General features: G+C 61.9%; 213 protein-coding genes and 1 pseudogene (1 of these 214 only partly in view). 107 read left to right on the forward strand and 107 right to left on the reverse strand.

Going from position 1 to position 230686, the window contains the following annotated elements; translation table 11 throughout:
- Positions 1-58 precede the first annotated feature (58 nt).
- From rho to C0058_RS31285, 3 genes are all read right to left on the reverse strand, one after another.
- Positions 59-1318, reverse strand: a complete 1260-nt coding sequence (gene rho / locus C0058_RS31275; protein ID WP_008438874.1) for a transcription termination factor Rho — start codon at positions 1316-1318, stop codon at positions 59-61.
- A 234-nt stretch (positions 1319-1552) separates the two neighbouring features.
- Complete coding sequence (gene trxA / locus C0058_RS31280; protein ID WP_003213989.1) at positions 1553-1882, reverse strand: thioredoxin TrxA; 330 nt, start codon at positions 1880-1882, stop codon at positions 1553-1555.
- Between the two features lie 121 nt (positions 1883-2003).
- A complete protein-coding gene (locus tag C0058_RS31285) occupies positions 2004-2699 on the reverse strand; it encodes a FadR/GntR family transcriptional regulator (RefSeq protein WP_003213991.1) in 696 nt (231 codons plus the stop codon).
- A gap of 255 nt (positions 2700-2954) precedes the next feature.
- On the opposite strand from C0058_RS31285, the gene C0058_RS31290 reads away from it, so the two are divergent.
- The 4 genes from C0058_RS31290 to C0058_RS31305 are packed head-to-tail and all read left to right on the forward strand — an operon-like array spanning position 2955 to position 5802.
- The gene (locus C0058_RS31290) at positions 2955-3740 is read left to right on the forward strand and encodes a transporter substrate-binding domain-containing protein (protein WP_003213993.1); all 786 of its coding nucleotides are present in this window, start codon (positions 2955-2957) and stop codon (positions 3738-3740) included.
- Positions 3741-3762: 22 nt separating this feature from the next.
- Positions 3763-4431: an amino acid ABC transporter permease gene (locus tag C0058_RS31295; RefSeq protein ID WP_003213995.1), complete on the forward strand. Its 669-nt coding sequence runs from the start codon at positions 3763-3765 to the stop codon at positions 4429-4431.
- Positions 4428-5078 (forward strand): amino acid ABC transporter permease, encoded by a 651-nt coding sequence (locus tag C0058_RS31300; RefSeq protein ID WP_003213996.1) that lies wholly within the window; start codon positions 4428-4430, stop codon positions 5076-5078. Before C0058_RS31295 ends, C0058_RS31300 begins: the two co-directional genes overlap by 4 nt.
- Entirely contained in the window at positions 5065-5802 is a 738-nt protein-coding gene (locus C0058_RS31305) for an amino acid ABC transporter ATP-binding protein (protein ID WP_003213999.1), read from the forward strand. The genes C0058_RS31300 and C0058_RS31305 overlap by 14 nt, the downstream gene beginning before the upstream one ends.
- Positions 5803-5806: 4 nt before the next feature.
- Here C0058_RS31305 and C0058_RS31310 read toward each other — a convergent pair whose 3' ends face one another.
- From C0058_RS31310 to C0058_RS31325, 4 genes are all read right to left on the reverse strand, one after another.
- On the reverse strand, positions 5807-6397 hold the full coding sequence (locus C0058_RS31310) for a hypothetical protein (protein ID WP_102370140.1): 591 nt from the start codon (positions 6395-6397) through the stop codon (positions 5807-5809).
- The gene (locus C0058_RS31315; RefSeq protein WP_256579535.1) at positions 6363-8867 is read right to left on the reverse strand and encodes a fimbria/pilus outer membrane usher protein; all 2505 of its coding nucleotides are present in this window, start codon (positions 8865-8867) and stop codon (positions 6363-6365) included. The genes C0058_RS31310 and C0058_RS31315 overlap by 35 nt, the downstream gene beginning before the upstream one ends.
- Positions 8868-8874: 7 nt before the next feature.
- On the reverse strand, positions 8875-9591 hold the full coding sequence (locus C0058_RS31320; RefSeq protein WP_218173584.1) for a fimbria/pilus chaperone family protein: 717 nt from the start codon (positions 9589-9591) through the stop codon (positions 8875-8877).
- Positions 9592-9714: 123 nt separating this feature from the next.
- Complete coding sequence (locus tag C0058_RS31325) at positions 9715-10374, reverse strand: DUF1120 domain-containing protein (protein WP_102370142.1); 660 nt, start codon at positions 10372-10374, stop codon at positions 9715-9717.
- Positions 10375-10846: 472 nt separating this feature from the next.
- Between C0058_RS31325 and ppx the strand changes: the two genes are divergently transcribed.
- Positions 10847-12349, forward strand: coding sequence for an exopolyphosphatase (gene ppx / locus C0058_RS31330; RefSeq protein WP_102370143.1), 1503 nt, complete (start codon positions 10847-10849; stop codon positions 12347-12349).
- A gap of 186 nt (positions 12350-12535) precedes the next feature.
- Here ppx and ppk1 read toward each other — a convergent pair whose 3' ends face one another.
- Entirely contained in the window at positions 12536-14764 is a 2229-nt protein-coding gene (gene ppk1 / locus C0058_RS31335) for a polyphosphate kinase 1 (protein ID WP_003214009.1), read from the reverse strand.
- A gap of 18 nt (positions 14765-14782) precedes the next feature.
- Positions 14783-15796 carry a porphobilinogen synthase gene (gene hemB / locus C0058_RS31340; protein ID WP_003214011.1) on the reverse strand — a complete coding sequence of 338 codons (1014 nt, stop codon included), beginning with the start codon at positions 15794-15796 and terminating at the stop codon, positions 14783-14785.
- A 229-nt stretch (positions 15797-16025) separates the two neighbouring features.
- Here hemB and C0058_RS31345 point away from each other — a divergent pair, with 229 nt between their 5' ends.
- Positions 16026-16664 (forward strand): DedA family protein, encoded by a 639-nt coding sequence (locus tag C0058_RS31345; RefSeq protein WP_003214015.1) that lies wholly within the window; start codon positions 16026-16028, stop codon positions 16662-16664.
- On the opposite strand, the gene C0058_RS31350 is transcribed toward C0058_RS31345, so the two are convergent.
- The gene (locus C0058_RS31350; protein ID WP_008439297.1) at positions 16645-17880 is read right to left on the reverse strand and encodes a sterol desaturase family protein; all 1236 of its coding nucleotides are present in this window, start codon (positions 17878-17880) and stop codon (positions 16645-16647) included. The genes C0058_RS31345 and C0058_RS31350 overlap by 20 nt on opposite strands.
- A 115-nt stretch (positions 17881-17995) precedes the next feature.
- On the opposite strand from C0058_RS31350, the gene elbB reads away from it, so the two are divergent.
- A complete protein-coding gene (elbB, locus tag C0058_RS31355; RefSeq protein WP_003214018.1) occupies positions 17996-18661 on the forward strand; it encodes an isoprenoid biosynthesis glyoxalase ElbB in 666 nt (221 codons plus the stop codon).
- On the opposite strand, the gene C0058_RS31360 is transcribed toward elbB, so the two are convergent.
- Together C0058_RS31360 and C0058_RS31365 are read right to left on the reverse strand one after the other, a co-directional pair.
- The gene (locus C0058_RS31360; RefSeq protein ID WP_003214020.1) at positions 18658-19110 is read right to left on the reverse strand and encodes a YaiI/YqxD family protein; all 453 of its coding nucleotides are present in this window, start codon (positions 19108-19110) and stop codon (positions 18658-18660) included. The two genes, elbB and C0058_RS31360, sit on opposite strands and share 4 nt — an antisense overlap.
- 2 nt (positions 19111-19112) lie before the next feature.
- A complete protein-coding gene (locus C0058_RS31365; protein WP_008439302.1) occupies positions 19113-21008 on the reverse strand; it encodes a cytochrome c/FTR1 family iron permease in 1896 nt (631 codons plus the stop codon).
- A gap of 307 nt (positions 21009-21315) precedes the next feature.
- Here C0058_RS31365 and C0058_RS31370 point away from each other — a divergent pair, with 307 nt between their 5' ends.
- Genes C0058_RS31370 through C0058_RS31385 form a run of 4 tightly spaced genes read left to right on the forward strand, consistent with a single transcriptional unit; the run spans position 21316 to position 24465 of the window.
- Entirely contained in the window at positions 21316-22713 is a 1398-nt protein-coding gene (locus C0058_RS31370; protein WP_102370144.1) for a COG3014 family protein, read from the forward strand.
- Positions 22714-22723: 10 nt separating this feature from the next.
- A complete protein-coding gene (locus C0058_RS31375) occupies positions 22724-23095 on the forward strand; it encodes a YcfL family protein (protein ID WP_008439304.1) in 372 nt (123 codons plus the stop codon).
- A 35-nt stretch (positions 23096-23130) separates the two neighbouring features.
- Complete coding sequence (gene lpoB / locus C0058_RS31380) at positions 23131-23718, forward strand: penicillin-binding protein activator LpoB (RefSeq protein ID WP_003214026.1); 588 nt, start codon at positions 23131-23133, stop codon at positions 23716-23718.
- A 3-nt stretch (positions 23719-23721) separates the two neighbouring features.
- Positions 23722-24465, forward strand: coding sequence for a penicillin-binding protein activator LpoB (locus tag C0058_RS31385; protein ID WP_102370145.1), 744 nt, complete (start codon positions 23722-23724; stop codon positions 24463-24465).
- A 142-nt stretch (positions 24466-24607) separates the two neighbouring features.
- Here the strand turns inward: C0058_RS31385 and C0058_RS31390 are convergent, their stop codons facing one another.
- The 3 genes from C0058_RS31390 to C0058_RS31405 form a co-directional block, all read right to left on the reverse strand.
- Positions 24608-25240, reverse strand: a complete 633-nt coding sequence (locus C0058_RS31390) for a LysE family transporter (RefSeq protein ID WP_003208844.1) — start codon at positions 25238-25240, stop codon at positions 24608-24610.
- Between the two features lie 237 nt (positions 25241-25477).
- A complete protein-coding gene (locus tag C0058_RS31400) occupies positions 25478-26035 on the reverse strand; it encodes a mechanosensitive ion channel family protein (RefSeq protein WP_102370147.1) in 558 nt (185 codons plus the stop codon).
- Positions 26035-27945: an ATP-binding cassette domain-containing protein gene (locus C0058_RS31405; RefSeq protein ID WP_003208841.1), complete on the reverse strand. Its 1911-nt coding sequence runs from the start codon at positions 27943-27945 to the stop codon at positions 26035-26037. The genes C0058_RS31400 and C0058_RS31405 overlap by 1 nt, the downstream gene beginning before the upstream one ends.
- Positions 27946-27995: 50 nt before the next feature.
- On the opposite strand from C0058_RS31405, the gene C0058_RS31410 reads away from it, so the two are divergent.
- Positions 27996-28457, forward strand: coding sequence for a TIGR02444 family protein (locus C0058_RS31410; protein ID WP_087694898.1), 462 nt, complete (start codon positions 27996-27998; stop codon positions 28455-28457).
- On the opposite strand, the gene C0058_RS31415 is transcribed toward C0058_RS31410, so the two are convergent.
- The gene (locus C0058_RS31415; protein ID WP_102370148.1) at positions 28454-29683 is read right to left on the reverse strand and encodes an AlgP family protein; all 1230 of its coding nucleotides are present in this window, start codon (positions 29681-29683) and stop codon (positions 28454-28456) included. The two genes, C0058_RS31410 and C0058_RS31415, sit on opposite strands and share 4 nt — an antisense overlap.
- Before the next feature lie 192 nt (positions 29684-29875).
- Between C0058_RS31415 and C0058_RS31420 the strand changes: the two genes are divergently transcribed.
- Positions 29876-30541 carry an FKBP-type peptidyl-prolyl cis-trans isomerase gene (locus tag C0058_RS31420; RefSeq protein ID WP_102370149.1) on the forward strand — a complete coding sequence of 222 codons (666 nt, stop codon included), beginning with the start codon at positions 29876-29878 and terminating at the stop codon, positions 30539-30541.
- A gap of 53 nt (positions 30542-30594) precedes the next feature.
- On the opposite strand, the gene C0058_RS31425 is transcribed toward C0058_RS31420, so the two are convergent.
- The 7 genes from C0058_RS31425 to C0058_RS31450 form a co-directional block, all read right to left on the reverse strand.
- Positions 30595-31053 carry an Rsd/AlgQ family anti-sigma factor gene (locus C0058_RS31425; RefSeq protein ID WP_003208832.1) on the reverse strand — a complete coding sequence of 153 codons (459 nt, stop codon included), beginning with the start codon at positions 31051-31053 and terminating at the stop codon, positions 30595-30597.
- Positions 31054-31259: 206 nt separating this feature from the next.
- Entirely contained in the window at positions 31260-31781 is a 522-nt protein-coding gene (locus C0058_RS31430) for a disulfide bond formation protein B (protein WP_003208831.1), read from the reverse strand.
- Between the two features lie 237 nt (positions 31782-32018).
- Positions 32019-33260: a heme biosynthesis protein HemY gene (locus C0058_RS31435; RefSeq protein ID WP_003208828.1), complete on the reverse strand. Its 1242-nt coding sequence runs from the start codon at positions 33258-33260 to the stop codon at positions 32019-32021.
- Positions 33261-33265: 5 nt separating this feature from the next.
- Positions 33266-34384 carry a uroporphyrinogen-III C-methyltransferase gene (locus tag C0058_RS33135; RefSeq protein WP_256579536.1) on the reverse strand — a complete coding sequence of 373 codons (1119 nt, stop codon included), beginning with the start codon at positions 34382-34384 and terminating at the stop codon, positions 33266-33268.
- A gap of 18 nt (positions 34385-34402) precedes the next feature.
- Positions 34403-35170, reverse strand: coding sequence for a uroporphyrinogen-III synthase (locus C0058_RS33140; protein ID WP_256579537.1), 768 nt, complete (start codon positions 35168-35170; stop codon positions 34403-34405).
- Positions 35167-36108, reverse strand: a complete 942-nt coding sequence (hemC, locus tag C0058_RS31445; protein WP_008439333.1) for a hydroxymethylbilane synthase — start codon at positions 36106-36108, stop codon at positions 35167-35169. The genes C0058_RS33140 and hemC overlap by 4 nt, the downstream gene beginning before the upstream one ends.
- A 138-nt stretch (positions 36109-36246) precedes the next feature.
- Positions 36247-36993, reverse strand: a complete 747-nt coding sequence (locus C0058_RS31450) for a LytTR family DNA-binding domain-containing protein (protein ID WP_003208820.1) — start codon at positions 36991-36993, stop codon at positions 36247-36249.
- A 562-nt stretch (positions 36994-37555) separates the two neighbouring features.
- On the opposite strand from C0058_RS31450, the gene argH reads away from it, so the two are divergent.
- Positions 37556-38950 carry an argininosuccinate lyase gene (argH, locus tag C0058_RS31455; protein ID WP_008439335.1) on the forward strand — a complete coding sequence of 465 codons (1395 nt, stop codon included), beginning with the start codon at positions 37556-37558 and terminating at the stop codon, positions 38948-38950.
- A 110-nt stretch (positions 38951-39060) separates the two neighbouring features.
- Here argH and C0058_RS31460 read toward each other — a convergent pair whose 3' ends face one another.
- The gene (locus C0058_RS31460; RefSeq protein WP_008439337.1) at positions 39061-39720 is read right to left on the reverse strand and encodes a glutathione S-transferase family protein; all 660 of its coding nucleotides are present in this window, start codon (positions 39718-39720) and stop codon (positions 39061-39063) included.
- A 125-nt stretch (positions 39721-39845) separates the two neighbouring features.
- Between C0058_RS31460 and C0058_RS31465 the strand changes: the two genes are divergently transcribed.
- The 3 genes from C0058_RS31465 to C0058_RS31475 all read left to right on the forward strand — a co-directional run bounded on the left by C0058_RS31465 (position 39846) and on the right by C0058_RS31475 (position 43533).
- A complete protein-coding gene (locus C0058_RS31465; protein ID WP_003208814.1) occupies positions 39846-40130 on the forward strand; it encodes a hypothetical protein in 285 nt (94 codons plus the stop codon).
- 148 nt (positions 40131-40278) lie between these two features.
- Entirely contained in the window at positions 40279-40527 is a 249-nt protein-coding gene (locus C0058_RS31470) for a TIGR02647 family protein (protein ID WP_003208812.1), read from the forward strand.
- A gap of 168 nt (positions 40528-40695) precedes the next feature.
- Positions 40696-43533, forward strand: coding sequence for a class I adenylate cyclase (locus C0058_RS31475; RefSeq protein WP_102370150.1), 2838 nt, complete (start codon positions 40696-40698; stop codon positions 43531-43533).
- On the opposite strand, the gene rnk is transcribed toward C0058_RS31475, so the two are convergent.
- The 3 genes from rnk to cyaY form a co-directional block, all read right to left on the reverse strand.
- Positions 43530-43940 (reverse strand): nucleoside diphosphate kinase regulator, encoded by a 411-nt coding sequence (gene rnk, locus C0058_RS31480; RefSeq protein ID WP_003208808.1) that lies wholly within the window; start codon positions 43938-43940, stop codon positions 43530-43532. The genes C0058_RS31475 and rnk overlap by 4 nt on opposite strands.
- Before the next feature lie 131 nt (positions 43941-44071).
- Positions 44072-44290 (reverse strand): DUF1289 domain-containing protein, encoded by a 219-nt coding sequence (locus tag C0058_RS31485; protein WP_003208805.1) that lies wholly within the window; start codon positions 44288-44290, stop codon positions 44072-44074.
- Between the two features lie 2 nt (positions 44291-44292).
- A complete protein-coding gene (gene cyaY / locus C0058_RS31490) occupies positions 44293-44625 on the reverse strand; it encodes an iron donor protein CyaY (RefSeq protein WP_003208803.1) in 333 nt (110 codons plus the stop codon).
- A 239-nt stretch (positions 44626-44864) separates the two neighbouring features.
- Here cyaY and C0058_RS31495 point away from each other — a divergent pair, with 239 nt between their 5' ends.
- The 6 genes from C0058_RS31495 to C0058_RS31520 are packed head-to-tail and all read left to right on the forward strand — an operon-like array spanning position 44865 to position 49445.
- Positions 44865-45026 carry a lipoprotein gene (locus C0058_RS31495; RefSeq protein WP_003208801.1) on the forward strand — a complete coding sequence of 54 codons (162 nt, stop codon included), beginning with the start codon at positions 44865-44867 and terminating at the stop codon, positions 45024-45026.
- Positions 45027-45035: 9 nt separating this feature from the next.
- Positions 45036-46283 carry a diaminopimelate decarboxylase gene (lysA, locus tag C0058_RS31500; protein WP_008439346.1) on the forward strand — a complete coding sequence of 416 codons (1248 nt, stop codon included), beginning with the start codon at positions 45036-45038 and terminating at the stop codon, positions 46281-46283.
- Between the two features lie 4 nt (positions 46284-46287).
- Positions 46288-47118, forward strand: a complete 831-nt coding sequence (dapF, locus tag C0058_RS31505; RefSeq protein WP_008439347.1) for a diaminopimelate epimerase — start codon at positions 46288-46290, stop codon at positions 47116-47118.
- A gap of 13 nt (positions 47119-47131) precedes the next feature.
- Positions 47132-47848: a DUF484 family protein gene (locus C0058_RS31510; RefSeq protein ID WP_003208796.1), complete on the forward strand. Its 717-nt coding sequence runs from the start codon at positions 47132-47134 to the stop codon at positions 47846-47848.
- Positions 47849-47850: 2 nt separating this feature from the next.
- Complete coding sequence (gene xerC / locus C0058_RS31515; RefSeq protein ID WP_008439350.1) at positions 47851-48750, forward strand: tyrosine recombinase XerC; 900 nt, start codon at positions 47851-47853, stop codon at positions 48748-48750.
- Positions 48747-49445, forward strand: a complete 699-nt coding sequence (locus C0058_RS31520) for an HAD family hydrolase (protein ID WP_102370151.1) — start codon at positions 48747-48749, stop codon at positions 49443-49445. The genes xerC and C0058_RS31520 overlap by 4 nt, the downstream gene beginning before the upstream one ends.
- A 255-nt stretch (positions 49446-49700) precedes the next feature.
- Here the strand turns inward: C0058_RS31520 and sutA are convergent, their stop codons facing one another.
- The 4 genes from sutA to glnK all read right to left on the reverse strand — a co-directional run bounded on the left by sutA (position 49701) and on the right by glnK (position 52479).
- Positions 49701-50027, reverse strand: a complete 327-nt coding sequence (gene sutA / locus C0058_RS31525) for a transcriptional regulator SutA (protein ID WP_003208791.1) — start codon at positions 50025-50027, stop codon at positions 49701-49703.
- A gap of 103 nt (positions 50028-50130) precedes the next feature.
- A complete protein-coding gene (locus C0058_RS31530; protein WP_003208787.1) occupies positions 50131-50556 on the reverse strand; it encodes a secondary thiamine-phosphate synthase enzyme YjbQ in 426 nt (141 codons plus the stop codon).
- 209 nt (positions 50557-50765) lie between these two features.
- The gene (locus C0058_RS31535) at positions 50766-52106 is read right to left on the reverse strand and encodes an ammonium transporter (RefSeq protein ID WP_008439352.1); all 1341 of its coding nucleotides are present in this window, start codon (positions 52104-52106) and stop codon (positions 50766-50768) included.
- Positions 52107-52140: 34 nt separating this feature from the next.
- A complete protein-coding gene (glnK, locus tag C0058_RS31540) occupies positions 52141-52479 on the reverse strand; it encodes a P-II family nitrogen regulator (protein ID WP_002555808.1) in 339 nt (112 codons plus the stop codon).
- Positions 52480-52952: 473 nt separating this feature from the next.
- Between glnK and C0058_RS31545 the strand changes: the two genes are divergently transcribed.
- Positions 52953-53162, forward strand: a complete 210-nt coding sequence (locus C0058_RS31545) for an accessory factor UbiK family protein (RefSeq protein WP_371857034.1) — start codon at positions 52953-52955, stop codon at positions 53160-53162.
- A gap of 52 nt (positions 53163-53214) precedes the next feature.
- Here C0058_RS31545 and cfa read toward each other — a convergent pair whose 3' ends face one another.
- Entirely contained in the window at positions 53215-54297 is a 1083-nt protein-coding gene (cfa, locus tag C0058_RS31550) for a cyclopropane fatty acyl phospholipid synthase (RefSeq protein ID WP_003208781.1), read from the reverse strand.
- A 263-nt stretch (positions 54298-54560) separates the two neighbouring features.
- Between cfa and C0058_RS31555 the strand changes: the two genes are divergently transcribed.
- Both C0058_RS31555 and C0058_RS31560 read left to right on the forward strand, forming a co-directional pair.
- Entirely contained in the window at positions 54561-55469 is a 909-nt protein-coding gene (locus C0058_RS31555) for a LysR family transcriptional regulator (protein ID WP_102370152.1), read from the forward strand.
- A 97-nt stretch (positions 55470-55566) separates the two neighbouring features.
- On the forward strand, positions 55567-57063 hold the full coding sequence (locus C0058_RS31560; protein WP_102370153.1) for a YifB family Mg chelatase-like AAA ATPase: 1497 nt from the start codon (positions 55567-55569) through the stop codon (positions 57061-57063).
- On the opposite strand, the gene C0058_RS31565 is transcribed toward C0058_RS31560, so the two are convergent.
- Complete coding sequence (locus tag C0058_RS31565) at positions 57050-57634, reverse strand: TetR/AcrR family transcriptional regulator (protein ID WP_102370154.1); 585 nt, start codon at positions 57632-57634, stop codon at positions 57050-57052. The genes C0058_RS31560 and C0058_RS31565 overlap by 14 nt on opposite strands.
- A 115-nt stretch (positions 57635-57749) precedes the next feature.
- Here C0058_RS31565 and C0058_RS31570 point away from each other — a divergent pair, with 115 nt between their 5' ends.
- On the forward strand, positions 57750-58673 hold the full coding sequence (locus C0058_RS31570) for an ABC transporter six-transmembrane domain-containing protein (protein WP_102370155.1): 924 nt from the start codon (positions 57750-57752) through the stop codon (positions 58671-58673).
- Between the two features lie 117 nt (positions 58674-58790).
- On the opposite strand, the gene C0058_RS31575 is transcribed toward C0058_RS31570, so the two are convergent.
- Together C0058_RS31575 and C0058_RS31580 are read right to left on the reverse strand one after the other, a co-directional pair.
- Positions 58791-60767 carry a methyl-accepting chemotaxis protein gene (locus C0058_RS31575; protein ID WP_008439409.1) on the reverse strand — a complete coding sequence of 659 codons (1977 nt, stop codon included), beginning with the start codon at positions 60765-60767 and terminating at the stop codon, positions 58791-58793.
- A gap of 178 nt (positions 60768-60945) precedes the next feature.
- A complete protein-coding gene (locus C0058_RS31580; RefSeq protein WP_003208769.1) occupies positions 60946-61866 on the reverse strand; it encodes a LysR substrate-binding domain-containing protein in 921 nt (306 codons plus the stop codon).
- A 152-nt stretch (positions 61867-62018) separates the two neighbouring features.
- Between C0058_RS31580 and C0058_RS31585 the strand changes: the two genes are divergently transcribed.
- Positions 62019-63422: a NorM family multidrug efflux MATE transporter gene (locus C0058_RS31585; RefSeq protein ID WP_102370156.1), complete on the forward strand. Its 1404-nt coding sequence runs from the start codon at positions 62019-62021 to the stop codon at positions 63420-63422.
- 128 nt (positions 63423-63550) lie between these two features.
- On the opposite strand, the gene C0058_RS31590 is transcribed toward C0058_RS31585, so the two are convergent.
- A complete protein-coding gene (locus C0058_RS31590; protein ID WP_008439412.1) occupies positions 63551-65221 on the reverse strand; it encodes a bifunctional diguanylate cyclase/phosphodiesterase in 1671 nt (556 codons plus the stop codon).
- 267 nt (positions 65222-65488) lie between these two features.
- Here C0058_RS31590 and rep point away from each other — a divergent pair, with 267 nt between their 5' ends.
- The gene (rep, locus tag C0058_RS31595; RefSeq protein ID WP_008439414.1) at positions 65489-67498 is read left to right on the forward strand and encodes a DNA helicase Rep; all 2010 of its coding nucleotides are present in this window, start codon (positions 65489-65491) and stop codon (positions 67496-67498) included.
- Between the two features lie 57 nt (positions 67499-67555).
- Positions 67556-68128 (forward strand): xanthine phosphoribosyltransferase, encoded by a 573-nt coding sequence (locus tag C0058_RS31600; RefSeq protein WP_008439415.1) that lies wholly within the window; start codon positions 67556-67558, stop codon positions 68126-68128.
- Between the two features lie 130 nt (positions 68129-68258).
- Here C0058_RS31600 and C0058_RS31605 read toward each other — a convergent pair whose 3' ends face one another.
- The 6 genes from C0058_RS31605 to dadA form a co-directional block, all read right to left on the reverse strand.
- A complete protein-coding gene (locus C0058_RS31605) occupies positions 68259-70181 on the reverse strand; it encodes an acetyl-CoA hydrolase/transferase C-terminal domain-containing protein (RefSeq protein WP_003208758.1) in 1923 nt (640 codons plus the stop codon).
- Between the two features lie 135 nt (positions 70182-70316).
- Positions 70317-70736 carry a cytochrome c5 family protein gene (locus C0058_RS31610; RefSeq protein ID WP_102370157.1) on the reverse strand — a complete coding sequence of 140 codons (420 nt, stop codon included), beginning with the start codon at positions 70734-70736 and terminating at the stop codon, positions 70317-70319.
- Between the two features lie 182 nt (positions 70737-70918).
- On the reverse strand, positions 70919-71467 hold the full coding sequence (locus tag C0058_RS31615) for a cupin domain-containing protein (protein WP_003208755.1): 549 nt from the start codon (positions 71465-71467) through the stop codon (positions 70919-70921).
- Positions 71468-71583: 116 nt separating this feature from the next.
- The gene (alr, locus tag C0058_RS31620) at positions 71584-72660 is read right to left on the reverse strand and encodes an alanine racemase (protein ID WP_102370158.1); all 1077 of its coding nucleotides are present in this window, start codon (positions 72658-72660) and stop codon (positions 71584-71586) included.
- A gap of 80 nt (positions 72661-72740) precedes the next feature.
- Positions 72741-73094 (reverse strand): RidA family protein, encoded by a 354-nt coding sequence (locus C0058_RS31625; RefSeq protein ID WP_003208752.1) that lies wholly within the window; start codon positions 73092-73094, stop codon positions 72741-72743.
- Positions 73066-74367: a D-amino acid dehydrogenase gene (dadA, locus tag C0058_RS31630; RefSeq protein ID WP_003208750.1), complete on the reverse strand. Its 1302-nt coding sequence runs from the start codon at positions 74365-74367 to the stop codon at positions 73066-73068. The genes C0058_RS31625 and dadA overlap by 29 nt, the downstream gene beginning before the upstream one ends.
- A 156-nt stretch (positions 74368-74523) precedes the next feature.
- Between dadA and C0058_RS31635 the strand changes: the two genes are divergently transcribed.
- A complete protein-coding gene (locus C0058_RS31635; RefSeq protein ID WP_003206849.1) occupies positions 74524-75012 on the forward strand; it encodes an Lrp/AsnC ligand binding domain-containing protein in 489 nt (162 codons plus the stop codon).
- 38 nt (positions 75013-75050) lie between these two features.
- On the opposite strand, the gene C0058_RS31640 is transcribed toward C0058_RS31635, so the two are convergent.
- Positions 75051-75404 (reverse strand): YkgJ family cysteine cluster protein, encoded by a 354-nt coding sequence (locus C0058_RS31640; RefSeq protein WP_003208747.1) that lies wholly within the window; start codon positions 75402-75404, stop codon positions 75051-75053.
- Positions 75405-75519: 115 nt separating this feature from the next.
- On the opposite strand from C0058_RS31640, the gene C0058_RS31645 reads away from it, so the two are divergent.
- Positions 75520-76812 (forward strand): FAD-binding oxidoreductase, encoded by a 1293-nt coding sequence (locus C0058_RS31645; protein WP_102370159.1) that lies wholly within the window; start codon positions 75520-75522, stop codon positions 76810-76812.
- Position 76813: 1 nt separating this feature from the next.
- On the opposite strand, the gene C0058_RS31650 is transcribed toward C0058_RS31645, so the two are convergent.
- Positions 76814-77050: a DUF1127 domain-containing protein gene (locus tag C0058_RS31650; RefSeq protein ID WP_023659297.1), complete on the reverse strand. Its 237-nt coding sequence runs from the start codon at positions 77048-77050 to the stop codon at positions 76814-76816.
- A 165-nt stretch (positions 77051-77215) separates the two neighbouring features.
- Between C0058_RS31650 and C0058_RS31655 the strand changes: the two genes are divergently transcribed.
- The gene (locus tag C0058_RS31655; protein ID WP_102370160.1) at positions 77216-78640 is read left to right on the forward strand and encodes a PLP-dependent aminotransferase family protein; all 1425 of its coding nucleotides are present in this window, start codon (positions 77216-77218) and stop codon (positions 78638-78640) included.
- 62 nt (positions 78641-78702) lie between these two features.
- Complete coding sequence (locus C0058_RS31660; RefSeq protein ID WP_102370314.1) at positions 78703-80268, forward strand: phospholipase D family protein; 1566 nt, start codon at positions 78703-78705, stop codon at positions 80266-80268.
- A gap of 124 nt (positions 80269-80392) precedes the next feature.
- On the opposite strand, the gene C0058_RS31665 is transcribed toward C0058_RS31660, so the two are convergent.
- Positions 80393-81535 carry an MFS transporter gene (locus C0058_RS31665; protein WP_102370161.1) on the reverse strand — a complete coding sequence of 381 codons (1143 nt, stop codon included), beginning with the start codon at positions 81533-81535 and terminating at the stop codon, positions 80393-80395.
- A gap of 156 nt (positions 81536-81691) precedes the next feature.
- Complete coding sequence (locus C0058_RS31670) at positions 81692-83185, reverse strand: aldehyde dehydrogenase (protein ID WP_003213259.1); 1494 nt, start codon at positions 83183-83185, stop codon at positions 81692-81694.
- Between the two features lie 230 nt (positions 83186-83415).
- Here C0058_RS31670 and C0058_RS31675 point away from each other — a divergent pair, with 230 nt between their 5' ends.
- Positions 83416-83778, forward strand: a complete 363-nt coding sequence (locus C0058_RS31675; RefSeq protein ID WP_003213261.1) for a cupin domain-containing protein — start codon at positions 83416-83418, stop codon at positions 83776-83778.
- A gap of 70 nt (positions 83779-83848) precedes the next feature.
- Here C0058_RS31675 and rpmG read toward each other — a convergent pair whose 3' ends face one another.
- On the reverse strand, positions 83849-84004 hold the full coding sequence (gene rpmG, locus C0058_RS31680) for a 50S ribosomal protein L33 (protein ID WP_003176906.1): 156 nt from the start codon (positions 84002-84004) through the stop codon (positions 83849-83851).
- 11 nt (positions 84005-84015) lie between these two features.
- Entirely contained in the window at positions 84016-84249 is a 234-nt protein-coding gene (gene rpmB, locus C0058_RS31685; protein WP_003213263.1) for a 50S ribosomal protein L28, read from the reverse strand.
- A 458-nt stretch (positions 84250-84707) separates the two neighbouring features.
- Between rpmB and C0058_RS31690 the strand changes: the two genes are divergently transcribed.
- Positions 84708-86300 carry an ABC transporter substrate-binding protein gene (locus C0058_RS31690; RefSeq protein WP_003213265.1) on the forward strand — a complete coding sequence of 531 codons (1593 nt, stop codon included), beginning with the start codon at positions 84708-84710 and terminating at the stop codon, positions 86298-86300.
- Positions 86301-86328: 28 nt separating this feature from the next.
- Here the strand turns inward: C0058_RS31690 and radC are convergent, their stop codons facing one another.
- Positions 86329-87003 carry a DNA repair protein RadC gene (radC, locus tag C0058_RS31695; protein ID WP_087693709.1) on the reverse strand — a complete coding sequence of 225 codons (675 nt, stop codon included), beginning with the start codon at positions 87001-87003 and terminating at the stop codon, positions 86329-86331.
- 130 nt (positions 87004-87133) lie between these two features.
- On the opposite strand from radC, the gene coaBC reads away from it, so the two are divergent.
- From coaBC to argB, 4 genes and pseudogenes are all read left to right on the forward strand, one after another.
- The gene (coaBC, locus tag C0058_RS31700; protein WP_008439425.1) at positions 87134-88342 is read left to right on the forward strand and encodes a bifunctional phosphopantothenoylcysteine decarboxylase/phosphopantothenate--cysteine ligase CoaBC; all 1209 of its coding nucleotides are present in this window, start codon (positions 87134-87136) and stop codon (positions 88340-88342) included.
- 5 nt (positions 88343-88347) lie between these two features.
- Complete coding sequence (gene dut / locus C0058_RS31705; RefSeq protein ID WP_003213270.1) at positions 88348-88803, forward strand: dUTP diphosphatase; 456 nt, start codon at positions 88348-88350, stop codon at positions 88801-88803.
- 296 nt (positions 88804-89099) lie between these two features.
- Positions 89100-90476 (forward strand): annotated as a pseudogene (locus C0058_RS31715) (phosphomannomutase/phosphoglucomutase); the annotation flags it as partial.
- A 19-nt stretch (positions 90477-90495) separates the two neighbouring features.
- On the forward strand, positions 90496-91401 hold the full coding sequence (argB, locus tag C0058_RS31720; protein WP_003213275.1) for an acetylglutamate kinase: 906 nt from the start codon (positions 90496-90498) through the stop codon (positions 91399-91401).
- Between the two features lie 168 nt (positions 91402-91569).
- On the opposite strand, the gene pyrE is transcribed toward argB, so the two are convergent.
- Complete coding sequence (gene pyrE / locus C0058_RS31725) at positions 91570-92214, reverse strand: orotate phosphoribosyltransferase (protein ID WP_003213276.1); 645 nt, start codon at positions 92212-92214, stop codon at positions 91570-91572.
- Positions 92215-92296: 82 nt separating this feature from the next.
- Here pyrE and C0058_RS31730 point away from each other — a divergent pair, with 82 nt between their 5' ends.
- Positions 92297-93076 carry an exodeoxyribonuclease III gene (locus C0058_RS31730; protein ID WP_003176915.1) on the forward strand — a complete coding sequence of 260 codons (780 nt, stop codon included), beginning with the start codon at positions 92297-92299 and terminating at the stop codon, positions 93074-93076.
- A gap of 58 nt (positions 93077-93134) precedes the next feature.
- Here the strand turns inward: C0058_RS31730 and C0058_RS31735 are convergent, their stop codons facing one another.
- Entirely contained in the window at positions 93135-93503 is a 369-nt protein-coding gene (locus C0058_RS31735; RefSeq protein WP_003213278.1) for a DUF4870 domain-containing protein, read from the reverse strand.
- A 22-nt stretch (positions 93504-93525) separates the two neighbouring features.
- Complete coding sequence (gene rph / locus C0058_RS31740) at positions 93526-94248, reverse strand: ribonuclease PH (protein WP_003213280.1); 723 nt, start codon at positions 94246-94248, stop codon at positions 93526-93528.
- Between the two features lie 217 nt (positions 94249-94465).
- On the opposite strand from rph, the gene C0058_RS31745 reads away from it, so the two are divergent.
- The 6 genes from C0058_RS31745 (at position 94466) to C0058_RS31770 (ending at position 99770) form a co-directional block, all read left to right on the forward strand.
- The gene (locus C0058_RS31745) at positions 94466-95329 is read left to right on the forward strand and encodes a YicC/YloC family endoribonuclease (protein ID WP_008439430.1); all 864 of its coding nucleotides are present in this window, start codon (positions 94466-94468) and stop codon (positions 95327-95329) included.
- A gap of 11 nt (positions 95330-95340) precedes the next feature.
- Positions 95341-95961, forward strand: a complete 621-nt coding sequence (gmk, locus tag C0058_RS31750) for a guanylate kinase (RefSeq protein WP_003213284.1) — start codon at positions 95341-95343, stop codon at positions 95959-95961.
- 167 nt (positions 95962-96128) lie between these two features.
- The gene (rpoZ, locus tag C0058_RS31755) at positions 96129-96392 is read left to right on the forward strand and encodes a DNA-directed RNA polymerase subunit omega (RefSeq protein WP_003176920.1); all 264 of its coding nucleotides are present in this window, start codon (positions 96129-96131) and stop codon (positions 96390-96392) included.
- A gap of 60 nt (positions 96393-96452) precedes the next feature.
- Entirely contained in the window at positions 96453-98558 is a 2106-nt protein-coding gene (spoT, locus tag C0058_RS31760) for a bifunctional GTP diphosphokinase/guanosine-3',5'-bis pyrophosphate 3'-pyrophosphohydrolase (protein WP_008439435.1), read from the forward strand.
- 24 nt (positions 98559-98582) lie between these two features.
- Positions 98583-98963, forward strand: a complete 381-nt coding sequence (locus C0058_RS31765; protein ID WP_003213288.1) for a RidA family protein — start codon at positions 98583-98585, stop codon at positions 98961-98963.
- Positions 98964-99026: 63 nt separating this feature from the next.
- On the forward strand, positions 99027-99770 hold the full coding sequence (locus C0058_RS31770; RefSeq protein ID WP_003213290.1) for a hypothetical protein: 744 nt from the start codon (positions 99027-99029) through the stop codon (positions 99768-99770).
- Between the two features lie 43 nt (positions 99771-99813).
- Here the strand turns inward: C0058_RS31770 and C0058_RS31775 are convergent, their stop codons facing one another.
- Positions 99814-100665, reverse strand: a complete 852-nt coding sequence (locus C0058_RS31775; RefSeq protein WP_102370162.1) for an SDR family oxidoreductase — start codon at positions 100663-100665, stop codon at positions 99814-99816.
- A gap of 189 nt (positions 100666-100854) precedes the next feature.
- Between C0058_RS31775 and exbB the strand changes: the two genes are divergently transcribed.
- The 9 genes from exbB (at position 100855) to C0058_RS31820 (ending at position 109492) form a co-directional block, all read left to right on the forward strand.
- Positions 100855-101841 (forward strand): tonB-system energizer ExbB, encoded by a 987-nt coding sequence (gene exbB, locus C0058_RS31780; protein WP_087693713.1) that lies wholly within the window; start codon positions 100855-100857, stop codon positions 101839-101841.
- A gap of 6 nt (positions 101842-101847) precedes the next feature.
- The gene (gene exbD / locus C0058_RS31785) at positions 101848-102273 is read left to right on the forward strand and encodes a TonB system transport protein ExbD (RefSeq protein ID WP_003213296.1); all 426 of its coding nucleotides are present in this window, start codon (positions 101848-101850) and stop codon (positions 102271-102273) included.
- Positions 102270-103019, forward strand: a complete 750-nt coding sequence (locus tag C0058_RS31790; RefSeq protein WP_003213297.1) for an energy transducer TonB — start codon at positions 102270-102272, stop codon at positions 103017-103019. Before exbD ends, C0058_RS31790 begins: the two co-directional genes overlap by 4 nt.
- A gap of 167 nt (positions 103020-103186) precedes the next feature.
- On the forward strand, positions 103187-103522 hold the full coding sequence (locus C0058_RS31795) for a cupredoxin domain-containing protein (RefSeq protein WP_003213299.1): 336 nt from the start codon (positions 103187-103189) through the stop codon (positions 103520-103522).
- Positions 103523-103525: 3 nt separating this feature from the next.
- Positions 103526-104344 carry an FTR1 family protein gene (locus tag C0058_RS31800; RefSeq protein ID WP_008439439.1) on the forward strand — a complete coding sequence of 273 codons (819 nt, stop codon included), beginning with the start codon at positions 103526-103528 and terminating at the stop codon, positions 104342-104344.
- A 19-nt stretch (positions 104345-104363) separates the two neighbouring features.
- The gene (locus C0058_RS31805; protein WP_087693714.1) at positions 104364-104894 is read left to right on the forward strand and encodes an iron transporter; all 531 of its coding nucleotides are present in this window, start codon (positions 104364-104366) and stop codon (positions 104892-104894) included.
- A 114-nt stretch (positions 104895-105008) separates the two neighbouring features.
- Entirely contained in the window at positions 105009-105929 is a 921-nt protein-coding gene (locus C0058_RS31810) for a hydrogen peroxide-inducible genes activator (protein WP_003213305.1), read from the forward strand.
- Between the two features lie 8 nt (positions 105930-105937).
- Entirely contained in the window at positions 105938-108013 is a 2076-nt protein-coding gene (gene recG, locus C0058_RS31815) for an ATP-dependent DNA helicase RecG (protein WP_003213306.1), read from the forward strand.
- Between the two features lie 78 nt (positions 108014-108091).
- The gene (locus tag C0058_RS31820; protein WP_102370163.1) at positions 108092-109492 is read left to right on the forward strand and encodes an aminoacyl-tRNA deacylase and HDOD domain-containing protein; all 1401 of its coding nucleotides are present in this window, start codon (positions 108092-108094) and stop codon (positions 109490-109492) included.
- Positions 109493-109626: 134 nt separating this feature from the next.
- Here the strand turns inward: C0058_RS31820 and C0058_RS31825 are convergent, their stop codons facing one another.
- From C0058_RS31825 to tagH, 13 genes are all read right to left on the reverse strand, one after another.
- On the reverse strand, positions 109627-110007 hold the full coding sequence (locus tag C0058_RS31825; protein ID WP_008439448.1) for a hypothetical protein: 381 nt from the start codon (positions 110005-110007) through the stop codon (positions 109627-109629).
- Between the two features lie 125 nt (positions 110008-110132).
- Positions 110133-111056, reverse strand: coding sequence for a type VI secretion system-associated lipoprotein TagQ (tagQ, locus tag C0058_RS31830; RefSeq protein ID WP_003213311.1), 924 nt, complete (start codon positions 111054-111056; stop codon positions 110133-110135).
- An 84-nt stretch (positions 111057-111140) separates the two neighbouring features.
- A complete protein-coding gene (locus C0058_RS31835) occupies positions 111141-112853 on the reverse strand; it encodes an SUMF1/EgtB/PvdO family nonheme iron enzyme (RefSeq protein WP_003213313.1) in 1713 nt (570 codons plus the stop codon).
- The gene (locus C0058_RS31840) at positions 112846-114030 is read right to left on the reverse strand and encodes an ABC transporter permease (protein WP_102370164.1); all 1185 of its coding nucleotides are present in this window, start codon (positions 114028-114030) and stop codon (positions 112846-112848) included. The genes C0058_RS31835 and C0058_RS31840 overlap by 8 nt, the downstream gene beginning before the upstream one ends.
- Entirely contained in the window at positions 114030-114734 is a 705-nt protein-coding gene (locus tag C0058_RS31845; RefSeq protein WP_102370165.1) for an ABC transporter ATP-binding protein, read from the reverse strand. Before C0058_RS31845 ends, C0058_RS31840 begins: the two co-directional genes overlap by 1 nt.
- Positions 114734-117742: a serine/threonine-protein kinase gene (locus tag C0058_RS31850; RefSeq protein WP_102370166.1), complete on the reverse strand. Its 3009-nt coding sequence runs from the start codon at positions 117740-117742 to the stop codon at positions 114734-114736. The genes C0058_RS31845 and C0058_RS31850 overlap by 1 nt, the downstream gene beginning before the upstream one ends.
- Positions 117739-118458, reverse strand: a complete 720-nt coding sequence (locus C0058_RS31855; protein WP_003213320.1) for a PP2C family serine/threonine-protein phosphatase — start codon at positions 118456-118458, stop codon at positions 117739-117741. The genes C0058_RS31850 and C0058_RS31855 overlap by 4 nt, the downstream gene beginning before the upstream one ends.
- On the reverse strand, positions 118459-119112 hold the full coding sequence (gene tagF / locus C0058_RS31860; protein WP_102370167.1) for a type VI secretion system-associated protein TagF: 654 nt from the start codon (positions 119110-119112) through the stop codon (positions 118459-118461).
- Positions 119109-122609 (reverse strand): type VI secretion system membrane subunit TssM, encoded by a 3501-nt coding sequence (gene tssM / locus C0058_RS31865; RefSeq protein WP_102370168.1) that lies wholly within the window; start codon positions 122607-122609, stop codon positions 119109-119111. Before tssM ends, tagF begins: the two co-directional genes overlap by 4 nt.
- The gene (locus C0058_RS31870; RefSeq protein ID WP_102370169.1) at positions 122606-123895 is read right to left on the reverse strand and encodes a DotU family type VI secretion system protein; all 1290 of its coding nucleotides are present in this window, start codon (positions 123893-123895) and stop codon (positions 122606-122608) included. Before C0058_RS31870 ends, tssM begins: the two co-directional genes overlap by 4 nt.
- A gap of 6 nt (positions 123896-123901) precedes the next feature.
- Positions 123902-125236, reverse strand: a complete 1335-nt coding sequence (gene tssK, locus C0058_RS31875) for a type VI secretion system baseplate subunit TssK (protein ID WP_003213330.1) — start codon at positions 125234-125236, stop codon at positions 123902-123904.
- A gap of 14 nt (positions 125237-125250) precedes the next feature.
- Positions 125251-125757, reverse strand: a complete 507-nt coding sequence (gene tssJ / locus C0058_RS31880; RefSeq protein WP_003213332.1) for a type VI secretion system lipoprotein TssJ — start codon at positions 125755-125757, stop codon at positions 125251-125253.
- A gap of 52 nt (positions 125758-125809) precedes the next feature.
- A complete protein-coding gene (tagH, locus tag C0058_RS31885) occupies positions 125810-127141 on the reverse strand; it encodes a type VI secretion system-associated FHA domain protein TagH (RefSeq protein ID WP_102370170.1) in 1332 nt (443 codons plus the stop codon).
- Positions 127142-127544: 403 nt separating this feature from the next.
- Here tagH and tssA point away from each other — a divergent pair, with 403 nt between their 5' ends.
- The 12 genes from tssA to C0058_RS31945 all read left to right on the forward strand — a co-directional run bounded on the left by tssA (position 127545) and on the right by C0058_RS31945 (position 144665).
- Complete coding sequence (gene tssA, locus C0058_RS31890; RefSeq protein ID WP_102370171.1) at positions 127545-128564, forward strand: type VI secretion system protein TssA; 1020 nt, start codon at positions 127545-127547, stop codon at positions 128562-128564.
- 54 nt (positions 128565-128618) lie between these two features.
- Complete coding sequence (tssB, locus tag C0058_RS31895; RefSeq protein WP_003213340.1) at positions 128619-129125, forward strand: type VI secretion system contractile sheath small subunit; 507 nt, start codon at positions 128619-128621, stop codon at positions 129123-129125.
- A 2-nt stretch (positions 129126-129127) separates the two neighbouring features.
- A complete protein-coding gene (gene tssC, locus C0058_RS31900) occupies positions 129128-130624 on the forward strand; it encodes a type VI secretion system contractile sheath large subunit (protein ID WP_003213343.1) in 1497 nt (498 codons plus the stop codon).
- 153 nt (positions 130625-130777) lie between these two features.
- Complete coding sequence (locus C0058_RS31905) at positions 130778-131266, forward strand: type VI secretion system tube protein Hcp (protein WP_003213345.1); 489 nt, start codon at positions 130778-130780, stop codon at positions 131264-131266.
- A gap of 78 nt (positions 131267-131344) precedes the next feature.
- Positions 131345-131860, forward strand: coding sequence for a type VI secretion system baseplate subunit TssE (gene tssE, locus C0058_RS31910; RefSeq protein ID WP_102370315.1), 516 nt, complete (start codon positions 131345-131347; stop codon positions 131858-131860).
- Positions 131857-133716, forward strand: coding sequence for a type VI secretion system baseplate subunit TssF (tssF, locus tag C0058_RS31915; RefSeq protein ID WP_102370172.1), 1860 nt, complete (start codon positions 131857-131859; stop codon positions 133714-133716). The genes tssE and tssF overlap by 4 nt, the downstream gene beginning before the upstream one ends.
- Positions 133680-134723 carry a type VI secretion system baseplate subunit TssG gene (gene tssG / locus C0058_RS31920; protein WP_102370173.1) on the forward strand — a complete coding sequence of 348 codons (1044 nt, stop codon included), beginning with the start codon at positions 133680-133682 and terminating at the stop codon, positions 134721-134723. Before tssF ends, tssG begins: the two co-directional genes overlap by 37 nt.
- Positions 134716-137373: a type VI secretion system ATPase TssH gene (gene tssH, locus C0058_RS31925; RefSeq protein WP_102370174.1), complete on the forward strand. Its 2658-nt coding sequence runs from the start codon at positions 134716-134718 to the stop codon at positions 137371-137373. Before tssG ends, tssH begins: the two co-directional genes overlap by 8 nt.
- A 158-nt stretch (positions 137374-137531) precedes the next feature.
- Complete coding sequence (locus C0058_RS31930; RefSeq protein ID WP_003213354.1) at positions 137532-139472, forward strand: type VI secretion system Vgr family protein; 1941 nt, start codon at positions 137532-137534, stop codon at positions 139470-139472.
- 15 nt (positions 139473-139487) lie between these two features.
- Positions 139488-139922, forward strand: a complete 435-nt coding sequence (locus C0058_RS31935) for a DcrB-related protein (protein ID WP_003213356.1) — start codon at positions 139488-139490, stop codon at positions 139920-139922.
- 12 nt (positions 139923-139934) lie between these two features.
- Positions 139935-144242, forward strand: coding sequence for an RHS repeat-associated core domain-containing protein (locus tag C0058_RS31940; protein ID WP_102370175.1), 4308 nt, complete (start codon positions 139935-139937; stop codon positions 144240-144242).
- Positions 144243-144257: 15 nt separating this feature from the next.
- Positions 144258-144665 (forward strand): hypothetical protein, encoded by a 408-nt coding sequence (locus tag C0058_RS31945; protein WP_003213360.1) that lies wholly within the window; start codon positions 144258-144260, stop codon positions 144663-144665.
- Positions 144666-144782: 117 nt separating this feature from the next.
- Here C0058_RS31945 and C0058_RS31950 read toward each other — a convergent pair whose 3' ends face one another.
- The 3 genes from C0058_RS31950 to C0058_RS31960 form a co-directional block, all read right to left on the reverse strand.
- Positions 144783-145058 carry an HU family DNA-binding protein gene (locus tag C0058_RS31950; protein WP_003213368.1) on the reverse strand — a complete coding sequence of 92 codons (276 nt, stop codon included), beginning with the start codon at positions 145056-145058 and terminating at the stop codon, positions 144783-144785.
- 191 nt (positions 145059-145249) lie between these two features.
- The gene (locus tag C0058_RS31955; RefSeq protein WP_003213371.1) at positions 145250-146398 is read right to left on the reverse strand and encodes an NAD(P)/FAD-dependent oxidoreductase; all 1149 of its coding nucleotides are present in this window, start codon (positions 146396-146398) and stop codon (positions 145250-145252) included.
- 48 nt (positions 146399-146446) lie between these two features.
- A complete protein-coding gene (locus C0058_RS31960; protein ID WP_003213373.1) occupies positions 146447-146614 on the reverse strand; it encodes a rubredoxin in 168 nt (55 codons plus the stop codon).
- Positions 146615-146809: 195 nt separating this feature from the next.
- Here C0058_RS31960 and C0058_RS31965 point away from each other — a divergent pair, with 195 nt between their 5' ends.
- Entirely contained in the window at positions 146810-147373 is a 564-nt protein-coding gene (locus tag C0058_RS31965) for a chorismate lyase (RefSeq protein WP_102370176.1), read from the forward strand.
- On the forward strand, positions 147373-148263 hold the full coding sequence (gene ubiA, locus C0058_RS31970; RefSeq protein WP_102370177.1) for a 4-hydroxybenzoate octaprenyltransferase: 891 nt from the start codon (positions 147373-147375) through the stop codon (positions 148261-148263). The genes C0058_RS31965 and ubiA overlap by 1 nt, the downstream gene beginning before the upstream one ends.
- Before the next feature lie 33 nt (positions 148264-148296).
- On the opposite strand, the gene C0058_RS31975 is transcribed toward ubiA, so the two are convergent.
- Positions 148297-148677, reverse strand: coding sequence for a hypothetical protein (locus C0058_RS31975; RefSeq protein ID WP_003213380.1), 381 nt, complete (start codon positions 148675-148677; stop codon positions 148297-148299).
- A gap of 152 nt (positions 148678-148829) precedes the next feature.
- Between C0058_RS31975 and phoB the strand changes: the two genes are divergently transcribed.
- The 3 genes from phoB to C0058_RS31990 all read left to right on the forward strand — a co-directional run bounded on the left by phoB (position 148830) and on the right by C0058_RS31990 (position 152350).
- Positions 148830-149519 carry a phosphate regulon transcriptional regulator PhoB gene (gene phoB, locus C0058_RS31980; RefSeq protein WP_003195617.1) on the forward strand — a complete coding sequence of 230 codons (690 nt, stop codon included), beginning with the start codon at positions 148830-148832 and terminating at the stop codon, positions 149517-149519.
- A gap of 43 nt (positions 149520-149562) precedes the next feature.
- A complete protein-coding gene (gene phoR / locus C0058_RS31985) occupies positions 149563-150885 on the forward strand; it encodes a phosphate regulon sensor histidine kinase PhoR (protein ID WP_003213382.1) in 1323 nt (440 codons plus the stop codon).
- 124 nt (positions 150886-151009) lie between these two features.
- Positions 151010-152350 (forward strand): hemolysin family protein, encoded by a 1341-nt coding sequence (locus tag C0058_RS31990; RefSeq protein ID WP_003213385.1) that lies wholly within the window; start codon positions 151010-151012, stop codon positions 152348-152350.
- Positions 152351-152467: 117 nt separating this feature from the next.
- Here C0058_RS31990 and C0058_RS31995 read toward each other — a convergent pair whose 3' ends face one another.
- From C0058_RS31995 to C0058_RS32035, 8 genes are all read right to left on the reverse strand, one after another.
- Positions 152468-153118, reverse strand: a complete 651-nt coding sequence (locus C0058_RS31995) for a M23 family metallopeptidase (RefSeq protein ID WP_008439474.1) — start codon at positions 153116-153118, stop codon at positions 152468-152470.
- 236 nt (positions 153119-153354) lie between these two features.
- Positions 153355-154254, reverse strand: a complete 900-nt coding sequence (locus tag C0058_RS32000) for a response regulator (RefSeq protein ID WP_003213389.1) — start codon at positions 154252-154254, stop codon at positions 153355-153357.
- A 124-nt stretch (positions 154255-154378) separates the two neighbouring features.
- On the reverse strand, positions 154379-155140 hold the full coding sequence (gene phoU, locus C0058_RS32005; protein WP_003213392.1) for a phosphate signaling complex protein PhoU: 762 nt from the start codon (positions 155138-155140) through the stop codon (positions 154379-154381).
- Between the two features lie 72 nt (positions 155141-155212).
- Positions 155213-156046 carry a phosphate ABC transporter ATP-binding protein PstB gene (gene pstB / locus C0058_RS32010; RefSeq protein ID WP_003213395.1) on the reverse strand — a complete coding sequence of 278 codons (834 nt, stop codon included), beginning with the start codon at positions 156044-156046 and terminating at the stop codon, positions 155213-155215.
- A gap of 139 nt (positions 156047-156185) precedes the next feature.
- A complete protein-coding gene (gene pstA, locus C0058_RS32015; protein WP_008439475.1) occupies positions 156186-157856 on the reverse strand; it encodes a phosphate ABC transporter permease PstA in 1671 nt (556 codons plus the stop codon).
- Between the two features lie 15 nt (positions 157857-157871).
- Positions 157872-159905: an ABC transporter permease subunit gene (locus C0058_RS32020; RefSeq protein WP_174717804.1), complete on the reverse strand. Its 2034-nt coding sequence runs from the start codon at positions 159903-159905 to the stop codon at positions 157872-157874.
- A gap of 430 nt (positions 159906-160335) precedes the next feature.
- Complete coding sequence (locus tag C0058_RS32025; protein WP_003213401.1) at positions 160336-161325, reverse strand: phosphate ABC transporter substrate-binding protein PstS; 990 nt, start codon at positions 161323-161325, stop codon at positions 160336-160338.
- 329 nt (positions 161326-161654) lie between these two features.
- Positions 161655-162944 (reverse strand): MFS transporter, encoded by a 1290-nt coding sequence (locus tag C0058_RS32035; protein WP_003213403.1) that lies wholly within the window; start codon positions 162942-162944, stop codon positions 161655-161657.
- Positions 162945-163401: 457 nt separating this feature from the next.
- Between C0058_RS32035 and C0058_RS32040 the strand changes: the two genes are divergently transcribed.
- On the forward strand, positions 163402-163806 hold the full coding sequence (locus C0058_RS32040) for an acyl-CoA thioesterase (RefSeq protein ID WP_003176975.1): 405 nt from the start codon (positions 163402-163404) through the stop codon (positions 163804-163806).
- A 58-nt stretch (positions 163807-163864) separates the two neighbouring features.
- Positions 163865-164764: a D-hexose-6-phosphate mutarotase gene (locus C0058_RS32045; RefSeq protein WP_102370180.1), complete on the forward strand. Its 900-nt coding sequence runs from the start codon at positions 163865-163867 to the stop codon at positions 164762-164764.
- Between the two features lie 120 nt (positions 164765-164884).
- Here C0058_RS32045 and C0058_RS32050 read toward each other — a convergent pair whose 3' ends face one another.
- The 5 genes from C0058_RS32050 to C0058_RS32075 form a co-directional block, all read right to left on the reverse strand.
- Complete coding sequence (locus C0058_RS32050; protein WP_023659290.1) at positions 164885-165418, reverse strand: DUF3299 domain-containing protein; 534 nt, start codon at positions 165416-165418, stop codon at positions 164885-164887.
- Positions 165419-165496: 78 nt separating this feature from the next.
- On the reverse strand, positions 165497-165742 hold the full coding sequence (locus C0058_RS32055; RefSeq protein ID WP_003213408.1) for a GlsB/YeaQ/YmgE family stress response membrane protein: 246 nt from the start codon (positions 165740-165742) through the stop codon (positions 165497-165499).
- Between the two features lie 103 nt (positions 165743-165845).
- On the reverse strand, positions 165846-166931 hold the full coding sequence (locus tag C0058_RS32060; protein ID WP_102370181.1) for a 5-(carboxyamino)imidazole ribonucleotide synthase: 1086 nt from the start codon (positions 166929-166931) through the stop codon (positions 165846-165848).
- A gap of 12 nt (positions 166932-166943) precedes the next feature.
- Positions 166944-167435, reverse strand: coding sequence for a 5-(carboxyamino)imidazole ribonucleotide mutase (purE, locus tag C0058_RS32065; RefSeq protein ID WP_003213411.1), 492 nt, complete (start codon positions 167433-167435; stop codon positions 166944-166946).
- A 332-nt stretch (positions 167436-167767) separates the two neighbouring features.
- A complete protein-coding gene (locus C0058_RS32075; RefSeq protein ID WP_003213413.1) occupies positions 167768-168676 on the reverse strand; it encodes a LysR substrate-binding domain-containing protein in 909 nt (302 codons plus the stop codon).
- A gap of 181 nt (positions 168677-168857) precedes the next feature.
- Here C0058_RS32075 and aspA point away from each other — a divergent pair, with 181 nt between their 5' ends.
- The 6 genes from aspA to C0058_RS32105 all read left to right on the forward strand — a co-directional run bounded on the left by aspA (position 168858) and on the right by C0058_RS32105 (position 176501).
- Positions 168858-170282 carry an aspartate ammonia-lyase gene (gene aspA / locus C0058_RS32080; protein WP_003213415.1) on the forward strand — a complete coding sequence of 475 codons (1425 nt, stop codon included), beginning with the start codon at positions 168858-168860 and terminating at the stop codon, positions 170280-170282.
- 392 nt (positions 170283-170674) lie between these two features.
- The gene (locus tag C0058_RS32085; protein WP_003213417.1) at positions 170675-172126 is read left to right on the forward strand and encodes a sodium:alanine symporter family protein; all 1452 of its coding nucleotides are present in this window, start codon (positions 170675-170677) and stop codon (positions 172124-172126) included.
- A 77-nt stretch (positions 172127-172203) separates the two neighbouring features.
- The gene (locus C0058_RS32090; RefSeq protein ID WP_102370183.1) at positions 172204-173181 is read left to right on the forward strand and encodes an asparaginase; all 978 of its coding nucleotides are present in this window, start codon (positions 172204-172206) and stop codon (positions 173179-173181) included.
- A gap of 50 nt (positions 173182-173231) precedes the next feature.
- On the forward strand, positions 173232-174224 hold the full coding sequence (locus tag C0058_RS32095) for an AraC family transcriptional regulator (protein WP_003213421.1): 993 nt from the start codon (positions 173232-173234) through the stop codon (positions 174222-174224).
- Positions 174225-174378: 154 nt separating this feature from the next.
- Entirely contained in the window at positions 174379-175413 is a 1035-nt protein-coding gene (locus C0058_RS32100; RefSeq protein WP_008439485.1) for a histone deacetylase family protein, read from the forward strand.
- Positions 175410-176501, forward strand: coding sequence for a polyamine ABC transporter substrate-binding protein (locus tag C0058_RS32105; protein WP_102370184.1), 1092 nt, complete (start codon positions 175410-175412; stop codon positions 176499-176501). Before C0058_RS32100 ends, C0058_RS32105 begins: the two co-directional genes overlap by 4 nt.
- 21 nt (positions 176502-176522) lie before the next feature.
- Here the strand turns inward: C0058_RS32105 and C0058_RS32110 are convergent, their stop codons facing one another.
- Entirely contained in the window at positions 176523-178085 is a 1563-nt protein-coding gene (locus C0058_RS32110) for a PLP-dependent aminotransferase family protein (protein ID WP_102370185.1), read from the reverse strand.
- 90 nt (positions 178086-178175) lie between these two features.
- On the opposite strand from C0058_RS32110, the gene C0058_RS32115 reads away from it, so the two are divergent.
- Genes C0058_RS32115 through C0058_RS32125 form a run of 3 tightly spaced genes read left to right on the forward strand, consistent with a single transcriptional unit; the run spans position 178176 to position 179939 of the window.
- Positions 178176-178811, forward strand: a complete 636-nt coding sequence (locus C0058_RS32115) for an FMN-binding negative transcriptional regulator (protein ID WP_003213431.1) — start codon at positions 178176-178178, stop codon at positions 178809-178811.
- A complete protein-coding gene (locus C0058_RS32120; RefSeq protein WP_003213433.1) occupies positions 178808-179254 on the forward strand; it encodes a GNAT family N-acetyltransferase in 447 nt (148 codons plus the stop codon). The genes C0058_RS32115 and C0058_RS32120 overlap by 4 nt, the downstream gene beginning before the upstream one ends.
- 13 nt (positions 179255-179267) lie before the next feature.
- Positions 179268-179939 (forward strand): GNAT family N-acetyltransferase, encoded by a 672-nt coding sequence (locus C0058_RS32125; protein WP_102370186.1) that lies wholly within the window; start codon positions 179268-179270, stop codon positions 179937-179939.
- 201 nt (positions 179940-180140) lie between these two features.
- Here C0058_RS32125 and C0058_RS32130 read toward each other — a convergent pair whose 3' ends face one another.
- Positions 180141-180416, reverse strand: coding sequence for a helix-turn-helix domain-containing protein (locus C0058_RS32130; protein WP_087694596.1), 276 nt, complete (start codon positions 180414-180416; stop codon positions 180141-180143).
- An 87-nt stretch (positions 180417-180503) separates the two neighbouring features.
- Here C0058_RS32130 and C0058_RS32135 point away from each other — a divergent pair, with 87 nt between their 5' ends.
- Positions 180504-183476 (forward strand): autotransporter domain-containing protein, encoded by a 2973-nt coding sequence (locus C0058_RS32135; protein ID WP_102370187.1) that lies wholly within the window; start codon positions 180504-180506, stop codon positions 183474-183476.
- Positions 183477-183587: 111 nt separating this feature from the next.
- Positions 183588-184916, forward strand: a complete 1329-nt coding sequence (locus C0058_RS32140; RefSeq protein WP_102370188.1) for an autotransporter domain-containing protein — start codon at positions 183588-183590, stop codon at positions 184914-184916.
- A 69-nt stretch (positions 184917-184985) separates the two neighbouring features.
- On the opposite strand, the gene oadA is transcribed toward C0058_RS32140, so the two are convergent.
- Together oadA and C0058_RS32150 are read right to left on the reverse strand one after the other, a co-directional pair.
- Entirely contained in the window at positions 184986-186794 is a 1809-nt protein-coding gene (oadA, locus tag C0058_RS32145; RefSeq protein WP_102370189.1) for a sodium-extruding oxaloacetate decarboxylase subunit alpha, read from the reverse strand.
- An 11-nt stretch (positions 186795-186805) separates the two neighbouring features.
- A complete protein-coding gene (locus tag C0058_RS32150; protein ID WP_003213442.1) occupies positions 186806-188221 on the reverse strand; it encodes an acetyl-CoA carboxylase biotin carboxylase subunit in 1416 nt (471 codons plus the stop codon).
- 194 nt (positions 188222-188415) lie between these two features.
- Between C0058_RS32150 and C0058_RS32155 the strand changes: the two genes are divergently transcribed.
- Positions 188416-189390, forward strand: coding sequence for a LysR family transcriptional regulator (locus C0058_RS32155; protein ID WP_003213443.1), 975 nt, complete (start codon positions 188416-188418; stop codon positions 189388-189390).
- Here C0058_RS32155 and C0058_RS33150 read toward each other — a convergent pair.
- The 3 genes from C0058_RS33150 to C0058_RS32175 all read right to left on the reverse strand — a co-directional run bounded on the left by C0058_RS33150 (position 189320) and on the right by C0058_RS32175 (position 193642).
- Positions 189320-189517: a PA3496 family putative envelope integrity protein gene (locus C0058_RS33150; protein ID WP_003213445.1), complete on the reverse strand. Its 198-nt coding sequence runs from the start codon at positions 189515-189517 to the stop codon at positions 189320-189322. The two genes, C0058_RS32155 and C0058_RS33150, sit on opposite strands and share 71 nt — an antisense overlap.
- A 222-nt stretch (positions 189518-189739) precedes the next feature.
- Positions 189740-190606 (reverse strand): transcriptional regulator HexR, encoded by an 867-nt coding sequence (hexR, locus tag C0058_RS32170; RefSeq protein ID WP_003213447.1) that lies wholly within the window; start codon positions 190604-190606, stop codon positions 189740-189742.
- Between the two features lie 162 nt (positions 190607-190768).
- Complete coding sequence (locus C0058_RS32175; RefSeq protein ID WP_008439498.1) at positions 190769-193642, reverse strand: GGDEF domain-containing phosphodiesterase; 2874 nt, start codon at positions 193640-193642, stop codon at positions 190769-190771.
- Between the two features lie 279 nt (positions 193643-193921).
- Here C0058_RS32175 and uvrD point away from each other — a divergent pair, with 279 nt between their 5' ends.
- The 3 genes from uvrD (at position 193922) to C0058_RS32190 (ending at position 197716) form a co-directional block, all read left to right on the forward strand.
- Complete coding sequence (uvrD, locus tag C0058_RS32180) at positions 193922-196105, forward strand: DNA helicase II (protein ID WP_003213452.1); 2184 nt, start codon at positions 193922-193924, stop codon at positions 196103-196105.
- Between the two features lie 191 nt (positions 196106-196296).
- Positions 196297-197172, forward strand: a complete 876-nt coding sequence (locus tag C0058_RS32185; protein ID WP_003213454.1) for a Tim44 domain-containing protein — start codon at positions 196297-196299, stop codon at positions 197170-197172.
- A gap of 136 nt (positions 197173-197308) precedes the next feature.
- Complete coding sequence (locus tag C0058_RS32190) at positions 197309-197716, forward strand: SMI1/KNR4 family protein (protein ID WP_003213456.1); 408 nt, start codon at positions 197309-197311, stop codon at positions 197714-197716.
- An 80-nt stretch (positions 197717-197796) separates the two neighbouring features.
- On the opposite strand, the gene C0058_RS32195 is transcribed toward C0058_RS32190, so the two are convergent.
- The gene (locus C0058_RS32195; protein ID WP_003213459.1) at positions 197797-199560 is read right to left on the reverse strand and encodes a cation:proton antiporter; all 1764 of its coding nucleotides are present in this window, start codon (positions 199558-199560) and stop codon (positions 197797-197799) included.
- A gap of 295 nt (positions 199561-199855) precedes the next feature.
- Here C0058_RS32195 and C0058_RS32200 point away from each other — a divergent pair, with 295 nt between their 5' ends.
- Positions 199856-200341 carry an acyl-CoA thioesterase gene (locus C0058_RS32200; protein WP_003213461.1) on the forward strand — a complete coding sequence of 162 codons (486 nt, stop codon included), beginning with the start codon at positions 199856-199858 and terminating at the stop codon, positions 200339-200341.
- 27 nt (positions 200342-200368) lie between these two features.
- Here the strand turns inward: C0058_RS32200 and C0058_RS32205 are convergent, their stop codons facing one another.
- On the reverse strand, positions 200369-201415 hold the full coding sequence (locus C0058_RS32205) for a hypothetical protein (RefSeq protein ID WP_087694592.1): 1047 nt from the start codon (positions 201413-201415) through the stop codon (positions 200369-200371).
- Between the two features lie 81 nt (positions 201416-201496).
- On the reverse strand, positions 201497-202369 hold the full coding sequence (gene pdxY, locus C0058_RS32210) for a pyridoxal kinase PdxY (RefSeq protein ID WP_003213465.1): 873 nt from the start codon (positions 202367-202369) through the stop codon (positions 201497-201499).
- Positions 202370-202486: 117 nt separating this feature from the next.
- Between pdxY and C0058_RS32215 the strand changes: the two genes are divergently transcribed.
- On the forward strand, positions 202487-202885 hold the full coding sequence (locus C0058_RS32215; protein ID WP_003213466.1) for a DUF3301 domain-containing protein: 399 nt from the start codon (positions 202487-202489) through the stop codon (positions 202883-202885).
- Here the strand turns inward: C0058_RS32215 and C0058_RS32220 are convergent.
- From C0058_RS32220 to dksA, 4 genes are read right to left on the reverse strand one after another with little or no spacing between them, the layout of a single operon-like run.
- Positions 202879-203841 carry a GTP-binding protein gene (locus tag C0058_RS32220; protein WP_102370190.1) on the reverse strand — a complete coding sequence of 321 codons (963 nt, stop codon included), beginning with the start codon at positions 203839-203841 and terminating at the stop codon, positions 202879-202881. The genes C0058_RS32215 and C0058_RS32220 overlap by 7 nt on opposite strands.
- 45 nt (positions 203842-203886) lie before the next feature.
- A complete protein-coding gene (locus C0058_RS32225; RefSeq protein ID WP_102370191.1) occupies positions 203887-204531 on the reverse strand; it encodes a DUF1826 domain-containing protein in 645 nt (214 codons plus the stop codon).
- On the reverse strand, positions 204531-205736 hold the full coding sequence (gene zigA, locus C0058_RS32230) for a zinc metallochaperone GTPase ZigA (protein ID WP_102370192.1): 1206 nt from the start codon (positions 205734-205736) through the stop codon (positions 204531-204533). Before zigA ends, C0058_RS32225 begins: the two co-directional genes overlap by 1 nt.
- A 27-nt stretch (positions 205737-205763) precedes the next feature.
- Positions 205764-206168 (reverse strand): RNA polymerase-binding protein DksA, encoded by a 405-nt coding sequence (gene dksA / locus C0058_RS32235; protein ID WP_008439502.1) that lies wholly within the window; start codon positions 206166-206168, stop codon positions 205764-205766.
- Positions 206169-206295: 127 nt separating this feature from the next.
- On the opposite strand from dksA, the gene C0058_RS32240 reads away from it, so the two are divergent.
- Positions 206296-206664 carry a hypothetical protein gene (locus tag C0058_RS32240; RefSeq protein WP_003213476.1) on the forward strand — a complete coding sequence of 123 codons (369 nt, stop codon included), beginning with the start codon at positions 206296-206298 and terminating at the stop codon, positions 206662-206664.
- Here the strand turns inward: C0058_RS32240 and C0058_RS32245 are convergent.
- Positions 206661-207884 (reverse strand): N-acetylmuramoyl-L-alanine amidase, encoded by a 1224-nt coding sequence (locus C0058_RS32245; protein WP_003213478.1) that lies wholly within the window; start codon positions 207882-207884, stop codon positions 206661-206663. The genes C0058_RS32240 and C0058_RS32245 overlap by 4 nt on opposite strands.
- A gap of 128 nt (positions 207885-208012) precedes the next feature.
- On the opposite strand from C0058_RS32245, the gene folE2 reads away from it, so the two are divergent.
- Genes folE2 through C0058_RS32280 form a run of 7 tightly spaced genes read left to right on the forward strand, consistent with a single transcriptional unit; the run spans position 208013 to position 213655 of the window.
- Positions 208013-208909: a GTP cyclohydrolase FolE2 gene (folE2, locus tag C0058_RS32250; RefSeq protein WP_087694588.1), complete on the forward strand. Its 897-nt coding sequence runs from the start codon at positions 208013-208015 to the stop codon at positions 208907-208909.
- The gene (locus C0058_RS32255) at positions 208906-209574 is read left to right on the forward strand and encodes a metal ABC transporter ATP-binding protein (protein ID WP_008439505.1); all 669 of its coding nucleotides are present in this window, start codon (positions 208906-208908) and stop codon (positions 209572-209574) included. The genes folE2 and C0058_RS32255 overlap by 4 nt, the downstream gene beginning before the upstream one ends.
- Positions 209574-210440 (forward strand): metal ABC transporter permease, encoded by an 867-nt coding sequence (locus tag C0058_RS32260; RefSeq protein WP_003213483.1) that lies wholly within the window; start codon positions 209574-209576, stop codon positions 210438-210440. Before C0058_RS32255 ends, C0058_RS32260 begins: the two co-directional genes overlap by 1 nt.
- Positions 210441-210451: 11 nt before the next feature.
- Positions 210452-211336, forward strand: a complete 885-nt coding sequence (locus C0058_RS32265) for a metal ABC transporter substrate-binding protein (RefSeq protein ID WP_003213485.1) — start codon at positions 210452-210454, stop codon at positions 211334-211336.
- Positions 211333-211758, forward strand: a complete 426-nt coding sequence (gene hisI / locus C0058_RS32270) for a phosphoribosyl-AMP cyclohydrolase (protein WP_003213487.1) — start codon at positions 211333-211335, stop codon at positions 211756-211758. Before C0058_RS32265 ends, hisI begins: the two co-directional genes overlap by 4 nt.
- The gene (locus tag C0058_RS32275; RefSeq protein WP_087694587.1) at positions 211755-212315 is read left to right on the forward strand and encodes a DapH/DapD/GlmU-related protein; all 561 of its coding nucleotides are present in this window, start codon (positions 211755-211757) and stop codon (positions 212313-212315) included. Before hisI ends, C0058_RS32275 begins: the two co-directional genes overlap by 4 nt.
- A gap of 2 nt (positions 212316-212317) precedes the next feature.
- Entirely contained in the window at positions 212318-213655 is a 1338-nt protein-coding gene (locus C0058_RS32280; RefSeq protein ID WP_102370193.1) for a dihydroorotase, read from the forward strand.
- A 142-nt stretch (positions 213656-213797) separates the two neighbouring features.
- Here the strand turns inward: C0058_RS32280 and C0058_RS32285 are convergent, their stop codons facing one another.
- The gene (locus C0058_RS32285) at positions 213798-214319 is read right to left on the reverse strand and encodes a DUF3617 domain-containing protein (protein ID WP_003213494.1); all 522 of its coding nucleotides are present in this window, start codon (positions 214317-214319) and stop codon (positions 213798-213800) included.
- Positions 214320-214449: 130 nt separating this feature from the next.
- Between C0058_RS32285 and cls the strand changes: the two genes are divergently transcribed.
- On the forward strand, positions 214450-215889 hold the full coding sequence (gene cls / locus C0058_RS32290; protein WP_003213496.1) for a cardiolipin synthase: 1440 nt from the start codon (positions 214450-214452) through the stop codon (positions 215887-215889).
- 145 nt (positions 215890-216034) lie between these two features.
- Here the strand turns inward: cls and cfaB are convergent, their stop codons facing one another.
- The 8 genes from cfaB to hflK (C0058_RS32330) all read right to left on the reverse strand — a co-directional run bounded on the left by cfaB (position 216035) and on the right by hflK (C0058_RS32330) (position 225217).
- Positions 216035-217219: a C17 cyclopropane fatty acid synthase CfaB gene (gene cfaB / locus C0058_RS32295; protein WP_008439517.1), complete on the reverse strand. Its 1185-nt coding sequence runs from the start codon at positions 217217-217219 to the stop codon at positions 216035-216037.
- Between the two features lie 87 nt (positions 217220-217306).
- A complete protein-coding gene (locus tag C0058_RS32300) occupies positions 217307-218092 on the reverse strand; it encodes a DNA-binding domain-containing protein (protein WP_102370194.1) in 786 nt (261 codons plus the stop codon).
- Complete coding sequence (locus C0058_RS32305; RefSeq protein ID WP_003213501.1) at positions 218083-218928, reverse strand: DUF692 domain-containing protein; 846 nt, start codon at positions 218926-218928, stop codon at positions 218083-218085. Before C0058_RS32305 ends, C0058_RS32300 begins: the two co-directional genes overlap by 10 nt.
- A 67-nt stretch (positions 218929-218995) precedes the next feature.
- Positions 218996-219247, reverse strand: coding sequence for a hypothetical protein (locus tag C0058_RS32310; protein ID WP_102370195.1), 252 nt, complete (start codon positions 219245-219247; stop codon positions 218996-218998).
- Positions 219248-219354: 107 nt separating this feature from the next.
- Entirely contained in the window at positions 219355-221250 is a 1896-nt protein-coding gene (locus C0058_RS32315) for a cation-translocating P-type ATPase (RefSeq protein ID WP_102370196.1), read from the reverse strand.
- Positions 221247-222281: a protease modulator HflK gene (hflK, locus tag C0058_RS32320; RefSeq protein WP_003213508.1), complete on the reverse strand. Its 1035-nt coding sequence runs from the start codon at positions 222279-222281 to the stop codon at positions 221247-221249. The genes C0058_RS32315 and hflK (C0058_RS32320) overlap by 4 nt, the downstream gene beginning before the upstream one ends.
- Complete coding sequence (gene hflC / locus C0058_RS32325) at positions 222278-223276, reverse strand: protease modulator HflC (RefSeq protein ID WP_161635746.1); 999 nt, start codon at positions 223274-223276, stop codon at positions 222278-222280. The genes hflK (C0058_RS32320) and hflC overlap by 4 nt, the downstream gene beginning before the upstream one ends.
- 9 nt (positions 223277-223285) lie before the next feature.
- Positions 223286-225217 carry a protease modulator HflK gene (gene hflK, locus C0058_RS32330; protein ID WP_102370197.1) on the reverse strand — a complete coding sequence of 644 codons (1932 nt, stop codon included), beginning with the start codon at positions 225215-225217 and terminating at the stop codon, positions 223286-223288.
- A gap of 184 nt (positions 225218-225401) precedes the next feature.
- On the opposite strand from hflK (C0058_RS32330), the gene C0058_RS32335 reads away from it, so the two are divergent.
- The 6 genes in view from C0058_RS32335 to C0058_RS32360 are tightly spaced (at most 10 nt apart) and all read left to right on the forward strand, a layout consistent with a single transcriptional unit that may run on beyond the window.
- The gene (locus C0058_RS32335; protein ID WP_102370198.1) at positions 225402-226025 is read left to right on the forward strand and encodes a CDP-alcohol phosphatidyltransferase family protein; all 624 of its coding nucleotides are present in this window, start codon (positions 225402-225404) and stop codon (positions 226023-226025) included.
- A gap of 10 nt (positions 226026-226035) precedes the next feature.
- A complete protein-coding gene (locus C0058_RS32340) occupies positions 226036-227790 on the forward strand; it encodes a bifunctional alpha/beta hydrolase/class I SAM-dependent methyltransferase (RefSeq protein WP_003213517.1) in 1755 nt (584 codons plus the stop codon).
- Positions 227791-227793: 3 nt separating this feature from the next.
- The gene (locus C0058_RS32345) at positions 227794-229092 is read left to right on the forward strand and encodes a phosphatase PAP2/dual specificity phosphatase family protein (protein ID WP_087694581.1); all 1299 of its coding nucleotides are present in this window, start codon (positions 227794-227796) and stop codon (positions 229090-229092) included.
- Positions 229082-229525 carry a hypothetical protein gene (locus tag C0058_RS32350; protein ID WP_003213520.1) on the forward strand — a complete coding sequence of 148 codons (444 nt, stop codon included), beginning with the start codon at positions 229082-229084 and terminating at the stop codon, positions 229523-229525. The genes C0058_RS32345 and C0058_RS32350 overlap by 11 nt, the downstream gene beginning before the upstream one ends.
- 9 nt (positions 229526-229534) lie before the next feature.
- The gene (locus C0058_RS32355) at positions 229535-230155 is read left to right on the forward strand and encodes a 1-acyl-sn-glycerol-3-phosphate acyltransferase (RefSeq protein ID WP_003213522.1); all 621 of its coding nucleotides are present in this window, start codon (positions 229535-229537) and stop codon (positions 230153-230155) included.
- Position 230156: 1 nt separating this feature from the next.
- Positions 230157-230686: the 5' portion of a phosphatidate cytidylyltransferase gene (locus C0058_RS32360; RefSeq protein ID WP_063033761.1), read on the forward strand. The gene runs 403 nt beyond the window's last position; only the first 530 of its 933 coding nucleotides appear in the window; its start codon is at positions 230157-230159; the stop codon falls past the right edge of the window.

Below are 230686 nucleotides of genomic sequence, written 5' to 3' on the forward strand. Positions count from 1 at the left end.
CAGAAACAAAAAAAATGGCGCCCCATGGGGCGCCATCCTTTTTGACCGAAGCGTCGTGTTACTTGCGCTTCATCGACAGGAAGAACTCGTCGTTGGTCTTGGTGGTTTTCAGCTTGTCGATCAGGAACTCGATGGCCGCAACTTCGTCCATCGGGTGCAGCAGCTTGCGCAGGATCCACATGCGCTGCAGTTCGTCATCGGCGGTCAGCAACTCTTCGCGGCGCGTGCCGGAACGGTTGATGTTGATGGCCGGGAACACCCGCTTCTCGGCGATACGACGGTCCAAAGGCAGTTCCATGTTGCCGGTACCTTTAAACTCTTCGTAGATCACTTCATCCATCTTCGAACCGGTTTCAACCAGTGCGGTGGCGATGATGGTCAGCGAGCCGCCTTCTTCGATGTTCCGCGCAGCGCCGAAGAAACGTTTCGGTTTCTCCAGGGCGTGGGCATCGACACCACCGGTGAGCACCTTGCCGGAGCTTGGGATCACGGTGTTGTAGGCACGGGCCAGACGGGTGATGGAGTCGAGCAGGATCACCACGTCTTTCTTGTGTTCGACCAGGCGCTTGGCCTTCTCGATCACCATTTCGGCAACCTGCACGTGGCGGGTTGGCGGCTCATCGAACGTCGAGGCAACCACTTCGCCGCGCACGGTGCGCTGCATTTCGGTTACTTCTTCCGGACGCTCATCGATCAGCAACACGATCAGGTGAACTTCAGGGTTATTACGGGCGATGTTCGCTGCGATGTTCTGCAGCATGATGGTCTTGCCGGCTTTCGGCGGGGCCACGATCAGGCCGCGCTGGCCTTTGCCGATCGGGGCACACAGGTCGATGACACGACCGGTCAAGTCTTCGGTGGAACCGTTGCCGGCTTCCATCTTCATGCGCACGGTCGGGAACAGCGGCGTCAGGTTCTCGAAGAGAATCTTGTTTTTCGCGTTCTCGGGACGATCGTAGTTGATCGTGTCGACCTTGAGCAGAGCGAAATAACGCTCGCCTTCCTTTGGAGGGCGGATCTTGCCAACGATGGTGTCACCGGTGCGCAAGTTGAAGCGACGGATCTGGCTCGGCGAGACGTAGATATCGTCTGGGCCGGCGAGATAGGAAGCGTCTGCAGAGCGGAGGAAGCCGAAGCCGTCCTGGAGAATCTCCAGCACGCCATCACCGGAGATTTCCTCGCCGCTTTTCGCGTGCTTTTTCAGCAGGGAGAAAATCACGTCCTGCTTGCGCGAACGGGCCATATTTTCTATGCCCATCTGTTCGGCCAATTCGAGCAGTTCGGTAATCGGCTTTTGCTTGAGTTCAGTCAGATTCATATAGGAATGACGTAATCATTTATGGAGGGGGGGAAATTAAGCTTTTGGCTTAATGAGGCCGCGCCGCAGAGAAGGCGACAGGATCGCGTACTAATCGAAAAGGAGAGCGTCGGCGACGGCTTGCAGGGGGCAGTGGAGAAACCAGTGCGGGGCCGAATGTACCACCTGAGTTTCAGAGCGTCTAGCCCTGTTTCACGAAAAAGCCCCGCAAATTGCGGGGCTTTTTGAGGACGCTTAGATATTGGCGTCGAGGAAAGCCTGCAGCTGGGACTTCGACAGCGCGCCGACCTTGGTGGCCTCGACGTTGCCGTTCTTGAACAGCATCAGGGTCGGGATACCACGCACGCCGTGCTTGGCCGGAGTTTCCTGGTTGTCGTCGATGTTCAGCTTGGCAATGGTCAACTTGCCTTCGTAAGTGGTGGCAATGTCGTCCAGGACCGGAGCGATCATTTTGCAAGGACCGCACCACTCAGCCCAGTAGTCAACCAGCACCGGGCCCTGGGCCTTCAGTACTTCGGCCTCGAAGGTCGCGTCGGTGACGTGCTTGATAAGATCGTTGCTCATGGATGTCTCCGGGTTGTAAGCAAAAAAAACGTTGCCCATCATAGCCGCCCTTCCCGCGTTCAGGAAGCTGCAGCTGATTGACTCTTCCTATGATGGCGCATGAGTTTGGGTATAGCCCAACTCATGGGGTTACGGGAGTGATGAAGGCAATCCCTGTACGCAACGCCGCGTTACGCACATGTTCCTGCATGCTTTTCTGCGCCGCCCCGCTGGCGCGTCGGGCCAGGGCACGGAGGACCTTGCGGTGCTCCTGCCAGGTCTCCATGGCCCGCTCCGGCCGGATGAACGGTAGTTTCTGGCTCTCCAGGAACACCTCGGCACTGGCGCTGAGGATGCTCACCATCGCCTGATTGCCGCTGGCCAGCAGGATGCGCCGGTGGAATTCGAAGTCCAGCCGGGCGGCTGCCTCGAAATCACCGGCCTTCAGCTCCTTGCGCATCGCCTCGACGTTATCTTCCAGGATGTCCAACTCCCCGGTGGTCAGCGTCACCGCCGCCAGCCCCGCCGCAAAACCTTCCAGGGCGTAGCGCAGTTGAAAGATATCCAGCGGCGTCGCCTGTGCCGTAAACGGCCAGGCCAACCCCGGCAGCTCTTCGGCCGCTTGCACGAACACGCCCTTGCCCGGCTGCACACTTACCACGCCCAAGGCACTGAGGGACGACAAGGCTTCACGCAAAGAGGCCCGGCTCACGCCCAATTGCAGCGCCAGGTCGCGCTGGGAGGGCAACGCATCACCCGGCCCGAAGCCCTCGTCAGCGATCAATTTGCGGATGGCCTGTAGCGCCACTTCCGGTACGGCTTGGGCGATGGAATTCATAAGAAACTCAGGTTTCCAGTCAACTGAGCGGCTAGTTGTAAAGCTATTCGCAGCGCCCGGCAAGCCACGCCCCAAAGGGGCTCGCGCGGTTTTGACGGCGCTCGAAAAGGGTGCAGAAAACCCAGTAACTGTTCAGACCAGTAAGACCGCCAAGACTCAACAGCCACCGGCTCTGGCGCGAAATACGGCGGTGCTGGCATGGGCTGTGCACTGGCAAAAACCGGAAAATCCTTTCGTCCTTTTCGGAGAGTCGCCATGACCAAGCGTTGCAGCGCCCTGCTCACTGCCCTGTTTGCCAGCCTGATGCTGAGCCAGGCGCCCGCCCAGGCCAACGGTCTGGACGATATCGTCGCCCGTGGCACCCTCAAGGTGGCCGTGCCCCAGGATTTCCCGCCGTTCGGCTCGGTCGGCCCGGACATGAAGCCCCGCGGCCTGGACATCGACACCGCAAAGCTTTTGGCCGACCAGCTCAAGGTCAAGCTTGAACTGACCCCGGTCAACAGCACCAACCGCATCCCGTTCCTCACCACCGGCAAGGTCGACCTGGTGATTTCCAGCCTGGGCAAGAACGCCGAGCGCGAGAAGGTCATCGACTTCTCCAAGGCCTACGCGCCCTTCTACCTCGCCGTATTCGGCCCTCCCGATGCGCCGATCAGCACCGTTGACGACCTCAAGGGCAAAACCATCAGCGTGACCCGTGGCGCCATCGAAGACATCGAGCTGACCGCCGTGGCGCCTAAAGAGGCGACGATCAAGCGCTTTGAAGACAACAACTCGACCATCGCCGCCTACCTCGCCGGCCAGGTGGACCTGATCGCCAGCGGCAACGTGGTGATGGTGGCCATCAGCGAACGCAACCCCAAGCGCGTGCCGGCACTGAAAGTGAAGCTCAAGGACTCGCCGGTGTACGTGGGCGTGAACAAGAACGAGCCGGCGCTGCTGGACAAGGTGAACCAGATCCTGGTCGCGGCCAAGGCCGACGGCAGCCTGGAAAAGAATGCATTGCAGTGGCTCAAAGAGCCGCTGCCGGCTGATCTCTGAGCGCGGTAACGAGGGTTAGCCTATGGCCTATCAATTCGACTTTGTGCCGGTCCTGGCCAATACCGATCTGCTGCTGCGCGGCGCGCTGTTCACACTTGAACTGACCGCCATCGGTGCAGTACTGGGCGTGGCGCTGGGAATCGTCGGCGCCGTGGTGCGGGCGTGGAAGATCCAGCCGTTCAGTTGGATCTTCGGCGTGTACGTCGAGTTGATCCGCAACACGCCGTTCCTGGTGCAGTTGTTTTTCATCTTCTTCGGCCTGCCGTCCCTCGGCCTGAAAATCACCGAATGGCAGGCGGCAGTGCTGGCGATGGTGATCAACCTGGGGGCGTACTCCACCGAGATCATCCGCGCCGGGATCCAGGCGATCCCCCGCGGGCAACTGGAAGCGGCGGCCGCGCTGGCGATGACACGTTTCGAGGCGTTCCGCCATGTGGTGTTGCTGCCCGCGCTGGGCAAGGTCTGGCCAGCCCTGAGCAGCCAGATCATCATCGTGATGCTCGGCTCGGCGGTCTGCTCGCAGATCGCCACCGAGGAACTGAGCTTTGCCGCCAACTTTATCCAGTCGCGCAACTTCCGCGCCTTTGAAACCTATGCGCTGACGACCCTGGTCTATCTGTGCATGGCGCTGATGATCCGCCAATTGCTGAACTGGATCGGCCGGCGCTATGTCATGAGGAACGCCCGATGAGTGATTTTTCGTTCTGGGACATCGTGCGCAACCTGCTCACCGGTTTGCAGTGGACCTTGCTGCTGTCGCTGGTGGCGTTCATCGGCGGCGGCGTGATCGGTTTGCTGGTGATGACTATGCGCATCAGCACCAAGGCGTTCCCGCGCAATGTCGCCCGCACCTATATCGAACTGTTCCAGGGCACGCCGCTGTTGATGCAACTGTTCCTGGTGTTCTTCGGCATCGCCTTGCTCGGCGTGGACATTTCGCCCTGGCTGGCGGCGGCGATTGCCTTGACCCTGTTCACCAGCGCCTACCTGGCCGAAATCTGGCGTGGCTGCGTCGACTCCATCGCCCACGGCCAATGGGAGGCGTCCGCGAGCCTGGCCCTGAACCCGCTGGAGCAATTGCGCTACGTGATCCTGCCCCAGGCCCTGCGCATTGCCGTGGCGCCAACCGTGGGTTTCTCGGTGCAAGTGGTCAAGGGCACCGCCGTGACCTCGATCATCGGCTTCACCGAGCTGACCAAGACCGGCGGCATGCTCGCCAACGCTACCTTCGAACCCTTCATGGTCTATGGCCTGGTGGCGCTGGGTTACTTCCTGCTCTGCTACCCCTTGTCCCTCAGTGCGCGCTACCTGGAAAGGAGACTGCATGCCTCTGCTTAGAATTTCCGCCCTGCATAAATATTACGGCGATCACCACGTACTCAAGGGCATTGACCTGAGTGTCGAAGAAGGCCAGGTGGTGGCGATCATCGGTCGCAGCGGCTCGGGCAAATCCACCCTGCTGCGCACCCTCAATGGCCTGGAGTCGATCAACGACGGCGTGATTGAAGTCGACGGCGAATACCTCGACGCCGCCCGCGCCGACCTGCGCACCCTGCGGCAGAAAGTCGGCATGGTGTTCCAGCAGTTCAACCTGTTCCCACACCTGACGGTGGGCGAAAACGTCATGCTTGCGCCGCAAGTGGTGCAGAAAGTGCCGAAAGCCAAGGCCGCACAATTGGCGCGACAAATGCTCGAGCGCGTTGGGCTGGGGGAGAAGTTCGACGCGTTCCCCGATCGTTTGTCCGGCGGCCAGCAGCAGCGGGTAGCAATCGCCCGGGCACTGGCGATGTCGCCCAAAGTGCTGCTGTGCGATGAAATCACCTCGGCCCTGGACCCGGAGCTGGTCAACGAAGTGCTCAGCGTAGTGCGCCAACTGGCCAAGGATGGCATGACACTGATCATGGTCACCCATGAGATGCGTTTTGCCCGGGAAGTGGGTGACAAGCTGGTGTTCATGCACCAGGGCAAGGTGCATGAAGTGGGCGACCCGAAAATCCTGTTTGCCAATCCGCAGACCGCCGAGCTGGCCAACTTCATTGGTTCGGTGGAGCGCACGGACTGAGGCATCAGGCCCCGGGCGCCCACTCAAAATCGCCCTGCCCCTCAAATGTCGTTTCATCCCTGACGGCCAGTAAAGCCGCAGGCAGGAAGGTCTCGACGTTGACCAGGGCGGTGAAGCGGCGCCCATGCACCGGCATACCCGCTACGTGTGCAACAAGCCTATGGCCCGGCAGCAATCGTCCGGTCGCCGGCTCTTCAGACAGGTGCGGCATTACCAGCTCAACGGATTTTCCATCGACTTGAGCGGACTGCAGGCTCAGGGTGAAATGCCCCTGGCGCCCAAACCGAAAGCCCTCCAGGCCTGCGGGTACGCCCGTAAAGCGCAGCGCCATGGATACAGGCGCCTCACAGGCCATGTTCAGGCGAAGCGTGCGCTTGCCCAGCGCGATCTGTGGGTCGCCCCGCTCGGCCTGGCGAACCAGACCGTAATCAACCCGGGGCTGGCTCAAGGACACCTGGCAGTTATCTGCCCGCGCCTCATTGGCCAACACCACGACAAACAGCAGCAGGTAAAGGATAAGCCCATGACGCAGGCGTCCACCGTCAAAAGGCCCCACCGGCTCAGAGGGTACGGCAGAGCGCCGAACCTGTTTCATAGAATTTGTCGTCATTGGATTCTGGCTCAAGGTTCAGTTGCAACAAGCAGGTGCTTGAATCTGGCAAGGAGATGTTCAGCGCTCGCGACTCATCCAGGCTGTTAAGGAAGACCATGCCCTCGCCCACGACGCTGGTCAGGAAAGCATTGTTGCTGTCGAAAACCGAGGCTCCCTGGGGCAAGGGTTGGCCCCGCGCGTCACGGACCTCAAGCAATACACGGCGCACTTTCACTACTTCGAAATCGATCGTGTTGAAAGAACCGCGTCCGGCCGCAAGGACCTTGGTGCCGTTTTTCAGATCGATGCGCTTGGGCAGGGATTGGGTTTGCACCTCGACATTGCTGCTGCGGTAGGCAGGCAGGCTGGCGATCACCGCCTGCCCGCGGTAGTCAGTCCAGACCGGCCCCTGCGGCGTCGAAACCTTGGCTGCCCCGACATTACCCACCGAGACAATTCCAAAGGTGTCCTGGACGGCATAGGGCGAGAACGTCATGCCTCTGTCGTGGACCACCACGCCGCCCTGCAATTGGCCGGTATACCCGGTGCTCAATGAATCATGTCGCACACCCAACCCTATCTGGGTGTAACGCGGCATGGCATTCACGCGGGCGTGAACAGCCTGTGTACGGCTCGCCTGCTCACGCGCAACCCCCACTTCATAGTTCACATAGTCGTTGACCCGATCGCTGAAGGCGGCCCCAAGATCGAACCTGTCGCCCCGCCGACTGGCATACGAGGTGACGCGGCGATCCCCACCGAACGGCACGGTGACCTGCAACCGAAGCGAAAGCCCCTTATCCGACACATCGCTGCGCTCGTCTCGAACGGTGTTCCTGACCTTGCGCGGTCGAGAGCCGCCCACCCAGGAATCCGCAATCAAAGCCACCTGGGTGCCATTGAACTGCTGGTTCCATGAGGCAAAGACGTGTTCGGCGGAGCGATCATCAAATTGCGAGCTGCGGGAATAACTGACGGAAAAGCCTCCCAGGGACGGGTCGACCCAACTCAAACCTACCGTGTATTGGTCCTTGAAGCGGGCATCCCGCTGGTCACGCCGCGTCGACTGCCCCACTTCCAGTACTTCGCGATAATCCCGCGTCTGGGTAGTGGCACTCGACGTCATTTCAATGCCGGCGAACAGCGGACTTCCCACGGTGACTGAGCTGCGAGCCCCGGTAACTTCGTCCCGGCCATCGCGAGACAGGTTCTGGCGCACGCCAACCGAAAGGTGCTGGAAAAAAACACTGCTCCACACGCCACCCGCCGCCTGGTATTCGTCGGTACTCAACAGGCCGAATCCCAGTGACGAGTTGCGCCCCAATCCCCAGGTCCCACTGCCCATCGCCACGACCGGAGGCTCCCCGGCACCCGGATTTGCCCCGCGCACCTTGCCCAGGGAGAAGTAATAACCGGGCTCTATCGGTACCGCCCCCGCAAAGGACGCGGCAGGGACGGTGAACCCATGCCTGCCACCGCGAGTGCCAATGACACTGACCTCAAGATCGCTGGTGCCATTGAGTATGGGTAATCCGGTCAACGTGAACGGGCCTTCCGGTACCAGTGTGGTATGGATCAACACCCCGGCCTGGCGCACCTCGACCCGGGATGGGCTCTGGGCCAAACCTTCGACCACCACGCTGCTGCCACCCGGACTGCGCGATTGGCCATCCGGCGAGAGCTGGAAACCCGACAGCTGTAACCCACCGAACACCGGGTTGTTGCTGGAAATCTGCCCGACCTGGAAGGTCGACTTCAGGGGCGCGAAATCGCGTTGGGCGTAGGCATTCACATGCTCGCTGCTGCGCTTGCCGTTATCGGAGACAAAGAATTGGCGGCTTCGGACGATCCAGTTGCCGATATTGAATCCCGCCTCGGTGTAGGCCGAAACCGAGCGGGAAGAGCCGCTGTTGAAGCGCTCTTCGAATCCCTGCACATCGTAATTGAACAAGGCTGCCGTGCCGCCCTGGTAGAAACTGCCGACATCCCATTCGGCCTCGCGCATTGACTGAGTAGGCACCACCAGCGATACCTCATCGCTGCCGGGGCGCAACTTGACGATGGTCGCGGGGTAAGCACCGAGAAAGTCATGACACGCCTGGTCGGGCGCAATGCCCGGCCGAATAATCGAGGCTGGCAACCGCAACCCGGCCTTGTCCAGCAGGACCGGGGTAAAACACAACTGCCCCTGGTAATCGAAGCGTGCCTCCACCAGGCCCAATGAGGTGCCGTTGACCTGCAGCCCCACCACGTGCACGCCCTCGCGGAATCGCGCAGCACTGCGAAAATAATGGGCAACCTTCGGGTCGATCCCGTTCGCCGACAAGACCGCCAGATCAAAACCCGATCCGAGCTCCAGCGCGTAGGCGGGAAGGCTCCACAGCGTTGCCAGGCCGATACAAGTCCGGGAAACCGAGGTTCGAATGGGTCGTACAGAGAGGCTCCAATCGTTTGCATGGGTAGCATTTCTCATAGACCGCTCAACCCGCCTCGACAACAACGGAGGCTTCGTAGGCGGTTGCCGAATACCCGTAGACCGTCGCCGGTTGAATCTCGACACCGCTGACCTGGGCCACCGCCTCTTCGATGCGGGTTGATAACACTTCGCCAGGCAGGATATAGGTGCGCGGCAATATCGCCGGGTGCCTCGACGGCAGCAGGTGCACCTCCAGCCCCATCCGGACCACGTAGGCACTGTCGTTATGAACCGTCAGCCGATTTCCCCGCAGCTTCCACTTCAGCAACTTCCATGGCTCCTGATGCCGCGGCAAGCCCTGGGGATGCAGGATCAGCGGTAAGTCCTGTCGAATGGTCACTCCAATGGTCGAGCGCCCTTCGGCGCGCGCCTGCGGAATACCTTCAAAGGTGACGCGCTTCAATCGCTGAGTCTTGAGCGGCTGCTTCAAGGTACTGATAAACCGCACAAGTTGTGTTTCGCCCGGTTCGACACGGGCGATAGGAGGCGTAACGATCAAGAGTGTCTCCGGATCTTCCGGGACGTTTTGAATGACTGTGTGAAGTAAAGCAGGGCCAGCGTCCGTATTTTTTACGTTGATCGTCGCTTCACCGTTCTCTTCATAAAGAATAACAACGGATGTTTCCGGCTCCATCCCATCCGCTCTTACACTGCCAGAAACCAAAAAATAAAGATTCGCACACCAGAACAGAGCATTAACTGCATTTAAAAGACGACTCATCGAACTCTACCCGCAACCAGATAACGCACCGTTGACAATCACGAAGTACCTATACGCATATAAAGAGCCAGCACGAAGCCACGGTGCGCGACCGCCTGCTAAATGCTGGCCATGTTTATAGAGTTAGATTCGAGTTACTACCAAAGTAGCAGCTCCATTCAATTGAATATCCCTGCTGAGATCCAGTGCATCGCCGCGATTGATCACAGCCTTGACTACGAGAGTGCCGGTAACGGAAGAGACCGCGGCTGGAGTTGTGTTGTTATTACGGCTCCAGGAGTGCTGGTAAGGAGATTTTTCGACCTTGCCGTCACTGGTGCTCCAGGCACCGCCGGAGCTTGTCCTTCTAAGCGGGTACAGCGTAGCGCCGACAGTGGTCAAGGTGGCGAGCCTGATCGAATAGCCACCGGTATTCCTGGTTCCGACCGCGCCAAGACCAAAGTTGTGGTTGTCGGTGAAGCCGGTTCCCAGGATCCCCCTTACGACACTGTTTGTTTGTGAGTCAGTAACGGACAGTGCCATCTGGGCAGCCGCCGCACCACAGTTGACGCTTAACGGCAGCGACTTTTCCGGCAGAGGATAGAAAGAGGTCAGCGGAATGCTCGACGCATTGATCGTACCGTAATCAACGGTGCCGCCTGTGGCGCCGAGGTTTACCGTGCATGCAGCTGGTTTAATGGTTCCGGTGACTCTCAGGTTCCCGGCACCACTTGTGTTTGCTTGAGTACCCATGCTTACCGCCAGGCCAACGACCACTATTGCCAAACCAAATGTTCTGTTCATGTTCATCCTGTCACTGAAGTTCTCAGGTGCATGTGGTTCGCCGGGCTATTCCATGCCCAACTGCTATCAACCTTGATAGGCAAACTACAAATAGTTAACACCACGGCCTAATTGCCGAGTGACAGTCTCTCTCGTAAACACCCGAAGAAAGAATGAGACGACGCCTGAACTAGTGTCAGAGCGGTAAAAAAACAATGTCCCCTTAGATCATCCTTGCAGTAGTCCTGACTTAATTATCGACTGGAACAATTAACCCAGCCATGTAGGCATATTCAGGAAGCCTATTAAAGCTGGACATTTCCGTTACTCCACTTGCCCTACGGAACAATCGCCAGGCGCATCAAGAATCGCCCTACATATCCTGCAGATTTTCCTCCAAGACACCGATGAGCGAATTCCGGAAGCACTACGCGTTGGCGTCAGCGGTTGATCGTGGCACGATGGCGAGGTTATCGACCGAGACCCCTTAACCATGCCGCAATCCCAAGCCAAGAATCTGTCCCTGATCGCCGCCATCGACCTGGGCTCCAACAGCTTTCACATGGTCGTGGCCAAGGCCCAGAACGGCGAAATCCGCATCCTTGAGCGGCTCGGCGAGAAAGTGCAGCTGGCTGCCGGGATCGACGACGAGCGTCAGCTCAATGAAGAATCCATGCAGCGCGGGCTCGATTGCCTGAAGCGCTTTGCCCAACTGATCAACGGCATGCCCCCGGGCGCCGTGCGGATCGTCGGCACCAACGCCCTGCGCGAAGCCCGCAACCGGGGCGAGTTCATCCGCCGCGCCGAGGAGATCCTCGGGCACCCGGTAGAGGTCATCTCCGGCCGCGAGGAAGCACGCCTGATCTACCTCGGCGTGTCCCACACCCTGGCCGACACTCCGGGCAAGCGCCTGGTGGCCGACATCGGCGGTGGCAGTACCGAATTCATTATTGGCCAGCGCTTCGAGCCGCTGCTGCGCGAAAGCCTGCAAATGGGCTGCGTCAGCTACACCCAGCGCTATTTCAAGGACGGCAAGATCACCCCGGCCCGCTACGCCCAGGCTTATACGGCGGCGCGGCTGGAGATCATGAGCATCGAGCACGCCCTGCACCGCCTGACCTGGGATGAGGCCATCGGTTCGTCCGGCACCATCCGCGCCATCGGCCTGGCCCTCAAGGCCGGCGGCCATGGCGCTGGCGAGGTCAACGCCGAAGGCCTGGCCTGGCTCAAGCGCAAGCTGTTCAAGCTGGGGGATGCCGAGAAGATCGACTTCGAAGGCATCAAGCCTGATCGCCGCACCATTTTCCCGGCGGGCCTGGCGATTCTCGAAGCGATTTTCGACGCCCTCGAACTGCAACGCATGGACCACTGCGATGGCGCCCTGCGTGAAGGGGTGCTCTACGACCTGCTGGGCCGTCATCATCATGAAGACGTCCGTGAGCGCACCCTCAGCTCGTTGATGGAGCGTTACCACGTCGACCTGGAACAGGCGGCGCGGGTTGAACGCAAGGCGCTGCATGCTTTCGACCAGGTCGCAGCGGATTGGGACCTGGAAGACGGCGTGTGGCGTGAACTGCTGGGCTGGGCGGCCAAGGTCCATGAAGTGGGGCTGGACATCGCCCACTACCATTACCACAAGCACGGCGCCTACCTGATTGAGCACTCGGACCTGGCGGGTTTCTCCCGTGAAGACCAGCAGATGCTCGCGCTGCTGGTACGCGGCCACCGCCGCAACATCCCCCGGGACAAGTTTGCCGAGTTCGGTGCCGAGGGCATCAAGCTGATTCGCCTGTGCGCGCTGCTGCGGTTTGCGATCCTGTTCCACCACATCCGTGGTACCCAGGAAATGCCGCAAGTGGTCCTGCGGGCCAATGCCGACAGCCTGGACGTGGTATTCCCGAAGAACTGGCTGGATGAAAACCAGCTGACCCAGGCGGATTTCGCCCAGGAAGCCGAGTGGCTGACGCGGGTTGGGTTCACGCTGAACGTGCGCTGATATGAGTGAGTGACGCGGAGCGTCACAGGATGTATTCCCACGCAGAGCGTGGGAACAATCCAACGCCACAAAACAAATGTGGGAGCGGGCTTGCTCGCGAAAGCGGTGGATCAGTCGCTGAATCTGTTGACTGAAACTCCGCCTTCGCGAGCAAGCCCGCTCCCACATTTTTGACCGCGTCGGTTTTTAGTTCACCGTCAGAATCGGGCTGCCCAGCTTCTCCAGCAACGTCGCCTGGGCGCTGCGCGGGTTCTGGTTGCCGGTCGGGGTGTTGCGCACGTAGCGCCCGTCCGACTGCAGGCTCCAGCTGTGGGTGTTATCGGTGAGATAACTTTCCAGCTCCTTCTTGACCCGCATGATCAGTTTCTTGCCTTCCACCGGGAAGCAGGTCTCCACGCGTTTGTCGAGGTTGCGCTCCATCCAGTCGGCACTGGAGAGGAACATCTGCTCCTCGCCGCCATTGAGGAAGTAGAACACCCGCGTGTGCTCCAGGAAGCGCCCGATGATCGAACGCACGTGGATGTTATGGGAGACCCCGGCGATGCCCGGCCGCAGGCAGCACATGCCACGCACCACCAAATCGATACGCACACCCGACTGGCTGGCCTTGTACAGCGCGCGGATGATCTTCGGATCGGTCAGCGAGTTGAACTTGGCGATGATGTGCGCCGGCTTGCCTTCGAGGGCGAACTGGGTCTCGCGGGCAATCATGTCGAGCATGCCCTTCTTCAGGGTGAACGGCGCGTGCAGCAGTTTCTTCATGCGCAAGGTCTTGCCCATGCCGATCAACTGGCTGAACAGCTTGCCGACGTCTTCACACAAGGCGTCGTCGGAGGTCAGGAGGCTGTAGTCGGTGTAGAGCTTGGCGTTGCCGGCGTGGTAGTTGCCGGTGCCCAAGTGGGCGTAGCGCACGATCTCACCGGCTTCGCGGCGCAGGATCAGCATCATCTTGGCGTGGGTCTTGAAGCCGACCACGCCGTAGATCACCACCGCACCGGCCGCCTGCAGGCGGCTGGCCAGTTGCAGGTTGGACTCTTCGTCGAACCGCGCCCGCAGTTCAATCACCGCCGTCACTTCCTTGCCGTTACGCGCGGCGTCTACCAGCGCATCGACGATTTCGGAGTTGGCGCCGGAGCGGTACAGGGTTTGGCGCACAGCCAGCACGTGCGGGTCCTTGGCGGCCTGGCGCAGCAGGTCGACCACCGGGGTGAAGGACTCGAATGGGTGCAGCAGCAGAATGTCCTGCTTGCTCACCACACTGAAGATGTTCTCGCTGTTTTGCAGCAGTTTCGGGATCTGCGGGGTGAACGGCGTGTATTGCAGCTCCGGGTGGCTGTCCAGGCCAGTAATGCTGAACAGGCGCGTCAGGTTCACCGGGCCATTGACCTGGTACAGCTCGGTCTCGCTCAGGTTGAACTGCTTGAGCAGGTAGTCCGACAGGTGTTTCGGGCAGGTGTCCGCCACTTCCAGGCGCACCGCATCACCGTAGCGACGGGAGAACAGCTCGCCGCGCAGGGCGCGGGCCAAGTCTTCGACGTCTTCGGAGTCCAGCGCCAGGTCGGCGTTACGGGTCAGGCGGAACTGGTAGCAGCCCTTGACCTTCATGCCCTGGAACAGGTCATCGGCGTGGGCGTGGATCATCGACGAAAGGAATACATAGTTATCGCCTGCGCCCCCCACCTCTTCCGGTACCTTGATGATCCGTGGCAACAGGCGCGGTGCCGGAATGATCGCAAGGCCGGAATCGCGACCGAAGGCGTCGATACCTTCCAGCTCGACGATGAAGTTCAGGCTCTTGTTCACCAGCAACGGGAACGGGTGCGTCGGGTCGAGGCCGATGGGGGTGATGATCGGCGAGATTTCGTCGCGGAAGTAGCGGCGCACCCAGGTCTTGATCTTGGTGGTCCAGTGACGGCGCCGGATGAAGCGCACGTGATGCTTTTCCAGTTCCGGCAGCAGGATGTCATTGAGGATCGCGTATTGGCGGTCCACGTGGCCGTGTACCAGCTCGCTGATGCGGGCCAGGGCCTGATGCGGTTGCAGGCCGTCGGCACCGGCTTGTTCACGGGCGAACGTGATCTGCTTCTTCAGGCCGGCGACACGGATCTCGAAGAACTCGTCCAGGTTGCTGGAGAAGATCAGCAGGAATTTCAGCCGCTCCAGCAACGGATAGGACTCATCCAGCGCCTGTTCCAGCACGCGGATGTTGAATTGCAGTTGTGACAGCTCGCGATGGATGTACAGGCTGCTGTCATCCAGGTTGGTAACCGCAACCACCGGTACCGGCGCGGCAGCGGGCGCTTCGGCCACCACGGCAGGCGGGGCCGGCTCCAGCTCCGGCGGGGTCTCGGTAGCTTGTTCGACCACCGGGTGAGCGTCTTTTACGGCAACTTCTGTGAGTCCTTCGGTATTCATCGAGTGTTCCTGTGAGGGCTAGTGTTGCTCTCTAAGCAATTGGGCAGCGCGGGCGGCGAAGTAAGTCAGGATGCCATCGGCACCCGCGCGTTTAAAGGCAGTCAGGGATTCAAGGATCACCCCTTCACTCAACCAACCATTCTGGATCGCGGCCATGTGCATGGCGTATTCACCGCTGACCTGATAGACAAAGGTCGGCACCTTGAATTCCTCTTTGACCCGATAAAGGATGTCGAGGTACGGCATCCCGGGCTTGACCATCACCATGTCGGCGCCTTCGGCCAGGTCCGCGGCCACTTCGTGCAGGGCTTCGTGGCTGTTGGCCGGGTCCATCTGGTACGAGGCCTTGTTGGCCTTGCCCAGGTTCAGCGCCGAACCCACCGCATCGCGGAACGGGCCGTAATAGGCGCTGGCGTACTTGGCCGAGTAGGCCATGATGCGCACGTTGACGTGGCCGGCCAGCTCCAGGGCTTCGCGAATCGCCTGGATGCGACCGTCCATCATGTCCGAGGGGGCCACCACCTGGGCGCCCGCTGCGGCGTGGGACAAGGCCTGTTTTACCAGCGCATCAACGGTGATGTCGTTCTGAACATAGCCTTCTTCGTCGAGAATGCCATCCTGCCCGTGGGTGGTGAACGGGTCCAGCGCCACATCGGTAATCACCCCCAGCTCCGGAAAGCGTTCACGCAAGGCGCGGGTGGCGCGCTGGGCGATGCCGTCGGGGTTCCAGGCTTCGGCGGCGTCCAGGGACTTGAGCCCGGACGGCGTGACCGGGAACAGCGCCAGCGCCGGAATCCCCAGTTCAACCCAGCTCGCGGCCTCTTCGAGCAGCAAATCAATGGTCAAGCGCTCCACGCCCGGCATCGACGCCACCGCTTCCCGACGATTTTCACCGTCCAGCACAAACACCGGCAGGATCAGATCATTCACCGTCAGCACGTTTTCACGCACCAGGCGCCGGGAAAAATCATCACGACGGTTGCGACGCAGACGAGTGGCGGGAAACAGGCGGTTGGCGGGGGTAAAGCTCACGGCAGACTCCTGAGCCCGGCTTGACGGGCGAGCGTGACAGTTATAAGCGGCCATTATGACGAAGGAATTACAGTTGTGGTTAGCTCATGCGCCGTAAGGCAACCGGCGTGCGACCTGTAGTCGCATTCGTCGTTTATGTAGGAATTGTTCACTTCGTGACACATCTCGATACTTTCATGAATGTTCACGAAGGCGTAGGCTGCGCGTTCATTTCGCCAGCACCCAGACCATGCTTCAACAATTTCTGCATGACTTCGGCTACTTTGCGCTGTTCCTAGGCACCTTCTTCGAAGGCGAAACCATCCTGGTTCTCGCAGGCTTCCTGGCGTTCCGTGGATACATGGATATCAACCTGGTGGTGGTCGTTGCCTTTTTCGGCAGCTACGCCGGCGACCAGTTGTGGTACTTCCTGGGACGCAAGCACGGCCGCAAACTGTTGGCGCGCAAGCCGCGCTGGCAACTGCTGGGCGACAAGGCCCTGGAGCATATTCGCAAGCACCCGGACATCTGGGTGCTGAGCTTCCGGTTTGTCTACGGTTTGCGCACGGTGATGCCGGTGGCCATTGGTTTGTCGGGCTACCCGCCGGGTCGCTACCTGTTGCTCAACGGGATTGGCGCCGCCGTGTGGGCCGCTGCGCTGGGCGCTGCGGCTTACCATTTCGGCGCGGTACTGGAAGGCATGCTGGGCAGCGTCAAGAAATACGAGCTGTGGGTGCTGGGCGCACTGCTGGTGCTGGGCCTGGGCTTGTGGATTCGCCGGCGCGTCAAGAACGCCCGCCTGACCCGCGAAGCCTGTGCCGCCGAGAAGGTTCGCCTGGCGGCCGGCGAACCTGAAAAAGCCGAAAAGCCTACGACGCCAGTCGAGTAAGCCGGTCTCTGCAACAGTAGAGGCCGATGCCGCTGAGCAAGCTGTAACTGACCAGGCCCAGCCAGCCCAACGCGCTGGCCGGCCACAGCCCCACCAGCGGCGCCAGCCACACCAAAGGCACATTCAGTGCCAGGCGCAGCAGTTCAGCCTTCAACGCCCACGGGCGGTTCTCCAGCGCCACCCCCAGGGTAAACAACCCCAATGCCATCGCGCTCCAGCCCAACACCAGGGCAGCGGTCGGCAAGCCCTCGCCGAAATTCATCAGGTAGCTGCCAAAACCCACGTACGCGGCAAACTGCAGCGCGATGTAAATCTGTTGGCGCCCATCCAGCGGCACCTCGAACTTGCGGAACTGGCTCAAGTCCGGCTTGGCCATCGGGTACTTTGCCGCCACATCCGCCGGGCGCCAACCGGTGCGCATGAACCAGATCCGCAGCTTGTCCCACCCACTTTCGGTGCGCCGTGCATCACTCCACAGCTGCGCATAAAACTGCAGGTTGGCCCACAGCGGGTTCCAACTGGCCAAGGGCGTGGTCACGCCAAAGATTACCGGCTCGTTATCGTCTTCTTCCTGGAAGGAGCCAAACAGGCGGTCCCAAATAATGAACACCCCGCCGTAGTTGCGATCCATGTAGAGAGCGTTCTGTGCATGGTGGGCCCGATGATTGGATGGCGTGACGAAGAACCACTCGTACCAGCCGAGCTTCGGCACATGCCGCGTATGCACCCAGAATTGATACAACAGGTTGAGGGACGCCACGCTGATAAACACCACCAGCGGCACGCCCAACACGGCCAGCGGCAAGTAGAAGATCCAGCTCAGCAGGAAGCCGGTGCTGGTCTGGCGCAAGGCGGTGCTGAGGTTGTAGTCCTCGCTCTGGTGGTGCACGGAATGCGCGGCCCAGAGGATGTTGCGCTCATGGCCCATGCGATGCAGCCAGTAGTAGCAGAAGTCATAGAACACAAAAGCGAACACCCAGGTCCAGACGCTTTGGGCCGACAGCTCAATGATCGCCAGGTGCTTGAGGGCGAAGGCATAGGTGAGGATGCCCACCCCTTTGGTCAGCAGCCCCGTGGTGGTGGACAGCACGCCGGTGCTGAGGCTGTTGATGGCGTCGGCCACCCGGTAGTTGCGTTGGCCGCGCCGGTAGTCGGCCAGCAGCTCGACCACGATCAAGGCAATGAAAAACGGTACCGCGTAAGGGACGAAGTCCATGGGCAAGTCCGGTCAATTATTGTTACATCTAGAGTAGGTGTAGCGGCTGGATATCCCATTGGCAATGAGTGACAAATGAGTAGACATTTAACGCCATGAATCAGGAGAAATGCCCATGAGCAAAAAGATTGCAGTGATCCTTTCCGGCTGTGGCGTGTACGACGGGGCTGAGGTTCATGAAAGCGTGATCACCCTGCTGCGCCTGGACCAGCGCGGCGCCGAGGTGCAGTGTTTTGCGCCGAACATTGCCCAGTTGCATGTGATCAACCACCTGACGGGCGAGGAGATGCCCGAGTCGCGCAATGTGCTGGTGGAGTCGGCGCGCATTGCCCGTGGCGAGGTGAAGGACATTCGTGAGGCCAACGCCGAGGATTTCGACGCACTGATCGTGCCCGGGGGGTTTGGCGCGGCGAAGAACCTGTCGAACTTTGCCGTGGAAGGCGCCGGGTGCAGCGTCAACCCGCAGGTGCTGGAACTGGCCGAGGCGTTTGCCGAAGCGGGCAAGCCCGTCGGGCTGATCTGCATCTCGCCGGCGCTGGCAGCGAAGATCTATGGCCCAGGCGTGACCTGCACCATCGGCAATGACGCCGACACCGCAGCCGCCATGGACAAGATGGGCGCCACCCACCAGGAATGCGCGGTCGACGACATCGTCGAAGACAAGGCGCGCAAGCTGGTGAGTACCCCGGCCTACATGCTGGGCAAACGCATCAGCGAAGTGGCGTCAGGCATCAACAAGCTGGTGGACCGGGTGCTGGAACTCACCCACGAGAACGATTAGGCCTTCATCAGCCGGGTCAGAATCCGATCCAGCGAATTGGCAAACGCCTGCTTGTCCTTGTCCCCATGGGGCGGCGGGCCACCGCCCATCTGCCCCTGCTCCCGCAGATCGGTGAACAGGTTACGCACCGCCAGCCGCTCGCTCATGTTCTGCGGGCTGAACTCCTTGCCTCGTGGGTCGAGCGCAGCCACGCCATTCTTCACCAAGCGGTCGGCCAACGGCACATCGCTGCAGATCACCAAGTCACCGGGCACGGCGTGCTCCACCAGGTAGTCATCGGCCGCGTCCGGGCCGCTGGGCACCACGATCAACTTCACGCACGAGAAGCTCGGCTTGATCTGGCTCTGCCCGGCCACCAGCACCACTTCGAACTGGCGCTTGAGGGCGAACTTCACCACCTGATCCTTGGCTGCCCGGGGGCAGGCGTCTGCATCGATCCACACGCGCATGGTTAAGCCACCACCCGGCGCTTTTCAGCGAGCCGGCTGCGACCGTACAGCACCACAATCGCCAGGATCGCCACAGCCTGGGCGCTCAGGGAATAGGCATCGGCGTGAATGCCCAGCCAGTCGAAGTCAAAGAACGCGACCGGCCGGGTGCCGAAGATCCCGGCTTCCTGCAACGCCTTGACGCCATGCCCGGCGAATACCACCGACAGCGCGCACAGCAACGCCGCGTTTATGCCGAAGAACAGCGCCAGCGGCAGTTTCGCCGAGCCCCGTAGAATCACCCAGGCCAGGCCCACCAACAGCACCAGCGCCGTGGCGCCACCGGCCAATACCGCGTTGTGCCCGGCAGGGCCGGCCTGCAACCACAGGGTTTCGTAGAACAGGATCACTTCGAACAGCTCGCGGTACACCGAGAAGAACGCCAGCATCGCAAAACCGAAGCGCCCGCCACCGCCTACCAGGCTGCTCTTGATGTAGTCCTGCCAGGCGGCCGCGTGACGGCGGTCGTGCATCCACACCCCGAGCCACAGCACCATCACGCTGGCAAACAGCGCCGTGCAGCCTTCCAGCAACTCGCGCTGGGCGCCGCTGACGTCGATCACATAAGCCGCTAACGCCCACGTCGCCAAGCCGGCCAACAGCGCCAGGCCCCAGCCGACGTTGACGCTGCGCACCGCCGATTGCTGGCCGGTGTTACGCAGGAACGCGAGAATCGCCGCCAGCACCAGGATCGCTTCCAGGCCTTCGCGCAGCAGGATCAACAAACCGGAGATGTAGCTCAGGGACCAGCTCAAGCCATCGCTGCCCAGCAGGCCGGCGGACTCGGTGAGCTTGCCCTTGGCCACATCCAGGCGCTGCTGCACTTGCTCGATCGGCAAGCCGTCCTGCAATGACTGCCGGTAGGCCATCAGGGCCTTTTCGGTGTCCTTGCGCACGTTGGCATCAACGTTATCGAGGGAGCTTTCAACCAGCTCGAAACCTTCCAGGTAGGCGGCTACCGACAGGTCGTAGGCCTGCTCGTGCTCGCCATTGCGGAACGCGGCGAGGCTTTTGTCGAGGGTGGCCGCGGTGTAATCAAGCAACTGCGCCGGGCCACGCTTGACCTGCGGCGGTTGGGCGCGCTGGGCGCGGAAGGTGGCAACTGCGCCGGGACCTTCGGCAGCCAGCACTTCGTTGGGGGTCTGGCGCGCGAGGTCGGCGAGGTTGAAGGACTTTTCACTGTTCGCGGCAGCCGGGTCGGCGGTGAAGCCGGCGATATAGGTCGCCAGGTCCCAGCGCTGGCGGTCGTCCAGTTGATCGGCAAACGACGGCATGTCGGTGCCTTCCACGCCCAGACCCAGGGTGTTGTAGATCGCGTAGAGGCTCAAGCGATCGAGGCGTGCAGCGTCCCGCAGGTTGGCGGGCGGCGGCGTCATGCCCACGCTTGCGGGGCCATCGCCGGCGCCTGTGGCGCCGTGGCACACCGAGCAGTTCTGCGCGTACAGCGGCGCACCGCGCGTCGGATCGGGGGTAATGGCCGGGGCCTGGCTGACTTCATAGGCCACTGCCAACTTGGCGCCCAATTGCCGGGCCTGGTGCGCAACCACCGCGCCGTCCTGATGGGCCGTTACGGCGGCCAGCAGTTCATCCACGCCTTTGATCAGTTCGGCGCGCTCGGGCTTTTCCGGTAGATCGGCCACCAGCCCCTGCAACACCCCGAGAAACTCTACCTGTTCACGGTATTCGGAATCATCGATAACCTTGCCCGCCTCCACTGTCGGGGGGTAGTCCGCACCGATGTAGTCCAGTAAATGCAGGGCTTGGGGCGCGCCCTCGGCAGTTGCAGCCAGCAGGTTGAAACTGCACGACATCAACGCCGGCAGCACCAGCCAGGCAAGAAAACGGAAGGGGGCAATCATGAATGGATCTCAAAGGGAAATACGAAGTAACACATTGTCAAACCTTAAGGGGTTTGACTCAAGGCGTTAGTGATTCGGGGATGGGGATAACGACACTTAGGTAGTGGCATCCGAGCTAAAAATCGGATCCAAAAGGCCATTGTTTTGCCAGTAATGCAGCTTATAATGCCGCGCCTTCGTTATTTCGAAATGGCATTTCAGCTCCTCTTTTTATGAGGAATTGGCCGGATCGCAACGCCTTCCTGCCATTGGTGATTCGGCCCGACCAGCACATTCGGCCGATTACGTTCAGGGAAGAAGCTCTTCGATGGCATCTCGCGCCTTTACCTCGCTCGCGCTCGCGGCAGTGACCTTGCTGTCCGGTTGTTCGATGTTTCGCAGCTACGACACCGAGCTGCAAGCCACCAATCAGCAGTTGGCCACCGGCAACGTCGACGCCGCGCTGACGCTGCTTGAGAAGAACAACACCGGCGACGACAAGGACCTTCTCTACTACTTCGAAAAGGGTGAGTTGCTGCGCGCCAAGGGCGACCTGACCGGCAGCCAGGTCGCCTGGCGCAGCGCCGACCTGCAAGTCTACAAGTGGGAAGAGTCGGTCAAGTTCGACACCGACAAGTACCTCGCGCAGTTCGGCGCCTTCCTGGTCAATGACAAGGTCCGCCGCTACGAAGGCTACGACTACGAAAAGGTCATGCTGACCACGCAGATGGCCCTCAACCTGCTGGCGCTGAATGACTTCGACGGTGCCCGCACCGAGATCAAGAAGACCCACGAACGCGAAGCGGTGATTGCCGACCTGCGGGACAAGGAATACCTCAAGAGCGAAAACGAGGCCGAGCGCCAGGGCATCGCGACCCAGTTCAAGGACCTGCGCGGCTACCCGGTGGAGAGCCTCAACGCCCCTGAAGTGGTAGGCCTGAAGAACAGCTACCAGAGCGCTTTCAGCCACTACCTGGCCGGCTTCGTCTACGAAGCTCTGGGCGAAAAAGACCTGGCCGCACCGGGTTATCGCAAGGCCGCCGAACTGCGCCCCAACACACCGCTGCTGGAACAGGCCCTGCTCGACCTGGACAAATCCAAGGTCGGTGCGGACGAGACTGACGTGCTGATCGTGGTGCAAAGCGGCCTGGCGCCGGCCCGCGACTCGATTCGCCTGCCGTTGCCGATCCCCATCGACGGCCACCTGGTGATCACGCCACTGTCGTTCCCGGTGATCAAGCCCGACACCTCGACCGCGCCCTTCGCCCAGATCGGTGTCGACGGCTGGCAACAGAACCTCACTGCCCTCAACAGCACCACCGCCATGTCCCGCCGCGCCCTGCGGGATGACATGCCGGGGATCATCCTGCGCACCACCGTGCGCGCCGTCACTCGCGGCATCACCCAGAACAACCTGAACAAGACCAACCCGATGGCAGGCCTGGTACTCGGTATTGCCTCGGCCGTCACCGAAGGCGCCGACACCCGCACCTGGCGCACCCTGCCGGACATGACCCAGGTGACACGCCTGCGCCTCAAGCACGGCGAGCACCAGGTCAGCCTGCCCAACGCCCTGGGCGGCACGCTGGTGACGGTCAAGGCCGATCAGCGCTACCAGGTGATCACCCTGCGCGTGGTCGGCAACCAGGTCTTCGCCGGCGGTCTTGCAGCCCACGTGGTGCAGAACAATCCGCCCCAGGCCGTCGCCACTCTCAAACAACCTTAAGGAGCACGCTATGCGTCATTTCATCCTCGGCGCCCTGGCGCTGGTCCTGCTGGCCGGTTGCGCCACCCCGCCACCGCCGGAACCCGGAAGCGCCGCGAGCAAGATCGTGGTGATGGGCAAGTTCAAGGGCATCGCCGTCGGCGCCATCCGGGTCGCCCGGGAAAACGGTTTCCTGACCGCCAAGGTGCAGTTGAGCAACATCACCAGCAGCAACCAGATGATGTATTACCGCTTCGCCTGGCTGGGTGCCGACGGTTTCCCGGTGGGTGATGAAGAGACCTGGAAGGTGCTGAACCTCTACGCAAACCAGGCGACCTTCCTGCCGGCCATCGCCAACCTGCCCCAGGCTGCCGACTTCCGCCTTGAAGTGAAGACGCCTTGATCCACCCACTCATTCAGTTTCAGAGAGACATCCCCATGTTTGCACGCTTCTCGTTCCTCGCCGTGGTGGCCGTCCTGGCCAGCGGCTGCGCCAACACCTCGCCAGTCCTGGGCGGTAAAAACATCAGCTACGGCGACAGCAAGGCCGTGGAACTGGTGACCAACGAGTTCGGCTCCACCGACCTGCAGATGATCGCCGAAAGCATGACCCGCTCCCTGGCCCAGTCCGGCATCCTGCAAGGCCGCCCGGTGGTGCAGGTGTATGACGTGAAGAACAAGACCAGCGAGTACATCGATACCCGCGAGATCACCACGTCGATCAAGACCCAGCTGATGAAGACCGGCACCGCCCGCTTCGCTAGCGACAACACTGACATGCAAAGCCAGGTCGACCAGCTGAAGCTGCAGAACCAGAGCGGCTTGTACAAGAAGTCGACCGTCAGCAAGACCGGCAACATGGTCGCCGCCAAGTACCGCCTGGAAGGCTCCATCAGCTCCATCGTCAAGCGCAGCTCGGACTACAAGGACGTGTTCTACAAGTTCAGCCTGCAACTGGTCGACGTCGAAAGCGGCCTGGCCGAATGGATGGACGAAAAAGAAATCCGCAAGACCACGGAGCGCTAAGCAATGCGTGCATGGATCGGCATGATCGGCCTGCTGTGCGCCTTTGGCGCCTCGGCCGCACCGAAGATCGCGGTAACCGACCTGACCTACGAGGCTCGCGTGGAGGAGTACATCCACCAGGTCGCGGCCAGCAACAATTTCCAGGCCAGCGCCTACAACGCCAGCGGCGGCTCGAGCTACAGCGAGTATGAAAGCCGTACCAGCTACATCGAGCAGACCGAGCTGCGCAAGTTCAGCGGCGACATCAAGGGGGAAATCCTCAAGTCGCGGCAGTTCCAGCTGGTGCAGGGCACGCCTTACACCGCGGACGCCAAGGGCGATGTGTATGACGTGATCAAGCGGATCAAGGCCGGTAACTTCAAGGGTGCGGACTACGTGCTGTTCGGCACCTTGTCGGACATCGACTTCACCCAGGACATCAACGCGCTGGACCACACCAACAGCTACTCGGCGGTGCTGGGCCTGACGCTGGTGGCGGATTTCAGCCTGATCAACACCCGCACCTTTGAGATCACCTCGGCGTTTACCGCCATGGGCGAAGGCCAGGACACCAAGCTGGTGAACAACCGTGACGTGCGCGTGAGCCTGAACCGGCCTCGCGTGGTGCGGGAAGTGTCGAAGGCGTTGGGCGAGGATGTGGCGCGGCAGTTGGCCGAACAACTCGGCGGTGGTTATCAGGAAGCACCTGGACAGCCTGCATTGCGCAATAACCTGCCACGGGATGAAGCGCCGAAGATCCTGCGCTGAACGAAAATCCCGCTACCGACATAAAACCAATGTGGGAGCGGGCTTGCTCGCGAATGCGGTGGGTCAGTCAATACATCTGGTGACTGACACTGCGCATTCGCGAGCAAGCCCGCTCCCACATTTTTTGATCCGGTTTCGTCAGTTACGCCGTTGCGCGATGCAGACTTGCGAGAAAGCCCGCCGCACCAACAAACAACCCGGCAAACGTACGGTTCATGCGCTTCTGCTGCTTCGGTGTGCGCAACAGGCGCAACACTTTCGACGCCAGCCCGGTGTAGCCGGCCATCACGATCATGTCCACGCAGATCATGGTCGCGCCCAGGATCAGGTATTGGTTCAGCAGCGGCGCCTGCGGGTTCACGAACTGCGGCAGCACCGCCAGCATGAACACCAGGGCCTTGGGGTTGCTGGCGTTGACCAGGAACCCGCGGAACATCATCGCCATCGGCTTGCCGATCGGGCGAATCGCCGCGTCATCGCTCAGGTCGGTTGGCAGCGCGCGCCATTGCTTGATGGCCAGGTACACCAGGTACGCTACGCCAAACCATTTGATCGCATAGAACGCGGTGGAGGATGCGGCAAGAATCGCCCCCAGGCCACCGGCGACCACGGCAATCTGCATCGCCAGGCCCAATTGCAGGCCCAGGGCATTCCAGTAACCGCGCAGGAAACCGTATTGCAGGCCGCTGGACATCGACGCAATGGCACCGGCGCCAGGGGAAAGACTGATGATCCAACTGGCCAGGAAAAAGGCCAGCCATGTGTCGAGCGCCATTACACACCTCAGAGCTTAGTTTGCTGAATGTTTCTAAACTAACGCTGCCGGCCGAGAAATGGCTAGAAAAATTTTGGGGTGCGCCTTTGTGGCGAGGGGGCTTGCTGTGGCGAGGGAGCTTGCTCCCGCTGGAGTGCGTAGCGCTCCCGGCTTTTTTGGGGCTGCTACGCAGCCCAGCGGGAGCAAGCTCCCTCGCCACAGCAAGCTCCCTCGCCACGGCAGCTCCCTCGCCACAGGTTAAGGCAGCACGTCGCTGCCGCGCCAACGGCGCACCGAGCGCTGGAAGAACAGGCTGTTGGGCACTTGCACCATGACACTGCCGGTACCGGCCTCCTCCACTTCGATCAGCGTGGTGTAGAGCAGGTTGATCGCCACCACACGGCCTTTGACGCCGGGCTTGTCGACGGTGTCCACCAACTCGACCACATCGCCCAGGCGGAACGGCCCGACGGTGAAGATCAGGATGGCGCACAGCAGGTTGGACAACACCGACCACATGGCGAAGAACGCCACCGCGGCCACCGCCACAAAACCCGACAACGCCGTCCACAACACCGTGGCAGAGACGCCCAGGCGCTCCAGCACGAAGATCAGCGCGCTGCCCATGATCAGCCAGCGCAGGCCGCCGCGCAGCGGCATCAGCAACTGCGGCGGGAACGGATAACGTTCCCCCAGGCGGTTCAGGCATTTGGCGACGAAACGCTGGGCGAGATAGCCGGCCAGCAGGATCAGCAGAATCTGTACGGCCACCCAGATCGGCGCGATCCATTGGGCCGGCAGTTGCAGCGCTTCCATCAGGACAGCGCCTCCAGCTCCGCTTGCAAGGATTCCAGCAGTTCGAGGGCTTCCATCCAGGTCTCCTCCAACTGCGCTTCACGCACCTTGAGCTTGGCCTGTTCGGCCAGCAGGTCGCGCAATTCATCCTTGCGGGCCGGCTCGTAGACGGCGCTGTCACCCAGGCTGGTTTCGATCTTCGCCAGCTTCTCGTGGATCTTGCCCAATTCGGCTTCCAGCTTGTCCGCTTCACGCTTGTGCGGGGCCAGTTGCTGACGCAATGCAGCCGCGGCCTGGCGCTGGGCCTTCTTGTCGGTCTTGTCCGGGTTGACCGGCGTGTTGCTGACCGGCGCGTTGCGCAGGCGGTAGTCCGACAGCCAACGGGCATAGTCTTCCAGGTCGCCGTCGAATTCCTCGACCTTGCCGTCAGCCACCAGCAGGAAGTTATCGGTGGTGCTCTTGAGCAGGTGGCGATCGTGAGACACCACCAGTACCGCGCCGCTGAATTCCTGCAGGGCCATGGTCAACGCCAGGCGCATTTCCAGGTCGAGGTGGTTGGTCGGTTCGTCGAGCAGCAACAGGTTTGGCCGGTCCCAGGCGATCAGGGCCAGGGCCAGGCGGGCCTTTTCGCCACCGGAGAAATTCAGCACCGGCTCGTCGATGCGCGCACCACGGAAGTCGAAACCACCGAGGAAGTCCCGCAGGGTCTGTTCGCGTTCGGTCGGCGCCAGGCGCTGCAGGTGCAGCAGCGGGCTGGCCTTGGCGTCGAGGGAGTCCAGCTGGTGCTGGGCGAAGTAGCCCACCACCAGGTTCTCACCGCGCACCAGGCGGCCGGCCAAAGGCTGCAATTCGCCCGAGAGATTTTTGATCAAGGTCGACTTGCCCGCGCCGTTGGGGCCGAGCAGGCCGATCCGCGCGCCAGGGGTGAGCTGCAACTTGACCTTCTCGAGGATGGTCTTGTCGCCATAGCCCAGGCGGGCATCGGAAAGGTCCAGCAACGGGCTGGAGATTTTCACCGACTCGCGGAACACAAAGTCGAACGGTGAATCGACGTGGGCCGCCGACAGTTCTTCCATGCGCTCCAGGGCCTTGATCCGGCTCTGGGCCTGACGGGCCTTGGTGGCCTGGGCCTTGAACCGGGCGATGTAGCTTTCCATGTGCGCGCGCTGCGCCTGCTGCTTCTCGTAGGCCTGCTGTTGCTGGGCCAGGCGTTCGGCACGGGCGCGTTCGAAGGCGCTGTAGCCACCGCGGTACAGGGTGATTTTCTTCTGGTCGACGTGGGCAATGTTGTCCACCACGGCGTCGAGGAAATCCCGGTCGTGGGAAATCAGCAGCAAGGTGCCCGGGTAGCTTTTCAGGAAGTCTTCCAGCCACAGGATCGCATCGAGGTCCAGGTGGTTGGTCGGTTCATCGAGCAGCAACAGGTCCGAGGGGCACATCAGCGCCTGGGCCAGGTTCAGGCGCATGCGCCAGCCACCGGAGAAGTCGGCGACCGGGCGGTCCATCTGTTCGTTGGTAAAGCCAAGGCCGGCAAGCATCTTGCGCGCACGCGCGTCGGCGGTGTAGCCGTCGGCGCTGTCCAGTTCCGAGTGCAGGCGGGCCTGTGCGGCGCCGTCCTGGGCTTTCTCGGCCTCGGCGAGGTCGTGTTGCACCTGGCGCAGGCGCAGGTCGCCATCGAGCACGTAGTCGATCGCAATGCGGTCGAGGGTGTCGATCTCCTGGCGCATATGGGCGATGCGCCAGTCGGCCGGCAGCAGACAATCCCCGGAGTCGGGAGTCAGCTCACCCAGCAGCAAGGCGAACAACGTGGATTTGCCGGCGCCGTTGGCACCGATCAGGCCGGCTTTGTGACCGGCGTGCAGGGTCAGCTCGGCGTCTTCGAGAAGACGTTGCGGGCCACGCTGTAATGTTAGGCTTTGAAGTCGGATCATAATGGCGGCGGAGTCTACCAGCTTCGTTGGCCGCTGGCTTGGGTGTGAATATGTGCGCTGACCTGTGGAGCTTTGCCCTCTCGACCTACGCCCGCTCGGGCGTCGAGGACGCGTGCCTGCGCTTGCAGGCGCAAGGGGCTGATGTGTGCCTGGTGTTGTGCGGGTTGTGGCTGGAGCAGCGGGGTGTGGCGCCGGAAACGTCGCGCTTGCAGGCACTGCGGCAGATCGCCGGGCCGTGGCAGGCGGAGGTGGTCGAGCCGCTGCGGCAAGTACGCACGCAATGGCGGGCCATGGCGCAGCAGGATGCTGAGCTGGGAGCGTTACGGGAGCGGGTCAAGGCTTTGGAATTGGATGCAGAAAGGCTGCTGCTATCACGCCTGGAAGGTGTGGCGCAGCGTTGGCCGATGGCCGAGGTGAATCATCAAGCATGGGTTGAAGGACTGGCGGCCGAAGCCGCCAACCTTGACCACGACGCGCTGCATCAGCTGCGCGCCGCGGTTACCGGCACTTAGGAAGCGCTGGTTGGGGTGACGCTTGGCGCTGCCGGTGCAGGCGTGCTGCTGGCCGGAGCGGTTGGCGCTGTGGTGCTGGCAGCAGGTGCAGCCGGGGTCGCAGGCTTCGCAGCTGGAGTAGCTGGTTTGGCTGGTGCTGGCTTGGCGGCGGCAGGTTTAGCGGCTGGTTTGGCAGCAGCAGGTTTGGCGGCCGGCTTGGCAGCTGGTTTCGCAGCAGCAGGTTTAGCGGCCGGCTTCGCGGCTGGTTTTGCAGCAGCAGGTTTAGCGGCTGGCTTCGCAGCTGGTTTTGCAGCAGCAGTTTTAGCGGCTGGCTTGGCAGCTGGTTTTGCAGCAGCAGTTTTAGCGGCTGGCTTCGCAGCTGGTTTTGCAGCAGCAGTTTTAGCAGCTGGCTTCGCGGCAGGTTTTGCAGCAGCGGGTTTAGCGGCTGGCTTCGCAGCTGGTTTCGCAGCAGCGGTTTTAGCAGCTGGCTTCGCGGCTGGTTTTGCAGCAGCGGTTTTAGCAGCTGGCTTGGCGGCTGGTTTTGCAGCAGCGGTTTTAGCGGCTGGTTTGGCGGCTGGTTTTGCAGCAGCGGTTTTAGCGGCTGGCTTGGCAGCTGGTTTTGCAGCAGCGGTTTTAGCGGCTGGTTTGGCAGCTGGTTTTGCAGCAGCGGTTTTAGCAGCTGGCTTGGCAGCTGGTTTTGCAGCAGCAGTTTTAGCCGCTGGTTTGGCAGCCGATTTAGCCGGTGCTTTTGCCGCAGGCTTGGCCGCAGCTTTTGCAGGTGCCTTGGCAGCGACTGCCTTGCTGGCTGGTTTTTTCGCCGCGCTGGCTGCAACGGCCTTAGCCGGAGCACGGGTGCTCAGCACTTTGCCTACAGCTTCCTTCACACGACCAACACCCTGGGCCAATTTCAGGCTCTCGGAAGCATCACGCTTGAGTTGGGAAATGTAGGTGCGGGTTTCGGATTGACGATCCTTGAGGGCGTCGAGCAAGTCCTCAAGTTCTTTGACGGCGTCCTTGGCCTTGGCTTGTGCCTTGGCTTTGCCAGCGGTCGCTGCGCCTTGCAGTTTGGTGCGGGATTTGTGCAGTTTTTCCTGAGCTTTGCCGCGTTGTTTTTCAAGCTTGGCGAGCAACTTCTCAGCATCAGCCAAGGCTTGTGAACAGGCGCTTTCCAAATGTTCGAGCAGGCTGCCCGAAAGTTGTTGGAGCAAATGCAACGGGGTATTTACAGGCTTCTGTTTGGCCGACATGGTTTACCTCCTGGCTGACGTGGGTGCGGCTCATACTAGCCCTCTGCTCTTACCGCCGCTAGGGCATGTTGACAGTATCGATTGGCTTGCGTTGCACCGCACGAAAATTCTTATTGATATAACGAAAATCCACGCCACTTTTTAAGCATTCACACTGGCATAATCCATCGCACTTTCGGCTGGAGAACGCCCATGTCGCGTTACCTTTTTTTAGTGTTGAGCGTGGTGCTTTGCGTGGCCAACGCAAGCGAGAAATCCCCCTCCAAAGATGACCACGACCTGGCCTACAGCCTGGGTGCGAGCCTGGGTGAGCGCCTGCGCCAGGAGATGCCTGGGTTGCAGGTAGAGGCGCTGATCGACGGACTCAAACAGGCCTATCAAGGTAAGCCACTGGCCCTGGACGACACACGCATCGAACAGATCCTTGCCCAGCACGAAGCACAAAACGCGCCGGACAATCGAGCACCACAAAGTGAAAAGGCACTCGCTGCCGAGCAACAATTTTTAGCCAGTGAGAAATCCAAAAGTGGTGTGCGTGAATTGGCAGACGGCATCCTGCTGACCGAACTGACCCCTGGCAGCGGGAAGAAACCGGCGGCCGATGATCGCGTGCAAGTGAATTATGTTGGGCGGTTACCCGACGGGACCGTCTTCGACAAGAGCACACAACCTCAGTGGTTTCGCCTGGACAGTGTGATCAGTGGCTGGCGCAGTGCGTTGCAACAGATGCCGGTGGGCGCGAAGTGGCGCCTGGTGATTCCATCCGACCAAGCCTATGGCGCTGATGGCGCAGGCGAACTGATCCCGCCTTATACGCCGCTGGTATTCGAGATCGAATTGCTCAACGCGGGCGCCTGAGCCCAAACGAAAAACGGTGCGCAATGCGCACCGTTTTCTTGTGTCGGGGGGAGTCAGGCCTTAGCCGTCAACTCTTCCTTGTGAGCGTTGTGCAGCACTTCGATCAGGCAATCTTCCAGCTCGAAACGCTCGTGAAGCAAACCACCCAGTTCTTTGAATTTTTCTGCAACGCACTGGCCGGCATCACACAGGTCGTTGAACGCCAGCAGCTTCTCGGTGATGACATCGATACGCGGGTAAATCGTCTCCGCCAAATCGAGGCCACGTTGATCGTCGAAAGCCTCGGCCTCTCTGGTCAACTGCTCGTAGATACCGAAGTGCCCCGCCGATACGTAGTCCACCAATACGCCGCAGAATTCCTGCAACGGCTTGCGGTTCTCGCTGAGCGCTTCGGGCTTGGCACCGAGAGCATCAAAGGCCCGAACCAGTTCGTGACGCGCTTTCAACCAACCATCGATCAGTTTGTGCACCCCACCCCAGCGTTCCTGAGCATTCTGACAACGTTCCAGCATGATGATCTCTCTTCCCTATAGGGGCGCCGCACGCTGCCCGCGCAACACTTCAAGGTTAAAGCGGCAACCGGGCAAAGGTGCATCGAACAGTCTGTTTCAATAACGCGTGCGGGCCAGATTATGCCCGCACGACTATGTCATCAAGGTACGCAGGAGAGAAAGTTCATACAAGTGTTTAATCCCTTCCTACAACCTGCGGTTACCTGTCAGTGCCGTGCAAGGCCAAAACGCTGGCTCAGCAGCAACCGCGAGAACTGCGCGATGCCAAGGATCAGCATCGCCACGAAGAACAGCAGGCTCCACTCGGGAATACTCAAGTCGAACAGCGTCCAGTTGATTTCCACGCAGTCGACGGTGCCCTTGAAGATCAAGGCCAACGTCTCTCTCAGCGACAGGTTCTCGATCATGGATTGAAGGCCGGGCCAACAGGCAGGCAACTGTTCCGGCGGCGTATTTTGCAGCAGCACCTGGCGTACGGCGGTAATGGCGCCCAGCACTGCACACCCCATGCTCGCCGCCCAATACAGGTAGATCCCGGACCGCTTCGGCCCATGAATCGCTGCCACGAGATTGATCAGCGTGAAGGCAGCCACAAGAATTCGTTGCACCTGGCACAGGAAACAAGGCCGCAAAAGCGCGGCGTATTCCAGGTAAAAGGACGCGCCCAGCGTCAGCGCACCAGCCAGGAACGCCAGGAGGAACAGGGAGCGTGAGGGGGCCAAAGACATTGTTTATCCGCAACGCAAGAGATAGGTAGTTACGGTAGAGGAAAGACCTTACCCCTTTCAATACGCGCCAGAGCAGACGATTCCGCGAGAGCGTAGGGATATCCCGTCAGAAGGCGAGCGATTAAACGCGCGTCTACGTAGGAGTTTACTACAAGCCGTATTGACTACAGCTATTGGGCGTTATTGAAGGGTTGGCCACCAGACAATTCTGAGGCAACCCTTACTCTGTTTCCTACTTCAAACCCGTGCCGGTACCGGCAGCGGTGACGCCAGCAAACGCTTGTCCAGCAAGCCCAAGCCTTCCTGGAACAACTGGTTGCTGCGCTCGGTGTCGCCCAACTGCGCCAGCAGGCGTGCCAGCTCGGCGCAGGCCTCAGGGTTGCGCTGCACCTGCAGGCTGCTTTCAAGGTAATCCCGCGCCTTACCCCACAAGCTGTTTTGCAGGCACAGGCGCCCCAGGGTCAGCAGCAGGCTGGCATCGCCTGGATGGTCCTTGAGCCAGCCTTCGGCGAACTTCAACTGCTTCGCCGGATCGCTGCCACGCAGCAGCCCGTAGAGCCGGATCAGATGACTGTCGTACTCGCGCTTGAGGGCACCGCGCAGCACTTCTTCGGCCTTGGCGTCCGCGCCCAACTGGCGCAGTTGTTCGGCGTACGCCAGCACCAGTTGCGGCTCCTGGCGCTGGGCCGAAGTCAGTTGTTGCCAGGCCAGCTCCAGGGATTGCTGCCCGGCCTCGCCCTGCTCTTCGCGCTGGGCAGCCAGGGTCAGGTTCTCGCCCCAGGCGCGTCGCTCCAGGTCGGCCAACTCGGCAGGCGGCAACACCTTGTCCTTGCGCAACTCCGGCAATAGCCGGATTACCGAAGACCAGTCGCCACGCTGTTGATACAGCCGCTGCAGTTGGCGCAATACCTGGACGTTATGCGGATGACGCTCATGCATGGCCTGCAGGGTGACCAGGGCGCCATCGGTGTCACCGCGGTCCATCTGCAACTGCGCATGGCTCAAGGCTACCGCGAGTTCGGCCTGGGGCTGGCGCTCAAGCGCGCGTTCCAGCAGGCCATCCGCTTCCTCATAACGGCCCTGTTCGTTGGCCGCACGGGCGGCGCCGAGGTAGTAGAGCAATGGCTGGCGTTCGGCTTCGGCCGCACGGTGCAAGTGACGCTCGGCACTGGCCCAGCGCCCTTCGGCGAGGTCCATCTGGCCCTGCTCAATGGCAACCTGGACCCGACGGCTGCGGTTGCGCCGCGACCACGGATTGACCACGCCACCCGAGGTCAGCACCAGGCCCAGCAGCACCCTGGCCAAATAGATCACCAGGCCGATGGCAAACAACGCCACCAGCGTCGACCACAGCCCGGACTCGTAATGCAGCACATGGGGATAGGTAATCAGCACGTAGCCGGTATGTTTCGAAATGCCCACGGCCAGTGCCAGGGCGATCGCAATCGCCAGCACCAGGATCACATAGAAGCGCTTCATCGGCTTTACTCCTGGGTCGCCGGCTTGCCAGCGGAAGCCTTGGCTTCCTCGGCAGACAGGTGGCGACGGTCAAGGTAAGCCTGCACGGCAGCCAGGCTCGCGGCCAGGTCCGGCGTGACCACCGAGACGGCCTTGGGCTCAAGCTCGGCAATACGGGCCAGCATGGCTTTGCTTTGCGGGTTGTCTTGATTGAAGTTGTCCTGCAACACGCTGCGGGCCTCGCCCAGGGATCGGCTGTACACCGCCGGCTCGCCGTTGAGCGCCGCCCATTGCGCCTGCTCCAGCGCAAGGCTCAGGGCCAGGCGCACCTGGTTCAGGCCTTGCCCTGCCAGGAGCGGGCGAATGTTGTCATCAGGATTGAAGTCGATGCGGAAATACCGCGAGATCTGCGCCCACCACTGACTCCAACGGCTGTCCGTGTCGGTGGTCGGACGCCCATCATTGGCCCCTTCAGGGAGTTGGTATTCCGGCGCGATGGCCGCCAACTGCACGACCTGATCGCGCAATGCCGCCAGTTGCAGGTACAGCCCGGTACGGTCGGGCTGTTCGATATTGCGCAACGCGGCGAGGCTCTTGGCCAACTGCTCACGGGCGGCGTAGGAGCCAGGGTCACTTTGTTCGCGGAGGATTTCGTCAGCGCCCTGGACCAGTGCCTGGGCACTGTTGATGTCCTGCAAGGCGGAAAGACGCAGGCTGGCCAGGCGGATCAAGTGCTCGGCCTCGGCCAGGCGCCAGTCCTGGCGGCTGGCCCCCAGCACGGTTTCCAGGCGCTGGCTCAGGCGTTGTTGATCACCCTGCAATTGCGCCACCAGCCGGCGACGCTCTTCCAGCTCATCGGCGCCGGGCAGTTGCCCCAGACGGGCCGACAGCTGCTGCTGGCTCTGCTTGAGGCTCTGGGATTGGTCGTCCAGGGTTTGCACTTGGCCCAGCTGTTGCTGGCTGCTCGCCTGCAGTGCGCGGACCTGCCAGATCCCCCAGCCACCGGAGGCAACGCCGGCGGCGCCGAGCAACAAGGCCACGATGGCCAGGCCGTTGCCACGGCGCGGGGCGGTGGTGACCGGTGTCTCAACAGGCGCATCAAGCGCGGGCTGAGCTTCATCTTTAGGCAAGGCTGTTTCGCTCACGTATCCATCCTTTGCGTATTAGAGAGTGGGAACGGAAACACTCCGTAACGCCACTAACAAAGCCGCGGCACTGGCGCCACGACAATCCACAACTTCTTTCGCGCCAGCGGCACGCGCCATCTCGGCGACTCGCGGGCTGGGCACGAACAACGGCAGCTGTGCCACCTGGGGCCAATCTGTACCGGCCAGCGCTTGCAGGTGTAAAAAACCCTGCCCACTGCTGACCACCACGCCGTTCAAGCGTTCCACGTTTATGCGCTGGGTCAGCGTTGCACGGTCGTAGTCCGGCAGGAAACGGCGATACAACTCCAGATAGTCGACACTAGCACCTTGCTCGCGTAAACGCTCAGCCAGCAGCTCTCGCCCGCCCTCGCCCCGCAGGATCAGCACCCGGGCGCAGGGCTTCGAGATAGCCTCGCGCAAGGCGACCAGTTCAAGCAAGGCTTCACTGTCGTCGCCGTCCTGGGGATAACTGACATCAAGGCCATGCTCGGCCAACACCTGCGCCGTAGCAGCGCCGACACTGAACCACGGTAACGCCGGCGGTTGCGGCCAGTGTTGAGCCAACAACTGCAAGCCCAGGCGCGCGGCCGGCTTGCTCACCACGATCACCGCGCAATAGCGGTCCAGCTCGCGAAAAACAGTCTGTTGTTCAGGCGTGACAGGCAGCGCTTCAACCTCCAGCAACGGCAGGCTGCTGCTGAAAACACCTTCTTCGGATAACGTCGCCGCCAGGGCCGCCGACTCCTCGGCAGGCCGCGTCAGCAGCACACGCCATTGCATCACTGCGGCCCGGCCTCGCCGTACACCGCTTGCAGAATGGCACCGGCGCCTTTTTCCAGCAGTTCCTCGGCGACCTTGATACCCAGGCTGGTGGCCTCGCTTTGCGGCCCGCGAATCTCTGCGGTGAGCAACAACCCACCACTCGGGTCGCCCACCAGGCCACGCAGCCAGAGGTTCTCGCCCTCAAGCACGGCGTAACAGGCGATCGGTACCTGGCAGCCACCATTGAGGTGCTTGTTCAGGGCACGTTCGGCGGTGACGCGAATTTCGGTGTCCTGGTGATCCAGCGGCTTGAGCAGCGCATGAATTTCGCTGTCGGCGGTGCGGCATTCAATGCCCACAGCGCCCTGCCCGCCGGCCGGCAAGCTGTCTTCGACGCTGATGGCCGAGGTGATGCGGTCTTCAAAGCCCAAGCGGATCAAGCCGGCTGCCGCGAGAATGATCGCGTCATATTCACCGGCGTCGAGCTTGGCCAGGCGAGTATTGACGTTGCCCCGCAGGAAGCGGATTTGCAGGTCCGGGCGGCGGGTCAGCAACTGCGCCTGGCGACGCAGGCTGGAGGTGCCGACGACGCTGCCCAGCGGCAGCTCATCCAGGGAGGCATAGGTATTGGAAACGAAGGCGTCGCGGGGGTCTTCGCGCTCACAGATGCAAAACAGGCCCAGGCCCTCAGGGAAGTCCATGGGCACATCTTTCATCGAGTGCACGGCGATGTCGGCTTCGTTTTCCAGCAGCGCGGTTTCCAGCTCCTTGACGAACAGGCCCTTGCCGCCGATTTTCGACAATGGCGAATCAAGCAGCTTGTCGCCGCGACTGACCATGGGCACCAGGGACACCTTGAGGCCGGGATGGGCCTGCTCAAGACGTGCTTTGACGTACTCGGCCTGCCATAAGGCCAGGGCGCTTTTACGGGTGGCGATGCGGATTTCGCGAGAGGACATGGATCAATCCGTACTGAATAGATACGGCAGATAATAACAGCTCAGGCAAATGCGCTTTGATTTGAATCAGCAAGTGCGGGGCCTCCCTGGCCGCGTCGCACCGGGATATGGGCGGTGAAGCTCGCGTCAGCCCTCGGGCTAAAGCTGCTGCATCATCTTGCGCACACCGGCGACATGGCGCCGGCTGACGATCAGGGCGTCGCCATTGAGGCCCTTCAGGAACAGCTGAAAGTGCCCAAGCGGCGTGCGCTGCAGACGCTCGATTCGCTCGCGGGCCACCAGCGCATTGCGGTGGATGCGCACAAAGCGGTCGCCAAATTCATCTTCCAGCGCCTTGAGTGGCTCATCGAGCAGCACTTCACCAGCCTCGTGACGCAAGGTCACGTACTTGTGATCGGCGATGAAGTAGACCACCTGGTCCAGGGGAATCAACTCGATGCCCTTGCGGGTACGGGCGCTGATATGGCTGCGTGGCCCATTGCCGCCCTGGGCTGCGGGCTGGGTCAAGGCTGCCAGTTGGACACGATTGGGACGCTCGGCCTTTTTCAAGGCGCGAAGCAACGCATCGGCATTGATCGGCTTGACCAGGAAACTGGCGCCGCTGGCATCCAGGGCCTCGGAAGAGAACTCATCCTGGGAGGCGCACAGCACCACCGAAGGCGGCGATTCTCGCTCGCTCAAGCGGGCAGCCACCTGCAAGCCATCAAGGCCCGGCATGCGGATGTCGAGCAACACGACGTCCGGCTTGAGGCTGTCAATAAGGGCCAAGGCTTCCTCGCCACTGGTGGCGCTCGGCTCAAGGACATTGTAACCCTCGAGTTCACTGACCAAACGGCTCAGTCGCTCGCGGGCTTGGGGTTCGTCATCAACGATCAGGACATTCATATTGCGCTGGATTCCTGCGTGAGTCTCGCACAAGGATAGCGTAGACAGGTGCGGTGACTTCCGTCACGGCGATCCACGCTAAGACTAGCGCGAGCGGCAAAAAGTGCCCCGAGAGTGGCACCAATATTTACCCGGACCTGTTCAATCGCGCCCAAAGCCTGCTGCCTTCGGGCATCGTCGTAGGGTTTGCTGATACACAATACGAACACCCCCTCTCTAATGGATAGCCTGGAGTTCGACCTCATCGCCCGGCATTGGTGCAGTGCACCTTCCGTCAGCGCGAAGCTCTATCAGTGCAACTGTAGACGCTGGCGAAGACGATATTGCTCAATCGTCAAATATCGTTTCAATAAACACGCTTTGTTTGACCAAGGACCGCAAGTTTCCCCCCCGATCGGTCCTGGCTCCAGTCTCGTCCTGCGCGAGTCCGGGGGCAAGGCACTTAGCCATCTTGGAAACAAATAAAAATGCCCCGCCCCGCCATCGTCGCCTCCGGGGGCAACCCTGTTATTATCGGCGCCACACTTTCATGCCCTCTTTCCAGCAGATCACGAGCGAATCCATGAGCACCGACAAGACCAACCAGTCCTGGGGCGGCCGCTTCAGTGAACCCGTCGACGCCTTCGTCGCGCGCTTCACCGCCTCCGTCACTTTCGACCAGCGCCTCTACCGCCACGACATCATGGGCTCGATCGCCCACGCCACGATGCTGGCCAAGGTCGGCGTGCTGACCGACGCCGAGCGCGACAGCATCATCGACGGCCTGACCACCATCCGTGGCGAGATCGAAGCCGGCACCTTCGACTGGCGCGTCGACCTGGAAGACGTGCACATGAACATCGAGGCCCGCCTCACCGACCGCATCGGTGTGACCGGCAAGAAACTGCACACCGGTCGCAGCCGTAACGACCAGGTGGCTACCGATATCCGCCTGTGGCTGCGGGACGAGATCGACCTGATCCTGGCAGAGATCACCCGCCTGCAAAAAGGCCTGCTGGAGCAGGCAGAGCGTGAGTCCGGCACCATCATGCCCGGCTTCACCCACCTGCAGACCGCACAGCCTGTGACCTTCGGCCACCACCTGCTGGCCTGGTTCGAAATGCTCAGCCGCGACTACGAGCGCCTGGTGGACTGCCGCAAGCGCGCCAACCGCATGCCTCTGGGCAGCGCTGCACTGGCTGGCACCACCTACCCGATCGACCGCGAATACACCGCGCAGCTGCTGGGTTTCGACGCCGTGGGCGGCAACTCCCTGGACGGCGTGTCGGACCGTGACTTCGCCATCGAATTCTGCGCCGCGGCCAGCATTGCGATGATGCACTTGTCGCGCTTCTCCGAAGAGCTGGTGCTGTGGACCAGCGCGCAATTCCAGTTCATTGACCTGCCGGACCGCTTCTGCACCGGCAGCTCGATCATGCCGCAAAAGAAAAACCCCGACGTGCCGGAGCTGGTACGCGGCAAGAGCGGCCGTGTATTCGGTGCGCTGATGGGCCTGTTGACCCTGATGAAAGGCCAACCGCTGGCCTACAACAAGGACAACCAGGAAGACAAGGAACCGCTGTTCGACGCCGCCGATACACTGCGCGACTCGCTGCGAGCCTTTGCCGACATGATCCCGGCGATCAAGCCCAAGCACGCCATCATGCGTGAAGCGGCCCTGCGCGGTTTCTCCACCGCCACAGACCTGGCGGACTACCTGGTACGCCGTGGCCTGCCGTTCCGCGACTGCCACGAGATCGTCGGGCATGCCGTGAAGTACGGCGTGGACACCGGCAAGGACCTGGCGGAAATGAGCCTGGAAGAACTGCGCCAGTTCAGCGACCAGATCGAGCAGGACGTGTTTGCGGTGCTGACCCTGGAAGGCTCGGTGAATGCCCGTAACCATGTCGGCGGGACTGCGCCGGCGCAGGTGAAGGCTGCCGTGGTTCGCGGCCAGGCATTGCTCGCCAGCCGCTAAAAGCTTCGCGAGCAAGCCCGCTCCCACATTCGACTGCATTCCAAAGGTGGAACTCGGTCAAATGTGGGAGCGGGCTTGCTCGCGAAAGCCTCATCACAAACACCCAAGATCTATTTCTTGGCAGCAATCATCGCCATAAACGCCGGCATCGCCGCTTCCTTGTCCGCCGCCACCCGCTGGGCATTCGGCAGCGCCTGCAAGTGCTCCAGCAACGCCTTGGCCTTCGGCAACTCAGCCAACAGATCCAGCCCGAACAGCTTCCCGGCCACGGCACAGGCCAGGTCCACGCTGTACACAAAATACAAATCCGCAATCGTGAAACTGTCCCCCGCCACATACGGCGCAAACTTCCCGTGCCGCCCCAGCGATGCGATCCCCAGCAATAACTCCGCCCTGGACTTTTCCTTGATCGCCTCCGGCACCGGCATTCCGAAAAACGCCTCGGCAAAACACGCCCGGGCCGGCAACTCGATGTACAGCTCGATTTCCCTGCACAACGCCAGCACCTGGGCGCGCTGGAACGGCTCGCTCGGCAGCAGCGATCGTCCGCCCTGGGTCTGTTCGAGGTATTCGAGGATCACGCTGGTTTCGTTGATAAACCCTTGCTCGACACCCAGCACCGGCACCTTGCCCCGGGGGCTCACGGCCAAGGCTTCAGGGGTCTGGCCTGCGTAGAACGGCACCTCTTCGAAGGGCAGCCCTTTCTCCAGCAGCGCCAGTTTGACCATGTTGTAGTAGTTGCTGACCGAAAATCCATAAAGCTTGAGCATCACAAAGCCTCCAGGCCGTGTACGGGGTTGGCAGCAGTGGTTATAGATCGGGAGGCCGCGCCTGGCCAGCAGCATCAGCCGAGTGAATGGGGGTAGACTGGCGCCCTTTCCTCCAGGAGCCTGCCATGAGCGAGCCAACCGATATCGACAACGACGAAGAAGAGTTCGCCGAGACCACCTTGATTGAAGCGATCGAAAACCAGATCGAAAGCGACAACCCGCCCGCCGCCAAGGCCACGTTCAACAAGCTGACCCTGGTGGGCTACGAGCGCGAAGACATCCTGCAAATGATGGCCCACGTCCTCGCCATCGAAATTGACGCGCTGCTCGAAGAAGATCGCGCCTTCAATACCGAATGGTATGAAACTGCGTTGCGTGCGCTGCCGGAGCTGCCACCCGAGAAGCAATAAGCCTCACACCGCGCTGGCCAGCAAACTCTTGCTGGCCACAATCCTGCCCCACATCAACACCGCATGAGTTCCGACTGGACAGCTCGCCCAAGTGCGTTCACCTTATGGCTGCTAACGTCTAAAAATTCCTAGAAAGTCTGGAGTCCTTATGTCGTATACCCCTGAGTTGGTTGCCGAACTGGAAATCCTTGCACTCTTCAACCTGGGCAGCTCCCAGGAAGGTCTGAAAGTTCATCAGACTGCCGCTCCCACTGCCATTGCCGCCGCCCGGCGCCTGTTTGATAAAGACCTGATCGACCAGCCAGACGGTGGTTACCTCACCAGCCTCGGCCGGGACGCTGCCGAACACGCACAAAGCCTGCTGACTATTCTGACGACCGCCAAAGAAGCCGCCTGACACCTCGTATCGCCCACGGGATCCTCTCTTCACGGATTCCGCGGGCATTCCCGCGCCCGGGATAAAATTCCGGCGTCAAAAACAAATTCCCTCTAAACCTCCTACGCTACTGGCTGTAAACTCCCACACGGCCGCCCACGTCGGGCCCTGCGAGCCACCGAGTTCGACATGACCCGCACCCACGAAATCCGCCCCGACCTGGACGAAGGCATCGACCGCAAGGTGCTGGCCCAGTTACGCGCGCGGTTTCTGGCCCTGAATGAAGGCCGCATGGCCCGGGCCGTCGAAGGGCTGACGCCACGCCAGCAAAGCGTGTTGACCCTGCTGCCGCTGTTTTTCCACGTGAATCACCCGCTGTTGCCGGGCTATGTGTCGGGCAGCACGCCGGCCGGCCTGTCGAATTTTGAACCCGACGCGCAAGCCTTGGCCGAGGCCCAGCGCCTGACCCGCACGTTTTCCTACAAGCCCCGCCACGGCAACCCACCGCGGCCGATTCATGGCCTGTTCCTGATGGGCAGCCTGGGCACCCTGGCCCAGGCCGATCAAAGTGATATGGACGTGTGGGTCTGCCATGCGGCCGATCTCAGCGAGAACGAGCTGGCCGAGTTGCGCAAGAAATGCCAACTGCTCGAAACCTGGGCCCTGAGCATGGGCGCCGAGGCGCACTTCTTCCTGATCGAGCCGACGCGGTTTATCCAGGGCGAGCGCGACAGCCAACTGAGTTCAGAAGACTGCGGCACCAGCCAGCATTACCTGCTGCTGGACGAGTTCTACCGCACCGCCATCTGGCTGGCCGGGCGCACGCCGATCTGGTGGCTGGTGCCGGTGTACGAAGAAACCCGCTATGCCGACTTCACCCACGCGCTGATTTCCAAACGCTTTATTCGCGCCGATGAAACCCTCGACCTGGGCCACCTGGCGCACATCCCGCCGGGTGAATTTATCGGTGCCGGCTTGTGGCAGTTGTTCAAGGGCATCGAATCGCCCTACAAATCAGTACTGAAACTCCTGCTGACCGAGGTCTACGCCAGCGAGCACCCGAAGGTGCAGTGCCTGAGCCTGCGCTTCAAGCGCGCTGTGTTTGCCAATCAGCTGGACCTGGACGAGCTGGACCCGTACATCGTCGTCTACCGCCGGATCGAGGAGTACCTCAAGGCCCGTAATGAGCCGGAACGCCTGGAACTGGTGCGGCGCAGCCTGTACCTGAAGGTCAACCGCAAGCTCAGCGCGGGCCAGCGCACCGGGTGGCAGCGTTTGCTGCTGGAGCGCCTGGCCAGCGAATGGGGTTGGGACCAGCGCCAACTGGCCCTGCTGGACAGCCGCAGCCAATGGAAAGTCCGCCAGGTGGCCTCCGAGCGCCGGGCGCTGGTCAACGAGCTGAACTACAGCTATCGCTTCCTGACCCAGTTTGCCCGCACCGAACAGACCGTCAGCCTGATCAACAAGCGCGATCTCAATGTGCTGGGCCGGCGCCTGTACGCCGCCTTCGAGCGCAAGGCCGGCAAGGTCGAGTTCATCAACCCCGGCATTGCGCCCGACCTTGCCGAAGACACCCTGACCCTGGTGCAGTCGCCCAACCGCAAAGAGCCCGGCCAGCATCATTGGGGCTTGTACAACGGCAGCCTGACCGCCCTGGAATGGGAGCACTTCGCGCCGATCAAGCGCAGCCGCGATTTGCTGGAAATGCTCACCTGGTGCCACCGCAACGGCGTGATCGACAGCAGTACCCGCCTGGCGCTGCATCCCGGCAGCAGTGACATGACCGAATTCGAGCTGTTCAACCTGCTGGGCAGCCTGCAACAAACTGTCGTCCTGCCCCTGGCCAGCGTCGATGAAGACCGCCTGCTGCGCTCGGCAGTGCCCGAGGAAGTGCTGCTGCTGATCAACGTCGGCGTCGACCCGCTCAAGCATCATCGCGACCTGAACATCCTGATGACCACCGAGCGCACCGACTCCCTGAGTTACGCGGGCGTACGGGAAAACCTGGTGCTGACCCTGGACCAGGTCACGCTCAACAGTTGGAACGAGGTGATGGTCAGCCGCTATGACGGCCCCCACGCGCTGCTCGATTGCCTGCGCGACTACCTCAATCAGCTACCGCCCAATCACTTGCCGCGCTTGCGGGTGCGCTGTTTCTGCCACAACCGCGCGCAGTTCATTGCCCAGCGCGTGGAGGAAATCTTCGACACCGCGCAAAACCTGCTGCTGGGCCAGGAAAACCACCGCTACCTGGTGCAGGTGCAACAGCACTACCACGTGATGGAGCTGACACCCGGCCAGGCCAACCATGTGTCACTGGCGACCCAGGACGCGCTGATCGCCTACCTCAGTGAGGAACTGGCCAGCTACAGCCCGCTGCACCTGGACACCATGGCCCTGGAAGACCACGACCTGGCGCTGCTGCTGCCCATGGGCCTGCCCGACTGTGTGCAGGTGTTCTACCGGATCAACGACGGAGTTGCCGAGCTGTACGTGCTGGATGAGTTCAACGCGCTCTGGCAGCAACACCTGCCGTTCCACGACGAGCAAAGCCTGTTGGTGCCGTTGCAGCGCTTCCTGCAGTCGATCATTTATCGCCGCGACGCGCTGCTGCCGCTGGATCCGCAACAGCCCTTCGGCGCGGTGCAAATCCTGTATTACCAGCTGTTGCCGTCAGGCAGCGGCCGTGCACGGCGGGCCGAACCGCGCCCAGCGCCGCAAACCCCGGCCAACAAGCCGTTCTACGACGTGCAGGCGATTATCGGCAAGGCAGCACCGGGCCAGGTGGGGATCACCTTGTACTGCAATCAACGGGAGTTTTCCGAGCTGGAATTTGGCGACCAACTGTTTGCGGTGGTCGCCCAGCAAATCGTCGGGCAACGCCGGGAAGCCGAGCGTTACCGCTGCTACATCACCGATCTGGACCTGTCCGGCCTGCTCGGTGATGTTCAAAGCCCGAGCAATCTGTACCTGCGCTACAAGGCTGATCTGGAACTGGCGCTCAATGAAGCGCTGAACCAGGTTTAGAGAGGAAAGGCGCCACCGTCTTTCGGCTGGCCTTCGACGCCGAGCAATTCAAGCTTGAGGGTCTTGCCACCCGGTGCTGGCCAGTCGATGTGCTGGCCGACTTGCAGGCCCAGCAATGCACTGCCCACCGGCGCCAGGATCGAGATTTTGCCTTCGTCGGCGTTCGCGTCCTTGGGGTAGACCAGGGTCAGGTGATAGTCCTTGCCACTGCCTTGTTCACGGCAATGCACGCTGGAGTTCATGGTCACGACAGATGCAGGCACTTCATCGTGGCCAACCACTTCTTCGGCGCGGTCGAGTTCGTGTTGCAGGGCTTCAACGCCCGGCGACGCCTCGCCGACACGGTCGATCAGTTGCTCAAGACGCTGCACGTCAAGACGGGTGAGGATGATGGAAGGTGCGGTCATGATTCAGGCAGACTCCTTTTTTCTGCACAAAAAAGCAAAACCCCGCCAGGAAAAGGCGGGGTTCTCACGGACCTCGATGAGTTGAGGTGTATCCGGACACTACCACAGCACAATAAATAAACAAGACGGCCTCAGGCGCAGGTCCTGCGCTGCTCGGCCTGGGCGACGATCACGCGGCGTCGCGCATCGTCGGCAGAGCGCCATTCGCGGATGTCTTCCACATGACGGAAGCAACCGAGGCAGACTTTGTGCTCATCCAGCCGACATAAACTGATACAAGGTGACGGCACCGCCGGGCTGACATTGCTGAACAGCGGCTTGGGCGGGCGTACGGGAACGGGCTGCGTCACGATCAGATCTCGTCGAAGTCCAGCTCGACGCCGGCTTGTTCCTGGGTGAGGCGCGCGAGCATTTCGCTCAGCAGCTCATCGGTGGTGTCGTGGGTCCAGCGTTTTTCTTCTTCATCGTAATCGAAGTGAAAACCACCGGAACGCGCCGCCAGCCATAGCTGACGCAGGGGCTCCTGGCGGCTGAAAATCAATTGGGTGCCATTTTCAAACTTGACGGTGAGCACACCGGCCGAGTTCTCCAGGTCCACATCCAGACCGCTGTCGTCGAAAATATCCTCCAGCGCTTGCTGGGTCGCATCCACCAGGTCGTGAAAACGGGCTTCGGTCAAACTCATTGTGGGAACCTCGAAAAGTGTCTGGTCTCGCTCAAGCGCCGCACAATACGGACGCGCCATCATGATTGCAAAGGATACCGATTTCATTACCCACAGCCGTGTGAATTATCCTCGATTGGTGTAAGCACAATCGCAACAAACTCGGCAAAGCCCCGCCGGACGGGTATTTCGGCGCATAGGCAATCCGGCGGGTGGTCGGTATACTCGGGCGCAATTAATGCATATTCAAGGATTTCGCCATGAAGCGCCTGATCTCTTCCCTTGCTGCGCTCGTCGCGGTCGCTTGCCTCGTTAGTGCCTGTGGTCAAAAAGGCCCGCTGTATCTGCCCGATGACAGCAAAGACCCGAATGAACAGGCGCAATCGTCGCAAACCAAAGCGCACAAGCACGACACCTACTAAGGGAACATCATGGACGCTTTTAACTACCGGGACGGCGAGCTGTTCGCGGAAGGTGTCGCGCTGTCCGCCATCGCCGAGCGCTTTGGTACCCCGACCTACGTGTACTCCCGTGCCCACATCGAAGCGCAATACCGCTCCTTTGCCGATGCGCTGGAAGGCACGCCGAGCCTGGTGTGCTTCGCCGTAAAAGCCAACTCCAACCTGGGTGTACTCAATGTCCTGGCGCGCCTGGGCGCCGGTTTCGACATCGTGTCCCGGGGCGAGCTTGAGCGTGTACTGGCCGCCGGCGGCAAGGCTGACAAAATTGTGTTCTCCGGTGTCGGCAAGAGCCGCGAAGACATGCGCCGCGCCCTCGAAGTTGGCGTGCACTGCTTCAACGTCGAATCCACCGACGAGCTGGAGCGCCTGCAAGTGGTGGCCGCCGAGATGGGCGTTCGCGCGCCGATCTCCCTGCGGGTCAACCCGGACGTCGACGCCGGCACTCACCCGTACATTTCCACCGGTCTCAAAGAGAACAAGTTCGGCATCGCCATTGCCGACGCCGAGGACGTGTACATCCGCGCCGCGCAGTTGCCGAACCTGGAAGTCTTGGGTGTCGACTGCCATATCGGCTCGCAACTGACCAGCCTGCCACCGTTCCTCGACGCCCTCGACCGCCTGCTGGCGCTGGTCGACCGCCTCGGCGAGTGCGGCATCTACCTGCACCACATCGACCTCGGTGGCGGCGTGGGTGTGCGTTATCGCGATGAAGAGCCGCCGCTGGTGTCCGACTACATCAAGGCCGTGCGCGAGCGCCTCGAAGGCCGCGACCTGACGCTGATGTTCGAGCCGGGCCGCTACATCGTCGCCAACGCCGGCCTGCTGCTGACCCAGGTCGAGTACCTCAAGCACACCGAGCACAAGGATTTCGCCATCGTCGACGCGGCGATGAACGACCTGATCCGTCCGGCGCTGTACCAGGCCTGGATGAATGTGACGGCCGTCAAGCCACGCGCAGGCGAAGGCCGCAGCTACGATATCGTCGGCCCGATCTGCGAGACCGGCGACTTCCTGGCCAAGGAACGTCAGCTGGCCCTGGAAGAAGGCGACCTGCTGGCCGTGCATTCGGCCGGTGCCTATGGGTTTGTCATGAGCTCCAACTACAACACCCGCGGGCGTACCGCCGAGGTGCTGGTGGACGGTGATCAAGCGTTTGAAGTGCGTCGCCGCGAGACGGTAGCCGAGTTGTTTGCTGGCGAAAGCCTGCTGCCGGAGTAAGGTCATGTTGCTGCGTTTTACCAAGATGCACGGGCTGGGCAATGACTTCATGGTCCTCGACCTGGTCAGCCAGCACGCGCACATCCTGCCCAAGCACGCCAAGCTGTGGGGCGACCGGCACACCGGTGTCGGCTTCGACCAATTGTTGCTGGTGGAAGCGCCGAGTAACCCGGAAGTGGATTTCCGTTACCGGATCTTCAACTCCGATGGCTCCGAAGTGGAACAGTGCGGCAACGGTGCCCGCTGTTTCGCCCGTTTTGTCCTGGACAAGCGCCTGACCGCCAAGCGGCAGATTCGCGTCGAGACCAAAAGCGGCATCATCGAGCTGGATATTCGCAGCGACGGCCAGATCGGCGTCAACATGGGCGCGCCACGGCTGGTGCCGGCGGACATTCCGTTCCAGGCCACCGAGCAAGCCCTGAGCTACCCGGTGGACGTGGACGGCAAGACCGTCAACCTGGCTGCCGTGTCCATGGGCAACCCCCATGCCGTGCTGCGGGTGGATGACATCAACAACGCGCCGGTGCATGAACTGGGGCCGAAGATCGAAAACCACCCGCGCTTTCCCGCGCGGGTCAATGTGGGCTTCCTGCAGGTCATCGACCGTTCCCGTGCGCAGTTGCGCGTGTGGGAACGCGGGGCCGGCGAAACCCAGGCTTGCGGTACCGGCGCCTGCGCCGCTGCCGTAGCCGCGATCAGCCAGGGGTGGATGGATTCGCCGCTGCTGATCGACCTGCCCGGTGGACGCCTGTCCATCGAATGGGCAGGTCCCGGCCAACCGGTGAAAATGACCGGCCCGGCCACCCGCGTCTACGAAGGACAGGTCCGTCTATGAGTGAGCAAATCTAATGACTGATAAGCCTCAAGTACCCGCGCAAGCATCCCCAAGCGAAAGTCTGGAGGCCGCAGCCGTTGCGGCGTATCTGGAGGCTAACCCGGACTTCTTCGTTGAACACGAAGAACTGCTGCCGGCCCTGCGTATTCCCCACCAGCGCGGCGATACCGTGTCGCTGGTGGAGCGGCAGATGAAGATCCTGCGCGAGCGCAATATCGAAATGCGCCATCGGCTCTCGCAGCTGATGGATGTGGCCCGCGACAACGACCGCCTGTTCGACAAGACCCGCCGCCTGGTCCTGACCCTGATGGACGCCGCCAGCCTGGAAGAAGCGGTGATCGCCGTCGAAGACAGCCTGCGCCAGGATTTCCAGGTGCCCTTTGTCAGCCTGATCCTGTTCAGCGACAACCCGATGCCGGTGGGTCGCTGGGTCAGCGGCAGCGATGCCCAGACCGCGATTGGCGGCCTGCTGTCCGAAGGCAAGACCATCAGCGGCACCTTGCGCGAGCATGAGCTGGACTTCCTGTTTGGCGCCGAGCAGCGCCAGCAGATCGGCTCCACCGCCGTGGTTGCCCTCAGTCATCAAGGTTTGCATGGCGTGCTGGCCATCGCCAGCCGTGATCCACAGCATTACAAAAGCTCGGTGGGCACGCTGTTCCTGAGCTACATCGCCGAAGTGCTGGGCCGCGTCCTGCCACGCTTCACCAGCGCATTGCGCGCGGTGCGCTAGCCATGGAACGACAACTGGACGCCTACTGCGCTCACCTGCGCAGCGAGCGCCAGGTGTCGCCGCATACCCTGGAAGCCTACCGGCGGGACTTGAACAAGGTCCTGGCGTTCTGCGAGAAACAACACATCGGCAGCTGGAAGGCCCTGGACATCCAGGGTCTGCGCAGCCTGATCGCCCGCCTGCACCAGCAAGGCCAATCCTCCCGCAGCCTGGCGCGCCTGCTGTCGGCGGTACGCGGCCTCTATCACTACCTGAACCGCGAAGGCCTGTGCGACCACGACCCGGCCAACGGCCTGGCGCCGCCCAAGGGCGAACGCCGCCTGCCCAAGACCCTCGACACGGATCGCGCCCTGCAATTGCTCGATGGCGCCGTGGAGGACGACTTCCTGGCCCATCGCGACCAGGCAATCCTCGAACTCTTCTACTCCTCGGGCCTGCGCCTGTCGGAGCTGACCGGGCTTAACCTCGATCAACTGGACCTGGCGGATGGCCTGGTGCAGGTGCTCGGCAAAGGCAGCAAGACCCGCGTATTACCCGTGGGCAAGAAGGCCCGCGAAGCCTTGCTGCTGTGGCTGCCCCTGCGCGCCCTGGCCAACCCGGCGGACGACGCGGTGTTTATCAGCCAGCAAGGCCGGCGCCTCGGGCCCCGGGCCATACAAGTGCGGGTCAAGGCCGCCGGCGAGCGCGAGCTGGGGCAGAACCTGCACCCGCACATGCTCCGGCACTCCTTTGCCAGCCACTTGCTGGAGTCCTCCCAGGACCTGCGTGCGGTGCAGGAACTGCTGGGCCACTCCGACATCAAGACCACCCAGATCTACACCCACCTGGACTTCCAGCACCTGGCAACGGTGTACGACAGCGCCCATCCACGGGCCAAACGCATTAAGGGCAGTGACTCATGAGCATCAAGCTGATCACCTTCGACCTGGACGATACGCTCTGGGATAACGTGCCGGTCATCATCAGCGCCGAGGCATCGATGCGCGAGTGGCTGGCGACCCACGCCACCAAGGTGGGCGACTTGCCCCTGGAGAAGTTTGGCAGCCTGCGCCAGCAGGTGCTGGAGCGTCATCCCGAGCTGAAATATCGCATCAGCGTGTTGCGTCACAAGGTGCTGCAATACGCCTTCGAGGAAGCCGGGTACCCGTTGCCGGAAGCGGCGCAGATGGCGGATGTGTGCTTTGAAGCGTTCATCCATGCCCGGCATCAACTCACCGTATTCCCCGAAGCGGAACCGATGCTGCAAGCACTGCGCCGCGACTATCTGCTGGGGGTGATTACCAACGGTAATGCCGATGTGCAACGTGTGGGGTTGGCGGACTACTTCCACTTTGCACTCCGGGCTGAAGACATTGGTATTGCCAAGCCGGATGCGCGGTTGTTTCAGGAAGCCTTGCAGCGCGGTGGCGTAGCGCCGGGCGCGGCAGTGCATGTGGGTGACCATCCAGGGGATGACATTGCCGGTGCGCAGCAGGCGGGGCTGCGGGCGGTGTGGTTCAACCCGGCAGGCAAGGCCTGGGAGGCCGAGAAATTGCCGGATGCCGAGATTCGCAGCCTGACCGAGCTACCCGACGTGCTAGCCCGCTGGAACGCATAACCTGATGATGAAGGGCTTTTGTGGCGAGGGAGCTTGCTCCCGCTGGGCTGCGAAGCGGCCCCTGAACCAGCCACGACGGCCTTTCTGAAAGACCGCGTCGACCCAACCAGGGGCCGCTTCGCGCCCCAACGGGAGCAAGCTCCCTCGCCACACACGCTCTTCATCCTTGGATGGGTGTTAGCCCTGACCATTTTGTTTCGCCCATGAAAAAGCCCGCAGCGACGGCGGGCTTTTTCAGCAAGCAGACAGCAGGCCTTAGATAGGCCGGCTGCCGTACTTGTTATCCGGCTTCTTCGGTGGATCTGCCACCACGTTAGCCTCGACTTCCTGCACTTTGCCGCCTTTGGCGAGGAATTCTTCCATCGCCCGGGCCAGCGCATCGCGCTCTTTGTTCTTGGCTTCTACGCTCGGCAACTCGTCAACCGACACTGCAGCCTTGGCCTTGCCCTTGGCTGCCGGGACCGGTGCATCGTCGCCACCGTCGTCGTCAGCCACGTCTTCGGCAGCCGCCTCAAGACCTTCCTCGGTTTCGTCGTCGTCGCCTACTTCGAGGTCGTCGTTTTCCAGATCATCGTCGCTCATGTTCTACCTCATGACTTGCGAAAAGCAGATTAGTTATAGCCCAGCTTCGCCGCCTGTCGACGGCCGCCGGAAAAAAATCAACATCCACCGGTTAACCAGTGGCTTATGCCCCATCACCGTGCAAGGTGGCGAGGACTTTACGAGCACCGCCATGATCACGGTGCTCGCCCAGATAAACACCTTGCCAGGTCCCCATCGCCAAGCGGCCGGCCCTTACCGGCAAACTCAGCTGACAGCCCAGCAGACTGGCCTTGAAGTGCGCCGGCAGATCATCCGGCCCCTCGTCGTTGTGTTCATATCCCGCCGTGCCTTGCGGTACCAGCGCATTGAAAAAACGCTCGAAGTCACGGCGAACCGCCGGGTCGGCATTCTCGTTGACCGTCAACGAGGCCGAGGTGTGCTGCAGCCACAAATGCAACAGTCCCACCCGACAGGCCTTCAACTCAGGCAGGCCGGCGAGCAACTCGTCCGTCACCAGATGAAAGCCCCGGGGCTTGGCCCGCAGGGTTATCAGGGTCTGTTGCCACATACAGTTCTCCGCCTATCGGCGCGCATTCTAGCGCGCTCAGGGAAAAAACAAAGTGCCGAATACGCCTACATGCCTGTAAGACATTCGCACACTGAAAAGTGCAGTGCGGATCCCATCACAAAGTCGCAAAAAAACCCATACACCTTTAGCCACAGACAAACCCAAGGCAAAAAAATGCCCGGCAAGCCGGGCATCTTTTTTTCGCGTACTTACAAGTTGTAGCCGCGCTCGTTGTGTTGCGCCAGATCGAGGCCAACCGCCTCTTCTTCTTCGGTCACCCGCAGGCCCATCACCACGTCCAGCACCTTGAGGATGATGTACGTCACGATAGCGGTGTAGATGACGGTGAAGCCGACGCCTTTGGCCTGAACCCAGACCTGTGCGGCAATGTCGGTAGTAGCGGCGTTGAAGCCACCCATCGACGGTGCAGCGAACACGCCGGTCAGGATCGCGCCGAGGATACCGCCGATACCGTGCACGCCGAAGGCGTCCAGGGAGTCGTCGTAGCCCAGTTTGCGTTTCAGGGTAGTGGCGCAGAAGAAGCACACCACACCGGCAGCCAGGCCGATCACCAGGGCGCCCATCGGGCCCACGGTGCCAGCGGCTGGGGTGATTGCCACCAGGCCCGCAACCACACCCGAGGCGATGCCCAGTGCGCTTGGCTTACCGTGGGTGACCCACTCGGCGAACATCCAGCCCAGGGCCGCAGCAGCGGTAGCGATCTGGGTCACCAGCATCGCCATGCCGGCAGTGCCGTTGGCGGCAGCAGCGGAGCCGGCGTTGAAGCCGAACCAGCCGACCCACAGCATGGCCGCGCCCACCAGGGTGTAACCGAGGTTGTGCGGCGCCATTGGGGTGGTTGGGAAGCCTTTACGCTTGCCGAGTACCAGGCACGCTACCAGGCCGGCCACACCGGCGTTGATGTGCACCACGGTGCCGCCTGCGAAGTCCAGCACGCCCCAGTCGCCCAGCAACGAACCCGGACCGCCCCATACCATGTGGGCGATCGGTGCGTAGACCAGGGTGAACCAGACGCCCATGAAGATCAGCATCGCGGAGAACTTCATCCGCTCGGCGAATGCACCGACGATCAGCGCCGGGGTGATGATCGCGAAGGTCATCTGGAAGGTCACGAACACGGCCTCAGGGAACAACGCCGCCGGGCCGGTGATGCTGGCCGGGGTCACACCCGAGAGGAACAGTTTGGACAAGCCACCCACAAACGAGTTGAGGTTGACGACGCCTGCTTCCATACCGGTGGTGTCGAACGCCATGCTGTAGCCGTACACGAACCACAGGATGGTGATCAGGCCGGTGATGGCAAAGCACTGCATCATCACGGAAAGAATGTTTTTGGAGCGAACCATGCCGCCGTAGAACAGCGCGAGGCCTGGAATGGTCATGAACAGCACCAGCGCGGTGGACGTGAGCATCCACGCGGTGTCGCCGGAATTGAGGACTGGAGCAGGTACTGGGTCCGCCGCCATGGCCAGGGCCGGCATTACGAGGGACAACAGGGCTCCTAGCCCTGCGAATTTACGCAGAGTCATATTGTTTTCTCCTGGGGCGTTGGGGTTTGGCGGCTTAGATTGCGTCGGTATCGGTTTCGCCGGTACGGATGCGAATAGCCTGTTCCAGATTGACCACGAAGATCTTGCCGTCACCGATCTTGCCGGTGTTGGCGGCCTTGGTTATCGCCTCGATAACCCGGTCAAGATCCTTGTCGTCAATGGCGACATCAATCTTCACCTTTGGCAGGAAATCGACCACGTATTCCGCGCCGCGATACAGCTCGGTGTGACCCTTCTGCCGACCGAAGCCTTTGACCTCAGTAACGGTAATGCCCTGCACGCCGATCTCGGACAGTGACTCGCGTACATCGTCCAACTTGAACGGCTTGATGATGGCAGTGACTAGCTTCATGAAAACTCTCTCCCGAATTGGTGGACTTGCCCCAGGAAAACAAACCCGTCTCAAGTCTAAGCGCAGTGCCTGGCTTTGTAACGCTTCGTCGCCCTGGCATTTGCCATTGCGACGCTCGCTAACCACTGGTGACGAAACATGTACCGCTGGTCCGTCGGCGCACTGCATCGTCACAGCGACTGCATCAGTGCATGGGTCATGATCGTCTAAGCAGAAAGCTTGCCAGCTCCGTAAAAATCACTGAAATCAGTCCTTTGTTCGCCTGTGCCCACCTACCGGGCGCCACGACAGCGAAGATACGCACGAAAACGGTGCGCGACCGCCCGTCCTCATGCGCGAAAAGCGTGCGCCGCAGGGGCTGGAAAAGACTATAGACGCTGCGTGATACACTGCCGGCCAACAGATTTTCCGGACTATTTCCCATGCTCGCGCCCAAAGACCTCCTCGACGCCCTGAGCGGCCACGCCTCCCGCCTGTTCAGCAGCGACACGCCGCTGCCACGCAATGAAATTGAAAGCCAGTTCAAGGCGCTGCTGCAAAGCGGTTTCAGCAAGCTGGACCTGGTAAGCCGGGAAGAGTTTGATAGCCAGATGGTGGTGCTGGCGCGCACTCGGGCGCGACTGGAAAGCCTTGAGGCCAAGGTGGCGGAGCTGGAAGCGCGATTGGCGCCTGCCGCCGAATAAGCCGGCCCAACCGGGGCAGGTTTCGCCTGTCCCCGTTAAACCGTTGCAACCCTCAGCTCACCCGCTGATACCCGCCGACAACCCCCTTCTTCGACAATACCCACTGCCACAGCTGGATATCCCGCGCGCGAAACGCCCCTGCACACGACAGCAGGTAATAGCGCCACATCCGGTAGAAACGCTGGCCAAAGGTGTCTGCGAAATCCGGCCACGCCAGTTCGAAGTTTTCGCACCAGGCCATCAGCGTCTTGTCGTAGTCGGCGCCAAAGTTGTGCAAATCCTCGGCAACAAATAACCCGTCCATGGCGTCGCCGATCTGCCCGATCGAGGGCAAATCACCGTTGGGAAAGATGTATTTGTCGATCCACGGATCCGGCGTGCTGTTGCGTTGGTTCTTGCCGATAGTGTGTAGCAGGAACAACCCATCGTCTTTCAGGCAGCGGTTGGCGACCTCCATATACGCCCGATGGTTCTTGCGCCCCACATGCTCGAACATGCCGACACTGGCGATATGGTCGAACTGCTCGTCGATATCCCGATAGTCCTGCAGACGAAACTCGATCGGCAGATGTGAATACTTGGCCCGCCCCCACTCCGCCTGCTCCTTGGAGATGGTCACGCCGACACACTCGACCCCATAGTGCTCGGCCGCATGGCTCATGAAACTGCCCCAGCCACAGCCGATATCCAGCACGCGCATGCCCGGCTTGAGCCCCAGTTTTTTACAGATCAGGTCCAGCTTGGCGAACTGCGCCTGCTCCAGGGTGGTGGCATCTTTCCAGTAGCCACAGGTGTAGGTCATGCGCGAGTCGAGCATGCGTGCGTAGAAGTCATTGCCGAGGTCGTAATGTGCTTCGCCGACTTGCCAGGCGCGCTTCTTGTTTTGCAGGTTCAGCCAGCGGGAGCTGAACGCGTGAAACAACAAGGTGGCCGGGTTGGCCTGGTCGATCACGCCGGAGCGCATGAGGCGGAAAAAAAACTCATCCAGCGCCTCGGCGTCCCAGCCGCCATCCATGTAGTCTTCGCCAAGGCCAAGATTGCCCTTGGCCAGGGCGAGATCAAATGTGGCACTGTGGTGCAGTTGCATATCGGCAGCCGATGGCCCGTTGACCTCGATCTGCGCCTGCGCCAGCAACTCCTTAACGAAGCGCGCTCCCTGAGACATCTCATCAGAACCGGAAAAAGAATGACGCGTTTTGTTAAGCACAGTTGCTCTCCAGAAATAGCGTTGCCTTTGATTCATACACTGCGAGAAATCTGGCCATGGAAGCGTCTGGCAAGGCCCTTAAGGCGTCATGGAAGCGCTGGCTGGGAACAGATGTAACAAATCTTATCCAGCCATTTTTTAAAGATATAATGAATTAATATTATGAAAACCATGCAAAATTGGAATGCAAGATGGACATCCGGGCGCTCCGTTATTTCGTAGAAGTCGTCGACCAGCAGAGCTTTACCAAAGCCGCTGTGAAGCTGCACCTGACCCAGCCAACAGTCAGCAAGATGGTGCAGCAATTGGAGTCGAGCCTTGGCCTGAGGCTGCTCGACCGCATGGGAAAACGCTTCACCCTGACGGACGCCGGGGAAATTGTGCTCAAGCGCGCCAAGGAAATGATCGCGCTGCACGATGAAATGACGGTAGAGCTGCAAGACTTGCAGCATGTCGGGCGCGGCGCCCTGCGCATGGGGCTTTCGCCCTCTACCCACCTCGCACTGGCGCCGATTTTTGCGGAGTATCACGCCCGTTACCCGAAGATCGAACTGAAACTGTTCGAAAGCGGCGGCAATATCACCATCCAGGATCTGCGCCAGGGCACGCTGGAGTTCGGCACCATCCTGGACTCGCCGCGCGTGGCGGACATCTGGTCCGAATTCGAATCCATGCCCCTGTTCGAATCGCCACTGTGCCTGCTCGCGCCCCATGACTCGCCCTGGCAAGGCCGCAGCTCGGTGGAGTTGAGCGAACTGCAAGCCTGCGAATTCATCTTTTACGATGACACCTTCACCCTGAACCAATTCGTACTTGATGCCTGTGCGCAAGCCGGTTTTGAGCCGCGGATCAGTGGCCGCAGCAGCCAATGGGACTTTATCGCCTCCCTGGTACGACTGGGCGTGGGCATCACCCTGCTACCCCGGGCATTCTGCGAAACCCTTGATGCGAGCCAGTTCAGCATCGCGGAAATACAGTCGCCGGCGCTGAACTGGCGACTGATGCTGGCGTGGCGGCGCCAGTGCAAATTGTCGTTTGCGGCGCAGGCGTGGTTGACGTTGGCGAAGGAGTTTCTATGTGTGCCGCCGTCGGACCGTTAGCGCGATACGTTCTGTAAAACCTCGCCGCCGCGCGCCGCCATCACTCGACTACCCTTGAAAAACCGCAGGAAGCGGCCACTCATTTCAAGGAACCAGCATGTCCCTCGCCATCGTCCACAGCCGCGCCCAGATAGGCGTCGAAGCGCCCGCCGTCACTGTCGAGGTGCACATGGCCAACGGCTTGCCGTCGCTGACGCTGGTGGGCCTGCCGGAAACCGCCGTCAAGGAAAGCAAAGACCGCGTGCGCAGTGCGATCCTCAACTCTGCGCTGCAATACCCGTCCCGTCGCATCACCCTCAACCTCGCGCCCGCCGACCTCCCCAAGGACGGCGGGCGCTTTGATTTGGCGATTGCCCTGGGGATTCTCGCCGCCAGCGTGCAGGTACCGGCGCTGACCCTCGATAACGTGGAATGCCTGGGCGAGCTGGCGCTGTCCGGCGAGGTGCGGCCGGTGAAAGGTGTGTTGCCGGCAGCCCTGGCGGCGCGCAAGGTCGGGCGCACCTTGATCGTGCCACGGGCCAATGCCGAGGAAGCCTGCCTGGCTTCGGGGTTGAAGGTGATTGCCGTGGATCACCTGCTGCAAGTGGTGGCGCACCTGAACGGTCACGTGCCGATCGAGCCCTTCGTTTCCAGTGGCCTGATGTACTTGAACAAACCCTACCCCGACCTGAGTGAAGTGCAGGGCCAACTGGCGGCCAAGCGTGCGCTGTTGATCGCTGCGGCGGGCGCCCACAACCTGTTGCTCAGCGGGCCACCGGGCACCGGCAAGACCTTGCTCGCCAGCCGTCTGCCGGGGTTGTTGCCGCCCTTGAGTGAACAGGAAGCACTGGAGGTGGCGGCGATTCAATCGGTGGTCAGCCTGGCGCCGCTGAGCCATTGGCCACACCGGCCATTTCGCCAGCCGCATCATTCGGCATCCGGCCCGGCGCTGGTGGGCGGCGGCTCGAAACCGCAGCCGGGGGAAATAACCCTGGCCCATCACGGTGTGTTGTTTCTCGACGAGTTGCCGGAGTTTGATCGCAAGGTCCTGGAGGTGCTGCGTGAGCCGCTGGAGTCCGGGCATATCGTGATTTCCCGCGCTCGCGACCGGGTGCGTTTCCCGGCGCGCTTTCAGTTGGTGGCGGCAATGAACCCCTGCCCTTGCAGCTATGTGGGCGAGCCCAGTGGGCGCTGTCGCTGCACGCCGGAGCAGATTCAGCGCTATCGCAACAAACTCTCGGGGCCGCTGCTGGACCGGATTGACCTGCACGTGACCGTCGCCCGGGAAAGCACCGCGCTGAACCCGGGCATACAGTCCGGTGATGACACCGCCAGCGCCTCCGTCCTCGTCGCCGATGCCCGGGACCGCCAACAACGGCGCCAGGGCTGCGCCAATGCGTTTCTCGACCTGCCGGGGCTACGCCAGCACTGCAAACTGAAAAAGGCTGATGAAGGCTGGCTGGAAAGCGCCTGCGAACGGCTGACGCTGTCGTTGCGGGCAGCCCATCGCCTGCTCAAGGTCGCCCGCACCCTGGCCGACCTGGAACAAGTGGAAGCCATCGCCCGCCATCATCTGGCGGAGGCCTTGCAGTACCGCCCTGCTAGCGCGTCCTAGGCAACGCCAGGAGCAGCCCCGCCACTTCCATCACCTCATCCATCACCGCTTCAGCTGACTTAACGGAGGGTTTGAGCAACAAGTCATCGGCATAGCCCATCGCTACGGCAAAGAGTTGTCGCGCAGCGCGCTTGGGCGACTCACAGCGAAACACCTTGGATGCCACACCGTGCTCGATGATCTCGGTGAGCATGGCTTGCCATTGGGCGTTGATCACCAGGTAGGCCTGGGCCAATGGCTCGTCATGCATGGCTTCGTCCCAGGCATCCAGCCACAGCGCCCAACCGGCGTCTGCCGTGGAGGGCAGGCAGTCACGCAGGAAACCTTCGAGGGCTTCCAATGGTGGCAGATCCACCAGCGGCGCCCTCACCTCGTCCAGCTGCTCGTTGGCGAACCGCACGAACGCTTCGCGGCGCAGTTCTTTCCAGTCGCTGAAGTAGTGATAGACGTGGCTGCGGGACAGCCCGGCATGCTCCGCCAGGTCGCGGGTGGAAACATCGGCAAACCCTTTGCTGCGAAACAGCTCCAGGGCGGCGGCGATGATCTGGTCTTTACGGTCGATACGCGACATGAGGCTTTTCCTTCAGGCACCGGCAGATCGACGGCGCTTGCTTTTTGAGCGGTCGCTCAATGATACTTGAGCAGTCGCTCAATAATAGCGTTTATCTCACTCTCGGTGCACCCCCATGTCATCCGTAACACCCCAGATCCTGATCGAAGAAAGCAAAAAGATCGGGCAACAATCCGCCAGCCAAACCCTCAAGGCGATCGCCAAGGCCTATCCCGGCAAGTTGTTCTGCACCTTGTCGCTGGTGGCCCTGGAGAACGCATTGCTGCTGGCCTACCCACTGTTTGCGGGGTTCGCGGTGGACTCGATCATCCGCGACGATGCCGGCAGCGCGCTGTTCTACGCCGCCGTGGTGCTGGCGTTCTGGGTGGTCGGGGCGGCGCGACGGGCGCTGGATACGCGCACCTTCACCCGTATCTACGCGGACCTGGCGGTGCCGGTGATTCTCAACCAGCGCCTGCAAAACCACAGCACCTCACGGGCGGCTGCGCGGGTGGTGTTGGCGCGGGACTTTGTGGATTTCTTCGAAAAACACGTGCCGATCATCGCGACGGCGCTGGTTTCCATCGTCGGTGCGGCAGTGATGCTGTTGGTGATCGAGCCGTGGATCGGCCTGGCGTGCCTGACCGCGCTGGTGCTGTGCACAACCTTGTTGCCACGTTTCGCCCGGCGCAATCAGGAACTGCATGAGCGCTTGAATGACCGCCTGGAAAAGGAAATCGGCCTGGTGGAAAAGGTCGGCGCACAGACCTTGCAGCGCCACTACCAGGTGCTGTCACGCCTGCGCATCTGGCTGTCGGACCGCGAGGCCGCAGCGTTCCTGTTTATCGGTACGCTGGCGGCACTGCTGTTTGTGGTTGCCATCAGCCAGCTGGCGCTGTCGCCGGCGGTCAAGGCCGGCCACGTGTATGCGGTGATGACTTACCTGTGGACCTTTGTCAGCAGCCTGGATGAAGCGCCAGGGATGGTTGATCAACTGGCGCGACTCAAGGACATTGGCAAGCGTGTGGACCCGGGGCTGGGCGACCGATCCGACGTTTGACGCGTCGGGTAGGCCGTCATCGCGGGCAAGCCCGGCTCCCACAGTGGACCGCGTACTCCAGAACAACACGGTCAACTGTGGGAGCGGGCTTGCCCGCGATGAGGCCCGAACAGTCAATCAACGAAACCGGTCAACCTCATGCCGCAAGCCCGCCGCCAGGGTCTCCAGTTCCTTGGCGGTGATCGCAAGGTTGGACACCACTTCACGCTGCTCGCTGTTGGCCAGGGCGATGCTCTGCAAGTTGCTGCTCAGCAGGGTCGCCGTGCTGCTCTGCTCCTGGGTCGCCGTGGTAATGGCCGCAAACTGCTGGCCCGCCGAGCGGCTTTGCTCGTCGATCCGCGCCAGCGCAGAGGCGACGTCAGCGTTGCGAGCCAGGCCTTCCTGCATCAGCACGTTGCCTTGTTCCATGGTGCTGATGGCGTTGCCGGTTTCCTGCTGGATACTCTGGATCATCCCGGAAATCTCATCCGTGGCCTGACGAGTGCGCGATGCGAGGTTGCGCACTTCATCGGCCACCACCGCAAACCCGCGCCCCTGCTCACCGGCCCGCGCCGCTTCGATGGCTGCGTTGAGCGCCAGCAGGTTGGTCTGTTCGGCAATCGCGGTGATTACGCCAACAATCCCGCCGATCTCCTGGGAGCGCTGGCCCAGGGTGTTGATCACCGTGGCGGTGCTGTTCAGCGCGGTGGCGATGTGTTCCAGGGACGACGACGCTTCCTGCATCGAGGTGCGGCCGATCCTGGTTTGCTGGGCATTGTCCTGGGCCAGGCGTTCGGTGTTGCCCATGTTGTCGGCGATGTTCAGCGAGGTGGCGCTGAACTCCTCCACCGCGCCGGCCATGCTGGTGATTTCGCCGGACTGTTGCTCCATGCCTTCATACGCACCGCCGGACAACCCCGACAGTGCCTGGGCGCGGCTGTTCACGTCTTCAGCCGCCTTGCGGATATGCGACACCATGGTCGACAGCGCTTCGCCCATCTGGTTGAAACTGCGGGCTAGTTGGCCGATTTCGTCATGGCTGGAAACGTTCAGCCGTGCGCTCAAATCACCGGCGCCCAGGGCTTCGGCCTGACGCACCAGGTCGCCCAATGGCTGCAACTTGCTGCGCAGCAACCAGACCGCCGCGCCCACCGCCAGCAGCATCGCGAGCAAGCTGCCGATCGCCAGGCGAATCCCCACCGACCAGGTCACCGCGCGAATTTCGGCTTTCGGCATGCTCGCCACCACCGACCACGGGCCGCCTTCAAACGGCACGGCAACGCTGTAGAAGTCTTCGTTTTTGTCGCTCCAGAAACGGCCTTTTCCAGGTTTGGCGGCCAGGTCGAGCATCACCGGAATCGACTGATCCAGCGCCTGCACGCCAGCGGGCGGTACCAGCCAGTGCTTCTGCTCGTCCAGCAGCGCCAGGGAACCGGTCTGGCCGATGCGGAAGCGCTTGAGGTTGTCGAACTGGGCGTTCTGCGCATCGGTGTAGTCGAAGCCGACAAACAGCACCGCAATCACTTTGCCGCTGGCGTCCCGCACCGGGCTGTACTGGGTCATGTAGGAGCGATCGAACAACACCGCACGGCCAACGTAGCCCTGCCCGCCCAGCAAACGTTGATAGGCCGGATGCTGGTGATCCAGCGCCGTACCGATGGCGCGGCTGCCATCCTGCTTGGTCAGGGAGGTGCTGACGCGGATAAAGTCCTCGCCGCTGCGTACGAACAAGGTCGCCACGCCGCCGGACATCTGCTTGAACTCATCGACTTCAGCGAAGTTGTTGTTGAGCACTTCCTCGCCCAGGTACAGGCCCGGCGTCTGCACGCCCGCCACCGTCACCGGTTGCTCAGGGCGCGTACTCAAGCCGGCGCTGAAGCGCTTTTCAAACAGCCCGCTCAAACGCTGGGTACTTTCGCGCAAGGTGCTGTGGAAGGTATTGAGCTGGTCGGCCAGCAAGCGGGCCTCGCTGGCCAGGTGCTCCTCGCGGGTGTCGAGGTTGGCGGAGTCCAGCGAACGCAACGCGAATACCGTGCTGCCGCTGATGACGACAGCCAGTATCACGGCGAGGGCAAGCCCCAGTTGAGAGGCAATCCGGGCGCGAGGTTGAGACATGAAGGCTCCTGGCCGAGGCCAGGATCATCCTGATCTCATAGCGCTGCTCGGCAAAATTCTAATAGGGGAAACGTTGCAGAACGGTAGTTCCAACAACCCTACTTCGGCGGGTAGGCTCAATACTTGAGCGAATCACAGGGGTATCGCGCAAACGATTGCTGGCCGGTGCGCAATCCACTCAGTCGAGGCGCTCGACCTGGGGCAATTCCATGGCCTGCACTTCGCCCTGGAGAAAGTCACCCAGCCGTCGCAAACGCTCGCCACCCGGCCGGGTCTTCGGCCACACCAGATAGTAATTTTCCCCACTGGCCACAGCGGTGGGCCATGGCAGACTCAGGCGGCCCTGGGCCACGTCTTCGGCCACCATCAGCAAGTCGCCCATGGACACGCCGTACCCTCGGGCGGCGGCGATCATGCCCAACTCCAAGGTGTCGAACACCTGCCCGCCCTTGAGCGAAACCTGGGATGACAGCCCCATGCGCTCCAGCCAGTTGCGCCAGTCACGACGGTCCGGCGTCGGGTGCAGCAGTTCGGCAGAGGCCAGGCGCGCAACGTCCCAGGGTCCGTCGCTCAACAGGTTCGGCGCGCCCACCGGAATCAGCAACTCCGGAAACAGGTAGCTGGCTTCCCAGTCCGGCGGGAAATGCCCGTTGCTCAGCAACACCGCGCAATCGAATGGTTCCTGGTTGAAATCCACCTCATCGACGCTCATCCAGGCGCTGGTCAGTTGCACTTCATTGCCCGGCTGCAGGTGCCGGAAGCGACTGAGGCGCGCCAGCAGCCAGCGCATGGTCAGGGTGGACGGCGCCTTCATGCGCAAGATGTCGTCCTCGGCATTCAAGGTATGGCAGGCGCGCTCCAGGGCCGCAAAGCCTTCACGCACGCCCGGCAGCAACAGGCGCGCTGCCTCGGTGAGTTGCAAGGTGCGGCCGCTGCGCTGGAACAGGCGGCAGGCGAAATGCTCTTCCAGGGTACGAATGTGCCGGCTCACCGCACTTTGGGTAATCGACAACTCTTCCGCCGCCCGGGTGAACGAGTTGTAGCGGGACGCAGCTTCAAACGCGCGCAAGGCGTAAAGAGGAGGAAGACGACGAGACATGGCGAAAACTCCGACGGCGCAAGATCGAAACCCTACCAGAATCATTCAGGCATGAGTTTTAATCATGCGAATCATCGGATTTATCCCTTTGTGCAATGCGCTGTGGGCGCCGAGAATCAACCCTTCCACCCTTCCCTGACTTTTTGAGCGTGATGATCATGCAGCATCCTGCACGTACCGAACTCTGGGCCATTCTGCGGCTGTCAGGGCCGCTGATTGCCTCACAGTTGGCCCACATGCTGATGGTGCTGACCGACACCCTGATGATGGCCCGCCTGAGCCCCGAGGCCCTGGCCGGCGGAGGCCTGGGTGCGGCGAGCTATTCGTTCGTGTCGATTTTCTGCATCGGCGTGATCGCTGCCGTGGGCACGCTGGTCGCGATCCGCCAGGGCGCCGGCGACATCGAGGGCGCCACCCGCCTGACCCAGGCCGGGCTGTGGCTGGCCTGGTTGATGGCGCTGGTGGCTGGTTTGCTGCTGTGGAACCTCAAGCCAGTGCTGCTGATGTTCGGCCAGACCGAAACCAACGTCGCGTCCGCCGGCCAGTTCCTGACCATCCTGCCGTTCGCCCTGCCCGGCTACCTGACGTTCATGGCCTTGCGCGGCTTCACCAGCGCTATCGGCAAGGCCACGCCGGTGATGGTGATCAGCCTGGGCGGCACGGTGATCAACTACCTGCTCAACCACGCGTTGATCGAAGGCATGTTCGGCCTGCCGAAACTCGGGCTGGTGGGCATTGGCCTGGTCACCGCCATCGTTGCCAACTGCATGGCCCTGGCGCTGATCTGGTACATCAAATACAACCGTGCCTACGACGCGTATCCGCTGCGCAAGGGTCTGCTGCGGCCCAACCTGCATTACCTGCGGGAACTGTGGCGCCTGGGCCTGCCGATTGGTGGCACCTATGCGGTGGAAGTCGGGCTGTTTGCGTTCGCCGCGCTGTGCATGGGCACCATGGGCAGCACGCAGCTGGCTGCGCACCAGATCGCCCTGCAGATCGTGTCGGTGGCGTTCATGGTGCCGGCGGGCATGTCGTACGCGATCACCATGCGTATCGGCCAGCATTACGGTGCCGGGCAGTTGCTGGAAGCGCGGCTGGCCGGGCGAGTTGGCATAGGCTTTGGCGCAGTGGTGATGCTGGGCTTTGCAGCGGTGCTGTGGTTGTTCTCGCACCCACTGATCAGCCTGTTCCTCGACCAGCATGACCCAGCGTTTCGCGACGTGATCAACCTCGCCGTCAGCCTGCTGGCGGTGGCCGCATGGTTTGAGCTGTTCGACGGCGTGCAGACCATCGCCATGGGCTGCATTCGCGGGCTCAAGGATGCCAAGACCACCTTCCTGGTCGGGCTGGGCTGCTACTGGCTGATCGGCGCACCGGCCGCATGGTTGATGGCGTTCAATCTCGGCTGGGGGCCGACGGGCGTTTGGTGGGGCCTGGCCCTGGGCCTGGCGTGCGCGGCAGTCAGCCTGACCTGGGCGTTTGAACGGAAGATGAAGCGGATGATTCGCCAGGAGCCTGAAACCCACCAAGGATTTCAAGCCGCGCAGCCGGAGTAACGGCTGTACTCGGTCAAATGTGGGAGCGGGCTTGCTCGCGAATGCGGTGGGTCAGCCATGCATTGGTTGGCTGAAATACCGCATTCGCGAGCAAGCCCGCTCCCACATTTTTGATCGGGTTCACAACATCAGATCACGCCGCCCACCAGTTCCTGGCTGTCACCAAACGTCAGGTAGTCCACCAGTTCCGCCAACGGCAACGGCTTGCTGATCAGGTAACCCTGGGCCTGATCGCAGCCGAACAACCGCAGCAACGCCAGTTGCTCGGCGGTTTCCACGCCCTCGGCGACCACTTCCAGGTTCAGGTTATGAGCCAGGTTGATCATGGCGTGCACCAGCTTGCGATTCTCTTCGCGCTCTTCCATGCCGCCGACAAAGCTCTTGTCGATCTTCAGCAAGGCAATCGGCAGGCTGTTGAGGTGCACGAACGACGAAAAGCCGGTGCCAAAGTCATCCAGGGAAAAGCGCACACCCAGGCGGCCCAGCGCATCCATGGTCTGCTTGACCAGGTCGCTGCGGCGCATCACGGCGGTTTCCGTCAGCTCAAATTCCAGCCACTGGGCTTCCACGCCGCGCTCGGCAATCAGCCGGCTGAGGGTGCTGAGCAGTTGGCTGTCCTGAAACTGGCGGAACGACAGGTTGACCGCCATGTGCAACGGCGCAATCCCGCGTTCGCGCAGGTCCTGCATGTCGCGCAGGGCCCGGGAAATCACCCAGTAGCCCAGCGGCACGATCAAGCCGCTCTGCTCGGCCAGCGGCACGAACTCGCTCGGCGGCAACAGGCCGCGCTCACCGTGGCGCCAGCGCACCAGTGCTTCCAGGCCGACGATATGCCCATCGTCGAGGTCCAGGCGGGGCTGGTAATGCAGCTCCAGTTCGTCACGACGCAACGCCCGGCGCAGCTCGCTTTCAAGGTCGGCGAGGCTGCGGGCATTGCGGTTGATGCGTTCGTTGAAGATATGAAAGGTGCAGCCCTGGGTGCTTTTGGCTTGCTGCATGGCGATGTGGGCGTGCCACATCAACGGGTCGGCGCCGGCCTTGGCGCGGGCATGGGCCACGCCGAGGCTACAACCGATCAGCAGGCTTTCGCCATCGACCCAATAGGGTTCGGCCATGGCTTCGACGATGCGCTCGGCCATCCATTCGGCGCGCTGGGGCGCACGGCGGGTATCGATCAGCAGGGCAAATTCGTCGCTGCCCAGGCGCGCCAGTTGATCGCCGGCCTCCAGCTGGCTCTTGAGCCGCGAGACCACTTGCAGGATCAGCCGGTCGCCGGCCTGGTGGCCGAGGGCGTCGTTGGCGTGACGGAAGTTGTCCAGGTCGAGGTGGCCGAGGGCAACGCCACGGCCTTCGTTTTCCGCCAGGCGGGCGGTCAGCAGGGTCTGGAAGCCCTGGCGGTTGGCGATACCGGTCAGCGGGTCCTGTTCGGCCAGGCGTTGCAGGGTGTTTTCCAGTACACCGCGCTCGCGCACATGCCGCAGGCAACGGCGCAATGTATCGACATCCAATGCATTCAGGATCAGCCAGTCGCTGACGCCGAGGGGTGAAACCAGGGGTTCCTCTTCCAACAGCAATACCGTTGGCAAGCTGCAGCGACCGGGGCCGGGCTGAAGGTTGGCCGTGGTCAACAGCACCGCGCTGTGATCGTCGTCGAACAGGTTGCTCACAGACTCCCAGTTTGGCGCGCTGATCAGCACAGCTCCGTCGCCCATCGGCGCCAGGCACTCGCGCAATAACGCTGCCCACGCTGGCTCATCGGCCAGTAGCAGCAAACGCAAGGGTTCGACAGGCGTAGACAAGCTAGCTCCCTAGACTCTGCAAAATTTCGTTGGCGGCGGGCATTATGACGTGCGCCCCGATAATGACCAATGATATGGGTTATCAAATGCGCACTGTGCAGCTCTAGACCGAACAATAGTCCTAAATACCCTGCACATCCTGCGGCAAAGTAACAAAACCGGCAAATTTAGATCGAGTGGTACGTCACACTGTCGTTCAGAGGCAGCAGAATCTTGCCAGCCTGTTAAAATGCCCGCCCTTTTGATCAATGACCTCCTGAATTTCGTATGTCCCGACTCAATCCCCGGCAGCAAGAAGCCGTGAACTACGTCGGCGGCCCTCTATTGGTGCTCGCCGGTGCCGGTTCCGGCAAGACCAGCGTGATCACCCGCAAGATCGCGCACCTGATCCAGAGCTGTGGCATCCGTGCCCAGTACATCGTCGCCATGACCTTTACCAACAAGGCGGCGCGGGAAATGAAAGAGCGCGTCGGCACCCTGCTCAAGGGTGGCGAAGGCCGTGGCCTCACCGTGTGTACCTTCCACAACCTGGGGCTGAACATCATCCGCAAGGAGCACGTGCGGTTGGGCTACAAGCCGGGCTTCTCGATCTTTGACGAGACAGACGTCAAGGCGCTGATGACCGACATCATGCAGAAGGAATACGCGGGCGACGACGGCGTCGACGAGATCAAGAACATGATCGGCTCGTGGAAAAACGACCTGATCCTGCCCGCCGAAGCCCTGGAAGCTGCGCGCAACCCCAAGGAGCAGACTGCCGCCATTGTCTACACCCACTACCAGCGCACGCTGAAGGCGTTCAACGCGGTGGACTTCGACGACCTGATCCTGCTGCCGGTGAAGCTGTTCCAGGAACACGCCGACATCCTCGAAAAGTGGCAGAACAAAGTCCGCTACCTGCTGGTGGACGAATACCAGGACACCAACGCCAGCCAATACCTGCTGGTGAAGCTGCTGATCGGCAAGCGCAACCAGTTCACCGTGGTGGGCGATGACGACCAGTCGATCTACGCCTGGCGCGGCGCCCGCCCGGAAAACCTGATGCTGCTCAAGGACGACTACCCGTCCCTGAAAGTGGTGATGCTGGAGCAGAACTACCGCTCCACCAGCCGCATCCTGCGTTGCGCCAACGTGCTGATCTCCAACAACCCCCACGAGTTTGAAAAACAACTGTGGAGCGAGATGGGCCACGGGGACGAGATCCGCGTGATCCGCTGCCGCAACGAAGACGCCGAAGCCGAGCGCGTGGCCGTCGAACTGCTCACCCTGCACCTGCGTACCGACCGGCCCTACAGCGATTTCGCGATCCTGTACCGCGGCAACTACCAGGCCAAGCTGATCGAGCTGAAGCTGCAGCACCACCAGATTCCGTATCGCCTGTCGGGCGGCAACAGCTTTTTCGGACGCCAGGAAGTGAAAGACCTGATGGCCTACTTCCGGCTGATCGTGAACCCGGACGACGACAACGCCTTCCTGCGGGTGATCAACGTCCCACGCCGGGAAATCGGTTCGACTACCCTGGAAAAGCTCGGCAACTACGCCACCGAACGCAAGATCTCGATGTACGCCGCCACCGACGAAATCGGCCTGGGCGAGCACCTCGACACTCGTTTCACCGACCGCCTGGCGCGCTTCAAGCGCTTCATGGACAAGGTGCGCGAGCAGTGCGCCGGCGAAGACCCGATCAGCGCCCTGCGCAGCATGGTCATGGACATCGACTACGAGAACTGGCTGCGCACCAACAGCTCCAGCGACAAGGCTGCCGATTACCGCATGGGCAACGTGTGGTTCCTGATCGAGGCGTTGAAAAATACCCTGGAGAAGGACGAAGAAGGCGAGATGACCGTCGAGGACGCCATCGGCAAGCTGGTGCTGCGGGACATGCTTGAACGCCAGCAGGAAGAGGAAGACGGCGCCGAAGGCGTGCAGATGATGACCTTGCATGCGTCCAAGGGCCTTGAATTCCCTTACGTGTTCATCATGGGCATGGAAGAGGAAATCCTCCCGCACCGCTCCAGCATCGAAGCCGACACCATCGAGGAAGAACGGCGCCTGGCCTACGTGGGCATTACCCGCGCGCGTCAGACATTGGCCTTCACCTTTGCCGCCAAGCGCAAGCAGTACGGCGAGATCATCGATTGTGCCCCGAGCCGGTTCCTCGACGAACTGCCGCCGGACGACCTGGCCTGGGAAGGCAACGACGACACACCGACCGAAGTCAAAGCCGTTCGCGGCAACACCGCCCTGGCGGATATACGCGCGATGTTAAAGCGCTAGAATCGACTACTTTTTAATCTACTTTCGGCGCGTGTTGCGCCAACAGAGGAAGCTTTCGTGGAAGCACTGCACAAGAAAATTCGCGAAGAAGGCATCGTGCTTTCCGATCAGGTACTCAAGGTCGACGCCTTTCTGAACCACCAGATCGACCCGGCGCTGATGAAACTGATCGGTGACGAGTTTGCTGCGTTGTTCAAGGATTCGGGCATTACCAAGATCGTCACCATCGAAGCCTCGGGCATTGCACCGGCGATCATGACCGGCCTGAACCTCGGCGTGCCGGTGATTTTCGCCCGCAAGCAACAGTCCCTGACCCTGACCGAAAACCTGCTGTCGGCGACGGTGTATTCCTTCACCAAGAAAACCGAAAGCACCGTGGCGATTTCCCCGCGCCACCTGACCAGCAGCGACCGCGTGCTGATCATCGATGACTTCCTGGCCAACGGTAAGGCGTCCCAGGCGCTGATCTCGATCATCAAACAGGCCGGCGCGACCGTTGCAGGTTTGGGGATCGTGATCGAGAAGTCGTTCCAGGGTGGCCGTGCGGAGCTGGATGCCCAGGGTTACCGGGTTGAGTCGCTGGCGCGGGTGCAGTCGTTGGCGGGTGGGGTTGTGACCTTTATCGAGTAATCGGTGCGGGCACGGTTAAACATGTGGGAGCGGGCTTGCTCGCGAAAGCGGTGTGTCAGTCACCGGATAGGTCGACTGATCCACCGCTTTCGCGAGCAAGCCCGCTCCCACATTTGATCTCCTGTGTTTGTTAGTGCGCGGTAGCTTGTAGGCCCGCTAGCAACAGGCGCTGATACAAGTCCTCCTTCAACCCCTCCGGCTTATCCAGTCGCATCCGTACCAAATGCTCGGGAAACGCTTCCGGCTCCGGTGCATCCAGCGCCGCCTTGCCCAGCTCCAGAATCTCCGTCAGCTTGAATTTGCTCTTGAGCCAGTTCAACGCCCGCAACAAATCCCGCTCTTCATCCGTGAAGTCACTGCCCAGCGGATACTCCGGGAACAGCCGTGGATGCCGCGCCTGAATCCCCTGCAAACGCTCCGGCGTGTTGTCGGCAAACCGCGGATCCAGCTGGAAATCCTTCGGCAACTTCCCGGCCTTCTGCGCCTGTTCGATCAAATCTTCCTGGAACCGTGAGTCGGTGATATTCAGCAGCGCCTCGATCACCCTGGCATCAGTCTGCCCGCGTAAATCCGCGATGCCGTATTCGGTGATGACGATGTCTCGCAGGTGCCGGGGAATCGTGCAGTGCCCGTATTCCCAGACGATATTGGAACTGACCTCGCCGCCCGATTCGCGCCAGCTGCGCAGGATCAGGATCGAGCGCGCGCCTTCCAGCGCATGGCCCTGGGCGACAAAGTTGTATTGCCCGCCAACACCGCTGAGCACGCGGCCGTCTTCCAACTGGTCGGCCACGCCCGCGCCCAACAGGGTCACGGTAAACGCGCTGTTGATGAAGCGCGCATCCAGGCGCTGCAAACGCTTGAGTTCTTCCTGGCCGTACAGCTCGTTGATGTAGCTGATGCGGGTCATGTTGAATTCCAGGCGCTTGCTCTGCGGCAAGTCCCGCAAACGCTCGTAAAAGCTACGAGGCCCGAGGAAGAAGCCGCCATGCACCGAGATACCGTCGGTCTGTGCCGCTTCGTCCAGGGTGCCGGCGTTGGCCCGCTCCTGGGTCGCGACGTCCGGGTATACCTTGCGCCGCACAATCCCGGCATCGGCCAGCACCAGCAGGCCGTTGACGAACATTTCGCTGCAACCGTACAGCCCACGGGCAAACGGTGCGACGCCGCCTTCGTGGCTGATCAGCGGTGCCCATTGGTACACATCCAGGTCGGTAAGCAACAGGCGATACGCCTCGTTATCGGCCTGGCGCGCCAGCAAGGCCGCAGTCAGTGCATCGCCCATGGAGCCGATGCCGATCTGCAAGGTGCCGCCGTCGCGCACCAGGGTGCTGGCGTGCAAACCGATAAAGTGATCCTGGAAACCCACCGGCATGTTCGGGGTGGAGAACAGCGTGGTGCTGTCCTTCTCGTCGATCAGGAAGTCGAACTCATCCATGCCCAGCTCGGCGTCACCGGGCATGTAGGGCAAATCACTGTGAACCTGGCCCACCACCAGGATGGTTTCACCGGCCTCGCGGCGCTTGGCGATCATCGGCAACAGGTCGAGGGTGATGTCGGGGTTGCAGCTCAGGCTCAGGCGATCCGGATGTTCGGCGCTGCTGGCCACCAGTTGCGCGACGAGGTTCAGGCCGGCGGCATTGATATCACGGGCGGCGTGGCTGTAGTTGCTGCTGACGTAATCCTGCTGCGCCGAAAGGCTGTGGAGCAAACTGCCGGGCTGCATGAAGAACTGCTGCACGTGAATGTTCGACGGCAGGCTGTCCTTGCGCAGTGCGGCGAGGAAGTCCAGCTCGGGATAGTCACCGAAGACCCGTTCGATAAAGGGCTCGAGAAAGCGCTTCTGCAAACCATCGCCCAAGGTAGGGCGACCCAGGGCCAGGGCGGTGTAGATGGTCAGCGCCCGGTCCGGCAACTTGGCGATACGCCGGTACAGCGCGTTGACGAACAGGTTGGGTTTGCCCAGGCCCAGGGGCATGCCCATGTGAATATGCGCCGGCAGCCGTGCCAGTACGTCGTCGACTGCTTGCTCGATTGAACACAACTGCACCATCCGACTTCTCCCGAACATTCCATGAATTGGGGTTGGACCGAGCTTGCCGGGTCTTTGCTGCAAAGAACAGCCTCAAAAGGCAAATCGCGGGCACAAAAAAGCCGCTGGTCAGCGGCTCTTTTGGCGAAGATCGGTTTATTTCAGACCCGACATCTTCTCGATCGCGCCTTTAAGCTCGGCATCCGAGCAATCGGCGCAGGTGCCTTTTGGCGGCATGGCGTTCAGACCGGTAATGGCCTTGGCCAGCAGGCCATCGAGGCCACCCTGATGGTCCGCGCGGTCTTTCCAGGCGGCGGTATCACCGATTTTCGGTGCGCCCAACAGGCCGGTACCGTGGCAAGCGTTGCAGTGCTTGGCGATTACGTCATCCGGCGATTTCGCACCGCCGCCGCCGCCGCCCGCAGCCACTGCCACTTCCATCCCCTTGCACTCTTGCCCCTGGACGCACACCTGGCCTACAGGCTCCAGGCGCTTGGCAATTTCATCATTGGTCGCAGCTTGAGCGCTGACAGCCCATAGGGCCAGTACGGTTGCTGGTGCAGCCAGCATTTTCATAATTAGGTTCACGCGTTCACCCTCAATGGTGGCTATTCACGCCTGCGGCCACGGTTTCGCAGGCGGCGAAAGTATAACGGTTAGCCCGCCCCGCCGAAACAACCCTATTAACCAAGGGGAGATTCAGCAAGACAGAATGCTGCTGCGGGCGTCTCTGCGACATAGGCAGGACGCCTCTTTTCTTAAAAGTTCGCGGGTGTGGCTGCGCTGATTAGTCGCGCCGGCACTTCGAACGGATTGCGAAAACGGTGCGGCTTGGTGCTTTCAAAGTAGTAGCTATCGCCGGCTTCGAGCACAAAAGTTTCAAGGCCGACCACCAGTTCCAGGCGACCTTCTACCAGGATCCCGGTTTCCTCGCCCTCGTGGGTGAGCATCTCTTCGCCGGTATCAGCACCTGGCGGGTAGATCTCGTTGAGGAACGCAATCGCCCGGCTCGGGTGCGCGCGGCCCACCAGTTTCATGGTGACGGCGCCGTCGGAGATATCGATCAGCTCATTGGCTTTATAGACGATCTGGGTCGGTTTTTCCTGGAGGATCTCCTCGGAAAAGAACTCCACCATCGACATGGGAATGCCGCCCAGCACCTTGCGCAAGGAGCTGATGGAGGGGCTGACACTGTTTTTCTCGATCATCGAAATGGTGCTGTTGGTGACGCCCGCGCGCTTGGCTAGCTCACGCTGGGAAAGACCTTTCAGTTTACGGATGGATTGCAGTCGTTCGCCGACGTCCAATGCAGGAGCCTCCTAGGATTCAGGCGTTGTTGTAATTGAGCGTTATCATGGCGACAGCGTTCAGTATTTACAACACTTTGGCCTAAATCCCGGGATCTGCCATTCGTGGGTGCCGCTCAAGCGCCGGAATAGAGCCGTGGCACTCGGCGCAGGTTGCAGAAGATCTGGTACGGAATGGTGTCGGCGGCGGTGGCAACGTCACTGGCGAGGATGTTTTTGCCCCACAATTCGACGGTGGAACCGAGCCCGGCCTGGGGCACGTCGGTCAGGTCGACACACAGCATGTCCATCGACACACGGCCCAGCAACTGGCTGCGCTGGCCGGCCACCAGCACCGGGGTGCCGGTGGGTGCGTGGCGCGGGTAGCCGTCGGCGTAGCCCATGGCAACTACCCCGATGCGCATCGGTTTCGGGGTAATGAACCTGGCGCCGTAGCCCACAGGTTCGCCGGCCGGCAGTTCACGTACGCAGATGACTTTCGATTCGAGGGTCATCACCGGCTGCAAACGCGCGGCGATGGCCTGGTCTTCGCCAAACGGCGTGGCGCCGTAGAGCATGATGCCCGGGCGTACCCAGTCACTGGAAACGTTCGGCCAGCCCAGCACCGACGGCGAGTTGCGCAGGCTGACCTGGGCCGACAAGCCCTGGCGCGCCGCTTCAAACACCGCTACTTGCTCTTCGCTGCTGGTGCTGTCCAGCTCATCGGCGCGGGCGAAGTGGCTCATCAGCACGATCTTCGCGACTTTGCCGCTGGCCAGCAGGCGCTGGTAAGCGTCGTGATAATCCTTGGGGTGCAAGCCAACGCGGTGCATGCCCGAATCAAGCTTGAGCCAGACGGTCAGCGGCTTGCTGAGTTGCGCCTGTTCAATCGCGTCCAGCTGCCACAGCGAATGCACCACGCACCAGAAATCATGCTCGATGATCAGCGGCAGCTCGTCGGCTTCGAAAAAACCTTCGAGCAACAGCACCGGCCCGCGAATCCCGGCAGCCCGCAGCTCCAGCGCTTCCTCGATGCAGGCCACGGCAAACCCGTCCGCCTCGGCTTCCAGCGCCTGGGCAACACGCACGGCACCGTGGCCGTAGGCATCCGCCTTGATCACGGCGAGGGCCTTGGCCCCACCCGTGACTTCACGGGCCAGTTGGTAGTTATGGCGCAGGGCTTGGAGGTCGATCAGGGCACGGGCAGGACGCATGGCGGCAGGCTTCTAGGCGGCGGTGGGAAGAAAAAACCGGTACCCGCTGACAACGCAGGCACCGGGAGAGGATTTTTTGCTTACGGCAGAGCGGCCACAACCGACAGCTCCACCAGGATTTCCGGTTCGCAGAGTTTCGCTTCAACCGTGGCACGGGCCGGCGCGACGCCTTTTGGCAGCCACTTGTCCCATACCGCGTTCATCCCGGCGAAATCGGCGTCAATGTCTTTCAGGTAGATGGTCACCGACAGCAGCTTGGTCTTGTCGGTACCGGCCAGGTCCAGCAAACGCTCGATGTTGACGAGGGTTTCGCGGGTCTGCTGTTCAATCCCGGCACTCATGTCGTCGCCGACCTGCCCTGCCAGATACACGGTACCGCTGTGAACAACGATCTGGCTCATGCGCTCATTGGTGAGCTGGCGCTGGATTGACATGTTTTGCGGACTCCTGGTGGTTGCCATAACGGGAAATATCGAGGCCTTCGGCACTGATTTGCGGGGTTTTCTTCGCCATCAGGTCGGCCAGCAAACGACCAGAGCCACAGGCCATGGTCCAACCGAGGGTGCCGTGGCCGGTGTTCAGGAACAGGTTTTTGAACGGGGTAGCACCGACAATCGGCGTGCCGTCTGGCGTGGTCGGGCGCAGGCCGGTCCAGAAGCTGGCCTGGCTCAAATCACCGCCCTGAGGATAAAGGTCGTTGACGATCATCTCCAGGGTTTCCCGCCGACGCGGGTTCAGCGACAGGTCAAAACCGGCTATCTCAGCCATGCCACCGACGCGAATACGGTTGTCGAAACGGGTGATCGCGACCTTGTAGGTCTCATCGAGAATGGTCGAGGTCGGGGCCATCGCCGGGTTGGTGATCGGCACGGTCATCGAGTAACCCTTGAGCGGGTACACCGGCGCCTTGATTCCCAGCGGCTTGAGCAATTTCGGCGAGTAGCTGCCGAGGGCCAGCACGTAGCGGTCGGCAGTTTCCAGCTTGCCGTCGATCCACACGCCGTTGATCCGGTCACCGGCGTAGTCCAGGCGCTGGATATCTTGCTCGAAGCGGAATTCGACACCCAGTTGCTTGCACATGTCGGCAAGGCGGGTGGTAAACATCTGACAGTCGCCGGTCTGGTCGTTCGGCAGGCGCAGGGCACCGGCAAGAATATCGGTGACGCTCGCCAGGGCCGGCTCGACGCGGGCAATCCCGGCGCGGTCCAGCAGCTCGTAAGGCACACCGGACTCTTTCAATACCGCGATGTCCTTGGCAGCACCGTCCAGCTGAGCCTGGGTACGGAACAGTTGGGTAGTCCCCAAAGTGCGCCCTTCGTAGGCGATGCCGGTCTCGGCACGCAGCTCGTCGATGCAATCGCGGCTGTATTCGGACAGGCGCACCATGCGCTCCTTGTTCACCGCATAACGGCTGGCGGTGCAGTTACGCAGCATTTGCGCCATCCACAGGTACTGGTCGATATCGGCGGTGGCCTTGATCGCCAGGGGCGCATGGCGCTCCAGCAGCCATTTGATGGCCTTGAGCGGCACACCCGGCGCAGCCCATGGCGAGGCATAGCCCGGCGAGATCTGCCCGGCGTTGGCGAAACTGGTCTCCATGGCCACAGCCGGCTGACGGTCGACCACGACCACTTCAAAACCAGCTCGTGCCAAATAGTAGGCACTGGCCACGCCAATGACACCGCTACCCAAGACCAGAACGCGCATTTTTATTCCCTCATCACGGCTTGACCGCTGACGTTTGTTGTTCAGCACAAAGATGTGGGCAGTATAAAAAGCAATCACCAGTGCATTTCACTATATAACTGCCTATATTTGGCGACAAATCTCGGCAAAAACCCTTTTCACGGAGGAGCATCCCCTATGCGGACCAACACTCAGACCAAGCGGGAGCTGGACAAGATCGACCGCAACATCCTGCGCATCCTGCAGGCCGACGGGCGAATTTCGTTTACTGAACTGGGGGAAAAGGTCGGGCTGTCGACTACGCCGTGCACCGAGCGGGTCCGGCGCCTGGAGCGCGAAGGGATCATCATGGGCTACAACGCCCGGCTCAACCCGCAGCATCTGAAGGGCAGCCTGCTGGTGTTTGTCGAGATCAGCCTCGACTACAAGTCCGGCGACACCTTTGAAGAATTCCGACGCGCCGTGCTGAAACTGCCCCACGTGCTGGAGTGCCACCTGGTGTCGGGGGATTTCGACTATCTGGTGAAGGCGCGCATTTCGGAGATGGCGTCGTACCGCAAGTTGCTCGGCGATATCCTGCTCAAGCTGCCCCACGTACGGGAGTCCAAGAGCTATATCGTGATGGAAGAGGTGAAAGAGAGCCTGAACCTGCCGATCCCGGATTAAGACAGCACCACAGGCCAATGTGGGAGCGGGGACATCCGCTAGACCAATACCTGACGCGTCGACGCCATGTACGCATGAATCTGCTTTTCCACCCGTGGGTGGATCAACTCCACCGGGCGGCGGTCGTTGGGGCATGGCAAGGTCGGCGTGGTGCCGAACAAGCGGCAAATCAGCGGGCGCTCGTCGTACACGGTGCAGCCATTGGGGCCAAGGTGCACGCAGTTGAGTTCGTCCATCGCCGCTTCCTGCTCGGCAGCGGTCTTGCGCGGCAGGCGCGACATTTCCTCGGGGGACGTGGTCACCGGCCCACAGCAGTCGTGGCAACCCGGGACACACTCGAACGAGGGAATCTGCCGGCGCAGCGCGTTGACTTTCTGACTGTTGCAACTCATCGACACAGGGACCGAACGGCGAATAGGCGTGGATTCTGCCCTAAAAGCCCCCGGTGAGACAGCTTCGCCCGACCGCTGTATCCTGCGTCAAATTTTCCAAACAGGGATGCTCCCCATGACCGCCAGCGCCCGGCACGCCAATTCCTACTACGCCGCCAGCAGTTTCCCGCAGCCTGATTATCCGGTGCTGACAGGTGAAATCTTGGCCGATGTGTGCGTGGTCGGCGGCGGCTTTTCGGGGCTCAACACCGCTCTGGAACTGGCCGAACGGGGTTTCAGCGTGGTCCTGCTGGAAGCCCGCAAGATTGCCTGGGGCGCCAGCGGGCGCAATGGCGGGCAACTGATTCGTGGCGTCGGTCATGGCCTGGATCAGTTCACCAACGTCATCGGCACCGAGGGCGTGCGCCAGATGAAATTGATGGGCCTGGAAGCCGTGGAAATCGTGCGCCAGCGGGTCGAGCGTTCGCAGATCGCCTGCGACCTGACCTGGGGCTACTGCGACCTGGCCAACAAACCCCGCGACCTGGAACACCTGGCCGCCGACGCCGAAGAGCTGCGAAGCCTCGGTTATCGCCACGAAGTGCGCCTGCTGCAAGCGGGCGAAATGCGCAGCGTGATCGGTTCCAACCGCTATGTTGGCGGCATGATCGACATGGGCTCTGGCCACCTGCACCCGCTGAACCTGGCCCTCGGCGAGGCAGCCGCTGCACAGCAGTTGGGCGTCCGGTTGTTCGAGCATTCCGAGGCGGTGCGGATCGATTACGGCCCGGAGGTCAACGTACACACCGCCCAGGGCAATGTGCGCGCCAAGACCCTGGTGCTGGGCTGCAATGCTTATTTGAACGGCCTGAACCCGCATCTGAGCGGCAAGGTGCTGCCCGCCGGCAGCTACATCATCGCCACCGAGCCCTTGAGCGAAGCCCAGGCAGCCGAGTTGCTGCCGCAAAACATGGCGGTGTGTGACCAGCGGGTGACGGTGGATTACTTCCGGCTGTCAGCCGACCGACGCTTGCTGTTCGGCGGTGCCTGCCATTACTCCGGACGGGATCCGAAGGACATCGGTGCCTATATGCGTCCGAAAATGCTGCAGGTGTTCCCACAACTGGCCAACGTGAAAATCGACTACCAGTGGGGCGGGATGATCGGCATTGGCGCCAACCGCCTGCCGCAGATTGGCCGACTGGCCGACCAGCCCAATGTGTATTTCGCCCAGGCCTATGCCGGCCATGGCCTCAACGCCACCCACCTGGCAGGCAAACTGTTGGGCGAAGCCATCAGCGGCCAGCAAAGCGGGCGCTTTGATCTGTTTGCCAAGGTGCCGCACATCACTTTCCCGGGCGGCAAGCATTTGCGCTCGCCGCTGCTGGCGCTGGGAATGCTCTGGCACCGATTGAAAGAACTGGTCTGAATCAGCCGCGCCAGAAGGGCTTCAAGCCTTCCCGGCGCGCCTGCTCGGCACTCAGGCCCACGTCTCGCAGTTGCTCGGGGGTCAGCTCCAGCAAGGTTTTGCGCGTATGCATGCGGTGCCAGAACAACGCCCATGAACTGAGTGTGGGGGCCTTGGTACGCGCCGCCATGCGCCGCTCCTGCCCGGCTTCCAGTTCCTGACTGTGTAACGCCAACCGCACATCGCTCATACCGCTCATTTTCCTGCCCCTCATTAACGTGTTGCCATGAGTACGTAGGATGAGCCGGCGCGTAAAACCATGACAGATTCAACCACCCTGTATTAAATCCATACAGATACTGCCTATCGGCCGCTGAATCCTGTATTTTCAGCCTATCTGTACTGGTAACCGGGAAGCACCGCCATGACCCTATACGTCAACCTCGCCGAACTGTTGGGCACGCGCATCGAGCAGGGCTTCTATCGCCCGGGCGACAGATTGCCGTCAGTTCGGGCCTTGAGTGTGGAGCATGGGGTCAGCCTGAGCACCGTGCAGCAGGCCTACCGCGTACTGGAAGACAACGGCCTGGCGATGCCCAAACCCAAATCCGGCTACTTCGTACCGGTGGGCCGCGACTTGCCGGCATTGCCCGCCGTAGGCCGCCCGGCCCAGCGCCCGGTGGAAATTTCCCAGTGGGACCAAGTGCTGGAGCTGATCCGCGCGGTGCCACGCAAAGACGCCATACAGTTGGGCCGGGGCATGCCGGATGTATTGTCGCCGACCATGAAACCCCTGCTACGCAGCCTCGCCCGGATCAGTCGGCGCCAGGACATGCCGGGGCTGTATTACGACACTATCCACGGCAACCTGGACCTGCGTGAACAAATTGCCCGCCTGATGCTCGACTCAGGCTGCCAACTGACGCCCCAGGACCTGGTGATCACCACCGGCTGCCACGAGGCCCTGTCTGCCAGCATCCACGCCATTTGCGAGCCCGGCGACATCGTTGCCGTCGACTCGCCAAGCTTCCACGGCGCCATGCAAACACTGAAGGGCCTGGGCATGAAAGCCCTGGAAATCCCCACCGACCCACTCACCGGTATCAGCCTGGAAGCGCTGGAACTGGCACTGGAACAATGGCCGATCAAAGTCATACAGTTGACCCCCAACTGCAACAACCCACTGGGCTACATCATGCCGGAGTCGCGCAAACGCGCACTGCTGACCCTGGCCCAGCGCTTTGACGTGGCGATCATCGAAGACGACGTGTATGGCGAACTGGCCTACAGCTACCCGCGGCCACGCACCATCAAGTCCTTCGACGAAGATGGCCGCGTCGTACTGTGCAGCTCTTTCTCGAAGACCCTCGCACCCGGCCTGCGGATTGGCTGGGTCGCACCCGGTCGCTATCTGGAGCGTGTGCTGCACATGAAATACATCAGCACCGGCTCCACCGCGACCCAGCCGCAGATCGCAATTGCCGAGTTTCTGAAAGGTGGACATTTCGAGCCACATTTGCGGCGGATGCGCACGCAATACCAGCGCAATCGCGACCTGATGCTCGATTGGGTCAGCCGCTATTTCCCGGCGGGCACCCGCGCCAGCCGCCCCCAGGGCAGTTTCATGCTGTGGGTGGAACTGCCGGAAGGCTTCGATACCCTGAAACTCAACCGGCTGCTGGTGGATGAAGGTGTACAGATTGCAGTGGGAAGTATCTTTTCCGCCTCCGGCAAGTACAGGAACTGCCTGCGCATGAACTACGCTGCCAAACCAACGCCGCAGATTGAAGAGGCTGTACGCAAGGTCGGCGCGACCGCCAGCCGGTTGCTGGCCGAAGCGATGGACTGACCTTTTACGGGAAATAGCCGTCATATGCCGACAATCGCCCTGATTCGGAACCCATGTCATTGATGACCCACCGGCTATTACCGTTTTTCCTGCTGGGCATCCTGGCCCTGGGCGGCTGCGCCACCATCGACGCGCCACGCACACCCAGCGAGGCGCTGCCGGCCAGCGAATCTTCCTTCGGCCGCTCGATCCAGGCCCAGGCCGCTCCCTACAAAGGCCGCTCCGGGTTCCGCCTGCTGCCCAACAGCAGCGAAGCCTTCATGGCCCGCGCCGAACTGATCCGCAACGCCCAGACCAGCCTCGACTTGCAGTACTACATCGTCCACGACGGCATCAGCACCCGCATGCTCGTGGATGAACTGCTCAAGGCCGCCGACCGTGGCGTGCGCGTGCGCATCCTGCTGGACGACACCACCAGCGACGGCCTGGACCAGATCATCGCCACCCTCGCCGCCCACCCGCCGCAGATCCAGATTCGCCTGTTCAACCCGCTGCACCTGGGCCGCAGCACCGGCGTGACGCGGGCCATGGCGCGGCTGTTCGACCTGTCGCTGCAACACCGGCGCATGCACAACAAGCTGTGGCTGGCAGACAACAGCGTGGCCATCGTCGGCGGGCGCAACCTGGGGGATGAGTATTTCGACGCCGAGCCCAACCTCAACTTCACCGATATCGACATGCTCAGCGTGGGCCCGGTGGCCGAGCAACTGGGCCACAGTTTCGATCAGTACTGGAACAGTGCCCTGAGCAAACCCATTGGTGACTTCGTCAGCAGCGCTTCCAAAGGCGACCTGGCCAGCGCCCGCGTACGCCTGGAAGATTCCCTTGCCGAGTCTCGCCAACAAAACCATGCCCTGTACAACCGCCTGCGCACCTACAAGACCCAGCCGCGCATGGACATCTGGCGCCGTGAGCTGATCTGGGCCTGGAACCAGGCACTGTGGGATGCGCCGAGCAAGGTGCTGGCCAAGGCCGATCCGGATCCACGGCTGCTGCTGACGACCCAACTGGCGCCGGAGTTGGAAGGTGTCAGCCATGAGCTGATGATGATTTCGGCTTACTTCGTGCCCGGGCAGCCCGGGCTGGTGTACCTGACCGGGCGTGCGGACGCCGGCGTATCGGTAAGCCTGCTGACCAATTCCCTGGAAGCCACCGACGTACCGGCCGTGCACGGCGGTTATGCCCCCTATCGCAAGGCGCTGCTGGAACACGGGGTGAAGCTATACGAGTTGCGCCGCCAGCCGGGAGACGGTGGCGGCAGCGGACCTCATCTGTTCCGCAAAGGTACATTCCACGGTTCGGATTCCAGCCTGCACAGCAAGGCGATCATCTTTGATCGGGAGAAATCCTTCATCGGCTCATTCAACTTCGACCCGCGCTCGGTGCTGTGGAACACCGAAGTCGGGGTGCTGGTGGACAGTCCCGAACTGGCGGAACACGTGCGCAACCTGGCACTGGAGGGCATGGCGCCCCCGTTGAGCTACCAGGCGAAGCTGCAGGATGGCCAGGTGGTATGGGTGACCGAAGACAACGGCCAACTGCACACCCTGACCCGCGAACCCGGCAGTTGGTGGCGCCGGTTCAATGCCTGGTTTGCCACATCCGTCGGGCTGGAACGCATGCTTTAAGAACAGCGACGGGACCTGTGGGAGCTGGCTTGCCTGCGATGGCGGAGTGTCAGTTTACGTATCCGGTGCTGACACTCCGCCATCGCGGGCAAGCCCGGCTCCCACAGGTGATCGCATTTCAAGTTCAGGCGGGTTGTGCGGCGCCGAACGCACCTTGGCGCAGCAACAGGATCACCAACCCCAACGCCCCCGCCGCCATCAACAACGGCAACGCATGCCCGCTGATCCACTGGCTGCCGGCACCGGCCACCAGCGGGCCGATCAGGCAGCCAATGCCCCACAGCTGCGCGATATGCGCATTGGCGCGCACCAGCGCGTCGTCGCGGTAGCGCTCGCCAATCAGGATCAGCGACAGGGTGAATAACCCGCCGGCGCTGGCCCCGAACAGCACCCACACCGGCCAGATCATCAGCGTATCGAGCAACAGCGGAATCGCCAGGCTCGTCACCAGCAGCATCAGCGCGCAGCCGAGAAACAGCGTGCGCCGAGGCAGGTAGTCCGCCAGCGCGCCAATCGGCAGTTGCAGCAACGCATCACCGACCACCACCGTGCTGACCATCGCCAGGGCAATCTCGGCGGTGAAACCCTGTTGCAGGCAATACACCGGCAACAACGTAAGAATCATCGCCTCGAATGCGGCGAACAACGCCACCGCCCAGGCAATCGCCGGCAAGCCCTGGCAGAAGCGCAGCAGGTCGCCAAAGGTCACGCTGAAAGACTCGGCAGTCGGCGCACCGGAACGGCCCAGCAGCAGGATCGGCGAGCACGTCAGCAGACCGACACCCACCCAGAAGCCAATATCGTTGTCCGTACCCAGCGCGCCCAGCAGCAGCGGGCCCGACAGCTGGCTCAAGGCATAGCTGCAGCCATACAGCGCCACCAGACGGCCGCGCCAGCGTTCGATCACCAGTTGGTTGATCCAGCTTTCGCCGAGGATAAACACGATGGTCAGGATCACCCCGATCATCAGCCGCAACACCAGCCATACCGGGTAGCTGGGCAATACCGCCAGCAAGCCGATGGAAATCGCCCCCGCCCACAGGCACAGGCGCATCAGGTTCGCCGTGCCCAGGCGCGAGGCCAGGCCGCTGGAGACCTTGGCACCCAGCAGCACACCGAAGGCCGGCATCGCCGCCATGACTCCGATGGCGAAGCTGCCATAGCCCCAGCTTTCCAGGCGCAGGGACACCAGCGGCATGCTCACGCCCAAGGCCAGGCCCACGCTCAAGACCGACGCCAACACGGCGAAATAGGTCGCCCAACGCATTTCCACGCTCCTGTGGATGATTTGGAGATCACACAAAACAGTGTGGGAGCGGGCTTGCTCGCGAATGCGGTGTACCAGTCAATACATCAGCGACTGTGATACCTCATTCGCGAGCAAGCCCGCTCCCACATTTTTTACAGCGGTGTTCCTGGAGGCTTACAACTTGATCCAGGTCGCCTTCAGCTCGGTGTACTTGTCGAACGCGTGCAGCGACTTGTCGCGGCCGTTACCCGACTGCTTGAAACCACCGAACGGTGCGGTCATGTCGCCGCCATCGTACTGGTTGACCCATACGCTGCCGGCACGCAGGGCCTTGGCAGTCAGGTGCGCCTTGGAGATGTTCGACGTCCACACCGCAGCGGCCAGGCCGTATTGGGTGTCGTTGGCGATCGCAATGGCTTCTTCCACGCTGTCGAAGGCAATCACCGACAGCACCGGGCCGAAGATTTCTTCCTGGGCGATCTTCATGGCGTTGGTCACGCCGTCGAAAATCGTCGGCTCGACATAGGTGCCACCGCTTTCCTGCAGCGTGCGCTTGCCGCCGGCCACCAGCTTGGCGCCATCGGCATGCCCGGCTTCGATGTACGACAGCACGGTGTTCATCTGCTGGGTATCCACCAGCGCACCGACCGTGGTGGCCGGGTCGAGCGGGTTGCCCGGCTTCCAGGCCTTGAGGGCCTCGATCACCAGCGGCAGGAATTTATCCTTGATCGAACGCTCCACCAGCAGGCGCGAACCGGCGGTGCACACTTCGCCCTGGTTGAAGGCGATAGCGCCAGCCGCGGATTCGGCGGCGGCTTGCAGGTCCGGGGCATCGGCAAACACGATGTTCGGGCTCTTGCCGCCAGCTTCCAGCCAGACGCGCTTCATGTTCGACTCGCCGGAGCGAATCAGCAGTTGCTTGGCGATCTTGGTGGAACCGGTGAATACCAGGGTGTCGACGTCCATGTGCAGCGCCAGGGCGTTGCCCACGGTATGGCCATAACCCGGCAGCACGTTGAACACGCCTTTCGGGATGCCGGCCTCAACCGCGAGGGCAGCGATGCGGATGGCGGTCAGCGGTGATTTTTCAGACGGCTTGAGGATCACCGAGTTACCGGTGGACAACGCCGGCCCGAGTTTCCAGCAGGCCATCATCAGCGGGAAGTTCCACGGCACGATGGCCGCGACAACGCCGACGGGCTCACGGGTCACAAGGCCCAGCTGGTCGTGAGGGGTGGCTGCGACTTCATCGTAGATCTTGTCGATGGCCTCGCCGCTCCAGCTCAGCGCTTGCGCCGCGCCTGGGACGTCGATGTTCAGGGAGTCGCTGATCGGCTTGCCCATGTCCAGAGTTTCAAGCAGTGCCAGCTCTTCGGCGTTGGCCTTGAGCAGGCCGGCGAAACGGATCATGGTGGCTTTGCGCTTGGCTGGCGCCAGGCGCGACCAGGCACCGGAATTGAACGTGGCACGGGCGTTTTCTACGGCACGCTGGGCGTCGGCGACGTCACAGCTGGCAACGGTTGCCAGCAGGCGGCCATCGACTGGGCTCAGGCATTCGAACGTGTCGCCGGAAACGGCGGCGGTGTATTCGCCATTGATGTAGGCGCGGCCTTCGATCTTCAGATCCTTGGCGCGTTGTTCCCAGTCGGCACGGGTCAGGGTGGTCATGCGAGTGTCCTCCTCTTATTGAATACAAGGGCCGGGCGATGTACCCAGGCACCTTCGAAGAATTCTTGCCCGGCCAGCCAGCTGTTCGGCTCAAGGCAGCTGCCACCCTAAACCAGCGGCGATGGATGTTTCAATATATTTGACATAACGGCAGCAAACGCCCTTGCGATGTTCATTTTAATAAACATAGACTTTGAGCTCTCCAACCGCAGGCCAGACGGGACACGCCCATGAACATCCAGAATATCGTCGACTTCAGCCAGGCCAGGACCGAGCCTGATCGCTACCGTCCGGCTGCGGAGAAAATCCTCAAGGGCGACCCGGAGCAAACCGTCTACAACCACTACAACAGTCCGTGCGGCCAGATGAGCGCCGGGGTCTGGGAAGGTGAAGTCGGACAGTGGAAGGTCAACTACACCGAGCATGAGTATTGCGAGATCGTGCAGGGTGTTTCGGTGTTGCGCGATGCCGACGGCAACGCCAAGACCTTGCGGGCCGGTGATCGCTTCGTCATTCCGGCCGGCTTCAGCGGCACCTGGGAAGTGCTGGAACCCTGCCGCAAGATCTACGTGGTGTTCGAAGAAAAGGCCTGATCATTTATCAGGCACAAAAAAAAGCCCGCATCGTGAGATACGGGCTTTTTTTCACAAGAAAGAAAACCAATTACTTGATTTTGCCTTCTTTGTAGATCACGTGCTTGCGAACGCGCGGGTCGAACATTTTCTTTTCGAGCTTGTCCGGGGTAGTACGCTTGTTCTTGTCGGTAGTGTAGAAGTGACCAGTACCGGCGCTAGAGATCATTCGAATCAATTCACGCATGATTTAGCTCCTTAGATTTTGCCGTCGCGGCGCAGTTCGGCCAGCACGACAGTGATGCCGCGCTTGTCGATAACACGCATGCCTTTGGCAGATACGCGCAGACGAACAAAACGTTTCTCTTCTTCAACCCAAAAGCGGTGATGCTGCAGGTTTGGCAGGAAACGACGACGGGTTTTGTTGTTTGCGTGGGAAATGTTATTCCCAGTCACCGGACCCTTACCGGTAACTTGACAGACTCTCGACATGCCTCAGCCCTCTAAAACCACATGCCCAACCCGGCATGGGTTGGCCGCTTAATCTCTCAGTCATTTGGCGCCAGGCGCCGCGTTTCTTTAGGGTCTTACCGGCTACACCTACTAGCGAAGGAACCGGGCCCCTAGAAAAGAGCGCTGCTTTATACCAGAAAGACCCCAGTGCAACAACAGGCCGTGTACTTTTATACGCGTAAATCCAGGCCATGGACGCCTGAACCGTTGCCAGGGTGGGCCGCTATAGAAGCTAACCGCTCGTCGCACAGAATGATTTACAGCGCCCGCGCGCACTGCAAAGTGCTCGGCAAAACGACCTGAGGCGCCATCAAAACAGTATTTGCGGCAAAAGCACAGGCAAAAATGGGCTAGTCATTTGTCAATCAGCCCACTACGGTAGGACTTTTCCAGACTGCACTCGCAGATGGGCCTTCGATCTGCAAAGGAAACCGAATATGCGCCTCGCTGCCCTACCGCTATTGCTAGCCCCTCTTTTTATTGCTGCACACGCCCAGGCGGCCACTACCCTGAGCGTCTGCACCGAAGCCAGCCCCGAAGGCTTCGACGTGGTGCAATACAACTCGCTGACCACCACCAACGCCTCGGCAGACGTATTGATGAACCGCCTGGTGGACTTCGACGCCACCAGCGGCAAGCTGGTCCCGAGCCTCGCGGACAGCTGGGAAGTGTCGCCGGACGGCCTCACCTACACCTTCAAGCTGCACCCGGACGTTAAATTCCACCGCACTGACTACTTCACGCCAAGCCGCAGCCTGACCGCCGAAGACGTGCGCTTCAGCTTCGAGCGCATGCTCGACCCGGCCAACCCCTGGCACAAGATCGCCCAGAGCGGCTTCCCCCACGCCCAGTCGCTGCAGTTGCCCACGCTGATCAAGAAGATCGACGCCCTCGACCCGCTGACCGTGCGCTTCACCCTGGACCACGCCGATTCGACCTTCCTCGCCGCCTTGAGCATGGGCTTTGCCTCGATCTACCCGGCGGAATATGCCGACAAACTGCTCAAGGCCGGCACCCCGGAGAAGCTCAACAGCCAGCCTATCGGCACCGGGCCGTTCATTTTCGGGCGCTTCCAGAAGGACGCGACGATTCGCTACAAGGCCAACCCGGATTACTTCGCCGGCAAGCCTGCGGTGGATAACCTGATCTTTGCGATCACCCCGGACGCCAACGTGCGCCTGCAGAGACTGCGTCGCGACGAGTGCCAGATCGCCTTGTCGCCCAAGCCCCTGGATATTGATGCCGCCCAGAAAGACGCCGACCTGAAGGTCGAGAAAACCGCGGCCTTCATGACCGCGTTTGTCGCCATCAACAGCCAGCATCCGCCACTGGACAAGCCGGAAGTTCGCCAGGCGATCAACCTGGCCTTCGACAAGGCCAGCTATCTGAAGGCCGTATTCGAAGGCACCGCCGAAGCCGCCAACGGCCCTTACCCACCCAATACCTGGAGCTATGCCAAGGACCTGCCGGGCTATCCGCAGGACATTGCCAAGGCCAAGCAACTGCTGGATCGCGCCGGGCTCAAGGATGGCTTCAAGACCACGATCTGGACCCGGCCGTCGGGCAGCCTGCTGAACCCCAACCCCAGCCTGGGCGCACAACTGCTGCAGGCGGACCTGGCCAAGGTCGGCATCCAGGCTGAAATCCGTGTGATCGAGTGGGGCGAACTGATCCGCCGCGCCAAGGCCGGCGAGCACGACTTGCTGTTCATGGGCTGGGCCGGTGACAACGGCGACCCGGATAACTTCCTGACGCCGCAGTTCTCCTGCGCGGCCGTGAAGTCCGGGACCAACTTTGCCCGCTACTGCGACCCGGCGCTGGACAAGCTGATCAGCGCCGGCAAGACCACCAGCGAACAAGGCGTGCGCAGCAAGCTGTACCAGCAGGCCCAGGCGCAGATCCAGCAACAGGCGCTCTGGCTGCCACTGGCGCACCCGACCGCGTTTGCGCTGACCCGCAAGAATGTCGAGGGGTATCAGGTGAGCCCGTTCGGGCGCCAGGATTACTCCAAGGTCAGCGTCAAGCCCTGACCCCTGCCAGGGGCTGGCATGCCAGCCCCTACATCCACCCAAATTCCGCCATCGACAGCGGGTCACCCTCCCCCACAATGATGTGGTCCAGCACACGCACGTCCACCATCTCCAGCGCCTTTTGCAGCACCTTGGTCAATTTTCGATCAGCGATGCTGGGCTCGGGGCTGCCGGAAGGATGGTTGTGGCACAGGATCAGCGCCGCGGCGTTGTAGTCCAGCGCGCGCTTCACCACTTGTCGCGGGTAGACGATGGCGTTGTCGATGGTGCCTTGAAACAGCTTTTCGAAACCCAGCACTCGATGCTTGGCGTCGAGAAACAGGCAGCCGAATATCTCGTGAGGCTCGTGGCGCAGCAGTGCCTTGAGGTAGTCGCGCACGGCCTCCGGGCTTTCCAGCACCGAATCGTTGCGCAGGCGTTCAGCCAAATGACGGCGCGCCATCTCCAGTACGGCTTGAAGCTGGGCGAACTTCGCCGGCCCCAACCCCAAATGCTGGCTGAACACCGGCTGCCTCGCCTCCATCAGCGCCCGAAGGCTGCCAAATTGCGCCAGCAGATGGCGCGCCAGGTCCACGGCACTTTTGCCTGACACCCCGGTGCGCAGGAAAATCGCCAGCAATTCCGCGTCGGAAAGGTTCTCCGCTCCCAGCTCCAACAGCTTCTCCCGCGGACGCTCTGCCGCAGGCCAATCGCGAATACTCATGGCACCTCCGTGTGCATGTGCGCCGCTGTTGCATGGCGGACGCTGTGGTATCTTAGGCCATCTTTTTGCGTGCGATTTCACCTGGGGAGGGGGCATCGCAACGCCATCACTGAACTGGAAAGGCAAGCCAATGCAGCGTCTGTATCGGAAACGCATCGTTCTCGGCGTCGGCGGCGGCATTGCCGCCTACAAGAGCGCAGAGCTGGTTCGCAGGCTTCTCGACCAAGGCGCCGAAGTGCGCGTGGTCATGACCCGTGGCGGCAGTGAATTCATCACCCCGTTGACCATGCAAGCCTTGTCCGGCCACCCGGTGCACCTCGACCTGCTGGACCCTGCGGCCGAAGCCGCCATGGGCCACATCGAGCTGGCCAAGTGGGCCGACCTGGTGCTGATTGCCCCGGCCACCGCCGACCTGATCGCCCGCCTGGCCCAAGGCATTGCCGACGACCTGCTGACCACCCTGGTACTGGCCACCGACGCCACCGTCGCGATCGCCCCGGCCATGAACCAGGCCATGTGGCGCGACCCGGCCACCCAGGCCAACACCCAACTCCTGCAAAGCCGCGGCCTCAAGGTTTTCGGCCCGGCCTCCGGCAGCCAGGCCTGCGGCGACGTGGGCATGGGCCGCATGCTCGAAGCCACCGACCTGGCCCACTGCGCCGCCGACTGCTTCCAGCACCTGGCCCTGACCGGCAAGCACGTGCTGATCACCGCCGGCCCGACCCAGGAAAACATCGACCCGGTGCGCTACATCACCAACCATAGCTCAGGAAAAATGGGCTTTGCCCTGGCGGAAGCGGCGGTCGAGGCAGGCGCCCGTGTGACGTTGATCACCGGCCCGGTGCATCTGCCGACCCCGGATCGCGTCACCCGAATCGACGTAGTCAGCGCCCGCGACATGCTGGCGGCCTGTGAAGCGGCGATTCCCTGCGATCTGTTCATCGCTTCGGCTGCGGTAGCGGACTACCGCCCCGAGGTGGTTGCACCGCAGAAACTCAAGAAAGACCCTACAAGCGGCGACGGCCTGCTCCTGCAAATGGTCCGTAACCCGGACATCCTGGCGACCATCGCCACCCGTGAGGACCGCCCGTTCAGCGTCGGTTTTGCCGCCGAAACCGAGCATTTGCTGGACTATGCCGCACGCAAATTGAAAGACAAAAACCTCGACCTGATTGTCGCCAACGATGTCGCCAACCCGAGCATCGGCTTCAACAGTGAGGAAAATGCCATCAGCGTGATCGACCGCGAGTTGCACGCTACCGTTTTCGCCCAGACCAGCAAGGGCAAGATTGCCCGCCAACTGATCTCTTTTATCGCCCAACGGCTGAACCAGGTTTAATTTCCATGCACGCTTTGCAAGCCAAGATCCTCGACCCCCGCATCGGCAACGAATTCCCGCTGCCGGCCTACGCCACACCAGGCTCCGCCGGCCTCGACCTGCGTGCCATGCTCAAGCAGGACACCGTGCTTGAACCAGGCCAGACCATTCTGATTCCGACCGGCCTGTCGATCTACGTGGGCGACCCGGGCCTGGCGGCGCTGATCCTGCCGCGCTCCGGCCTGGGCCACAAACACGGCATCGTCCTCGGCAACCTGGTGGGGCTGATCGACTCGGACTACCAGGGCGAGTTGATGGTGTCCTGCTGGAACCGTGGCCAGACCGCGTTCAATATCGCCGTCGGCGAGCGCATTGCCCAACTCGTGCTGGTACCGGTGGTGCAGGCGCACTTCGAGCTGGTCGAAGAGTTCGACGAAACACAACGCGGCGCAGGTGGCTTCGGGCATTCCGGCAGCCACTGACTAAGCTGAATTGACTTAGCCGAACAAGCCGGGTGCCTCACCCGGCCTGATGCCAACGCATGGCCTTTCAGGATGAAGAATGCGCGGAACTTACCAGCAAGGTTTCCCCAGTGAAATCAGGGCATTAAGCGGGCAAAAGGGCGGAGCTTCGGCGCCGATGGCACTTTTGCACCACGAACTCTATGCCAAAAACGCCGTCTTACCCTTCAGTTTGAGCCTGCCGGTCAGCACCCTTGAGGCCAGCCCAGCCCCTTATCGATGGAGTTCCCCCCGCAATGAGCAACCCAGCCCGAGTCGCCCCGACATTTCCCGACAGCATTTTCCGCGCCTATGACATTCGTGGCGTGGTCCCCAAGACCCTGACCGCCGAGACCGCCTACTGGATCGGCCGCGCCATTGGCTCCCAGAGCCTGGCACAGGGCGAGCCCAACGTTTCCGTAGGCCGTGATGGCCGCCTGTCCGGCCCCGAACTGGTCGAGCAACTGATCCAGGGCCTGGCCGACAGCGGTTGCCACGTCAGCGACGTGGGCCTGGTGCCGACGCCTGCGCTGTACTACGCAGCCAACGTACTGGCCGGCAAGTCGGGCGTGATGCTCACCGGCAGCCATAACCCGTCGGACTACAACGGCTTCAAGATCGTCATCGCTGGCGATACCCTCGCCAACGAACAGATCCAGGCCCTGCACACCCGCCTGAAGACCAACGACCTGACCAGCGGCGAAGGCAGCGTCACCAAAGTCGACATCCTGCAGCGCTACTCTGACCAAATCACCGGCGACGTCAAACTCGCGCGCCGCCTCAAAGTGGTGGTGGACTGCGGCAATGGCGCGGCCGGCGTGATCGCCCCGCAACTGCTCGAAGCCCTGAACTGCGAAGTGATCCCGCTGTTCTGTGACGTCGACGGCAACTTCCCGAACCATCACCCGGATCCAGGCAAGCCCGAGAACCTGGTGGACCTGATCGCCAAGGTCAAGGAGACCGGGGCTGACGTCGGCCTGGCCTTCGACGGTGACGGCGACCGCGTTGGCGTGGTGACGGACACCGGCGAAAACGTGTTTGCGGACCGCCTGCTGATGCTGTTTGCCCGCGACGTGGTTGCGCGCAACCCAGGTGCCGAAATTATCTTCGACGTGAAGTGCACCCGCCGCCTCACACCGCTGATCAAGGAATACGGCGGTCGCCCGCTAATGTGGAAGACTGGCCACTCGTTGATCAAAAAGAAAATGAAAGAAACCGGCGCGCTATTGGCCGGCGAAATGAGCGGCCATGTGTTCTTCAAGGAGCGCTGGTTCGGCTTTGACGACGGCATTTACAGCGCCGCTCGTCTGCTGGAGATCCTCAGCAAGGAAAAATCGACCGCGCAGGAGCTGTTCCAGACCTTCCCGAATGATATTTCTACGCCAGAGATCAATATCCATGTGACCGAGGAGAGCAAATTCAGCATCATTGACGCACTGCACGATGCGCAATGGGGCGAAGGCGCCGACCTGACCAGCATTGATGGTGTGCGAGTCGATTACGCCAAAGGCTGGGGCCTGGTTCGCGCATCCAACACCACACCGGTGCTGGTGCTGCGTTTCGAGGCGGATACCGAGGCTGAGTTGCAGCGCATCAAGGACGTGTTCCACGCCCAGTTGAAACGTGTTGCCCCTGATCTCCAATTACCGTTCTGATTTTTTACCGGAGCCCTGAATGACCCTCGAACGCGAAGCCGCCGCCAATACCGCCAAGGTCCTTTCCGAAGCGTTGCCTTACATTCGACGCTACGTCGGCAAGACGCTGGTGATCAAGTACGGCGGCAATGCCATGGAAAGCGACGAGCTGAAAACCGGCTTTGCCCGCGACATCGTGTTGATGAAAGCCGTCGGGATCAACCCGGTGGTGGTGCACGGTGGCGGCCCGCAAATCGGTGACCTGCTCAAGCGCCTGTCCATCGAGAGTCACTTCATCGACGGCATGCGTGTGACCGACGCCCAGACCATGGACGTGGTAGAGATGGTCCTGGGCGGCCAGGTGAACAAAGACATCGTCAACCTGATCAACCGCCACGGCGGCAGCGCCATCGGCCTGACCGGCAAGGACGCCGAACTGATCCGGGCGAAGAAGCTCACCGTGACCCGCAAGACCCCGGAGATGACCCAGCCGGAAATCATCGACATCGGCCAGGTGGGCGAAGTGATCGGCATCAACACCGACCTGCTGAACCTGCTGGTGAAAGGCGATTTCATTCCGGTGATCGCGCCGATCGGTGTCGGTGCCAACGGTGAGTCCTACAACATCAACGCCGACCTCGTGGCCGGCAAGGTGGCCGAGGCGCTGAAGGCCGAGAAGCTGATGCTGCTCACCAACATCGCCGGCTTGATGGACAAGGAAGGCAAGGTCTTGACCGGCCTGACGACCCAGCAAGTGGACGACCTGATCGCCGACGGCACCATCTACGGCGGCATGCTGCCGAAGATCCGCTGCGCGCTGGAAGCGGTGCAAGGCGGCGTTGGCAGCTCGTTGATCCTGGATGGCCGGGTGCCGAATGCGATCCTGCTGGAAATCTTCACCGATACCGGTGTGGGTACCCTGATCAGCAACCGCAAGCGCCCCTAAGCGCTGGTAAACAAAAAGGCCCCGTTCAATTCGATTGAACGGGGCCTTTTCTATGTACTCGGTCTAAAAATGTGGGAGCGGGCTTGCTCGCGAAAGCGGCGGGTCAGTCGACACATATATCAACTGACAAGCCGTATTCGCGAGCAAGCCCGCTCCCACATGGATCTTCTAAACGCCGAACTGCTCGCGATAAGCCTTGACCGCCGGCAAATGCTGCTTGAGCTGCGGGTCATCTTCCAGGAACTGCAACACCTGGTTCAGGGACACGATGCTCACCACCGGAATCGCGAAATCACGTTCCACTTCCTGGATCGCCGACAATTCACCGTTGCCGCGCTCCTGGCGGTTCAGCGCGATCAACACGCCGGCCGCCTTGGCGCCGTCCTGGGAAGCGATGATCTGCATCACTTCGCGAATCGCCGTACCGGCAGTGATCACGTCGTCGATGATCAGCACGTCGCCCTTGAGCGGCGCACCCACGAGGCTACCGCCTTCGCCGTGGGCCTTGGCTTCCTTGCGGTTGAAGCACCAAGGCAGATCCAGCTCGTGATGTTCAGCCAACGCCACGGCGGTCGCGGCCGCCAGGGGGATGCCTTTGTAGGCAGGGCCGAACAGCACGTCGAAGGAAATGCCGCTTTCAACGATGGCGGCCGCATAGAAACGACCCAGCTGCGCCAGGGCAGAACCCGAGTTGAAAAGGCCGGCATTGAAGAAGTAAGGGCTGGTGCGCCCGGACTTCAAAGTGAACTCACCGAAGCGCAATACGCCGCGATCGATGGCAAAACGAATGAAATCGCGTTGATACGCCTGCATGAAAAAAGCCTCAGATACCACGGATTTAGCTAATTAGGTAGACGGCGTGTATCATACACGCACGCGATTTTTGGGGCCATTTATGCGGATCATCAGTGTGAACGTCAATGGTATTCAGGCTGCAGTCGAGCGTGGTTTGCTCAGTTGGCTGCAAGCCCAGAATGCCGACGTCATCTGCCTGCAGGACACCCGCGCCTCCGCCTTTGAACTGGACGACCCAGCCTTCCAACTGGATGGCTACTTCCTTTATGCCTGTGATGCCGAAGTTCCCGCCCAAGGCGGCGTGGCTTTGTATTCGCGGTTGCAACCCAAGGCGGTCATCAGCGGCCTCGGCTTCGAGACAGCCGACCGCTACGGGCGCTACCTGCAAGCCGATTTCGATAAGGTCAGCATTGCGACCTTGCTGCTTCCATCAGGGCAGAATGGCGATGAAGACTTGAACCAGAAGTTCAAGCTAATGGACGACTTCGCCCGTTATCTGGATAAACAGCGGCGCAAACGTCGCGAGTACATTTACTGTGGCTCGCTGTACGTGGCGCAACAGAAGCTGGATATCAAGAACTGGCGCGACAGCCAGCAATCCCCGGGCTTCCTGGCGCCGGAACGGGCCTGGATGGACGAGATTGTCGGCAACATGGGCTATGTCGATGCCCTGCGGGAAGTCAGCCGCGAAGGCGACCAGTACAGCTGGTGGCCGGATAACGAACAGGCCGAGATGCTCAACCTCGGCTGGCGTTTTGACTACCAGCTGCTGACGCCAGGCTTGCGTCGCTTCGTGCGCAGCGCACGTCTGCCACGCCAGCCGCGCTTCTCGCAGCACGCGCCGCTGATCGTGGACTACGACTGGACCTTGACCATCTAAGGTCTTTTTCCAGGCACAAAAAAACCGACATCGCTGTCGGTTTTTTTGTGGGCGGTGGTTATTTGATCAACCGCAATGTCCACGGATAACGATAAGCCACGCCCTTGTTGGCCTTGATGCCCGCAATGATCGTCATCACCACCGCGCCGATCACCAGCACGGTCATCAACACGAAGCCGATCACGATAAAACCCAGCAGGAAGCAGACCGCCCAGGCAATGCCCACGGTGATCTGGAAATTCAGCGCTTCCTTGCCCTGGTCATCAATGAACGGGTCTGCATCCTTCTTCACCTGCCAGAGAATCAAGGGCCCCAGCAGGCTGCCGAACGGGAACATCAGCCCGAAGAACGCCGCAAAATGACAGAGCATCGCCCACTGGCGAACTTCCTTGGACGGTGTCGGCAGTGGAAGTTGGCTGTCACTCATGGCGTCGCTCCTTGGGATTGAATCAGTCGGCCAATGCGGCGTTCTGCAGTTCGAAGATTTCGGTCATGCCCTTCTGGGCCAGGGCCAGCATGGCATTCAGGTCCGCCGGCTGGAATGGCGCGCCTTCGGCGGTGCCCTGCACTTCAATGAAACCACCGGTGCTGGTCATCACCACGTTCAGGTCGGTCTCGGCAGCCGAATCTTCAAGATAGTCCAGATCCAGCACCGGCTCGCCCTGATACATGCCGACCGATACAGCCGCGATCATCTGCTTGAGCGGATCGCCGCCTTTCAGGCCGCCACGTTTCTTGATGACTTTGAGCGCGTCGACCAGGGCAACCATGGCGCCGGTGATGGAGGCAGTACGGGTACCACCGTCGGCCTGGATCACGTCGCAGTCGACGTACAGGGTCACGTCGCCCAGCTTGGACATGTCCAGGGCTGCACGCAGGGAGCGACCGATCAGGCGCTGGATTTCCAGGGTGCGGCCGCCTTGCTTGCCACGGCTGGCTTCACGCTGGTTACGCTCGCCGGTGGCGCGCGGCAGCATGCCGTATTCGGCGGTCAACCAACCCTGGCCCTGGCCCTTGAGGAAACGCGGCACGCCGTTTTCGACGCTGACGGTGCAGATAACCTTGGTATCGCCAAACTCGACCAGTACAGATCCCTCGGCGTGTTTGGTGTAGTTGCGGGTGATGCGGATCGAGCGGAGCTGATCGGCAGCGCGACCACTTGGACGTTTCATAGGGGATACCTGTACGGAGGACGAAAAACTGCCGAGCATTATAGAGCCGCCAGCCCTGATCGGCACGGCTAAAAAATCCTGTTACAAACCCGGGCACCGAAGCCACTGTTTGGGGCCACCCGTCCCGTTGAGCTACAATCCTGCGCCTTCGCAGCCTGTCGGCTTCAATCTACCCATCAGCCCGCCTGTTTGCGGGACTGCATCGCGAGGTACCTCCATGGTGCACAGCATGACCGCCTTCGCCCGCGTCGAAAAAGCCGGCGTCCAAGGCACCCTGAGCTGGGAATTGCGCTCGGTCAACAGCCGCTACCTGGAGCCGCACCTGCGCCTGCCGGAATCGTTTCGCGACCTCGAAGGCGCGGTTCGTGAGGCACTGCGCCAGGGCATCTCCCGCGGCAAGCTGGAATGCACCCTGCGCTTTACCGAGGAAACCACCGGCAAGCCGTTGCAGGTGGATCGCGAGCGCGCCGCGCAATTGGTCGCCGCCGCCGAAACCATCGCCGGCCTGATCAAGCAGCCTGCCGCCATCAACCCGCTGGAAGTCCTGGCCTGGCCCGGCGTGCTGGTGGCCGACGCCACTGACCCACAGGCGTTGAACGCCGAGGCGCTGGCCCTGTTCAACCAGGGCTTGAAAGAACTCAAGGCCGGCCGCGAACGCGAAGGCGCCGAGCTGGCCCGTCTGATCAGCGACCGCCTGACCTCCATTGAAGAAGACGTGGTGACCCTGCGCGAACTGGTGCCGCAGATGCTTGCCACCCAGCGCCAGAAGGTCCTGGACCGCTTCGCCGACATGCAGGCCGAACTGGATCCGGTGCGTCTGGAGCAGGAGATGGTCCTGCTGGCACAAAAGAGCGACGTTGCCGAAGAGCTCGACCGCCTGAGCACCCACATCCTGGAAGTGCGCCGCGTGCTCAAGTCCGCCGGTGCCGCCGGTCGGCGCCTGGACTTCCTGATGCAGGAACTCAACCGCGAAGCCAATACACTGGGCTCCAAAGCCTTTGATCCGCGCAGCACCCAGGCGGCGGTCAACCTCAAAGTGTTGATCGAGCAAATGCGCGAACAAGTACAGAATATCGAGTAAGGCACCCTGACATGACCCACAGCACCGGCACCCTGTACATCATTTCCGCCCCATCGGGCGCGGGCAAAAGCAGCCTGGTCAAGGCCCTGACCGACGCTGACGAGCAGATCCGCATCTCGGTATCCCACACCACCCGCGCCATGCGCCCGGGTGAAGTGAACGGCGTGCACTACCACTTCGTCGAGCGCACCGAGTTCGTCAAGATGATCGAGCACGGTGATTTCCTCGAGCGCGCCGAGGTCTTCGGCAACCTCTACGGCACCTCGCAAAGCCACCTGCAGCAGACCCTGGACGAAGGCCACGACCTGATCCTGGAAATCGACTGGCAGGGCGCCGAGCAAGTGCGCCAGTTGATGCCCAAAGCCCGCTCGATCTTCATCCTGCCGCCTTCGCTGGAAGCATTGCACCAGCGCCTGACCAATCGTGGCCAGGACAGCGACGAGATCATCGAAGGTCGCATGCGTGAAGCCGTCAGTGAAATGAGCCACTACGTCGACTACGACTACCTGATCATCAACGACGATTTCGCTCACGCGCTGGACGATCTGAAAGCGATTTTCCGCGCCAATCAGCTCCAGCAAAAGCGTCAGCAGCAGCGTTTCGGCAAATTATTGGCCGAACTGCTCGGCTGATTGGCTCTTCCCAAAACCGCTGCAGGGGCTTTACATTGGCACTTGTAGCGCGTTTGCGATGGCCTGCGAAAAATCAGCGCTTCCCTAAACGCTGGTGATTTTTTAAACTGTTCAGTCCGCTCGCCCAACCGGGCAGCGCGCATATTGCATTCGCTCCGAGGAATACCATGGCCCGCGTAACCGTTGAAGACTGCCTAGAACACGTGGATAACCGCTTTGAGCTGGTCATGCTCTCTACCAAGCGTGCCCGTCAACTGGCCACTGGCGGCAAAGAGCCCCTGGTCCAGTGGGAAAACGACAAGCCTACCGTTGTAGCCCTGCGTGAAATCGCTGAAGGCCTGATGAGCTACGAGTTCATCGCCAACGCCGAAATCGTTGAAGACGAACCGCTGTTTGCAGCGTTCGAGGACGAGTCCAACGAGGCCGTCTAAGCCTATGCCTGGTCGACGTAGCACGGCGCGGGGTCACAGCCAACGGCAGGAGTTAATACTTTGCCGAGCATAGACGCCCTCGCCGATCGCTTATCGACCTACCTCGGCCCAGACCAGGTCAACCTGGTCCGCCGAGCGTATTTCTACGCCGAACAAGCCCACGACGGCCAACGCCGCCGCAGTGGCGAGGCGTATGTCACGCATCCTCTTGCCGTGGCCAATATTCTTGCCGACATGCACATGGACCATCAGAGCCTGATGGCCGCGATGCTGCATGACGTGATCGAAGACACCGGCATTGCCAAGGAAGCGCTCAGTGCGCAATTTGGCGAAACCGTGGCCGAACTGGTCGACGGGGTCAGCAAACTGACCCAGATGAACTTCGAGACCAAGGCCGAAGCCCAGGCGGAAAACTTCCAGAAGATGGCCATGGCCATGGCCCGGGACATCCGGGTGATCCTGGTCAAGCTGGCCGACCGGCTGCACAACATGCGCACGCTGGAAGTGCTGTCCGGTGAAAAACGCCGGCGCATCGCCAAGGAAACCCTGGAAATCTACGCGCCCATCGCCAACCGGCTGGGCATGCACGCCATTCGTATCGAGTTCGAAGACCTCGGCTTCAAGGCCATGCACCCGATGCGTTCCGCGCGCATCTACCAGGCAGTGAAACGCGCCCGGGGCAATCGCAAGGAAATCGTCAACAAGATCGAAGAATCCCTGAGCCATTGCCTGGCGATCGATGAGATCGAGGGCGAGGTCAGCGGCCGGCAGAAACACATCTACGGCATCTACAAGAAGATGCGCGGCAAGCGCCGGGCCTTCAACGAGATCATGGACGTGTACGCGTTCCGGATCATCGTCGACAAGGTCGATACCTGCTACCGCGTGCTGGGTGCTGTACATAATTTGTACAAGCCCCTGCCGGGACGCTTCAAGGATTACATCGCGATTCCCAAGGCCAACGGCTATCAGTCGCTGCATACCACGCTGTTCGGTATGCACGGGGTGCCGATCGAGATCCAGATCCGCACCCGCGAAATGGAAGAGATGGCCAACAACGGCATCGCCGCCCATTGGCTGTACAAATCCACCGGCGACGAGCAGCCAAAAGGCACCCATGCCCGCGCCCGCCAGTGGGTCAAGGGCGTGCTGGAAATGCAGCAACGTGCCGGCAACTCCCTGGAATTTATCGAAAGCGTGAAGATCGACCTGTTCCCGGACGAGGTCTACGTGTTCACGCCCAAAGGCCGGATCATGGAGCTGCCCAAAGGCTCCACGGCGGTCGACTTTGCCTACGCGGTGCACACCGACGTGGGTAACAGCTGCATAGCCTGTCGGATCAATCGTCGACTGGCCCCGCTGTCGGAACCGCTGCAAAGCGGCTCCACGGTGGAGATCGTCAGCGCACCGGGCGCGCGCCCGAACCCGGCCTGGCTCAACTTTGTGGTCACCGGCAAGGCTCGCACCCACATCCGTCACGCCCTGAAACTGCAACGCCGTTCCGAGTCCATCAGCCTGGGCGAACGCCTGCTGAACAAGGTGCTCAACGGCTTCGACAGCTCACTGGACAAGATCCCGGCCGAACGCGTGCAGGCGATGTTGCACGAGTACCGCCAGGAACTGATCGAAGACTTGCTGGAAGACATCGGCCTGGGCAACCGCATGGCCTATGTGGTCGCGCGCCGCCTGCTGGGCGAAGGCGAACAGTTGCCAAGCCCCGAAGGCCCGCTGGCGATTCGCGGCACCGAAGGCCTGGTGCTCAGCTACGCCAAGTGCTGCACGCCGATCCCGGGCGACCCGATTGTCGGCCACTTGTCCGCCGGCAAAGGCATGGTGGTGCACCTGGACAACTGCCGCAATATCAGTGAAATCCGCCACAACCCCGAGAAATGCATCCAGCTTTCGTGGGCAAAGGATGTCACTGGCGAATTCAACGTCGAGCTGCGGGTCGAGCTGGAACACCAGCGCGGCCTGATCGCCCTGCTGGCCAGCAGCGTGAACGCGGCCGACGGCAATATCGAGAAAATCAGCATGGACGAACGCGATGGCCGCATCAGCGTGGTCCAACTGGTGGTCAGCGTGCACGATCGCGTGCACCTGGCCCGCGTGATCAAGAAACTGCGCGCCCTGACCGGGGTCATCCGCATCACCCGCATGCGCGCCTAGCCCATCCATTACAAGGAGTCATTCATGACCAAGACTGTTATCACCAGCGACAAGGCACCAGCAGCAATCGGTACTTATTCCCAGGCGATCAAGGCGGGCAATACCGTCTACATGTCCGGCCAGATTCCACTGGACCCAAAAACCATGGAGCTGGTTGAAGGCTTTGAAGCCCAGACCATCCAGGTCTTCGAAAACCTGAAGTCGGTTGCCGAAGCTGCGGGCGGTTCGTTCAAGGACATCGTCAAACTGAACATCTTCCTCACCGACCTGAGCCACTTCGCCAAGGTCAACGAGATCATGGGCAAATACTTCGAACAGCCGTACCCTGCCCGCGCCGCCATCGGCGTTGCCGCCCTGCCAAAGGGCGCGCAGGTTGAGATGGACGCCATTCTGGTCATCGAGTAAAACATCCGGCGCAGCGCTTCCACGGGAAGGCTGCGCCGAATTGGTTCTTGGAAGGATTTCGTAATGCGCAAAGCGCTCGTTGCCTCTTCGTTGCTCGCCCTGTTGCTCGGCGGCTGCGCCAGCAATCCCGCCGACCTGGATGTGAGCGGCACCTGGATCAACCAGGCCGCCATCGACGCGGCAGCCAAGGGCGGCCCTTTGCGTGAAGCCCTGCAGAGCTATGGTCCGAACCTCGAATGGGAGGTGAACACCAAAGCGTCCCAGGCCCGCTACTACAACGGTTTTGAAGTAGCTGAAGGCAAATTGCTGGGTGAAAAATCCGGCGCCTGGAGTGTCGATTTCTACGGCAGCTCCGCCACTGAACTCAAGCGTAAAGGCAAGCTGCTGCTGCAAGGGGCCAATGATAACGAGCCCGAGCAACTGTTCGCCCGTGCCAAGGATCCAGCCCCCGAAGGCGCGCCACTGGGTGCCAACTTCGAACGCACCCTGTACGCCGCCTACATGGGCGGCACCTGGAAAATCAGCAGCGGCACTGGCGAAGGCGCCACCGTACAGTTCCAGGCCAATGGCCAGGTGACCGGCTTGCCCGGCGCCGATCAGTACTCGCTGTGCCTGGCGGGCGATTGCGCCTCCATGAGCGGCGGCTACGACAGTATCTGGCTACAGTTGAACGGCCAGGGCAACCCGTGGATCTTTGCGCGCAAGGGCAAGCAACTGGAGATCTTCCAGGCGATCAACACCGCCCAGGCCGACGAGGTACCCTCGTTTACCCCCGGGCCACGACAGTGGTTGCTGGAAAAACAGTGACGCAAAAAAGGAGCCCTCAGGCTCCTTTTTCTTCACGCCGCGATCAACCCTCCAGGATCGCCGCATACCCTTCGCGATAACTCGGATAACGCGGCACCCAGCCCAACGCCTTGGCCCGGGCGTTGCTGCACTGCTTGCTACCGGCGCGTCGCACGCTGGCGTTCTCGGCCCATTCGGTCACGCCAAGGTACTCGCGCAACCAGGCAACCACCTCGGCCAGCGGGGCCGGAGCATCGTCAACGCCGATGTAGCACTTATCCAGCACACCCCCCTGCTCCACGTGCTGCAGCAAAAACGCCAGCAAACCCGCCGCGTCATCCGCGTGAATCCGGTTGCCATATAAAGGCGGATCAATCGCCACGCGATAGCCCTGGCGCACTTGGCTCAACAACCACTCCCGACCTGGACCATAAATCCCGGTAAGGCGCACGACACTGGCGGGAATGCCGCTATCCAATGCCACTTGCTCGGCTTCCAGCATGACTAGGCCGGAATAACCGCCTGCCTTGGTCTCGGAGCTTTCGTCGACCCACTCACCGTTCTGCTGCCCATACACACTGCTGCTGGACACAAACAGCAGGTGCTTGGGCTCCTGGCCGTAGTCGTTCAGCCACTCCAGCACATGCCGCAACCCTTGCACGTATGCCGCACGATAACCCGCCTCGTCGTGATCGGTGGCGGCCGCGCAATACACCAGGTAATCCACCCCGCCCACCGGCCAGGTATCGGGGCAGTCTTCATTGAACAGGTCGCCGGCAATCCCGATAACGCCCTTGGGAAGGCGCGAAATATCCCGCCGCAGGCCATGAACCTCCCAGCCCTGGGCCAGCAATTGGGTGGCCAGACGGCTACCGACATCGCCGCAACCGGCAATCACCACAGAAGGCGCAGACATCACAAAACTCCGTTCTTAAAGGTCAAGGTTAGCCCCCGCAGATGACCAGCGGCCAGCAAAACGACAAATAAAGTAACTGTATTACTTCTGTTAACAAGAATTACTTGCAATAATAACCGCCCATTTGTCCTCGACCCGTTACGGTCTGGAAGGACGCTCACTCATTTTTTTCTCTCAGGTCCGGCCAGCATGACACGCAATACATCCCCCGCTTCGCCAACCAAGCCTCACAGCCCATCCCGCGCCTGGCGTGCGATTGCTGCAGTGCTGTTCAGCGTCCTGCTGGCACCGACCGCCGCGTTCGCCGACAACACCGCGCCGGCCGCCCCGCCTGCAGCGAGCGCGCCAGCTACAGAGCAAAACGCTCCTGCGCCAGCCGCCGCACCGGCCGCGACCGACCCGGCCCTGGCCGCCGAAGGCGCACCGGCTGACGAATCCGGCGTCGTGCTGGAAGAAGACAACAGCCTGGGCATGGCCCACGACCTGTCGCCGTGGGGCATGTACCAGAACGCTGACATCATCGTGAAGATCGTGATGATCGGCCTGGCCATCGCTTCGATCATCACCTGGACCATCTGGATCGCCAAGGGCTTCGAACTGCTGGGCGCCAAGCGTCGCCTGCGCACTGAAATCGTCCACCTGAAAAAAGCCACCACCCTGAAAGAAGCCAGCGAAAGCGCGGCGAAGAAGGGCACCCTGGCGCACCTGCTGGTTCACGACGCACTCGAAGAGATGCGCCTGTCGGCCAACACCCGTGAAAAGGAAGGCATCAAGGAACGCGTCAGTTTCCGTCTTGAGCGCCTGGTTGCCGCCTGCGGTCGCAACATGAGCAACGGCACCGGCGTGCTGGCCACCATCGGTTCCACCGCGCCCTTCGTCGGCCTGTTCGGTACCGTATGGGGCATCATGAACAGCTTCATCGGCATCGCCAAAACCCAGACCACCAACCTCGCCGTCGTGGCGCCCGGCATCGCCGAAGCCCTGCTGGCAACCGCACTGGGCCTGGTTGCCGCGATTCCTGCGGTGGTGATCTACAACGTCTTCGCCCGTTCGATCGCCGGCTACAAGGCTCAGGTATCGGACGCTTCGGCAGAAGTCCTGTTGCTGGTCAGCCGTGACCTCGATCACCTGCCTTCCGAGCGCAGCTCGCAACCGCATATGGTGAAAGTGGGGTAATCGGCCATGGGCCTGCATTTGAATCAAGGCGACGACGAGCTCGTCGAGAACCACGAAATCAACGTCACGCCGTTTATCGACGTGATGCTGGTGCTGCTGATCATCTTCATGGTGGCTGCACCGTTGGCCACCGTGGATATCAAGGTCGACCTGCCCGCTTCCAGCGCGAAACCTGCGCCGCGGCCGGAGAAACCGATATTCCTCAGCGTGAAGGCGGACCAGCGTCTGTTCCTGGGCGAAGAAGAAGTCAAATCCGACACCCTGGGCGCGGTGCTCGACGCCAAGACCCAGGGCAAGAAAGACACGACCATCTTCTTCCAGGCCGACAAGGGCGTGGACTACGGCGACCTGATGAGCGTGATGGATGCCCTGCGGGCGGCCGGCTACCTCAAGGTAGGCCTGGTCGGACTTGAGACGGCAGCCAAGAAATGATCACGACGCGCCACAAACTGACGCGTTATGGCACCAGCCTCGCCGTCGTGCTGGGCGTCCACGCCGTCGCGATCATCATCGCGCTCCAGTGGTCGGCGCCACATATGGTCCAGCTGCCTCCGGCCGCCATGGTCATCGACCTGGCACCGATGCCGGCGCCACCACCTCCGGCCCCGCCGAAGGTGATCACGCCGCCACAGCCGCCTGCGCCAGTCGAAGAGCTGCCATTGCCGAAACTGGCCGAGGCACCTAAGCCGACGATCCAGGTGCCAAAGCCGGTCAAGCCCAAGCCAAAACCACAGCCGCCCAAGCCTGTGGAGAAGAAGCCCGATCCGCCCAAGGAAAAACCTTCCGAAGAGCCGCCGAGCGAAACTCCGCAGAACAACGCGCCTACGGAAAAATCCGCCCAGCCACAACCGGGCCCTTCACCGCAGCAGATCGCGGCCAAGGCCACCTGGGAAAGTACCCTGCTGGGCCACCTGCAGAAGTACAAGAAGTACCCGCCGGGCGCCCAGGCGCGTGGCAAGGAAGGCCTGAACCGCCTGCGTTTCGTGGTGGATGCCGATGGCAACGTGCTGTCCTACGAACTGGTGGGCCGCTCCGGCAACGCCGACCTGGACCGCGCCACCCTCGACATGATCCGTCGTGCCCAGCCGCTGCCCAAGCCACCGGCCGACATGTTGAAAGGCGGAAGCATCGAGATCGTTGCACCGTTCGTTTACAACATCGAAAAACGTCGCCGCTAAACCCTACCGTGGGCACTCTCGGGTGCCCACGGCTGCTGTTCCCTCCCCGCGCATCACCGCAACCTGAACCGGGCTTGAACGAGTCAACACCTAACTCGATCTTCACTTGTAACACTTAAAGACAACGCTAATTATCCGCGAATAGTTCTCATTAGCGGACATTCGGCATGCCCAACCTTGCCCGGCTGGCTCTCCTCCTATTGGCTTTACCCGTCGCTGCACAGGCGGATCAGCTGGTCACCCTGGTCATTCAGAACCACACCTTCAGCCCCTCGACGTTCGAGGTGCCGGCCGGTGAGCGCTTTCGCATTCAACTCACCAGCCACGATGAAAGCGTCGACGAGTTCGAAAGCTACGACATGAAGTTCGAAAAAATCATCGTCCCCGGCAACACCATCACGGTGTTTGCCGGCCCGCTGCATCCCGGCACCTACACCTTCTTCGATGACTACCACCCCGACCAGGCCAAAGGCACGGTCACCGCCGTCGCGGCCAAGGAGTAAGCCATGCTGGCCTGTCTGTTGATCGTGTTTCGAGAAGTGCTGGAAGCCGGGATTGTGGTGGGCATCGTGATGGCCGCCACCCAGGGCCTGGCAAGACGTGGGCTGTTCATTGGCGGCGGAATCGCAGCCGGCGTGCTCGGTGCCGGCATCTTGGCGCTGTTTACCGGCGCAATCACCCAGGCGCTGCAAGGCTTCGGCCAGGAAATTTTCAACGCGGCCATCCTGGTGGTCGCCGTGGTCATGCTGGGCTGGCACAACTTATGGATGGCCAGTCATGGTCGCGAGCTGGCGACCCAACTGCGCAGCGCAGGCAATTCAGTACTCAAGGGTGAAAAATCACTCTGGGCCCTGGCCGTGGTCATCACCGTGGCCGTGCTGCGCGAAGGCTCGGAAATCGTGCTGTTCCTCTATGGCATCGCCGCATCCAGCCAGACAGACCCACTGTCGATGTTGGCCGGCGGCGTGCTCGGCATCGTCGCCGGCGCCGCGCTGTCCTGGCTGATGTACCGCGGCCTGGTCGCCATCAGCCTCAAGCGCCTGTTCTCGATTACCGGCTGGATGATCGCCTTGCTTGCCGCCGGCATGGCTGGCCGGGCCGCCGCGATCCTCGCCGGTATCGACCTGATTCCCGCCTGGGGCTACCAGCTCTGGGACACCTCCTGGCTGGTCTCCGATGGCAGCCTCACCGGCCGCGCATTGACCGCGCTGGTGGGCTACACCGACCGACCTCTGGGCGTTCAATTGGTGGCGTGGCTCGTCACCCTCTCGCTCCTGGTGCTGGGTAACCGTTTACTGCATTCACGCCCGACACAATCACATTAACCGCCCCAGGAGCCCCACCATGAAACACCTGCGCAACCCCTTCGCCGCCGCACTGCTGCTCGTCAGCGCCGTGGCCGCTTCCTCCCTCGCCCAAGCCCGCGAATACCCGATTGGCGGACCGGTGCAGATCAATGACATGGAGATCGCCTCCTCGTACCTGGTGGGCATCGAAATGGCGCCCATGCCGCCAGGCATGGTGATGAGCAAGGACTCGGTACACCTTGAGACCGATGTGCACGCCACCGCCGACAACAAATACGGCCTGTCCAACGGTGAGTGGGTGCCCTACCTGACCATCAGCTACTCACTGGTCAAGGAGGGCTCGCCCGACTACAAGGAAATCGGCACGCTGTTGCCGATGGTGGCCAAAGACGGCGCCCACTACGCCAACAACGTGAAAATGGACGGCCCCGGCACCTACACCGTGGTGCTGCGCTATGAAAGCCCACAGATCAAGGGCTTCTTCCACCATGTAGACAAGGAAACCGGCGTGCCTGAATGGTGGGCTCCCTTCACCGAAACCTTCACCTTCAAGTACCCGCAAAAGTGAAATACGGGGCGGCGATACCCGATTAACCGGTGTCGCGGCCCCTACGCTGTCTGATAACGTGCGTCTATCGATTGCAGCCGGTATGCTTGGCCCGCAACCTCATGGACGCCCGCTATGACTCTTACAGAATTACGCTACATCGTTACCCTCGCCCAAGAGCAGCACTTCGGCCACGCGGCCGAGCGTTGCCACGTCAGCCAGCCGACGCTGTCGGTGGGTGTGAAGAAGCTTGAAGACGAACTCGGTGTGCTGATTTTCGAGCGCAGCAAAAGCGCCGTGCGCCTGACGCCCGTCGGCGAAGGCATCGTCGCCCAGGCCCAGAAGGTTCTGGAACAGGCCCAGAGCATTCGCGAGCTGGCCCAGGCCGGCAAGAACCAACTGACCGCCCCGCTGAAAGTCGGCGCCATCTACACCGTCGGCCCGTACCTGTTCCCGCACTTGATTCCGCAACTGCACCGCGTCGCGCCGCAGATGCCGCTATATATCGAAGAAAACTTCACCCACGTGCTGCGCGACAAACTGCGCAACGGCGAGCTGGACGCGATCATCATCGCCCTGCCGTTCAACGAGGCGGATGTGCTGACGCTGCCGCTCTACGATGAGCCGTTCTACGTGCTGATGCCGGCGTCCCACCCATGGACGCAGAAAGACACCATCGACGCGGGCCTGCTCAACGACAAGAGCCTGCTGTTGCTGGGCGAAGGCCATTGCTTCCGCGACCAGGTGCTGGAAGCCTGCCCGACCCTGACCAAGGGCAACGACGGCGCCAAGCACACCACCGTGGAGTCCAGCTCCCTGGAAACCATTCGCCATATGGTCGCCTCCGGACTGGGTATCTCGATCCTGCCGCTGTCGGCGGTCGACAGCCATCACTACGCCCCCGGCGTGATCGCCGTGCGCCCACTGACGCCGCCGGTACCGTTCCGCACCGTGGCGATTGCCTGGCGTGCGAGCTTCCCGCGTCCGAAAGCGATTGAAATCCTCGCCGACTCGATCCGCCTGTGTTCGGTGGCCAAGCCGCCTGCTGCGAGCTAATTAACGGTATGACTGAGCTGTCGCAGGTATCGGTGACGGCACTCAAGGGTGTCGGGGAGGCCATGGCCGAGAAGTTGGCCAAGGTCGGGCTGGAAAATCTCCAGGACGTGCTGTTCCACCTGCCCCTGCGTTACCAGGACCGCACCCGCGTGGTGCCCATCGGCCACTTGCGTCCTGGGCAGGACGCCGTGGTTGAAGGCACCGTCAGCGGCGCCGACGTGGTCATGGGCAAGCGCCGCAGTTTGGTCGTGCGCCTGCAAGACGGCACCGGCGGCCTGAGCCTGCGCTTCTACCACTTCAGCAACGCCCAGAAGGAAGGCCTCAAGCGTGGTACCCGCGTGCGCTGCTACGGCGAAGCCCGGCCCGGCGCTTCGGGGCTGGAAATCTATCACCCGGAATACCGCGCGATTACCGGCGACGAACCGCCGCCGGTAGACACCACCCTCACGCCAATTTACCCGCTCACCGAGGGCCTGACCCAGCAGCGCTTGCGCCAACTGTGCATGCAGACTCTGACGATGCTCGGGCCAAAAAGCCTGCCCGACTGGCTGCCCCAGGAACTGGCGCGCGACTATCAACTGGCGCCGCTGGATGATGCGATCCGCTACCTGCATCACCCACCCGCCGACGCCGACGTCGACGAGTTGGCTCTCGGTCATCACTGGGCCCAGCATCGCCTGGCGTTCGAAGAACTGCTGACCCATCAACTGTCCCAGCAGCGCCTGCGCGAGAGCATGCGTTCGCTGCGCGCGCCGGCCATGCCCAAGGCCAAGCGCCTGCCTGCGCAATACCTGGCCAACCTGGGGTTTGCACCGACGGGCGCCCAGCAACGGGTCGGCAATGAAATCGCCTACGACCTGAGCCAGAAAGAACCGATGCTGCGGCTGATCCAGGGTGACGTGGGCGCGGGTAAAACCGTGGTCGCCGCCCTCGCCGCGTTGCAGGCCCTCGAAGCCGGCTATCAGGTGGCGCTGATGGCGCCCACCGAGATTCTCGCCGAGCAGCACTTCATCACCTTCAAGCGCTGGCTCGAACCGCTGGGCCTGGAAGTCGCGTGGCTGGCCGGCAAGCTCAAGGGCAAGAACCGCGTAGCCGCCCTGGAGCAGATCGCCGCCGGCGCCCCGATGGTGGTGGGCACCCACGCGTTGTTCCAAGACGAAGTGAAGTTCAAGAATCTGGCGCTGGTGATCATCGACGAACAGCACCGCTTCGGTGTGCAGCAGCGCCTGGCCCTGCGCCAGAAAGGCGTGGGCGGCCGCATGAGCCCGCACCAGTTGATTATGACCGCCACACCGATCCCACGCACCCTGGCCATGAGCGCCTACGCCGACCTCGACACTTCGATCCTCGACGAACTGCCGCCGGGCCGAACGCCGGTCAACACCGTGCTGGTCACCGACACCCGCCGCGTCGAAGTCATCGAACGGGTGCGCGGCGCCTGCGCCGAAGGCCGTCAGGCGTATTGGGTGTGCACGCTGATCGAAGAATCCGAAGAGCTGACCTGCCAGGCCGCCGAAACCACCTATGAAGACCTCACCAGTGCCTTGGGTGAACTCAAGGTCGGGCTGATCCACGGTCGCATGAAGCCGGTGGAAAAGGCCGCGGTAATGGCCGAGTTCAAGGCCGGCAACCTGCAATTGCTGGTGGCGACCACGGTGATTGAAGTCGGCGTCGACGTCCCCAACGCCAGCCTGATGATCATCGAGAACCCCGAGCGCCTGGGCCTGGCGCAACTGCACCAATTGCGCGGCCGCGTCGGCCGGGGCAGCGCCGCCAGCCACTGTGTGCTGCTGTACCACCCGCCGCTGTCGCAGATCGGTCGCCAGCGCCTGGGGATCATGCGCGAAACCAACGACGGCTTCGTGATCGCCGAAAAAGACCTCGAACTGCGCGGCCCCGGCGAGATGCTCGGCACCCGCCAGACCGGCCTGCTGCAATTCAAGGTCGCCGACCTGATGCGCGATGCCGACTTGCTGCCCGCCGTGCGCGACGCGGCCCAGGCGTTACTGGAGCGTTGGCCGGAACACGTCAGCCCGCTGCTGGATCGCTGGCTGAGACATGGGCAGCAATACGGCCAAGTGTGACGGCTGACTCACTTAGACAACCCTCACTTGTATCAAGCTGGTTATACTCCAATGACTGTAGGAAATTGGATTCAGGCCATGTCAGAAGTTGCCCTCGCCACAGCCCCACCGACTGCACCCTCGGTGATTCGGACGCTGCTTGCAAAGCTCGCCATCAGCTACACGGAAGTTACCGAACGCCCCGGCCTGAACCCGGCGCAGAAGGTTCAAGCCGTACTGCTCGATGATGCCGTGGGTGCACTCATGGTGCTGTTTCCACAGAACCAGTTGCTGGACCTTAATCGCCTCGCCGAGCTCACCGGTCGGCGCCTCACGGCGGTGTCGCCGGAGCGCCTGGAGCGTATGCTCGGCAAGCACAGCCTGAGCCTGCTGCCCGGCCTGCCGCCGCTGACCAGTTCTCCCTGCCTCTACGAAGAAAGCCTGTTGCGTGAGCCGACCGTGCTGGTGCACTCGGGCGAATCCGGGCTGCTGCTGGAGATTTCCAGCGACGCGTTCAAGAGCATGCTGACCAAGGCCAGCGCCGCGCATTTCGGCGAGCCGCTGAGCAACATCCGGCCAAACCTGGATCGCCCCAACGACGACCGCGAGGAAATCACCCAGGCGATGCAGGCGTTCACCGCCCGCCGTATCCAGCAGCGCCTGGAAGCCACCATCGAAATTCCACCGCTGGCCGATACCGCGCAAAAGATCATCAAGCTGCGGGTCGACCCCAACGCCACCATCGACGACATCACCGGCGTGGTCGAAACCGACCCGGCCCTGGCCGCCCAGGTGGTGAGTTGGGCCGCGTCGCCCTACTACGCCTCGCCGGGCAAGATCCGCTCGGTGGAAGACGCCATCGTGCGCGTGCTGGGCTTTGACCTGGTGATCAACCTCGCACTCGGCCTGGCCCTGGGCAAGACCTTGAGCCTGCCCAAGGACCACCCGCAACAGGCCACGCCGTACTGGCACCAGTCGATCTACACCGCTGCCGTCATCGAAGGCCTGACCCGCGCCATGCCCCGCGCCCAGCGCCCGGAAGCCGGGCTGACGTACCTCGCCGGCCTGCTGCACAATTTCGGCTACCTGTTGCTGGCCCACGTCTTCCCGCCGCACTTCTCACTGATCTGCCGGCACCTGGAGGTCAACCCGCACCTGTGCCACAGCTACATCGAGCAGCATCTGCTGGGCATCAGCCGCGAGCAGATTGGTGCGTGGTTAATGCGCTATTGGGACATGCCGGACGAACTGTCCACCGCCCTGCGCTTCCAGCACGACCCGACCTACGACGGCCAATATGCGGAATACCCGAACCTGGTGTGCCTGGCGGTGCGCTTGCTGCGCAGCCGTGGCATCGGCTCGGGGCCGGATGAATCCATCCCGGACGAACTGCTTGAGCGCCTGGGGCTGACCCGGGACAAGGCAGAGGATGTGGTGAGCAAGGTGCTGGACGCGGAAACGTTGTTGCGCGAGTTGGCGTCGCAGTTCAGCCAGGGATAAATCGGGCGCTGTTACACCGTATTCGCGAGCAAGCCCGCTCCCACATTCGACCGAGTTCCAACTTTGGAATGGGATTGAATGTGGGAGCGGGCTTGCTCGCGAATGCAGGCGACGCAGTATTGCTGAAGAACCCCCTAGCCTTTGGGCTTTTTCTTCGGCTTCAAATACTTGGTCAACCCCTGGAACCAGATCACCAGCGCCGGGTTGCCCTTGATCTGGATCGACTTGTCCTGAATCCCCGTCATGAACGCCAGTTGCTTGTTCTTCGCCTGCATCGTGGCGAAGCCGTAGGCGGCGTCTTTGAAGGCGATGGCAAACGCAGGCGCGGGATGAACACCCGAGCGGCTGGTAATGCGCTGGTCTTTGACGATGAAGTGACGGGCAACCTTGCCGTCGAGGGTCTGCAACTGGAACGCCAGGTCCTTGTCACCCAACTGCTGCTGGAACGCAGGGTTGGTGCGGCTGGCTTTGCCCATCAACAGGCCAAGCATCCAGAGAAGAAAACGAAATTTCATGCACACGGCCTCAGTGTAATTATTGGGTGGCCGCAGCAGTTTAACGATTTGTGCAAATAACGCTACCGATCTCCCGTTTTAGCAGGAGATCGGCTGGCGTTTAACGCTTATAGCAACAACTTTCCTCAGACGTTAGGGCAAGGAACCGGTGCCCAGTCCGCCAGGTTCGGATCACGGCAAGTGCCTTCGATCTGCGCTTTACCGGCGCTGGCAACCTGCTTGCTTTCAGCTTGCTTGGTCTGGGCGGTCTGGATGGTTTTCTCGGTGGCTACGGCTTCTTTCGGCACGGTTGGCAGTACCGGCTTTTTCGCGACTTTTACCGGCTTCTTGCCTTTGGCTGGCGTCACCACCGGCGTGGTATCGGCAGTCGCAACAGTGACCACGTCAGCACGTTGTACGCCCACTTGTTGCAGATCCTGCTCGTACGCCTGGGTGTAGTTGTTCAGGTCTTCGCTGGCCTTGCCGTTCACCGCGACGATCAGGTCGTTGGACTCTTTCAGGCCCGAGACGATTTCTGCCAGGCGCTTGCGGCCTTCAACGTCGTTGACGGTCTTGGCCTTGCGGTCGGCCACCAGCTTGGTGAACGCGCTCTGGTAGCACTGCTGGGACGCCTTGGCGTACGCGGTGCTGCGGTCGATGTCCGAAGCGCGCTTGTTGACGTCGGTGGCGTAGGAGGCGATGCGCTGGTTGTCATCGGTGATCTGCTTCTGGCGCTCGGTGTAGTAACCCGCAGCACCACCGGCCAGGGCGCCGCCCGCTGCACCGATGGCAGCGTTGCGGCCGCGCTTGTCGGAGTCGCCGGTCAGGGCACCCAGCAAAGCACCACCGGCCGCACCCAGGGCGGCGCCGGTGACCACCGACTTGGTCAGGTCCGAATCGGTAGCGCGCAGGTGCTGCACCGGCTCGTAGCAGTTCGGGTAGTACTCGACCTTGGTGGTCGAGGCGACCTTGTTGGTCGGCGACGTTGCGCAACCGGTCAGCACCGTGCTGAAGCCTGCGGCAATCAGCAGCAGATGACGCTTGGAAACCGCCTTACGGGAAAAAATCATCGTTGTGTTCTCTTTTAAGTTTGACTTGCCCAGCACGGCCCACCGCCGCCTGAGTCCCTTCCAAGCTCGCCGTACAACCAGCGGTCAAGACCGCTGACCGCTCGCTGCGAGCAATTCCTTCAAAATCGTCGCCGGGTCGGCCCGCTGTTGCTTGCGGTAGTTGCCCACATGGCGAACGAATAACGTCGCACGCGTCACCAGGCTCTTGCCCAGTACCGGCTTGCGATCCAACTCTTCCTTGATCCGTTGAAACTGCGCCTGGATCACCGCATCGGTGTAGCGCGTGCCGGTGGCCAGGTTGTCGATGTAGATCGCCACCGCGCCGTCCAGCGCACTGCGCCCATTGGTGATCGCCGTGGCGAACAGCTGCGCGCTGGCCTCGTCCTTGGCGTCGATGGCCTGCTGGCGGCTCTTCTGCAAATTGATCAGGCGGATGTTGTAGTTGTTGATGGTCTCGGCCACCAGGGCCGCGGACTGAATCAGGTTGCCGGCCGCTTCTTCACGCTGCTGGGCGATCAGCGAGACGTTGCGCTTGAGCTCTTCGTTGACCAGGCCGAGCTCGGCTTGCAGGCGCGGGTCGACGCTGGCGGCAATGATGCTGTCCAGGCGCTTGGTCGGGTCCTGGGCGTCGTCGATGGCATCGGTCAGCGAGGCCAGGCGACCTTCCTTCTGCCACTGGGCGAACAGTTCCTTGTAGCGCGAACGCGGTGCCGACAAGGCGCCAATCGCCACGCGAAAGCCGGTGGTCTCGTTGCTTTGTTCGGTACCGTCGGCGGCGAACAACGGGTACTCGCGGCGCATGCCGGTGAACAGCGTGCCCTCGCCTTCCAGATAATTACCGCCCTTGACCACAAAGCCGCCGTAGGTGCCCTGACGACGCCCGGCGTGCACCAGTTGGAAGGATTCCTGGACCATTTCCGCTGCGTTGCCGATCACATCGAACATGCCGATCGGGTTGGGCAGCTTGGTGCCAATGGGCATCAGCCGTGCGGCTTGGCCGGTGCCACCCGCGACCTGATTGAACACCGCGTAATCGGCAAGGGGGCCGTCGCTTTCGCTGCCCTCGGTACGCCGTGGAAACAGCCGGCCTTCCAGGTCCTGACGGCTCACCGCCTGGCCACCGCGCGCGGCGAACTCCCACTCCACTTCGGTAGGCAGGCGCACAAAGCCCAGGCCGCCGTCGTCCGCCGAAGCACCGCGACCACTCACCGGCAGCAGCTCGCGGTGATATTTCATCAACCAGGCGCTGTACACCGCCGAGAAACGTTCGGCTTCAAAGCGCGACAGCTTGACCTTGGGCAAGCGCGCCGCCATCCCGGTAGGTACATCGCACGCCGGGGCGGGTTCGCCACTGGCCAGGGATTGCGCCTGGGACATGACCTGCGCATATTGCCGCGCAGTGACTTCGTACTTGCCGATGAAGTACAGCATCGGCTTGAGCGGGGTCTTGGCGTCGGTCTTCGGCATCAGCGGCGCAATGACCTTGTTCCAGTCCTTGGGCAGGTCCTTGAGGGTGAACTGGCCGTTGATGAAGTCGCGGCGATAACCGGAAATGAACGACTGCTGATAGCCCGCTTCACCTTCGCTGAACGGGTAGCCGAGGCTGATCTCGCGGTCATCCAGGGTGCCCTGGGCCAGCACGTAGGCATAGCGAAACACCATGTTGCCTTCGCAGGGCAGCGGCAGGCTGACGTCGTCCGGCAACGGCTTGGGGTTGTCCAGCTTGTCGCTCGCCTCATCGGCCCAGGCCACACAGGACAGGGTCAGCGCCATGGCGGCGCCCAGTAACTTATACATCTCTGATTCCTTCAGAAGCCTGGATACGCGCCACACGCCAACCGCCACACGCCGCCGCCACGGCGCTGACGCCGAGGACAGCTGCCAGGGCCAGGCCGTAGTGACGCGCCAGCAGGTGACTGGCGTATTCGCCCGGCACCTGCACGAATAATTGGTTCAGGCCGGACTCTGCCAAGCCATATAAAAGCCCACTCAATGCAGCGGCAAACCCCGCGCTGTAGAGCGCCTGCAACACCACAAACAGCAACAACCCGGCGGTGGAAAACCCCAACAACCGCAATACCGACAGCTCCCGGCGCTTGCGTGCAACCGACGCCAGCGCCGCGGCAAAGATCGCGGCAAACGCGCCCCCCAACGCCAGCCCGGCGATGATCCAGAACACGATCGACAGGTTGCGGCTCAACGACTGCACCTGGGCGATGGTCTGGGCCTGGGTCGACACCAACAGATTCTGCCCGGCGAAATACACCCGCAGCGGCTCCACATCCACCAGGCGCCGCGCATACAAACGGAACGCCGGGTATACCCGTTGCTCGCTGACGCCCACCGCATCGCCGTCCCAGCCAAACGCCGGCACCGCGCGGCCATCGCGATAATCTTCCGCTGCTTCCAGCAAGCCCAAGGGTGCAAACAATCCATCCCGGGCGAAGGCTTCCAGCGGCGCTACCTGCAGCACTTGAACCCGCAGGCGTTGCGACTCGATGCGCCCCGCCACCTGGCGCCCAAAACTCGCCTTCAGCCAATCCCCGGCCTTTGCCCCGAGCTTTTCGGCAGCGGTGTGGCTCAGCACGATCTGATCCAGGCCCTTGGGCATCGGCAGGCCGGCCAGCAATGGGTCGTTGGCGGCGGTCGGCAGCATCTCCACCGTCACCGCCCCCAACTGCGCCGTCGCCGCAATCTGCCGGGTGCGCGGCAAGGCGAACGCCACGTCGCTGCGCTGGCGGAGCTGCTCGACAAATTCACTGCTGAATCGACCACCGCCCAACGGAATAATTTCCCGGGTGGCCGGGTCGTTCTCCATACGTTCGGTCAAACTGCTAACCAGTCCAAATTTCAGGCCGAATAACACCAGCAACGGCGCGATCACCGCCACCAGCGCCAGCACCGAACACACCGACAGCCACGCATCGTTGCGGTAATCCTGCCAGGCCAGGGAAGCCACCAGGGCGATACGCATCAGCACGCCTCCCCAAGGGTGGCGGTGACGCCGCCGTCGGCGTCGCGACGGCAACTGATGCGCCGCACCTGCAAGCCGCTGGCCCGGGCCAGGGGTTCATCATGGGTGGCGATCACGCAGCACGCGCCGTTATTCCGGGCCTGGGCCAACAGCGCCTGCATCACCCGCTCGGCGTTCAACGGGTCGAGCGCAGCGGTGGGCTCATCCGCCAGCAACAGCTGCGGACCGTGGGCCAGGGCTCTTGCGCAACTGACCCGCTGACGCTGGCCGACGGACAACGCCGCCGGCTTCTTGTCCAACTGATCAGTGATTTCCAACTGCTCGGCCAACCGCGCCACGCTGCCGTCGTCTTTCAAACCCAGGAGTTGCCGCGACAACGCAATGTTGCCGCGCACATCGAGAAAACCCAGCAGGCCGCCGGTTTGCAGCACGTAACCCAGGTGCCGACTACGCAGGTCCGCCAGCGAGCTTTGCTGATCACTACGCCAAAGCCCGGCAATGTCGACGCGGTTGAAATCGAACTGCCCGACCTGATCCGGCGCCAACACCAGCGCGAGCAAATCCAGCAAGGTGCTCTTGCCACAGCCACTCGGCCCGACCACCGCCAACTGTTCACCCGCACGCAGTTGCAAGCCCGGTATCACCAGGCTGTAGCGTTGGGCACCAACGCCCCGGCTCTTGTGCACTGCGCTCAAGTTCAGCATTACGGCAGCGTCGACAGCGGCACGCGGTACAACGCATCACCCGGCTCGGCATCGCCGAAACGGACCCAGTTGGCCACATCGTTATGGAAGGTTTCGTAGAGGCGGATCTTCGAATCCAGCTCGTCGATAAAGTCTTCCTGCTCGGCCACGCTCAACGACAGCCACAAATCCTGGGTCATGTTCAGCGACTTGCTGCGGTACGGCAGGCCTTCCAGGTATTCGCCAAGGATGCCGCCGTCCGCCAGGTTGCCGCCTTTTTTCAAGGCCTGTGGATCACGGCTCATATAGGCCGAGGCGCTGGCGATTTCCTGGAAGAAATCCTTCGGTGAGGTCTGGGTTTTGCGCGCGGCGTCGACGATCAGTTTCAAGGACTGCTGCAAGTCGTTGAGCTGCAATTTGGTCAGCATCACGCACACCTGGAAGGCCGGCAGCGCGGTGTTGGTCAGGTCGCGATCGGCGGTCCAGGCACTCACCAGTTGCGGCGCCTGGCTCGCGGTTTTGCGGCCGAGGAAATCCATGTGCATCGCGTAACCGACGGCGGCGGATTTGTCCGCCAGGGTCGGCGCGGCACTGAGCAGCGGCACCGGCTGCGGTGTGTTGCTGCGCACCTGATGCACCAGGTTGGCGAACACCGTGCCGATCTCGTCGACCCGCTCGCCAAACTTGCGTACATCGCCACCGGGCACCGGCGTGTACAGGTCGCCGATCTGCGGGTTGGCATCGGCGGTCAGGGTGCGGTACTGGGTTTCGGCGCCGCTGTGGGTTTTCTTCCCGGCGTCGGTGCGCAGGTGCAAGGCGTAGATCTTGATCTGCTTGCCCAATGCAGCCTGGCGTACTTCGGCTTCGTTCATCTGGGTGGTGGCGAACGGGTCGTTCTTGCGCAACGCACCGGCGTCGGTCACCAGCAGGATCAAGCGCCCGCCGTAGCCGGACCAGTCCATGCCTTCCACCGCCTGCATGACACCGGCGAACGCGTCTTCGTTGAACGAGTGGCTGGACACCGTCGACGCTTTGACCTGCCGCGCCATGTCGAGGAAGCGCTGCGGGTCGCGCCCTTGGTCGAGGGTGATCAGGGTCTTGGCCACATACTCCAGGCCCGGGGTTTTCTTGATGCTGTTGCGAAAACCCACCAGCCCAAAGCTCACGCTGTCCAGCTCGCCACGCTCGGCGATACGGGTTTGCAGCTCGTGGACCACGTCGCGAACCTGGTCGATGTAGGGCTGCATCGACACCGTGGTGTCGACCACCAGCACCACGGCGGTGCGGAAGGCGTCGGCGCTGGCATCGATCGCCGGCGTTCGGCCGACAGCCTTGGCGATGACATTAGGCGTGTTGCCCGGGTCGATGGAGGCGACGTTGAGCAACTGCACCGGCTGGCCGTTTTCGTCGAAGCTCTCTTTGGAGTCGAAGATCGGCAGCAGGTAAAACTGGTTCTGCGGCACAGCACTGGCGGCCGGTTCCAAGGCCAGCACTTGCTGGTTGTCCTCGCTGTTTTTCTGCACCTTGAGCAGCAGGTTTTTCGCTGCGGCAGGATCGGCCAGCAGCTTTTCCACTTCCGCAGATTGGCGCAGGAACATCACCGGCGCCCGGCCCGAACGCTCGGTGAACTTGAGCACCAGGCTCTGCTTCCAGTCGCTGGCTTGCGCCGCCGGCAGCCAGCCGTCGCTGCGCCCGTCGGTGGCGGCGCCAACCCGTAGCCAGGGGCTGCCGTCGACGTCCTTGCGTTGGTAGACATAGAGCACGGAAAACGCCGGCAAACCTTCGCCAGGCGCCCCGCCCGCTTCGTGGGAAAGCTTGGCGCCGGGCTTGCTCAGTACCCGCTGGAACAGGGTTTTCTTGCCGGCCATCAGCAACGGGCGTTGACCGCCGTCAACCTGCGCCGCTACCGGTTGCGTGGCAGGCGGCGTGACGGCCTTGGCCGCCTCGGCAACCGGCGGCGCGGCGGCTGGCGCGTCATCTTTCAACCACCAGTAACTTGCGCCCGCAATTGCCAGCGCGACCGCCACGGCAACTGCCGCCAACGCCAGCACCGGCCCACGGTTTTGTCCGGACACGGCCGAGTGTTGCGTCGGCGTCACCACCGGTTGACGCACCGGTTGCGGCTGCGGCTTATCGGTCGGGATTTCGATGGAGACCGGCGTGAGTCCGGCCAGGTCATTGGAGACCGCAACCGGAATCGGCAGGGGCCGAATCAACGTCGCCTCTACCTGCTCCTCCTTCGGCAACTGATCCAGCGCCAGCAGCAACGCCGCCGCATCCGGGAAACGCTCCGCCGGGTCCTTGGCCAGCAGCTTGCGCAGCACCTCCTGATAGCGCCCGTGGTGCACCGGCAATTCCGGCAGCGGTTCAGTCAGGTGCGCCAGCGCAGTGGAAAGCGCATCGGTGCCGTTATAAGGCAGCTTGCCCACGAGGATTTCGTAGAGCACCACGCCCAACGCATACAGGTCGGCGCGCCCGTCAATTTCCTGGCCCCGGGCCTGCTCCGGGCTCATGTAGCTCGGCGTGCCGACGGCAAATCCGGCCTGGGTGAACTGCGTGCGGTCATCCAGGGACTTGGCGATGCCAAAGTCCGACAGCACCGCCGTGCCATCCGCGCGGAACAGAATGTTCGCCGGCTTCACATCGCGGTGCACCAGGCCCTGGGCGTGGGCATAACCCAGCGCCGACGCAATCTGGCGGATATACGTCAGCCCTTGCTCCGGCGTCAGGCCCGCGGCGATGCGCTCCTTGAGCGTGCCATTGGGCAGGTATTCCATGGCCATGTAGTACAGCTCACCGACATTGCCGATGTCATGGATGGTCACGGTGTGCGGGTGGGACAGGCGCGCCAGGGTCTTGCCTTCGCGCAGGAAGCGCTCGCAGAAACTCGGGTCGGCCGCCAGCGCCGCCGCCATGATCTTCAGCGCCACCTTGCGCTCCAGGGAACGCTGGGTCGCCAGGTACACGCTGGCCATGGCGCCAACGCCGATTTCGCCTTCGATGTCGTAGCCGGGAATGATGATGTTCATGTCGACACCTTCACAACGATGGCGGTGATGTTGTCCGGCGCGCCGCGATTGAGCCCCAGGTGCACCAGGCTGCGGACGATTTCGTCCGGCTCGGCATGGCTCAGTACTTCGCGGATCTCGTGGTCTTCGACGGTCTTGTTCAGGCCGTCGCTGCACAGCAGGTAACTGTCGCCGGGGGCGATCAACAGGTCGACCGACGACAACGCCAACTGTGCTTCCACGCCAATCGCGCGGGTGACGATATTCGCCCGTGGATGCACCCGCGCATCGGCTTCGCTGAGCAGGCCGCTGTCCTGCAAGTCCTGCACGTAGCTGTGGTCGCGGGAAATGCTTTCCAGCAGGCCGTCGCGCAGGCGATACAGGCGGCTGTCGCCGGCCCACAGGCACACGCCGCGCAAGCCTCGGGTGGCGAGCAACACCACGGTGCTGCCCATCATGGTCACGCCACGGTGGGCGGTTTCTTCGCGCACCGCGCCGTTGACTCGCAGCAGGTCGCTGCGCAACGCCGCCGTGTATTCCTCAAGGGAACGGCCCACGGGAATGCTGCGCAGGCTGTCGACAATCAGGCTGCTGACGTAATCCCCCGCCGCGTGCCCGCCCATGCCGTCGGCCACCACCCACAGGCCGTTTTCCGGCAGGTCGAGGCAAGCGTCTTCATTGACTTGGCGAACCATGCCGACGTGGCTTTTGCTGGCGGATTTGAACGTGGACCGCATCTACACAACACCTTCTTGGCCGAGCAAAAATTGCGCAAAATCGTCGGCAGCAGGCAAGCCCTGACACCGCATTAAACCGGGAGAAATCTGTTGCGAACCACGGCCCCACCACAGGCTCGCGCCTTCGCAGGCCTGTTCGGCAAGCGCAGTCATCCGCGCCTGCGGGTCTGTGGCGTTGACACGCTGCAAGCCCGCAAAGCGACTACCCAAGGTGCGAGGTTGGCAGGCTGGAGCGCCGAGGGATTCGATCCCGCCGCTGAAACCTTCGAAGCTGGCGCCGGCGTCCAGCGTGCTCAGCAACAACTCTTCCACCTGTTCAAACCAGGCGTCCGGGCCGCCAACGACGGAGGCCGGGTCGGTGTCGTGATCCAACAGCGCAGCCACCGTCAGCGGGAAATAGCGCCCCACCCGGTCGATGCTCGGCATCACCACGCCCACCGCCGCGTCCGGCCCGCACACGCCCGGCGCCAACACGAAGCGCCACAATGGGCTGACCAGGTAAGCATTCAGCCAGTCAGCCCCGAGGCGGGTCTGGCTGGCGAGCAATCCGGACGCCAGCCAACTGTCCCAAGGGCCGATAAAACTCTGGGGCAGCGCGCGGCTGACAAAGTCGCCGCGGCACGCCAACTTGCCGTAGAAACCCAGCGTGGTCATAGCCGCTCCGGCAGGCTGAAGCCGTTAAGCACGCGGCTCTTGAACGGGTTGAAGGCACTGTTGGCCCGCAACTCGTAGGAGATGCTCGCGCCGTCGACCCGCAGACGCAGGTTGAAGCGGTCCGGCGAGTTGCCGGCGGTCAGGTCCGATTGCTCCAGCAGGCGAAACCATGCCCACGGGCCGTCCAGCGTCACGCCGGAGCGCCCGCTGGCTGACGGCGGCATGATGGAAATGCGCACCACGCCAATGCTGCCGGGATTCGGCCACTGCATCGCGACCGGCCGGCTCGGGCCGTGGTCATAGCTCAGTTGCTGGCCGTCCAGGTCCAGCAGGAACTGGGTGATGGTCGCGTCCATCGCCACCGGTTTGAGTTCAAAGCGCACGATCGGCTGGGTGCCACCGGCACGGAAAAACGCATCCCGAATGGTCGCCGCACGCTGGAACGTTTGCAGCACGCCCGGCGCGATGCCGAGCTTCTGCGCCGCGCCCGGCTGCCAGCGCCAGGTTTGCGTGGAGGTGTCGACGTAAGGTTGCAGGTACTTGCGGAAGTAATTGTCCATCACCCCGCCCACCCCGAAGAACTGGCCGAAGTCATCCAGGGTCGCGTCCCGCGCACTGCCGGGCGACATCGGATAACGCCCGGCCAGGGACTGGCGATACACGTTCACCACTTCGCTGACCCACGCCGCATTCAGCTGGTTGCGCACCCCGCCCATCATGCTGTTGGTGGTGGAGTTGACCACTGACTTGACCATGCCCTGCACCAGCGGCGGCTGGCGTTCGGCATTCAGGCTGACCCGCGTGGCCGCAGCCGCCGCCTGGTTTTTCGCTTCGCCGAGCAACGCATCGCCACTGGCACCGACCATGGCGCTGACCTGCACATACAGCGCGTTCATGTCCGCCAGCAGGCCATCGATGGCCGCCGGTTCGCCTTCGTTCTTGCTGACGATGCTGTTGAGTTCGGCGAAGTGCGCCGTCACCGGATCTTCACTGGCCGCTGGTGCATTCGCAGTTGGCTGGTCCTGGCCAAGCAGGCTGCCGAGGCGTTCCTTGAGCTTGTCCACGCCACCTTCCACCGGCGCGCCCTTGGCGGCCAGCAAGCGTTCTTCCGCTTGCAAGTCGGTCTCTTTGGAGACCGCCACCAGCAGCTTCTTCAGCGGCGAGGTCGGCCCGGAAATCACCCGCAAGACGTCGGCCGCCTGGGCCACGCTGGTGATCGGCACAAAGTCGATATCCGCCAGCAACGCATCCCACTGGCGTTGATAGTCCTGGAAGTACAGGCGGCGCACATCGGCGGCGAGGCTGACGACGTTTTGTTGGTCGGCCTGCTCGCGGCCCAGCACCCATTGCTCTTCAGCGAGGGTGCCGGTCTGGTTCAGGCTGGTCAGCAGGAAGCCCTGGCGATAACCCTTGGCGGTGAAGAAACCGCTCAACGGTTCGCCCAACGGCTTGCCGCTCTTGCGACTGAACACCAGCGCGGCATCGCGGCCCGCCGCTTCGTTGATGCGAAAGTCCGGCACGCCTTCCGGCAGTTTCTGGCGCTTGATGCGGTCGTAGACGCGCTGGGCCACCGGCAGTTGCTGCAGTTGCCGGCGCAGGTCGTCGATCAAGCGCGGGTCGAGACGGGCGCTGGGCGGATGCCGCTCGAACAAGGCCTGCAAGTGCCCGATCAGGGCCTGCCGTTGGTCCGCCGGCAGGTCGCGCGGCAGGTTGCGGTCCCAGTCGAGGGCGATCCAGGCCTTGATGAAGTCCGGGTCGTAATGCTCGCTGTCGGCGAGCATCAGGTAGGCCTTCAAGCCTTCATAGAGGAAGTCGGAATTGCCGCCGCCGTGCAGTTGCTCTTCGATGCGCGTCACCAAACGGGGCGCGAACACGGCGATCAACAGCTTGCGGTAGACGCTGGCGGATTCGGCTTCGAGCATGTCGCCCTGATACAGGCCCAAGCCTTCGGACCAGCTCGGCGAGTCGCCCGCCAGGTTCTTCACCGCATTGAGCAACGGCAATACCGCGAGTACTTCGCGCTGCGCCGGGCTCAGGTTCTGCACGGTCTGGCCCAACGGCGCGACCTTCTGGTCAACCTGGGCGATGTAGGCCTGGTTGGCGCGATAACTCACCCACCATAACGTGCTGACGACCAGTACCAGCGCCACGGTTGCGGCCAGCACACCCCGGGCAATCCACTTGCGACGGCGCTCGACCTTCGGGTTGACGCCCACCAGGCCACGCTCGGCAAACGCCACGGCGGTGAACAGTTTTTCGATGAAGTAACTGCGCCCGGTGCCGGTCTGGCGCGCCAGGTGCTGGCGGTCCAGGTTCATGCTCTGGGCCATGGCGCCGATCAAGCGGTCAATCGGGCTGCCTTCCTGGGTGCCGCTGGTGAAGTACACACCGCGCAGCAAGACGCGCTCTTCAAAGGCGTTGGGTTTGAACACGCCTTCGAGGAAGCCTTGCAGGCAATCCTTCAACGCGCCGAACTGCTGCGGGAAACCGTAGATCAGGTCGCGCCGCGCCGGGTCGCGTTCCTGTTGCAGACGCTCCACCAGGCGCTCGTTGAGGCGCTGTTCCAGGCCGGCGAACTCGCTTTGCAGATGGGCCAGCGGGCTGTCGCTGTTCTTGCCGTCGTCCAGGGCGAAGGTCATGCCCCACACTTGGGCGCGCTCTTCCTTGCTCAGGTTGTCGAAGAACTCCATGAAGCCCGGCACCAGGTCGAGCTTGGTGAGCATCAGGTAGATCGGGAAGCGCACGCCCAGTTGGGTGTACAGCTCCTGGATACGCAGGCGGATCGCGGCGGCATGGGCGGCACGCTCGGCGTCGCTGCCCAGCAGCAGGTCCGAGAGGCTGATGGCGATAAACGCACCATCAATCGGGCGCCGGGAACGCTGCTTTTTCAGCAGGTCGAGAAAGCCCAGCCAGGCGGCTTTATCCACCGTGGAGTTGCTGTCCTGGGTGGTGTAGCGGCCAGCGGTGTCGAGCAATACGGCCTGATCGGTAAACCACCAATCGCAATTGCGCGTACCGCCCACGCCCCGTACCGCACCGGCACCCAACTGCGCCGCCAAGGGAAAGTGCAGCCCGGAATTGACCAGCGCGGTGGTCTTGCCCGAGCCCGGTGGGCCGATGATCACATACCACGGCAGCTCATACAGGTTGCGGCGCTCGTCACCGCCCAGCTTGGCCTTTTTCAACAGGGCCAGGGCTTCGTCCATGCGCTGGCGCAGGGTCGCCAGCTCTTCGGCGGTGGCGACGCTGGCGGGGTCTGGCGGGGTTTCCGCCGCGAGGCTGCGCATCACTTCGGCAGCCTGGCGCCGGGCCTGGATAATCCGGAACACGCGGTAGGCAATCCACACCGCGAACACCAGGATGATCAGCGCCCAGCGGCGCCCTTCCGGCACCAGCACATCGAGCAACGGGCCCACAAACCAGATGATCAGGCTCAAGGCGATCAGGCCCAGCAGCGGGATCACCCAGCGAATCACAAAACTGAAAAACGCCTTCACTCGACGCCCTCCGCCAATACGGTGATTTCTACCCGGCGATTGCGCGCACGGCCTTCGGCTGTGGCGTTGGTCGCCACCGGCTCGGTGTCGCTGCGGCCTTCGGCGCTGAAGCGTTCCGGCTGGCCGGTCTTGGCCGCGAGAATCTCCAGCACCGACTTGGCCCGCGCCTCGGACAGCGCCCAGTTGGACGGAAAGCGCAGGGTCGCAATCGGACGGTTATCGCTATGGCCGGTGACCCGCACCTGGCCCTTGACCTTGCGGATGGCGTCGGCAATACGCAGCATCAGCGGCTGGAAGTCATCGACGATGCTGGAGCTGGCCGAGGCGAACAGTTCATCACCACGGATGGTCACCACGGAGCGGTCGACGGCATCTTCCACGGCTACGCGACCGGCCTTGATGTCTTCCACCAGGAAGCCCGCCAGACGCGGTCGCTCGATGATTTTCGGCTGGGCCACCGGACGGTCGATGGCCTGCACCGGGATCTCCCCCAGGGCATGAATATTCTTGAACACCGGCTCGGCATCCGACGCCAGTTTCATCCGCAACCCGAACAGCAATGCCAACAGCAGTGCCAGGCCGATGGCCACGGCGATCCATGGCGGCATGAACTGCGCCAGGCGATCACGGGCCACGGTCACGCCGCGCCAATGGGGTGACAGCTCGCGCTCATGCTCGCCACGGGCACTGCGAATCGCCGCAGCGGTACGCTCGCGCAAGGCTTCCAGCTGGCTGCGGCCATCGTTCATCACGCGGTAGCGACCTTCGAAACCCAGGCACAGGCACAGGTACAGCAGTTCCAGCAGGTACAGGCGTTCCCGCGGGCTTTGCAGGCAGTGATCCAGCAGTTGGAAGACCTTTTCGCCGCCCCAGGCCTCGTTGTGCACGGTGATCAGCAGGCTCTGCTTGCCCCAGTCACTGGCGCTGCCCCACGGCGTACTCAGCACGGCTTCATCGAGGGCGGTGCACAGCGCATAACGCGCCAGCAGCACATCGTTGCGGGCAACGCCGGCCGCCTCGGCACGTTCTTCGAACTGGCGCAGGTAAGCCAGCAGCTGCGCACGCAGGCTCGCTGGCGCAGGGTGCGAGATCGTGTTGCGCAGGCGCGTCAGCAGCGCCAACAACGGGCCGGCGGCGCTTTCCAGCGGGTTCAGGCCCTGGGCCTTGCCGGTCAGGATCGGCGCAGCGGGCATCGACAGCGGCGCCGGCTCTGCGCGAACAGGCTCCGGCGCGCGGCCACCGGGACGCGGCATGAACTGGGTGCGGTCATCGTCATTCGGATGCATCGCGGATTACCCTCGGATGGCCCAGAAAGCCAGGTTCAACCCCGGGAACTGGCCGGCGATGTGGAACGCAAAGCCACCGGAATTACCCAGTTGCTGCCAGTGCTCGCTGCCCCGGTCCAGCTCGTAGTAGGTGGAGCCTGCGTGGTACGGAATCTGCCGTGGCGCCACCGGCAGCGGCAGCAGGCCGATGCCCGGCAGTTGCAGGTTGACCAGGTCGCGGATGTGTTCCACCGAGCCAACTTTGCTTTGCTGGCCGAAACGTGCGCGCAGGGTTTCGCCCGGCACATCGGCGCGCACCACCAGGATGAAACTGGCGCTGTCGATCAGGGTTTTGTCGGCCAGCATCGCCACGTGCACGCCGTAGGCTTTCTCGACAATCGGGATCGGCGTGGCCTTGCTGTCGATCAGCATCGACAGCGCCTCGCGCAGGGCCTGCATCACCGGGGTGAAGCTCAAGGCCAGGTCGTCATGCTGGTATTGCGGGTATTCGTGGGGGCGGCGACCCGTGGTGGAGAAGGTCGAGAACTCGCCGGCCAGGCTCACCAGCTCACTGAAGAAACGCTCCGGGTGCAGCGGGCTCAACTGACTCAGGTGCTGGATCAGCGGCTGGGCGCGGTTGACCAGTTGCAGCAGCATGAAGTCGGCAATCTCCGAAGCACCACCGGCGCCCGAAGCCACCACGCGCCCGGCCAACGCTTCGCCGCGCTGGTGCAGCAGGCCCAGCAGTTCGCTGCGAAACGCGGTCAGCGGTTTGCTGGCCGTCACGTCGAGGACCGGCGGGATGTAGCTCTCGTCCAGCACCAGGGCGCGATCGGCGCGTTTTTCCTTGATGCGCACCAGGCCAATGGCCGCGTAATCGCTGATGCCATCCTGGGCGGTCAACAGGCGCAAGGCGCGGGAGCCGACCGCCACCGGCGCACGGTTTTCGAAGGGCGCGTTGTCGTCGCGCACTTCACGCACCTGGCTGACATAGCGCGCGGCTTCCAGGGCCTCGCCTTCGTCGACGGTGTCGCGGGCGCCGGCACGCTTGAGGGGCAACGCCAGGTACACCAGGCCATCGCGCAAGTTGTCGTCGATATTCAGCGGGCTCGGCGCCAGGTCGTCCTGGGGGATATTGAACGGCGTGCCATCCGGTAACAGGCCACGTGCCGAGACGATCGCCAGCTTGCCCTGGGCCAGCAGGCCCTGGTCGATCAACAGTTCGGAAAAGCCCCAGGCCCCCGCCGACAACGGGCGGCTGCGCGCATCGATCAGGTTTTCCAGGTAACGGTCATGCTGCTGGAAGTGCTGCGTTCCGATGAACATGCCTTCCGACCAGACCACGCGATTGTTCCAGGACATGGGGGCTCCGATTCTTATTGGGCAGGGCTGGATGGGGGGACCACGACGTCGGCACGCACGGCATGCACATCGAGGCTGATCTGGTATTCGGTGTATTGGCGTGCCGGCACGTTGAGCACCGTGCGCCACTCGGCGCGGTCCAGTTCGCGATAGCCCACCAGCAGGCCGATCTGGCGGGTGGACGGGTCGAGGTCGCGCTGGATGCTCAATTGCTGGCCGGGCAGGATCACCACTTCGTCCTGGTCGAGCAGGTCGAGGCCGAGGGTCGACTGGGCGCGATCGGCCAGGGCGAAGTAGTCGGAACGGCTGAAGGTGGCGGCGTTTTTCAGTTCGAAAATCCGCACCCGTACCGGGGCTGCCTGGCCATTGGCGCCGGGGTTGAGCCCGGCGATGGCATGGAAATGCAGCTCGACGGCGGCGGTGTCTGCCTCAGCTTCGGCGGCCTCGGGCTTGGCCGCATCCTTGGCACACGCCGTCAGCAGAAGCGCGGTGGCGACTGCGAGTAAAAACCTGGGAATCATCCTGCGTCCTCAATGACGTACTTAGCTATCCGTTGTTCCATGTACTGCGTTGTTAGTGACGCTGTCGGCTGCTGTGCGCTTCGTAGGCACGGCTGAATTCACGCCCGAACAGGTCCTGGAAATCTTCCTGGGCCTCGCGGGAAATATTGCTGTAGAGCTCGGTGAACTGCTGCCAGTACTGGGCCTGGCGCGAGCCGTTGAAAATGCTCGACAGCCCGCCGGGCTTGCCCATGCGCTCTTCGAGCTGCGCCGGTTCAAAGCGCGTCAGCAGGTGCTTGATGGCGGCTTCGACCCCGGCCATGACGGCCAGTTGGTGGGCGCGCAGATCGTCGAAACTGTCGCGCACGGCCAAGTCCGGCGCCATAAACGCCTGATTGCTGTGGCGTAGGAGCAGCAGTAGCGCTTCATCGGCATTCGGGGCGAATTTCAACGGATTGTTTTCCACCGGTTGAATCACCGTCTGCTGCATGCGGAACTCGCCCTTGAGGCTGCTGCGGGCACGCAACACGTCGATCAGGCCTTCGACCATCAGCCGGTAACTGCGGCCGATGCTTTCCATCTGGGCTTCGGCCTGGGCCTTGTCCAGGCGCAACTGATCGAGGCCCGCACCACGCAGGAAGGCTTGCAACAGGTCGGGCTGGCTGGCATCAGCCACCGGGAGCGGGCGCTCGACCTTGGGCGGCTCGATGACCGGCGGCTGTGGCGGTGTTGGCGGCGGCGGTGCAACAGGCTTGGGTGCCGGGGCATCGCCGAACAGATCCCAGTCTTCGGGGATTACTGAGCCCGAGACCACCGGCGCAGGCGGCTCAGCCACGGGCAGCGGTGTCGGCGGGCGGAAGTCGTGCTGCTCGGCCGGCACGTGATCGTGCACGGTGGCCGGCGGTACGCTGGTGGGCGCGAGGAAGTCGAACAGGTCCGGCAGGGTGTCCATCGACGAGGCGCCCTGGAACTGCGGCGCGATCACCGGAGGTGGCGTCGGGGCCTTCACGGCGGCGCCCATCAGGGCTTCGAAACTGTTGGAAGCGTCACCGGTGAAAGACGGGGTATCTGTCACTTTCAGGTTGAAATCGATACGCGCCTGGATCTCGTAATCGCCGATGCGGATCAGTTCGCCGTCCTGCAATGGCTCGCTGCTTCCCCGCCGCAAACGAATACCGGCATGCACTAACTCAACTCCATTAGTGCTGTTATCAGTTAAGTAGTAACGACCATCTTTGTACTGAATAACGCAATGTTGCGTGGAAACAAGACGTTCTGGATCAGGCAGTACCCAGTCATTTTCGGAACCGCGGCCAATAGCCATCACTCCCTGATCCAGGGACTTTTCAGAACACTGGCCAGGGGTAATCTTGTGATAACTAGTGATAGTCAAGCACAGCGACATCTTGCCTCCTTGCTGATACTTCGCGCGCGGCCGTTCCCTGGGAGAAATGCTCCGAGAGATCCACGACAGATCCTTCCAAAACCTTGAAAGCCTGCTTCAACCCGCGTAATTGCTGATCTTAACCGGCCTGTATGACAAAAATCCTGCCTCGGCACCTGCTTCGACTGATCAGTCGCACAAGATGTTAAGCACCGCACATCTGTCATAGAGGGCGAATAGCTTACCTTGACAAGGCATAAGTACTACACCAAAAATGCACAACTTCTTGAACACCAATGATGGCGCTTTGAAATCAGAATGATGTCAAAGCGCTAAATAAGACCAAGAAAACATGCAAAGTTCCTCGCGCAACTAATGCATGAGTTGCCCGTCATCTAACGGGCTGATAGGGAGATCGAATTTAGTGGATGTGCCTCTGCTGCTCGCCGCCGTTTCCGCGACTTCGCCCTGTGGCGAAGACTTGGAATATGACGCCGATTACTTGCATCTTGAGCGTGCCGCACAGGGTCAACCCGAGCGCAGCATGGGCGACTCGATCCTGCCTGCCGAACCTCCGGAATGGCGCAGCATCCAGCAGCAAAGTCTCGACCTCCTGCAACGCAGCAAAGACCTGCGCATCACCCATTTCCTGTTGCAAGCCGCCCTCGCCCTCCAGGGCATTGCAGGGCTTGCCGACGCACTCGCACTGATCAACGCGCTGCTGCGCGAATACTGGGCCGACCTGCATCCGCGCCTGGATGCCGATGACGACAACGACCCCACCGTGCGCATCAACGCCCTCAGCGGCGTGGCCAGCGACGCGAACATCCGCCTGCTGCGTGAGGCCATTCTCACCCGTTCGCGCACCTTCGGGCCCGTCAGCCTGCGCGCCGCGCTGAATGCCAGCGGGCTGCAGAGTTTCCCCGGCGAAAACCTCGGTGCCGAACAGCTTAACGGCGCATTCCTCGACAGCGATGCCGAGCAACTGCAAGCCACCCGCGACGCGCTGAACGCCGCCCGCGACGCCTGTGAGGCCATCGAACAATACGTCAGCGACCAGGTCGGTTCCGCCCAGGGCGTGGACCTCGGCCCCTTGAAGCAACTGCTCAAGCAGGCCGCGCAGATACTTAACCAATACGCCCCGCACAGCGGCGCTGCCAGCGAGCCCGAGGTTGTCAGTGACGACAATGCCCCCTCGGTTGAATACGCCGCCGCGCCCGTTGCAGCACGCCCTACCGGCGACATCGCAAGCCGCGATGAAGTGCTGCGCAGCCTCGACAAGATCCTTGCGTACTACACCCGGCACGAGCCTTCGAGCCCGCTGCCGGTGCTGTTGAACCGGGCGAAGAATCTGGTGCACGCCGACTTTGCGGCCATCGTGCGCAACCTGATTCCCGACGGCATGTCCCAATTTGAAAATCTGCGCGGGCCGGACAGCGAATAAGCGTACGGATCGCGCAGTTACAACACCGTCGCTCAAGCGACCAGGAGCAGCAACGTGGCGAAGCAAAGTTCTCAGAAATTCATCGCGCGCAACCGTGCGCCTCGGGTGCAGATCGAGTACGACGTCGAGCTCTACGGCGCCGAGAAAAAGGTCCAGCTGCCCTTCGTCATGGGCGTGATGGCCGATCTCGCCGGCAAGCCCGCCGAGCCTCTGGCGCCTGTGGCCGACCGCAAGTTCCTTGAAGTGGACGTCGACAACTTCGACTCGCGCCTCAAGGCCATGCAGCCACGCGTCGCGTTCCACGTGCCCAACGAGCTGACCGGCGAAGGCAACCTGAGCCTGGACATCACCTTCGAAAGCATGGACGACTTCAGCCCCGCCGCTGTGGCGCGCAAGGTCGATTCGCTCAAGCAACTGCTCGAAGCCCGCACCCAACTGGCCAACCTGCTGACCTACATGGACGGCAAGACCGGCGCTGAAGAAATCATCATGAAGGCGATCAAGGACCCGGCACTGCTTCAGGCACTTGCCAGCGCGCCCAAGCCTGCAGGGGAGCAGTAATCATGACTGACAATACCGCCCGCGAAGGCACCCAGATCCTGGGTACCACCGAAGAAGCCAGCGAGTTCGCGAACCTGCTGCTGCAAGAATTCAAACCCAAGACCGAGCGTGCCCGCGAAGCCGTGGAAACCGCTGTGCGCACCCTGGCCGAGCAGGCTCTGGCCCAGACCGACCTGGTGTCCAACGACGCGATCAAGTCGATCGAATCGATCATCGCCGCCATCGACGCCAAGCTCACCGCCCAGGTCAACCAGATCATCCATCACCAGGATTTTCAGCAGCTGGAAAGCGCCTGGCGTGGCCTGCACTACCTGGTGAACAACACCGAGAGCGATGAGCAGCTGAAGATTCGCGTGCTCAACATCTCCAAGCCGGACCTGCACAAGACCCTGAAGAAATTCAAGGGCACCGCGTGGGATCAGAGCCCGATCTTCAAGAAGATGTACGAAGAAGAATACGGCCAGTTCGGCGGCGAACCTTACGGTTGCCTGGTGGGCGACTACTACTTCGACCAGTCGCCTCCCGACGTAGAGCTGCTGGGTGAGCTGTCGAAAGTCTGCGCCGCCATGCACGCACCGTTCATTGCCGCCGCTTCGCCAACCGTGATGGGCATGGGCTCGTGGCAGGAACTGTCGAACCCGCGCGACCTGACCAAGATCTTCACCACCCCGGAATACGCCGGCTGGCGCTCGCTGCGTGAATCGGAAGACTCGCGCTACATCGGCCTGACCATGCCGCGCTTCCTGGCGCGCCTGCCGTACGGTGCCAAGACCGATCCGGTGGAAGCCTTCGCCTTCGAAGAAAACACCGACGGTGCCGACAGCTCCAAGTACACCTGGGCCAACGCCGCTTACGCGATGGCGGTGAACATCAACCGTTCGTTCAAACACTTCGGCTGGTGCTCGCGCATCCGTGGCGTGGAGTCGGGCGGTGAAGTCGAGAACCTGCCGGCCCACACCTTCCCGACGGATGACGGTGGCGTGGACATGAAGTGCCCGACCGAAATCGCTATCAGCGACCGCCGCGAAGCGGAACTGGCGAAGAACGGTTTCATGCCGCTGCTGCACAAGAAAAACACCGACTTCGCTGCCTTCATCGGCGCCCAGTCGCTGCAGAAACCGGCCGAATACGATGACCCGGATGCCACCGCCAACGCCAACCTGGCCGCGCGCCTGCCGTACCTGTTCGCCACCTGCCGTTTCGCCCACTACTTGAAATGCATCGTGCGCGACAAGATCGGTTCCTTCAAAGAGAAGGACGAGATGCAACGCTGGTTGCAGGACTGGATCCTCAACTACGTCGACGGTGACCCGGCGCACTCCACCGAAACCACCAAGGCCCAGCATCCATTGGCTGCCGCCGAAGTGATCGTGGAAGACGTCGAAGGCAACCCGGGGTACTACAACTCCAGGTTCTACCTGCGCCCGCACTACCAGCTCGAAGGGCTGACCGTGTCGCTGCGCCTGGTATCGAAGCTGCCTTCGGCGAAAGGCGCATAACACCGTCGCTCGTTCCCACGCTCCGCGTGGGAATGCCGCCCGGGACGCTCCGCGTCCCAGTGACGCAGAGCGTCACAAGATGCGTTACCACGCAGAGCGTGGGAACGATCAGCGTTAACAAATTCTGTGGCTCAGACCACACAGGGAGAAAACATGGCTGTTGATATTTTCATCAAGATCGGCGACATCAAGGGCGAGTCCATGGACAAGGCCCACAAGGACGAAATCGACGTGTTGAACTGGAGCTGGGGCATGGCCCAGTCCGGCAACATGCACGTGGGCGGTGGCGGCGGTGCGGGCAAGGTGAACATCCAGGACCTGTCGCTGACCAAGTACGTCGACAAGGCCTCGCCCAACCTGATGATGCACTGCGCGAGCGGCAAGCACATCGACAAGGTCACGCTGACCGTGCGCAAGGCCGGCGGTGAAAGCCAGGTCGAGTACATGATCATCAACCTGGAAGAAGTGCTGGTCACCTCCCTGAGCACCGGTGGTTCGGGCAGCGATGACCGCCTGACCGAAAACGTGACCCTGAACTTTGCCCAGGTGATGGTGGACTACCAGCCACAGAAAGCCGACGGCACCAAAGACGGCGGCGCGATCAAGTTTGGCTGGAACATTCGCTCCAACACCAAACGCTGATTGCCCCTGTAGCCGCCACCCCAAGTGGCGGCTGCAAGCCCCCTGTTCCTCTCGCAACCCGTCCGTGGAGCTGCTTTGGTGGTAACTGAAATTGCTTCCCGCGATCGCCTGCAACCGTCCCTGCTGGACCGGTTGACCGACGATGACCCGACCAATCCCAAGGAAAGCGCCGACAAACGCGTGCTGTCCCTGAGCCAATTGAAAGCCTCGGTGCTGCGTGACCTGACGTGGCTGCTCAACACCACCTCACTGCTCAACGCCGATGCCACGCTGCACACGCCGGCCGGTACGTCGGTGGTCAATTACGGGCTGCCGGCGCTGGCGGGCAACAGTGTCTCCAGTATCGACATCAGCGCCCTGGAAGCCTTGATTAGACAAGCCATCGCCACCTTCGAACCGCGCATCCTGCGCCACACCTTGCGGGTCAAGGCACGCGTCGGCCACGGTGAGATGAACCACAACGCCCTGAGTTTCGAGATCGAAGGCGACCTGTGGGCGCAGCCGGTGCCGTTGCGCCTGTTGCTGCAAACCGACCTGGACCTGGAGTCCGGCCATGTGCGTGTGGTCAACGCCGACCAGCGGAGACGCCCATGAACCCGCGCCTGCTGGAGCTGTACAACCAGGAACTGCACCACGTGCGCGAAAGCGCCGCCGAGTTCGCCAAGGAATACCCGAAGATCGCCAGTCGGCTGACCCTGTCCGGCATGGACTGCGCCGACCCGTACGTCGAGCGTTTGCTCGAAGGCTTTGCGTATCTCACGGCCCGGGTCCAGCTCAAGCTCGACGCCGAGTACCCGACCTTCACCAACAACCTGCTGGAGATCGCCTACCCGCACTACCTGGCGCCGACCCCGTCGATGACCGTGGTGCAGTTGCAGGCCGATCCCGATGAAGGCTCCCTGGCCAGTGGTTTTCCACTGCCCCGCGACACCGTCCTGCGCGCCGCCTTGGGCCGCGAAACCCAGACCTGCTGCGAGTACCGCACCGCGCACCCGGTGACGCTGTGGCCGTTGCAGGTCGCCCAGGCCGAGTACTTCGGCAACCCGTCCGCCGTGCTCGGGCGGTTGGCCGCCAGCGAACCCAAGGCCAAGGCCGGCCTGCGCCTGACCTTGCGTACCGGCGCCGAGCTGCCGTTCAACAGCCTGGCGCTGGATAATTTGCCGTTGTACCTCAGCGGTGCCGACGAGCAACCGTTCCGCCTCTACGAACAACTGCTGGGCAATGCCTGCGCGGTGTTCGCGCGCAAGCCCGGCGGTGATTGGGTTGAACGCCTGCCGCCGGATGCCTTGCGCTCCCGGGGTTTCGATGACGCCGATGCGGCGATGCCGGTGGTGCCGCGAGCGTTCCAGGGCTATCGCTTGCTCCAGGAATACTTCGCCCTGCCCCACCGTTTTCTGTTCGTCGAATTCGCTGAACTGAACCGTGCAGTCAAACGCTGTGACGGCCAGGAACTGGAACTGATCGTGCTGTTCGACCGTCACGATCCAAGCCTGGAAGGCAGCGTCGGCAAGGCGCAATTCGTGCCGTTCTGCACCCCGGCAATCAACCTGTTTCCCAAGCGTGTGGACCGGATTCACTTGTCCGAGCGGGTCAACGAACACCATGTGATCGCCGACCGCACGCGGCCGATGGATTTCGAGATTCACTCCTTGAGCGGCATCACGGGCCACGGCACCGGACCGGAGCAGCCGTTCCTGCCGTTCTACGCGGTACGCGATCCGTCGCGCTATGGCCGTGACCAGGCTTACTACACGGTGCGTCGCGAACCCCGCGTGTTGTCCAGCGACCAGCGCCGCAGCGGGCCGCGCTCCACCTATGTGGGCAGCGAAACCTTCGTCAGCCTGGTGGACACCCAGCAAGCCCCGTACCGCCATGACCTGCGCCAACTGGGCGTGACCGCACTGTGCACCAACCGCGACTTGCCGCTGTTCATGAGCGTGGGCAACGGCAAGACCGACTTCACCCTGGCCGACAGTGCGCCGGTCTTGGCCGTGCGCTGCGTCGCCGGGCCAAGCCGCCCGCGCGCCAGCCATGCCCATGACGCCAAGGCCTGGCGCCTGATCAGCCAGTTGTCGTTGAACTACCTGTCGCTGAGCGAGCAAGGCCAGGGCGCCGCCGCGCTGCGTGAACTGCTGCGCCTGTATGGCGACAGCAACGACGCCGCCCTGCAATTGCAGATCGAAGGCCTGCGGGAAGTCAGCAGCAAGGCGGTGACCCGGCGCCTGCCGATGCCCGGCCCGATCGTGTTTGGCCGCGGCCTTGAGATCACTCTGGAATTTGATGAAAACGCGTTCCGCGGCACCGGCGTGTTCCTGCTCGGTGCGGTGTTTGAACGGTTCCTGGCACGCTATGTGTCGATCAACAGTTTTACCGAGACGGTGATCCGTACCACCGAACGCGGCGAGATCATGCGATGGAAAGCCAAGCCCGGACGCCGTCCGACCCTGTGAGTACCCTGGATGCGATGCATCAGGAGCCCTGGGAATATGACTTCTTCCAGGCGCTGCGGCGCATCGAGTGCGAATCGCCGAACCTGCCACGCCTGGGGCATTCCCTGCGCCTGGCGGATGACCCGCTGCGTCTCGGGCAACAGGCCGATTGCACCTTTGCGCCGGCCACACTGGCCTCGGTCGAACCTGGGGCCGAAGGCCAGCCGGCACGGCTGGAGCAGTTCTTCTTCGGCCTCGGCGGCCCCAACGGCCCGCTGCCGCTGCACATCACCGAGTACGTGCGTGAGCGCCAGCGCAACAACGCCGACAGCACCAGCAAGCGCTTCCTGGATGTGTTCCACCATCGCCTGCTGACCCTGTTTTATCGTGCCTGGGCCGAGGCACGGCCTACCGTCAGCCATGACCGCCCGGACGATGACTACTGGTCGGCGCGCCTCGCCGCATTGAGCGGTCGCGGCACCCCGAGCCTGCTCAACCAGGGCCTGATCCCCGACACGGCGAAGCTGCATTACAGCGGCCACCTGTCGGCACAAACCCGCTATCCGGACGGCCTGAAGGCGATTCTCGGCGAGTACTTCGGCCTGCCGGTGGAGATCGAAGAATACGTCGGCCAATGGCTGGAGCTGCCCGAGCGCAGCCGCGTGAGTGTCAGCGCCAACCAGCTGGGCGTGGACTTTTGCCTGGGCAGCCATGTGTGGGACCGCCAGCATAAATTCCGCATTCGCCTGGGCCCGCTGAAGCTCGATGACTACATGGGCATGCTGCCCGGCAGCCAGCCGTTCAACGAGCTGGTGGCGTGGGTCGCCGAGTACCTGGGCCACGAACTGGACTGGGACCTGAATCTGGTTCTGCAACAACCGGAAGTGCCGGCCCTGCAACTCAGCGGCCAGTTCCGCCTGGGCTTCAACACCTGGCTCGGCCAACCCGAGCATGACGCCAACGACCTAATCCTGGCCCGGCATTACGCCGAACACGCCAACACCTCAAGGAATCCAGAGCATGGGTGAAATCAGTCGCGCCGCACTGTTCGGCAAACTCAACAGTGTGGCCTACAAGGCCATCGAAGCCGCCACCGTGTTCTGCAAGCTGCGGGGCAACCCGTACGTGGAACTGGCCCACTGGTTTCACCAGTTGCTGCAACTGCAGGACTCTGACCTGCACCGCATCATTCGACAGTTCAATGTCGAGCCGGCGCGTCTGGCCCGCGACCTGACCGAAGCCCTGGACCGCCTGCCCCGTGGCTCGACGTCGATCACTGACTTGTCGTCCCATGTAGAAGAAGCGGTCGAGCGTGGCTGGGTCTACGGCAGCCTGATGTTTGGCGAAAGCCAGGTGCGCACCGGTTACCTGGTGCTGGGAATTCTCAAGACGCCGAGCCTGCGCCATGCGCTGTTGGGCTTGTCCGGTGAGTTCGACAAGATCAAGGCCGAAGCCCTGAGCGAACGCTTTGATGAATACGTCGGCGACTCGCCCGAAAATGCACTGAGTGCCAGCGACGGTTTCAACGCCGGTGCTGTACCGGGCGAGGCCAGCGGCGCCATGGCCCCGAGCGCAATGGGCAAGCAGGAAGCCCTCAAGCGCTTCACCGTCGACCTGACCGAACAGGCCCGCAGCGGCAAGCTCGACCCGATCGTCGGGCGTGACGAAGAGATCCGCCAACTGGTGGACATCCTCATGCGTCGCCGCCAGAACAACCCGATCCTTACCGGTGAAGCCGGCGTCGGCAAGACCGCCGTGGTCGAAGGCTTCGCCCTGCGCATCGTCGCCGGCGACGTACCACCCGCGCTGAAAGATGTGGAACTGCGCAGCCTCGATGTCGGCCTGCTGCAAGCCGGCGCGAGCATGAAAGGCGAGTTCGAACAACGCCTGCGCCAGGTCATCGAAGACGTCCAGGCTTCGCCGAAACCGATCATCCTGTTTATCGACGAAGCCCACACCCTGGTAGGTGCCGGTGGCGCCGCCGGGACCGGTGACGCGGCCAACCTGCTCAAGCCTGCCCTGGCCCGTGGCACCTTGCGTACCGTGGCCGCCACCACCTGGGCCGAGTACAAGAAGCACATCGAAAAAGACCCGGCCCTGACCCGCCGTTTCCAGGTGGTGCAAGTGGCCGAGCCGTCGGAAGACAAGGCGTTGCTGATGATGCGCGGCGTGGCTTCGACCATGGAAAAACACCATCAGGTGCAGATCCTCGACGAAGCGCTGGAAGCGTCAGTGAAGCTGTCCCACCGCTACATTCCGGCGCGTCAATTGCCGGACAAATCCGTGAGCCTGCTGGACACCGCCTGCGCCCGCGTCGCCATCAGCCTGCACGCGGTGCCGGCAGAAGTCGACGACAGCCGCCGCCGTATCGAGGCACTGGAAACCGAGCTGCAAATCATCGCCCGCGAGCACGCGATCGGCATCGCCATCGGTGCGCGCCAGACCAACAGCGAAGCGCTGCTGAGCGCCGAACGCGAGCGCCTGGCCACCCTGGAAAGCCGTTGGGCCGAAGAGAAAACCCTGGTGGATGAGTTGCTCGCCACCCGTGCGACGTTGCGCGAAAAATCCGGTGTCGTGGACAGCGGCGATGACCAATTGCGTGCCCAATTGGTAGACCTGCAACAACGCCTTAGCACCCTGCAAGGTGAAACTCCGCTGATCCTGCCGACCGTGGATTACCAGGCCGTGGCCTCGGTGGTCGCCGACTGGACCGGCATCCCGGTGGGCCGCATGGCCCGCAACGAACTGGAGACGGTGCTCAACCTCGACCAGCACCTGAAGAAACGCATCATCGGCCAGGACCACGCCTTGCAGATGATCGCCAAGCGCATCCAGACCTCCCGCGCCGGCCTCGACAACCCGAGCAAGCCGATTGGCGTGTTCATGCTCGCCGGCACCTCCGGCGTGGGCAAGACCGAAACCGCCCTGGCCCTGGCCGAAGCCATGTACGGCGGTGAGCAGAACGTGATCACCATCAACATGAGCGAGTTCCAGGAAGCCCACACCGTGTCCACCCTCAAGGGTGCGCCACCGGGCTACATTGGCTATGGCGAAGGTGGCGTGCTGACCGAAGCCGTGCGGCGCAAACCCTACAGCGTGGTGCTGCTGGACGAGGTGGAAAAAGCCCACCCGGACGTGCATGAAATCTTCTTCCAGGTGTTCGACAAAGGCGTGATGGAAGACGGCGAAGGCCGGGTGATCGACTTCAAGAACACCTTGATCCTGCTGACCACCAACGCCGGTACCGAGTTGATTTCCCGGGTCTGCAAAGACCCGGCGAACATCCCCGAGCCCGAGGAAATCGCCAAGGCCCTGCGCCAGCCGCTGCTGGAGATTTTCCCGCCGGCGCTGCTCGGCCGCCTGGTGACCATTCCGTACTACCCGCTGAGCGACGAGATGCTCAAGGCAATCACCCGCCTGCAACTCAACCGCATCAAGAAGCGTGTGGAGAACACCCACAAAGTCGCCTTCGATTACGACGACGACGTGGTCGACCTGATCGTGTCCCGCTGCACCGAAACCGAAAGCGGCGGGCGGATGATCGACACCATCCTCACCAACAGCCTGCTGCCGGACATGAGCCGCGAATTCCTCACCCGCATGCTCGAAGGCAAGGCGCTGGCGGGGGTGCGGATCAGCACGCGGGATAACGAATTGCACTACGACTTCAACGATTGACCTGACGGAATGCGATCAAAACTGTGGGAGCGGGCTTGCTCGCGAAGACGGCGTATCAGTTGATGCATCCGGTGACTGATTCACCGCGTTCGCGAGCAAGCCCGCTCCCATAGTTGGAGCCGGTTCCTACAGTTATTACGCTATTTACGGGTTAACCGATGTTATTCAACCAAGCCTCACGCCTGGCCAAGATCACCAGCCCCCTGGGGCCGGATGTGCTGCTGCTCAATGAAATGGGTGGCGGCGAAGAGCTGGGTCGGCTGTTCAATTTCGAACTGCAGCTGACCTCGCTGGACGCCAACATCGACCTCAACCAGTTGCTGGGCAAGCCCATGAGCCTGAACCTGCAACTGGCGGACGGTGGCGAGCGGCACTTCCACGGCATCGTCGCCCGCTGCAGCCAGAACATCGACCAGGGCCAGTTCGCCAGCTATCAGGTGACTTTGCGCCCGTGGTTGTGGCTGCTGAGCCGCACCTCCGACTGCCGGATTTTCCAGAACCTGAGCATCCCGCAGATCATCAAGCAGGTGTTTCGCGACCTGGGTTTTTCCGACTTCGAAGACGCCTTGAGCCGCCCGTACCGCGAGTGGGAATACTGCGTGCAGTACCGCGAGACCAGCTTCGATTTCGTCAGCCGCCTGATGGAACAGGAAGGCATCTACTACTTCTTCCGCCACGAGCAGGACCGCCACGTGCTGGTGCTGGCCGATGCCTACGGTGCCCACGCCAACGTGCCCGGCTACGCCTCGGTGCCTTACTACCCCAAGGACGAGCAGCAGCGCGAACGCGACCATATGCACAACTGGCACCTGGCACAGGAAGTACAACCCGGCTCCCTTGAGCTCAACGACTACGACTTCCAGCGTCCCAGCGCGAGCATCGACGTACGCTCGGCCATGCCGCGCCCGCACACCGCCGGCGACTACCCGCTATACGACTACCCCGGCACCTACGTCAAAAGCGAAGACGGCGAACACTACGCCCGCACCCGCATCGAAGCCCTGCAAACCCTGCACGAACAAGTGGAGTTCAGCGGCAATGCGCGCGGCCTGGGTTCCGGCCACCTGTTCAGCCTCACCGGCTTCAGTCGCCGCGACCAGAACCGCGAATACCTGATCGTCGGCGCCCGCTACTACATCTCCCAGGAAAGCCTCGAAAGCGGCGGTGGCGCGCCTTCGGCGCAGTTCGAAAGCACCCTTACCTGCATCGACGCGCAACAGAGTTTCCGCCCACTGGCCAACACCTACCGGCCCATCGTCAAAGGCCCGCAGACCGCGCTGGTGGTGGGCCCCAAGGGCGAAGAAATCTGGACCGACCAATATGGCCGGGTCAAGGTGCATTTCTATTGGGACCGCCACGACCAGTCCAACGAAAACAGCTCATGCTGGATTCGCGTATCGCAGTCCTGGGCCGGAAAAAACTGGGGCTCGATGCAGATCCCACGGATCGGCCAGGAAGTGATTGTGAGCTTCCTGGAAGGCGATCCAGACCGGCCGATCATCACCGGCCGGGTGTACAACGCCGAGCAGACCGTGCCTTACGACTTGCCGGAAAACGCCACCCAAAGCGGGATGAAAAGCCGCTCCAGCAAAGGCGGCACACCGGCCAACTTCAATGAAATCCGCATGGAGGACAAGAAGGGGTTGGAGCAGCTGTACATCCATGCCGAGCGTAATCAGGACATCGTAGTGGAGGTGGATGAAAGCCATTCGGTGGGGCATGACCGGAACAAGAGTATTGGGCATAACGAGACGGTGACGATTGGGAACAATCGAGTGCGCATCGTCAAGCATCAAGACATCCTCTCGGTGGGCCAGAGAAAGACCGACAGCATCAGCCAGAGCTACGTGATTGAAGTGGGCGAAAACCTGCGATTGGTCTGCGGTAAAAGCATCCTGGAGTTGAACGCCAGCGGGCAGATCAACCTGAGTGGCGTAAATATCAGCTTCCACGCCAGCGGCGATGCCGAATTCAATACCGGCGGCGTCCTGCACCTGAACAACGGCGGCGGCCCCGGCGCAACACCCGATGGTCAGGGCATGAAAGCCAGCATCGACGCCAATATCAAAGCCGCGTTCCCCGCGCCTAAAAGCTCCTGACGAGACCTGTTTTCCATGACGTACCGAATTAACGAATTTCAGTTCCAACTGCCGGCCGGCGAGCTGCAGGACGCTACGATCAATATCCTCAAGTTCCCCGAGCTGGGCACTTCCTTGATCATCAGCCGCAGCTTCCTCACCGATGGCGAAACCCTGCACAGCAACTTCGACGAACAGCTCAAACGCCTGGAAAAACAGGTGCAGGATTTGCGCTATCAACCGGGCGTCGGTGTCCGTCTAGGTGCAACAAAGGAAGTAGAAGGCATAGAGCTCCGCAGCCAGTTCAGCAAGGGCAGTGACAAGGTGTTCCAGTACCAACTGGCTCTGGTAATCCCGGGCACACGCAAGATGCTCGCCTTGAGTTATGTGAAGGCAGACAAGCTGGGCGATGCCGAGGCGGCGCACTGGGCGACGATCAAAAACTCATTGTCGTTCGACGCGATTTCCTGATGGGCACCATGCATGTCTGATGCTCTATGGGCCGCTCGCATGGGCGACGCGCTCTCCCACACCTCAATGATGGCCGACATCCTCGGCGGTGTGTTGGAGGTGGCGGCCAATATCGCGATCACTGCAGTAGCGACTGCTGCCGTGGTGGCTGCTACCGGTATCACCGTCGCTACCGGCGGACTCGGATGCGTCCTGCTCGGCGCAGTGGTGGGCACAGTTGTCGGCCTTCTCATGAGCAAGAGCGGGGCGGACAAAGGCCTCACCAATTTATGCGACAGCTTCAGCAACGCCCTGTTTCCGCCCACGGTACAGGCGAATATTCTCACCGGTGCCACCGATACCCTGACCAACAACCTTCCCGCCGCACGTGCCGCGGGGGCGATCAGCTCGCATGTCGCGCCAGCCGGAACCGAACTGGAAGAACCCGCACCCGAACCAGAAGCCAGTTATCTGGATATGGCCGAGAGCTTCTTCTCCCAAATGTGGCGCCCCACGGTGGCTACTCCCACACCAGGAGCCGTGCCCAAGCCTCTGGACTTGGTCACCTGCATGAAGCATCCACCGATGCCTCCGCAGTTCCTGGCCGAGGGTTCGGATAAGGTCACGATCAATGGCCAGCCTGCGGTGCGCAGTGGTGATCGTAGTACCTGCGATGCAACAGTGGTGTCGTCCGGGTTGATTTCATCGAACGTGACCATTGGCGGCGGGTCAGTGGTGGTGCGGGAAATACGCAGTGGCAAGACGCCGGGCGTGGGGTTGGCGGTCACCGCGTTACTGATGCTCAAGGGCGGCAAGGGCAAGTTCTTCAGCAAGTTGCCGTGCATGCTGATTGGCGGGGCTACTTCGATGGCCGTCAGCAGCGCGATGGACGCGATGACCAACGCTGCCATGGGCTCGTCGAATCCGGTGCATGCTGCAACGGGAGCGAAGGTGCTGGGCGGCACCGATGAACTGGATTTTGTACTGCCCGCCATCCTGCCGATTGACTGGCAACGCTTCTACAACAGCCGCGACGAACGCCCAGGCACACTGTTCGGTACAGGCTGGAGTGTGGCTTATGAAGTATGCGTCGAAATCCAACCTCATCCAGAAGGCGGTGAAGCGCTGGTCTACACCGACGAGCAGGGGCGCCCTATCGACATGGGCTCGATCCCGTTGGGGGGGGCGGTGTTCAGCCCCGGCGAAGGGCTCTCTGTGCGTCGGCACCTCAACGGGCAGTTGCTGATTGAAAGTGACGACGGCCTATATCGTTTGTTTGAGCCCACAGCCAACCCGTCGCTGCTGCGCCTGATTCAACTTGGCGACCGCAACGACAACCGCATTCATCTCGACTACGACCAGGCCGGACGCCTGGTACGCCTGCGCGATACCTTCGACTTGGTGCAGGTCGAGTTGATACGCGAACATGAGCACGTCACTCGCGTCGAACGCCTATTCCCAGATCAACGTCGCGAAGTGCTCGTCAGCTACGGCTATGACGCCAGGGCCAATCTGGCAGAGGTGCGCGATGCCTCTGGCCAGGTGCAGCGGCGCTTCACGTACGATGCCGGGCACCGAATGGTGGAGCATCAGTTACCCACCGGGTTGCGGTGCTTCTATGAATGGGCACTGATTGAAAACTCAGAGTGGCGAGTCGTCCGACACTGGACCGATGAAGGTGACTCCTACCAGTTCGACTATGACTTGAAGGCGGGCCTCACCCGTATCATCGACGGCTTACAGCGCGTCAGCACCCGACATTGGAATACTCAGCACCAGATCATTCAATACAGCGATAAGCTGGGGCAAACCTGGCTGTTCGAGTGGAATGACGAACGCCAACTTCTCAGCGCCACCGACCCGCAAGGTGGACGCTATGAATACAAGCATGATGACGCCGGCAACCTGATCGGCGAAACGGACCCGTTGGGCCGCAGCGATTCAACGTTGTGGCTTGAACACTGGGCGTTACCCCTGGTGGAGACCGACGCCGCCGGCAACAGTTGGCAGTATCGCTATGATCCTCGCGGCAATTGCGTTGCCGAAACCGACCCGCTGGGCCACATCACCCGCTATCGCTATGACGCCCACGGCCAGGTCGTGGAAATCATCGACGCCTCCGGTAAAAGCAAAAAACTGCGTTGGAATCCGTTCGGGCAATTGGTCGAACACATTGATTGCTCGGGTTATCCCACGCGTTTCAGCTACGACGAGCGCGGCTATCTGCAGGTGATCACCGACGCGCTTGGCGAGCGCACTCAATTCAGCTACGACCTCCAGGGGCGCTTACTCAGCAACCAACTGCCGGACGGTCGCATCGAGCTGTTTCAACGCGATGTCAGCGGCCAACTCGTGGGGTACACCGACCCTGCCGGACATACCACGCTCTACCAGCACAATCGACGTGGCCAGATAAGCCTGCGCACCGACGCTCATGGCCGGCAGGTGAAGTTCGGCTATGACAGCTATGGGCGCCTGCAAGCACTGACCAACGAGAACGGCGAACGTTATCTCTTTGCCTGGGACGCCGGGGATCGGCTGACTGAGCAGCAAGACCTCGATGGCAGTGCCAAAAGCTACACCTACAATCCACTGGACCATATCACCACGGTGACCGCCACTCCGGCCCCCTACGGCAACGGGCTAGGCCTGGTTCCCGAGACGCCGCCAGCGCCCATTGTCCATCAAATGGAACGTGACGCAGTAGGTCGGCTGATCGCCAAAACCACCGACGATGGGCGCACCGACTACGCCTACGACCCGCTGGACCAGCTCACCGCCGTCACCTTCACCGACCTGCTGGGCAATACCCAAGCCCTTGGTTTCGCTTACGACGCCCTCGGCCAAATGCTTGCCGAACAGAGTTCTATGGGCACCCTGCAGCACCACTACGACGAACTCGGTAATCTTATCCAGACCCAGATACCCGACGGACGCTGGCTCAATCGCCTGTACTACGGCAGCGGTCACTTGCATCAGGTCAATCTCGACGGCCAGGTCATCAGCGACTTTGAACGCGACCGCCTGCACCGCGAAGTACTGCGCACCCAAGGCCGACTCAGCACCCGCAGTGAGTATGACCGCAGCGGCCGTCTACGCTCACGCCAACACCGCCTTACAGGCCTGCCATCGTTGATGCCAGCGACAGCGCAAAAGCAGTTCGAGTATGACCCTGCCGACAACTTGGTCGGCAAGTTCGACCAGCAATCTGCCATACAACATCGCCAACTGCTGCACTACGATGCCACTGGCCGCATCATCGCCAGCCAGGACAGCCTGCACGGCCAGCGCGAAACGTTTGCCTACGATGCCGCCGCCAACCTGCTGGATGGCCCGCAGTCAGGCGCTGGGCTGGTCGTGCATAACAAACTGCTGACCTATCAGGACAAGCGTTATCGCTATGACGCGTTCGGTCGGATGATCGAAAAACGCAGCGCAGCGCGTGGCTTGCAACGCTTCGCCTACGATGCAGAAAGCCGGCTGATTGAAGTGCGCAATGAAAACGGCAGCGTAGTCAGGATGATCTACGACCCGTTGGGCCGACGCATTGAGAAAACCGAACATGGCAACGACGGCTATCCCCTGGGGAAAACCCGGTTTACCTGGGATGGGCTGCGGTTATTGCAGGAGCATAAACACAGCCAGACCAGTCTTTACATCTATGAAGATGAAGGCAGCGAACCCTTGGCTCGCGTTGACGGCACCGGGCCGCTGCAGAAAATCCGCTACTACCACAACGACCTCAACGGACTGCCGGAGCAACTGACTGAAGCTGACGGGCATAATGTCTGGCGCGCGACATATCGTGTGTGGGGCAATACGGTTGAGGAAGTGCGCGAGCCGTACTACATCGAAGAACAGAACCTGCGCTTTCAGGGGCAGTATCTGGACCGGGAGACGGGGCTGCATTTCAATACTTTCAGGTTTTATGATCCGGACGTGGGACGGTTTACGACACCGGATCCGATTGAGTTTGACGGCGGGCTCAATTTTTATCAGTACGCCCCCAATCCAATATCCTGGATTGATCCATGGGGACTGGCCCCCGAGCTTTATTACCTGATTGCGAAAAAGGACGGCTTTTATGACGAGATGGCATGGGGCCATAAAAAGCCAATAGGCCAAGTCTATTTGAAAAAAGGTGAAGTTTGGAAAGTCGGTGAAACCGTCAATCCGAATCGGCGATATACCCAAAAGTGGCTGAAATCCAAAAATCTTGCCTACAAAAGGGTTATGGCAGCACCGACGAAGGGCAATATGCAGGTATGGGAAAGATTAAAAATCGGAAAATATTTTAAACGCCGAGGAAAACTACCCCCGGGCAACAAATGCAGGCACTGACATAAGGAATACTTTATGCGAGTCGATACGACATCGGACTCACCGAGTTGGACAAAGGTCTTTGAAATCACCGACGAGCTAAATGGCCTGAGTGAGATTCTTGAAAAAAAGTATCCCACCCTCGACTGGGAACTGGCGGTCTGCATGCGATGCCTGCCGAAGAACCTGGAACGAAAAACATTTTGCCGTTATTACGCAAAAGACAAAATGTTCGGTCTGGATATCGCCATGGACGAGGAAGATTTTGTTCCACTGAAAAAAGACATAGCTGCTCAGCGCAAATTAATAGGTGCGGCATTCATTACATTTTTTGTTGAAAGTATTAAGAAATACGAGAAAAAACTCCCCAATCTGCAACCGGTATCGGCGCAACTAATTGCGGATGTACAGCAATGGTGTATTGAGAACGAGTGGACAGCTTGAAGCTCAACGATTGAGCAAGGATTGCCCACCCACAAAAAATGGGCACCCGACCCAGTCGGCGTGCCCATTTTTCATCCCGCGCTCACACTCGCATGTGCGTAGCGCGTTCTACATGACTTACGGATTGACGCTGTCTTTAAGCGACTTGCCTGGCTTGAACGCAACGGTGTTGCTCGCCTTGATTTTCACCGGCTCGCCGGTTTGCGGGTTTTTGCCGGTGCGGGCGCCGCGGTGGCGCTGCAGGAAGGTGCCGAAGCCTACCAGGGTGACGCTGTCCTTGCGATGCAGCGCGCCGGTGATTTCTTCAAGTACGGCGTTGAGTACGCGGTTGGCCTGTTCTTTGGTCAGGTCTGCTTTTTCTGCAATAGCGGCTGCGAGTTCTGGTTTACGCATAAGTGAAGCCTCTTTGACGGTTTTTTGTTGTTATGTCCGTGCTGCTCTCTATCGGAGCAGCGCCCAAGGCGCCGCAGGCTCTACTCTGCGGCAGACGGGAGTGAGGATGGCATGCCATCGGGGCCTGCGCCAGTCTCACGGCGACCTTTCTACGGTCAAAATGATGCTTATTCCGACAGAACGACCAGCATTTACGCCAGCAGCGGCGGAAGTTCTTTGTTGAGGGCCAGTTTTTCCATCACGGCCGTGCCGGTCAGGGCGTACCCCAGCAGGCGCCCGCTGGCGTCGCGGCACAGGGCCTTGATGTCGCCGCCCTGCCCTTCGACGCTCCACACGCCTTCGGTGCCCCGTGGCGGTGGCGAGACGACCAGCGGGCAGATCGGGGTTTTTACCGTGACGGGCATAGGGCCGTAGCTGACGGCCGTCGCGTTACCCGCCAGGGTCTGGGCCAGGGCGCGGGCGCAGCTCATCAGGGGCATCACGTACAGCAGGTTCAGGCCATCGACCTCGGCGCAGTCGCCCAGGGCGTAGATGTTGGCGTGGGAGGTCTTGAGGTGGCGGTCGACCATGATCCCGCGGTTGATCTGCAACCCGGCGGCGGCGGCCAGGTCGACACGCGGGCGCAGGCCGATAGCAGACACCACCAGGTCACACTGGATCACTTCGCCATCAGACAAGTGGGCTTCCAGGCCGTCAGCGGTGCGCTGCAGGCGATTGAGCACCGGGCCCAGGTGGAAACGCGCCCCCAGGCCTTCCAGACCGGCCTGCACCGCTGCGGCGGCTGCCGGGTGCAGCAGGGTCGGCATGACTTGCTCGCACGGCGCCACCAGGTCGATCTCGTAGCCGCCGAGGATCAGGTCGTTGGCGAACTCGCAGCCGATCAGCCCGGCCCCCAGCAACAGCACCCGGCGTTTTCCGGCCGCAGCGGCACGAAAGCGTGCGTAGTCTTCGAGGTCGTTGATCGGGAAAATCAGCTCGGCGGCGTCGCCCTGTACCGGCACCCGCACGGTTTCTGCGCCCCAGGCCAGGATCAGGTCGCGATAGGCCACCGCTTCCTCACCGATCCACAAGCGCTTGTGGCCCGGGTCGATGCCACTGATGCGGGTGTGGGTACGCACTTCGGCCTTCAGTTGCTCGGCCATGGCGCCCGGTTCCGCCATGCTCAGGCCGTCGGCTTCCTTGTTCTTGCCAAAGCCGGTGGAAAGCATGGGCTTGGAGTAGGAGCGCCCGTCATCTGCGGTGATCAGCAACAGCGGGGTTTCGCTATCGAGCTTGCGAAACTCCCGAGCCAGGTTGTAACCGGCCAACCCCGTGCCGACGATCACGACAGGTGCGTTCATTCCTTTCTCCTTGTAGTACGTTTCTTGAATTGCGATTTAAATCAGCAATCAGCCGATTTCGATCATTTCGAAATCCATTTTGCCCACGCCGCAGTCCGGGCACAGCCAGTCTTCAGGGACGTCCTGCCACAGGGTGCCCGGCGCGATGCCGTCATCCGGCCATCCGTCTTTCTCGTCGTAGATCAGGCCACAGACGACACATTGCCACTTCTTCATTACTTGTTTCCTCAGGTCCAGGCGCGTTGGCCGACGGTCGATAGATGCAACCTTGCCGTGCGGCTCAGGGCGTTTTGTACTGATCAGCAGGCGCAGATGCAAGCATGATCGACGCATGGGCCTGGCGCACTCCGGCAAAAGTCCAGGGCACCATGGTAAGCTCGCCGCCTCATTAACTGCCAATAATGACCCTCCGTGCCGCATTCAAACGCCCGTCCCGATGCTTGCCGATGGCTGACCCAGAGCCTTCTGAGCCCACTGCCTACGCCGCTGACACTCAACTGGCTGTTCGATGAAGGCTCGCTGACCCGGCGCCTGACGCGCCTGTCCGACGATGGCTTCAGCGTGACGCCGTTGTTCGAAGGCTGGCAGCCACTGCGAGACGACGAATGCGCCACCCTGGACTTGCCCGCCGCCAGCATCGGCTGGGTGCGCGAGGTGTATTTACGTGGCCATGGGAAGCCGTGGGTGTTTGCCCGCAGCGTGGCGGCCCGCAGCGCCTTGCAGGGCGACGGCTTGCACATGGACGAGTTGGGCAGCCGGTCTCTCGGGGAATTACTGTTTTGTGACCACGCCTTCACGCGCCAGGCCATCGAGGTGTGCCGCTACCCACGGGAATGGCTGCCCCCGGCGGACCAGGCCGATCACCTGTGGGCACGCCGCTCGCGCTTCGACCGCGGGCCGCTGAGCGTGCTGGTGGCCGAGATCTTCCTGCCCACCCTGTGGCAAGCCGTGCACGACCATCCGGAGCGTTTCTGATGTACCAGCGCCTGCTCAAATCCCTGAATCACCTGAACCCAAGGGCCTGGGACTTCATCCAGTTGACGCGCATGGACAAGCCCATCGGCATTTACCTGCTGCTATGGCCCACGCTGTGGGCGCTGTGGATTGCTGGCAAGGGTTCGCCATCGCTGCTCAATATCCTGATCTTCGTGCTCGGCGTGGTACTCACCCGGGCCGGCGGTTGCGTCATCAATGACTGGGCCGACCGCAAGGTCGACGGCCATGTGAAACGCACCGAACAGCGCCCGCTGGTCAGCGGCAGGATCAGCTCGAAAGAGGCCCTGGTGTTCTTCGCGGTGCTGATGGTCATCAGTTTCCTGCTGGTGCTGCTGACCAACTACATGACGATCTGGCTGTCTCTGGGCGGCCTCGCGCTGGCGGCCAGCTACCCGTTCATGAAGCGCTACACCTATTACCCGCAGGTGGTATTGGGCGCGGCGTTCTCGTGGGGCATGCCGATGGCGTTCACCGCCGAGACGGGCAGCCTGCCCGCCGCGGCATGGCTGTTGTACATCGCCAACCTGTTGTGGACGGTGGGATACGACACGTACTACGCGATGACCGATCGCGACGATGACCTGAAAATCGGGGTCAAATCCACCGCGATTCTGTTCGGCGATGCCGACCGGGTGATCATCCTGACCCTGCAGGGCCTGGCACTGGTGTGCCTGTGGCTGGCGGGGATGCGTTTTGAGCTGGGCGGCTGGTTCCACCTGGGCTTGCTGGCGGCGGCCGGGTGTTTTGCCTGGGAGTTCTGGTACACCCGGGACAAGGACCGGCTCAAATGCTTCAAGGCGTTTTTGCACAACCACTGGGCCGGGTTGGCGATTTTTGTCGGGATTGTCGCGGACTACGGATTTCGGTGAGAGGCCAAGCCCCTCACCCTTATCCGGCTCACATCAAGGCTTGGCGACCTTCCACGCCCCGTCCATTTTGCCTTCGCCGGTCATGTCACCGGCCTTCTTGTCCATGATGAAGGTGTAGAGCGGCTTGCCGCTGTAGGCCCACTGGCTTTTCTGGTCGTCACGGGTGATCACGGTCCACTTGCCCATGGGCTTGTCGGTGGATTCGGCCATCAACGGCGGCCAGTTGGTGGCGCACTTGTCGTTGCACATGGATTTGCCATCAGCGTCCTTGGCAAAGGTGTAGAGGGTCATGCCGTTGTGGTCCACCAGCATCCCGTCCTTGGTCATCGCCGGGTCTGCCGCAAACGCCAGTGTCGGCAGCGTTAACGCGGCCGTTACCAGCAGGGCTTTCCAGGAAAAAGTACTGTGAGTCATGGGAACCTTCCTTTTGTGGTTGTCAGGATTCGGACCCAAAGCGTAGTCCAGAGAGGCAAGGATTGCCCAGGCGACTAAATTACTGTCACACGACTGCAATAATTCCGTTATCTAATGCGGCGCAAGACAGTTAAATGACAAGAGGATTTAGCATGGTTGGCAGGAGCATTCTGATCGTTGACGACGAAGCGCCCATTCGCGAGATGATCGCCGTTGCGTTGGAAATGGCCGGCTATGACTGCCTGGAGGCGGAGAACTCCCAGCAGGCCCATGCCATTATCGTCGACCGCAAGCCGGACCTGATCCTGCTGGACTGGATGCTGCCCGGCACCTCCGGCATCGAACTGGCCCGCCGCCTCAAGCGTGACGAGCTGACCGGGGATATCCCGATCATCATGCTCACCGCCAAGGGCGAAGAGGACAACAAGATCCAGGGCCTGGAAGTCGGCGCCGATGACTACATCACCAAGCCTTTTTCCCCACGGGAACTGGTCGCCCGTCTGAAAGCCGTTCTGCGCCGTGCCGGCCCCACCGATGGTGAAGCGCCTATCGAAGTCGACGGCCTGATCCTTGACCCGATCAGCCACCGCGTGACCATCGACGGCAAACCCGCCGAGATGGGCCCTACCGAATACCGCCTGCTGCAATTCTTCATGACCCACCAGGAGCGCGCCTACACCCGCGGCCAACTGCTGGACCAGGTCTGGGGCGGCAATGTGTATGTGGAAGAGCGCACCGTCGACGTGCATATCCGTCGCCTGCGCAAAGCCTTGGGCGACGCTTACGAGAATCTGGTACAAACCGTGCGCGGCACCGGCTACCGGTTTTCCACCAAAGGCTGAGCCAGCCCGAACTGCCCAGACAGCTGAAAGGACGCGTGTTTAAGTGAACCAAAACTGGCATGGCACCCTGATCCGCCACATGCTCCTGTTGATCACCGGCTGCCTGCTGGTGGGCCTGGTCAGCGGCTATTACGGCTGGAGCCTGGCCGTCGGCCTGGGCCTTTACCTGGGCTGGACCCTCAAGCAACTGCTGCGCCTGCACGAATGGCTGCGCCAGCACAAACCCGACGAAGCACCACCCGACGGCTACGGCCTGTGGGGCGAGGTGTTCGACAGCATCTACCACTTGCAACGCCGCGACCAGCGTGTACGCGGGCGCCTGCAAGCGGTGATCGACCGGGTGCAGGAGTCCACCGCCGCACTGAAAGACGCGGTGATCATGCTCGACAGCGACGGCAACCTGGAATGGTGGAACCGCGCCGCAGAGACCTTGCTGGGTCTCAAGACGCCCCAGGACAGCGGCCAGCCGGTGACCAACCTGGTGCGCCACCCGCGTTTCAAGGAGTATTTCGAGCAGGACAACTACGAAGAAGCCCTGGAAATCCCGTCACCGACCAACGACCGCGTGCGTATCCAGCTGTACCTGACGCGCTACGGCAATAACGAACATTTGATGCTGGTGCGCGATGTCACACGCATCCATCAGCTGGAACAGATGCGCAAGGACTTCGTCGCCAACGTCTCCCACGAACTGCGCACACCGCTGACGGTGATCTGCGGTTATCTGGAGACGCTGCTCGATAACGTCGAAGATGTGAACCCGCGCTGGACCCGTGCCCTGCAACAGATGCAGCAGCAAGGCTCGCGCATGCAAACCCTGCTTAACGACCTGCTGTTGCTGGCCAAGCTGGAAGCCACCGATTACCCCTCGGACAACCATCCGGTGCCGGTGCAAAGCCTGTTGCAGACGATCAAGAGCGACGCCCAGGCATTGTCCGGGCAGCGTGAACAGCAGATCACCCTTGAAGCCGACCCATCGATACTGCTCAAGGGCAGCGAGGGCGAGTTGCGCAGCGCGTTTTCCAACCTGGTGTTCAACGCCGTCAAATACACCCAGGACAAAGGCAACATCCGCATCCGCTGGTGGGCCGACGACCAGGGCGCACACCTCAGCGTGCAGGACTCCGGGATGGGCATCGACGCCAAGCATTTGCCGCGCCTCACCGAGCGTTTCTACCGCGTCGACTCCAGCCGCAACTCCAACACCGGCGGCACCGGGCTCGGCCTGGCCATCGTCAAACATGTGCTGCTGCGCCATCGCGCGCGGCTGGAAATCAGTAGCGTGCTCGGCCACGGCAGTACCTTTACCTGCCATTTCCCGCCGGCCCAGGTGACACATTCCCGGGTCCTTCATCAGGACGAGTGACCCTCCGCCCGGCAGCCGCCACTAGGCAAGCGCCCCGTCAGCCGCTACATTGGCGGACTTGCGCCTGCCTTTCAGGCCCACCTGCTCACCCTTTTCGATTAGACGGAACCCGCAAAACCCCATCATGGACCCTTCCCCTGGCATCACCCTCGCGACACTCTTCGCCGACTTCGGCATGATTCTTTTTGCACTGATCCTGGTACTGCTCAACGGCTTTTTCGTTGCGGCGGAATTTGCCATGGTCAAACTGCGCTCGACCCGGGTCGAGGCCATCGCCCACAAGAACGGCTGGCGCGGGCAGATCCTGCGCACCGTACACAGCCAGCTCGACGCCTATCTGTCGGCCTGCCAGTTGGGTATCACCCTCGCCTCCCTGGGCCTGGGCTGGGTCGGTGAGCCGGCCTTCGCGCACATCCTCGAGCCGTTGCTGGGGGCGATCGGTGTGCAGTCGCCGGAAGTGATCAAGGGCGTGTCGTTCTTTGCCGCCTTCTTCGTGATCTCGTACCTGCACATCGTGGTCGGTGAACTGGCGCCCAAGTCCTGGGCCATTCGCAAGCCCGAGTTGCTGTCGCTGTGGACCGCCGTGCCGCTGTACCTGTTCTACTGGGCCATGTACCCGGCGATCTACCTGCTCAACGCCAGTGCCAACGCCATCCTGCGCATCGCCGGCCAAGGCGAGCCTGGCCCGCACCACGAGCACCATTACAGCCGTGAAGAACTGAAACTGATCCTGCACTCCAGCCGCGGCCAGGACCCGAGCGACCAAGGCATGCGCGTGTTGGCCTCCGCCGTGGAAATGGGCGAGCTGGAAGTGGTGGACTGGGCCAACTCCCGGGAAGACCTGGTGACCCTGGACTTCAACGCACCGCTCAAGGAAATCCTGGCGCTGTTCCGTCGCCACAAGTTCAGCCGCTACCCGGTGTACGACGCCGTGCGCAACGAGTTCGTCGGCCTGCTGCACATCAAGGACCTGCTGCTGGAACTGGCGGCCCTGGACCACATTCCCGAGTCGTTCAACCTGGCCGAGCTGACCCGCCCGCTGGAACGCGTATCGCGCCATATGCCGCTGTCGCAACTGCTCGAGCAGTTCCGTAAAGGCGGCGCGCACTTCGCCCTGGTGGAAGAGGCCGACGGCAAGGTCATCGGCTACCTGACCATGGAAGACGTACTGGAAGTACTGGTAGGCGACATCCAGGACGAACACCGCAAGGCCGAGCGCGGCATCCTCGCTTACCAGCCGGGCAAATTGCTGGTGCGTGGCGACACGCCGCTGTTCAAGGTGGAGCGCCTGCTGGGCGTCGACCTGGACCACATCGAGGCCGAAACCCTGGCCGGGCTGATCTACGACACCCTGAAACGGGTGCCGGAAGAGGAAGAAGTGCTGGAAGTCGAAGGCCTGCGCATCATCATCAAGAAGATGAAAGGGCCGAAGATCGTGTTGGCCAAGGTGCTATTGCTCGACTAGGGCACACCCCCTGTAGGAGCGAGCTTGCTCGCGAAGGACGTTAACAATAACGCTGGGACCCTGACACCCGGCAGCGCCCTCAGGTTTTTCGCGAGCAAGCTCGCTCCTACAAAAGCCTTACCGCGTGCCCAGCGCAAAGTTGGGCAACGCCTGCACCGGCTGGTTGAATTCATAGGGAATCGACACCAGCCCCGACGCCGTCGTGCGCTGCACCACAAAATGCAGATGCGGCCCGCTGCTGTTACCGGTATTGCCCGACAACGCCAGCGGGCTGCCCACCGCCACTCGCTGCCCTTCCCTGACGCTGACCGACCCTTGCTTGAGGTGCAGGTACACGCCTTGCGTGCCGTCATCGTGCTGCACCCGCACGAAATTGCCCGATGGATCGCTGCCGCGCCCGCTCTGCTCGTTCTCGGTTTTCAGTACGACACCGCCACGTGCCGCGATGATTGGCGTGCCTTCAGGCATGGCAATGTCCATCGCATAACGGCTTTTGAGCTCAGAGTGGCTGAAGGTACCGTTGGGGCCTTGGGTGAGACGGAACGGCCCGCCACGCCAGGGCAAGGGATAACGATAGGAAGCGGGTTGCGACGGATATACAGGCTTGGGAATCACCCGCTCCTGATACACAAACGCCTGCGCCCCGGGCGTGTACCGGTCGCTGAAGACCACAGCGCCGTCGGCGTCGATGGATTTGTAGAGGGTCATGGACATCGCCGGCATGACAACGGCGAACAGTCCACACAACAACAGTGAGCGCACGAGCATCGGGTTGGCCTGCCAGGGACGACTGAATGGCAGGCTAACAAGGGATCATGACAGTGCTATGTGAACCAAACACTAACCCTGTGGCGAGGGGGCTTGTCCCCCGTTGGGCTGCGCAGCGGCCCCAGTAGAGTTATCGCGCAGGGTCAGGCAGAACTCAATTACAGGGTTTGGGGCCGCTACGCAGCCCAACGGGGGACAAGCCCCCTCGCCACAGGTTTTTTGGAGACCCCATCAAGTCACGCACCCGGCACAAAATGCTTCTGTGCGGTCCCGCGGGCGATCAGCCGCGAAATGTAGTCAAGCTTCTGCGCATCCTGGTCGATAAACCGGAAGGTCAGTTGCAGCCAGTCACTGTCGGGCTTGGGCTCGTAGGCCACCACGGCATGCAGGTAGCCATTCAGACGCGCCACTTCAGCGTTCTCACCCTGCTCCAGGTCGAGCACGGCGCTTTCCAGTACCTGAGGCAGGATTTCACCACGACGTACCACCAGCAGCGCCTCCTTGATACTCAGGGCCTTGATCACACACTGCTGGGTGCCACTGGACAGGCGCAACTGGCCCTGGCCACGACCGCTGGCAGGCGACGCTGCCGCAGCCACCTGCACCGGCGGGCTGTTGAGCAGGCCTTTGCTGGGCGCGGCCACCGGGGCCGGCTTGACTGCGTCAGGCTTGCCACCAGTGAGGGCGCTGAGGGAATCGTTACCGAACGCCGAGTTCATCTTGGTCGGTGCGCTGGCGATCAGCGCGTCGAGGCGGCCAATCTTGTTCAGTGCCTGCTTGACCTTGTTCAGCAACTGCTCGTTGGTGAATGGCTTGCTGACGTAGCCGGAAACCCCGGCCTGGATCGCCTGCACCACGTTTTCCTTGTCGCCACGGCTGGTCACCATGACGAAAGGCATGGCTTTGAGATGAGGCTGTTCACGGCACCAGGTCAACAGTTCCAGGCCGGACATTTCCGGCATTTCCCAGTCGCACAGCACCATGTCGAAGGTTTCGCGCATCAGGATGGCCTGGGCCTTTTTGCCGTTCACCGCATCTTCGATCTTGATCCCCGGGAAGTAGTTACGCAGGCACTTCTTCACCAGGTCGCGAATAAACGAGGCGTCATCCACCACCAATACACTGACTTTGCTCATCGACCCTTCATCCTATAAAAACCCCGGCAAGCATAACGCTTCGCTGATGGCGTTTTGCCAAAAATTCCAACACCACAAACGAAAACGCCCGACCAAAGGCCGGGCGTTTATTTCTCGGGCAATCTTACTTATCGTCAGGAACGCCCGGAACATTAGGGATTTGATCGGTCGTACCTTCAACTTCTGCTTTCATCCGCTTGAGGCCCATGTGCCGCACGTCAGTACCCCGCACCAGGTAAATCACCAGTTCCGAGATGTTGCGTGCGTGGTCGCCGATGCGTTCCAGCGAACGCAGTACCCAGATGATGCTCAGTACCCGCGAGATAGAGCGCGGGTCTTCCATCATGTAGGTCGCCAGTTCGCGCAGCGCCGTCTTGTATTCGCGGTCGATGGTCTTGTCGTATTGGGCCACCGACAACGCCAGCTCGGCGTCGAAACGGGCAAACGCGTCGAGGGCGTCGCGAACCATGTTGCGCACCTGGTCACCGATGTGGCGCACTTCGACATAACCACGCGGCGCTTCGCCTTCCTCACACAACTGGATGGCGCGGCGGGCGATCTTGGTGGCTTCGTCACCGATGCGCTCCAGGTCGATCACCGACTTGGAGATGCTGATGATCAAACGCAGGTCGGACGCCGCCGGCTGACGACGGGCCAGGATGCGCAGGCATTCTTCGTCGATGTTGCGTTCCATCTGGTTGATCTGGTCATCGATCTCGCGCACTTGCTGGGCCAGGCCCGAGTCGGCCTCGATCAGCGCGGTGACGGCGTCGTTGACTTGCTTCTCCACCAGCCCGCCCATGGCCAGGAGGTGGCTGCGCACCTCCTCAAGCTCGGCGTTGAACTGCGCGGAGATGTGATGGGTAAGGCCTTCTTTGCTAATCATGTTGGCGTCCTTGGAACGTCCAGTAAGGTGCGGTCGACCGCAGCATCAGTTCAGTGAGCAACCAGCCACCTGCTAGCCGTAGCGACCGGTGATGTAGTCTTCGGTCTGCTTCTTCGCCGGGTTGGTGAACAGGGTATCGGTGTCGCCAAATTCCACCAGCTTGCCCATGTACATGAACGCGGTGTAGTCGGAAACCCGCGCCGCCTGTTGCATGTTGTGGGTCACGATGACGATGGTGAACTTGGATTTGAGTTCGTAGATCAGCTCTTCGACTTTCAACGTGGAGATGGGGTCGAGTGCCGAGCACGGTTCATCGAGCAGCAGCACTTCCGGCTCCACGGCGATGGTGCGGGCGATCACCAGACGTTGCTGCTGGCCGCCGGACAAACCGAGGGCCGACTCGTGCAGGCGGTCCTTGACCTCGTCCCACAGCGCCGCGCCTTTCAGTGCCCACTCAACGGCTTCGTCGAGGACGCGCTTTTTGTTGATGCCCTGGATGCGCAGGCCGTAGACCACGTTTTCGTAGATGGTCTTGGGAAACGGGTTGGGCTTCTGGAACACCATGCCCACCCGGCGCCGCAGCTCGGCTACGTCTTCGCCCTTGCGGTAGATGTTGGTGCCGTACAGGTTGATCGCGCCCTCGACGCGGCAGCCGTCCACCAGATCGTTCATCCGGTTGAAGGTGCGCAGCAGGGTCGACTTGCCGCACCCGGACGGGCCGATGAAGGCGGTCACGCGCTGCTTCGGAATGTTCATGCTGACGTCGTACAGCGCCTGCTTGTCGCCGTAGTACAGGCTCAGGCCCGGGACTTCGATGGCCACGGTTTCCTGGGCCAGGCTCAGGCTCTGCTTGTCGCGACCCAGGGCTGACATGTTGATGCCGTGGGAATGGGTTTCATGTTGCATGGGATGCTCCCTGTGCTACCAATTCGTTTTGTGGGAGCGGGCTTGCTCGCGAAGGCGTCAGGTCAGTTGACCTATGTATGACTGATACACCGCATTCGCGAGCAAGCCCGCTCCCACATTTAGTCCGCGTTCACTTCAATTAACTGTCCAGCGCTTTGTATTTTTCGCGCAGGTGGTTACGAATCCACACCGCCGACAAGTTGAGCGTGGCGATCACCAGCACCAGCAGCAAGGCGGTGGCGTACACCAGCGGCCGCGCGGCTTCGACGTTGGGGCTCTGGAAGCCGACGTCATAGATATGGAAGCCCAGGTGCATGATCTTCTGGTCCAGGTGCAGGTACGGGTAGTTGCCGTCCACCGGTAGCGACGGCGCCAGTTTCACCACACCCACCAGCATCAGCGGCGCCACTTCACCGGCGGCGCGGGCCACGGCGAGGATCATGCCGGTCATCATCGCCGGGCTGGCCATCGGCAGCACGATCTTCCACAGCGTTTCCGCCTTGGTCGCGCCCAGTGCCAAAGAACCTTCACGTACGGTGCGAGGAATCCGCGCCAGGCCTTCTTCGGTGGCCACGATCACCACCGGTACCGCCAGCAGCGCCAGGGTCAGCGACGCCCAGAGCAGGCCAGGCGTACCGAAGGTCGGTGCCGGCAAGGCCTCGGCGAAGAACAGCCGGTCAACCGAGCCGCCCAGTACGTACACAAAGAAGCCAAGGCCGAACACGCCGTAAACGATGGCGGGTACACCGGCCAGGTTGTTCACCGCGATGCGGATGATCCGCGTCAGGGTGTTCTGCTTGGCGTATTCACGCAGGTACACCGCCGCCAGCACGCCGAACGGGGTCACGATCATCGCCATGATCAGGGTCATCATCACGGTGCCGAAGATCGCCGGGAAAATCCCGCCTTCGGTGTTGGCTTCCCGTGGATCGTCGCTGAGGAATTCCCAGACCTTGCTGAAGTAGAAACCAACCTTGGTCATGTAGCCCATGGCGTTCGGCTGGTAAGCGTGCACCACCTTGCCAATGCCGATTTCGATTTCTTTGCCGTTGGCATCGCGGGCGGTCAGGCTGTCGCGGTTGAACTGGGTGTGCAGGTCGGCCAGGCGGGCTTCGATATCCTTGTAGCGGTTGTTCAGTTCGGCGCGGCCGCTGTCCATGTCGGCCTGGGCGGTGGCGTCCAGCTTGCCTTCCAGCTCCAGCTTGCGACCGTGCAGGCGGATGCGTTCGAGGCCGGCGTTGATGGCGCCGATGTCGGACTTCTCGAGGGTCTTGAGCTGGGCCGCGAGCTTGTTGACGCGGTCCACGCGGGCTTGCAGTTCCGGCCAGGCCGCCTCGCCTTCGGCGATCACCTTGCCGTCCTGCTTGACGTTGACCAGGGTGCCGTAGAAGTTGCCCCACTCACGACGCTCGATGGCCATCAACTCGACCGGCTTGGTCTGGTTGGTCAGCCACTCGCCGACGATCCAGGTGAAGTCATTGCCGTTCAAGTCACGGTTGCCGACCTTGATCAGCTCGCGGGTCATGAACTCCGGGCCTTGGTCCGGCACCGGCAAGCCAGCGCTTTTCAGGCGCTCGCGGGGCACTTCTTCTTTCTGCACCACTTCGCCGACGACGATGTGATTTTCCTGGCCCGGCACGTTGTAGTTGGCCTGGATCAGGTCGGCCGGCCAGAAGTGGCCCAGGCCACGCACGGCAATCACGGCAAGCAAACCAATGGTCATGATGACCGCGATGGACACCGCGCCACCGCTGATCCAGACGCCCGGGGCGCCGCTCTTGAACCATCCATTCAGGGAGTTCTGTTTCACAGACTTCTACCTTTCTTAAAGCGACGAGTATTTCTTGCGCAGACGCTGACGAATCAGCTCGGCGAGGGTGTTCATGATGAAGGTGAACAGCAGCAGCACCAGCGCCGAGAGGAACAGCACGCGGTAGTGACTGCCGCCGACTTCCGATTCGGGCATTTCCACCGCGACGTTGGCTGCCAGGGTGCGCAGGCCTTCAAACAGGTTCATCTCCATCACCGGCGTATTGCCGGTGGCCATCAGCACGATCATGGTTTCACCGACCGCGCGGCCCATGCCGATCATCAGCGCCGAGAAGATGCCTGGGCTGGCGGTCAGGATCACGACGCGGGTCATGGTCTGCCATGGCGTGGCGCCCAGGGCCAGGGAGCCCAGGGTCAGGCCGCGCGGCACGCTGAACACGGCGTCTTCGGCGATGGAGTAGATGTTCGGGATCACCGCGAAACCCATGGCCAGGCCGACTACCAGGGCGTTGCGCTGGTCGTAGGTGATGCCCAGGTCGTGGGAGATCCACATGCGCATGTCGCCGCCGAAGAACCAGGTTTCCAGGTACGGGCTCATGTACAACGAGAGCCAGCCCACAAACAGGATGACCGGGATCAGGATCGCGCTTTCCCAGCCATCCGGGACCCGCAGGCGGATCGACTCAGGCAGGCGGCTGAAGACGAAGCCGGCCACCAGGATGCCAATCGGCAGCAACATCAGCAGGCTGAAAATCCCCGGCAGGTGCCCTTCGACATACGGCGCCAGGAACAGGCCGGCGAAGAAGCCGAGGATCACCGTCGGCATCGCTTCCATCAATTCGATCACCGGCTTGACCTTGCGGCGCAGGCTCGGGGCCATGAAGTAAGCGGTGTAGATCGCAGCGGCAACGGCCAGTGGTGCGGCCAGCAGCATGGCGTAGAACGCGGCCTTCAGGGTACCGAAGGTCAGGGGCGCCAGGCTCATCTTGGGTTCGAAGTCGGTGTTGGCGGCGGTCGATTGCCAGACGTATTTAGGTTCGTCGTAGTTTTCGTACCAGACCTTGCTCCACAGCGCGCTCCAGGAAACTTCAGGGTGCGGGTTGTCCAGCAGCAGCGGTTGCAGCTTGCCGCCGGCCTCGACGATCACACGGTTGGCCCGTGGCGACATGCCGAAGATACCGTTGCCGTCGACCACCTGGTCCACCAGCAACGTACGGTGGGCAGTGCTGTGGAACACACCGAACTTGCCGGAAGCGTCGAGGGCGGTGAAGCCTTTGCGACGTTCTTCAGCAGTGATTTCAACGATAGGCGCGGTGCCCATCTGGAAGGTACGGATCTGCTTCAGGCGTTGTTCGCCGTCCGGGTCGCGGGCCATGAACCACTGCGCCAGGCCACCGCTGGAGTTACCGATGATCAGCGAGATGCCGCCCACCAGTTGGGTGCTGGCCGTGACTTGCGCCACGCCGTCTTCCAATAATTTGTAGCGACCGTTGAGGCTGTTGTCCCGCAGGCTGAAAACGTCGGCCTGGGCGCGACCGTTGATCACGTACAGCCACTGCTGGCGCGGATCAACGAAGATGGCTTTGACCGGCTCGGTCATTTGCGGCAGCTCGATGCGTTTCTGCTCGGTGGTGACTTCCTCGGTCATCATGTTTTCTTCACGGCTGATGGACAGCACGTTCAGATGGGCACCACTGGAACCGGCCACCACCAGCGTCGAGTCGGTCGCGTTCAAGGCGACATGCTCAAGGGAGCGGCCTTGTTCGTCGAGGACGATCGGTGTTTCGCCGTAAGGGTATTCAACGGCGGGCGAGATGGTCTTCTTGCCGTCCGGGTACGACACTTTATAGGTGTGGCGGAACACCAGGGACTGGCCGTTGGACAGGCCGAGGATCACCAGCGGGCTGCCGGGCTGGTCTTCACCAATGGAGGCGACTGTCACGCCCGCCGGCAACGGCAGGTCAACGCGCTTGAGTTCGGCACCCGTGTCAACGTTGAAGAACAGCGCCTGGCCCTTGTCGGAAACCCGCATGGCGACCTGGTTCTGTTCTTCCATGGAGATCATCAGCGGCTTGCCGGCATCCTGCAGCCAGGCAGGCGCGAGGGCCTCTTCCTTGGTCAGGTTGGCGCCGTGGAACAGCGGCGCGACCACGTAGGCGAGGAAGAAGAAGATCAAGGTGATCGCGCCCAGGACGGCAAGGCCGCCAATCAGCACGTACCAGCGGGTCAGGCGATCCTTGAGCGCGCGGATGCGGCGCTTGCGTTGCAGCTCAGGCGTATTGAAATCAATGCGCTTGGGGGGAGAAGTCGTCGTCATGGTGGAATTGGCCAGATCATTCATGCGCACACCCTAGCGATCCTGTATGACAGAAAGATGACAATGCAGTGACGCAAGAAATCCGCCGCGTAGCAGGGCTGGCAGCGGATTAAAAAATGGGGGGCGAGGTCCAGGTCTTACAGACCCCGCCGAGGCCTTGAACCGTGGGTAAACCGCGGTTCCAGGCAGGTTTACCGGCGGCTTATTTGCCACCTTCTTTCAGGCCCAGGTCAGCCAGTGCCTTGGCGGCAACTTTGGCTGGCAGCGGGATGTAGCCGTCTTTCACTACCACTTCCTGGCCCTGTTTGGACAGAACCAGCTTCACGAACTCGGCTTCCAGCGGGGCCAGAGGCTTGTTCGGGGCTTTGTTGACGTAGACGTAGAGGAAGCGCGACAGCGGGTATTTGCCGTTCAGGGCGTTTTCTTCGCTGTCTTCGATGAAGTCAGTGCTGCCTTTCTTGGCCAGGGCCACGGTTTTCACGCTGGCGGTTTTGTAACCGATGCCCGAGTAACCGATGCCGTTCAGCGAGGAGCTGATGGACTGCACAACCGACGCCGAACCAGGTTGTTCGTTCACGTTAGGCTTGTAGTCGCCTTTGCACAGGGCTTCTTCCTTGAAGTAGCCGTAGGTGCCGGATACCGAGTTGCGACCGAACAGTTGCACTGGCTTGTTGGCCAGGTCGCCGGTCACGCCCAGGTCGCCCCAGGTCTTGACGTCAGCCTTGGCGCCGCACAGACGAGTCGAGGAGAAGATCGCGTCGACTTGTTCCATGGTCAGGTGCTGGATCGGGTTGTCCTTGTGCACGAACACGGCCAGGGCATCCACGGCAACCGGGATCGCGGTTGGCTTGTAGCCGTACTTCTGCTCGAAGGCAGCCAGCTCGGTGTCCTTCATCTTGCGGCTCATCGGGCCCAGGTTGGAGGTGCCTTCAGTCAGTGCAGGAGGTGCAGTGGCGGAGCCGGCGGCCTGAATCTGGATGTTGACGTTCGGGTATTCCTTTTTGTAACCCTCAGCCCACAGGGTCATCAGGTTTGCCAGGGTATCGGAACCAACGCTGGACAGGTTGCCCGACACACCAGTGGTCTTCACGTAAGCCGGAATCGCCGGGTCAACACCAGCGGCTACCGCGTTAGCGGTCGCAACGCCAGCAGCGACAAAAGTCATTGCCGCCATCAAACGTTTCAGTTTCATGCCTTGCTCCTAGCAGATAGGGATAGTTGGATCGGGGCCAAGTATCGGTAGGCCGTGTGAACACTCTATGTCTGGAATATGACAATTAGATGAAAGGCCAGCATTTATGAAAAAGCTGACAGGAAGGAGAAACGCCAATAAATCCGGGGCTTGCGAGGAGGTTGGAGCGATTTCGTGGAAACAATCTGTAATCGTTGTAAGGCAAAATCTGTGGCGAGGGAGCTTGCTCCCGTTGGGTCGCGTAGCGGCCCCCAGAATGGAACCGCTGCGCAGTTCAACGGGAGCAAGCTCCCTCGCCACAAGGTTGTCCGGCAGTTTTCAAAAACGTGTCAGCGCCCGCGCTTCCACAGGTACCCACCCACCGCCATCCCCATCACGCACAGGGCAGCCACGTAGTAAGCAGGGCCCATCGGGCTTTCCTTCATCAGCAGCGACACCGCTAACGGCGTCAGGCCACCGAATACGGCGTAGGCGACGTTGTAGGAGAACGACAAACCGCTGAAACGCACCACCGGCGGGAACGCTTTCACCATGACATAGGGCACCACGCCAATGGTGCCTACAAACAGGCCGGTCAAGGCGTACAGCGGGAACAGCCAGTCCGGGTGAGCCATCAGGCTGTGATAGAGCGTCCAGGACGTTGCCAGCAACAAGGCACAACCGATGATCAGCACGCGCCCGGCACCAAAACGGTCGGCCAGGGCGCCGGAAGCAATACACCCCAGGCTCAGGGTGACGATGGCCAGGCTATTGGCCTGCAGCGCCACCGTTGGGCTGAAGTGGTAGATCGTTTGCAGCACGGTCGGCGTCATCAGGATAACCACGACCACACCGGCCGACAGCAGCCAGGTCAACAGCATCGACAGTACGATGGCGCCACGATGGTCACGCAACACCGCGCGCAACGGCAGCTCGGCCGCCAGGGTCTTGCGCTGCTGCATCTCGGCGAAGATCGGGGTTTCGTGCAGCCAGCGACGCAGGTACACCGACAACAGGCCGAACACACCCCCCAGCAGGAACGGAATGCGCCAGGCGTAATCCGACACCTGTTCCGGGCTGTAGAGCGTGTTGATGGCCGTGGCCACCAGCGAACCCAACAGAATGCCGGCCGTCAGGCCGCTGGTCAGGGTGCCGCAGGCATAACCGATGTGACGGGGCGGTACGTGCTCGGACACGAACACCCACGCGCCCGGCACTTCACCGCCAATCGCCGCGCCCTGGATCACGCGCATCAGCAGCAACAGGATCGGCGCCCACAGGCCGATCTGCGCGTAGGTCGGCAGCAGGCCCATGATCAGGGTCGGCACGGCCATCATGAAGATGCTCAGGGTGAACATCTTCTTGCGCCCCAGCAGGTCGCCGAAGTGCGCCATGATGATCCCGCCCAGCGGCCGCGCCAGGTAGCCGGCGGCGAAGATGCCGAAGGTCTGCATCATGCGCAGCCATTCGGGCATGTCCGCCGGGAAGAACAGCTTCCCGACTACCGTCGCAAAAAATACGAAGATGATGAAGTCGTAGAACTCCAGCGCCCCGCCCAAGGCAGACAGCGACAGGGTTTTGTAGTCGTTGCGGGTCAGCGGGCGCGAAGGTTGCGCACTGCTTGCGGGCACGGAGGACATGGCAAGGCTTCTCTTATAGTAGTCAGGACGGCAAGCCCGGGACTTGCGGCAGGCTTGGCAAGATAGCAAATCGCTTGAAAAAGCACAGCGTTGAGCCGTTAACAGTTCAGATCCGCGAAATATTTCCGCAGCAGACGTGCAATTAATATGAGCAGGAGCACAGTTGCCGGAAAAAGCCGCGATACAGCGTCTATTTACCGACCAAATGAGCGTCGGGAGGTCGTCGTGGCGCCGACGGCTCGATATACTCGGCCCTTGCAAGCGCCAGACCCGCATCCTTGAGGGGCTGCTGTGCCAAAACGCCGTTGGTTATACACCAGCCGATTTGGCAGAGTTTCCCTTTAGTACGCCTTACGAGAAACGCATCGAGCGGTGTATGTTGGTGCTGAAACGTTTTTCCAGAAGACGGCTATCCACTTGAAATACCCATGAAGCGTCACGGGTCAGAGGCACCGGCATGATCGAACTCGAACAAGAAGATCCTATCCCGCAAGGCGATCTCGCCCTGCAAATCACCGCACTCCCGCGTGAAACCAACGGTTTCGGCGACATCTTCGGCGGCTGGCTGGTCGCGCAGATGGACCTGGCCGGCACCGCCATGGCGAGCAAGGTTGCCGGTGGCCGCGTAGCCACCGTGGCGATTGATCGCATGGCATTCCTGGTGCCCGTGGCCGTCGGCGCGCAGTTGTCCTTCTACACCCAGGCCCTGGAAATCGGCCGCAGCTCGATCCAGATGATGGTCGAAGTGTGGAGCGACGACCCGCTGTCCAGCGAATGGCGCAAAGTCACCGAGGCGGTGTTTGTGTTCGTTGCCATCGATGGCAGCGGCCGCACCCGCTCGGTTCCGTCGCGGGCGCGTTAAACATCGCGACGTTTTGACGGTCCATTGCCCCATTGTCTGCCATTGAGAGCGCGCGCCTATGTCTACGCCCAACGTTGAAACCGTAAAACTGGATGAGCTGAACGCTTGGCGCATCCGCCACAACGGCGCCGAATTGGTGGTGGCCCAGCAAGGCGCGCACATCGTGAGTTACCAGCGCACCGGCGAGAAGCCGCTGATCTGGCCCAACGATCAGGTGCTGTTCAAGAAAGGCAAAGGCATTCGTACCGGCGTGCCGGTGTGCTGGCCGTGGTTTGGCGTATTCGACCGCAACCCGCAGAGCGTCAAGGCCATGTACCAGGGCGCCGAGCCGGCCGGTGCCCATGGTTTCGTGCGGACCGCTGACTGGACGTTGGCTGGCGTTGAGGCTGAAGGTACAGCGCTGAGGGTTGAGCTGGAGCTGCCGGTGCCTGAAGGTGGCTTCCCGGGTTGGCCGCATCAGGTCGACCTGAAGATGAGCATCCTGCTGGATGATCAACTGCACATCCGCCTGACCAGCCACAACCACGGCGCCGAGACCGTCAGCCTCAGCCAGGCGCTGCACAGCTATTTTGCGGTCAGCGATGTACGCAACGTGCAGGTCGACGGCCTGGACGGGCGGGACTATATCGATACCGCCGACGGCTGGACGCCAAAGCAGCAATCCGGGCTGCTGCACTTCACCGCCGAGACCGACCGCATCTACCTCGACACCCCGACTCAAGTGAACATCGTCGATAAAGACTGGCAGCGCCGCGTTCAGCTCACCAGCACAGGCTCGCGCTCGACGGTGATCTGGAACCCGTGGACCGAACGTGCCAAGGCTTTCAGCGACATGGCCGACGACGGCTGGCAGGGCATGTTGTGCATCGAGACCGCGAATGTGCTGGACGATGTGGTGACGCTGGCGCCGGGTGAAAGCCATACCCTGGGCGTGAGCATCAGCGGTATCGCCCTGTAACCCCAATCAAAAATGTGGGAGCGGGCTTGCTCGCGAATGCGGTGTTCCAGTTAGTGCATGTGCTGACTGACACACCGCATTCGCGAGCAAGCCCGCTCCCACATTAGGTTCTGCATCAGATCAGAGATCCGATTCCTTGACCGCCCGCACCTTCCCCGCATCCAACGCATACGCCGCATCGGCCAGGTCATTGTTGACCTTCTCCACCTTCAGCGTGCCCGTCACCCACAGCGGCGTGTAGATGTCATCCAGCTTCAAGCCCTTGGGATAACGCACCAGCACCAACTGGTTGGGCGGCGGTGGCGGCACGTGGATGCAGGCGCCCGGATAAGGCACCAGGAAGAACAGCGTGCTGCGACCCTTGGCGTCGGTTTCCAGCGGCACGGGGTAGCCGCCAATGCGAATATTCTTGCCGTTCATGGCAGCCACCGTCTTGGTGGAATACATAACCGCCGGCAAACCCTTGCTCTGCTTCAGGCCACCCTTTGCGGTGAACGTGCCTTGGGCTTCCGGGGAGTTGTGGTCGATTTCCGGCATTTCTTCGAGGGCTTTCTGGTCCGACTTGGGCATCAGTTCCAGCCAGTCGGTTTCCGGCAGTTCGCCAGCGTGGGCCAACCCGGTGCATAGAAGAAGGGATAACAGAAGACGGCGCATGGAGAGGCTCGGCAAGGATTACAGTGCCGGCATTCTAGCCCTCTGCGCCTGCGCAGCGCAGAGGGCTTGGTCGCTAAATTACTTCTTTTTCAGCAGACCGTAGATCACCAGCAGCACCACGGCACCCACCAGCGCACCAATGAAGCCTGCGCCCTGGCCCGCCTGATAGATACCCAGTGCCTGGCCACCATAGGTCGCAACCAGCGAACCGGCGATACCCAGCAGGATGGTCATGATCCAGCCCATGCTGTCGTCGCCTGGCTTCAGGAAACGCGCCAGCAGGCCGACGATCAAACCGATAAAGATGGTCCCAATGATACCCATGGCATTTCCCTCTGATTGAAGTGAATTCAGTCAAAGCCTAGTCAGACTTTGGCTTCCTGCAATCAGAGGGTGGCGGGTACCAATGGTTCCGCCCGGCCTTGGGTTATTGCTCGGCGATCAGCGCTTCGACCTTGAGGATCTGCGCTTGCAGCGTCGCGCGATCCTTGCAGCGCAGGTTGGCGTGGCCGACCTTGCGCCCGGCCTTGAACGCCTTGCCGTAGTGATGCAGATGGCAGTCATCAATCGCGATCACGCGATCAACCGGCGGCACCACGCCGATGAAGTTGAGCATGGCGCTCTCGCCGACTTTTGCCGTGGAGCCCAATGGCAAGCCCGCTACCGCCCGCAGGTGGTTTTCGAACTGGCTGCACTCGGCGCCTTCGGTGGTCCAGTGCCCGGAGTTGTGCACGCGCGGGGCGATTTCGTTGGCCTTGAGGCCACCGTCGACTTCAAAGAACTCGAACGCCATCACGCCGACGTAATCCAGTTGCTTCAGCACACGGCTCGAATAATCTTCGGCCAGGGCTTGCAGCGGGTGGTCAGTGCTGGCCACGGACAGTTTGAGGATGCCGCTGTCGTGGGTGTTGTGCACCAGCGGGTAGAAACGCGTTTCGCCATCGCGGGCACGCACGGCAATCAGCGAGACTTCACCGGTGAACGGCACGAAACCTTCCAGCAGGCAGCCGACGCTGCCCAGTTCGGCGAAGGTACCGACCACGTCGGCGGCGGTGCGCAGGACTTTCTGGCCCTTGCCGTCGTAACCCAGGGTGCGGGTCTTCAACACGGCCGGCAGGCCGATGGAGGCGACTGCGGCGTCCAGGTCAGCCTGGGACTGGATGTCGGCGAAAGCCGGTGTCGGGATGCCCAGGTCCTTGAACATGCTCTTCTCGAACCAGCGGTCACGAGCGATGCGCAAGGCTTCGGCGCTCGGGTATACCGGCACGAACTGCGACAGGAAGGCCACGGTTTCAGCCGGGACGCTTTCAAACTCGAAGGTCACCAGGTCGACTTCATCGGCCAGTTGGCGCAGGTGATCCGGGTCGCTGTAGTCCGCACGCAGGTGTTCACCCAGGGCAGCTGCACAGGCATCTGGTGCCGGATCCAGGAAAGCGAAGTTCATCCCCAGCGGCGTACCCGCCAGGGCCAGCATGCGGCCCAGTTGGCCGCCACCGATTACACCGATTTTCATCAATCAACCACCTCAGGCAATGCGTGGGTCTGGATTGTCCAGGACGCTGTCTGTCTGCTCAGCACGGAATTTTTTCAGCGCCGCGTGGAACTGCGGGTGCTTGGCGCCGAGGATGCTGGCGGACAACAAGGCAGCGTTGATCGCGCCGGCCTTGCCGATCGCCAGGGTGGCCACCGGAATACCGGCGGGCATCTGCACGATGGACAACAGCGAATCCACGCCCGAGAGCATCGACGACTGCACCGGTACGCCCAGCACTGGCAGGTGAGTCTTGGCTGCACACATGCCTGGCAGGTGAGCTGCGCCGCCGGCACCGGCGATGATTACCTCGATGCCACGGGATTCTGCTTCATCGGCATACTGGAACAGCAAATCCGGAGTGCGGTGGGCGGAAACCACCTTCACTTCGTAGGGAATGCCGAGTTTTTCCAGCATATCGGCGGTGTGGCTAAGGGTGGACCAATCGGACTTGGAGCCCATGATCACGCCAACCAATGCACTCATCGTCGTGCCTCTTCTCTCTGGGCGCCCGCAGGCGCGTCAAAAAACAACAAGCCACGCGGGAAATCCAGCGTGGCTTGTTGTACGAATTAAGGCCGGTTGGACCGGCCGAAGGCCGCGCAGTATACCGTAATAACGCAGATAAACAGCCCCTGGAATGACCATCTGTCTTACACCGCAAACAGGCGGTTTTATTGACTTCCAGGTCAGCGAACACACCAGAAAACTAATGTGGGAGCGGGCTTGCTCGCGAATGCGGTGGATCAGCCACAGATGGGTTGACTGACACTACGCTTTCGCGAGCAAGCCCGCTCCCACATTTGATCTGTGTGGGCTCAGGTGTTCTGCGCCGCGCCGCCTTCCAGCTTGCGCCACAACAACCGCACGTTCGCCTTGCGCACCAACGCACAGCGATACAACCGGATCTCCAGCGGCACATGCCATTGCGGGCCGCCGCACACCACCAGTTCACCCCGGGCCAGCTCGGCGCGCACGCTCAACTGCGGCACCCAGGCAATGCCCAAGCCCTCAAGGGCCATGCTTTTCAGGCTGTCGGCCATGGCCGTTTCGTAAATCGTGGTAAAGCGCAGCGCCCGCTGGCGCAGCAGCAGGTTTACCGAGCGCCCCAGGAAAGCTCCGGCGCTGTAGGCCAGCAGCGGCACGCTGCCCTCGCCTTCCAGGTCGAACAACGGCTTGCCGTCGGCATCGGCGGCGCACACCGGCAGCATCTCGGTGTTGCCCAGGTGCAGCGACGGGAAGATCTCCGGGTCCATCTGCATCGCCGCATCCGGGTCGTAGAACGCCAGCATCAAATCGCAACCGCCTTCACGCAGCGCATGCACGGCGTCGCCCACGTTGGTGGCGACCAACCGCGTGGCGATGTTCAGCCCTTCGTTGCGCAACTGCGCGATCCAGCGCGGGAAGAAACCCAGGGCCAGGGAGTGCGCCGCCGCCACTTGCATGACTTCGCCCTGCCCGCCTTCCAGGTGATGCAGGTGGCGCAGCACCTCGCCGAGTTGCTCGACCACGGTCCGCGCGGTGACCAGGAACAACTGCCCCGCCGCCGTCAGTTCGACCGGCGTGCGCGAGCGATTGACCAGGGTCAGCCCCAGCGCCGCCTCCAGGCTGCGGATGCGCCGACTGAACGCCGGCTGGGTGACGAAGCGCCGCTCAGCCGCCTGGGAGAAGCTGCGGGTGGCAGCCAGGGCGCTAAAGTCTTCCAGCCATTTGCTTTCAAGGTTCATCACATCCTCCCGGGGCACGCACCATTTTGGCACACACGTCCGTCATGGTAACGGGGTCACACCGACATTATGCCGTTTATGCATAGGCCAGTGTTTAACAGCATTGGCCCAAAATCTCCTGCAAGCCTAGCATTCACAGCGTTCCGGCCTAGCCCGGGTCCATATCGAGATGATTTCCGTCATGTCCTCCGCTGCATCTTTCCGCACAGAAAAAGACCTGCTTGGCGTACTCGAAGTACCCGCTCAAGCGTATTACGGCATCCAGACCCTGCGAGCGGTGAACAACTTCCGTCTCTCGGGCGTTCCGATTTCGCATTACCCGAAATTGGTGGTCGGCCTGGCAATGGTCAAGCAGGCAGCTGCTGACGCCAACCGCGAGCTGGGCCAACTCAGCGAAGCCAAGCACGCTGCCATCAGCGAAGCCTGTGCCCGTCTGATCCGCGGCGATTTCCACGAAGAGTTCGTGGTGGACATGATTCAAGGCGGCGCTGGCACTTCAACCAACATGAATGCCAACGAAGTCATCGCCAACATCGCGCTGGAGGCCATGGGCCACAGCAAGGGCGAATACCAATACCTGCACCCCAACAACGACGTGAACATGGCGCAGTCGACCAACGACGCCTACCCGACCGCGATCCGCCTGGGTCTGCTGCTGGGCCACGACGCGCTGTTGGCCAGCCTCGACAGCCTGATCCAGGCGTTCGCTGCCAAGGGTGAAGAATTCAGCCACGTCCTGAAAATGGGCCGTACCCAGCTGCAAGACGCCGTGCCGATGACCCTCGGCCAGGAATTCCGTGCCTTCGCCACCACCCTCGGTGAAGACCTGGCCCGCCTGAAGACCCTGGCGCCTGAGCTGCTGACCGAAGTGAACCTGGGCGGCACCGCCATCGGTACCGGCATCAACGCCGACCCGCGTTACCAGGCCCTGGCCGTCCAGCGCCTGGCGACCATCAGCGGCCAGCCGCTGGTACCGGCTGCCGACCTGATCGAAGCCACCTCCGACATGGGCGCTTTCGTGCTGTTCTCCGGCATGCTCAAGCGTACCGCGGTGAAGCTGTCGAAGATCTGCAACGACCTGCGCCTGCTGTCCAGCGGCCCGCGCACCGGCATCAACGAAATCAACCTGCCGGCGCGTCAGCCAGGCAGCTCGATCATGCCCGGCAAGGTCAACCCGGTGATCCCGGAAGCCGTGAACCAGGTGGCGTTCCAAATCATCGGTAACGATTTGGCGCTGACCATCGCGGCCGAAGGCGGCCAGCTGCAACTGAACGTGATGGAGCCGCTGATCGCCTACAAGATCTTCGACTCGATCCGCCTGTTGCAACGCGCCATGGACATGCTGCGCGAGCACTGCATCGTCGGCATCACTGCCAACGAAGCCCGCTGCCGCGAGCTGGTGGAACACTCCATCGGCCTGGTCACCGCGCTGAACCCGTACATCGGCTATGAAAACGCCACCCGCATCGCCCGTATCGCCCTTGAAAGCGGCCGCGGCGTGCTGGAACTGGTGCGCGAAGAAGGCTTGCTCGACGACGCCATGCTCGACGACATCCTGCGCCCCGAAAACATGATTGCCCCACGCTTGGTGCCTCTGAAGGCCTAAGCGTTTGTTGCACCGCTCACCAGGTTGAGGGACTAGACACCTCTCACCTTTTGAGGGCCTGAAGGCTCGTTCTTCAGGCCCTTTTTTTTGCCTCAAGGTTGTGAAATGACGCCAATAAAAACTCCAAGATCGCCCAACAAACCCGCCTTGCCCGTAACGCCTTGGCTGAAACCTTTAATCGCCTCGTGCAGACGGATCACCCACTCCTAGGTATAGTGCCGCCCCTCTTCGCGTCAGCGGTCGTCGGTAACGAGACCCTGGGAAGCGCGAAACCGCATGAATAACAACACCCGCAAAAGGATTGGGGTCGAAGCGTCGTGCACTGCCTGGTGCCGAGCGATGCGTCGGACCGTCCTGCGTTTGCCATTAGAAAAATCAGCGAGGAACACTCCATGCTAGAAGTCATCAACGACTTCCTCTCAGGGAAAGTATTGATCGTGCTCATTGTCGGGCTCGGTGGTTACTTCACGATCCGCTCGCGTTTCGTTCAGTTGCGTCACTTTTTCCACATGTTTTCGGTGTTTCGCGACAGCCTGAAAAGCAGCGCCGGCCAGCTCAGTTCGTTCCAGGCGCTGATGCTCAGCCTCGCCGGGCGCGTGGGTGCCGGCAACATCGCAGGCGTCGGCATTGCCGTGACCCTGGGTGGCCCGGGCGCCGTATTCTGGATGTGGGTCACCGCACTGGTGGGCATGTCTTCGAGCTTTATCGAGTGCTCCCTCGGCCAACTGTACAAACGCACCGACGCTGAAGGCACCTACCGTGGTGGCCCGGCGTATTACATCCAGCACGGCCTGCACAAACGCTGGCTGGGCATGGTGATGGCGTTCCTGCTGCTGGTGACTTTCGGCTTCGCCTTCAATGGCCTGCAAGCCCACGCCGTCACCCACTCGCTGAACAACGCGTTTGGCCTCGACACCACCTACACCGGCCTGGCCCTGGCGGTGTTGCTGGGCCTGGTGTTCATCGGCGGGATCAAGCGTATCGCCTCGATCGCCGACCTGCTGGTACCGGTCAAGACCCTGGTCTACATCGCGGTGACCCTGTACGTGATCGTGCTGCAATTCGACCACGTGCCGGCCATGCTCGCGACCATCGTCAAGAGCGCTTTCGGCCTCGACCAGGCCTTCGGTGGCCTGGTGGGCAGCGCGATCATCATGGGTGTGAAACGCGGCGTGTTCGCCAACGAAGCCGGCCTGGGCAGTGCGCCTAACGTGGCGGCAGTCGCCTCGGTTGAACACCCGATCGCCCAAGGCGTGGTTCAGGCGTTCAGCGTGTTCCTCGACACCTTCGTCATCTGCACCTGCACCGCGCTGCTGATCCTGCTCTCGGGCTTCTACACCCCGGGCTTTGAAGGCGACGGCATTGCCCTGACCCAGAACTCCCTGGCGGCGGTGGTGGGTGACTGGGGCCGGATGTTCATCTCGGTGGCCCTGGCGTTGTTCGTGTTCACCTCGATCATGTACAACTACTACCTCGGCGAGAGCAACCTGCGCTTCATCGTAGGCGACAACCGCAAGGTGCTGATGGGCTACCGCGCGCTGGTGCTGGTGCTGATTTTCTGGGGTTCCATCGAGAACCTGAGCACCGTGTTTGCCTTCGCCGACATCACCATGACCATGCTGGCGTTCGTCAACCTGTTCGCCCTGGCGTTCCTGTTCAAGATCGCCATGCGCATCCTGAATGACTACGACGGCCAGCGTGCTGCGGGCATCAAGACCCCGGTGTTTGATTCCAGCAAGTTCCCGGACCTGGACCTGGACCGCAAGGCCTGGCCGGCAAATCCGGTGAAGCCTGAGCCAGCCGCTCAAGCGACCGCAGAACTGAACGCTCAAGCGCAACGCTAAACCTAGATAGATGACACGCCGCCCGGCCTTGGGCATGCTCTGGGCCCGGCGGCGTTTTTCGTTCAGGAGATTCTTCAATGCAACCAGCCAACAACGTCATGGTGCTCTACACCGGCGGCACCATCGGCATGCAGGCCAGCGCCAACGGCCTGGCCCCCGCTTCGGGGTTTGAAGCGCGCATGAGCGAAGCCCTCGCCCAACTGAATATGCCAGCCTGGCGCTTTCGGGAAATGTCCCCGCTGATCGACAGTGCGAACATGACCCCCGCCTATTGGCAGCGCCTGCGCGCCGCCGTGGTTGAGGCGGTGGACGAGGGTTGCGACGCCGTACTGGTGCTGCACGGCACCGACACCCTGGCCTACAGCGCCGCGGCCATGAGTTTCCAACTGCTGGGCCTGCCCGCGCCGGTGCTGTTTACCGGCTCGATGCTGCCGGCCGGTGTGCCCGACAGCGATGCCTGGGAAAACGTCAGCGGTGCGTTGGCAGCCCTGGGCCAAGGCCTGGCGCCTGGCGTGCAACTGTACTTCCACGGTGCACTGATGGCCCCGACCCGTTGCGCGAAAATCCGCAGTTTTGGTCGCCATCCGTTTGCCGCGTTGCAGCGTAACGGCGGCGTCGCCCAAGCCGAGTTGGTTCCGGCGGCGCTGCATTACCGCCAGGCCAAGGCGCTGGCCAATGTGGGTGTGCTGCCACTGGTGCCGGGCATCGCCGCCGCGCAATTGGACGCGTTGATCGACAGCGGCATCCAGGCGCTGGTGCTGGAATGCTTCGGCAGCGGCACCGGGCCGAGCGACAACCCACAGTTCCTCGCCAGCCTGCAGCGCGCGCAGGATAACGGCGTGGTCGTGGTGGCAATCACCCAATGCCATGAAGGCGGTGTGGAGCTGGACGTGTACGAAGCCGGCAGCCGCTTGCGGGGCGTCGGGGTGTTGTCAGGTGGCGGGATGACCCGTGAAGCCGCGTTCGGCAAGCTCAATGCGTTGATCGGCGCCGGGCTGGACAACGCCGAAATCCGCCGCCTGGTCGAACTCGACCTGTGCGGCGAACTGAGCTGACCGGCATATAACTTGCTCCTCTTCCAGCCATCCCCTGGCTGGAAGCACCCATGTTGCACTCCCACCTCACCACCCTCAATGCCGTCTCGTTGGTGCTCAATACCTTCAAGGCCGAAGGCCAACCCGCCGAGGCCTTGCTGGCCGGCAGCGGTATTTGCGCGGCGGACTTGAGCCGCGCCGACACCCGCATCACCACCAACCAGGAGATGCGCGTGTGCGCCAACGCCGTGGCCCTGCGCCGGGATATCGGCCTGGAGCTGGGCCGGCAAATGCACGTTTCTTCCTATGGCATGCTCGGTTACGCACTGCTCACCAGTGCCACCTTCGGTGACGCTTTGCGCCTGGCGCTGCGGTATCCGGCGCTGCTGGGAACACTTTTCGAGCTGGACCTTGAGGAAGACGGCACGCGCATCTGGTTCAGCGCCGCGGATTACCGGGAAAATCCGGCGCTGGAAACGTTCAACGTCGAACTCTGCCTGGCCTCGTTGAAGGTGATCTGCGACGACCTGCTGGGGCATGCCCTGCCGCTGTTGGGGGCGCGCTTTGAACACGACGCCCCGGATTACCGCGCACGGTACGCCGAAATCTTTGCCTGCCCGCTGCAATTCGGCGCCATCGCCAACGCGTTTGCCTTCGACCGAAGCTGGCTGGACCAGCCCCTGCCATTAGCCGACGCCGTCACCCACCAGGCCATGGCCGAGCGCTGCCGCAAGCAAAACACCGAGTTCACCGGGCGCCAGGCCTGGCTGGGCAAGATTCGCCACCTGCTCGCCAGCCAACTCAGCGCCGCGCCGGGCCTCGACGGCCTGGCCGAGCAGATGAACTGCTCCCCGCGCACGCTACGCCGGCACCTGCATGACTTGGGCTGCAGCTATCAGGAGTTGCTGGACGAGCTACGCTTCGAGCGGGCCAAGCGATTGCTGGGCGAGGATGAGCTGCCCATTTACCGAATTGCCGAGGCGCTGGGCTTCAGCGAAACCGCGAGTTTCCGTCACGCCTTTGTTCGCTGGAGCGGCGTCGCACCCAGCCAGTTCCGCCCCTGAAGCCACTTGCTGGGGCACGGCCGCGCCATTTCGGGGCGAATTGCGGTCACACACTTTGGCCATATTTATCCCCTTTTGGCCGCTCCTGCCATTCTCATTAATCCCACCCGCCGCAAGACTGGACTCACCGATTCAGCCTGCGGAGAACAACAATATGCTGACGATCTACTCGGACGATCACCACCTGCACCATGGCCGGTGCGAGTTGATGGACGGGCAACTGATGCCCTGTTTTGAAATGCCCTCGCGCGCCGACCATGTGTTGCAACGGGTCAAGGACCGCGAACTGGGCCCGGTGCAAGCGCCTGAGGATTTTGGCCTGGCGCCGCTGCAACGTATTCACAGCCCCGCGTACCTGGACTTCTTCAAAGGCGCCTGGCAACGCTGGACGGCATTTGGCCAGGACGGAGACTTGCTGCCCTACACCTGGCCCGCACGCACCTTGCGCCGGGTCATCCCCACCAGCCTGCACGGCCAGCTCGGCTATTACAGTTTCGATGGCGGCGCGCCGATCACCGCCGGTACCTGGCAAGCGGCCTACAGCGCGGCGCAAGTTGCACTCACCGCGCAACAGGCGATCCAGCAAGGCGCCCGCAGTGCCTTCGCCCTGTGCCGTCCGCCCGGGCACCACGCCGCCAGCGACTTGATGGGCGGATATTGCTACCTCAACAACGCGGCGATCGCAGCCCAGGCGTTTCTCGACCAGGGCCACACAAAGGTGGCCATCCTTGACGTGGACTACCACCACGGCAACGGTACCCAGTCGATTTTCTACGAGCGCGACGATGTGCTGTTCACCTCGATCCACGGCCATCCGGAGGCGGAATTTCCGTTCTTCCTGGGCTACGCCGACGAGTTGGGCGAAGGCGCCGGTGAAGGTTTCAACTTCAATTACCCGCTGCCCGCAGGTTCTGGCTGGGATCGCTGGAGCGCCGCGCTGGAGCAGGCCTGCGGGGATATCGAGCGCTACGGCGCCGACATCATCGTGGTCTCGCTGGGCGTCGACACCTTCAAGGACGACCCGATCTCCCAGTTCAAGCTCGACAGCCCCGACTACCTGGCGATGGGCGCGCGAATCGCCCGCCTCGGCAAACCGACGCTGTTTGTGATGGAAGGCGGCTACGCCGTGGAAGAAATCGGCATCAATGCCGTCAACGTTCTCGAAGGTTTTGAGGGATTCGCCCAATGAACATGCTCAAGCATCTCGTCCTCTGCGCCGCCGTGCTGAGCGGGGCCGCGCACGCCGAAGAAAGAACCCTGCGGGTCTACAACTGGTTCGACTACATCACGCCCAAGGCCCTGGAAGATTTCAAGGCGCAGAACCCCAGCGTCAAGCTGGTCTACGACATCTTCGACACCAACGAAGCCCTGGAGGCCAAGCTGCTGACCGGCAACTCCGGCTATGACGTGGTGGTGCCGTCCAACGTGTTCCTGGCCAAGCAGATCGAAGCCTCGGTGTTCCAGCCGCTGGACCGCAGCAAACTGCCCAACTGGAACCACCTCGATCCCAAGTTGATGAAGCTGATCGAGGCCAACGACCCCGGCAATAAATTCGCCGTGCCCTACATGTACGGCACCATCCTGATCGGCTTCAACCCGGACAAGGTCAAGGCCGCGCTGGGGGCCAACGCCCCCGTGGACAGCTGGGACCTGATCTTCAACGTCGAGAACATCAGCAAGCTCAAGCAATGCGGCGTGGCGCTGCTGGATTCGCCGTCGGAAATCCTGCCCCTGGCCTTGCAACACCTGGGCCTGGACCCCAACAGCAGCAACCCGGCGGACTATGTCAAAGCCGAAGCACTGCTGATGAAGATCCGCCCGTACATCACCTATTTCCACTCGTCCAAGTACATGGCTGACATTGCCAACGGCGACATCTGCGTGGCGGTCGGCTATTCCGGCAGCTTCTCCCAGGCCGCCAACCGCGCCAAGGAAGCCAAGAACGGTGTGACCGTGGACATGCGCCTGCCGAAAGAAGGTGCGCCAATCTGGTTCGATATGCTCGCGATCCCCAAAGGAGCCAAGGACCCGGAAGACGCCTACGCCTTTATCAACTACCTGCTGCAACCGGGCGTGATCGCGCCGATCAGCGATTTTGTCGGTTACCCCAACCCCAACAAGGACGCCACCGGGTTGGTGGATCCGGCGATTCGCAACAACCCCAACCTGTACCCGACCGAGGCGGCCATGACCACGCTGTATACCCTCAAGCCCCTGGGACGTGACGCCGAACGAGCCAGGACCCGCGCCTGGACCAAGATCAAGTCCGGCACCTGATCGGTTGCCGCCGGTTGCGCCTCAGTGCGCAACTGGCGCTTGCCAAACCTGGCCCAAGCGCTTCAACGCCTGGCTGATCTGCGCCTCGGGCACGGCAGCAAACCCCAACACCAATCCGGCACGCTGATCCTGCGGCGTGAGTGACTCCGGCAGCCAATAGCTGCTCAAGCCATTGACCTCCACACCCACCGCCGCCGCCTGTTGGATCAGCGCCTGTTCCCGCGCCAGGCTGTCGACCCGAACGGTCAGGTGCAGCCCGGCCGCCACCGACGGCAGGCGGCCAACGCCTTCAATGTCGGCGGGCCATTCGGCCAATAGCGCATTGAGCCGGCTCTGCGCGGCGCGGCGCATGCGGCGTACATGGCGCTGGAAATGCCCGGTCGCCATGAACTCCGCCATCACCGCCTGAGTGCTGACTTCCGAGTGGCGCACGTCCACCGCGCGGCGCCGGGCAAAGGCCTGGACCAGGCCGACCGGCAACACCAGGTAACCCAGGCGCAGCGCCGGAAAGGCCACCTTGCCGAAGGTCCCGACATACAGCACCCGCCCCGTACGATCGAGGGCCGCCAGTGGCGCCAGGGGCGCGCCGCTGTAGCGGTACTCACCGTCGTAGTCATCCTCGACGATCCAGCCGCCCGTACGCTCGGCCCAGGCCAGCAGTTCCAGGCGCCGGGCCAGGCTCATCACCACGCCGGTGGGGTATTGATGGGACGGGGTGACGTAGGCCAGGCGGCAACCGCCGAGGCGGTTCAAGGCAGCGCAGTCGATGCCCTCGCTGTCCACCGTCACGCCATGCAATTGGCCGCCCGCCACCGCGAACGCATGGCCTGCTGCCCGATACCCCGGATTCTCGATGGCAACCTCATCGCCGGGCTCCACCAGCAGCTGTGCACAAAGGCTGATTGCCTGCTGCGCGCCACTGGTGATCACTATTTGCTCAGCCGTGCACTGCATACCGCGAGAACTGCGTAGATAGGCCGCAATCAATCCACGCAGGCGCGCGTCGCCCGCCGGGTCGCCATAACACAGTTGCTGCAAGTCCGGCTTGCGCCAGAAAGCCGCATTCAGCTTGGCCCACACGTCAAACGGGAACAGATCGAAAGCCGGTACGCCCACCCTGAAAGCCCTCGGCGGACCACTGGGCGGAAGCGCCAAATGATTGTTTTCCACCCGCGCCAGCGCACCGCTGTGGATAACTTGACTGGACGAAAACACAGGTAAATCCGGCCGATTTGTGGATAAACCTGGGGGTAAGCCTGTTGATAACCCTGTGGACACTTTTGTGGATAGTTTTTTTGCGGGCGTCGACGTCTGCGGCAATTGCGCCACATAGGTGCCATCACCCACGCGGCCTTCGATAAATCCTTCGGCATACAGTTGGTCGTAAGCGCGAACCACACTGTTGCGCGAGATCGACAGCGCGGCCGCCAGGTCACGGCTGGCGGGGAGCCGGGTGCCACTGACCAACCGGCCATCCAGTACTCGCTGGCGCAGCGCCTGATAGAGCTGGCGGGTGAGTCCCTGGCGGCGGTCCAACTCGATACCCGCCGGGTTGAACGAGAGCGGTGGTTCTAACGCAGGCATGGAATTGGACCTATAAAATTGACTGTAGATGGCTCTTACAACGAACCAATAGCCTGCCTAGGATGCAGGCATTCGCCAAGGAAAATCTTCATGTACACACCACGCGCCTTTGCCCTCGATGACTTGCCCGAAATCCAGCAACTGATCCAGCACACGCGCCTGGCGCAACTGGTGACCTTGGGCGAACAAGGCCTGCAAGCCAGCCATTTGCCGCTGCTGCTCAACCCGGATGAAGGGCCCAACGGCACCCTTTACGGGCACATGGCCAAGGCCAATCGCCAATGGCAGGACCTGCAAAATGGCGGCGAGGCCCTGGTGATTTTTGCCGGGGCCGAGGCCTACGTCAGTCCGTCGTTCTACCCGGCCAAGGCCGAACACGGCAAAGTGGTGCCGACCTGGAATTACATCGCGGTACACGCCTACGGCACCGGCGAAGTGTTCACCGAAGCCGAGCGCCTGCTCGAACTGGTCAGCGCCCTCACCGACCGCCATGAAGGCAATCGCGCCCAACCCTGGAAAGTCAGCGACGCCCCGGCCGACTACATCGACGGCATGCTCAAGGCCATTGTCGGCTTTGCCCTGCCGATCCAGCGCCTGGAAGGCAAACGCAAACTCAGCCAGAACCGCAGCCCGGCGGACATCGCCGGTGTTCGCGACGGCCTGGCCGCCAGCACCGACGTACGCGACCAGACCCTCGCCCGCTTTATTCCCAAGGAGCCATCATGAGCCAGATCGAAATCCGCCAGGTCAGCGCCGCCGACCACGCCGCTTGGTTGCCCCTGTGGCAAGCCTACTTGCGCTTCTACAACACCGAGCTGCCCGACGCCGTCAGCCAGAACACCTGGCAACGCTTGATCGACGCCAATGAGCCGACCCACTCGGCCCTGGCCTGGCAGGACGGCAAGGCCGTAGGCATGGTCAATTTCATCTACCACCGTTCCAACTGGAGCATCGAGAACTCCTGCTACCTGCAGGATTTGCTGGTAGATCCGGCCCAGCGCGGCACCGGCGTCGGCCGCAAGCTGATCGAATTCGTCTACGCCACCGCCAAGGCCGACGGTTGCTGCAAGGTCCACTGGCTGACCCACGAGACCAACGCCACCGCCATCCAGCTGTACGAACGCATCGCCGAACGCCCTGGTTTTATCCAGTTTCGCAAAGGTCTTTAAGGAGAAGCACAGCATGACGACATCATTGGCCGACTGGAAAGGTGTCCCGGCGCCCACCGTCACCCTTATCGAAGGGCGCTTCGTGCGCCTGGAAAAACTCGACCCGGCCCGCCACGGCGATGACCTGTTCAACGCCCTGCAAGGCCCCGGCGCGGATCCGAAGCTGTGGGACTATTTGCCTTACGGCCCATTCCCCGAGCGCGCCGCCTTCGATGCCTGGCTGAACAACCACGCGTCCCACAGCGACCCGTACTTCTTCAGTGTGATCGACAAGGCCAGCGGCGAGGTGCAAGGCATCCTCAGCCTGATGTCCATCGTGCCCGAGCAAGGCCGCATTGAAATCGGCCACGTGACCTTCGGCGCCCCGATGCAACGTTCACCGAAAAGCACCGAGGCGGTGTACCTGCTGGCCAGGCACTCGTTCGAGCTGGGCAATCGTCGCCTGGAGTGGAAGTGCAACAACGCCAACGCCCGCTCCAAAAACGCCGCCGAGCGTTTGGGTTTCAGTTTTGAAGGGGTGTTTCGCCAGCACACCGTGGTCAAGGGCCGCAACCGGGATACGGCGTGGTACTCGATCCTGGATGGGGAATGGCCGGCGATTGGGGCGGGGTTTGAGCGGTGGCTGTCAGATGCCAACCAGACCGGTTCGGGACAGTTGAAAACGCTGGTGGAGTGCCGTACCTAAGCCACCCTGCCACCCCCTGACAAATGTGGGAGCGGGCTTGCTCGCGAAAGCGGTGTATCAGTCACGAATGTATCAGCTGACCCACCGTCATCGCGGGCAAGCCCGGCTCCCACATTGTATCTTCAGCGTATCCGGGCCTTGTGCTCAGCCGAGGCGAATAGGCGAGCATCTATAGATCAAACACCACGCCATCGCCTTTTCCTACAAGCTTCTGCGAACCTTCACAACTCCCATCTTCAACCCAAACGGCCTGAACACTGCGTTCAACGACTTCAGCGTCTGATTGCCCTCGCCATGTTCGATATGTACCAGCGTGCGTACGGAGATTTTGCACATCTTGGCAAACTGGCTCTGATGCAGCCCAGTGACTTCCGTTCGCAGCCGGCGTACCGCCTCGGCTATTTCCAGCGTTCCCTCGGCCAATGCATCCTGAATGCTTTCGATCAACCGGGTTCGTTCTTCAACCGTCAGGCTCATTTCAATCCCCGTCACCTCCTCGCCATCATTCTGTAAAAAACCTCCGCTATACAGGTCGACTCTTTTCCAAAAACAAGGTCGCCCGCCATGCCCCCTTCGCCCCAGCGCCTTGCGCTCACTCTCGGCCTGCTGGTCAGCAGCGGTTTTGTCGATGCGGCGCCCACGCCAACCAAGACGCTGCAGATCGACACGCCCACCACCACCGGGCAAACCCTGGGTGGCAGTGACTCGTTGACGATTTCGGCACCGGGCAGTATCACCACCTCCAAAGTCGCGGTGACCTTGAAGGACGGCACCACCGGTAATGGCGTGGTGATCGACAACTCCGGCAGCATTACCTCCACGGGTGGCCGGGCCATCGACAGCAGCGGCAGCCTCACCGGTACGCGCAACTACAGCATCTACAACCGCGCCGGCGGCGTGATCCAGGGCGCCAACGACGCGCTGCGCATCGACAGCAATTTCGCCAGCGGCAGCCTGTTGATCGACAACAGCGGCACCATTCGCTCCGCCACCGGCCAAGGGCTGGACCTGGATGCGATCCGCAGCTCCAACGTCACCACCACTATCATCAACCGCCAAGGCGGGCTGATTCGCGGCGACGCCAGCGACGGCATGAAGACCGGCGGCAACGCTACGATCACCAACTACGGCGAGATTTCCACCGGCGACACCCACTCGCGCGATGACAAATTCGACGGCGTCGACATCGACTCCGCTACTGGCGTGACCGTCACCAACTACGGCCTCATCTCCGGCGGCCGCCACGGCATCACCACCGACCTGGGCGCCACGCTGACCAACTACGGCACGGTAATCGGCCGCAACGGCTCGGGCTTTGGTTCCGACGGCGATGGCACGGTGATCAACCACGGCACTATTACCGGCGCATTTTCCGGACTGCAGCCGGACGGCGATGGTGACGGCGTGGACATCGACAAGATTGCCCACATCGAAAACTACGGAGTCATCCAGGGCGTCGGCGCCGGCGGTGTCGACAAGAACGGCTTTGCCAACGGCAGCGAAGGCATCGCCCTCGGTGGTGGCTATGTGTTCAACGGCGTGGGTGCATTGGTAAGCGGTGCCAACAACGCGGTGCTGGTGGACGACGGCAGCGACGGCCCGGGACTTGCTGCAACCACCCTGATCAACCATGGCACCATTCAGGGCCTGAACGGCTTCGGCGTGAAGTTCGTCGGCGAGTTTGCCGACACGGTGGTCAACGCCGGCTTGATCAGCGGCAGCAACGGCCTGGCCCTGGATTTGGGCGGCGGCGATGACACGCTGACCCTGCTCGGCGGCAGCCGCTTTGTCGGCGTGGTGGATGGCGGCACCGGATATGACCGCGTGATCATGGACGACGCCGCCGGCGGCAGTTTCGGCGACAGCCGCAACTTCGAATGGCTGGACGTGAAGCAAGGCACCTGGACCCTCACCGGCAGCGGCGACTTCAGCGACGGCGGCGAGATTTTCAGCGGCGCCAAGCTGATCAACCAGGGCGGGATCGCTGGCAACCTGACCGTCGATGAAGGCGGTATTTATGCCGGTGGCGGCAGTGTCGGCAGCCTGTTGGTCAAAGGCACCTTGCAGACCAACACCACCCTCGGCACCGCCAGCATCACCCGCGACCTGACGATGACCAGCGGCTCGACCCTGGCCTATGGCGTGAATGCCGACGGCAGCAGCGCACCGGTCCAGGTCGGCGGCACCGCGTACCTGAATGGCGCGACCCTGGCGGTCAATCCCGGCACCGGCACCTACCCGTGGCAGAGCCACTACACGGTACTGCAGGCCGGCAGCATCAATGGCACGTTCGGCAAGGTCACCAGCGACTATGCCTTCCTCACCCCCACCCTGGATTACAGCCCTACCCAGGTCGGCCTGACCTATTCCCGCAATGACGTGGCGTTCAATCAGTTCGCCAACACCGGCAACGGCACCCGCGCCGCCAACGCCCTGGCGAGCCTGGGCAAGAACAACGCGTTGTACAACGCCTTGCTCAACACCACCAACAGCAGCGCCGGTGCCGCCATCGAGCAATTGGCCGGCAGCAGCACCGCCAACCTGACCAGTGCCACCCTCGGCGCCAGCGCCCAGGTCGGCAACAGCATGTTGAACGCCATGCACCAACTGGGCGGCGGTGCCGGACTGCTGGTGGGCCTTGATCAAAAAGACACCCCCGTACTGGCCGCCACCGGCGTACCCGCCGAAGCCCGCAACCTCAACGACCCCAACGCCCGGGGCCGCCTGTGGCTGCAAGGTATCGGCAGCTACGGCAAGCTCGACGGCGACCACGGCAGCAATGGCCTGACCCAGCGCACCAAAGGCAGCGTGCTGGGGGCCGATTGGGCGCTCGATTCGGACTGGCGCGTGGGCGTGCTGGGCGGTTATTCGAAGACCGACCTGGACACCACCGGCGTCGACGGCAGCGTCGACAGCTGGCACGCCGGCGTCTACGCCATGCGCCAGAGCGGACCGCTGGCCTTGCGCCTGGGTGCTGCGTACAGCGGGCACCAGGGAGACAGTAAACGTACGGTGGCCTTTGACGGTTTCAACGATCGGCCCAAAGGTGACTACGACGCCGACAGCCAACAAGCCTTCGCCGAACTGGGTTATGCCATGGGCAGCGGGCGCCTGAGCGCCGAGCCATACGCCAACCTCGGCTACCAGCGCTACCACCGCGACAGCTACAACGAAAAAGGCGGCGCCGCCGCCCTGCATGTCGACGGGCAAACCCAGGACAATTTCAGCAGCACCTTCGGCCTGCGCCTGGCGCACTTGAGCCAGCTGGACAACGGCATCAGTCTCACACCGCGGGTCAGCGCCGGCTGGAAGCACACCTACGGCGACGTAGACAGCAGCACCCGCCAGGCCTTCCTGATGGGCGGCACCGCGTTCAACGTCGAAGGCAGCGCCCTGGACCGCGACAGCCTGTTGCTGGAAGCCGGGCTGGATGTAGGCCTGTCGGCACGCCATACCCTCGGCGTGGGCTACAGCGGCGAAATAGGCAGTAACAGCCGCAATCACGGGCTGATCGGGCAATGGCAGATGAGTTTTTAATCGCGGCCCACTAGAGACATCTCTGGCAGGCAAAGGGTGGATGGCCTGACATTTATCCGCCCTTTACCCCGCTAGATTCCCCGACCTCATACATCAAGAGGTCGGACCTGCATGCCACTCCTTCAGAAACAACTCGCACTCGCCATCACCTTCGCGCTGGGTGCCACCAACGCTCAATTCGTCCAGGCGCGAGGGGACATCGACCCAGACAGCGAGTGGTTCATCCCGGCGCCAGAGGTCGGCCAGCAAGGCCACCAGCGCCCCAAGCCACCCAAGCCCACTCCCGATTTTTACTTCAACGACCACGCCACCACCCGTAACGGCCAGCAGGTTGCCCGCGTACTGGACTCTGCCGTGGACACCCTCATCAAGTCGGGCGAACTCAATGAGTGGCAAGAGTACGAACTGGACAATATCGCCCGGGAGCTTGGCAGGCTGGCGCCGGGCCGTGTGGGTGCAGTTCTGGAGCAACTGGCAGGCAGCCAGAACGCCAACCTTGGCGCCGCCACTCAAGACAGCATGAAACAGCTCAACAGCAGCCTGCTTTCAGTCATGCGCCGGACAGGCGACGAACGCAACCTTACGGATGCCGAAGGCAATGGCCACGTATGGTTCCAGGCCCTGGGCAACGCTGGCAAGCTTGAAGGACAGCACGGTAGCGTGGGCCTGCAGCAACACACCCAAGGCCTGATGCTGGGCGGCGACTGGGCAGTGGACGATGCCTGGCGGGTGGGTGTGATGGGCGCCAAGTCCGCCAGCGACCTGAACGCCAAACGCTTCAAGGGCGAACTGGACAGCTGGCACCTCGGCGGTTACGCCGTGCGTCAGGACGGCCCCCTTGCACTGCGCCTGGGGGCGATCTACAGCAGCCATGCCGGCCAAACCCAACGCAGCGTAGACTTTGATTTCGTCGAGCGCCGCGAGCAGTCCAAAGGCAAATACAACGCCCAAAGCCAGAACGCTTTCGCCGAGCTGGGCTATCAACTGGACAAGGGCAGTTTCAGCGTCGAACCCTATGCGGGGATCGGCTACCAGCGCTATCACCGCGACCGCTACAAGGAAAAAGGCGGCTTTACAGCGCTGAATGTCGGCGCCCAGACCCAGGAAAACCTCAGCAGCACCTTCGGCTTGCGCCTGGCCAGTGCCTTTACGCTGGACAACCAGATGGCCCTCAAGCCGCACCTGAGCACAGGCTGGAAGCACCTCTACGGTGACGTGAGCAGCACCGTGCGCCAGTCCTCCGCGTGGGTAAAACGGCCGGGCTTCAACAGTGACTTCACCATCGAAGGCACCTCCCTGGACCGCGACAGCCTGGCGCTGCACACCGGGGTGGACCTGGCGCTGTCGACCCGGCACACCGTGGGCCTGGCCTATACCGCCGAGGTCGGCACCCACAGCCGTAACCAGGGTTTGCTGGGCCAGTGGACCCTGGCGTTCTGATTATTGCGGGCAAAAAAAAGGGGGCACATGCCCCCCCGAGGTTTAAGCGGTAGTTTCGAAGGCTGTTGATCAGCCTTCGATTTCAATCAGGATTTCACCCGGGTTGACCCGGTCGCCCTTGGCCACGTGTACGGCGGTGACCTTGCCGGCGATCGACGCCTGTACTTCGGTCTCCATCTTCATCGCTTCAGTGATCAACACAGCCTGGCCGGCCTTCACCACGTCGCCTTCCTTGACCAGCACGTCGACGATGTTGCCCGGCATCGCCGTGCTGACATGGCCTGGCGCGGTGGCGTGCTTGCGCTTGCTGCCGCCACTGCTGACAAACTCGTTGAGCGGCTCGAACACCACTTCTTCCGGCATGCCGTCGATGGACAGGTAGAAGTGGCGCTTGCCTTCGGCCTTGACGCCCACCCCGGTGATGTCCACGCGATAGCTTTCGCCGTGCACGTCGATCACGAACTCGGTCGGCACACCTTCACCACCGGCACGGGCCACGCCGCCGGCTTCAGGAATCGGCAACAGCACTTCAGGGCTCAAGGTGCCAGCGTCGCGCTCTTCAAGGAATTTGCGCCCGATGTCCGGGAACATCGCGTAGGTCAGTACGTCTTCTTCGGACTTGGCCAACGCGCCGATTTCGCCGCGCAACTTGGTCATTTCCGGCTTCAGCAGGTCTGCCGGGCGATGGTCGATCACCTCTTCGCTGCCGATGGCCTGGCGCCGCAGTTTTTCATTCACGGTGCCCGGCGCCTTGCCGTAGCCGCCTTGCAGGTACAGCTTCACTTCGTTGGTGATGGTCTTGTAGCGCTCGCCGGCCAGCACGTTGAAGAACGCCTGGGTACCGACGATCTGCGAAGTCGGGGTGACCAGCGGCGGGAAGCCAAGGTCTTCACGAACCCGCGGGATTTCGGCCAGCACTTCGCTCATGCGGTTCAGCGCGCCCTGCTCTTTCAGCTGGTTGGCCAGGTTGGAAATCATCCCGCCCGGTACCTGGTTGACTTGCACGCGGGTGTCGACGGCGGTGAATTCGCTTTCGAACTGGTGGTACTTCTTGCGCACAGCGTAGAAGTACAAACCGATTTCCTGCAGCAGTTCCAGGCTGAGGCCGGTGTCGAATTCGCTACCTTTGAGGGCCGCGACCATCGACTCGGTACCCGGGTGGCTGGTGCCCCAGGCGAAGCTGGAAATGGCGGTGTCGATATGGTCGGCACCGTTTTCGATGGCCTTGAGCTGGCACATCGAAGCCAGGCCCGCAGTGTCGTGGGAGTGGATGAAGATCGGCAGGCTCTGCTCGGCCTTCAGCGCCTTGACCAGCTCGCCGGTGGCGTATGGCGTCAGCAGGCCGGCCATGTCCTTGATCGCCACCGAGTCGCAACCCATGGCTTCCATTTGCTTGGCCTGGGCCACGAACGCCTCGATGGTGTGCACCGGGCTGGTGGTGTAGGCGATGGTGCCCTGGGCATGTTTGCCGGCGGCTTTTACCGCTTCGATGGCCACTCGCAGGTTACGTACGTCGTTCATCGCGTCGAAGATGCGGAACACGTCGATGCCGTTGACGGCGGCCTTGGCGACGAAGGCTTTGACCACGTCGTCGCTGTAGTGGCGGTAGCCCAACAGGTTCTGGCCACGCAGCAGCATTTGCAGGCGCGTGTTGGGCAACGCCGCGCGCAGTTTGCGCAGGCGCTCCCACGGGTCTTCTTTCAGGAAGCGTACGCAGGCGTCGAAGGTCGCGCCGCCCCAGACTTCCAGGGACCAGTAGCCGACTTTGTCGAGCTTGTCGCAGATCGGCAGCATGTCGTCGGTGCGCATGCGGGTTGCCAGCAACGATTGGTGGGCGTCGCGCAGGATGGTGTCGGTTACGAAGATCTTCTTGCTCATTCTTATATTCCTCACAGGCCTGCGTGGGCGGCGATGGCGGCGGCGATGGCCAGGGCCAGCTCTTCGGGTTTGCGCTTGATCGAGTAGTTGGTCAGCTCAGGGTGGCTTTCCACAAAACTGGTGTTGAACTGGCCGCTGCGGAATTCCGGGTTGCGCAGGATTTCCTGGTAATAGGCGGCGGTGGTCTTCACGCCTTGCAGGCGCATGTCGTCCAGGGCGCGCAGGCCGCGGTCCATGGCTTCTTCCCAGGTCAACGCCCACACCACCAGCTTCAGGCACATCGAGTCGTAGAACGGCGGGATGGTGTAGCCGGTGTAGATCGCCGTGTCGGTACGCACGCCGGGACCGCCGGGTGCGTAGTAACGGGTGATCTTGCCGAAGCTGGGCAGGAAGTTGTTCTTCGGGTCTTCGGCGTTGATGCGGAACTGCAACGCAAAACCCCGGTGCTGAATGTCTTCCTGCTTGACCGACAGCGGCAGGCCTGACGCAATGCGGATCTGCTCACGCACAATGTCGATGCCGGTGATTTCTTCGGTAATGGTGTGTTCCACCTGCACCCGGGTGTTCATCTCCATGAAGTACACCTCGCCCTCGGCGAGCAGGAACTCCACGGTGCCGGCGTTCTCGTAGCCCACGGCCTTGGCCGCGCGCACCGACAGGTCGCCGATGTAGGCACGCTGTTCAGGGGTCAGCTGGGGGCTAGGGGCGATCTCGATCAGCTTCTGGTTACGGCGCTGGATCGAGCAATCGCGCTCGAACAGATGCACCACATTGCCGAAGCTGTCACCGAGGATCTGCGCCTCGATGTGCTTGGGATTGACGATGCATTTTTCCAGGAACACTTCCGCCGAACCGAAGGCCTTGGTGGCTTCGGAAATTACCCGGGGGAAGGCTTGTTCGAGTTCTTCACGGCTGTTGCAGCGACGGATACCGCGACCGCCACCACCGGAGGTGGCCTTGAGCATCACCGGGTAACCAATGCGGTCGCCTTCGGTGAGGGCTTCGGCGATGTCGGCAACGTTGCCTTCGGTGCCCGGGGTCACCGGCACACCGGCCTTGATCATGCTGCGGCGGGCTTCGGTCTTGTCGCCCATGCGGCGAATCACTTCGGCCGATGGGCCGATGAACTTGATCCCACGTTCGGCGCAAATATCTGCCAGCTCGGCGTTTTCCGAGAGGAAGCCGTAGCCGGGGTGCAGCGCGTCGCAACCGGTTTCCACCGCCAGGTTCACCAGCTTGCGCGGGTTCAGGTAACCGGCCAATGGCTCGGCACCGATGCTGTGGGCTTCATCTGCACGCTTTACATGCAGGGCATGGCGATCGGCATCGGAATAGACCGCGACCGAACGAATGCCCATCTCGGCGCAGGCACGCACGATACGTACGGCAATCTCACCACGGTTGGCGATCAGGATCTTTTTTATCACTTGGAAATTCCCTTGAGCCGATTGCTACCTACTTCGACCCTGGAAGCGGGTCGGCGCGTGACCAAATGTTTCATGGCAGTCGCGTGACACACACTATGCCCCTGCAGGGATTAACAAAAATCAATAATTATTGGGTTGTGTATAAGCAAAGACTTATAGTCGTCGCATCAAGGGTCGGCGGGAGTGCTTGAACTATGCGTAAGTCATTGATGCGTATGACATTGCGTCAATTGCAGATTTTCAATGAAGTCTGTGATTTGCGTTCCTACAGCCGCGCAGCCGAGGAAATGTCCCTCACGCAACCGGCCGTTAGCCTACAAATCAAGCAGCTGGAGGAGCTGCTGGGCCAGCCATTGTTCGATTACGTCGGCAAAAAGCTCTATATGACTGAAGCTGCTGAAGCCTTGCAACGGGCCAGCCGGGACATTTTCGGCCGCCTGGAAAACCTCGATATGCAGCTCTCCGACATGCAGGGCTCGTTGCAGGGCCAGCTGAAACTGGCGGTGGAATCCAGCGCCAAGTACTTCGTGCCGCACCTGTTTGCCGCCTTCAAGCGCCAGCATCCGGAGGTCAACCTGCACCTGACGGTGGTCAACCGCGCCCAGGTGATTCGCCGGCTTTCAGACAACCGCGACGACCTGGTGATCATGTCGATGGTGCCCCAGGACATGGGCCTGGAATTCCTGCCGTTCCTGAACAACCCGATTGTCGCGGTGGCACCCCACGATCATCCGCTGAGCCATCAAGGGCCGTTGCGCCTGCAGGACCTTGAGCCTTACACGCTGCTGTTGCGCGAGCCGGGGTCCGGCACGCGGATGGCGTGCGAGGAGTATTTCAAGGAGAAGCGCGTGCACTTCACCCAGACGGTGGAAGTGTCTTCGGCCGAGGCGCAGCGCGAGTGCGTGACCGCCGGGTTGGGCGTGGCGCTGCTGACGCGCCACGCGGTCAACCTGGAACTGGCCACCGGCGGGCTCAGGGAGCTGCCGGTGGAAGAACTGCCGCTGTACCGCAGTTGGTGCCTGGTGCAGGCCAAGGCCAAGCGCCTGTCACCGGTGGCCCATGCATTCCTGGGCTTTATCCGCAGCGAGCGGCTGCAGATCAGCGCGCTGGCTGAACGCTTCGCTGGGCAGCCGCGGGTGCCTGCCAGTGGAGTTCCGGATAGTCACTGATGCTCTGTTGCAATTGACGCTGATCGCAGCGGTCTTCAATTGCGCGACGGAAGGCCATGCGGCGCTGGTCTTCCTGCTGGCGGCGGGTCTTGACGGTGCTGTTGCTTTCTTCGTATTGCCGAGCCATTTCGAGTCTCCCAATGCGAGTAAGGGGAGTTCAGGATGGGCTCGGGCAATGACGGTTTAGCGGCATGGGGATGACAGGACGATGAATCTTGCGGGGCAGGACCCAATCAAAATGTGGAAGCGGGCTTGCTCGCGAATGCGGTGGGCCAGCCAGCATATTCAGTGACTGACACTCCGCATTCGCGAGCAAGCCCGCTCCCACAATTGGTCCGCGTACAAACTATCAGTCGTCGAGGGCTTTTACGGACTTGGGTGACAACCGAAGGCTGCGCAAGCTGCGCTTCACGCTCTTGAGGTGGTTGACCAGGCTCGGGCCGCGCGCCATGGCCACGCCCATCGCCAGCACGTCGATCACCACCAGGTGGGCGATACGCGAGGTCAGCGGCGTGTAGATCTCGGTGTCCTCGTGCACATCGATCGCCAGGTTGACGGTCGACAGCTCTGCCAATGGCGTCTGGCTCGGGCACAGGGTAATCAGGGTCGCGCCGCTTTCACGCACCAGGTTGGCGGTGATCAGCAAATCCTTGGAGCGGCCGGACTGGGAAATGCAGATCGCCACGTCGCTGGGCTTCAACGTCACCGCCGACATCGCCTGCATGTGCGGGTCGCTGTAGGCCGCCGCCGTCAGCAGCAAACGGAAGAACTTGTGCTGGGCATCCGCCGCCACCGCGCCGGACGCGCCGAAACCATAGAACTCCACGCGCTGGGCCTGGGACATGGCGGTCACGGCTTTTTGCAGCTCCACCGGGTCGAGCTTTTCGCGCACTTCCATCAGGGTGTGCAGGGTGGTGTCGAAGATTTTCAGGCTGTAGTCGGCGACGGAATCGTCTTCGTGGATCGCAAACTGGCCAAAGCTCGCACCCGCTGCCAGGCTCTGGGCCAGCTTGAGCTTCAAGTCCTGGAAACCGGAGCAACCGATGGCGCGGCAGAAGCGCACGATGGTCGGCTCGCTGATGCCCACGCTGTGGGCCAGGTCGGCCATGGAACTGTGCATCACGGCCGCAGGGTCAAGCAGCACGTGATCGGCAACCTTGAGTTCCGATTTGCGTAACAGGTGGCGCGACTGGGCGATATGTTGCAACAGGTTCAAAGGGCTGGACTCTTGTTATTGGCAGACGCCAGGGATGTAGCAAGCTTGTAGTTATACTACAAGAATTAACGATTTGCCCGTTCGATGCATCACTTAATCACGCTGCTGCCCGCTGATTCAGCGGGCAGGCTCGATGTAGCCCCGCGTGCGGCTTGGGCTCAACTATGGAAAATCGGCATTTTTTCGTAACAAATCCGCCAAGCCATCCGCTTCCACCGGCCGACTGATCAAATAGCCCTGCACCTCGTCGCACTGCTCATCCCGCAAAAAGTCCAGCTGCTGCTGATCTTCCACGCCCTCGGCCACCACCTTGAGCGACAGCCCGTGGGCCATGGCAATGATTGCGCGGGTGATCGAGGCATCTTCGCGTCCCTGGCCCAGGCCGCGAATGAACGTCTGGTCGATCTTCACGTAGTCCACGGGGATGCGCTTGAGGTAACTGAGGGATGAGTAACCGGTGCCAAAATCATCAATCGCCAGCTTCACCCCCAGGTCGCGCAGTTGCTGGAAGGTCGAGATGATGTGCTCGACGCTGTCGAGCAGCTGGCTTTCGGTCAGTTCCAGCTCCAGGTATTGCGGATCAAGCCCGGTTTCTTCCAGTACCTGGCGCACCAGGCTGATCAGCTTGCCCTGGCGCAGTTGGTGCACCGACAGGTTGACCGACACCCGAATCGGCGCCAGCCCCTGGCGTTGCCATTCACAAGCCTGCCAGCACGCCTGGCGCAACACGAACTCCCCCAGCGGCACGATCAGGCCGGTTTCTTCGGCCAGCCCGATAAAGTCGCCGGGCGGCACCATGCCCCACTGCGGATGTTCCCAGCGAATCAATGCTTCGGCCGCATTCAGCTTGCCACTGGCCAGGCACAGTTTGGGTTGGTAGAACACCGTAAGCTGGCGCTCATCAATCGCCTTGCGCAGCTGGTTTTCCAGCTGCAAACGTTCCAGGGTGCTGGCCTGCAGGCTGTCGGTGTAGAACTGGAAGTTATTACCGCCCAGGTGCTTGGCGTGCTGCATGGCCATGTTCGACTGGCTGACCAACGCGGATATTTCCCGCGCATTGTCGGGCAACAGGCTGACGCCCATTGAGGCACTGACCACCAACTCGTGCCCTTCCACCGTCACCGGCACCCGCAACTTGGCCAGCAACCGCGTGGCCACCCGCGCCAGGCTCGACAGGTTGCCGTAGGCGTCGAACAGCACGGCGAATTCATCGCCAGAGAGCCGCGCTATGGTGTCGGCCTCAGGCAAGGCGTTGATCAAGCGGCGGGCCATTTTCTGCAACAACTGGTCGGCCACTTCATGCCCGAGGCTGTCGTTGAGCAGCTTGAAACGGTCCAGGTTGATATGCAGTAAAGCCAGGCTGCGGCCACCCTGGCGCACCCGCTGATGGGCTTCGCGCAACCGCTCGCGGAACAGCGAGCGGTTGGCCAGCCCGGTCAATTCGTCGTAGTGCGTGAGATAGCGCATGCGCTCTTCGGATTCGCGGCGCGCAGACAGATCGGCGAAGAAGCCCACGATATGGCTGACGTTTCCTCGAATATCCCGGACTACATTCAGTTGTAGCCATTGCGGGTAGAGTTCGCCGTTCTTGCGGGTTTCCACGAGCTCGCCCTGCCAGGTGCCGTGGCTGAGCAACGCCTGGCGGATCACCGGGAAGTGGCGCCGTGCGTCGCGGCTGCTGGGCAGTTCCACGACATTGCGCCCGATCATGTCGTCAATGTCGAAGCCGGTGACGCGGCTGAATGCCTGGTTGACGGCTATCAGCACGTAGTCCGGGTCGAGGATCACAATGCCTTCGCTGGCCGCCTCGAACACCGTCGATGCCAGGCGCTGCTGTTCTTCCAGGACCTTGCCGGCGCTGATGTCGCGGCGGGTGCCGAGCATCCGCGTGACGCGTCCACTGGGCGAGCGCTCCACGGCGCGGCCACGGTCCTGGATCCATACCCAATGGCCATCGCCATGGCGCACCCGGTATTCCACCAGGTAGTCCTCGCTGCGGCCTTTAAGGTGCTCCACCAGCGCGCGCTTGAGCAGCGGCAAGTCGTCCGGGTGCAGGCGTGGCTTGAGGTGGCTGAGCATCGCCGTGACGTATTCCGGCTCCAGGCCGAACAACTCCTTGAGCTGAGTGTGGTGGACCTCATCGGTTTGCAGGTTCCAGTCCCACAGACCCAGTTCGCTGGCCTGCAGCGCCATGGCCAGACGCGCCTCGCTTTTGCTCAGGGCCAGGCTGGCCGCGTCCAGTTCCTGACTGCGCTGATCGACGCGTTGCTGCAGGCCGATCTGTGCTTCGCGCAACTCTTGTTCGACCTGGCGCCGCTGCTCCACCTCACGCACCAGTTCCTGGTTCAGTTGCTCGCTGCGTTGCTGCGCTTGCTGCAGGTGCTCGATCAACGCCTGGTTCTGGAAGCGCCTGAGCAGCCCGCGCTGGATCAGGCGATTGACCTGCCATGCCACCAGGCTCAGGGATGCCAGCAGAATCAGGCCCAGGCAACCCCAGCCTTGCTGTTGCGGGTCGCCGCTCCAGAATAAATAGAGGATGGCCGGCACCAGGCAGGGCACGGCAAACGACAGGAAAGCCGGCAGGCTGACGGCATAGGCCACACTGGCGGACAAGGTCGCCGCGCCGAGCAGGCCGAACACCCAGGCCTGTTGCGCAAAACTGTCCACAGGGACCAGGGCGATGGCAGCACTGGCCAGCGTCAAGCCGCTGACGGCCGAGCCCAGCATGAACATGCGTCGCCAGATCGGCTGCGCCTGGCGGCTGGGCATGGCGGAATCGAACGCCGCCACCTGAATTACCCGCAAGGCCACCAGCGCCAGCAGCCATACCAGCCAAATGCTGTCCAGCAGATAGCGCTGCGGGCTCCAGAGCAACCAGGCGCAGACCAGTCCATTCACCAGCATTAATAAAGTAGGCAGCAGGGAGCCTTGGTAAAGCAGGCGCGTGCGCTCCACCGCCATCTCCATGGCGTAGTGCTTGCGGATAACCTGCGCCGGCGCCACGGAGGGTCCCGCCAGGTCAATGCTAAGGGTCATAGGCAGTGTTCTTATAATGGTGAGCCCGAAACGTCGACGGAGCATACACAAGCAAACGCTCGGGCCAAACTGCCCCAAGTCATAAAAACAGCGCGACAATCAGGCGCAAACCTTGGAGCCAGACAGCTTGAGTGAGACAGGGCGCGGGCTGTGGGCGATGACCGACCGGTCATCACCGTGAATAGATTGTTGCCTTATCCTGTGTCGACGCAGAAGTTTTCCCGTGACCACCCGGCATTGGGATTTGCCCGACTCCCCCGGGCACCCTAGAATGCGCCGATGCGCGATGATCTCTCTCTTTTGCTGAACTCCCTCAACGATGCCCAACGCCAGGCCGTAGCGGCCCCCGTTGGCCGTCAGTTGGTCCTGGCCGGTGCTGGCTCCGGTAAAACCCGAGTGCTGGTGCACCGTATCGCCTGGTTGATCCAGGTCGAGAACGCCTCACCGCATTCCATCCTGTCGGTGACCTTCACCAACAAGGCCGCTGCCGAGATGCGTCATCGCATCGAGCAGTTGATGGGCATCAGCCCGGCCGGCATGTGGGTGGGCACCTTCCACGGCCTGGCGCACCGCCTGTTGCGGGCGCATTGGCAGGAAGCCGGCCTGAGCCAGACCTTCCAGATTCTCGACAGCGACGACCAGCAACGCCTGGTCAAGCGGGTGATCCGCGAGCTGGGCCTGGATGAACAACGCTGGCCGGTCCGTCAGGCCCAGTGGTTCATCAATGGCCAGAAAGATGAAGGCCTGCGCCCGCAACATATCCAGGCCAGCGGCGACCTGTTCCTGGCCACCATGCGCAGCATTTATGAAGCCTATGAAGTGGCCTGCCAGCGCGCTGGCGTCATCGACTTCTCCGAACTGCTGCTGCGCGCCCTCGACTTGTGGCGCGACAACCCGGGCTTGCTGGCGCACTACCAGAAACGCTTCCGCCACATCCTGGTGGACGAGTTCCAGGATACCAACGCCGTGCAGTACGCCTGGTTGCGCCTGCTGGCCAAGGGCGGCGACAGCCTGATGGTGGTGGGCGACGACGACCAGTCGATCTACGGCTGGCGCGGCGCGAAAATCGAGAACATCTACCAGTACAGCGACGACTTCCCGGACGCCGAAACCATCCGCCTGGAACAGAACTACCGCTCCACCGCCGGGATCCTCAAGGCCGCCAACGCCTTGATCGCCAACAACACCGGGCGCCTGGGCAAAGAGCTGTGGACCGACGGCGGCGAAGGCGAAGCGATCAACCTGTACGCCGCCTTCAACGAACACGATGAAGCGCGCTACGTGGTGGAAACCATCGAAAGCGCCCTGAAAACCGGCCTGGCCCGCAGCGATATCGCGATTCTCTACCGCTCCAACGCCCAATCACGGGTATTGGAAGAGGCCCTGCTGCGCGAGCGCATTCCGTATCGCATCTATGGTGGCCAGCGCTTCTTCGAACGTGCCGAAATCAAGAACGCCATGGCCTACCTGCGCTTGCTGGAAGGTCGCGGCAACGATGCGGCGCTGGAACGGGTGATCAACATTCCGGCCCGCGGCATCGGCGAGAAGACCGTCGAGGCGATTCGCGACCACGCACGCCACAGCGATGTGTCGATGTGGGAAGCGATGCGCCTGCTGATCGCCAACAAGGGCCTGACCGGCCGTGCGGCCGGTGCCTTGAGCGTGTTTGTCGAGCTGATCGAGAACCTGGCCGCCAAGTGCATGGAAATGCCCCTGCACCTGATGACCCAGACCGTGATCGAGCAGTCCGGCCTGATCGCCTACCACGAAGCGGAAAAAGGCGAGAAAGGCCAGGCCCGGGTAGAAAACCTTGAGGAACTGGTCAGCGCCGCCCGCGCGTTCGAAAACACCGAAGAAGACGAAGACCTGACGCCACTTGCGGCATTCCTCGGCCACGCTTCCCTGGAAGCCGGCGACACCCAGGCTGATGAGCATGAAGACAGCATTCAGCTGATGACCTTGCACAGTGCCAAGGGCCTGGAATTCCCCTACGTGTTCCTGGTGGGCATGGAAGAAGGCCTGTTCCCCCACAAGATGAGCCTGGAAGAACCCGGCCGCCTTGAGGAGGAACGCCGCCTGGCCTACGTGGGCATCACCCGGGCCATGCAGAACCTGGTGATGACCTACGCCGAAACCCGACGCCTGTACGGCAGCGAGACCTACAACAAGGTGTCGCGCTTCGTACGCGAGGTGCCGAAAGGGCTGATTCAGGAAGTGCGCTTGTCCAACAGCGTCAGCCGACCGTTCGGCGGCGGCCAGCAGCAGAACTCCAGCAGCATGTTCGCTGGTTCGGAAATCCCCGAGACGCCGTTCAGCCTTGGCCAACAGGTCAAGCACGCGATCTTCGGCGAAGGCGTGATCCTCAACTTCGAAGGCGCCGGTGCCCAGGCCAGGGTGCAGGTGAACTTCGCCGAAGGCAGCAAGTGGCTGATGATGGGCTACGCCAAGCTCGAAGCAATCTGAAACAACTGTAGAACATGAAGGATGTTGCCCCACCCTTGTATTTGGCAGCGGTGGGGCCAATATCTGTAATAAGTCCTACAGACGATTCGGTATTGGCCCTACGCAAAAGCCCGAAACACTATGCCGCTAGCCACTGACATCACACCTGTGCAACATGGCGCGCGTGCAATCCACAAATGGGAATTCCCTTTATGAAACGTTTTCTTAGCATCGCCATGGCGTTGTGCATCGGCCTGACGATGAGCCTCGACGCCAACGCCAAGCGCTTCGGTGGCGGCAAATCCATGGGCTCGGCGCCGAGCCACCAGACCAGCCAAATGGCCCCATCCGGCGGCGGCATGGGCGGCGCAGCTGCGACCGCTGGCGCTGCCGGTGCCGCAGGCGCTGCTGCCAAGGCTGGCGGTGCTTCGCGCTGGTTGGGCCCTCTGGCCGGTATCGCGGCCGGCGGCCTGCTCGCCTCCATGTTCATGGGCGGCGGCTTCCAGGGCATGCAGATCTTCGACATCCTGATCATGGCGGTCATCGCCTTCCTGATCTTCCGCTTTATCGCCGCCCGTCGCCGCAAGCAACAGGAGCACATGGCTCCAGCCGGCGCGCCGATGCAGCGTGAAGTGTTCGAGCAAAAGCCTGCTGCCATGGGTTCGATCTTCGGCGGTTCGGCTGCTCCTGCTGCCGCTCGTCCGGTGATCAACGCACCCGCCTGGTTCAACGAAGAGCGCTTCGTCGAAGCGGCCCGCAGCCACTTCCAGTCCCTGCAGCAACACTGGGACGCCAACGAAATGGACAAGATCGCCGAGTTCGTGACCCCGCAACTGCTGGAGTTCCTCAAGCGCGAACGTGCCGACCTGGGCGACGGCTTCCAGTCGACCTACATCGACGACCTGAAAGTGCAGCTTGAAGGTGTGGATGACCGCGCCGACAAGACCATCGCCACCCTGACCTTCAGCGGTGTGTCGAAGACCTCGCGTTTCGACCAGGGCGAAGTGTTCAGCGAAAGCTGGAACATGGAACGCCCACAAGGCGAAAACCAGCCTTGGCTGGTCGCCGGTATCCGCCAGAACGGCTGATCCCTGCCCGCTTTGAGTACGCAGTAACAAAAACCCCGGACTTGTCCGGGGTTTTCTATTTCACGGTTGCACTTATAGCGAGCTACTGTATAAAACGCCCCTATAAACCGCGCCATCTAGCAAGAGGATCCCGGCCGTGGAAGAAGTTATCGAACAATTGCGTGAAGCCAACGAACCGGTACCGGTTCCTCTGGAGCTGCCTGACGAAGATCAACTGGTGGAAATCGAGGAACAACTGTTCATCGATATTCCGTTCGTCTTCCGTGAATTTCTGCTGACCGTCAGCGATGTGGTCTACGGCAGCCTGGAGCCGGTGACCGTCACCGACCCACAGTCCCACACCTACCTGCCGGACGTTGCCGCCAACGCCTGGGATGCCGGTGTTGACCGCAGCATGATCCCGATCTGCCAGGACGGCGACGACTACTACTGCGTCGAAGAAGACGGCACCGTGGTGCTGTGGTCCGGCGAAGAAGAACTCGTCACCGAAGAAACCTGGGAATCGGTGTGGCACTGGGCACGGGACGTCTGGCTGGAAAGCTGAGACCCCTGTGTGCCGAGGACGCTTGTTGTGGCGAGCGAGCTTGCTCGCGCTGGGCTGCGAAGCAGCCCTCCGCGACCCACTCAGTGCTCCGGCGTATCCTTATGGTTATCCAGGGTCTCCAGCAAGGCGACCTGCATCCGCGTATGCACGCGGATGAACCAGCGCCACAGCACGGCGGCCACTGCGGCCGTCACCACGGCGATCAGCACCAGCAACTTGTTGGTCGGCAGGATACTGGCCGACAAGGCTGCCAATAGCAGGAAAATCACCAGCAGCGAAAGAATCGGGATCACTTCGGCGATCACCCGGCGCACGCGCTGAGTGTGGCGCCCTGCCATTTCCGGCTTCACGCTCATCTCCGCCAGCAGCATCGACAGCGCCTTGAGCTTGCGGTACGCCGCAATCAAAAACGGCAGCGACAGCAGCAACGCCCCACCCCAGATCAATGCCTTCTGCCAGCTCGGATCGCTGACCCAGCCTTCCAGGTAGCTGCCAATACGCGCCGCGAAAAAGCTGCCGGCAAAGAAGATCGCCACCACCAGCGCCAGGTTCACCCCCACCTGCAGAATGATCTTGCGGATCATCGACGCCAGCATCGCACCCTCGCCCTGGGGCTGAATGCTGCGCAGCCATTCGCCATACATCCCGAACACCCGGCTCATGCGCTTGGGCATCACTGCGGCAATCTTCAGCGACAGCGGGTCTGCGCCACGGATCAGATAGGGTGTGAGCAGTGTGGTAATCGCAGAAACAGCCACCGCCACCGGATACAGGAAGTCGCTGGTGACCTGCAACGTCATCCCCAGCGCGGCGATGATGAATGAAAATTCGCCGATCTGTGACAGCCCCATCCCCACTCGCAATGAAGTGCGGCCATCGTTACCCGCAATAAACGCCCCCAACCCACAGGACAACATCTTGCCCAGCACCACGGCCACGGTAATCACCGCAATCGGCCAGGCGTATTGCAGGAGGATCTGCGGGTCGATCATCAAACCAATGGCGACAAAGAAGATCGCGCTGAACATGTCGCGAACCGGTTCGATCAGGCGCTCAATCTTCAGCAATTGCCGGGATTCAGCCATGATCGCGCCGATCAGGAATGCCCCCAGCACCATGCTGTATTCCAGCTTGACCACCAACAGGCAGAAACCGAAGCACAGGCCCAGCACGGTGATCAGCAGCATCTCGTTGCTTTCGAATTTGGCCACGTACTCCAGCAGGCGTGGCACCAGCAAAATCCCGATCACCAGTGCGACAATCATGAACAGCGAGAGCTTGCCGACGGTGGAGAACACCTCGCCGGAGCTGACCGTGCCGCTGACGGCAATGCTCGACAGCAAGGCGATGATGCCGATGCCGAGGATGTCTTCGACGATCAGCACCCCGAAAATCAGCTGGGCAAAGCGCTGGTTTTTCATCTTCAGGTCATTGAGCGCCTTGACGATGATGGTGGTCGAGGAAATCGCCAGGATCGCGCCCAGGAACAGCGAGTCCATGGTGTTCCAGTCGAACCAGCGGCCGATTTCGTAGCCGATCCAGATCATCAGGATGATTTCGAGGAACGCCGCGATAAAGGCGGTGGCGCCAACCTTGAACAGCTTGCGCAGGCTGAACTCAAGGCCCAGGCAGAACATCAGGAAGATCACCCCAAGCTCGGCCAGGGTCTTGATCGTGTCTTCGTCGTGGATCAGGCCAAACGGTGGGGTGTGCGGGCCGATGATGAAGCCGGCGACGATATACCCCAACACCACCGGCTGCTTGAGCCGATGGAACAGGATCGTCACCACCCCGGCCACCAGCATGATCACGGCCAGGTCCTGGATAAAGCTGATGGCGTGCATGGCGAGGGGCTCCTTGAGGGGTACTGGCGCTTTTCCCATTTCCACGCATGCACCCCGAAAGGTCGCAATGAACGGAAAGAAAAGTCTGCCTTGATCGTAAGAATTGCCTTTGAGACGGGCTTTTGAAGGGTAACACCGCGACTTGCGGCAGAAAGCCGGTGCAATATATGGAAACAGATCGCCCCAGGCGTGACGGCAAGCCGGGGCCCAGCGTCCCGTTATGAATGGCTCTGCAAAGATTCCAGCACCCGCAGAGGTGCCTCCCCACCCAATGCCTACAACCCGTGAGTGTGCTATGGAACCCGGAAACGCCCAGCTGTCGATGACAGTATTGATGACCCCTGACATGGCCAACTTCTCTGGCAATGTGCACGGCGGCACGCTGCTCAAGTACCTCGACGAAGTGGCCTACGCCTGCGCCAGCCGTTATGCCGGGCGCTATGTGGTGACGTTGTCGGTGGACCAGGTGATTTTTCGCGAGCCGATCCATGTCGGCGAGCTGGTGACCTTCCTGGCCTCGGTCAACTACACCGGCAACACATCGATGGAAGTGGGGATCAAGGTGGTCACCGAGAACATCCGTGAGCGTTCGGTACGCCACACCAATAGCTGCTTCTTCACGATGGTCGCGGTGGATGACCAGCGCAAACCGGCCGCCGTGCCGCCGCTGCAACCGCAGAACAGCGAAGACAAGCGCCGGTTTGTGCAGGCTCAACAGCGCCGGCAGATTCGCCAGGAGCTGGAAAAGCGCTATCAGGAAATCAAGGCAGACGGCCCGTAAGAGCCCGCCAGGTTTCTGGATGACCGCTTAGTAACGCGAGCACTTGTCAAAGTGCGCACACACATCAAAGCGCTGGTCCAACTGGGCCATGCGCTCCATATGGTGATTGACCACCTCCATCGTCACGCTCTTTCGGGTATTCACGTAGTACTGCACCATAAGCTTGTCGTTCTCCGCTACGCGCGATTTGATCGCACTGTCCGTAGGCTGCATCCATTGCTCCAGGACGGCATCCTCAGTTCCCCGCAGGCGCTGGCGGTACACCTCAGTGTAAAACCCCAGAGCCCGGGCCAGACGACCGGCAGACTCTTGATTCGACAGTTCGTAGTTCTGCCGAAACTGGTTCCAATAGTCCGGCGGCAAGGTATACGAGCCCATCAACGCCTTGCGCTTGCTGATCAACTCATCAAGCTCTTGAGGCGAGGTTTGCATTCGGTCGACTTTATTCTCTGACACGATGGCCGTGATCGACTGCGCACGCTCGTCAAGAATGCGATCAATCAACACCATTCGCTGCGGAGTATCCGGTAACAACTTGCCGAATATCGGACCTTTGCCCTCGCAAGACGGCATGCCGGTCTCGAACAGCGGCTGCGGGATCCGCACGTCCTTGCCGTCCAATCGCGTAAGACGCTGGAGCAGCGTGCTGCATTGGCGGCCCTGCAATTCGAAGGTCACTTCGTACTCTTCACCCGCCTTGGGCGTTAGATTGAACGCTTTGCCACAGACATAGGAGCTGCCGTTGGTGTTGATCATCAACATAGTGTCCTTTCCGGGCGCCAGCTTGATCTCCAGCAGCCCACGAGCCGTGGGCGGTGGCGGCACAAGCATGTCTACCCGCCGCTTGGTGTCCACCAGGAACATGTTGTTGAGAATGCCTGTGGTCTCACCCATGCAGTGCTGTGCGTCATAGACAAAAAGGGTGCTGTTGGTGGTGTTGGAGATGAACCGCAGCTTCGCCGCATCGGGCTCGGCTGCGTCAGGATAGGTACCGTGGACGCTGCAACCACTGAGCAGCGTAACCAGGGCCAATGCGATAAATGCCCGTGGCGAATGGAGCAGGGATAACGACATGATCTTCCTTGATGAACGCAGAGGGCAAAAAGACGGCCGGTAGTAACGGACGCCCTTTGCGTCGCTCAATCAGGAATAGTCCTACAGCCCGATTGGGGTTGCCTCGAAGCGAACTCGCGGATGGGCAATCCGGTCCTGGGCGCGCACCAGTTCCAGCTCATAGCTGGCGCACGCCTGGGTTTCCAGCAGTACTTCATGCACCGCTGCAGCAGTGAACTCAAAGGCCGCCACCAGGCTATCGCCCAACAACACCCGCGCCAGGAACAGGCCCGACGTCAGGTCGCCCACGCCCACCGGCTGACGCGGGAATGCCAGCAGTGGCCGACGCAGGTGCCAGCTGCCTTCAGCCGTCACCAACAGCATTTCGAAGCCGTCCGGCAGCTTGCCGGGATAATCCAGGTGCTTGACCAACACCGCTTTCGGCCCGCGGGCCAGTAACGCACGGGCCATCCCCAGGCAATCGAACAGCGACTGCGGCTTGCGCCCGGCAAAGCTGTCCAGCTCCAGCTGGTTGGGGCACAGGAAGTCGGCCATCGCCGCCGCTTCCTCCAGCAGGAAGTCGCTGACCTCCTGGGGCACGATGCAGCCTTTTTCCGGATGCCCCATCACCGGGTCACACAGGTAAAGAGCCTTGGGGTTGATCGCCTTGATCCGCGCCACGCCGGTGAGGATCGCCCGGCCCTGGGCCGCACTGCCCAGGTAGCCCGACAGCACTGCATCACAGTTGCCCAGCTCGCCAATCGCCGCGATGCCTTCCACCAGCGCAGGAATTTGCTGCGGCGCCAACACTTCTCCCGCCCACTGACCATACTGAGTGTGGTTGGAGAACTGCACCGTATTGAGCGGCCACACGTTCACCCCGACCCGTTGCATGGGGAACACGGCGGCGCTGTTTCCGGCGTGGCCGAAGACCACATGAGACTGGATCGCAAGCAGATGGGGCGTACGTTTCATGCAGGGGATTTCCGTAAAGCCGTTGATATTCTGGCTGCGCAGTATGCGACTAAACGCGGCCTGTACGACAGACCGGAGACGCAGTTAAGCTGGCCCTACTTTGTTGGAGTTCATCGAATGCTGACCCTCGGAAATATCTTCGTGCTGATGCTGCTGGCGACCGGTGCCGCCTGGCTGTGGCACAACCACGGCCTGCGCGAGCGGGCGCTGGAACGGGTCAAGCAGCACTGCGCCAAGCTCGACATCGAGCTGCTCGATGGCGCCGTGGCGTTGAAGCGCATCGGTTTTGTGAAAGATGCCAGCGGGCGGCGGCGCCTGGCACGGATCTACAACTTCGAATTCACCGTGACCGGCGAAACGCGGCACCCGGGGACCATCACCCAATTCGGCGCCCACAGTGCACAAATCGAGTTGGCGCCCTACCCGTTCGAGATCAAGACACCATTGCCCAGCGCCGAGATCATTGAGCTAAGCCAGTGGCGCCAGGAGCATGGCAACAGCAAGACCCGTCACTGACGGCAAGCGGTTAACCCACCCTGTAACTGCGCAACGTCCTGCACTTCGCTGAAGATCAATTCGATACGCGAATCCCGCCGCCATTCGCTGGGCTGCCAGGCCAACGCGGCGTTATCCACAGCGTTGGCCGATACCCAGCCATCCAGGCTGTGGATAACCAGTTTTGCCCGTCGCCAGTCCAACGATTCCAGCCATAGCTGAATGCGCCGCGCGTCGAATCGCTGACTCGGATGCCAGCGCCAGCCAATGCTCCAGCCATCCTCCTGGCCCTGGCTGAGGCAGATCGGCGATGCCGGATCCGTCCAGATGGCCGGCATTTGCCCCAGGCCTTTGGGCAACTCGAAGTTATCCACAGCCGCTGCCGCTTGAGCATTCACACCCGGTAACCGGGCCAAGGGCAGTTGCGCCTGCTGCGTCCAATAGATCGGCCGGCCGGGCAGTTGTCCTTGAATCAACAGGCGCTGCGCATCACTTAAGGCTTCATTCTTGTTCAATACCAACAGCCCGGCGCTGGCTAATGCCTCCCGTTGGGCATTGGGTAAAGGTTTACCCGCCGCCAACGCCTGGGCGTCCAGTACGAGTACGCACGGCTGCACCGCCAGTACCTGCTGCCAGGGTGCTTCCCGCAGCTGCTTGAGCAATTGAGCCGGGTGCCCAAGCCCGGACGGCTCGATAAACAGCCGGTCGGGCCTGGCCTTACGCAACAAACGCCCCAGTCCTACCTGAAACGGCGCCCCGTTGACGCAACACAGGCAGCCACCCGCCACTTCACCAAGGGCAATCCCGTCGTCGTCACGGGTGAGCAACGCGGCATCCAGGCCAATCTGCCCGAACTCATTGATCAACACCGCCCAACGCTCGTTGGCCGGGCGCTGGGCCAGCAGGTGCTTGATCAGGCTGGTCTTGCCGGCGCCCAGGGGCCCGGCAATCACGTGGGTGGGAATGTTCTGCAGCATGGTGGACATCATTCAGACCGTGTAGAGAGGTTCGATCCTACCCGGTTACGCCAACCAATCCAGCGTCAGAATCAACCGTCGTTGATCCGCTTGCAGCGGCGGCGAGCGGTGGATCAGGCCAAAGCCTTCGTTGCCGTGCCATTTTTCGCCCTTGAGCAACGCCACTTCACCGCAGTGGATTTGCTCAATGCATTCTTCCGGCTCAGCACTCGCCTGGCTCAGGTGCCGCCGCTCCATCACACCTTCGCGTAGCCATTGGCTGCCAATGCCGGCGTAGGTAGTGATCAGCCGCACCGGCACATGATCCACATGAAAACGCGGGCACATGGCCTTGTCCAATAGCCGCAAACGCACGCCGATACGCTTGGCTCCGAGCAAACAGGCAAAGGCGCTGACCAGCCACGACACATCGGCGATAAAGCCTTCGTAGCCTTCAAGGTCACGGCAACCCGATGCAAAGTCCTGCAGGTTTGGCTCGGCGTCTTCGCTGTTCAGTTCAACCACCAGCGACTCGGCCAATGGCTCATTGAGTGCCACCAGTAACGCGCCGAACTCGGCGATGTGCAGGGGCAACTGACGCTGCCACACCGCCAGGTTCACGCCGTCCTCAAGGATATCAGTGAGCACGGCCGGGGTTTCGCCGTGGGTCTGGCGAACCACCGGGCGCAGTTTCAGGGTCGGTGCCAGCATCAGGCAGCCTCTTCGAACCAAGGGCCAAAGGGATCGGCCAACAAGCGCCAGCCTTCGACACCCGTGGCCATTTCATCGTCGGTCAGCAAACAAGCGTCCAGCTCGGCGGTCATCTGGGCGAAGTCGATGTTCTGGCCGATAAACACCAGCTCCTGCCGGCAATCGCCGGTGCTCAGTTGCCAGTTTTTCATGATTGCGGCGATGCCTTCCTCGTCCTGGGGCCACTGGGTTTTCGGCACGAAACGCCACCAGCGCCCGGCAAACCCATGGCGCATCAGGCCGCCAGCCTGGGACCAGCTACCGGCGTCCTGGTGTTTGCTGGCCAGCCAGAAAAAGCCCTTGGAACGCAGCAGTTTTCCATTCACCCAAGGCCGGTCGATAAAGTCGAAAAACCGCTGCGGGTGGAACGGGCGGCGGGCGCGATAGGCGGTGGAGGCGATGCCGTACTCTTCGGTTTCCGGCAGGTGTTCGCCACGCAGTTCCTGCAACCAGCCCGGCGCCTGGGAAGCACGCTCGAAGTCGAAACGGCCGGTGTTGAGGATCTTCGCCAACGGCACTTCGCCCATGACCATCGGGATGATTTCAGCCTGGGAGTTCAAGCGCTCCAGGATCGCCATCAACTCCTCGCGCTCACTGCTGCTGATCAGGTCGATCTTGCTGATGAGGATCACATCCGCAAATTCGATCTGCTCGATCAGCAGGTCGGTGATCGAGCGTTCGTCCTCTTCACCGAGGGTTTCGCCCCGGGACGCCAGGCTTTCGGCAGCCTGGTAGTCGAGCAGGAAGTTCATGCCGTCGACCACGGTGACCATGGTGTCGAGCCGGGCAATGTCCGCCAGGCTCTGGCCTTCTTCATCGCGAAAGGTGAAGGTTTCCGCCACCGGCAACGGCTCGGAGATACCGGTGGACTCGATCAACAGGTAATCGAACCGACCTTCCTTGGCGAGCTTTCCGACTTCTTCCAGCAAGTCTTCGCGCAAGGTGCAGCAGATGCAGCCGTTGCTCATCTCCACCAGTTTTTCTTCGGCGCGATTGAGGGTGACGTCGCGCTGGACCTCACTGCCATCGATGTTGATTTCGCTCATGTCGTTGACGATCACCGCCACCCGCAGGTTTTCGCGGTTGCGCAGGATGTAGTTGAGCAGCGTGCTTTTGCCGGCGCCGAGGAATCCGGACAGCACAGTAACGGGGAGACGATTGGGCATCAGGTATTCCTCATCAGGGTTGGCCGGTCAAATCGCCCGTTGATGGCGTTCGCGCAGCTCTTCACGTTCTTTGGCTTCGATACACAGGGTGGCCGTGGGGCGCAGCAGCAGGCGCTTGAGGCCGATGGGTTCGCAGGTTTCACGGCACCAGCCGTATTCACCGCGGGCCAGGCGTTCCAGGGCTTCGTCGATCTTGTCCAACAGCTTTTTTTCGCGTTCCAGCAGGCGCAGTTGCCATTGGCGCTGTTCTTCGGCGCTGCCGACATCGGCGGGATCGCTGTTGGGCTCCTGTTCGCGCAGCACCATGAATTCAGCGTCGATACGCGCTTGCAGCTCGTTGCGCTGGGCCAGCAGCAGCTCGCGGAAGAAACCTTGCTGGGCTTCATTCATGTAGTCGGCGCAGGGTTGGTCGAGAAGGTCTTGTTCGGTCATCGGAGGTGGTTCACGGGTCAGGCTGTTTTTTAATGTTATAGTATAACAATGCAAATAAGCCAATCCCCCTTGCTCGTGACGACGAAGGGCGCAATGCTGGCAGCCGAATAACGCCCCGAGAGCCTCTATGAAATACCTGCTGTGTGCTGTGTTGCTGATGCTGGCGAGCCTGGCCAACGCCCAGGTGCCCAGCCTGCTGGCCAACTGCACCCGCAGCGCCAACCTGCTCGCGTGCGTCGACGCCCAGGGCAATGCCTACAGCGTCGCGACGGCAGGCAGCACTACGTATTTGCGGGGCTTTGAAGTGATCGGAAAACGCTATTGGGCACAGACCAGCAGCCGCTACGGGCAACTGACGTTCTTTACCGGGTTGGCTTCCGATGGTGAGGCGTGGGTGGGCTACACGCGGCGAGTGGGCTGGACCACCCTCAACCGGTTTTCCAGTTCCGGTGGTGCCAGCGCCAAGTTCACCTGTAGTCGAATCACCGGCTGTTAGACCTGGCCGGTTTTCTGTTCCTGAACCCAGGCCATGTAGCTGTTCATCGGCGGGTTCTTCTGGAAGTAGTTCTTCAACCCTTCAAATAAACCGTCTGCCACCGCCTGTTGATGGCGTGCGGTGACCAGTCGCTGGGCGTCCTGGGTGTTGGAGATAAACCCGGTTTCCACCAGGATCGACGGCACGTCCGGCGACTTGAGCACCGCAAAGCCGGCCTGTTCCACGCGTTTTTGATGCAGCGTGGTGATGCTTTGCAGGCTGCCCAGTACCGAGCTGCCCAGTTGCAGGCTGGAGGCGATGGTGGCGTTCATCGACATGTCGAGAATCACCCCGGCCAGCATCGGGTCCTTGTCCTTGAGATTGAGCAAGGTGGTGGCGCCCAACAGGTCGGCGCCGTTTTCCCGCTGCGCCATGAACCGTGCGGTGGCGGAGGTGGCGCCGCCTTCAGACAGCGCATAGACAGAGGCGCCGGACGCCGTAAGCCGTGGCGCGGCATCGGCGTGTACCGAGATAAACATGTCGGCTTTGTGCTGACGGGCGATGTCCACACGTTTACGCAGCGGCACGAAGAAGTCGTCGTTGCGCACCAGCTTCACATCGAAGCCCTTCTCGCGCTTCAGACGCTTGGCCAGCAATTGGGCGATGGACAGCACCACGTCTTTTTCGCGCTGGCCCTTTGAGCCAATCGCGCCGGGATCCTTGCCGCCGTGCCCAGGGTCGACCACCACGATGATGTCGCGTTTCGGATGAGCCCTGTCCACCGGCGCCGGCACGGGTGCAGCCAACGCGGCCGGTGCCGCAGCGATTTGCATAGGCGCATGAGTGGCGCTTGTCAGGTCCAGCACGAGGCGGTGGCCCTGGCCATCCTGCGGCGGCAGGAGAAAGCTGTTGAGCTGCATCGGCGCCTTCAAATCCAGCACGATCCGCGTATCGCCCTGCCCGAAATGCCCCGAGCGAATCGAGGTAATGCCGCTGTTGGTCAGGGCCAGTTGGCTGAAATCACCGGTCAGCTTCGCGCCGCTCAAATCGATGATCAACCGCTCCGGCGCGGTCAGGGTGAAGGTCTTGTATTGCACCGGGCCGCTGAGGTCCAGCACCAGCCGCAGCTTGTTATCCGACCGCCACAGCCGTGCATTGCGGATCTGCGCGGCAGACACGCCCAAGGGCAAGGTGAACACCGCACTGGCCAGCAGCAGGTTGAGGAGTTGACGTCTGTGCATGACTTACACCGCAAATAAAGGAGCTTCCGTACTCGACATGACTGAATAAAAGACAGAACAGAAAAACTTTCGTCGTTTCAATTGTAATAATATAACATGTCTTTTTATTTCCAACGATGGACCTGCTCATGAACGCGCTGACTCTGCCCGATATCGCCGCGCAGGCTTCACGCCAAGCCTCGCCGCTCGATTGGGTGGGCATGTGCGGCATTGCCCTGCCCATTCTGATCGACGGCCAAAGCCTTAGCGCCACGGCTGATGCCGGCGTCAGCCTGGACGACGGCGAGGCCCGTGGCATTCATATGTCACGGCTTTACCTGGCGCTGGAAATGCTTGAACAGCAGCCGCTTACGCCAGCACTGCTGCGCAGTGTATTGCAACGTTTTCTCGACAGTCATGAAGGTTTATCCACAAATGCCTACCTGCGAATTCATGCAGGTCTGCTGCTGAAACGTCCGGCGCTGGTCAGCCCGTTGGCCGGCTGGAAAAGCTACCCGGTGAGCATCGAGGCGCGCCTGGAAAACCAGATGTTCCACGTGGAACTAAAAATTGACGTTACTTACTCTTCAACCTGCCCTTGCTCCGCTGCCCTCGCCAGGCAATTGATTCAGCAGCAATTTATCGAGGACTTTGCCGGCACACCGCTGCAGCACGAAGACGTACTGACCTGGCTCGGCAGTGCAAACGGCATCGTCGCCACGCCCCACAGCCAGCGCAGCAGCGCGCTGTTGCAGGTCCGGCTTCAGGACGATCAGCCAACACTGCCGCTGACCCAGTTGATCGACGAAACCGAAGCCGCCCTCGGCACTGCCGTGCAGACCGCCGTAAAGCGTGCAGACGAACAAGCCTTCGCCCTGGCCAACGGGCAGAACCTGATGTTCTGCGAAGACGCCGCCCGCCGCCTGAACCTCGCCTTGAAACGCTCGGATGCGGTCAATGCCTTCCACTTGAAAGTGATCCACGCCGAAAGCCTTCACGCGCACGATGCCGTGGCCGAAAGCCGCTGGACGAGACCTTCCGAATGATCACCTGCACCGCTTTGCGCTGGGGCGCCCCCGGCCAACCACTGACCCCCGCCGTGGATTTCACCCTGGAAAAAGGCAGCCTTACCGGCATCATCGGCGCCAACGGCACCGGCAAAAGCAGCCTGTTGAAAGTTATCGCCGGATTGCAGAAGCCACTGGCGGGGAAAGTGACGATCGATGTTCCACGCCGAGGTGGCCTGTCGTTTTTGCCCCAGCAACAGAACCTCGATCGCCAGTTTCCTATCAGCCTTGAAGAATTGGTGGCCGCCGGTTTTTGGGGCAGCAGGCAAACCCCGCAACAACGTACCGAACGCCTGAGCGCCGTGCTCGAAGACTGGTGCCTCAGCGGCCTGGAGCATCGGCCGTTGATGGCCTTGTCGGGCGGCGAACTGCAACGCGCCCTGCTCGCCCGCATGAGCCTGGCCGAGTCGCCGATATTGCTCCTGGACGAACCCCACGCCGCCCTCGACGAAGACGGCCAGGCGCTGTGCTGGAAACACATCCACGCCTGGCACGACGCAGGTCGCACGGTGGTCGTGGTGTGCCATGACCTCGGCTCCGTACGCCAACACACCCAGCAAGTGGTGCAGATCAAAAGCAGTGGCTGCGTGTTCGGCTCCAGCAAAGAACTGATCCGCCCGCAGCCGCAAATGCAGGTGGCCTGATGCACTTCGCCGCCCACCTGTGGATGCCGTTTCTCGATTTCGTTTTCATGCGCCGCGCGCTCGTCGGCGGTCTGGTATTGGCATGCAGCACGGCGCCGCTTGGGGTGTTCCTGATCCTGCGCCGCATGAGCCTGATCGGTGACGCGGTGTCCCACGGCATCCTGCCCGGCGCCGCACTGGGCTTCTGGTTTGCCGGCCTGAGTTTGCCCGCGCTGACCATCGGCGGCCTGGGCGCCGGCCTGAGCATGGCCGGCCTCGCCGCCTGGATCACCCGTCGCACCGGGCTGAAGGAAGACGCCAGCCTCGCCGCCATCTACCCGATCTCCCTGGCCAGCGGCGTGCTGATCCTCGGCCTCGCCGGAAAACGCCTGGACCTGCTGCACCTGCTGTTCGGCTCGGCCCTGGCGGTAGACGGCCCGACCCTCACCGGCATGCTCTGGGTCTCGGGCTTCAGCCTGATCGCCATGGTGGTGATCTACAAACCGCTGCTGCTGGACACCCTCGACCCGCTGTTCCTGCAAACCGTCAGCCGCCTCGGCCCGCTGGCCCACGGCCTGTTCCTGACGCTGGTGGTGCTGAACCTGGTGATCGGTTTCCAGGCCATCGGCGCGTTGATGGTGGTCGGCCTGATGATGTTGCCGGCGATTGCTTCACGTTTCTGGAGCCGGCGCCTGCCGGTATTGATCGCCATATCAGCGGTGCTGGGATGCCTGTCGGTATGGCTTGGCTTGTTGCTGTCGTTCTACTACTCGCTGCCCAGCGGCCCGGCAATTGTGCTGGTGGCTGGCGGCTGGTACCTGCTGTCCGTGGTCTTCGGTCCGGTGCACGGCTTGCTGCGCCGCCCGCCTTTGCTTACATCCCAATGAGGTGTTTCCCGATGCGCGCTCTACTCGTGCTGTTCAGTGTGTTGCTGCCGCTGTCGTTCGCGACGGCCCAGGCTGCCGACAAGCTTCAGGTGGTTACCAGCTTCAGTATTCTTGACGACATGACCCACCAGGTCGGTGGCGATCATATCCAGATCAGCAACATGGTCGGCCCCGACGCCGACGCCCACACCTACGAACCAACACCAGACGATGCCAAGGCCCTGCTCAAGGCCAAGGTGATCATCAAGAACGGCCTGGGCTTCGAGCCGTGGCTGGATCGCCTGGTCACCAGCACCGAGACCAAGGCCACTGTGGTCACTGCGAGCAAAGGCGTGCTCTCCCACACCATGGAAGAGGACGGCGAAACCATCCCCGACCCGCACGCCTGGCACAACCTGGCCAACACCGTTATCTACGTGAACAACATCACCAAGGCGCTGATCGCTGCCGACCCGGCCAACAAGGCCGACTACGAGCACAACAGCCAGGTGTACCTGAAAGAAATCTACCGCCTGCTGGCTGAAGCCAAGGCCAAGTTTGGCGCGCTGCCACCGGGTAACCGTCGCATCGTCACCTCTCATGACGCCTTCGGCTACCTGGGCCAGGCCTACGGTATCGAGTTCCTGTCGCCTCAAGGTTTGTCCACCGAACGTGAACCGTCGGCCGCCGAAGTCGCCACGCTGATCACCCAGATCCGCAAGGACAAGGTCAAGGCCGTGTTCATGGAAAACATCAAGGACTCGCGTCTGCTCCAGCAGATCGCTGATGAGAGCGGCGCGCAGATCGGCGGCACGCTGTACTCGGACGCCCTGGCTGCAGAAGGTCCGGCCAGCACCTTTACCGGCCTGTTCGAATACAACCTCAACACCCTGTGCGCGGCCCTGAGCAAGCCATGAGCCTGAGCATGCTTGACCTGGAAGAGGCTGCCATCGGCAGCCGCTTTCCACTCGATAGCGTGCTCGACGCCCTGCCGTGGAACAGCGATGGACTGATTGCCGCCATCGCCCAGCAACACGGCAGCGGCGAAGTGTTGATGCTGGCCTGGATGAACCGCCAGGCCCTCGACGAAACCCTGGCCACCAGGCACGTCTGCTACTGGTCCCGCTCGCGCCAGCAACTGTGGCGCAAGGGCGAAACCTCGGGCCACTGGCAACTGCTGGTGGAGGCCCGCCTGGATTGCGACGGCGACGCGGTATTGCTGATCGTCGACCAGCAAGGCCCGGCCTGCCACACCGGCCGGCCCACCTGTTTCTACAACGCCATCGACGGCCATCACGTAAACATCATCACCGCGCCTCTCAAGGAACCTGACCCATGATCCGCAAGAACCCTTCCGGCGATCTGCCCGTGATTGCCGAATCGGCCTACGTCGACAAAACCGCAATCATCTGCGGCAAGGTGATCATCGGCGAAAACGTATTTGTCGGCCCTTACGCGGTGATCCGCGCCGACGAAGTCGACGCCAACGGTGACATGGACCCGATCACCATCGGTGCCAATTCGAATATCCAGGACGGCGTGGTGATCCACTCCAAATCCGGCGCCGCCGTAACCATCGGCGAGTTCACCTCCATCGCCCACCGCTCCATCGTCCACGGGCCCTGCACCGTTGGTGACCGGGTGTTCATCGGCTTCAACAGCGTGCTGTTCAATTGCGTCGTCGGCGATGGCTGCGTGGTGCGGCACAATTCTGTAGTCGACGGCCGCGATTTGCCCGACGCGTTCTACGTGCCCTCCACCACCCGCATCGGCCCCAACACCGACCTGTCCCAGTTTCCGCCGGTGAGTGTCAGCGCTTCGGAGTTTTCCGAAGACGTGGCACGCACCAACGTCGACCTGGTGCTGGGTTACAAAGCCCTGCAAAACGAGTTCTGACCATGAGCCGCCTGCTGATCCGCAACGCCCGCCTGGTGAACGAAGGCGAGGAATTCGAGGCTGACCTGCTGGTCGCCAATGGCCGTATCGAGAAGATCGCCGGCAGCATCGACAACGCCAACGCCACCGTGGAAATCGACGCCCAAGGCCAGTGGCTGCTGCCGGGAATGATCGACGACCAGGTGCACTTCCGAGAGCCCGGCGCGCCGGACAAAGGCAGCTTCTACAGCGAGTCCCGCGCGGCGGTGGCGGGTGGAATCACCAGTTTCATGGACATGCCCAACACCAACCCGGCGACCCTGAACCTGGAAGCCCTGGCCGACAAGAAGCGCCGCGCGGCGCTGCATTCGGTGGCCAACTATGGCTTTCACTTCGGAGTGAGCAACGACAACCTCGACACCGTCGCCGCGCTGGACCCGCGGGAAGTCGCCGGGGTCAAAGTGTTCATGGGTGCGTCTACCGGCAATATGCTGGTGGATGATCCGAAGATCCTCGAGCGTCTGTTCGCCGAGGTGCCGACCATTCTCCTGGCCCACTGCGAGCACACCCCCAGCATCCTGGCCCGCGAGCAAAGGATGCGCGAGCGTTTCGGTGAGCACATTCCTGCCGTAGCACACCCGCTGATCCGCGATGCCGAGGCCTGCTATCGCTCCTCGTCCCTGGCGGTGGAACTGGCCAAGCGGCACGGCACGCGCCTGCATGTGCTGCACATCACCAGCGCACGGGAGTTGGTGCTGTTCGAAGACAAACCCCTGGCGCAAAAACGCATCACGGCGGAAGTCTGCCTGCATCACCTCTTGTTCGATGACCGCGACTACGCCCGCCTCGGCCACCAGATCAAATGCAACCCGGCGATCAAGACACGCGCCGACCGCAACGCCTTGCGCCTGGCATTGTTGAGTGATCGTCTGGATGTAATTGGCAGTGACCATGCGCCGCACACCTGGGCGCAAAAACAACTGCCCTATCGCGAAGCGCCGTCAGGCTTGCCGCTGGTGCAACACGCCCTGCCGGCGCTGCTGGAGTTGGTCGCCGACGGCCTGCTGCCGCTGACCACGCTGGTGGCGAAAACCAGCCATCGGGTCGCGGACCTGTTTGCGATCCCCGACCGTGGCTACCTGCGCGAAGGCTATTGGGCCGACCTGGTGCTGATCCAACCCGAGCCTCACGGCAAACCCGTCAGCAGCCAGCCGATCCTGGCCCGTTGCGGCTGGACGCCCTTTGCCGGGCGCAGCTTCCGGCACAGCGTCAGCACCACGCTTGTGTCCGGCCACCTGGCCTGGCACGACGGGCGCGTGCACGACAGTTGCCAGGGGCTGCCGCTGCATTTTCAGCGCTGAAGAGACTCTGTACCTGGCAATCCAATCAAATGTGGGAGCGGGCTTGCTCGCGAATGCGGTGGGTCAGCCAATACACCTGTGACTGATTCACCGCATTCGCGAGCAAGCCCGCTCCCACATTTTGATCGGGGTATGTCTTAGGTTAAGCGCGGGGTTTGACCGTGCCGCAGTTGCTGCCCAACCACTGCGCATGGGTGTCCAGGCTGCCCTTCTGCTGTACGCCGGTGGCGTTGAAGGTACCGTTAACCGTAGTGGTGAATTCCTGCTGACTCTGGAACGTCGCCACGCCAGTGCCCTGGGCTTTCGGGCAACTGAAGCGGAATTTCCATTGGTTGCCGGTCTTGTCCGTCACTTCCTGCTTGCAGCCCGATTGCGGGTCGGTCAGCGGGATGGAATCGGACGCCACCTGGGCCGGGGTCAGGCACACCTGTACGCCTTTGCCGGCCATGGTGATGCCTTGCTTCTCAAGCATCGCGCGTTGTTCCGGGGTCATCTGTTGCTTGAGCTGACCGAGGATCAGCGACAAGTCCGGCAGGTCCTGGTTATCGACCTTCATGTTGCTGGTGGTCAACTCCCACAAGCCCGGCGCCAACATCTGCGCTTGCGCCGCCACAGGCAGCGTCAAACCAACAACCATGGCCAAACCAAGCAGACGAGCATTCATCGGGTAACTCCTGGGCAATTGTCGGCGTTAGACGCCGCAAAAGCGCCAGTGTTGCACAGCAAATAAAATAGCGACATTCGTGGCCGAACATGGTCTGTTAGGCACTTGTTCGTCAGGAGTACCGTTGTCCATGGATTTCTTTGGCCCGCACCTGCTCGCCTATTTCATTGCCACCCTGCATTTTCTGGGCACCCTCGCCGCCATCCATGCGGTGCTGACCGTCAGGACCGCCCAAGGCTCGATTGCCTGGGCATTGTCGCTGATGTTCATCCCCTACCTGACGCTGATTCCCTACCTGATCTTTGGCCGGAGCACCTTCGACGCCTACATTCAGGCGCGGCGCCAGGCCAACCAGGAAATGCACAAGGCGATCACCGAGCTGAACTGGCGCCCATGGGTTGAAGAGGCATTGGCCGCGCGCAACTCCCAGGCCTACGCTTCGCTACGGGCCATGCCCAAGCTGGGGCGCATGCCGTGCCTGGCGAATAATCAGGTGCGTTTGCTGATCAATGGCGAGGCTACGTTCAGCGCGATTTTCGAGGCGATTCGCTCGGCAAAGACCGCTGTGCTGTTCCAGTTCTTCATCATTCATGACGACGAACTTGGCCGCCAACTGCACACCTTGCTCAAGGAAAAAGCCGCCGAAGGCGTAGCCATTTTCGTGCTGTACGACCGTATCGGCAGCCATGCCCTGCCCCATCGTTATGTGCAGTCGCTGCGAGACGCCGGGGTGCAGGTCAAGGCCTTCGCCACGCGCAGCGGCTGGCTCAACCGCTTCCAGGTCAACTTCCGCAACCACCGCAAGATCGTGGTGGTGGATGGCATTACCGGGTTCGTCGGTGGGCATAACGTCGGCGATGAGTACCTGGGCAAGAAACCGCCGCTGGCGCCGTGGCGTGACACCCATGTGCAAGTCAGCGGCCCGGTGGTGGCGTGCTTGCAGGAGTCGTTTGCCGAAGACTGGTTCTGGGCCTCGCGTGAGTTGCCGCCGCTGCTGCTGCCGGATACCTACCCGGACGACGGCGTACTCTGCCAATTACTGGCCAGCGGCCCGGCGGACCCCTATGAAACCTGCTCGCTGTTTTTCGTCGAGGCCATTCATGCGGCCACCGAGCGGGTGTGGATCACCAGCCCGTATTTCATTCCCGATGAGGCGGTGTTTGCGGCTTTGAGGTTGGCGGTATTGCGCGGTGTCGACGTGCGCCTGCTGCTGCCGTCACGGCCGGATCACCGCATCGTCTACGCCGCTTCCAGCCTGTATGCGATCGAAGCCGTGCGCGCCGGGGTGCGGGTATTCCGCTATACGCCAGGGTTCCTGCATCAGAAAGTGGTGTTGGTCGACCGTGAAATCAGCGCCATCGGCAGTGCGAACCTGGATAACCGCTCGTTCCGGCTGAATTTCGAAGTGATGTTGCTGACGGTAGATGACACTTTCGCCAGCCAGGTGGAGCACATGCTGCTGGAAGACTTCGCCCTGGCCCATGAAATCAGCCAGGAAGAAAACCGCCAGACCCACCGCCTGCAACAATTGGGCATGCGGATCGCGCGGCTGATTTCTCCAATTTTGTAAGGCTTGCACCGAACCCAATGTGGGAGCGGGCTTGCTCGCGAAAGCGGAGTGTCAGTCACTGAACGTGTTTCTGATACAACGCCTTCGCGAGCAAGCCCGCTCCCACACAAGCCCGCTCCCACATTCAGATCACCGGTACCATTGCTTACTGGTACAGGTCATCCCGCGTCCACGGCAGCTCATGGCTACCATCGGCATGGGGTTTCACCGCCAGAATCTGATGCAGGTTGATCCAGCCCCGGGCAAACGCATACGCACAGCCGGCCAGGTACAGGCGCCAGATGCGCAAGGCTTGTTCCGGCACCATCTTGCCTGCCGCTTCCAGGTTGTCTTCGAGGCGCTCGCTCCAGTGATCCAGCGTGCGCGCGTAATGCAGGCGCAGGCTTTCGACGTCGACTACTTCCAGGCCCACGTCGCTGATCTCTGCGGTCATCATCGACAGATGCGGCAACTCGCCGTTGGGGAACACATAACGCTCGATAAAATCCCCGGCGCCACGGCCCACGGGCCGGCCATCAATGTGCTTGGCGGTAATCCCGTGGTTCATCACCAGGCCGCCCTCACGCACCGCGCCGTAGAGAATCTTGCAGTACTCCGCCAGGTTGGCGTGGCCAACGTGTTCAAACATCCCCACGCTCACCACCTTGTCGAACCGGCCATCCTGGGGCAAGTCGCGGTAGTCGAGCAGCGTCAGCTCTACCTGGTCTTCCAGGCCTTCGGCCTTCACCCGCTCCTGGGCCAGCGCCAGCTGTTCCTTGCTCAGGGTGATACCGAACACCTTGACCCCGAATTCCCGCGCGGCATACCGCGCCAGCCCACCCCAACCGCAGCCCACGTCGAGCAAATACTCCCCCGGCTGCAGCCGCAATTTGCGGCACAGGTGGCGGAATTTGTCTTGTTGGGCTTGATCAAGGGATTCGCTGCCGGTTTCGAAATACCCACAGGAATAGGCCATGTCGCGGTCCAGCCACAGCTGGTAGAACTCGTTGGACAGGTCGTAATGGTAGGAAATAGCCGCTGCGTCGGTGGCCTTGTCGTGGATCGAACGCACCGGACGACTCCCCTCGTCGTCATCAACCAGGGCATGACTCAACTCGTCAACGACCCTGATCACTTCGGAAATGGAGCCTTCCAGCTCCAGTTTGCCCTCGACGAAAGCTTCGCCCAGTGAGTCGAGCGTCGGATGGCTGAGCTTTGAAACCATCATGGGGTCCTTGACCACAATGGTGACGCTGGGATCCGGGCCCAGGTTGAATTCATGGCCGTCCCAGAGTCGAAGACGCAGCGGTAGCTTGAGATTCTGTAAGGCCGGTGGAAGTTGCGCGAGCATGAGTAGTCCCCCCTTGTTTCAGACGTCTGAAATGAGGGTAGACCATCCACGGAAAAATTAGCAGGCTATCGAAACAATAGCGCCTTTCTATGGTGCCCGCCGCTGGAGCAAACCCTCCTGGACCCACTGTTTCAGCCAGGTAACCGCTTGCAATGGCGCGCCCTCCTGGTAAGTGACTGCCAACTCGGCACACAGTTCGGAAAAACTCCAACCGTTGGCGACCATGCCTGTCAGCGCGCTGGCTTGCGCCGGTTCAACGCTGCGGTATTGGCAGACATTCTGATGGCGCCAGACCAGGCACACCTGCGCCAATGGCAGGGCTTCGCTGCCGGGAAAGTCCCACTCGCCCTTGCTCGCACGCCAGATGCCCAGGCTGTTGAAATCACACAGCACCTGCTGCACCGAGGGCACGAACTGCACCTGCAGCCCTGGCCAGTCTTCGGGCGGCAGCGTTGCCATGTCTTGCAGGGCCAACGGCTCGCCCTGCGGTGCATCAAAGGCCAGGGTGAATGCCCATTCGAGCCGCGCCAGCTCGGCAGGCGCCAAACCTTGCTCGCCATAATGCTCAACGATAAACCCGGGGAACCGCTCGCCAAACCAGCGCAGGCTGTAATGGGCCGAGGGATAACGGCAGATATAGGCCGAACCCAACGCTGCAAACTCCTCGTCCCCCAGCCAATACCAGACGGCGCTGAAGTCATCGCGCAGCACTTCCTGCAACCGGGCGTGATAGGCGTTGTGGTAAATCGCCAGGCCCGTCTCGACATCCAGGGTCGGGCCGCCGATCAAGGTGGCGCTGAAGCTGTTGCTGGCAGTGGAAGACTCGGCCAGCAAATGCCGCTCAAAGGCCAATTGCCAATCGATCAGGCGCATAACGCTCTCCTGTCCAGCGCGCTCGCGCCCAGTTCGCGGGCCTTGTTCAACTCGTCGAGCAGCTCCTGGAAAGGCGGGAAATGGTCATCGCGTTCGAGCAAGGTCGAGACTGGCCCAAGGTGCTCCAGGGTCCGCTGGTACAGCGCCCACACCGGATCGCATACCGGATGGTCATGGGTGTCGATCACGTAGTCGCCGTAATCCATATGCCCGGCCAGGTGCAGTTGGCGGATGCTTTCGGGCGGCAGGTTGCGGATAAATTCCCAGGCGTCGAACCCGTGATTGCGCGAGCTGACGTAGACGTTATTCACGTCCAGCAGCAACTGGCAGCCGGTGAGATGGGTCAGGGCGTTGAGAAATTCCCATTCGGTAAACTCATCCGCCTTGGAGCGCACGTAGCTGGAGACGTTTTCCAGCACGAACGGGCGCTGCAACACATCCTGCACCTGCCGTACGCGAGCGGCGACGTGGTACAGGCTTTCTTCGGTGTAGGGCAGCGGCAGCAAGTCATGCAACTGGTGCGCGTTGCCACGGCTCCAGCACAGGTGATCGGAAATCCACGCCGGCCGGATGCGCTCGGAGAGCTGCTTGAGTTGTTTCAGGTAATCGGTATCGAGGGCATGGGGCCCGCCGATAGACAGGGACACGCCATGCATCACCAGGGGATAACGCTCGGCTATCGCATCCAGGTAGTACAAGGCCTTGCCGCCCTGCACCAGATAATTCTCGGAGATCACTTCGAACCAATCCACGGCCGGCGATTGTTCAAGGATCTGCTGGTAGTACTCGCTGCGTAGACCCAGGCCGTAACCCAGACTCGGAAGGGAAGCGGACATAAAAACACTCCTGGGGAAAGTGTCCGCAGCGGAGGGGGTGCCCGCTGCGGTTGCACTCGGTTGTCGGTTACTCGCCGACTTTGCCGCCTTTCTGGTCGCACATCGCCTTGCTCATCGACAGGAAGCCGTGACCTTTGCAAACACCCTGGCCTTTGCAGGCGTTCTCTGCGGTCTTGCAGTCGTTCTGGCCTTTGCAGGCGTTGACGCCATAGCAATGAACCGGCGCGTCAGCGGCTTGTACCTGGGTGGCAACACCGGCGAACATGCCAGCAGCGGCGATAGCAAGGGCGGCACCGGAAACGGCGTTTTTGAAGTTCATTTTGTATTCCTCATGATCGGTAGTGGAGCCGGTCTGAACGGATTGTTCAGTCTCGACATAGCACTAGAGTGAGGTCCCCCCATGGCGTTACAGCACGACTGAAAAATTTATTCCTCGAGTTTCAATAACGGCTCCTGGAACCGCAACAAGCGCCCCGCATTCCCCAGCACCAGCAGCGTACTGAGGTTGTGCAGCACCGCCGCAATCATCGCGCCCGCCGCGCCCAGCCAGCCAAATGCGGCGAACACCACGATCGCCAGCGTCCAGCCCAGGCCGATGATCACGTTGACCTGCAGCGTGTGCCGGCACTGGCGGCTCAAGCGTACGCACGTGCCCAGGCGCCGCAGGTCGCTGCCGATCAGCACCACGTCCGCCGACGCCAGCGCGATATCCGCCCCGCCCGCGCCCATCGCCACACCGACCACGCCGGCCTTGAGCGCCAGGGAATCGTTGATCCCGTCGCCCACCACCATCGGCCGGAAACCGCTGCCGATTTCCCCCAGCACGCGATTGAGTTTGTCCTCCGGCAACGCCTGGGCTTCGACGTCGCTGATGCCCACTTCCAACGCCAGGCTGTCGGCCACGCTCTGGCGGTCGCCGGTCAGCAGCAGTTGGCGCCCCAGGCCCAATTCACGCAGCTCTTTCATCGCCTGGCGCGCTTCAGGTTTCACGCTGTCCGCCAGCAACAGCCAGGCAAGGAACTGCCCGTTCAACGCAAGCCCGGCAATCGGGCCGTCGTGATTGGGGACCGCCGTGGTCGTGATGCCCAGTTGCTCAAACAATTCCGGCCGGCCGAGGGCGGCTTCGCCCTGCCCGGTCTGGGCGACCACACCGAGGCCCTGCCGCTCGCGAATATCCGACAACACCAGCATGTGTTCCTGAGTCGCCAGCCCCGCCAACGCCCGGCTGACCGGGTGGCTGCTGGCCGAGCCGAGGCTGGCCGCCAGATTGAGCAGTGCTTGCCGATCCGGCTCGCGGGTGTCGATGGACTGCAAACGCAGGGTGCCAAACGTCAGGGTGCCGGTCTTGTCGACCACCAGGGACGTCAGGTCCGCCAGCTCTTCGAGAAACGCCGAGCTGCGAATCAGAATGCCGTGACGCGCCGCCACCGCAATGCCCGCAATCGCCGTGGCCGGCGCCGACAACACCAAAGCACACGGGCACGCCGCCACCAGCACCGCGAGCATCGCCTGGGCGTCATTGGTGACAAACCAGGTGACCGCCGCCAGCAACAGCACCAGCACCATGTAGCTGCCGGCGTAGCGCTCCAGCAATCGGGTGATCGGCGGCTTCGAACGTTCGGCGCTCTGCATCAGGGCGATGACTTTGCCCAGCGTCGACTCATTGCCGGTGCGGGTCACTTCCAGGCGCAGCAAACCGTCGAGGTTGATCGCGCCACCAAAGACCTGCACGCCGACACTCGCTTCCAGCGGCACTGATTCACCGGTAATCGGCGCGGTGTCGAGGCTGGCCTGGCCCGACAGCACCACGCCGTCGGCGGGCACGCGGTCACCGGCACGCACTTCGACGATATCGCCGGTCTTCAGGATGCCGTTGTCCACTTCCAGGATCGTCCCGTCCGCCTGCACCAACCGTGCGTGGCTACGGGTCAGCTTGCCCAGGGCATGAATCGCTTCCTGGGAGCCGATGACGCTGCGCTCTTCCAGCACATGGCCGAAGATCATGATGATCGGCAGCAGCGCGGCGGTCAGCAGGTCACCGGTAGCCCAGGCGCCGAGCATCGCCAGCGCAATGAGTTGGTCGGTGATGCCATGCAAACTTGGATACCGCAGGCTGTACCAGGCCGAGCGCATCACGGGCACGGCCACCAGCAATGAGGCGACGCCCAACAGCAGTTGGCTCACGCCGGTCTGGTCCGGCGCCAGCCAGCGCCATACCAGGCCCAGGCTGAGCAGGCCCAGGGCGAGCATCGCCAGGGTCAGTTGCCGGGCGGCGCTGCGTTGTTCGGCCGACGAGAGCATCGGGGCTGCGTGGGCGGTCATTGTTCGGCTCCCTGAATGATCAGGCGGGAATCGTCTTTAGGGTCAACCGTGGTCACGGAGCCGGCCTGCCCGAGAATCTTCGGCAGGCGTTCGCGGTAGAGGCGCAGCAACAGGCCTGGGTCTTGGACCTGGGCCAGGCTGGCGACGGTAGCGGTTTGCGCCTGGGCGTTGGACAGCCGTTCGCTGGCCTGGGCGTGAGCCACTTGCACGGCGCGGTCGGCGTCCTGGTTGGCGGTCTGGGTAAGTTTTTCGGCGTCGGTGCGCGCATTGGCCACCGCCTTGTCGGCTTGCTGGCTGGCGGTCAGCACTGCGTTGAAGGCATTGACCGCCGGGCCCGGCAAGCTCGATTGCACGTCGACCCGGGTGACTTCGATGCCCAGGCCAAGGCCGGTGGACGCCAGGTCAGCCAGGCGTTGATTGATGCCGCGCACCAGGTCGCCACGCAGCCGTTCGCGGCGTTCGGCGGCCTGGTTGTCGGCGCCGATCAACTCGGGGCGCGCCACCAGAATCGTGTCCAGATCCCGCGCCGCAGTCAGCACCACAGCGCTGCGGGTGACCAGTCGATCCAGCGCCGGCAGCACGTGATCGCCCTGCAACACAAACGCATAGGGTTCGGTGACCTTGTAGAAGACCCGCACATCCAGTTGCACCACGCCGGCATCGCCAGTCAGCAGGTAACCGGAGCCGGCCAGGGCATCGCTCAGCGGCGTGGCAAAACTGGCCACGCGATCGGCTTGGGTGGCCGCATCGGAACGCAGCAGGTTTTCCACCCGGCGCTCGATCACCCGGTCCGCGGCGGGCAACAGCACCACTTGCTCGAACGGACGCGGCCAGGCCAGCAGCAGCCCGGCATTCTGGATCCGGTCCAGCGCACCGAAGTGCAACACCACGGCGCGGTTCTGCGGGTCGATCTGGCGCACGTTGGAAAACGCCCACGCCAGCGCGGCCAATACCGTCACCGCATACAGCGCCAGGAACGTCAGCCGTCCAGCCTGGATCCACGGGCTGTCGAGGCTTTCCCGCTCACTCATGGCTGGACATCCTTCGGCCCATCCACCAGCGCGCGGAAAGGCGCGGCGTCGGTGCGCAGGATGATCTTGGTGCCCGGCGTGACCACTGTGCCAAGGGTGTCGAGGGAACGCAGCAGGTTATACAGCTGCGGATTGCCGGCGTAGGCACGGCCATAAATCTGCGCAGCCTCCACCCGGGATTGCGCTTCGATGTCGGCGGCTTTCACCGTGGCGTCGGCCTGGACGATTCGCGCATCACGCTCGGCGGCCGAACGAATCTGCGCCGCTTCACGCTTGCCCACGGCGGTTCGTTCCGTGGCGATGGTCTCGCGCTCGGCGCGCATGCGGTCGACGGTGGCGGCGAGGGTCACCGAGGGCAAGGTCAGCCGTTCAACGCCCACCTGCACCACACGCACGCCATAGGTGGTGAGCAATTGTTGATCAATCTGCTGGCGCAACTGCGCTTCAAAATCGGCAATGCGCACCTGGCTGGCATCGGTGTTCACCAGGTTGGCCAGGTCGAAACTGGCGGCGGTGGTTTCCAGCGCCGAGCCGACAAAGGTACGAATCTGCCGCGCCGCTTCATCCGGCTGGTTCTGCACCGCACGCATAAAGCGCTGCACGTTGTCGGGATCGCCCTGCACCTGCCAGGCCACGTAGGCCTGCACGATGATCCGCAGGCCATCGCGGGTGCCCACATCCTGCAAACCGCTGGAGGTGGTGCGCAGGCGCAGGTCTACCGGAATCGCCGCCTCGAACGGCGCCGGCCAGCGCCAGCCCAGGCCCGGCTCCAGCAATACCCGCGACGGGTTGCCGAAGCGGGTAATCACCGTGGCTTCACCGGAACGCACCTGCACCAGGCTCGCTGCGGCGACCGCGAACAGCACCAGCAATACCGCCCAGCCCATACGCCGCCAGGGGAACGGGCCGGCTTCGTGTTCATCGCCATGATGGTGATGATGGTGGCCGTGGTGGTGACCATGGCCTGCGTGATCGTGAGAATGAGCGCTCAACAGATGAACTCCTTATTGAACGGCTTTACGCGGCACCGCAGGGTCGGCCGGTAAGGTAAAGGAACGCAGATCGATGGTCGGTGCGCCACTGGCGCCCAGGCGATGATCAAGAATGAGTAACTTGGCGTGGGCCAGGCCCTGGCTCAGTTGGCTCAGGTACTGCTCCAGCACGAAGGCCTGGCCGGCTTGTTGATAGGCCTTTTGTTCGGCGCTGAAGCGCAGGTCCGCCGCTTGGGCGCCGGCGCTGACTTCATGGGCCGTGGCCTGGGCCTGGTCGCGGGCGGTACTGGCTTGCAGCAACGCCTGGTTGGTCTGCTCACTGGCAGCGCCGCGCTCCCGGGAAATCAGCGCCTGGGCGCCGATCTGCGCAGCTTGCACCGCGTGGTAGGCATTCGCCGCACCGGAGGGCGGGTGAATGGCTTCCACCACGGTGGCGAGAATTTCCACGCCGCTGTCGAGTTTCTTCAGGTCCGCTTGCACCGCCTGGCCAATTTCATCGGCGAGGCTGTTGCGTTCTTCACCCAGCAATTCATCGAGGGTTCGCGAGGCAAACTCGTGCACCAGGATGCGGCTGGCGGTGCTGCGGATCAGCGTGGGCACATCGGCGCTGTTATAGGTGGCGGCGAGTGCGGCCTGGTCGGTCAAGCCGATGCGGTACACAAAGCGCACGTCCATATTGACGATCTGGAAGCTCTGCTTGTCGCCGCTGCTGCTGGCGATCACCTGGGATTTGTCATTTACATGGCTGGCGTCCCACAGGCGATTGGCGATCAGCGGCGCCGGGCCCTCGGCCGGAGCGACGTCGGTGTTTGCCGCTTCGCCAACGCTGGTGGCCAGCTCATGGACCACGCCGTTTTCCACGTTCAGTACGCGACCCAGCGGCCACGGCAAACCGGCATGCAGGCCAGGCCCGAAGACCTCCACCGGCTTGCCAAAGCGTTCATAGATCCCACGGCTTTGCAGGGCGACTTCATGCACGCCGGTCAGCAACCAGCCTACGGCCAGCACCACCACCAGCACTGGCAGGAATGCCCGGCGCATATAGGTGAAGGCCCAGATCTGCCGCAGGTCGATGCCGAAACGGTTGTGCAGTTCGTGCTGCAGGGCGAGCAACGGTTGCGGCGGCCAGCGCAGCATCCCGGCGATAAAACTTTGCGCCATCAGGCGCGGTTCAAGCCGCTCCTGGCGCGGGCTGAACAGCGACAGCAGGCCTCTTAGCAGAAACTCCAGCGCCACCAGGGCCGGCAACAGGCCGACCAACACGGCCAGGCGCAAGGGCCACACGGACTCTTCACCGGCAAACAGCAGACAAATCGCACTGATCACCAGGCAGATAATCGCCACCCGGCCCAGTTGCGCCAGTTGCACCGCTTCCGGCCATTGGGCGGTGCTTTCCTGGGCCATGCGCCGTTCAAACACCAGCAAGCCGAACGCCAGTGCCAAGGCAATGGCGGCGCCCACACTGGCAGCCTGGCCCAGCGCCGCGGCGGGCAAGGTCAAGCTCCAGAATTCCAGAACGCTGAAGAATGCCAGCAACGACCAGCCGCACAGCCAGAACACCGGTGCGCCAATCTGCACCAGCAAGCCGTTACCGACGCGACCGAACTGCCGGTTTAGCCAGCCAGGTTCTTCTTGTGGCAGCGGCGGTTCGATCAGCCGTGCAGCCGGCTCCTCCAGCGCCATGGCCCGCCAATCCGCGACCCACCACGCCGATTGCAAGCCAGCCACCAGCACCAGCAACGCCGAGGCGCAGTTGATCAGCACCACCGGCCAGATCGACAGCGGGGCGAACAGCGCCACAAACAGCGCCAGCATCCAGCCGCCGACCGCCAGCACCGTCAGGCCAATGCCGGCCTGCCTTAACCGGCGGGCATGAAACAACCCCTGCTGAAAACGCGGCAGCCCTTCGATGGCCACGTCATCAGCGTCTAGATCCACTCGCATCCCCAAACGCCCACCCAGAAACAATTAGTTACTCTATAACCCGAAGCGTGAAATTTTTGTTTGGTTTCACACAGATAGTGACGAAAGCCCCAGAAACACGAGCCATCACTGGTTTCAGCGGTGATAAATCGGCACACTCCCCAGAGTTTTTCGCGGGCTTACGGACAAGGAAGCGTCACTCCCCATGATTTCGATCTATCAGCTTAAACCGCGTTTTCAGAACCTGCTGCGCCCGCTGGTGCAGCGCCTCTACGACAACGGCACCACCGCCAACCAGATCACCGTGCTGGCCGGGGTGGTTTCCCTGCTGGTGGGATTGCTGATTGCCGGCTTCGCACAACATGTGTGGCTGTTTGCGCTGATCCCGCTGTGGATGATCCTGCGCATGGCCCTCAATGCCATCGACGGCATGCTCGCCCGGGAATTCGGCCAGCAGTCGCGACTCGGCGCCTACCTCAATGAACTGTGTGACGTGATCGCCGACAGCGCACTGATCCTGCCGTTTGCGCTGATCCCCGAGGTCAGCCTGGCGCCGGTGTTGCTGGTGACGCTGCTGGCGGTGTTCAGCGAATACGCCGGCGTGCTCGGGCCGATGGTCGGGGCTTCCCGGCGTTACGACGGCCCGATGGGCAAGAGTGATCGGGCGTTTGTGCTCGGGGTGCTGGCCACCGGCGTAGCGCTGGGCTGGCTGGGTGCCGGTTGGGTCGATGCGGTGATGTGGCTGGTCGCGGCGTTGCTGGCCTACACCCTGGTCAACCGCGTGCGCCAAGGCTTGAAAGAAGAAACGAACACCTCCCCTTCTGCATAAGGATTTTGCGATGCGTGAACAGCAAGAGCACACCTTCAGCACCCATGACGGGGTGGAGCTTTTCTACCGTCATTGGCCCGCCACCGCACCCGCGGGCTTTGCGCCGCGCAAGGCGATCTTGCTGTTCCATCGCGGCCACGAACACTCCGGTCGTATCGCCCACCTGGTGGACGAGCTGAACCTGCCGGAGTTCGACTTCTTCGCCTGGGACGCCCGTGGCCACGGCCAATCGCCCGGCGCGCGCGGCGACAGCCCGAGCTTCGCCACCAGTGCGCGGGACGTGCAGACTTTCGTTGACCATATCCGCAGCGCCTACAACATCGAGGAAGAACACCTCGCAGTGATCGCCCAAAGCGTCGGCGCGGTGATCGCGGCCACCTGGGTGCACGACTACGCGCCGAAGATTCGCTCGCTGGTACTCGCCTCCCCCGCATTCAAGGTCAAACTCTACGTGCCCTTCGCCCGGCCGGGCCTGGCGTTGATGCGCAAGTTTCGCGGCAACTTTTTCGTCAACAGCTACGTCAAGGCCAAGTTCCTGAGCCATGACCCGGAGCGCGTGGCGTCCTACGACAGTGATCCGCTGATCACCAAAGCCATTTCCGTGAATGTGCTGCTGGGCCTGTACGAAGCGGCCGACAGGGTTGTAGCCGATGCCCAGGCAATTCAGGTACCGACCCAACTGCTGATCTCCGGCTCGGACTTTGTGGTGCACCGCAAACCCCAGCAGCAGTTTTTCGACCGCCTCGGCAGCTTGAAGAAAGAGCTGCACATACTCCCCGGCTTCTTCCACGACACCCTCGGTGAACGTGATCGTGCCGTGGCCTTGAGCAGCGCCCGGCGCTTTATCCTGCAGAACTTCGAACACCCGCTGGACCGCGCCTCCTTGCTGGATGCCGACAGGATTGGCCTGACCTGCGCCGAATCCGAGTCCCTCGCCGCGCCGTTGCCACGCAACTCCCTGCGCGACCTGTATTGGCGCATGACCCGCGCCAGCATGGGCCTGGGCAGCAAACTGTCGGATGGCGTGAAGCTCGGTTTCGACACCGGCTTCGACTCCGGCAGCACCCTGGACTACGTGTACCGCAACAAACCCACCGGCAAAGGCGGGCTGGGGCGGATGATCGACACCAATTACCTGAACTCCATCGGCTGGCGCGGTATTCGTCAGCGCAAGTTGAACGTGGAAGAGCTGCTGCGCCTGGCGATGGCCAAGCTGCGGGACGAGCAGCGGGAAGTGCGCATCGTCGACATCGCCGCCGGGCATGGTCGGTACATTCTGGAAGCCTTGCAGGGCGTTTCGCCGTTGCCGGAATCGATCCTGCTGCGGGACTACAGCGATATCAACGTGCGCGACGGTGGCGCGCTGATTCGTGAAAAAGGGCTGGGGGATATCGCCCAGTTCGTCAAAGGCGATGCGTTTGACCGGGCGGACCTTGCGGCGCTGGAACCCAAGCCGACGCTGGCGGTGGTGTCCGGGCTATATGAACTGTTCGCGGATAACGCGATGGTCGGTGGCTCGCTCGCGGGCTTGGCCGAAGCCGTGGAGCCCGGTGGTTATCTGGTGTACACCGGCCAACCGTGGCATCCGCAACTGGAACTGATCGCCCGCGCCCTCACCAGCCACCGCCAGGGCCAGGCCTGGGTAATGCGCCGGCGCAGCCAGGCGGAAATGGATCAACTGGTGGCAGCCGCCGGTTTCCGCAAGATCACCCAACGCGTGGATGAGTGGGGGATTTTCAGCGTGTCCCTGGCACAGCGAGCCTGACCCATGCGTGAACCGGGCCTGTTGAAACCGGCGGTGCTGTGGCTGCTGCTGTTGGCGCCGCTGTTTTTCAGCACCTACGGCTTTGCCACGTGGGTCACCAGCCAGCGCAGCGACGTGGGCACGATGGTGTTCGGCTGGGAAACCCATATCCCGTTCTGGGCCTGGACCATCGTGCCCTACTGGTCGATCGACCTGCTCTACGGTTTCTCCCTGCTACTGCCAAGCACCCGCCATGAACTGAAACAACATGCCTTGCGCCTGCTGACGGCCCAAGTGATTGCCGTCACCTGCTTCCTGATCTGGCCCTTGCGCTTCACCTTTGAAAGGCCGGCGCTGGACGGCGTGTTTGGCTGGCTGTTTGCGGTACTCGCCGGGTTCGACAAGCCGTTCAACCAGGCGCCGTCGTTGCACATCGCGCTGCTGGTGGTGCTGTGGATAATGTATCAGCGGCATAGCCAGGGCCTGTGGCGCTGGCTGGTGCATGGCTGGTTCGCGTTGATCGGCCTTTCGGTGCTGACCACTTATCAACATCACTTTATTGACTTACCCACAGGCGCCCTCGCCGGCTGGATGTGCGTGTGGCTGTGGCCGCTGGAACATCCGAGCCCGCTGCTGAATGCCCAGCTGACCAGGGACCGCCAGCGTTGGCGCCTGGGGCTGCGCTATGGCTTCGGGTCGCTGGTGTGTTTGATCCTGGCGTTTTCCCTTGGCGGCGGCTGGTTGTGGCTGCTTTGGCCGGCGGTATCCCTCGGCTTGATGAAGGCGAATTACCTGGTACTGGGCGTTTCGGGATTTCAGAAACGCGCCGACGGACGACTCACTCCGGCGGCGCGCTGGTTGTTGGCGCCTTATCTGGTGGCTGCCTGGATCAATTCCCGCCTGTGGACACGTAGACATCCACAGCCCGATCAGGTTGTGGATAACGTTTGGCTGGGGCGAATTCCCACCAGCGGTGAGCTGGGATCATTCAAGGCGGTGGTCGATCTGTGCGCCGAATTGCCGATTAATCCACAGGGTCGCGCCTACTACAGCCTGCCAGTGCTCGATCTCACGGCGCCCACTGCAGCGCAATGCGTGGAAGCCGCCCAAGCGATAGAGCGGCTACGCTCAACCGGACCCTTGCTGGTGTGCTGCGCCCTCGGTTACTCACGCAGCGCCACCGCCGTGGCTGCATGGCTGCTGCATACCGGGCGCGCAGGCAATGTCGACGAGGCGGTGGCTATTATTCGTACAGCACGCCCACGTGTGGTCCTGCATTCCGCGCACCGTGAAGCCCTGGAGGGTTTAGCCCATGCCCGCTGATATGGAATTACAGGTCGTCGCCAGCCTGCTGCGGCGGGGCCGTTCCCTGGATCAGTTATCCACAGGCCTGACCTTGCTCGGCGTACTGTTCGGCCTCGCTCAACTGCTGATGGCCAGCATCACGCCGGTCTGCCTGATCCTCAGCCTGTGGATGATTGTGCTCGGGCTGCTGGAAAAATATTGGGCGCTGCGGGTGGCCTTCGACGCCGACCTGTTCGCCCTGCTCGCCCGCGACACCGACCGCACGCCCGACTTCGACCAGGCCATGCAAACCCTTGGCCTGCAATCCGCCAAACGCGCAGGCCGCCCCTGGACCGAGCGCCGTCGCGGCGCCCTGAAACTGTTGCGCAAGCAAGCCTACCTGCTGGCGGCGCAAGTGCTGCTGACCGTGGCCGTCATCCTGGCCAGCCCCTGGCTGCCCTTCGCCGGATAAGGAATCCTCATGTTCGAACCTGTGGTCGCCACCCTGATTACCTCCATGGCCCGCACCGTCACCGGCGCCCGCAGCCTGTGGCTTGGCTGCGCGCCGGTGCCGGTGCAACGCATCTACTACGCCAACCACAGCAGCCACGGCGATTTCGTGCTGCTGTGGGCCTCGTTGCCGCAGAACCTGCGTAAATTCACCCGCCCGGTGGCCGGCAGCGACTACTGGAACACCAGCGCCCTGCGCCGCTACATCATCAACCGGGTGTTCAACGGCGTGCTGATCGACCGCGAGCGCAAGGACCCTGTGGATAACCCTCTGGCGCCGATGCTTCAGGCCCTGGAAAACGGCGACTCGCTGATCATCTTTCCCGAGGGCACGCGCAACCTGGAAGACGGCCTGTTGCCGTTCAAAAGCGGGCTGTATCACCTGGCCAAGAGTTATCCACAAGCCGAATTGATCCCGGTGTGGATCGCCAACCTCAACCGGGTCATGCCCAAGGGCCGTGTGCTGCCGCTGCCCTTGCTGTGCACCACCAGCTTCGGCGCACCGCTGCAACTGGAGGACGGCGAAGACAAGGCGCTGTTCCTCGCCCGCACCCGCGACGCCTTGCTCGCCCTTGCCCCGGAGCATTCCTGAGATGGATAGCCAAACCCTGATGTTGTTCGGCGGGATCGGCGCGATCCTCGTGCTCGCCTCGCTGATCGGCCTGATCCTCAAACTGCGCACCCGTGGCACACCCAACGCGGTGATCGACAACCTCAACGCCCGCATCAATGCGTGGTGGGTGATGGTGGTGGTGATCGGCGTGGCGTTCTGGCTCGGCACCGGCGCGGTGATCCTGCTGTTTTACGCCGTGTCGTTCTATGCCCTGCGGGAATTCCTCACACTCACGCCGACCCGGCGAAGCGATTACCCGGCGCTGGTGGCGGCCTTCTACCTGGCGCTGCCGCTGCAATACCTGCTGATCTACTTCGACTGGTACGGGCTGTTCTCGATCTTCATCCCGGTGTACGTGTTCCTGCTGCTGCCGATCCTCGCGTCACTGGGCGGCGACAGTACGCACTTCCTGGAACGGGCATCGAAGGTGCAATGGGGGCTGATGATCGCGGTGTTCTGTGTGTCCTTCGTGCCGGCGCTGCTGACCCTGGATATCGTCGGCTACGAAGG

Origin of the sequence: Pseudomonas sp. NC02, assembly GCF_002874965.1 — a bacterium.
In the GTDB taxonomy this organism is placed as follows: Bacteria; Pseudomonadota; Gammaproteobacteria; order Pseudomonadales; family Pseudomonadaceae; genus Aquipseudomonas.

Bases quoted from the DNA above. Each gene is read 5' to 3' on its own strand.
- rho (WP_008438874.1), bottom strand. From the start codon at position 1,318: ATGAATCTGACTGAACTCAAGCAAAAGCCGATTACCGAACTGCTCGAA.
- trxA (WP_003213989.1), bottom strand. From the start codon at position 1,882: ATGAGCAACGATCTTATCAAGCACGTCACCGACGCGACCTTCGAGGCC.
- C0058_RS31285 (WP_003213991.1), bottom strand. From the start codon at position 2,699: ATGAATTCCATCGCCCAAGCCGTACCGGAAGTGGCGCTACAGGCCATC.
- C0058_RS31290 (WP_003213993.1), top strand. From the start codon at position 2,955: ATGACCAAGCGTTGCAGCGCCCTGCTCACTGCCCTGTTTGCCAGCCTG.
- C0058_RS31295 (WP_003213995.1), top strand. From the start codon at position 3,763: ATGGCCTATCAATTCGACTTTGTGCCGGTCCTGGCCAATACCGATCTG.
- C0058_RS31300 (WP_003213996.1), top strand. From the start codon at position 4,428: ATGAGTGATTTTTCGTTCTGGGACATCGTGCGCAACCTGCTCACCGGT.
- C0058_RS31305 (WP_003213999.1), top strand. From the start codon at position 5,065: ATGCCTCTGCTTAGAATTTCCGCCCTGCATAAATATTACGGCGATCAC.
- C0058_RS31310 (WP_102370140.1), bottom strand. From the start codon at position 6,397: ATGAAACAGGTTCGGCGCTCTGCCGTACCCTCTGAGCCGGTGGGGCCT.
- C0058_RS31315 (WP_256579535.1), bottom strand. From the start codon at position 8,867: ATGAGAAATGCTACCCATGCAAACGATTGGAGCCTCTCTGTACGACCC.
- C0058_RS31320 (WP_218173584.1), bottom strand. From the start codon at position 9,591: ATGAGTCGTCTTTTAAATGCAGTTAATGCTCTGTTCTGGTGTGCGAAT.
- C0058_RS31325 (WP_102370142.1), bottom strand. From the start codon at position 10,374: ATGAACAGAACATTTGGTTTGGCAATAGTGGTCGTTGGCCTGGCGGTA.
- ppx (WP_102370143.1), top strand. From the start codon at position 10,847: ATGCCGCAATCCCAAGCCAAGAATCTGTCCCTGATCGCCGCCATCGAC.
- ppk1 (WP_003214009.1), bottom strand. From the start codon at position 14,764: ATGAATACCGAAGGACTCACAGAAGTTGCCGTAAAAGACGCTCACCCG.
- C0058_RS31345 (WP_003214015.1), top strand. From the start codon at position 16,026: ATGCTTCAACAATTTCTGCATGACTTCGGCTACTTTGCGCTGTTCCTA.
- C0058_RS31350 (WP_008439297.1), bottom strand. From the start codon at position 17,880: ATGGACTTCGTCCCTTACGCGGTACCGTTTTTCATTGCCTTGATCGTG.
- elbB (WP_003214018.1), top strand. From the start codon at position 17,996: ATGAGCAAAAAGATTGCAGTGATCCTTTCCGGCTGTGGCGTGTACGAC.
- C0058_RS31360 (WP_003214020.1), bottom strand. From the start codon at position 19,110: ATGCGCGTGTGGATCGATGCAGACGCCTGCCCCCGGGCAGCCAAGGAT.
- C0058_RS31365 (WP_008439302.1), bottom strand. From the start codon at position 21,008: ATGATTGCCCCCTTCCGTTTTCTTGCCTGGCTGGTGCTGCCGGCGTTG.
- C0058_RS31370 (WP_102370144.1), top strand. From the start codon at position 21,316: ATGGCATCTCGCGCCTTTACCTCGCTCGCGCTCGCGGCAGTGACCTTG.
- C0058_RS31375 (WP_008439304.1), top strand. From the start codon at position 22,724: ATGCGTCATTTCATCCTCGGCGCCCTGGCGCTGGTCCTGCTGGCCGGT.
- lpoB (WP_003214026.1), top strand. From the start codon at position 23,131: ATGTTTGCACGCTTCTCGTTCCTCGCCGTGGTGGCCGTCCTGGCCAGC.
- C0058_RS31385 (WP_102370145.1), top strand. From the start codon at position 23,722: ATGCGTGCATGGATCGGCATGATCGGCCTGCTGTGCGCCTTTGGCGCC.
- C0058_RS31390 (WP_003208844.1), bottom strand. From the start codon at position 25,240: ATGGCGCTCGACACATGGCTGGCCTTTTTCCTGGCCAGTTGGATCATC.
- C0058_RS31400 (WP_102370147.1), bottom strand. From the start codon at position 26,035: ATGGAAGCGCTGCAACTGCCGGCCCAATGGATCGCGCCGATCTGGGTG.
- C0058_RS31405 (WP_003208841.1), bottom strand. From the start codon at position 27,945: ATGATCCGACTTCAAAGCCTAACATTACAGCGTGGCCCGCAACGTCTT.
- C0058_RS31410 (WP_087694898.1), top strand. From the start codon at position 27,996: ATGTGCGCTGACCTGTGGAGCTTTGCCCTCTCGACCTACGCCCGCTCG.
- C0058_RS31415 (WP_102370148.1), bottom strand. From the start codon at position 29,683: ATGTCGGCCAAACAGAAGCCTGTAAATACCCCGTTGCATTTGCTCCAA.
- C0058_RS31420 (WP_102370149.1), top strand. From the start codon at position 29,876: ATGTCGCGTTACCTTTTTTTAGTGTTGAGCGTGGTGCTTTGCGTGGCC.
- C0058_RS31425 (WP_003208832.1), bottom strand. From the start codon at position 31,053: ATGCTGGAACGTTGTCAGAATGCTCAGGAACGCTGGGGTGGGGTGCAC.
- C0058_RS31430 (WP_003208831.1), bottom strand. From the start codon at position 31,781: ATGTCTTTGGCCCCCTCACGCTCCCTGTTCCTCCTGGCGTTCCTGGCT.
- C0058_RS31435 (WP_003208828.1), bottom strand. From the start codon at position 33,260: ATGAAGCGCTTCTATGTGATCCTGGTGCTGGCGATTGCGATCGCCCTG.
- hemC (WP_008439333.1), bottom strand. From the start codon at position 36,108: ATGTCCTCTCGCGAAATCCGCATCGCCACCCGTAAAAGCGCCCTGGCC.
- C0058_RS31450 (WP_003208820.1), bottom strand. From the start codon at position 36,993: ATGAATGTCCTGATCGTTGATGACGAACCCCAAGCCCGCGAGCGACTG.
- argH (WP_008439335.1), top strand. From the start codon at position 37,556: ATGAGCACCGACAAGACCAACCAGTCCTGGGGCGGCCGCTTCAGTGAA.
- C0058_RS31460 (WP_008439337.1), bottom strand. From the start codon at position 39,720: ATGCTCAAGCTTTATGGATTTTCGGTCAGCAACTACTACAACATGGTC.
- C0058_RS31465 (WP_003208814.1), top strand. From the start codon at position 39,846: ATGAGCGAGCCAACCGATATCGACAACGACGAAGAAGAGTTCGCCGAG.
- C0058_RS31470 (WP_003208812.1), top strand. From the start codon at position 40,279: ATGTCGTATACCCCTGAGTTGGTTGCCGAACTGGAAATCCTTGCACTC.
- C0058_RS31475 (WP_102370150.1), top strand. From the start codon at position 40,696: ATGACCCGCACCCACGAAATCCGCCCCGACCTGGACGAAGGCATCGAC.
- rnk (WP_003208808.1), bottom strand. From the start codon at position 43,940: ATGACCGCACCTTCCATCATCCTCACCCGTCTTGACGTGCAGCGTCTT.
- cyaY (WP_003208803.1), bottom strand. From the start codon at position 44,625: ATGAGTTTGACCGAAGCCCGTTTTCACGACCTGGTGGATGCGACCCAG.
- C0058_RS31495 (WP_003208801.1), top strand. From the start codon at position 44,865: ATGAAGCGCCTGATCTCTTCCCTTGCTGCGCTCGTCGCGGTCGCTTGC.
- lysA (WP_008439346.1), top strand. From the start codon at position 45,036: ATGGACGCTTTTAACTACCGGGACGGCGAGCTGTTCGCGGAAGGTGTC.
- dapF (WP_008439347.1), top strand. From the start codon at position 46,288: ATGTTGCTGCGTTTTACCAAGATGCACGGGCTGGGCAATGACTTCATG.
- C0058_RS31510 (WP_003208796.1), top strand. From the start codon at position 47,132: ATGACTGATAAGCCTCAAGTACCCGCGCAAGCATCCCCAAGCGAAAGT.
- xerC (WP_008439350.1), top strand. From the start codon at position 47,851: ATGGAACGACAACTGGACGCCTACTGCGCTCACCTGCGCAGCGAGCGC.
- C0058_RS31520 (WP_102370151.1), top strand. From the start codon at position 48,747: ATGAGCATCAAGCTGATCACCTTCGACCTGGACGATACGCTCTGGGAT.
- sutA (WP_003208791.1), bottom strand. From the start codon at position 50,027: ATGAGCGACGATGATCTGGAAAACGACGACCTCGAAGTAGGCGACGAC.
- C0058_RS31530 (WP_003208787.1), bottom strand. From the start codon at position 50,556: ATGTGGCAACAGACCCTGATAACCCTGCGGGCCAAGCCCCGGGGCTTT.
- C0058_RS31535 (WP_008439352.1), bottom strand. From the start codon at position 52,106: ATGACTCTGCGTAAATTCGCAGGGCTAGGAGCCCTGTTGTCCCTCGTA.
- glnK (WP_002555808.1), bottom strand. From the start codon at position 52,479: ATGAAGCTAGTCACTGCCATCATCAAGCCGTTCAAGTTGGACGATGTA.
- C0058_RS31555 (WP_102370152.1), top strand. From the start codon at position 54,561: ATGGACATCCGGGCGCTCCGTTATTTCGTAGAAGTCGTCGACCAGCAG.
- C0058_RS31560 (WP_102370153.1), top strand. From the start codon at position 55,567: ATGTCCCTCGCCATCGTCCACAGCCGCGCCCAGATAGGCGTCGAAGCG.
- C0058_RS31565 (WP_102370154.1), bottom strand. From the start codon at position 57,634: ATGTCGCGTATCGACCGTAAAGACCAGATCATCGCCGCCGCCCTGGAG.
- C0058_RS31570 (WP_102370155.1), top strand. From the start codon at position 57,750: ATGTCATCCGTAACACCCCAGATCCTGATCGAAGAAAGCAAAAAGATC.
- C0058_RS31575 (WP_008439409.1), bottom strand. From the start codon at position 60,767: ATGTCTCAACCTCGCGCCCGGATTGCCTCTCAACTGGGGCTTGCCCTC.
- C0058_RS31580 (WP_003208769.1), bottom strand. From the start codon at position 61,866: ATGTCTCGTCGTCTTCCTCCTCTTTACGCCTTGCGCGCGTTTGAAGCT.
- C0058_RS31585 (WP_102370156.1), top strand. From the start codon at position 62,019: ATGATCATGCAGCATCCTGCACGTACCGAACTCTGGGCCATTCTGCGG.
- rep (WP_008439414.1), top strand. From the start codon at position 65,489: ATGTCCCGACTCAATCCCCGGCAGCAAGAAGCCGTGAACTACGTCGGC.
- C0058_RS31605 (WP_003208758.1), bottom strand. From the start codon at position 70,181: ATGGTGCAGTTGTGTTCAATCGAGCAAGCAGTCGACGACGTACTGGCA.
- C0058_RS31610 (WP_102370157.1), bottom strand. From the start codon at position 70,736: ATGAAAATGCTGGCTGCACCAGCAACCGTACTGGCCCTATGGGCTGTC.
- alr (WP_102370158.1), bottom strand. From the start codon at position 72,660: ATGCGTCCTGCCCGTGCCCTGATCGACCTCCAAGCCCTGCGCCATAAC.
- C0058_RS31625 (WP_003208752.1), bottom strand. From the start codon at position 73,094: ATGTCAATCCAGCGCCAGCTCACCAATGAGCGCATGAGCCAGATCGTT.
- dadA (WP_003208750.1), bottom strand. From the start codon at position 74,367: ATGCGCGTTCTGGTCTTGGGTAGCGGTGTCATTGGCGTGGCCAGTGCC.
- C0058_RS31635 (WP_003206849.1), top strand. From the start codon at position 74,524: ATGCGGACCAACACTCAGACCAAGCGGGAGCTGGACAAGATCGACCGC.
- C0058_RS31640 (WP_003208747.1), bottom strand. From the start codon at position 75,404: ATGAGTTGCAACAGTCAGAAAGTCAACGCGCTGCGCCGGCAGATTCCC.
- C0058_RS31645 (WP_102370159.1), top strand. From the start codon at position 75,520: ATGACCGCCAGCGCCCGGCACGCCAATTCCTACTACGCCGCCAGCAGT.
- C0058_RS31650 (WP_023659297.1), bottom strand. From the start codon at position 77,050: ATGAGCGGTATGAGCGATGTGCGGTTGGCGTTACACAGTCAGGAACTG.
- C0058_RS31655 (WP_102370160.1), top strand. From the start codon at position 77,216: ATGACCCTATACGTCAACCTCGCCGAACTGTTGGGCACGCGCATCGAG.
- C0058_RS31660 (WP_102370314.1), top strand. From the start codon at position 78,703: ATGACCCACCGGCTATTACCGTTTTTCCTGCTGGGCATCCTGGCCCTG.
- C0058_RS31665 (WP_102370161.1), bottom strand. From the start codon at position 81,535: ATGCGTTGGGCGACCTATTTCGCCGTGTTGGCGTCGGTCTTGAGCGTG.
- C0058_RS31670 (WP_003213259.1), bottom strand. From the start codon at position 83,185: ATGACCACCCTGACCCGTGCCGACTGGGAACAACGCGCCAAGGATCTG.
- C0058_RS31675 (WP_003213261.1), top strand. From the start codon at position 83,416: ATGAACATCCAGAATATCGTCGACTTCAGCCAGGCCAGGACCGAGCCT.
- rpmG (WP_003176906.1), bottom strand. From the start codon at position 84,004: ATGCGTGAATTGATTCGAATGATCTCTAGCGCCGGTACTGGTCACTTC.
- rpmB (WP_003213263.1), bottom strand. From the start codon at position 84,249: ATGTCGAGAGTCTGTCAAGTTACCGGTAAGGGTCCGGTGACTGGGAAT.
- C0058_RS31690 (WP_003213265.1), top strand. From the start codon at position 84,708: ATGCGCCTCGCTGCCCTACCGCTATTGCTAGCCCCTCTTTTTATTGCT.
- radC (WP_087693709.1), bottom strand. From the start codon at position 87,003: ATGAGTATTCGCGATTGGCCTGCGGCAGAGCGTCCGCGGGAGAAGCTG.
- coaBC (WP_008439425.1), top strand. From the start codon at position 87,134: ATGCAGCGTCTGTATCGGAAACGCATCGTTCTCGGCGTCGGCGGCGGC.
- dut (WP_003213270.1), top strand. From the start codon at position 88,348: ATGCACGCTTTGCAAGCCAAGATCCTCGACCCCCGCATCGGCAACGAA.
- argB (WP_003213275.1), top strand. From the start codon at position 90,496: ATGACCCTCGAACGCGAAGCCGCCGCCAATACCGCCAAGGTCCTTTCC.
- pyrE (WP_003213276.1), bottom strand. From the start codon at position 92,214: ATGCAGGCGTATCAACGCGATTTCATTCGTTTTGCCATCGATCGCGGC.
- C0058_RS31730 (WP_003176915.1), top strand. From the start codon at position 92,297: ATGCGGATCATCAGTGTGAACGTCAATGGTATTCAGGCTGCAGTCGAG.
- C0058_RS31735 (WP_003213278.1), bottom strand. From the start codon at position 93,503: ATGAGTGACAGCCAACTTCCACTGCCGACACCGTCCAAGGAAGTTCGC.
- rph (WP_003213280.1), bottom strand. From the start codon at position 94,248: ATGAAACGTCCAAGTGGTCGCGCTGCCGATCAGCTCCGCTCGATCCGC.
- C0058_RS31745 (WP_008439430.1), top strand. From the start codon at position 94,466: ATGGTGCACAGCATGACCGCCTTCGCCCGCGTCGAAAAAGCCGGCGTC.
- gmk (WP_003213284.1), top strand. From the start codon at position 95,341: ATGACCCACAGCACCGGCACCCTGTACATCATTTCCGCCCCATCGGGC.
- rpoZ (WP_003176920.1), top strand. From the start codon at position 96,129: ATGGCCCGCGTAACCGTTGAAGACTGCCTAGAACACGTGGATAACCGC.
- C0058_RS31765 (WP_003213288.1), top strand. From the start codon at position 98,583: ATGACCAAGACTGTTATCACCAGCGACAAGGCACCAGCAGCAATCGGT.
- C0058_RS31770 (WP_003213290.1), top strand. From the start codon at position 99,027: ATGCGCAAAGCGCTCGTTGCCTCTTCGTTGCTCGCCCTGTTGCTCGGC.
- C0058_RS31775 (WP_102370162.1), bottom strand. From the start codon at position 100,665: ATGTCTGCGCCTTCTGTGGTGATTGCCGGTTGCGGCGATGTCGGTAGC.
- exbB (WP_087693713.1), top strand. From the start codon at position 100,855: ATGACACGCAATACATCCCCCGCTTCGCCAACCAAGCCTCACAGCCCA.
- exbD (WP_003213296.1), top strand. From the start codon at position 101,848: ATGGGCCTGCATTTGAATCAAGGCGACGACGAGCTCGTCGAGAACCAC.
- C0058_RS31790 (WP_003213297.1), top strand. From the start codon at position 102,270: ATGATCACGACGCGCCACAAACTGACGCGTTATGGCACCAGCCTCGCC.
- C0058_RS31795 (WP_003213299.1), top strand. From the start codon at position 103,187: ATGCCCAACCTTGCCCGGCTGGCTCTCCTCCTATTGGCTTTACCCGTC.
- C0058_RS31800 (WP_008439439.1), top strand. From the start codon at position 103,526: ATGCTGGCCTGTCTGTTGATCGTGTTTCGAGAAGTGCTGGAAGCCGGG.
- C0058_RS31805 (WP_087693714.1), top strand. From the start codon at position 104,364: ATGAAACACCTGCGCAACCCCTTCGCCGCCGCACTGCTGCTCGTCAGC.
- C0058_RS31810 (WP_003213305.1), top strand. From the start codon at position 105,009: ATGACTCTTACAGAATTACGCTACATCGTTACCCTCGCCCAAGAGCAG.
- recG (WP_003213306.1), top strand. From the start codon at position 105,938: ATGACTGAGCTGTCGCAGGTATCGGTGACGGCACTCAAGGGTGTCGGG.
- C0058_RS31820 (WP_102370163.1), top strand. From the start codon at position 108,092: ATGTCAGAAGTTGCCCTCGCCACAGCCCCACCGACTGCACCCTCGGTG.
- C0058_RS31825 (WP_008439448.1), bottom strand. From the start codon at position 110,007: ATGAAATTTCGTTTTCTTCTCTGGATGCTTGGCCTGTTGATGGGCAAA.
- tagQ (WP_003213311.1), bottom strand. From the start codon at position 111,056: ATGATTTTTTCCCGTAAGGCGGTTTCCAAGCGTCATCTGCTGCTGATT.
- C0058_RS31835 (WP_003213313.1), bottom strand. From the start codon at position 112,853: ATGTATAAGTTACTGGGCGCCGCCATGGCGCTGACCCTGTCCTGTGTG.
- C0058_RS31840 (WP_102370164.1), bottom strand. From the start codon at position 114,030: ATGCGTATCGCCCTGGTGGCTTCCCTGGCCTGGCAGGATTACCGCAAC.
- C0058_RS31845 (WP_102370165.1), bottom strand. From the start codon at position 114,734: ATGCTGAACTTGAGCGCAGTGCACAAGAGCCGGGGCGTTGGTGCCCAA.
- C0058_RS31850 (WP_102370166.1), bottom strand. From the start codon at position 117,742: ATGAACATCATCATTCCCGGCTACGACATCGAAGGCGAAATCGGCGTT.
- C0058_RS31855 (WP_003213320.1), bottom strand. From the start codon at position 118,458: ATGCGGTCCACGTTCAAATCCGCCAGCAAAAGCCACGTCGGCATGGTT.
- tagF (WP_102370167.1), bottom strand. From the start codon at position 119,112: ATGACCACGCTGGGTTTCTACGGCAAGTTGGCGTGCCGCGGCGACTTT.
- C0058_RS31870 (WP_102370169.1), bottom strand. From the start codon at position 123,895: ATGCATCCGAATGACGATGACCGCACCCAGTTCATGCCGCGTCCCGGT.
- tssK (WP_003213330.1), bottom strand. From the start codon at position 125,236: ATGTCCTGGAACAATCGCGTGGTCTGGTCGGAAGGCATGTTCATCGGA.
- tssJ (WP_003213332.1), bottom strand. From the start codon at position 125,757: ATGATTCCCAGGTTTTTACTCGCAGTCGCCACCGCGCTTCTGCTGACG.
- tagH (WP_102370170.1), bottom strand. From the start codon at position 127,141: ATGTCGCTGTGCTTGACTATCACTAGTTATCACAAGATTACCCCTGGC.
- tssC (WP_003213343.1), top strand. From the start codon at position 129,128: ATGACTGACAATACCGCCCGCGAAGGCACCCAGATCCTGGGTACCACC.
- C0058_RS31905 (WP_003213345.1), top strand. From the start codon at position 130,778: ATGGCTGTTGATATTTTCATCAAGATCGGCGACATCAAGGGCGAGTCC.
- tssF (WP_102370172.1), top strand. From the start codon at position 131,857: ATGAACCCGCGCCTGCTGGAGCTGTACAACCAGGAACTGCACCACGTG.
- tssG (WP_102370173.1), top strand. From the start codon at position 133,680: ATGGAAAGCCAAGCCCGGACGCCGTCCGACCCTGTGAGTACCCTGGAT.
- tssH (WP_102370174.1), top strand. From the start codon at position 134,716: ATGGGTGAAATCAGTCGCGCCGCACTGTTCGGCAAACTCAACAGTGTG.
- C0058_RS31930 (WP_003213354.1), top strand. From the start codon at position 137,532: ATGTTATTCAACCAAGCCTCACGCCTGGCCAAGATCACCAGCCCCCTG.
- C0058_RS31935 (WP_003213356.1), top strand. From the start codon at position 139,488: ATGACGTACCGAATTAACGAATTTCAGTTCCAACTGCCGGCCGGCGAG.
- C0058_RS31940 (WP_102370175.1), top strand. From the start codon at position 139,935: ATGTCTGATGCTCTATGGGCCGCTCGCATGGGCGACGCGCTCTCCCAC.
- C0058_RS31945 (WP_003213360.1), top strand. From the start codon at position 144,258: ATGCGAGTCGATACGACATCGGACTCACCGAGTTGGACAAAGGTCTTT.
- C0058_RS31950 (WP_003213368.1), bottom strand. From the start codon at position 145,058: ATGCGTAAACCAGAACTCGCAGCCGCTATTGCAGAAAAAGCAGACCTG.
- C0058_RS31955 (WP_003213371.1), bottom strand. From the start codon at position 146,398: ATGAACGCACCTGTCGTGATCGTCGGCACGGGGTTGGCCGGTTACAAC.
- C0058_RS31960 (WP_003213373.1), bottom strand. From the start codon at position 146,614: ATGAAGAAGTGGCAATGTGTCGTCTGTGGCCTGATCTACGACGAGAAA.
- ubiA (WP_102370177.1), top strand. From the start codon at position 147,373: ATGTACCAGCGCCTGCTCAAATCCCTGAATCACCTGAACCCAAGGGCC.
- C0058_RS31975 (WP_003213380.1), bottom strand. From the start codon at position 148,677: ATGACTCACAGTACTTTTTCCTGGAAAGCCCTGCTGGTAACGGCCGCG.
- phoB (WP_003195617.1), top strand. From the start codon at position 148,830: ATGGTTGGCAGGAGCATTCTGATCGTTGACGACGAAGCGCCCATTCGC.
- C0058_RS31990 (WP_003213385.1), top strand. From the start codon at position 151,010: ATGGACCCTTCCCCTGGCATCACCCTCGCGACACTCTTCGCCGACTTC.
- C0058_RS31995 (WP_008439474.1), bottom strand. From the start codon at position 153,118: ATGCTCGTGCGCTCACTGTTGTTGTGTGGACTGTTCGCCGTTGTCATG.
- C0058_RS32000 (WP_003213389.1), bottom strand. From the start codon at position 154,254: ATGAGCAAAGTCAGTGTATTGGTGGTGGATGACGCCTCGTTTATTCGC.
- phoU (WP_003213392.1), bottom strand. From the start codon at position 155,140: ATGATTAGCAAAGAAGGCCTTACCCATCACATCTCCGCGCAGTTCAAC.
- pstB (WP_003213395.1), bottom strand. From the start codon at position 156,046: ATGCAACATGAAACCCATTCCCACGGCATCAACATGTCAGCCCTGGGT.
- C0058_RS32025 (WP_003213401.1), bottom strand. From the start codon at position 161,325: ATGAAACTGAAACGTTTGATGGCGGCAATGACTTTTGTCGCTGCTGGC.
- C0058_RS32035 (WP_003213403.1), bottom strand. From the start codon at position 162,944: ATGTCCTCCGTGCCCGCAAGCAGTGCGCAACCTTCGCGCCCGCTGACC.
- C0058_RS32040 (WP_003176975.1), top strand. From the start codon at position 163,402: ATGATCGAACTCGAACAAGAAGATCCTATCCCGCAAGGCGATCTCGCC.
- C0058_RS32045 (WP_102370180.1), top strand. From the start codon at position 163,865: ATGTCTACGCCCAACGTTGAAACCGTAAAACTGGATGAGCTGAACGCT.
- C0058_RS32050 (WP_023659290.1), bottom strand. From the start codon at position 165,418: ATGCGCCGTCTTCTGTTATCCCTTCTTCTATGCACCGGGTTGGCCCAC.
- C0058_RS32055 (WP_003213408.1), bottom strand. From the start codon at position 165,742: ATGGGTATCATTGGGACCATCTTTATCGGTTTGATCGTCGGCCTGCTG.
- C0058_RS32060 (WP_102370181.1), bottom strand. From the start codon at position 166,931: ATGAAAATCGGTGTAATCGGTGGCGGCCAACTGGGCCGCATGCTGGCC.
- purE (WP_003213411.1), bottom strand. From the start codon at position 167,435: ATGAGTGCATTGGTTGGCGTGATCATGGGCTCCAAGTCCGATTGGTCC.
- C0058_RS32075 (WP_003213413.1), bottom strand. From the start codon at position 168,676: ATGAACCTTGAAAGCAAATGGCTGGAAGACTTTAGCGCCCTGGCTGCC.
- aspA (WP_003213415.1), top strand. From the start codon at position 168,858: ATGTCCTCCGCTGCATCTTTCCGCACAGAAAAAGACCTGCTTGGCGTA.
- C0058_RS32085 (WP_003213417.1), top strand. From the start codon at position 170,675: ATGCTAGAAGTCATCAACGACTTCCTCTCAGGGAAAGTATTGATCGTG.
- C0058_RS32090 (WP_102370183.1), top strand. From the start codon at position 172,204: ATGCAACCAGCCAACAACGTCATGGTGCTCTACACCGGCGGCACCATC.
- C0058_RS32095 (WP_003213421.1), top strand. From the start codon at position 173,232: ATGTTGCACTCCCACCTCACCACCCTCAATGCCGTCTCGTTGGTGCTC.
- C0058_RS32100 (WP_008439485.1), top strand. From the start codon at position 174,379: ATGCTGACGATCTACTCGGACGATCACCACCTGCACCATGGCCGGTGC.
- C0058_RS32105 (WP_102370184.1), top strand. From the start codon at position 175,410: ATGAACATGCTCAAGCATCTCGTCCTCTGCGCCGCCGTGCTGAGCGGG.
- C0058_RS32110 (WP_102370185.1), bottom strand. From the start codon at position 178,085: ATGCCTGCGTTAGAACCACCGCTCTCGTTCAACCCGGCGGGTATCGAG.
- C0058_RS32115 (WP_003213431.1), top strand. From the start codon at position 178,176: ATGTACACACCACGCGCCTTTGCCCTCGATGACTTGCCCGAAATCCAG.
- C0058_RS32120 (WP_003213433.1), top strand. From the start codon at position 178,808: ATGAGCCAGATCGAAATCCGCCAGGTCAGCGCCGCCGACCACGCCGCT.
- C0058_RS32125 (WP_102370186.1), top strand. From the start codon at position 179,268: ATGACGACATCATTGGCCGACTGGAAAGGTGTCCCGGCGCCCACCGTC.
- C0058_RS32130 (WP_087694596.1), bottom strand. From the start codon at position 180,416: ATGAGCCTGACGGTTGAAGAACGAACCCGGTTGATCGAAAGCATTCAG.
- C0058_RS32135 (WP_102370187.1), top strand. From the start codon at position 180,504: ATGCCCCCTTCGCCCCAGCGCCTTGCGCTCACTCTCGGCCTGCTGGTC.
- C0058_RS32140 (WP_102370188.1), top strand. From the start codon at position 183,588: ATGCCACTCCTTCAGAAACAACTCGCACTCGCCATCACCTTCGCGCTG.
- oadA (WP_102370189.1), bottom strand. From the start codon at position 186,794: ATGAGCAAGAAGATCTTCGTAACCGACACCATCCTGCGCGACGCCCAC.
- C0058_RS32155 (WP_003213443.1), top strand. From the start codon at position 188,416: ATGCGTAAGTCATTGATGCGTATGACATTGCGTCAATTGCAGATTTTC.
- C0058_RS33150 (WP_003213445.1), bottom strand. From the start codon at position 189,517: ATGGCTCGGCAATACGAAGAAAGCAACAGCACCGTCAAGACCCGCCGC.
- C0058_RS32175 (WP_008439498.1), bottom strand. From the start codon at position 193,642: ATGACCCTTAGCATTGACCTGGCGGGACCCTCCGTGGCGCCGGCGCAG.
- uvrD (WP_003213452.1), top strand. From the start codon at position 193,922: ATGCGCGATGATCTCTCTCTTTTGCTGAACTCCCTCAACGATGCCCAA.
- C0058_RS32185 (WP_003213454.1), top strand. From the start codon at position 196,297: ATGAAACGTTTTCTTAGCATCGCCATGGCGTTGTGCATCGGCCTGACG.
- C0058_RS32195 (WP_003213459.1), bottom strand. From the start codon at position 199,560: ATGCACGCCATCAGCTTTATCCAGGACCTGGCCGTGATCATGCTGGTG.
- C0058_RS32200 (WP_003213461.1), top strand. From the start codon at position 199,856: ATGGAACCCGGAAACGCCCAGCTGTCGATGACAGTATTGATGACCCCT.
- C0058_RS32205 (WP_087694592.1), bottom strand. From the start codon at position 201,415: ATGTCGTTATCCCTGCTCCATTCGCCACGGGCATTTATCGCATTGGCC.
- pdxY (WP_003213465.1), bottom strand. From the start codon at position 202,369: ATGAAACGTACGCCCCATCTGCTTGCGATCCAGTCTCATGTGGTCTTC.
- C0058_RS32215 (WP_003213466.1), top strand. From the start codon at position 202,487: ATGCTGACCCTCGGAAATATCTTCGTGCTGATGCTGCTGGCGACCGGT.
- C0058_RS32220 (WP_102370190.1), bottom strand. From the start codon at position 203,841: ATGCTGCAGAACATTCCCACCCACGTGATTGCCGGGCCCCTGGGCGCC.
- C0058_RS32225 (WP_102370191.1), bottom strand. From the start codon at position 204,531: ATGCTGGCACCGACCCTGAAACTGCGCCCGGTGGTTCGCCAGACCCAC.
- zigA (WP_102370192.1), bottom strand. From the start codon at position 205,736: ATGCCCAATCGTCTCCCCGTTACTGTGCTGTCCGGATTCCTCGGCGCC.
- dksA (WP_008439502.1), bottom strand. From the start codon at position 206,168: ATGACCGAACAAGACCTTCTCGACCAACCCTGCGCCGACTACATGAAT.
- C0058_RS32240 (WP_003213476.1), top strand. From the start codon at position 206,296: ATGAAATACCTGCTGTGTGCTGTGTTGCTGATGCTGGCGAGCCTGGCC.
- C0058_RS32245 (WP_003213478.1), bottom strand. From the start codon at position 207,884: ATGCACAGACGTCAACTCCTCAACCTGCTGCTGGCCAGTGCGGTGTTC.
- folE2 (WP_087694588.1), top strand. From the start codon at position 208,013: ATGAACGCGCTGACTCTGCCCGATATCGCCGCGCAGGCTTCACGCCAA.
- C0058_RS32255 (WP_008439505.1), top strand. From the start codon at position 208,906: ATGATCACCTGCACCGCTTTGCGCTGGGGCGCCCCCGGCCAACCACTG.
- C0058_RS32260 (WP_003213483.1), top strand. From the start codon at position 209,574: ATGCACTTCGCCGCCCACCTGTGGATGCCGTTTCTCGATTTCGTTTTC.
- C0058_RS32265 (WP_003213485.1), top strand. From the start codon at position 210,452: ATGCGCGCTCTACTCGTGCTGTTCAGTGTGTTGCTGCCGCTGTCGTTC.
- hisI (WP_003213487.1), top strand. From the start codon at position 211,333: ATGAGCCTGAGCATGCTTGACCTGGAAGAGGCTGCCATCGGCAGCCGC.
- C0058_RS32275 (WP_087694587.1), top strand. From the start codon at position 211,755: ATGATCCGCAAGAACCCTTCCGGCGATCTGCCCGTGATTGCCGAATCG.
- C0058_RS32280 (WP_102370193.1), top strand. From the start codon at position 212,318: ATGAGCCGCCTGCTGATCCGCAACGCCCGCCTGGTGAACGAAGGCGAG.
- C0058_RS32285 (WP_003213494.1), bottom strand. From the start codon at position 214,319: ATGAATGCTCGTCTGCTTGGTTTGGCCATGGTTGTTGGTTTGACGCTG.
- cls (WP_003213496.1), top strand. From the start codon at position 214,450: ATGGATTTCTTTGGCCCGCACCTGCTCGCCTATTTCATTGCCACCCTG.
- cfaB (WP_008439517.1), bottom strand. From the start codon at position 217,219: ATGCTCGCGCAACTTCCACCGGCCTTACAGAATCTCAAGCTACCGCTG.
- C0058_RS32300 (WP_102370194.1), bottom strand. From the start codon at position 218,092: ATGCGCCTGATCGATTGGCAATTGGCCTTTGAGCGGCATTTGCTGGCC.
- C0058_RS32305 (WP_003213501.1), bottom strand. From the start codon at position 218,928: ATGTCCGCTTCCCTTCCGAGTCTGGGTTACGGCCTGGGTCTACGCAGC.
- C0058_RS32310 (WP_102370195.1), bottom strand. From the start codon at position 219,247: ATGAACTTCAAAAACGCCGTTTCCGGTGCCGCCCTTGCTATCGCCGCT.
- C0058_RS32315 (WP_102370196.1), bottom strand. From the start codon at position 221,250: ATGACCGCCCACGCAGCCCCGATGCTCTCGTCGGCCGAACAACGCAGC.
- hflK (WP_003213508.1), bottom strand. From the start codon at position 222,281: ATGAGTGAGCGGGAAAGCCTCGACAGCCCGTGGATCCAGGCTGGACGG.
- hflK (WP_102370197.1), bottom strand. From the start codon at position 225,217: ATGCGAGTGGATCTAGACGCTGATGACGTGGCCATCGAAGGGCTGCCG.
- C0058_RS32335 (WP_102370198.1), top strand. From the start codon at position 225,402: ATGATTTCGATCTATCAGCTTAAACCGCGTTTTCAGAACCTGCTGCGC.
- C0058_RS32340 (WP_003213517.1), top strand. From the start codon at position 226,036: ATGCGTGAACAGCAAGAGCACACCTTCAGCACCCATGACGGGGTGGAG.
- C0058_RS32345 (WP_087694581.1), top strand. From the start codon at position 227,794: ATGCGTGAACCGGGCCTGTTGAAACCGGCGGTGCTGTGGCTGCTGCTG.
- C0058_RS32350 (WP_003213520.1), top strand. From the start codon at position 229,082: ATGCCCGCTGATATGGAATTACAGGTCGTCGCCAGCCTGCTGCGGCGG.
- C0058_RS32355 (WP_003213522.1), top strand. From the start codon at position 229,535: ATGTTCGAACCTGTGGTCGCCACCCTGATTACCTCCATGGCCCGCACC.